The sequence below is a fragment of the Stutzerimonas stutzeri genome (assembly GCF_038561965.1).
GTDB classification, from domain to species: domain Bacteria; phylum Pseudomonadota; class Gammaproteobacteria; order Pseudomonadales; family Pseudomonadaceae; genus Stutzerimonas; species Stutzerimonas stutzeri_AA.
Genome location: NZ_CP139348.1, coordinates 3,325,356 through 3,546,651, shown reverse-complemented (window position 1 = coordinate 3,546,651; position 221,296 = coordinate 3,325,356). Strand labels below are relative to the sequence as shown.

227 protein-coding genes, 6 tRNA genes, 1 pseudogene and 1 riboswitch (2 of these 235 only partly in view) are annotated in these 221,296 nt (G+C 61.1%); of the genes and pseudogenes, 143 read left to right on the top strand and 91 right to left on the bottom strand.

The window, feature by feature from the left end:
• Both SM130_RS16265 and SM130_RS16260 read right to left on the bottom strand, forming a co-directional pair.
• Positions 1-930: the 5' portion of an HlyC/CorC family transporter gene (locus SM130_RS16265; protein WP_102825023.1), read on the bottom strand. Its footprint begins 357 nt before the window's first position; 930 of the gene's 1,287 nt are visible here — the first part of the coding sequence; the start codon lies at positions 928-930; its stop codon lies off the left edge, out of view.
• 16 nt (positions 931-946) lie between these two features.
• The gene (locus SM130_RS16260) at positions 947-1,747 is read right to left on the bottom strand and encodes a cytochrome C assembly family protein (protein WP_102825024.1); all 801 of its coding nucleotides are present in this window, start codon (positions 1,745-1,747) and stop codon (positions 947-949) included.
• Between the two features lie 245 nt (positions 1,748-1,992).
• On the opposite strand from SM130_RS16260, the gene ffh reads away from it, so the two are divergent.
• The 10 genes from ffh to thrC all read left to right on the top strand — a co-directional run bounded on the left by ffh (position 1,993) and on the right by thrC (position 10,945).
• Positions 1,993-3,369 (top strand): signal recognition particle protein, encoded by a 1,377-nt coding sequence (ffh, locus tag SM130_RS16255; RefSeq protein WP_102825025.1) that lies wholly within the window; start codon positions 1,993-1,995, stop codon positions 3,367-3,369.
• Positions 3,370-3,570: 201 nt separating this feature from the next.
• On the top strand, positions 3,571-3,822 hold the full coding sequence (rpsP, locus tag SM130_RS16250) for a 30S ribosomal protein S16 (RefSeq protein ID WP_102825026.1): 252 nt from the start codon (positions 3,571-3,573) through the stop codon (positions 3,820-3,822).
• A gap of 5 nt (positions 3,823-3,827) precedes the next feature.
• Positions 3,828-4,364: a ribosome maturation factor RimM gene (gene rimM / locus SM130_RS16245; protein WP_102825027.1), complete on the top strand. Its 537-nt coding sequence runs from the start codon at positions 3,828-3,830 to the stop codon at positions 4,362-4,364.
• 5 nt (positions 4,365-4,369) lie between these two features.
• A complete protein-coding gene (trmD, locus tag SM130_RS16240) occupies positions 4,370-5,122 on the top strand; it encodes a tRNA (guanosine(37)-N1)-methyltransferase TrmD (protein ID WP_102825028.1) in 753 nt (250 codons plus the stop codon).
• 42 nt (positions 5,123-5,164) lie between these two features.
• Positions 5,165-5,515, top strand: a complete 351-nt coding sequence (rplS, locus tag SM130_RS16235) for a 50S ribosomal protein L19 (protein ID WP_015277862.1) — start codon at positions 5,165-5,167, stop codon at positions 5,513-5,515.
• A gap of 181 nt (positions 5,516-5,696) precedes the next feature.
• Complete coding sequence (xerD, locus tag SM130_RS16230; RefSeq protein WP_102825029.1) at positions 5,697-6,593, top strand: site-specific tyrosine recombinase XerD; 897 nt, start codon at positions 5,697-5,699, stop codon at positions 6,591-6,593.
• 138 nt (positions 6,594-6,731) lie between these two features.
• Positions 6,732-7,457 carry a disulfide isomerase DsbC N-terminal domain-containing protein gene (locus SM130_RS16225; RefSeq protein ID WP_102825030.1) on the top strand — a complete coding sequence of 242 codons (726 nt, stop codon included), beginning with the start codon at positions 6,732-6,734 and terminating at the stop codon, positions 7,455-7,457.
• Positions 7,458-7,558: 101 nt separating this feature from the next.
• Positions 7,559-8,050 carry a GFA family protein gene (locus tag SM130_RS16220; RefSeq protein WP_102825031.1) on the top strand — a complete coding sequence of 164 codons (492 nt, stop codon included), beginning with the start codon at positions 7,559-7,561 and terminating at the stop codon, positions 8,048-8,050.
• 107 nt (positions 8,051-8,157) lie between these two features.
• The gene (locus SM130_RS16215) at positions 8,158-9,462 is read left to right on the top strand and encodes a homoserine dehydrogenase (protein ID WP_102825032.1); all 1,305 of its coding nucleotides are present in this window, start codon (positions 8,158-8,160) and stop codon (positions 9,460-9,462) included.
• Between the two features lie 73 nt (positions 9,463-9,535).
• Positions 9,536-10,945, top strand: coding sequence for a threonine synthase (gene thrC, locus SM130_RS16210; RefSeq protein WP_102825033.1), 1,410 nt, complete (start codon positions 9,536-9,538; stop codon positions 10,943-10,945).
• 109 nt (positions 10,946-11,054) lie between these two features.
• On the opposite strand, the gene rnt is transcribed toward thrC, so the two are convergent.
• Both rnt and pyrC read right to left on the bottom strand, forming a co-directional pair.
• Positions 11,055-11,729 carry a ribonuclease T gene (gene rnt, locus SM130_RS16205; protein ID WP_102825034.1) on the bottom strand — a complete coding sequence of 225 codons (675 nt, stop codon included), beginning with the start codon at positions 11,727-11,729 and terminating at the stop codon, positions 11,055-11,057.
• Positions 11,726-12,769 (bottom strand): dihydroorotase, encoded by a 1,044-nt coding sequence (pyrC, locus tag SM130_RS16200; RefSeq protein ID WP_102825035.1) that lies wholly within the window; start codon positions 12,767-12,769, stop codon positions 11,726-11,728. Before pyrC ends, rnt begins: the two co-directional genes overlap by 4 nt.
• Positions 12,770-12,932: 163 nt before the next feature.
• Between pyrC and SM130_RS16195 the strand changes: the two genes are divergently transcribed.
• The 3 genes from SM130_RS16195 (at position 12,933) to gloA (ending at position 15,615) form a co-directional block, all read left to right on the top strand.
• A complete protein-coding gene (locus tag SM130_RS16195; protein WP_102825036.1) occupies positions 12,933-13,850 on the top strand; it encodes a flagellar protein MotY in 918 nt (305 codons plus the stop codon).
• Between the two features lie 59 nt (positions 13,851-13,909).
• Positions 13,910-15,127 (top strand): argininosuccinate synthase, encoded by a 1,218-nt coding sequence (locus SM130_RS16190; RefSeq protein ID WP_102825037.1) that lies wholly within the window; start codon positions 13,910-13,912, stop codon positions 15,125-15,127.
• A 95-nt stretch (positions 15,128-15,222) separates the two neighbouring features.
• Positions 15,223-15,615: a lactoylglutathione lyase gene (gloA, locus tag SM130_RS16185; protein WP_003282968.1), complete on the top strand. Its 393-nt coding sequence runs from the start codon at positions 15,223-15,225 to the stop codon at positions 15,613-15,615.
• A 53-nt stretch (positions 15,616-15,668) separates the two neighbouring features.
• On the opposite strand, the gene SM130_RS16180 is transcribed toward gloA, so the two are convergent.
• The 8 genes from SM130_RS16180 to rsxA form a co-directional block, all read right to left on the bottom strand.
• Positions 15,669-15,848: a PA3496 family putative envelope integrity protein gene (locus tag SM130_RS16180; protein WP_102825038.1), complete on the bottom strand. Its 180-nt coding sequence runs from the start codon at positions 15,846-15,848 to the stop codon at positions 15,669-15,671.
• A gap of 108 nt (positions 15,849-15,956) precedes the next feature.
• Positions 15,957-16,595: an endonuclease III gene (gene nth, locus SM130_RS16175; protein ID WP_102825039.1), complete on the bottom strand. Its 639-nt coding sequence runs from the start codon at positions 16,593-16,595 to the stop codon at positions 15,957-15,959.
• A 10-nt stretch (positions 16,596-16,605) separates the two neighbouring features.
• Complete coding sequence (locus tag SM130_RS16170) at positions 16,606-17,319, bottom strand: electron transport complex subunit E (RefSeq protein ID WP_102825040.1); 714 nt, start codon at positions 17,317-17,319, stop codon at positions 16,606-16,608.
• Entirely contained in the window at positions 17,316-18,092 is a 777-nt protein-coding gene (rsxG, locus tag SM130_RS16165; protein ID WP_102825418.1) for an electron transport complex subunit RsxG, read from the bottom strand. The genes SM130_RS16170 and rsxG overlap by 4 nt, the downstream gene beginning before the upstream one ends.
• Before the next feature lie 2 nt (positions 18,093-18,094).
• Positions 18,095-19,123, bottom strand: a complete 1,029-nt coding sequence (locus tag SM130_RS16160) for an RnfABCDGE type electron transport complex subunit D (protein ID WP_102825041.1) — start codon at positions 19,121-19,123, stop codon at positions 18,095-18,097.
• Between the two features lie 116 nt (positions 19,124-19,239).
• Entirely contained in the window at positions 19,240-22,098 is a 2,859-nt protein-coding gene (rsxC, locus tag SM130_RS16155) for an electron transport complex subunit RsxC (protein ID WP_102825042.1), read from the bottom strand.
• Positions 22,095-22,670: an electron transport complex subunit RsxB gene (rsxB, locus tag SM130_RS16150; RefSeq protein ID WP_102825043.1), complete on the bottom strand. Its 576-nt coding sequence runs from the start codon at positions 22,668-22,670 to the stop codon at positions 22,095-22,097. The genes rsxC and rsxB overlap by 4 nt, the downstream gene beginning before the upstream one ends.
• On the bottom strand, positions 22,667-23,251 hold the full coding sequence (gene rsxA / locus SM130_RS16145; protein WP_003282096.1) for an electron transport complex subunit RsxA: 585 nt from the start codon (positions 23,249-23,251) through the stop codon (positions 22,667-22,669). The genes rsxB and rsxA overlap by 4 nt, the downstream gene beginning before the upstream one ends.
• Positions 23,252-23,484: 233 nt before the next feature.
• On the opposite strand from rsxA, the gene SM130_RS16140 reads away from it, so the two are divergent.
• On the top strand, positions 23,485-23,904 hold the full coding sequence (locus SM130_RS16140; RefSeq protein WP_102825044.1) for a hypothetical protein: 420 nt from the start codon (positions 23,485-23,487) through the stop codon (positions 23,902-23,904).
• 10 nt (positions 23,905-23,914) lie between these two features.
• Here the strand turns inward: SM130_RS16140 and SM130_RS16135 are convergent, their stop codons facing one another.
• The 3 genes from SM130_RS16135 to SM130_RS16125 all read right to left on the bottom strand — a co-directional run bounded on the left by SM130_RS16135 (position 23,915) and on the right by SM130_RS16125 (position 27,299).
• On the bottom strand, positions 23,915-25,021 hold the full coding sequence (locus SM130_RS16135) for an enoyl-CoA hydratase/isomerase family protein (RefSeq protein WP_102825045.1): 1,107 nt from the start codon (positions 25,019-25,021) through the stop codon (positions 23,915-23,917).
• Positions 25,022-25,080: 59 nt separating this feature from the next.
• Positions 25,081-25,899, bottom strand: coding sequence for an enoyl-CoA hydratase (locus SM130_RS16130; protein ID WP_102825046.1), 819 nt, complete (start codon positions 25,897-25,899; stop codon positions 25,081-25,083).
• Positions 25,900-26,054: 155 nt separating this feature from the next.
• A complete protein-coding gene (locus SM130_RS16125; protein WP_102825047.1) occupies positions 26,055-27,299 on the bottom strand; it encodes an ABC transporter substrate-binding protein in 1,245 nt (414 codons plus the stop codon).
• A gap of 251 nt (positions 27,300-27,550) precedes the next feature.
• Here SM130_RS16125 and ung point away from each other — a divergent pair, with 251 nt between their 5' ends.
• Positions 27,551-28,246 (top strand): uracil-DNA glycosylase, encoded by a 696-nt coding sequence (gene ung, locus SM130_RS16120; RefSeq protein WP_102825048.1) that lies wholly within the window; start codon positions 27,551-27,553, stop codon positions 28,244-28,246.
• A gap of 35 nt (positions 28,247-28,281) precedes the next feature.
• On the opposite strand, the gene SM130_RS16115 is transcribed toward ung, so the two are convergent.
• The 3 genes from SM130_RS16115 to SM130_RS16105 all read right to left on the bottom strand — a co-directional run bounded on the left by SM130_RS16115 (position 28,282) and on the right by SM130_RS16105 (position 30,839).
• Positions 28,282-28,797 (bottom strand): DUF4142 domain-containing protein, encoded by a 516-nt coding sequence (locus tag SM130_RS16115; protein ID WP_102825049.1) that lies wholly within the window; start codon positions 28,795-28,797, stop codon positions 28,282-28,284.
• 146 nt (positions 28,798-28,943) lie between these two features.
• Positions 28,944-29,780, bottom strand: coding sequence for an HDOD domain-containing protein (locus SM130_RS16110; RefSeq protein ID WP_102825050.1), 837 nt, complete (start codon positions 29,778-29,780; stop codon positions 28,944-28,946).
• A 111-nt stretch (positions 29,781-29,891) separates the two neighbouring features.
• Positions 29,892-30,839 carry a YgfZ/GcvT domain-containing protein gene (locus SM130_RS16105; protein WP_102825051.1) on the bottom strand — a complete coding sequence of 316 codons (948 nt, stop codon included), beginning with the start codon at positions 30,837-30,839 and terminating at the stop codon, positions 29,892-29,894.
• Between the two features lie 147 nt (positions 30,840-30,986).
• On the opposite strand from SM130_RS16105, the gene SM130_RS16100 reads away from it, so the two are divergent.
• Both SM130_RS16100 and SM130_RS16095 read left to right on the top strand, forming a co-directional pair.
• Positions 30,987-31,241, top strand: coding sequence for a succinate dehydrogenase assembly factor 2 (locus tag SM130_RS16100; protein WP_102825052.1), 255 nt, complete (start codon positions 30,987-30,989; stop codon positions 31,239-31,241).
• Positions 31,225-31,680, top strand: a complete 456-nt coding sequence (locus SM130_RS16095; RefSeq protein WP_102825053.1) for a protein YgfX — start codon at positions 31,225-31,227, stop codon at positions 31,678-31,680. The genes SM130_RS16100 and SM130_RS16095 overlap by 17 nt, the downstream gene beginning before the upstream one ends.
• On the opposite strand, the gene nadB is transcribed toward SM130_RS16095, so the two are convergent.
• The gene (gene nadB, locus SM130_RS16090; RefSeq protein WP_102825054.1) at positions 31,649-33,265 is read right to left on the bottom strand and encodes an L-aspartate oxidase; all 1,617 of its coding nucleotides are present in this window, start codon (positions 33,263-33,265) and stop codon (positions 31,649-31,651) included. The genes SM130_RS16095 and nadB overlap by 32 nt on opposite strands.
• A 349-nt stretch (positions 33,266-33,614) precedes the next feature.
• On the opposite strand from nadB, the gene rpoE reads away from it, so the two are divergent.
• From rpoE to pdxJ, 12 genes are all read left to right on the top strand, one after another.
• Positions 33,615-34,196: an RNA polymerase sigma factor RpoE gene (rpoE, locus tag SM130_RS16085; protein WP_003282114.1), complete on the top strand. Its 582-nt coding sequence runs from the start codon at positions 33,615-33,617 to the stop codon at positions 34,194-34,196.
• Positions 34,197-34,227: 31 nt separating this feature from the next.
• The gene (locus SM130_RS16080) at positions 34,228-34,815 is read left to right on the top strand and encodes a sigma-E factor negative regulatory protein (protein WP_102825055.1); all 588 of its coding nucleotides are present in this window, start codon (positions 34,228-34,230) and stop codon (positions 34,813-34,815) included.
• Between the two features lie 8 nt (positions 34,816-34,823).
• A complete protein-coding gene (locus SM130_RS16075) occupies positions 34,824-35,771 on the top strand; it encodes a MucB/RseB C-terminal domain-containing protein (protein ID WP_102825056.1) in 948 nt (315 codons plus the stop codon).
• The gene (locus SM130_RS16070) at positions 35,768-36,220 is read left to right on the top strand and encodes a SoxR reducing system RseC family protein (RefSeq protein WP_102825057.1); all 453 of its coding nucleotides are present in this window, start codon (positions 35,768-35,770) and stop codon (positions 36,218-36,220) included. The genes SM130_RS16075 and SM130_RS16070 overlap by 4 nt, the downstream gene beginning before the upstream one ends.
• A 35-nt stretch (positions 36,221-36,255) precedes the next feature.
• Positions 36,256-37,671, top strand: a complete 1,416-nt coding sequence (locus SM130_RS16065) for a DegQ family serine endoprotease (RefSeq protein WP_102825058.1) — start codon at positions 36,256-36,258, stop codon at positions 37,669-37,671.
• A gap of 190 nt (positions 37,672-37,861) precedes the next feature.
• Complete coding sequence (gene lepA, locus SM130_RS16060; RefSeq protein ID WP_102825059.1) at positions 37,862-39,661, top strand: translation elongation factor 4; 1,800 nt, start codon at positions 37,862-37,864, stop codon at positions 39,659-39,661.
• 1 nt (position 39,662) lies between these two features.
• Complete coding sequence (gene lepB, locus SM130_RS16055) at positions 39,663-40,517, top strand: signal peptidase I (RefSeq protein ID WP_102825060.1); 855 nt, start codon at positions 39,663-39,665, stop codon at positions 40,515-40,517.
• A gap of 92 nt (positions 40,518-40,609) precedes the next feature.
• A complete protein-coding gene (locus SM130_RS16050) occupies positions 40,610-40,987 on the top strand; it encodes a DUF4845 domain-containing protein (protein ID WP_102825061.1) in 378 nt (125 codons plus the stop codon).
• On the top strand, positions 40,984-41,673 hold the full coding sequence (rnc, locus tag SM130_RS16045) for a ribonuclease III (RefSeq protein WP_102825062.1): 690 nt from the start codon (positions 40,984-40,986) through the stop codon (positions 41,671-41,673). Before SM130_RS16050 ends, rnc begins: the two co-directional genes overlap by 4 nt.
• Entirely contained in the window at positions 41,666-42,577 is a 912-nt protein-coding gene (era, locus tag SM130_RS16040; protein ID WP_102825063.1) for a GTPase Era, read from the top strand. Before rnc ends, era begins: the two co-directional genes overlap by 8 nt.
• Positions 42,578-42,625: 48 nt before the next feature.
• Entirely contained in the window at positions 42,626-43,315 is a 690-nt protein-coding gene (gene recO / locus SM130_RS16035) for a DNA repair protein RecO (protein ID WP_102825064.1), read from the top strand.
• Positions 43,308-44,054 (top strand): pyridoxine 5'-phosphate synthase, encoded by a 747-nt coding sequence (pdxJ, locus tag SM130_RS16030; RefSeq protein ID WP_102825065.1) that lies wholly within the window; start codon positions 43,308-43,310, stop codon positions 44,052-44,054. Before recO ends, pdxJ begins: the two co-directional genes overlap by 8 nt.
• A gap of 144 nt (positions 44,055-44,198) precedes the next feature.
• Here the strand turns inward: pdxJ and SM130_RS16025 are convergent, their stop codons facing one another.
• Both SM130_RS16025 and SM130_RS16020 read right to left on the bottom strand, forming a co-directional pair.
• Positions 44,199-44,405 carry a DUF2905 domain-containing protein gene (locus SM130_RS16025; protein ID WP_102825066.1) on the bottom strand — a complete coding sequence of 69 codons (207 nt, stop codon included), beginning with the start codon at positions 44,403-44,405 and terminating at the stop codon, positions 44,199-44,201.
• Positions 44,390-45,346, bottom strand: a complete 957-nt coding sequence (locus SM130_RS16020) for a LysR substrate-binding domain-containing protein (protein WP_102825067.1) — start codon at positions 45,344-45,346, stop codon at positions 44,390-44,392. The genes SM130_RS16025 and SM130_RS16020 overlap by 16 nt, the downstream gene beginning before the upstream one ends.
• A 137-nt stretch (positions 45,347-45,483) precedes the next feature.
• Here SM130_RS16020 and SM130_RS16015 point away from each other — a divergent pair, with 137 nt between their 5' ends.
• A complete protein-coding gene (locus SM130_RS16015; RefSeq protein ID WP_181019254.1) occupies positions 45,484-45,771 on the top strand; it encodes a hypothetical protein in 288 nt (95 codons plus the stop codon).
• A 21-nt stretch (positions 45,772-45,792) separates the two neighbouring features.
• Here the strand turns inward: SM130_RS16015 and cmoB are convergent, their stop codons facing one another.
• The 4 genes from cmoB to lon all read right to left on the bottom strand — a co-directional run bounded on the left by cmoB (position 45,793) and on the right by lon (position 50,595).
• On the bottom strand, positions 45,793-46,755 hold the full coding sequence (cmoB, locus tag SM130_RS16010) for a tRNA 5-methoxyuridine(34)/uridine 5-oxyacetic acid(34) synthase CmoB (RefSeq protein WP_102825068.1): 963 nt from the start codon (positions 46,753-46,755) through the stop codon (positions 45,793-45,795).
• Positions 46,752-47,495, bottom strand: a complete 744-nt coding sequence (gene cmoA, locus SM130_RS16005; protein ID WP_102825420.1) for a carboxy-S-adenosyl-L-methionine synthase CmoA — start codon at positions 47,493-47,495, stop codon at positions 46,752-46,754. The genes cmoB and cmoA overlap by 4 nt, the downstream gene beginning before the upstream one ends.
• 74 nt (positions 47,496-47,569) lie before the next feature.
• On the bottom strand, positions 47,570-47,971 hold the full coding sequence (locus SM130_RS16000; protein ID WP_102825069.1) for a protease inhibitor I42 family protein: 402 nt from the start codon (positions 47,969-47,971) through the stop codon (positions 47,570-47,572).
• 236 nt (positions 47,972-48,207) lie between these two features.
• The gene (gene lon / locus SM130_RS15995; RefSeq protein ID WP_102825070.1) at positions 48,208-50,595 is read right to left on the bottom strand and encodes an endopeptidase La; all 2,388 of its coding nucleotides are present in this window, start codon (positions 50,593-50,595) and stop codon (positions 48,208-48,210) included.
• A 125-nt stretch (positions 50,596-50,720) separates the two neighbouring features.
• Here lon and SM130_RS15990 point away from each other — a divergent pair, with 125 nt between their 5' ends.
• The 3 genes from SM130_RS15990 to putP (SM130_RS15980) all read left to right on the top strand — a co-directional run bounded on the left by SM130_RS15990 (position 50,721) and on the right by putP (SM130_RS15980) (position 56,583).
• Positions 50,721-51,476, top strand: a complete 756-nt coding sequence (locus SM130_RS15990) for an AraC family transcriptional regulator (protein ID WP_102825421.1) — start codon at positions 50,721-50,723, stop codon at positions 51,474-51,476.
• Between the two features lie 262 nt (positions 51,477-51,738).
• On the top strand, positions 51,739-54,900 hold the full coding sequence (putA, locus tag SM130_RS15985) for a bifunctional proline dehydrogenase/L-glutamate gamma-semialdehyde dehydrogenase PutA (RefSeq protein ID WP_102825071.1): 3,162 nt from the start codon (positions 51,739-51,741) through the stop codon (positions 54,898-54,900).
• Positions 54,901-55,098: 198 nt separating this feature from the next.
• Positions 55,099-56,583, top strand: a complete 1,485-nt coding sequence (gene putP, locus SM130_RS15980) for a sodium/proline symporter PutP (RefSeq protein WP_102825072.1) — start codon at positions 55,099-55,101, stop codon at positions 56,581-56,583.
• A 430-nt stretch (positions 56,584-57,013) separates the two neighbouring features.
• On the opposite strand, the gene SM130_RS15975 is transcribed toward putP (SM130_RS15980), so the two are convergent.
• The gene (locus SM130_RS15975; RefSeq protein ID WP_102825073.1) at positions 57,014-57,238 is read right to left on the bottom strand and encodes a DUF3203 family protein; all 225 of its coding nucleotides are present in this window, start codon (positions 57,236-57,238) and stop codon (positions 57,014-57,016) included.
• Positions 57,239-57,464: 226 nt separating this feature from the next.
• Here SM130_RS15975 and SM130_RS15970 point away from each other — a divergent pair, with 226 nt between their 5' ends.
• Positions 57,465-59,486, top strand: coding sequence for a TonB-dependent receptor (locus tag SM130_RS15970; RefSeq protein WP_102825074.1), 2,022 nt, complete (start codon positions 57,465-57,467; stop codon positions 59,484-59,486).
• Between the two features lie 203 nt (positions 59,487-59,689).
• Positions 59,690-61,174, top strand: coding sequence for a sodium/proline symporter PutP (gene putP / locus SM130_RS15965; protein WP_102825075.1), 1,485 nt, complete (start codon positions 59,690-59,692; stop codon positions 61,172-61,174).
• 106 nt (positions 61,175-61,280) lie between these two features.
• Here the strand turns inward: putP (SM130_RS15965) and SM130_RS15960 are convergent, their stop codons facing one another.
• Positions 61,281-62,096, bottom strand: a complete 816-nt coding sequence (locus SM130_RS15960) for a DUF1206 domain-containing protein (protein WP_102825076.1) — start codon at positions 62,094-62,096, stop codon at positions 61,281-61,283.
• A gap of 224 nt (positions 62,097-62,320) precedes the next feature.
• On the opposite strand from SM130_RS15960, the gene SM130_RS22340 reads away from it, so the two are divergent.
• The 4 genes from SM130_RS22340 to SM130_RS15945 all read left to right on the top strand — a co-directional run bounded on the left by SM130_RS22340 (position 62,321) and on the right by SM130_RS15945 (position 64,373).
• Entirely contained in the window at positions 62,321-62,386 is a 66-nt protein-coding gene (locus tag SM130_RS22340; protein ID WP_425473503.1) for a hypothetical protein, read from the top strand.
• 313 nt (positions 62,387-62,699) lie between these two features.
• The gene (locus SM130_RS15955; RefSeq protein WP_102825077.1) at positions 62,700-62,936 is read left to right on the top strand and encodes a type II toxin-antitoxin system ParD family antitoxin; all 237 of its coding nucleotides are present in this window, start codon (positions 62,700-62,702) and stop codon (positions 62,934-62,936) included.
• Positions 62,933-63,283, top strand: coding sequence for a type II toxin-antitoxin system RelE/ParE family toxin (locus SM130_RS15950; protein ID WP_102825078.1), 351 nt, complete (start codon positions 62,933-62,935; stop codon positions 63,281-63,283). Before SM130_RS15955 ends, SM130_RS15950 begins: the two co-directional genes overlap by 4 nt.
• 55 nt (positions 63,284-63,338) lie before the next feature.
• On the top strand, positions 63,339-64,373 hold the full coding sequence (locus tag SM130_RS15945) for a Shedu anti-phage system protein SduA domain-containing protein (protein ID WP_102825079.1): 1,035 nt from the start codon (positions 63,339-63,341) through the stop codon (positions 64,371-64,373).
• 26 nt (positions 64,374-64,399) lie between these two features.
• On the opposite strand, the gene SM130_RS15940 is transcribed toward SM130_RS15945, so the two are convergent.
• The 3 genes from SM130_RS15940 to SM130_RS15930 all read right to left on the bottom strand — a co-directional run bounded on the left by SM130_RS15940 (position 64,400) and on the right by SM130_RS15930 (position 66,292).
• Entirely contained in the window at positions 64,400-65,158 is a 759-nt protein-coding gene (locus SM130_RS15940; protein WP_102825080.1) for a hypothetical protein, read from the bottom strand.
• A 73-nt stretch (positions 65,159-65,231) separates the two neighbouring features.
• Entirely contained in the window at positions 65,232-65,933 is a 702-nt protein-coding gene (locus SM130_RS15935) for a hypothetical protein (RefSeq protein WP_146029738.1), read from the bottom strand.
• An 89-nt stretch (positions 65,934-66,022) separates the two neighbouring features.
• The gene (locus SM130_RS15930; RefSeq protein WP_014819552.1) at positions 66,023-66,292 is read right to left on the bottom strand and encodes a hypothetical protein; all 270 of its coding nucleotides are present in this window, start codon (positions 66,290-66,292) and stop codon (positions 66,023-66,025) included.
• Positions 66,293-66,423: 131 nt separating this feature from the next.
• Between SM130_RS15930 and SM130_RS15925 the strand changes: the two genes are divergently transcribed.
• The 13 genes from SM130_RS15925 (at position 66,424) to SM130_RS15865 (ending at position 74,761) form a co-directional block, all read left to right on the top strand.
• Positions 66,424-66,639, top strand: coding sequence for a hypothetical protein (locus tag SM130_RS15925; RefSeq protein ID WP_014819553.1), 216 nt, complete (start codon positions 66,424-66,426; stop codon positions 66,637-66,639).
• Positions 66,640-66,678: 39 nt separating this feature from the next.
• On the top strand, positions 66,679-67,017 hold the full coding sequence (pflM, locus tag SM130_RS15920) for a lysogeny maintenance protein PflM (protein WP_102825082.1): 339 nt from the start codon (positions 66,679-66,681) through the stop codon (positions 67,015-67,017).
• A 682-nt stretch (positions 67,018-67,699) separates the two neighbouring features.
• Positions 67,700-68,059 carry a hypothetical protein gene (locus SM130_RS15915; RefSeq protein WP_042926025.1) on the top strand — a complete coding sequence of 120 codons (360 nt, stop codon included), beginning with the start codon at positions 67,700-67,702 and terminating at the stop codon, positions 68,057-68,059.
• A 15-nt stretch (positions 68,060-68,074) separates the two neighbouring features.
• Positions 68,075-68,254, top strand: a complete 180-nt coding sequence (locus tag SM130_RS15910) for a hypothetical protein (protein ID WP_015277798.1) — start codon at positions 68,075-68,077, stop codon at positions 68,252-68,254.
• Positions 68,251-68,466: a hypothetical protein gene (locus SM130_RS15905; protein WP_015277797.1), complete on the top strand. Its 216-nt coding sequence runs from the start codon at positions 68,251-68,253 to the stop codon at positions 68,464-68,466. Before SM130_RS15910 ends, SM130_RS15905 begins: the two co-directional genes overlap by 4 nt.
• Positions 68,467-68,476: 10 nt before the next feature.
• Positions 68,477-68,686, top strand: a complete 210-nt coding sequence (locus SM130_RS15900) for a major capsid protein (protein WP_102825083.1) — start codon at positions 68,477-68,479, stop codon at positions 68,684-68,686.
• Positions 68,687-68,834: 148 nt separating this feature from the next.
• Positions 68,835-70,151, top strand: coding sequence for a virulence factor TspB C-terminal domain-related protein (locus tag SM130_RS15895; RefSeq protein ID WP_256044942.1), 1,317 nt, complete (start codon positions 68,835-68,837; stop codon positions 70,149-70,151).
• Positions 70,151-70,477: a DUF2523 domain-containing protein gene (locus SM130_RS15890; RefSeq protein WP_102825084.1), complete on the top strand. Its 327-nt coding sequence runs from the start codon at positions 70,151-70,153 to the stop codon at positions 70,475-70,477. The genes SM130_RS15895 and SM130_RS15890 overlap by 1 nt, the downstream gene beginning before the upstream one ends.
• Positions 70,478-70,489: 12 nt before the next feature.
• Positions 70,490-71,653 (top strand): zonular occludens toxin domain-containing protein, encoded by a 1,164-nt coding sequence (locus SM130_RS15885; protein ID WP_102825085.1) that lies wholly within the window; start codon positions 70,490-70,492, stop codon positions 71,651-71,653.
• A 168-nt stretch (positions 71,654-71,821) separates the two neighbouring features.
• Positions 71,822-73,099, top strand: a complete 1,278-nt coding sequence (locus SM130_RS15880) for a hypothetical protein (protein ID WP_045665926.1) — start codon at positions 71,822-71,824, stop codon at positions 73,097-73,099.
• Positions 73,099-74,106, top strand: coding sequence for a phage integrase (locus tag SM130_RS15875; protein ID WP_102825086.1), 1,008 nt, complete (start codon positions 73,099-73,101; stop codon positions 74,104-74,106). Before SM130_RS15880 ends, SM130_RS15875 begins: the two co-directional genes overlap by 1 nt.
• Positions 74,107-74,150: 44 nt before the next feature.
• On the top strand, positions 74,151-74,465 hold the full coding sequence (locus SM130_RS15870) for a type II toxin-antitoxin system RelE/ParE family toxin (RefSeq protein WP_102825087.1): 315 nt from the start codon (positions 74,151-74,153) through the stop codon (positions 74,463-74,465).
• A 5-nt stretch (positions 74,466-74,470) separates the two neighbouring features.
• Positions 74,471-74,761 carry a helix-turn-helix domain-containing protein gene (locus SM130_RS15865; RefSeq protein WP_003302338.1) on the top strand — a complete coding sequence of 97 codons (291 nt, stop codon included), beginning with the start codon at positions 74,471-74,473 and terminating at the stop codon, positions 74,759-74,761.
• 100 nt (positions 74,762-74,861) lie between these two features.
• Here SM130_RS15865 and SM130_RS15860 read toward each other — a convergent pair.
• From SM130_RS15860 to metG, 4 genes are all read right to left on the bottom strand, one after another.
• Positions 74,862-74,935 (bottom strand) — tRNA-Gly (locus SM130_RS15860).
• A gap of 80 nt (positions 74,936-75,015) precedes the next feature.
• Complete coding sequence (locus SM130_RS15855) at positions 75,016-75,708, bottom strand: pseudouridine synthase (protein WP_102825088.1); 693 nt, start codon at positions 75,706-75,708, stop codon at positions 75,016-75,018.
• A complete protein-coding gene (locus tag SM130_RS15850) occupies positions 75,698-75,910 on the bottom strand; it encodes a cysteine-rich CWC family protein (RefSeq protein ID WP_102825089.1) in 213 nt (70 codons plus the stop codon). Before SM130_RS15850 ends, SM130_RS15855 begins: the two co-directional genes overlap by 11 nt.
• A 60-nt stretch (positions 75,911-75,970) precedes the next feature.
• Positions 75,971-78,016, bottom strand: coding sequence for a methionine--tRNA ligase (gene metG, locus SM130_RS15845; protein WP_102825090.1), 2,046 nt, complete (start codon positions 78,014-78,016; stop codon positions 75,971-75,973).
• A 180-nt stretch (positions 78,017-78,196) separates the two neighbouring features.
• Here metG and apbC point away from each other — a divergent pair, with 180 nt between their 5' ends.
• Positions 78,197-79,291 carry an iron-sulfur cluster carrier protein ApbC gene (gene apbC / locus SM130_RS15840; RefSeq protein ID WP_102825091.1) on the top strand — a complete coding sequence of 365 codons (1,095 nt, stop codon included), beginning with the start codon at positions 78,197-78,199 and terminating at the stop codon, positions 79,289-79,291.
• A gap of 102 nt (positions 79,292-79,393) precedes the next feature.
• On the opposite strand, the gene SM130_RS15835 is transcribed toward apbC, so the two are convergent.
• Complete coding sequence (locus SM130_RS15835) at positions 79,394-79,603, bottom strand: cold-shock protein (RefSeq protein ID WP_003282211.1); 210 nt, start codon at positions 79,601-79,603, stop codon at positions 79,394-79,396.
• A 329-nt stretch (positions 79,604-79,932) separates the two neighbouring features.
• Here SM130_RS15835 and dcd point away from each other — a divergent pair, with 329 nt between their 5' ends.
• Complete coding sequence (gene dcd, locus SM130_RS15830; protein ID WP_102825092.1) at positions 79,933-80,499, top strand: dCTP deaminase; 567 nt, start codon at positions 79,933-79,935, stop codon at positions 80,497-80,499.
• Between the two features lie 125 nt (positions 80,500-80,624).
• Here dcd and SM130_RS15825 read toward each other — a convergent pair whose 3' ends face one another.
• From SM130_RS15825 to SM130_RS15805, 5 genes are read right to left on the bottom strand one after another with little or no spacing between them, the layout of a single operon-like run.
• The gene (locus SM130_RS15825) at positions 80,625-81,221 is read right to left on the bottom strand and encodes a cytochrome c3 family protein (protein ID WP_014819698.1); all 597 of its coding nucleotides are present in this window, start codon (positions 81,219-81,221) and stop codon (positions 80,625-80,627) included.
• Positions 81,222-81,231: 10 nt separating this feature from the next.
• Entirely contained in the window at positions 81,232-81,720 is a 489-nt protein-coding gene (locus SM130_RS15820) for a nitrate reductase cytochrome c-type subunit (RefSeq protein WP_003282215.1), read from the bottom strand.
• A gap of 11 nt (positions 81,721-81,731) precedes the next feature.
• A complete protein-coding gene (napA, locus tag SM130_RS15815; RefSeq protein ID WP_102825093.1) occupies positions 81,732-84,236 on the bottom strand; it encodes a nitrate reductase catalytic subunit NapA in 2,505 nt (834 codons plus the stop codon).
• Positions 84,236-84,490 carry a chaperone NapD gene (locus SM130_RS15810; protein WP_102825094.1) on the bottom strand — a complete coding sequence of 85 codons (255 nt, stop codon included), beginning with the start codon at positions 84,488-84,490 and terminating at the stop codon, positions 84,236-84,238. Before SM130_RS15810 ends, napA begins: the two co-directional genes overlap by 1 nt.
• Positions 84,491-84,550: 60 nt before the next feature.
• The gene (locus tag SM130_RS15805; RefSeq protein ID WP_102825095.1) at positions 84,551-84,730 is read right to left on the bottom strand and encodes a periplasmic nitrate reductase, NapE protein; all 180 of its coding nucleotides are present in this window, start codon (positions 84,728-84,730) and stop codon (positions 84,551-84,553) included.
• Positions 84,731-84,928: 198 nt separating this feature from the next.
• Between SM130_RS15805 and SM130_RS15800 the strand changes: the two are divergent.
• A pseudogene (locus tag SM130_RS15800) lies at positions 84,929-86,105 on the top strand (MFS transporter).
• A 15-nt stretch (positions 86,106-86,120) separates the two neighbouring features.
• On the opposite strand, the gene SM130_RS15795 reads toward SM130_RS15800, so the two are convergent.
• From SM130_RS15795 to SM130_RS15780, 4 genes are all read right to left on the bottom strand, one after another.
• Positions 86,121-86,615 carry a SprT family zinc-dependent metalloprotease gene (locus SM130_RS15795; RefSeq protein ID WP_102825096.1) on the bottom strand — a complete coding sequence of 165 codons (495 nt, stop codon included), beginning with the start codon at positions 86,613-86,615 and terminating at the stop codon, positions 86,121-86,123.
• 63 nt (positions 86,616-86,678) lie between these two features.
• Positions 86,679-87,380, bottom strand: coding sequence for a Yip1 family protein (locus tag SM130_RS15790; RefSeq protein WP_102825097.1), 702 nt, complete (start codon positions 87,378-87,380; stop codon positions 86,679-86,681).
• 190 nt (positions 87,381-87,570) lie between these two features.
• On the bottom strand, positions 87,571-88,170 hold the full coding sequence (locus SM130_RS15785) for a Yip1 family protein (protein WP_102825098.1): 600 nt from the start codon (positions 88,168-88,170) through the stop codon (positions 87,571-87,573).
• Positions 88,171-88,309: 139 nt separating this feature from the next.
• The gene (locus tag SM130_RS15780; protein WP_102825099.1) at positions 88,310-88,900 is read right to left on the bottom strand and encodes a DNA-J related domain-containing protein; all 591 of its coding nucleotides are present in this window, start codon (positions 88,898-88,900) and stop codon (positions 88,310-88,312) included.
• 134 nt (positions 88,901-89,034) lie between these two features.
• Between SM130_RS15780 and ttcA the strand changes: the two genes are divergently transcribed.
• From ttcA to nhaD, 15 genes are all read left to right on the top strand, one after another.
• Positions 89,035-89,859: a tRNA 2-thiocytidine(32) synthetase TtcA gene (gene ttcA / locus SM130_RS15775; protein ID WP_102825100.1), complete on the top strand. Its 825-nt coding sequence runs from the start codon at positions 89,035-89,037 to the stop codon at positions 89,857-89,859.
• Positions 89,860-89,957: 98 nt separating this feature from the next.
• On the top strand, positions 89,958-90,086 hold the full coding sequence (locus SM130_RS15770) for a hypothetical protein (RefSeq protein WP_256044943.1): 129 nt from the start codon (positions 89,958-89,960) through the stop codon (positions 90,084-90,086).
• Between the two features lie 262 nt (positions 90,087-90,348).
• On the top strand, positions 90,349-91,422 hold the full coding sequence (locus SM130_RS15765) for a 3-deoxy-7-phosphoheptulonate synthase (protein WP_102825101.1): 1,074 nt from the start codon (positions 90,349-90,351) through the stop codon (positions 91,420-91,422).
• Between the two features lie 316 nt (positions 91,423-91,738).
• Positions 91,739-92,410 (top strand): DNA-3-methyladenine glycosylase I, encoded by a 672-nt coding sequence (locus SM130_RS15760; protein ID WP_102825102.1) that lies wholly within the window; start codon positions 91,739-91,741, stop codon positions 92,408-92,410.
• Positions 92,411-92,468: 58 nt separating this feature from the next.
• The gene (locus tag SM130_RS15755) at positions 92,469-92,837 is read left to right on the top strand and encodes a DUF2946 domain-containing protein (protein ID WP_102825103.1); all 369 of its coding nucleotides are present in this window, start codon (positions 92,469-92,471) and stop codon (positions 92,835-92,837) included.
• Between the two features lie 106 nt (positions 92,838-92,943).
• Positions 92,944-93,498, top strand: coding sequence for a putative natural product biosynthesis protein (locus SM130_RS15750; protein ID WP_102825104.1), 555 nt, complete (start codon positions 92,944-92,946; stop codon positions 93,496-93,498).
• A gap of 326 nt (positions 93,499-93,824) precedes the next feature.
• Positions 93,825-94,004: a cytochrome oxidase putative small subunit CydP gene (gene cydP, locus SM130_RS15745; protein ID WP_102825105.1), complete on the top strand. Its 180-nt coding sequence runs from the start codon at positions 93,825-93,827 to the stop codon at positions 94,002-94,004.
• Complete coding sequence (locus SM130_RS15740; protein WP_102825106.1) at positions 94,001-95,641, top strand: cytochrome ubiquinol oxidase subunit I; 1,641 nt, start codon at positions 94,001-94,003, stop codon at positions 95,639-95,641. Before cydP ends, SM130_RS15740 begins: the two co-directional genes overlap by 4 nt.
• Before the next feature lie 10 nt (positions 95,642-95,651).
• On the top strand, positions 95,652-96,794 hold the full coding sequence (gene cydB, locus SM130_RS15735) for a cytochrome d ubiquinol oxidase subunit II (RefSeq protein WP_102825107.1): 1,143 nt from the start codon (positions 95,652-95,654) through the stop codon (positions 96,792-96,794).
• A gap of 46 nt (positions 96,795-96,840) precedes the next feature.
• Positions 96,841-96,945 carry a cytochrome bd-I oxidase subunit CydX gene (cydX, locus tag SM130_RS15730; RefSeq protein ID WP_003292563.1) on the top strand — a complete coding sequence of 35 codons (105 nt, stop codon included), beginning with the start codon at positions 96,841-96,843 and terminating at the stop codon, positions 96,943-96,945.
• Positions 96,942-97,241 (top strand): cyd operon YbgE family protein, encoded by a 300-nt coding sequence (locus SM130_RS15725; RefSeq protein ID WP_102825108.1) that lies wholly within the window; start codon positions 96,942-96,944, stop codon positions 97,239-97,241. The genes cydX and SM130_RS15725 overlap by 4 nt, the downstream gene beginning before the upstream one ends.
• A 126-nt stretch (positions 97,242-97,367) precedes the next feature.
• Positions 97,368-98,132 carry an NAD-dependent protein deacylase gene (locus SM130_RS15720; protein WP_102825109.1) on the top strand — a complete coding sequence of 255 codons (765 nt, stop codon included), beginning with the start codon at positions 97,368-97,370 and terminating at the stop codon, positions 98,130-98,132.
• 67 nt (positions 98,133-98,199) lie between these two features.
• Positions 98,200-98,832, top strand: coding sequence for a C40 family peptidase (locus tag SM130_RS15715; protein ID WP_102825110.1), 633 nt, complete (start codon positions 98,200-98,202; stop codon positions 98,830-98,832).
• Positions 98,833-98,909: 77 nt separating this feature from the next.
• Positions 98,910-99,434, top strand: coding sequence for a C40 family peptidase (locus SM130_RS15710; RefSeq protein ID WP_102825111.1), 525 nt, complete (start codon positions 98,910-98,912; stop codon positions 99,432-99,434).
• A gap of 184 nt (positions 99,435-99,618) precedes the next feature.
• A complete protein-coding gene (gene nhaD, locus SM130_RS15705) occupies positions 99,619-100,872 on the top strand; it encodes a sodium:proton antiporter NhaD (protein ID WP_102825112.1) in 1,254 nt (417 codons plus the stop codon).
• Between the two features lie 23 nt (positions 100,873-100,895).
• Here nhaD and SM130_RS15700 read toward each other — a convergent pair whose 3' ends face one another.
• Positions 100,896-101,699, bottom strand: a complete 804-nt coding sequence (locus SM130_RS15700) for a metallophosphoesterase family protein (RefSeq protein ID WP_102825113.1) — start codon at positions 101,697-101,699, stop codon at positions 100,896-100,898.
• A 144-nt stretch (positions 101,700-101,843) separates the two neighbouring features.
• Positions 101,844-102,057, top strand: a riboswitch (cobalamin riboswitch).
• 121 nt (positions 102,058-102,178) lie between these two features.
• On the opposite strand from SM130_RS15700, the gene btuB reads away from it, so the two are divergent.
• The 12 genes from btuB to SM130_RS15640 all read left to right on the top strand — a co-directional run bounded on the left by btuB (position 102,179) and on the right by SM130_RS15640 (position 113,628).
• Positions 102,179-104,029 (top strand): TonB-dependent vitamin B12 receptor, encoded by a 1,851-nt coding sequence (gene btuB, locus SM130_RS15695; protein ID WP_181019262.1) that lies wholly within the window; start codon positions 102,179-102,181, stop codon positions 104,027-104,029.
• A gap of 47 nt (positions 104,030-104,076) precedes the next feature.
• Positions 104,077-104,646, top strand: a complete 570-nt coding sequence (locus SM130_RS15690) for a hypothetical protein (RefSeq protein ID WP_102825115.1) — start codon at positions 104,077-104,079, stop codon at positions 104,644-104,646.
• Positions 104,643-105,254 (top strand): cob(I)yrinic acid a,c-diamide adenosyltransferase, encoded by a 612-nt coding sequence (gene cobO, locus SM130_RS15685; protein WP_102825116.1) that lies wholly within the window; start codon positions 104,643-104,645, stop codon positions 105,252-105,254. The genes SM130_RS15690 and cobO overlap by 4 nt, the downstream gene beginning before the upstream one ends.
• 96 nt (positions 105,255-105,350) lie before the next feature.
• Positions 105,351-106,643, top strand: coding sequence for a cobyrinate a,c-diamide synthase (locus tag SM130_RS15680; protein ID WP_102825117.1), 1,293 nt, complete (start codon positions 105,351-105,353; stop codon positions 106,641-106,643).
• Positions 106,640-107,287: a 5,6-dimethylbenzimidazole synthase gene (gene bluB, locus SM130_RS15675; protein WP_102825118.1), complete on the top strand. Its 648-nt coding sequence runs from the start codon at positions 106,640-106,642 to the stop codon at positions 107,285-107,287. The genes SM130_RS15680 and bluB overlap by 4 nt, the downstream gene beginning before the upstream one ends.
• Before the next feature lie 91 nt (positions 107,288-107,378).
• Positions 107,379-108,290 (top strand): adenosylcobinamide-phosphate synthase CbiB, encoded by a 912-nt coding sequence (cbiB, locus tag SM130_RS15670; RefSeq protein WP_102825119.1) that lies wholly within the window; start codon positions 107,379-107,381, stop codon positions 108,288-108,290.
• On the top strand, positions 108,283-109,272 hold the full coding sequence (cobD, locus tag SM130_RS15665; RefSeq protein WP_102825120.1) for a threonine-phosphate decarboxylase CobD: 990 nt from the start codon (positions 108,283-108,285) through the stop codon (positions 109,270-109,272). Before cbiB ends, cobD begins: the two co-directional genes overlap by 8 nt.
• Positions 109,269-110,726, top strand: a complete 1,458-nt coding sequence (locus SM130_RS15660) for a cobyric acid synthase (RefSeq protein WP_102825121.1) — start codon at positions 109,269-109,271, stop codon at positions 110,724-110,726. The genes cobD and SM130_RS15660 overlap by 4 nt, the downstream gene beginning before the upstream one ends.
• A 2-nt stretch (positions 110,727-110,728) precedes the next feature.
• Complete coding sequence (cobU, locus tag SM130_RS15655) at positions 110,729-111,247, top strand: bifunctional adenosylcobinamide kinase/adenosylcobinamide-phosphate guanylyltransferase (RefSeq protein WP_102825423.1); 519 nt, start codon at positions 110,729-110,731, stop codon at positions 111,245-111,247.
• A complete protein-coding gene (gene cobT / locus SM130_RS15650) occupies positions 111,247-112,296 on the top strand; it encodes a nicotinate-nucleotide--dimethylbenzimidazole phosphoribosyltransferase (protein ID WP_102825122.1) in 1,050 nt (349 codons plus the stop codon). Before cobU ends, cobT begins: the two co-directional genes overlap by 1 nt.
• A complete protein-coding gene (gene cobC, locus SM130_RS15645) occupies positions 112,293-112,877 on the top strand; it encodes an alpha-ribazole phosphatase family protein (RefSeq protein WP_102825123.1) in 585 nt (194 codons plus the stop codon). The genes cobT and cobC overlap by 4 nt, the downstream gene beginning before the upstream one ends.
• Before the next feature lie 19 nt (positions 112,878-112,896).
• Complete coding sequence (locus tag SM130_RS15640) at positions 112,897-113,628, top strand: adenosylcobinamide-GDP ribazoletransferase (RefSeq protein WP_102825124.1); 732 nt, start codon at positions 112,897-112,899, stop codon at positions 113,626-113,628.
• On the opposite strand, the gene SM130_RS15635 is transcribed toward SM130_RS15640, so the two are convergent.
• Positions 113,625-114,560 carry a LysR family transcriptional regulator gene (locus SM130_RS15635; RefSeq protein WP_102825125.1) on the bottom strand — a complete coding sequence of 312 codons (936 nt, stop codon included), beginning with the start codon at positions 114,558-114,560 and terminating at the stop codon, positions 113,625-113,627. The genes SM130_RS15640 and SM130_RS15635 overlap by 4 nt on opposite strands.
• Before the next feature lie 129 nt (positions 114,561-114,689).
• Here SM130_RS15635 and SM130_RS15630 point away from each other — a divergent pair, with 129 nt between their 5' ends.
• Positions 114,690-115,094, top strand: a complete 405-nt coding sequence (locus tag SM130_RS15630; protein WP_102825126.1) for a RidA family protein — start codon at positions 114,690-114,692, stop codon at positions 115,092-115,094.
• Between the two features lie 6 nt (positions 115,095-115,100).
• Here the strand turns inward: SM130_RS15630 and modC are convergent, their stop codons facing one another.
• Genes modC through modA form a run of 3 tightly spaced genes read right to left on the bottom strand, consistent with a single transcriptional unit; the run spans position 115,101 to position 117,638 of the window.
• The gene (gene modC / locus SM130_RS15625; RefSeq protein WP_102825127.1) at positions 115,101-116,198 is read right to left on the bottom strand and encodes a molybdenum ABC transporter ATP-binding protein; all 1,098 of its coding nucleotides are present in this window, start codon (positions 116,196-116,198) and stop codon (positions 115,101-115,103) included.
• Positions 116,195-116,875 (bottom strand): molybdate ABC transporter permease subunit, encoded by a 681-nt coding sequence (gene modB, locus SM130_RS15620; RefSeq protein ID WP_102825128.1) that lies wholly within the window; start codon positions 116,873-116,875, stop codon positions 116,195-116,197. Before modB ends, modC begins: the two co-directional genes overlap by 4 nt.
• Before the next feature lie 4 nt (positions 116,876-116,879).
• The gene (gene modA, locus SM130_RS15615) at positions 116,880-117,638 is read right to left on the bottom strand and encodes a molybdate ABC transporter substrate-binding protein (protein WP_102825129.1); all 759 of its coding nucleotides are present in this window, start codon (positions 117,636-117,638) and stop codon (positions 116,880-116,882) included.
• Between the two features lie 147 nt (positions 117,639-117,785).
• On the opposite strand from modA, the gene SM130_RS15610 reads away from it, so the two are divergent.
• Complete coding sequence (locus tag SM130_RS15610) at positions 117,786-118,334, top strand: glutathione peroxidase (RefSeq protein ID WP_102825130.1); 549 nt, start codon at positions 117,786-117,788, stop codon at positions 118,332-118,334.
• 48 nt (positions 118,335-118,382) lie between these two features.
• Here SM130_RS15610 and SM130_RS15605 read toward each other — a convergent pair whose 3' ends face one another.
• On the bottom strand, positions 118,383-119,630 hold the full coding sequence (locus SM130_RS15605; RefSeq protein WP_102825131.1) for an OmpP1/FadL family transporter: 1,248 nt from the start codon (positions 119,628-119,630) through the stop codon (positions 118,383-118,385).
• Between the two features lie 195 nt (positions 119,631-119,825).
• Positions 119,826-120,671, bottom strand: a complete 846-nt coding sequence (locus tag SM130_RS15600) for a sulfurtransferase (RefSeq protein WP_102825132.1) — start codon at positions 120,669-120,671, stop codon at positions 119,826-119,828.
• Positions 120,672-120,811: 140 nt separating this feature from the next.
• On the opposite strand from SM130_RS15600, the gene rnd reads away from it, so the two are divergent.
• The 11 genes from rnd to SM130_RS15545 all read left to right on the top strand — a co-directional run bounded on the left by rnd (position 120,812) and on the right by SM130_RS15545 (position 130,143).
• On the top strand, positions 120,812-121,936 hold the full coding sequence (rnd, locus tag SM130_RS15595; protein WP_102825133.1) for a ribonuclease D: 1,125 nt from the start codon (positions 120,812-120,814) through the stop codon (positions 121,934-121,936).
• Entirely contained in the window at positions 121,933-122,226 is a 294-nt protein-coding gene (locus SM130_RS15590; protein WP_102825134.1) for a YcgL domain-containing protein, read from the top strand. Before rnd ends, SM130_RS15590 begins: the two co-directional genes overlap by 4 nt.
• Before the next feature lie 102 nt (positions 122,227-122,328).
• On the top strand, positions 122,329-122,778 hold the full coding sequence (locus tag SM130_RS15585) for a YcgN family cysteine cluster protein (RefSeq protein ID WP_102825135.1): 450 nt from the start codon (positions 122,329-122,331) through the stop codon (positions 122,776-122,778).
• A 73-nt stretch (positions 122,779-122,851) separates the two neighbouring features.
• Positions 122,852-124,072, top strand: coding sequence for a hypothetical protein (locus SM130_RS15580; RefSeq protein WP_102825136.1), 1,221 nt, complete (start codon positions 122,852-122,854; stop codon positions 124,070-124,072).
• A 54-nt stretch (positions 124,073-124,126) separates the two neighbouring features.
• A complete protein-coding gene (ltaE, locus tag SM130_RS15575; protein ID WP_102825137.1) occupies positions 124,127-125,143 on the top strand; it encodes a low-specificity L-threonine aldolase in 1,017 nt (338 codons plus the stop codon).
• A gap of 171 nt (positions 125,144-125,314) precedes the next feature.
• The gene (alaS, locus tag SM130_RS15570; RefSeq protein ID WP_102825138.1) at positions 125,315-127,939 is read left to right on the top strand and encodes an alanine--tRNA ligase; all 2,625 of its coding nucleotides are present in this window, start codon (positions 125,315-125,317) and stop codon (positions 127,937-127,939) included.
• 112 nt (positions 127,940-128,051) lie between these two features.
• Complete coding sequence (locus tag SM130_RS15565; RefSeq protein WP_102825139.1) at positions 128,052-129,290, top strand: aspartate kinase; 1,239 nt, start codon at positions 128,052-128,054, stop codon at positions 129,288-129,290.
• Between the two features lie 178 nt (positions 129,291-129,468).
• Positions 129,469-129,654 carry a carbon storage regulator CsrA gene (gene csrA / locus SM130_RS15560; RefSeq protein ID WP_003085981.1) on the top strand — a complete coding sequence of 62 codons (186 nt, stop codon included), beginning with the start codon at positions 129,469-129,471 and terminating at the stop codon, positions 129,652-129,654.
• A 62-nt stretch (positions 129,655-129,716) separates the two neighbouring features.
• A tRNA-Ser gene (locus SM130_RS15555) sits at positions 129,717-129,807 on the top strand.
• Between the two features lie 111 nt (positions 129,808-129,918).
• Positions 129,919-129,995: transfer RNA gene (locus SM130_RS15550), tRNA-Arg, on the top strand.
• 71 nt (positions 129,996-130,066) lie between these two features.
• Positions 130,067-130,143, top strand: a tRNA-Arg gene (locus SM130_RS15545).
• Between the two features lie 53 nt (positions 130,144-130,196).
• On the opposite strand, the gene SM130_RS15540 is transcribed toward SM130_RS15545, so the two are convergent.
• Entirely contained in the window at positions 130,197-130,682 is a 486-nt protein-coding gene (locus SM130_RS15540; protein WP_102825140.1) for a DUF4124 domain-containing protein, read from the bottom strand.
• A gap of 339 nt (positions 130,683-131,021) precedes the next feature.
• Here SM130_RS15540 and mgtE point away from each other — a divergent pair, with 339 nt between their 5' ends.
• From mgtE to SM130_RS15520, 4 genes are all read left to right on the top strand, one after another.
• Positions 131,022-132,464, top strand: coding sequence for a magnesium transporter (gene mgtE, locus SM130_RS15535; protein WP_102825141.1), 1,443 nt, complete (start codon positions 131,022-131,024; stop codon positions 132,462-132,464).
• A gap of 140 nt (positions 132,465-132,604) precedes the next feature.
• Positions 132,605-132,847, top strand: a complete 243-nt coding sequence (locus SM130_RS15530) for an OadG family protein (RefSeq protein WP_102825142.1) — start codon at positions 132,605-132,607, stop codon at positions 132,845-132,847.
• Between the two features lie 22 nt (positions 132,848-132,869).
• Positions 132,870-134,645 carry a sodium-extruding oxaloacetate decarboxylase subunit alpha gene (gene oadA, locus SM130_RS15525; RefSeq protein ID WP_102825143.1) on the top strand — a complete coding sequence of 592 codons (1,776 nt, stop codon included), beginning with the start codon at positions 132,870-132,872 and terminating at the stop codon, positions 134,643-134,645.
• 10 nt (positions 134,646-134,655) lie between these two features.
• A complete protein-coding gene (locus SM130_RS15520; protein ID WP_102825144.1) occupies positions 134,656-135,792 on the top strand; it encodes a sodium ion-translocating decarboxylase subunit beta in 1,137 nt (378 codons plus the stop codon).
• Between the two features lie 271 nt (positions 135,793-136,063).
• Here SM130_RS15520 and SM130_RS15515 read toward each other — a convergent pair whose 3' ends face one another.
• From SM130_RS15515 to SM130_RS15505, 3 genes are all read right to left on the bottom strand, one after another.
• The gene (locus SM130_RS15515; RefSeq protein WP_013982217.1) at positions 136,064-136,387 is read right to left on the bottom strand and encodes an Arc family DNA-binding protein; all 324 of its coding nucleotides are present in this window, start codon (positions 136,385-136,387) and stop codon (positions 136,064-136,066) included.
• 212 nt (positions 136,388-136,599) lie between these two features.
• Positions 136,600-136,785, bottom strand: a complete 186-nt coding sequence (locus SM130_RS15510; RefSeq protein ID WP_102825145.1) for a PA3371 family protein — start codon at positions 136,783-136,785, stop codon at positions 136,600-136,602.
• Between the two features lie 46 nt (positions 136,786-136,831).
• Entirely contained in the window at positions 136,832-137,047 is a 216-nt protein-coding gene (locus tag SM130_RS15505) for a hypothetical protein (RefSeq protein ID WP_102825146.1), read from the bottom strand.
• 279 nt (positions 137,048-137,326) lie between these two features.
• Here SM130_RS15505 and SM130_RS15500 point away from each other — a divergent pair.
• A tRNA-Arg gene (locus SM130_RS15500) sits at positions 137,327-137,403 on the top strand.
• A 128-nt stretch (positions 137,404-137,531) separates the two neighbouring features.
• On the opposite strand, the gene SM130_RS15495 is transcribed toward SM130_RS15500, so the two are convergent.
• From SM130_RS15495 to flgA, 4 genes are all read right to left on the bottom strand, one after another.
• On the bottom strand, positions 137,532-138,278 hold the full coding sequence (locus SM130_RS15495) for a flagellar brake protein (protein ID WP_102825147.1): 747 nt from the start codon (positions 138,276-138,278) through the stop codon (positions 137,532-137,534).
• 63 nt (positions 138,279-138,341) lie between these two features.
• On the bottom strand, positions 138,342-138,812 hold the full coding sequence (locus tag SM130_RS15490) for a flagella synthesis protein FlgN (RefSeq protein WP_102825148.1): 471 nt from the start codon (positions 138,810-138,812) through the stop codon (positions 138,342-138,344).
• 39 nt (positions 138,813-138,851) lie between these two features.
• The gene (gene flgM / locus SM130_RS15485; RefSeq protein ID WP_102825149.1) at positions 138,852-139,181 is read right to left on the bottom strand and encodes a flagellar biosynthesis anti-sigma factor FlgM; all 330 of its coding nucleotides are present in this window, start codon (positions 139,179-139,181) and stop codon (positions 138,852-138,854) included.
• Positions 139,182-139,294: 113 nt separating this feature from the next.
• Positions 139,295-140,035 (bottom strand): flagellar basal body P-ring formation chaperone FlgA, encoded by a 741-nt coding sequence (gene flgA / locus SM130_RS15480; RefSeq protein ID WP_102825150.1) that lies wholly within the window; start codon positions 140,033-140,035, stop codon positions 139,295-139,297.
• Between the two features lie 91 nt (positions 140,036-140,126).
• Here flgA and SM130_RS15475 point away from each other — a divergent pair, with 91 nt between their 5' ends.
• The 18 genes from SM130_RS15475 to SM130_RS15390 all read left to right on the top strand — a co-directional run bounded on the left by SM130_RS15475 (position 140,127) and on the right by SM130_RS15390 (position 155,864).
• The gene (locus tag SM130_RS15475; RefSeq protein ID WP_102825151.1) at positions 140,127-141,059 is read left to right on the top strand and encodes a chemotaxis protein CheV; all 933 of its coding nucleotides are present in this window, start codon (positions 140,127-140,129) and stop codon (positions 141,057-141,059) included.
• Positions 141,049-141,918 carry a protein-glutamate O-methyltransferase CheR gene (cheR, locus tag SM130_RS15470; protein WP_423835163.1) on the top strand — a complete coding sequence of 290 codons (870 nt, stop codon included), beginning with the start codon at positions 141,049-141,051 and terminating at the stop codon, positions 141,916-141,918. Before SM130_RS15475 ends, cheR begins: the two co-directional genes overlap by 11 nt.
• 193 nt (positions 141,919-142,111) lie before the next feature.
• Positions 142,112-142,516, top strand: coding sequence for a flagellar basal body rod protein FlgB (gene flgB / locus SM130_RS15465; protein ID WP_102825153.1), 405 nt, complete (start codon positions 142,112-142,114; stop codon positions 142,514-142,516).
• A gap of 11 nt (positions 142,517-142,527) precedes the next feature.
• A complete protein-coding gene (flgC, locus tag SM130_RS15460) occupies positions 142,528-142,971 on the top strand; it encodes a flagellar basal body rod protein FlgC (protein WP_102825154.1) in 444 nt (147 codons plus the stop codon).
• A 19-nt stretch (positions 142,972-142,990) separates the two neighbouring features.
• Positions 142,991-143,674, top strand: coding sequence for a flagellar hook assembly protein FlgD (gene flgD, locus SM130_RS15455; RefSeq protein WP_102825155.1), 684 nt, complete (start codon positions 142,991-142,993; stop codon positions 143,672-143,674).
• A 30-nt stretch (positions 143,675-143,704) separates the two neighbouring features.
• Positions 143,705-145,174 (top strand): flagellar hook protein FlgE, encoded by a 1,470-nt coding sequence (locus SM130_RS15450; protein WP_102825156.1) that lies wholly within the window; start codon positions 143,705-143,707, stop codon positions 145,172-145,174.
• A 198-nt stretch (positions 145,175-145,372) separates the two neighbouring features.
• Positions 145,373-146,113, top strand: a complete 741-nt coding sequence (gene flgF, locus SM130_RS15445) for a flagellar basal-body rod protein FlgF (protein WP_102825157.1) — start codon at positions 145,373-145,375, stop codon at positions 146,111-146,113.
• Between the two features lie 35 nt (positions 146,114-146,148).
• The gene (gene flgG / locus SM130_RS15440; RefSeq protein ID WP_102825158.1) at positions 146,149-146,934 is read left to right on the top strand and encodes a flagellar basal-body rod protein FlgG; all 786 of its coding nucleotides are present in this window, start codon (positions 146,149-146,151) and stop codon (positions 146,932-146,934) included.
• A gap of 84 nt (positions 146,935-147,018) precedes the next feature.
• Entirely contained in the window at positions 147,019-147,714 is a 696-nt protein-coding gene (gene flgH, locus SM130_RS15435) for a flagellar basal body L-ring protein FlgH (protein ID WP_102825159.1), read from the top strand.
• 14 nt (positions 147,715-147,728) lie between these two features.
• Complete coding sequence (locus SM130_RS15430) at positions 147,729-148,829, top strand: flagellar basal body P-ring protein FlgI (protein ID WP_102825160.1); 1,101 nt, start codon at positions 147,729-147,731, stop codon at positions 148,827-148,829.
• A 10-nt stretch (positions 148,830-148,839) separates the two neighbouring features.
• Entirely contained in the window at positions 148,840-150,012 is a 1,173-nt protein-coding gene (flgJ, locus tag SM130_RS15425) for a flagellar assembly peptidoglycan hydrolase FlgJ (RefSeq protein ID WP_102825161.1), read from the top strand.
• Positions 150,013-150,015: 3 nt separating this feature from the next.
• Positions 150,016-152,037: a flagellar hook-associated protein FlgK gene (gene flgK / locus SM130_RS15420; protein ID WP_102825162.1), complete on the top strand. Its 2,022-nt coding sequence runs from the start codon at positions 150,016-150,018 to the stop codon at positions 152,035-152,037.
• Between the two features lie 12 nt (positions 152,038-152,049).
• Complete coding sequence (gene flgL, locus SM130_RS15415) at positions 152,050-153,303, top strand: flagellar hook-associated protein FlgL (RefSeq protein WP_102825163.1); 1,254 nt, start codon at positions 152,050-152,052, stop codon at positions 153,301-153,303.
• Between the two features lie 121 nt (positions 153,304-153,424).
• Positions 153,425-153,745 carry a ComEA family DNA-binding protein gene (locus SM130_RS15410; protein ID WP_102825164.1) on the top strand — a complete coding sequence of 107 codons (321 nt, stop codon included), beginning with the start codon at positions 153,425-153,427 and terminating at the stop codon, positions 153,743-153,745.
• Positions 153,746-154,094: 349 nt separating this feature from the next.
• Positions 154,095-154,535 (top strand): YkvA family protein, encoded by a 441-nt coding sequence (locus SM130_RS15405; protein ID WP_102825165.1) that lies wholly within the window; start codon positions 154,095-154,097, stop codon positions 154,533-154,535.
• 167 nt (positions 154,536-154,702) lie between these two features.
• The gene (locus SM130_RS15400; protein ID WP_102825166.1) at positions 154,703-155,032 is read left to right on the top strand and encodes a helix-turn-helix domain-containing protein; all 330 of its coding nucleotides are present in this window, start codon (positions 154,703-154,705) and stop codon (positions 155,030-155,032) included.
• Entirely contained in the window at positions 155,029-155,397 is a 369-nt protein-coding gene (locus tag SM130_RS15395) for a hypothetical protein (protein ID WP_102825167.1), read from the top strand. The genes SM130_RS15400 and SM130_RS15395 overlap by 4 nt, the downstream gene beginning before the upstream one ends.
• Entirely contained in the window at positions 155,397-155,864 is a 468-nt protein-coding gene (locus tag SM130_RS15390) for a hypothetical protein (protein WP_102825168.1), read from the top strand. Before SM130_RS15395 ends, SM130_RS15390 begins: the two co-directional genes overlap by 1 nt.
• On the opposite strand, the gene SM130_RS15385 is transcribed toward SM130_RS15390, so the two are convergent.
• On the bottom strand, positions 155,831-157,627 hold the full coding sequence (locus SM130_RS15385; RefSeq protein WP_102825169.1) for a bifunctional diguanylate cyclase/phosphodiesterase: 1,797 nt from the start codon (positions 157,625-157,627) through the stop codon (positions 155,831-155,833). The two genes, SM130_RS15390 and SM130_RS15385, sit on opposite strands and share 34 nt — an antisense overlap.
• Positions 157,628-157,724: 97 nt before the next feature.
• Positions 157,725-159,809 (bottom strand): carboxy terminal-processing peptidase, encoded by a 2,085-nt coding sequence (locus SM130_RS15380; RefSeq protein ID WP_102825170.1) that lies wholly within the window; start codon positions 159,807-159,809, stop codon positions 157,725-157,727.
• Between the two features lie 174 nt (positions 159,810-159,983).
• Here SM130_RS15380 and SM130_RS15375 point away from each other — a divergent pair, with 174 nt between their 5' ends.
• Positions 159,984-160,946 (top strand): NAD(P)H-quinone oxidoreductase, encoded by a 963-nt coding sequence (locus SM130_RS15375; protein WP_102825171.1) that lies wholly within the window; start codon positions 159,984-159,986, stop codon positions 160,944-160,946.
• A gap of 67 nt (positions 160,947-161,013) precedes the next feature.
• Here SM130_RS15375 and SM130_RS15370 read toward each other — a convergent pair whose 3' ends face one another.
• From SM130_RS15370 to minC, 6 genes are all read right to left on the bottom strand, one after another.
• Complete coding sequence (locus SM130_RS15370) at positions 161,014-162,303, bottom strand: M18 family aminopeptidase (RefSeq protein ID WP_102825172.1); 1,290 nt, start codon at positions 162,301-162,303, stop codon at positions 161,014-161,016.
• Positions 162,304-162,380: 77 nt separating this feature from the next.
• Positions 162,381-162,956, bottom strand: coding sequence for a class I SAM-dependent methyltransferase (locus SM130_RS15365; protein WP_181019256.1), 576 nt, complete (start codon positions 162,954-162,956; stop codon positions 162,381-162,383).
• Positions 162,956-163,591 (bottom strand): RluA family pseudouridine synthase, encoded by a 636-nt coding sequence (locus SM130_RS15360; protein WP_102825174.1) that lies wholly within the window; start codon positions 163,589-163,591, stop codon positions 162,956-162,958. The genes SM130_RS15365 and SM130_RS15360 overlap by 1 nt, the downstream gene beginning before the upstream one ends.
• A gap of 61 nt (positions 163,592-163,652) precedes the next feature.
• On the bottom strand, positions 163,653-163,910 hold the full coding sequence (gene minE / locus SM130_RS15355) for a cell division topological specificity factor MinE (protein ID WP_102825175.1): 258 nt from the start codon (positions 163,908-163,910) through the stop codon (positions 163,653-163,655).
• Positions 163,907-164,722: a septum site-determining protein MinD gene (gene minD, locus SM130_RS15350; protein ID WP_102825176.1), complete on the bottom strand. Its 816-nt coding sequence runs from the start codon at positions 164,720-164,722 to the stop codon at positions 163,907-163,909. Before minD ends, minE begins: the two co-directional genes overlap by 4 nt.
• Positions 164,723-164,818: 96 nt before the next feature.
• Positions 164,819-165,544, bottom strand: coding sequence for a septum site-determining protein MinC (gene minC, locus SM130_RS15345; RefSeq protein ID WP_102825177.1), 726 nt, complete (start codon positions 165,542-165,544; stop codon positions 164,819-164,821).
• Between the two features lie 159 nt (positions 165,545-165,703).
• Between minC and SM130_RS15340 the strand changes: the two genes are divergently transcribed.
• Positions 165,704-166,651, top strand: a complete 948-nt coding sequence (locus SM130_RS15340) for a lipid A biosynthesis lauroyl acyltransferase (RefSeq protein WP_102825178.1) — start codon at positions 165,704-165,706, stop codon at positions 166,649-166,651.
• Between the two features lie 151 nt (positions 166,652-166,802).
• Here SM130_RS15340 and SM130_RS15335 read toward each other — a convergent pair whose 3' ends face one another.
• The 4 genes from SM130_RS15335 to SM130_RS15320 form a co-directional block, all read right to left on the bottom strand.
• On the bottom strand, positions 166,803-167,645 hold the full coding sequence (locus SM130_RS15335; RefSeq protein WP_102825179.1) for a pirin family protein: 843 nt from the start codon (positions 167,643-167,645) through the stop codon (positions 166,803-166,805).
• A 92-nt stretch (positions 167,646-167,737) separates the two neighbouring features.
• Entirely contained in the window at positions 167,738-168,493 is a 756-nt protein-coding gene (locus tag SM130_RS15330; RefSeq protein ID WP_102825180.1) for an MlaA family lipoprotein, read from the bottom strand.
• Between the two features lie 4 nt (positions 168,494-168,497).
• Positions 168,498-169,790 carry a serine/threonine protein kinase gene (locus tag SM130_RS15325; protein WP_102825181.1) on the bottom strand — a complete coding sequence of 431 codons (1,293 nt, stop codon included), beginning with the start codon at positions 169,788-169,790 and terminating at the stop codon, positions 168,498-168,500.
• Positions 169,791-170,005: 215 nt separating this feature from the next.
• Positions 170,006-170,230, bottom strand: coding sequence for a DUF2061 domain-containing protein (locus SM130_RS15320; RefSeq protein WP_102825182.1), 225 nt, complete (start codon positions 170,228-170,230; stop codon positions 170,006-170,008).
• A 277-nt stretch (positions 170,231-170,507) separates the two neighbouring features.
• Here SM130_RS15320 and SM130_RS15315 point away from each other — a divergent pair, with 277 nt between their 5' ends.
• The 5 genes from SM130_RS15315 to SM130_RS15295 all read left to right on the top strand — a co-directional run bounded on the left by SM130_RS15315 (position 170,508) and on the right by SM130_RS15295 (position 175,325).
• Positions 170,508-170,822: a DUF485 domain-containing protein gene (locus SM130_RS15315; RefSeq protein ID WP_102825183.1), complete on the top strand. Its 315-nt coding sequence runs from the start codon at positions 170,508-170,510 to the stop codon at positions 170,820-170,822.
• Complete coding sequence (locus SM130_RS15310; protein WP_102825184.1) at positions 170,822-172,477, top strand: cation acetate symporter; 1,656 nt, start codon at positions 170,822-170,824, stop codon at positions 172,475-172,477. Before SM130_RS15315 ends, SM130_RS15310 begins: the two co-directional genes overlap by 1 nt.
• A 238-nt stretch (positions 172,478-172,715) precedes the next feature.
• Complete coding sequence (locus SM130_RS15305) at positions 172,716-173,525, top strand: SDR family oxidoreductase (protein ID WP_102825185.1); 810 nt, start codon at positions 172,716-172,718, stop codon at positions 173,523-173,525.
• Positions 173,526-173,652: 127 nt separating this feature from the next.
• A complete protein-coding gene (locus SM130_RS15300; protein WP_102825186.1) occupies positions 173,653-174,783 on the top strand; it encodes a CynX/NimT family MFS transporter in 1,131 nt (376 codons plus the stop codon).
• A gap of 113 nt (positions 174,784-174,896) precedes the next feature.
• The gene (locus tag SM130_RS15295; RefSeq protein ID WP_102825187.1) at positions 174,897-175,325 is read left to right on the top strand and encodes a hypothetical protein; all 429 of its coding nucleotides are present in this window, start codon (positions 174,897-174,899) and stop codon (positions 175,323-175,325) included.
• A 25-nt stretch (positions 175,326-175,350) separates the two neighbouring features.
• On the opposite strand, the gene SM130_RS15290 is transcribed toward SM130_RS15295, so the two are convergent.
• The 5 genes from SM130_RS15290 to SM130_RS15270 form a co-directional block, all read right to left on the bottom strand.
• Positions 175,351-175,578, bottom strand: a complete 228-nt coding sequence (locus tag SM130_RS15290; protein ID WP_102825188.1) for a YheU family protein — start codon at positions 175,576-175,578, stop codon at positions 175,351-175,353.
• Between the two features lie 45 nt (positions 175,579-175,623).
• Entirely contained in the window at positions 175,624-178,368 is a 2,745-nt protein-coding gene (locus SM130_RS15285) for a hybrid sensor histidine kinase/response regulator (protein WP_102825189.1), read from the bottom strand.
• A gap of 200 nt (positions 178,369-178,568) precedes the next feature.
• Positions 178,569-179,774: an osmoprotectant NAGGN system M42 family peptidase gene (locus SM130_RS15280; RefSeq protein WP_102825190.1), complete on the bottom strand. Its 1,206-nt coding sequence runs from the start codon at positions 179,772-179,774 to the stop codon at positions 178,569-178,571.
• 121 nt (positions 179,775-179,895) lie between these two features.
• Complete coding sequence (gene ngg / locus SM130_RS15275; protein WP_102825191.1) at positions 179,896-181,635, bottom strand: N-acetylglutaminylglutamine synthetase; 1,740 nt, start codon at positions 181,633-181,635, stop codon at positions 179,896-179,898.
• Between the two features lie 136 nt (positions 181,636-181,771).
• Entirely contained in the window at positions 181,772-183,544 is a 1,773-nt protein-coding gene (locus SM130_RS15270) for an N-acetylglutaminylglutamine amidotransferase (RefSeq protein ID WP_102825192.1), read from the bottom strand.
• 175 nt (positions 183,545-183,719) lie between these two features.
• Between SM130_RS15270 and SM130_RS15265 the strand changes: the two genes are divergently transcribed.
• Positions 183,720-184,193, top strand: a complete 474-nt coding sequence (locus tag SM130_RS15265) for a MarR family winged helix-turn-helix transcriptional regulator (RefSeq protein ID WP_102825193.1) — start codon at positions 183,720-183,722, stop codon at positions 184,191-184,193.
• 6 nt (positions 184,194-184,199) lie between these two features.
• Here the strand turns inward: SM130_RS15265 and SM130_RS15260 are convergent, their stop codons facing one another.
• Genes SM130_RS15260 through egtB form a run of 3 tightly spaced genes read right to left on the bottom strand, consistent with a single transcriptional unit; the run spans position 184,200 to position 188,240 of the window.
• The gene (locus SM130_RS15260; protein WP_102825194.1) at positions 184,200-185,975 is read right to left on the bottom strand and encodes a S8/S53 family peptidase; all 1,776 of its coding nucleotides are present in this window, start codon (positions 185,973-185,975) and stop codon (positions 184,200-184,202) included.
• 4 nt (positions 185,976-185,979) lie between these two features.
• Positions 185,980-186,942 (bottom strand): L-histidine N(alpha)-methyltransferase, encoded by a 963-nt coding sequence (gene egtD / locus SM130_RS15255; protein WP_102825195.1) that lies wholly within the window; start codon positions 186,940-186,942, stop codon positions 185,980-185,982.
• A gap of 2 nt (positions 186,943-186,944) precedes the next feature.
• Complete coding sequence (gene egtB / locus SM130_RS15250; RefSeq protein WP_102825196.1) at positions 186,945-188,240, bottom strand: ergothioneine biosynthesis protein EgtB; 1,296 nt, start codon at positions 188,238-188,240, stop codon at positions 186,945-186,947.
• Positions 188,241-188,389: 149 nt separating this feature from the next.
• On the opposite strand from egtB, the gene SM130_RS15245 reads away from it, so the two are divergent.
• Entirely contained in the window at positions 188,390-189,205 is an 816-nt protein-coding gene (locus SM130_RS15245) for an OBAP family protein (RefSeq protein WP_102825197.1), read from the top strand.
• 11 nt (positions 189,206-189,216) lie between these two features.
• On the opposite strand, the gene SM130_RS15240 is transcribed toward SM130_RS15245, so the two are convergent.
• Both SM130_RS15240 and SM130_RS15235 read right to left on the bottom strand, forming a co-directional pair.
• On the bottom strand, positions 189,217-189,912 hold the full coding sequence (locus SM130_RS15240; protein WP_102825198.1) for an SDR family oxidoreductase: 696 nt from the start codon (positions 189,910-189,912) through the stop codon (positions 189,217-189,219).
• A 9-nt stretch (positions 189,913-189,921) separates the two neighbouring features.
• Positions 189,922-190,227 carry a hypothetical protein gene (locus SM130_RS15235; RefSeq protein ID WP_102825199.1) on the bottom strand — a complete coding sequence of 102 codons (306 nt, stop codon included), beginning with the start codon at positions 190,225-190,227 and terminating at the stop codon, positions 189,922-189,924.
• A 117-nt stretch (positions 190,228-190,344) separates the two neighbouring features.
• Here SM130_RS15235 and SM130_RS15230 point away from each other — a divergent pair, with 117 nt between their 5' ends.
• Complete coding sequence (locus SM130_RS15230) at positions 190,345-194,688, top strand: DEAD/DEAH box helicase (RefSeq protein ID WP_102825200.1); 4,344 nt, start codon at positions 190,345-190,347, stop codon at positions 194,686-194,688.
• A 16-nt stretch (positions 194,689-194,704) separates the two neighbouring features.
• On the opposite strand, the gene SM130_RS15225 is transcribed toward SM130_RS15230, so the two are convergent.
• Positions 194,705-195,568, bottom strand: a complete 864-nt coding sequence (locus tag SM130_RS15225; RefSeq protein WP_102825201.1) for a DUF6279 family lipoprotein — start codon at positions 195,566-195,568, stop codon at positions 194,705-194,707.
• 178 nt (positions 195,569-195,746) lie between these two features.
• Here SM130_RS15225 and SM130_RS15220 point away from each other — a divergent pair, with 178 nt between their 5' ends.
• Positions 195,747-195,935: a hypothetical protein gene (locus SM130_RS15220; protein WP_102825202.1), complete on the top strand. Its 189-nt coding sequence runs from the start codon at positions 195,747-195,749 to the stop codon at positions 195,933-195,935.
• 23 nt (positions 195,936-195,958) lie between these two features.
• Here SM130_RS15220 and SM130_RS15215 read toward each other — a convergent pair whose 3' ends face one another.
• From SM130_RS15215 to SM130_RS15200, 4 genes are all read right to left on the bottom strand, one after another.
• Positions 195,959-196,507: a hypothetical protein gene (locus tag SM130_RS15215; RefSeq protein WP_102825203.1), complete on the bottom strand. Its 549-nt coding sequence runs from the start codon at positions 196,505-196,507 to the stop codon at positions 195,959-195,961.
• A 77-nt stretch (positions 196,508-196,584) separates the two neighbouring features.
• Positions 196,585-197,355 carry a substrate-binding periplasmic protein gene (locus SM130_RS15210; protein WP_102825204.1) on the bottom strand — a complete coding sequence of 257 codons (771 nt, stop codon included), beginning with the start codon at positions 197,353-197,355 and terminating at the stop codon, positions 196,585-196,587.
• Between the two features lie 131 nt (positions 197,356-197,486).
• Positions 197,487-198,212 (bottom strand): RNA pseudouridine synthase, encoded by a 726-nt coding sequence (locus SM130_RS15205; protein WP_102825205.1) that lies wholly within the window; start codon positions 198,210-198,212, stop codon positions 197,487-197,489.
• Between the two features lie 79 nt (positions 198,213-198,291).
• Entirely contained in the window at positions 198,292-198,471 is a 180-nt protein-coding gene (locus tag SM130_RS15200) for a hypothetical protein (RefSeq protein ID WP_015277667.1), read from the bottom strand.
• A 185-nt stretch (positions 198,472-198,656) separates the two neighbouring features.
• Between SM130_RS15200 and SM130_RS15195 the strand changes: the two genes are divergently transcribed.
• From SM130_RS15195 to SM130_RS15185, 3 genes are all read left to right on the top strand, one after another.
• On the top strand, positions 198,657-199,805 hold the full coding sequence (locus SM130_RS15195) for a PQQ-dependent sugar dehydrogenase (protein WP_102825206.1): 1,149 nt from the start codon (positions 198,657-198,659) through the stop codon (positions 199,803-199,805).
• 173 nt (positions 199,806-199,978) lie between these two features.
• The gene (locus SM130_RS15190; RefSeq protein ID WP_102825207.1) at positions 199,979-202,309 is read left to right on the top strand and encodes a glucose/quinate/shikimate family membrane-bound PQQ-dependent dehydrogenase; all 2,331 of its coding nucleotides are present in this window, start codon (positions 199,979-199,981) and stop codon (positions 202,307-202,309) included.
• Between the two features lie 41 nt (positions 202,310-202,350).
• The gene (locus SM130_RS15185; protein WP_102825208.1) at positions 202,351-203,187 is read left to right on the top strand and encodes a CvfB family protein; all 837 of its coding nucleotides are present in this window, start codon (positions 202,351-202,353) and stop codon (positions 203,185-203,187) included.
• A gap of 48 nt (positions 203,188-203,235) precedes the next feature.
• On the opposite strand, the gene SM130_RS15180 is transcribed toward SM130_RS15185, so the two are convergent.
• Positions 203,236-203,817: a DUF488 family protein gene (locus tag SM130_RS15180; protein ID WP_102825209.1), complete on the bottom strand. Its 582-nt coding sequence runs from the start codon at positions 203,815-203,817 to the stop codon at positions 203,236-203,238.
• 2 nt (positions 203,818-203,819) lie between these two features.
• Positions 203,820-204,032: a DUF2945 domain-containing protein gene (locus tag SM130_RS15175; protein ID WP_102825210.1), complete on the bottom strand. Its 213-nt coding sequence runs from the start codon at positions 204,030-204,032 to the stop codon at positions 203,820-203,822.
• Positions 204,033-204,562: 530 nt separating this feature from the next.
• Here SM130_RS15175 and SM130_RS15170 point away from each other — a divergent pair.
• The 5 genes from SM130_RS15170 (at position 204,563) to SM130_RS15150 (ending at position 209,221) form a co-directional block, all read left to right on the top strand.
• On the top strand, positions 204,563-206,659 hold the full coding sequence (locus tag SM130_RS15170) for a glycoside hydrolase family 5 protein (protein WP_102825211.1): 2,097 nt from the start codon (positions 204,563-204,565) through the stop codon (positions 206,657-206,659).
• Positions 206,660-207,103: 444 nt separating this feature from the next.
• The gene (locus SM130_RS15165; RefSeq protein ID WP_102825212.1) at positions 207,104-207,871 is read left to right on the top strand and encodes a hypothetical protein; all 768 of its coding nucleotides are present in this window, start codon (positions 207,104-207,106) and stop codon (positions 207,869-207,871) included.
• On the top strand, positions 207,868-208,293 hold the full coding sequence (locus tag SM130_RS15160) for a phage holin family protein (RefSeq protein ID WP_102825213.1): 426 nt from the start codon (positions 207,868-207,870) through the stop codon (positions 208,291-208,293). Before SM130_RS15165 ends, SM130_RS15160 begins: the two co-directional genes overlap by 4 nt.
• Positions 208,290-209,051, top strand: coding sequence for a DUF3618 domain-containing protein (locus tag SM130_RS15155; RefSeq protein WP_102825214.1), 762 nt, complete (start codon positions 208,290-208,292; stop codon positions 209,049-209,051). The genes SM130_RS15160 and SM130_RS15155 overlap by 4 nt, the downstream gene beginning before the upstream one ends.
• Before the next feature lie 94 nt (positions 209,052-209,145).
• A tRNA-Thr gene (locus tag SM130_RS15150) sits at positions 209,146-209,221 on the top strand.
• 78 nt (positions 209,222-209,299) lie between these two features.
• On the opposite strand, the gene SM130_RS15145 is transcribed toward SM130_RS15150, so the two are convergent.
• Entirely contained in the window at positions 209,300-210,778 is a 1,479-nt protein-coding gene (locus tag SM130_RS15145) for an MFS transporter (protein WP_102825215.1), read from the bottom strand.
• Between the two features lie 97 nt (positions 210,779-210,875).
• On the opposite strand from SM130_RS15145, the gene SM130_RS15140 reads away from it, so the two are divergent.
• Entirely contained in the window at positions 210,876-211,421 is a 546-nt protein-coding gene (locus tag SM130_RS15140) for a TetR/AcrR family transcriptional regulator (protein ID WP_102825216.1), read from the top strand.
• Positions 211,422-211,575: 154 nt separating this feature from the next.
• Here the strand turns inward: SM130_RS15140 and SM130_RS15135 are convergent, their stop codons facing one another.
• A complete protein-coding gene (locus SM130_RS15135) occupies positions 211,576-213,726 on the bottom strand; it encodes a TonB-dependent siderophore receptor (protein WP_102825217.1) in 2,151 nt (716 codons plus the stop codon).
• Between the two features lie 140 nt (positions 213,727-213,866).
• Positions 213,867-215,417: a GGDEF domain-containing protein gene (locus SM130_RS15130; protein WP_102825424.1), complete on the bottom strand. Its 1,551-nt coding sequence runs from the start codon at positions 215,415-215,417 to the stop codon at positions 213,867-213,869.
• A gap of 205 nt (positions 215,418-215,622) precedes the next feature.
• Here SM130_RS15130 and SM130_RS15125 point away from each other — a divergent pair, with 205 nt between their 5' ends.
• The 5 genes from SM130_RS15125 to SM130_RS15105 all read left to right on the top strand — a co-directional run.
• Entirely contained in the window at positions 215,623-216,333 is a 711-nt protein-coding gene (locus SM130_RS15125) for a response regulator transcription factor (protein ID WP_102825218.1), read from the top strand.
• Positions 216,330-217,664, top strand: coding sequence for a sensor histidine kinase (locus SM130_RS15120; protein WP_102825219.1), 1,335 nt, complete (start codon positions 216,330-216,332; stop codon positions 217,662-217,664). Before SM130_RS15125 ends, SM130_RS15120 begins: the two co-directional genes overlap by 4 nt.
• Positions 217,665-217,805: 141 nt before the next feature.
• Positions 217,806-219,884, top strand: coding sequence for a TonB-dependent receptor domain-containing protein (locus SM130_RS15115; protein ID WP_102825220.1), 2,079 nt, complete (start codon positions 217,806-217,808; stop codon positions 219,882-219,884).
• A 176-nt stretch (positions 219,885-220,060) separates the two neighbouring features.
• Positions 220,061-220,315: an iron transporter gene (locus tag SM130_RS15110; RefSeq protein ID WP_102825221.1), complete on the top strand. Its 255-nt coding sequence runs from the start codon at positions 220,061-220,063 to the stop codon at positions 220,313-220,315.
• Positions 220,312-221,296, top strand: partial view of a PepSY-associated TM helix domain-containing protein gene (locus SM130_RS15105; RefSeq protein WP_102825222.1) — the 5' portion only. Its footprint extends 686 nt past the window's final position; the window shows 985 of its 1,671 coding nt (coding positions 1-985); its start codon is at positions 220,312-220,314; the stop codon falls past the right edge of the window. Before SM130_RS15110 ends, SM130_RS15105 begins: the two co-directional genes overlap by 4 nt.

The window sequence follows — 221,296 nt, the reverse complement described above, 5'->3', positions numbered from 1 at the left end:
ATCGCCGTATTCATCGACCACGATACCAATCCGCCGCTTCTGTTTCTGGAAGTTCAGCAGCTGGGTCGAAAGGGGCGTGTTTTCCGGCACGAAATAAGGCTCGCTGCACGCTGCCAGCAGGCTTTCCTTGGTCAGTTGGTCATGGCTGAGCAGGCGCGCAATCTGCCGCATGTGAACGATGCCTTCGATCTGGTTGATGTCGTTGCGAAACACCGGCAAGCGCGTATGAGGCGTGGTGCGTAGCTGGCTGACAATGGCCTCCAGGTCGTCGTCGAGGTCGATACCGGTGACCTCGTTACGCGGAATCATGATGTCATCGACCGTCACGCGCTCAAGATCGAGAATGCCCAGCAGCATGCTCTGGCGATTCAATGGCAGGTCACTACCCGACTCGCGCACCACGCTGCGCAGTTCTTCTGTGGATAGGCTGTCGTTGCCTTTGTTCGAAAGGTCGACACCTAGCAACCTGAGCAGGCCATTGCTCACCCAGCTAAGCATCGCAACTAATGGGTAAAGCACCTTCTGCAGCATTTTCAGCGGCAGGCTGACGGGATAGGCGACGATTTCCGGTCGCAACGCTGCGAGTGTCTTGGGTGTGATCTCGCCGAATATCAACAGGATTATGGTCAGGCCGATGGTGGCGATCGCTATCCCTGCTTCGCCCCATAGCTGCATGGCCAGCACCGTGGCGATGGACGAGGCGAGGATATTGACGAAATTGTTGCCGACCAGAATGGTGCCCAGCAGGCGGTCTGGGTGCGCCAGCAGCTCGCTGGCGCGTCGCGCGCCTCGATGCCCTTCCTTGGCTTGATGCCTGAGGCGATAGCGGTTGAGGCTGAGCATGCCGGTCTCGGAACTGGAGAAGAAGGCCGAGCACAGCAGCAGAAAGACCAGCAGTCCGACCAGAAAGCCGGGGTGTAGATTTTCCACGAGTTACCTGTTCGCGTCAGATGTGCAGGATGAATTCGCGGACCAGCTTGCTGCCGAAGTACGCCAGCATCAGCAGGCAGAAACCAGCCAGTGTCCAGCGAATGGCTTTGTAGCCGCGCCAGCCAAGCTGATGTCGGCCCCACAGCAGCAAGCCAAAGACGACCCAGGCGACTACTGACAGGAGTGTCTTGTGGACCAGATGTTGAGCAAAAAGATCATCGAGAAACAGCCAGCCCGAGAGTAACGATGCGGACAGCAGCGCCCACCCTGCCCAGAGAAAGCCGAATAGCAGGCTTTCCATCGTCTGCAGCGGTGGGAAATTGCGGATCATGCCCGAGGGGTGTTTGTGCTTGAGATGATGATCCTGCAGTAGCAACAGCAAGGACTGGAACACCGCAATGGTGAGCATGCCGTAAGCCAGGATCGAAAACAGGATGTGCGCCAGTATCCCTGGTTCCTCGACTATCGCGGGTGCGGTGCCGGAAGGCGCGAATTGGGCGAACAGCACGGTCAGGCAGCCCAGCGGAAACAGAAGCAGCAGCAGGTTCTCCACTGGCATTCTGTACAAGGCCAACAGAATCAGCAGGATAACGGCGGCAGCGATCAGGCTCGATGCGGTAAAGAAGTCAAGGTGAAGGCCGCTAGGCGAAAGCAATTGAATGAACAGGCTGGCACTGTGGGCGAGCAGGGCGAGCAGACCTACCGCAAGCAGCAGGCGCTTGTCCGGCACGGCGCGTTGTGCCAGTCGCAAACTTTGATAACCCGTGACGCCGGCATAAAGAGCGGCGGCGGCAAGGCTGGGTAGCAGAGGGTGCATAGGTTCCGGTAACGGGCTCGAAAGGTCGTGAGTGTGGCACAAACACCCGAGGCGCAAAAGCTGCGTCAAGGTTACGTATCGTCACGGCAGGCGCTGCCATGTGTTGGTCATGGATACCGTCTGCGGTACTCCAGATCAACGGCGGCAAGCCAGCTCAAAACGAAAAGCGATGCAGGCGGGGTACCGGCGAGGCACCTGCACCTTCTATAATCTCATCCTTCAGCACATCCAGCGTGGAATGGCTCATGTTCGAAAACCTAACCGACCGCCTCTCACAAACGCTTCGCCATGTCACCGGCAAGGCCAAGCTGACCGAGGACAACATCAAGGACACCCTGCGTGAAGTGCGAATGGCGCTGCTAGAGGCCGATGTCGCGCTGCCGGTGGTCAAGGAGTTCGTCAATCGGGTCAAAGAGCGCGCCGTCGGCACTGAGGTGTCGAAGAGTCTGACGCCCGGTCAGGCGTTCGTGAAGATCGTTCGCGCCGAGCTGGAAGAATTGATGGGTGCAGCCAACGAGGACTTGGCGCTTCAGGTCACTCCTCCGGCCGTGGTGCTGATGGCGGGTCTGCAGGGTGCAGGTAAGACCACTACCGTGGGCAAGCTGGCGCGCTTCCTCAAGGAGCGCAAGAAGAAGACGGTGCTGGTGGTTTCTGCAGACGTGTACCGTCCGGCCGCCATCAAGCAGCTCGAGACGCTGGCGGCTGAAGTCGGGGTTACCTTCTTCCCGTCCGATATCAGCCAGAAGCCGGTGGATATTGCTCAGGCGGCGATTCGCGAAGCCAAGCTCAAATTTATCGACGTGGTGTTGGTGGATACGGCCGGGCGACTGGCGATCGATGCCGAGATGATGGCCGAGATTCAGGCCGTTCATGCCGCGATCAATCCGGCTGAGACGCTGTTCGTCGTTGACGCAATGACCGGTCAGGACGCAGCGAATACCGCTCGTGCCTTTGGCGAGGCGCTGCCGCTGACGGGTGTCGTGCTGACCAAAGTCGACGGTGACGCCCGTGGCGGCGCGGCATTGTCCGTGCGGCACGTGACGGGCAAGCCGATCAAGTTTCTCGGCATGGGCGAGAAGAGCGACGCCCTGGAGCCTTTCCATCCGGACCGCATTGCGTCGCGCATTCTTGGCATGGGTGATGTGCTCAGTCTCATCGAGCAGGCCGAGCAGACCCTTGATCGCGAGAAGGCCGAGAAGCTCACCAAAAAGCTGAAGAAGGGCAAGGGTTTCGACCTCGAAGACTTTCGCGATCAGCTGCAGCAAATGAAGAACATGGGTGGTCTTGGTGGGCTGATGGACAAGCTGCCGTCGATCGGGGGCGTCAATCTGTCGCAGATGGGTCACGCCCAGGGCGCGGCGGAGAAGCAGTTCAAGCAGATGGAGGCGATCATCAACTCGATGACCCCCGCTGAGCGGCGTAATCCCGACATCATTAGCGGTTCACGCAAGCGTCGAATCGCCCTCGGCTCCGGTACTCAGGTGCAGGACATCGGCCGCCTTATCAAGCAGCACAAGCAGATGCAGAAGATGATGAAAAAGGTCACCGGCAAGGGTGGCATGGCCAAGATGATGCGCGGCATGGGCGGGATGCTTCCCGGCGGTGGCATGCCAAAGTTTTAAAATGACTGCAGTACGGCGGCAGGGCGGTGATAAAGTCATTGACCGCTTGGCGCCAGGCACGGCCCTGAGCAGTCCTGGCGCTTTGGTAAAAGAGTTTGCAAAATCCCCGGCATTCCTTAAAATGTGCGGCCTTTCGGGCCTAGGCCCATTTTAAGTAAGTGTGTGCCCTAAGTTAGCACCGACTACAGGAACGATGTTCACATGGTAACTATTCGTCTCGCCCGTGGCGGCTCCAAGAAGCGCCCTTTCTATCACCTGACCGTGACCAACAGCCGCAATCCGCGTGATGGTCGCTTCGTCGAGCGCATCGGTTTCTTCAACCCGATCGCCGCTGGTGCGGAAGTGAAGCTTTCTGTAAACCAGGAGCGCGCCACCTACTGGCTGAGCCAGGGCGCACAGCCGTCTGAGCGTGTTGCTCAGCTGCTGAAGGAAGCTGCCAAGGCCGCTGCCTGAATCGCATGAACGCAACGTCTGCTCCGGCCGATGACTTGGTTGTCATTGGCAAGATCGTTTCGGTGCATGGCGTGCGCGGTGACGTGAAGGTCTATTCCTTTACCGATCCTATCGACAACCTGCTGGAGTATCGACGCTGGACGCTAAGGCGAGGCGAAGAGGTCAAACAGGTTGAGTTGGTCAAGGGGCGCCTCCAGGGAAAGATTCTGGTGGCAACGCTCGAGGGCTTGGATGATCGCGAAGTCGCGCGTACCTACGCTGATTTCGATATCTGCATCCGTCGTAACGAATTGCCCGCCTTGGACGACGGTGAGTTCTACTGGTATCAGCTCCAGGGTTTGAAAGTTATCAACCAGACCGCGCAGTTGCTCGGCCAGGTCGATCATCTACTCGAAACCGGAGCTAACGACGTTTTGGTTGTAAAGCCTTGTGCTGGCAGCCTGGATGATCGTGAGCGTCTGCTGCCTTATACCGATCAGTGCGTGTTGAAGATCGATTTGGAAGTAGGCGAGATGCAGGTCGATTGGGACGCGGATTTCTGAACGGCATGGCCGCTTTGCGCGTTGAGGTCATCAGCCTGTTTCCCGATATGTTCGCAGCGATTTGTGACTATGGGATTACCAGTCGTGCAGTGAAGCAGGGGTTGTTGCAGTTGAACTGCTGGAACCCCAGAAGCTACACCGAAGACCGCCACCAGACAGTGGACGACCGCCCATTCGGCGGGGGTCCAGGCATGGTGATGAAGATCAAACCGCTCGAGCGTGCCTTGGCTGATGCCAAACAAGCCGCGGGCGAGACGGCGAAGGTGATCTACCTGTCGCCGCAAGGGCGTCAGCTGAAACAGGCTGACGTTAGCGAGATGGCGAAGGGGGATGCGCTTATCCTTATCGCCGGTCGTTACGAAGGTATCGACGAGCGCTTCATTGAGGCGCACGTAGATGAGGAATGGTCGATCGGTGATTACGTGTTGTCCGGTGGCGAGCTGCCGGCAATGGTGCTGATTGACGCCGTGACTAGGCTGCTTCCGGGCGCCCTGGGTCATGCTGGTTCCGCCGAGGAGGATTCGTTTACTGACGGCCTGCTCGACTGTCCGCATTACACGCGACCTGAGGTGTATGCGGGTAAATGTGTTCCTGAGGTGCTGCTCAGTGGCAACCATGAACACATCCGGCGCTGGCGCTTACAGCAGTCCCTTGGAAGGACCTGGGAGCGACGCGCCGATCTTCTGGATAGCCGCTCGCTTTCTGGGGAAGAACAGAAGCTGCTGGCGGAATACATCCGCCAGCGGGACGATAGTTAACGTATCGATGGCAACCCGGTGGGTTGACCTTTGGAGCACAGCATGACCAACAAGATCATTCAGCAGCTCGAAGCCGAGCAAATGACCAAAGAAATCCCGCCGTTCGCGCCGGGTGACACCGTTATCGTTCAGGTAAAGGTAAAGGAAGGCGAGCGTCAGCGTCTGCAGGCCTTCGAAGGCGTTGTGATCGGCAAGCGTAACCGCGGCCTGAACAGTGCGTTCACCGTTCGCAAGATTTCCAATGGTGTTGGCGTCGAGCGTACCTTCCAGAGCTACAGCCCGATGGTCGACAGCATCAGCGTCAAGCGTCGCGGCGACGTGCGCAAGGCCAAGCTGTACTACCTCCGCGCGCTGTCCGGTAAGGCCGCCCGCATCAAGGAAAAGCTGGTCTAAGACCGCATTTCCGAATGAAAAAGCAGCCTGCGGGCTGCTTTTTTCGTTTCTGGATGAAAGTATTGCCGGCGACAGTGATTGCGGCTTAGTTTCAGGCTATTTCGCCCCGATGCCCGTTGGAATCTGGCTTCGCTGGCGTCCATTGTGAAAGACTGCTGTCTTTCCGTCTCATTGAACTGTAATGCCTGCACTTGATGATCCCGTTATCGACCGGTACCTCGATGCCCTCTGGCTGGAAAAGGGGCTGGCCGACAATAGTCGTGAGGCCTATCGCAGCGACCTTGCGCTGTTCAATGGCTGGTTGGGCGAGCGGGACGTTGGGCTTGCCGTCGCCGGTCGCGAGATCATTCTCGATCATCTCGCATGGCGCCTGAACAACGGTTACAAAGCACGCTCTACCGCACGTTTCCTCTCCGGCTTGAGAGGCTTCTATCGCTACCTGCTGCGCGAAGGTGAGATCGCGGTTGATCCTACGTTGCGGGTGGATCTGCCCCGGCTTGGGCGTCCATTGCCCAAGGCCCTGTCCGAAACCGATGTCGAGGCACTGCTGGCGGCGCCAGATATTGGCGATCCGCTAGGGCTACGTGATAGAGCCATGCTCGAGGTGCTCTATGCCTGCGGTTTGCGCGTGACCGAACTGATCAGTTTGACGCTCGAGCAGGTCAGCATGCGCCAAGGCGTGCTGCGCACGTTCGGTAAGGGCAACAAGGAGCGCCTGGTGCCGCTGGGTGATGAGGCATTGCACTGGCTGGAGCGCTATCAGCGCGAGGGGCGTGAGCATTTGCTCGCTGGCAAGGCCAGCGATGTGCTGTTTCCCAGTCAGCGTGGCGATCAGATGACGCGTCAGACGTTCTGGCATCGGATCAAGCTGCACGCCAAGGTCGCGAGCATCGCTACGTCAATTTCGCCGCATACCTTGCGCCACGCCTTTGCCACGCATCTGCTCAACCATGGCGCGGATCTGCGAACCGTGCAAATGCTGCTCGGCCACAGCGATCTCTCGACCACCCAGATCTATACCCACATCGCGCGTGCGCGCCTGCAGGAGCTGCATGCGGAGCATCATCCTCGCGGGTAGTGCATCCCCTGGCTGGCTTGGCCGTAATACCATTTGGTGGGGTCTGGCTGCGCCTGTCGGAGAAGCCGCTAGCAGTTTGCGCAGTATGGCTATGGTAGTCTTTGCGCCTTCCTTTGATCGTCGCTGCCAGGAGTTTCCATGGGCGTGATTCGTTTGTTCGCTGCCGCCGCCGTAGGCCTGGCCAGCACTGTTGTAATGGCCGCCGATCCCGATCAGGCGATTCGTCAGGCCCTGCAGAAAATCCAGCCGGACATGCCTATCGAGGCCGTTGCCGAAAGCCCGATGCCGGGCGTTTACCAGGTCCAATTGGAGGGCGGCCGACAGCTGTATGCCAGCGCCGATGGTCAGTTCATCATTCAGGGCTATCTGTATCAGTTCCAGAATGGTCAGGCCGTTAACCTGACCGAGCAGGCACAGAGCAAGTCTGTTGCCAAGCAGATCAATGCGATCCCGGCGAGTGAAATGGTGGTGTTTGCACCCAAGGCACCCAAGACGCATATCACTGTGTTTACTGATACCGACTGTGGCTATTGCCAGAAGCTGCACAGCGAAGTGCCGCAATTGAACCGTCTTGGCGTGGAAGTGCGCTATGTGGCATTCCCGCGGCAGGGTATGGGTAGCCATGGAGCCAATACGCTGACCAGCGTATGGTGCGCCGAAGACCGGCAGGACGCGATGAACAAGGCCAAGGCCCGTGAGGAGTTGCCGGCGGCCAGCTGTGAAACGCCTATTGCCAAGCAATATCAGTTGGGCCAGATGATCGGTGTGCAGGGCACTCCGGCCATCGTTCTTGCCAACGGACAAATGATTCCCGGCTATCAGCCGGCAGCGCAGCTGGCTGAGGTCGCGCTCGCTGCTGAGTGACGGGCACGGAGCCATTGGTCCGATAGCCTAGGCCTGAGCACGCTTGCTGGCTCCGGGCGACCTACCTTGTTAATCCTCAGGTTTGAACAAGGTAGGTCGCGATGAAGCTCGAAGGTTCCTGTCACTGTCAGGCCGTGCGGTTCAGTCTTGAATGCGCTCAGCCCTATCCTTTCATGCGTTGCTACTGCTCCATCTGCCGCAAAACGGCGGGTGGTGGTGGCTATGCCATCAATCTCGGCGGCGACTATCGGACCTTGCAAGTCGAAGGTCGCGAGCATGTTTCCGTCTACCAGGCGCGGTTGACTGATTCCGAAACGGGAGAAGTTAGCATCAGTGAAGGGCGTCGACATTTCTGCGCCGTTTGCGCCAGCGCGCTGTGGTTGTGGGATCCAAACTGGCCCGATCTGATGCACCCCTTCGCATCCGCCATTGATACTGAACTGCCCGTGCCGCCGGAGCACACGCATCTGATGTTGGGCTCCAAGGCCAGCTGGGTGGAGCCACAGGTTCAGGAGCATGATCGCTGCTTTTCTGAGTACCCGGACGAGTCGCTTGCGCAATGGCACCAACGGCTGGGCCTCAACGGTTCATAGCGCCAGGCTGGCCTTGGCTGATTGACTAAAAGCTGCTCGCTTCGTAATGTGCGACTCTTTTGTCGACCGGCAGGTCCGGTCGTTTCGCTGCGAATGGGGAGTTCAGCTTGAAACCGGTGAAAGTTGGCATCTGTGGGCTGGGAACCGTCGGTGGCGGTACCTTCAATGTGCTCAAGCGCAACGCCGAGGAGATTGCCCGCCGTGCCGGGCGCGGAATCGAGGTTGCGCAGATTGCTACCCGTCATCCGAATGCCAAGTGCGACACCGGTGCCACACCCATTACCGCAGACATTTTTGATGTCGTGAACAATCCCGAGATCGATATTGTCGTCGAGCTGATCGGCGGCTATACGCTGGCCAAGGAACTCGTCCTCAAGGCCATCGAGAATGGCAAACATGTGGTCACTGCCAACAAGGCGCTGATCGCCGTGCACGGCAACGAGATCTTCGCCAAGGCCTGCGAGAAGGGCGTCATCGTCGCTTTCGAAGCCTCGGTCGCAGGCGGCATCCCGGTTATCAAGGCGATCCGTGAAGGGCTGGCCGGCAATCGCATCAATTGGCTGGCTGGCATCATCAATGGCACCGGCAACTTCATTCTTACCGAGATGCGCGAAAAAGGCCGTACCTTCGAGGACGTGCTCAAAGAAGCTCAGGAACTCGGTTATGCCGAGGCCGACCCGACGTTTGATGTCGAGGGCATCGATGCGGCGCACAAACTGACCATTCTGGCTTCCATCGCCTTCGGCATTCCGCTGCAGTTCGACAAGGCGTACACCGAAGGCATCGCGCGGCTGACCACGGCTGACGTGAACTACGCCGAGGCTTTGGGCTATCGCATCAAGCACCTGGGCGTCGCTCGTCGCACCGATGCGGGCATCGAACTGCGCGTGCATCCGACGCTGATACCGGCTGACCGGCTTATCGCCAACGTCAACGGCGTAATGAACGCCGTGATGGTCAATGGAGACGCCGTGGGCAGCACGCTCTACTACGGCGCGGGTGCCGGCATGGAGCCGACCGCCTCGGCGGTAGTGGCCGATCTCGTGGATGTCACCCGTGCGCTAACGACCGATCCGAACAACCGCGTGCCGCATCTGGCGTTCCAGCCGGACTCCCTGTCCGATCATCCGATTCTGCCGATCAGCGCATGCGAAAGCGCCTATTACCTGCGCATTCAAGCCAAGGACCACCCAGGCGTGCTGGCCCAGGTCGCGACCATCCTCTCCGAGCGTGGCATCAACATCGAGTCGATCATGCAGAAAGAGGCCGAGGTCCAGGACGGCCTGGTTCCGGTCATCCTGGTTACCCATCGAGTGGTCGAGCAGCGTATCGATGACGCCATCGCCGCGCTGGAGAAGCTCGACGATGTGGTGGATAAGGTCGTACGTATTCGCGTCGAACAGCTGAATTAATCCGGGCGCGCTGGTCGGCTGTGGGTGTTCTGCCTGCTGCCTGCCGCTGCGGCCAACACCGAAGGTTTGAACCATGCGTTACATCAGCACCCGTGGCCAGGCGCCGGCCCTGAATTTCGAAGACGTTCTGCTAGCTGGCCTGGCCAGCGATGGCGGCCTGTACGTGCCGGAGAGCCTGCCGCGCTTCACCATGGAGGAGATCGCCTCCTGGGCCGGCCTGCCTTATCACGAGCTGGCCTTCCGGGTTATGCGCCCGTTCGTTGCCGGCAGTATTCCGGATGCCGACTTCAAGCGAATCCTGGAGGAGACATATGGGGTCTTTGCCCATAGCGCCATTGCCCCACTGCGCCAGCTGAATGGCAACGAGTGGGTGCTGGAGCTGTTCCATGGCCCGACCCTGGCGTTCAAAGACTTCGCGCTGCAGTTGCTTGGCCGCCTGCTCGATTACGTGCTGGCCAAGCGTGGTGAGCGCGTGGTCATCATGGGGGCGACGTCTGGCGATACAGGCTCTGCCGCCATCGAGGGCTGCCGTCGTTGTGAGAACGTCGACATTTTCATCCTGCACCCCCATCAGCGCGTATCGGAAGTGCAGCGTCGGCAGATGACCACCATCCTTGGTGAGAACATCCACAACATCGCCATCGAAGGCAACTTCGATGACTGCCAGGAGATGGTCAAGGCCAGCTTCGCTGACCAGGGATTCCTCAAGGGCACCCGGCTGGTGGCGGTCAATTCGATCAACTGGGCGCGGATCATGGCCCAGATCGTTTACTACTTCCATGCTGCGCTACAGCTCGGCGGCCCGGCTCGTTCGGTAGCGTTCTCTGTACCGACCGGCAATTTCGGCGACATCTTTGCCGGCTACCTGGCGCGCAACATGGGGCTGCCGATCAATCAGCTGATCGTTGCCACCAACCGCAACGATATCCTGCATCGCTTCATGTCCGGCAATCGCTACGACAAGGACACGCTGCACGCGTCGTTGTCGCCATCGATGGACATCATGGTGTCGTCCAACTTCGAACGCCTGTTATTCGATCTGCACGGCCGCAATGGCAAGGCTGTGGCCGAGTTGCTGGATGGCTTCCGCGCCAGTGGCAAGCTGTCGGTGGAAGAGGAACGCTGGACCGAAGCGCGCAAGCTGTTCGACTCGCTGGCCGTGGATGATGAGAAGACCTGCGCCACCATCGCTCAGGTCTTCAAGGAAACCGGCGAGGTGCTTGATCCGCATACCGCCATTGGCGTGCACGCCGGGCGGGAATGCCGTCGCAGCCTGAGCATCCCGATGGTGACGCTGGGGACTGCGCACCCAGTGAAATTCCCGGATGCGGTGGAGAAAGCGGGGATTGGCCAGGCGCTTGCGTTGCCGGCTCATCTGGCTGATTTGTTCGAGCGCGACGAGCGCTGCACAGTGCTGCCGAATGAGCTAAAAGCCGTCCAGGCATTCGTCGGGCAGCACGGCAACCGCGGCAAGCCGCTTTAACGCTGCGGTTAAACAAAAAAGGCCAGTCAATGACTGGCCTTTTTTTACATCGACGGCAGTTTGAAGATTCGAAGTAGTCCGCCGCCCGGCCTACTTCAATGGCCGTCCATTATTCGTCGAATTCTTCCCAACCGCCCATTTCGCGCCAGCGATTGACGATGCCGCAGAACAGCTCCGCGGTTTTCTCGGTGTCATAACGGGCCGAGTGTGCTTCGCGCCCGTCAAAATCGATACCGGCAGTCTGGCAGGCCTTTGCCAACACCGTCTGGCCATAGGCGAGGCCGGCGAGGGTAGCGGTATCGAAGCTGGAGAAGGGGTGGAATGGATTTCGCTTGATCTCGCAGCGGGCGATCGCTGCATTGAGGAAGCCGAGGTCGAAGCTGCTGTTGTGACCCACCAGAATGGCGCGTTTGCAGCCGGCCGATTTCACCGCCTTGCGTACGCTGCGGAAGATATCGGTCAGAGCCTGCGACTCTGGTACGGCCATGCGTAGCGGATGATCAAGCTTGATCCCGGTGAACTCCAGTGCAGCGGGTTCAATGTTGGCGCCGACGAACGGTTCGACACGATAGAAAAGGGTGTCCTGAGGGTAGAGCAGGCCTTGTTCGTCCATGCCGATGGTGACCGCAGCGATTTCCAGCAGGGCGTCCGTCGCACTGTTGAAGCCACCGCATTCCACGTCGATCACTACGGGCAAGAAGCCACGAAAGCGCCGCGCCATAGGCGAACGAGCTTTGCCGGGCAGATGCTCCTCGAGCTCGTCTTCGAAGTGTTCTTCACTCATGCGCTTGCCTCCAGACGCCAGTGCAACCGTTCACCGGCGCGCAGCGGTACGACGATCTGTTCGCCAAATGGCAGATTGGCCGGTACGTCCCACTCTTGGCGTACCAGAGTGATCTGTGCGGTATTGCGTGGCAGGCCGTAGAAGTCCGGGCCGAAATGGCTGGCGAAGGCTTCCAGCTTATCCAGTGCCTGACGCTGCTCGAAGGCTTCGGCGTACAGCTCGATGGCCGCATGGGCGGTATAGCAGCCTGCGCAACCACAGGCGGCTTCCTTGGCATGTTGTGCGTGCGGTGCAGAGTCGGTGCCAAGGAAGAATTTTGGGCTGCCGCTGGTGGCGGCATCCAGCAGTGCTTCCTGATGGACGTTGCGCTTGAGCACCGGCAGACAGAACAGGTGCGGACGAATGCCCCCGACCAGCATGTGATTGCGGTTGTACAGCAGATGATGGGCTGTGATGGTGGCGCCGACGTTGCTGCCGGCGGCCTGGACGAATTCCACGGCATCGCGGGTGGTGATGTGCTCGAACACCACTCTCAGTGTCGGGAACTTCGCGGTGACCCGGCTCAGCTGCTCGTCGATGAAATACTTTTCGCGATCGAAGATATCGATTTCGCTGCGAGTGACTTCACCATGCACCAACAGAGGCAGGCCGACCTCGGCCATGGTTTCCAGCACACCGAAGATATTGTCGATAGCGGTCACGCCAGAGGCAGAGTTGGTGGTCGCCCCGGCCGGATAGAGCTTCGCTGCATGAACGAAGCCGCTAGCCTTGGCCCGGCGGATATCGTCGGGGCTGGTGCTGTCGGTGAGGTAGAGCACCATCAACGGCTCGAAAGCACTGCCCGCCGGCCGGGCCGCGAGAATGCGCTGACGATAGGCTTCGGCTTCATCAGCGTTGCGTACTGGCGGCACCAGGTTCGGCATGATGATGGCGCGGGCGAACTGGCGAGCAGCATCCGCGACGGTATGAGGCAGAACGGCGCCATCGCGCAGATGAATGTGCCAGTCGTCGGGGCGCAGCAGGGTGAGTCGGTCGGACATGCGGGCTTTCCAGGCGGGTGAAACGTGCGCGAATGCTACCGGAAAAGCCCGGGCGCGGCATCTTGCCTTCGTCTGCGAAGCCGGGTCGCTGGCGGCTAATCGCTCAAGTTTGCCGACAGGGCACCGATACCAAGAAGGAATACGCATCCTCTCGGAGTTCATCGTGCGCCTGCGCCCCCTCGTACTGTTGTGCCTGCTCGCTTCACCGGCCAACGCCCTGACATTCCAGACCCGGCTGGAGCGGGTGCAATGGCAGGTGGAGGGGGATCAGTTCGAGTGCCGGTTGAGCCAGCCGATCGCGGGGTTCGGCAGTGGAGAGTTTGTACGCCGCGCTGGCGAGCAGGCGGTCTTCCGTCTTCATTCGCCCGAGCGCTGGCTTGGTGCCGGTTCGGCGACCCTGCTTGCGGCCGCTGCACCCTGGCAGCCTTCCCGCGGCGACATCAATCTAGGCGTGGTGTCGGTAGCCGGAGGCGAGATTCCGTTCAACAGTACTCAGCTGCAGGCCGGACGGCTGCTTGCCGGTCTGCTCGAGGGGCGCAGCCCGGTGGTGCGGCATCGCACCCTGCATGGCGGCGATACGCTGGAGATTCGTCTGTTGCCGGCGCGTTTCGGCAAGGCTTACGAGGACTACCGCGCCTGCACGGCCAAGCTGTTGCCGGTCAACTTCGATCAGCTTCGGCAGTCGCAAATCGGCTTTCCCAGCAGCGACGTGGCGCTCGATCCGTTGGGCCGCGCCAAGCTCGACATTATTTTGCAGTACATGCGCGCCGACCCCAGCGTGAACCGCGTCGAACTGGACGGCCACTCCGACAATAGCGGCAACCGACTCCTCAATCGCGATCTGTCACGTCGCCGCGCACTGGCGGTGCAGGAATATTTGGTCGCCAACGGAGTGCCGGAAGCGCAGATCACGTTGCGCTTTCATGGCGAGCGTTATCCGTTGGTGGCCAACAGCAGCGAGGCCAACCGCGCGAAGAATCGCCGAGTGACCTTGCGCCTTGCGCGGGAAGTTGCGCCTCCGGCGCCATCGACTGCCGCCGCGCCGGCATCTGAGGCGCCGCCCAACGGCGCGCCCCTGTAAAAGCCAGCCCATGACCGGTAGAATCGCAGGCTTTCCGTACAACCCGTGGAGCTGATGGCATGGCGGACGTTAAGAAGGTAGTTCTGGCCTATTCCGGTGGCCTGGACACCTCGGTGATTCTCAAGTGGCTGCAAGACACCTATAACTGTGAAGTGGTGACCTTCACCGCCGACCTCGGCCAGGGCGAAGAAGTCGAGCCGGCGCGCACCAAGGCGCAGGCTCTAGGCGTCAAGGAAATCTACATCGATGACCTGCGCGAAGAGTTCGTCCGCGATTTCGTCTTCCCGATGTTCCGCGCCAATACCGTGTACGAAGGCGAATACCTGCTGGGTACGTCCATCGCCCGTCCGTTGATCGCCAAGCGCCTGATCGAGATCGCCAACGAAACCGGTGCCGACGCCATCTCCCACGGAGCTACCGGCAAGGGCAACGATCAGGTTCGTTTCGAGTTGGGCGCCTATGCGCTCAAGCCGGGCGTCAAAGTGATTGCTCCCTGGCGCGAATGGGATCTGCTTTCGCGCGAGAAACTGATGGATTACGCCGAAAAGCACGCCATCCCGATCGAGCGCCACGGCAAGAAAAAATCGCCGTACTCCATGGATGCCAACCTGCTGCACATCTCCTACGAGGGCGGTGTGCTGGAAGACACCTGGACCGAGCACGAAGAGGATATGTGGAAATGGACTGTCTCTCCCGAGGCGGCTCCAGATGCGCCGACCTATATCGAGCTGACCTACCGCAAGGGCGATGTCGTCGCCATCGACGGTAAGGACATGTCCCCGGCTCAGGTACTGGCCGAGCTGAACCGCATCGGTGGCGAGAACGGGATCGGCCGTCTGGACATCGTCGAGAACCGCTACGTCGGCATGAAGTCCCGCGGCTGCTACGAGACGCCCGGCGGCACCATCATGCTCAAGGCCCACCGCGCCATCGAGTCGATCACTCTGGACCGCGAAGTCGCGCACCTGAAAGACGAGCTGATGCCCAAGTACGCCAGCCTGATCTACAACGGCTACTGGTGGAGCCCGGAGCGCAGCATGCTGCAGCAGATGATCGACGCCTCCCAGGTAAACGTGAACGGCGTAGTGCGCCTGAAGCTTTACAAGGGCAACGTCATCGTCGTCGGCCGCAAGTCTGATGATTCGCTGTTCGACGCTAATATTGCGACTTTCGAAGAGGACGGCGGCGCCTACAACCAAGCGGACGCGGGCGGCTTCATCAAGCTCAACGCACTGCGTATGCGCATCGCTGCAGGCAAGGGCCGTACCCAGTTCTGATAAGCTGGCGCGCCTGAGCCAACCGACCCCGGCCACGTGCCGGGGTTGTACTTTCTGCAATGCCACAAGCGCCGCCGAACGAGGAGACTTGAATCATGAGACTGCTGCATACCATGCTGCGTGTCGGCGATATGGAGAAGTCCATCGCCTTCTACACCGAAGTACTGGGCATGACCCTGTTGCGCCGCAAAGACTATCCAGACGGCAAGTTCACCCTGGCGTTTGTCGGCTACGGTGACGAGGCGCACAACAGCGTGATCGAGCTGACCCATAACTGGGGTGTCGAGACTTACGAACTGGGCAACGGCTACGGCCATATCGCCCTTGAGGTCGAGGACGTCTACAAGGCCTGCGAAGATATCCGGGCGCGCGGTGGCAAGATTACCCGTGAGCCGGGGCCAATGATGCATGGTTCCAGCATTCTGGCGTTCGTTGAGGACCCGGATGGTTACAAGATCGAGTTGCTGTCGCCCAAGCGCGCTGACTGATCGGCGGGCATGGAGAAGCGGATATGAAAAAGCCCCTTTCGGGGCTTTTTCGTTTATGAATCGAAGTCGAAGTCGTTCAACTGCTTTTGCAGGCGGCGTTCCTCGAGAAGGTTGTCGATGATCCGGCGTTTGGTCAGATTGGTCTTGGCGACCTCGACGGGCGCTTCGCTGCTCTCGTCGTCATCTTCGGCGATGAAATCGTCTTCTATCTGAATATCTTCTTTCTCGGCCACTTGTTCACTCCACGGCTACGGGGCGCTCTTGGCGCACCTTATAGCCGCAATTTCGAGGCCGGTAAAAAAGTTTTTTTCAATCGGGGTGCAAGCTTTTCGCTGGCCCACTCAATCGTCGGAAGTCTTGTGCTTGTATTCGCACAGATCCTCTATCCGGCAGCTGCCACATTGCGGCTTGCGCGCCTTGCAGACATAGCGTCCGTGCAGGATCAACCAATGGTGGGCATCGAGCAGATAATCCTTTGGCACGAAGCGGATCAACTTGCGCTCGACCTCCAGGACATTCTTGCCTGGGGCGATGCCGGTGCGGTTGCTGACCCGAAAAATGTGGGTATCCACCGCCATGGTGAATTGGCGGAATGCGGTGTTCAGCACCACGTTAGCGGTCTTGCGGCCCACGCCGGGGAGGGATTCCAGTGCTTCGCGATTATCTGGAACCTGACTGCCATGCTTTTCGATCAGGATGCGGCAGGTCTCGATGACGTTCTTGGCCTTGCTCGGATACAAGCCGATGGTGCGGATGTATTCGCAGAGCCCGTCGTAGCCGAGCGCATAGATTGCCTCTGGGGTGTTGGCCACCGGATAGAGCTTTACGGTGGCCTTGTTGACGCCGACATCGGTGGCCTGGGCTGAGAGGATCACCGCGATCAGCAACTCGAAGGGTGTGCTGTATGCAAGCTCGGTCTTTGGCTCGGGGTTGTCTTCGTGCAGGCGGCGAAAGATCTCCCGGCGTTTTTCGGAGTTCATCCAGTCAGGCTCACTCGATCACGCCAGTGACGCGTACGCGGCGGCTGGCGGCCGGAGCGACGGGTTGCGCTGCGCGGGCGCGCTCTGCGAGCTGTTGGTCGATACGATTCTTCAGGGCGATCAGCAGCCCGAGCACGATGAATGCGCCAGGCGGCAGAATGGCCAGTAGAAAGCCCTTGTAGTCGCTGAACAGGGTGATCTGCCAGTTATTGGCGGTGGGGCCGAACAGCAAGTGCATATTGGCGAACAGGGCGCCGGTGCCGAACAGTTCGCGCAAGCCGCCGAGCACTACCAGCACGAGGCAGAAGCCTACGCCCATGACCAGGCCGTCGAAGCCCGCAATGAGCGGATTATGTTTGGCTGCGAAACCGTCAGCGCGTCCAAGGATGACGCAGTTAGTCGTGATCAACGGGATGAAGATGCCGAGAATCTGGTACAGCTCGTAGGTGAAGGCCTGCATCAACAGCTCGATGCAGGTGGTCAGGGCGGCGATGATCATCACGAAGGCCGGCAGACGCACCGCGGTATTGACCACCCCGCGCACCAGCGATACACCGATGTTCGAACAGGTCAGTACCAGCATGGTCGCCAGGCCAAGCCCGAGCGCATTGACGGCCGAGTTGCTGACGCCGAGCAGCGGACAGAGCCCGAGCAGCTGCACCAGTGCCGGGTTGTTCTTCCACAGACCGTTGACGGTCAGTTCACGGTAGCTGGGTGCACTCATGGCTGTTCCCCTTGCGGCTCGGCATCAGGCTCGGTGGTATGCAGTTCGTCGCGGGTAGCGGCGCTGCCGGCACGGGAGTGGACAGTCGCCTCGGCTGGCTCGCTGCGGCCTTCCAGAGCATCGCCAGTCGCGGCTGCGCCTGAGTCACCGTCGGTTGCCAGCAGCTCGGCCTTGTGCGCATCGAAGTACTGCAGGGCGCGATGCACAGCGCCGACGACTGCACGCGGGGTAATGGTGGCCCCCGCGAATTGGTCGAACTCGCCACGATCCTTCTTTACCGCCCAGCCCGAATCCTGTGGGTTATCCAGAGAGCGGCCATCGAAGCTGCGAATCCATGGGCTCTTGGCTAGCTCAATCTTGTCACCCAGGCCGGGAGTTTCCCGGTGGCCGATGACACGGACGCCGGCGACGCGGCCATCGACATGAATGCCCACCAGTAGATGGATGGCGCCGCTGTAGCCATCCGGGGCGATGGCCTGGAGGATCACGGCGGCCGGCCGGCCATCCTTGATCGCGACATAAGCAGGCAGCGGGCTCCTATTGCCGAGCAGGTGGTCCTGAATCAGCACACTGTTATCGAGCAGGTGATTGTCGTAGCTGCCAGCCGGCAGAATCTCGCCAAGCGCGCGTACTTGCGCAGCGCGCTCGGCGGCCTGAATGCGTTCGGCGGTGCCCTGCTGAAGCAGCGTCACCGCGCCGACCGTGACGATTGCGAAAAGGCCCAGCACCGCGGCGTTCTTCAGCATTGAACGGCTGATTTCCGGAAGCATCATGGTCATTCGCCCAGCTTGAAGCCGCGCTCGGCCTTGCGGTGGCCGTAGGTGCGCGGGCGGGTGTAGTAATCGATGGTGGGTGCTGCCAGGTTCATCAGCAGGACGCCGAAGGCGACGCCGTCCGGATAGCCGCCCCAGGCGCGGATGACGTACACCAGAATGCCGACGCCAGCGCCGAAAATAAGGCGTCCACGCGGGCTGGTGGCGCTGCTGACCGGATCGGTCACGATGAAGAACGCACCGAGCATGGTCGCGCCACTGAGCAGGTGGAACAGCGGCGAGCCGTTGCTATCGGAGCCCGAACCGTTCCAGAACACCAGACTCATCAACAGCAGGGCGCCGAGCATACCGACCGGTGCGTGCCAGCTGAACAGCCGTTTGTGCAACAGGAACAGGCCGCCAGCCAGAAACGCCAGGTTCACGACTTCCGAACCGATGCCGCCGAAGTGACCGAACGCCGGGTTACTCCACAGTTCGTCGATGGTCAGGCTGTTGTTCACTTTCAGGGCGTCGAGCGCCGTCGCCTGGGTCCAGCCATCGGGCAGCGAGGCAATACCGAGGATGTGCTGCAGGCCGGCACTCAGCCCGACGCTGTGCGGTACGGGCCATGTAGTCATTTCGACTGGGAAGGAGATCAGCACTACTACGTAGCCAATCATCGCCGGGTTGAAGGGGTTCTGGCCGAGTCCCCCATAAAGCTGTTTGCCGAAAACGACAGCACAGCCGGTGGCGATCAGTGTCAGCCACCAGGGTGAGTAGGGCGGCAGCGCGAGGGCCAGCAAAACCGCGGTTACCAGAACGCTACCATCGCGGAGAAAGAAGCCTACCGGGCGCTGGCGCAGCTTCAGAATCGCTGCTTCGAAACCGAGTGCGGCTGCGCAGGCCCACGCCAGGTTGATCAGCGTACCGGCGCCGTAAAGCCAGGTCAGCACAACCACCCCAGGCAGGGTGGCCGCGAGCACTAGCAGCATAACGCGCTGTGTGCGGCTGGGGCCCTTGGCATGGGGCGAGGTGATGCGGGGCAGGGCCATTGGCTCTCCGGTTCTAAAACGTTGTCTGGGTGTAGGTCGGGGAGCCTACGCCGTGTATCCAATTTGTTGGTGTGCTACCCAGGCGACGAAAGCAGCAGCTGTGTCGAGCCGTAGTTTCATGAGCCCTGATATTCCGCCATCAGGCGTTCCGCCTCGCTCAATCGTGCGCGGGCGGCGTCCATTGCCGCTGGCTCCGCGCTTTCGTCGCGCTCAAGTTTGCGCAGATCGGCGCGGGCAAAGGCGAGCTCAGTCTTGAGTGCTCGCTGGCGGTCATCAATCCCCGGCTTGCTAGTCCGCACCAGTTCAGGCGCAGGCTTTTGCGACGCGTTTTCGGCGGCGTGCAGGGCTTGTTCGGCCGCACTCAGGGCATCGCGGAGGCGGCCAAGTTCAGCCTCCTCGGCGCCAGCTTTCTCGGCTTTCTTCAGTTCGGCGCGCTTCATCGCCAGTTCGATCTTGGCTTTCTTCAGTGCGTCGTCATTGGCTGGCTGGGCGGCGGACGTAGGCGCTACGTTCTGCGCAGTAGCCAGTGCCTGTTCGGCCTCATGCAGCTGCTGGCGCAGACGGGCGAGTTCGGCTTGCTGCTCGTCGTCCGGTGTCTCGATCTTTTCCAATTTGCGAATCTGCGCCTTGAGCATGGCGGCTTCGATCTTGGCTTTCTTCAGTGCGTCGTCATTGGCTGGCTGGGCGGCGGACGTAGGCGCTACGTTCTGCGCAGTAGCCAGTGCCTGTTCGGCCTCATGCAGCTGCTGGCGCAGACGGGCGAGTTCGGCTTGCTGCTCGTCGTCCGGCGTCTCGATCTTTTCCAATTTGCGAATCTGCGCCTTGAGCATGGCGGCTTCGATCTTGGCTTTTTTCAGGGCTTCGTCATCGGCTGGCTTGGCGACAGGCGCGGCGCTCTGCGCGGTAGCCAGTGCTTGTTCGGCCTCATTTAGCTGCTGGCGCAGACGGGCGAGTTCGGCCTGCTGCTCGTCATCCGGTGTCTCGATCTTTTCCAATTTGCGAATCTGCGCCTTGAGCATGGCGGCTTCGATCTTGGCTTTCTTCAGGGCTTCGTCATCGGCTGGCTTGGCGGCAGGCGCGGCGCTGTGCGCGGTAGCCAGTGCCTGTTCGGCCTCATTTAGCTGCTGGCGCAGACGGGCGAGTTCGGCCTGCTGCTCGTCGTCCGGCGCCCCGAGCTTTTCCAATTTGCGAATCTGCGCCTTGAGCATGGCAGCTTCGATCTTGGCCTTTTTCAGCGCTTCGTCATCGGCTGGTTTGGCGGTCGCTGGCGCAGCTTCTGCCTGCATGGCGGCATCCAGCGCCTGCTGCGCCGCCTCGGCTGCTTTGCGCAGATCGAGGACCTGGGCTTGCAGCTCGGCGGTGTCGTGCGTGGCGAGCTGCTTTTCGGCCTTCTTCAAGGCGACCTGGGCCATGCTGGCTTCGATCTTCAGTTTCTTCTGCGTTTCGGAAAGGCCCGCTTTTTGCGGCTGCGTCGTGGCGGCCGCATCAGCTTTGACGGTGGTAGGTCCTGCCTCGCTTTGCGCGGCCTTTGCACGGGCGGCGCGTTCGGCGCGGGCCTTGCGCTCGGTTTCCTTCAGTTCTTCGGCTCTGCGCAGGCGTTCCTGGCGCAGCTCGAAACGTTGTTTGGAATGTTCGGCTTTCTGGTGTTTCTGCTCGAGTTCGCGAATCTCGCCTTTGGCGGCACGGTAGTACTGCACCAACGGGATACTGGACGGGCAGACGTAGGCGCAGGCGCCACATTCGATGCAGTCGAACAGATGATGAGCCTTTAGCTGCTCGTGCTCCTGACCGAGGGCGAAGAAGTGCAATTGCTGTGGCAGCAGGCTGACCGGACAGGCTTCGGCGCACTCACCGCAGCGGATGCAAGGCAGCGCCGGCGGTGGCGGCGGCAGTTCCTCAAGGGTGCTGGCCAGCAGACAGTTGGTGGTCTTGACCACCGGTACCTCAAGGGAGGGCAGCGTGAAGCCCATCATCGGGCCACCCATGATCAGGCGGTTGAGCCTGTTCTGCTTGAGACCGGCGAAGGCCAGCAACTCATCTACCGGTGTGCCGATCAACACCTCGACGTTCATCGGGCGCGCCAGCGCTTCGCCGGTGAGGGTGGTGACGCGCGAGATGAGCGGCTTGCCGAGCAGCACAGCATCATGGACGGCGACGCAGGTGCCGACGTTCTGGCAGAGCATGCCGATGTCCGCCGGCAGGCCGCCGCTGGGCACTTCTTCACCGGTTAGAATCTGGATCAGCTGCTTTTCGCCGCCGGACGGATACTTGGTTGGGAATACCTTCAGCACGAACGGCCGCTCGCCAATGGCGGCGCGTACGGCGGCAATCGCTTCGGGCTTGTTGTCCTCGATGCCGATCAGCACTTCCTGCGGCTGGATGAGGTGCGCAAGAATTTCGATGCCCGCCACCAACTCGGTGGCCTTCTCACGCATCAACAGGTCGTCGGCGGTGATGTAGGGCTCGCACTCGGTGCCGTTGATGATCAGTGTGCGGATCGTCTGGGTCGGCGGTGGGCTGAGCTTAACCGCGGTGGGGAAGCCCGCGCCGCCAAGGCCGCTGATGCCGGCCTGACGAATCAGCTCCAGCAATGCGCTGCGCTCGAGATCTCGGTAATTCGGCTGCGGATGCAGTTCGACCCAGCTGTCTTCGCCGTCGCTGTCGATGACGATCGCATTGGCGAGCATGCCCGATACGTGGGGAAAGGGCTGCGGGCCGATGAAGCTGACCACCCCTGACGTAGGCGCGTGCAGTGGTGCGCTGACGAAGCCACTGGCATTCGCGATCTGCTGACCCTTGAGCACCCGTTCGCCGAGAGTCACACACGGCTCCGCCGGGGCGCCCAAATGCTGGGCCAATGGCAGGACGAGGCGTTTGGGCAGCGGTGCCGGTTGGATCGGCGTGCGGTTCGAGACTTCCTTGTGCTCTGGCGGATGAATGCCGCCGTGGATGTCCCAGATCTTCAACGAAGTCATGCGGCCTGCTCCCGATCAGTTGCGATCAGCTGGCCGGGCGCCAGCGGCCGATTCCACTTCCAACTCTGCAGGTTGCTACCGACCTCAATCATGTCGATGCAATCGACCGGACAGGGCTCGACACACAGATCGCAACCGGTGCATTCGGAAATGATGACGGTGTGCATCTGTCGCGCGGCGCCGACGATGGCATCGACCGGGCAGGCCTGGATGCACTTGGTGCAGCCGATGCACTCGGCTTCGCGGATGTAGGCGACCATTTGTGGCTTCTCGCCACCTTCGGCATCAAGTGGCTCCGCCTCGACATCGAGCAGGTCGGCCAGGGCCTGGATGGTCGCTTCGCCACCCGGTGGGCACTTGTTGATCTTGTCGCCGCCGGCAATCGCTTCGGCGTAGGGCTTGCAGCCCGGATAGCCGCACTGCCCGCATTGGGTCTGGGGCAACAGGGCATTGATTTGCTCGGCGATCGGGTCGCCTTGAACGCGGAAGCGCACTGCGGCGAAGCCGAGAATGGCACCGCCGAGCAGGCACAGGGCGAGCAGGGCGAGAATGGCGATGAGGACCGCGCTCATAGCTTGATCAGCCCGGTGAAGCCCATAAACGCCAGCGACATCAGGCCGGCAGTGACCATACCGATCGCGGCGCCTTGAAATGACTTCGGCACGTCGGCAATAGCGATCCGCTCACGCATGGCGGCGAATAGCACTAGCACCAATGAGAAGCCAAGCCCCGCGGCAAAGCCGTTGACGGTGGCGGTCAGGAAGGTGAACTCGGCTTTGTTGGCGTTCAACAGCGCCACGCCGAGGACGATGCAGTTGGTGGTGATCAGCGGCAGGAATATGCCGAGCACGCGGTAGAGCAGTGGACTGGTCTTGTTCACCACCATTTCGGTGAATTGCACGGTCACGGCAATCACCAGGATGAAGCTGATGGTGCGCAGGAACTCCAGATCCAGCGGCTTGAGCACGTACTGCTGGACCAGGTAGCTGCACATGGCTGCGAGCGTCAGCACGAAGGTAGTCGCCAGCGACAGACCGATGGCAGTTTCGATCTTCTTCGAAACGCCCATGAACGGGCACAGACCGAGGAACTGCACCAGTACGAAATTGTTGACCAGGATGGCGCTAACCATGATCAGGGCGAGTTCGGTCATCTAGGATTTGTCCCGTTCCGTCGCGCTCTGCGAGAGCCGTGGGGCTAAAGGGCCGCTATTATCGGGAAGCAGCTGCAGCCATACAAGCTGCGGCAGTCCGTCGCGGTGATTGGGCGACGTCTGGATGGAGTCTACAGAAGTGCTATGGGTGCCAATTGTCTGCTGTTTCAGCAGTCATGGCGAGGTTGTGGTCTGATGGTTCGAAGCCTGTGAAACCATCGGAGGTGGTATCCATGAGCATTCGTTCGTTATTTGTTCTGCTTTGCCTCGGGCTGGGCGCGTGCCTGCCGGCACAGGCGGATCGCCGCGATGGTGTATGGGTCTTCCAGGCCGAGAGCCCTCGCTACTCCAACCAGAGCTCGCGTTACTACGGTCAAGGCTACAACCGCAGTTATCGCCAGGAAAGCCGTCCCCAGCAGTACGATCCGCGCAGCCCTTACTCCCACTATCCGCAGTATCAGCACAACCTGCCGCCGCGCTATCAAAGCCAGCTGCCGCCGCAGTACTACGATCGACACCGCGGTGTCGAACGGCCCCGGCATTGGCGAGATGAACACCGCCAACAGCGTCCGCCTTTGATCAGGGATGGGCGGGATCATCGGGTGCGGCCGCATTACGACCGGGGAGGACGACACCATTATTACCGGCGCTGAGGGGCCGAGATCAGGTTAGCTCTTTCAGTGGGTGTGCTCCCCGCCAGGTTGGCTCGAAGTGCGCCTCGATGACTGCAGCCGGAATGTTGTGGACGTCCGGCCAATGCCAGTTCGGCTGGTTGTCCTTTGCTATCAAGCGAGCACGCACCCCTTCGGCGAATTCAGGGTGACGGCAGCAGTTGAGGCTCAGCGCGTATTCCATCTGCAACGCCTGTGGCAATGATTGCTTACGGCCGCGCTCCTGTTGGCGCCAGGCCAGGTGAGCACTCAGCGGGCAACCGTTGCCCAGGCCGCGAGCGGCCTGGGCAAGGAATTGGTCAGGATCGTCGTGCAAAGCAATCAATGCCTGCCATGCCTGAGGCAGCTCGGCGACATCCAGCAGATCATCTATCCGGTCGCGTCTTTTGAGTAAATGCCCTTCGGGTAGCTTCTCGGCAGCCTGCTTGCCCAAGGCTCGCAGCAAGCTGTGAAGCTGACTCGCCGTATGTTCCTGCCAGTTGATCTGCACCAACCCTTCGATCAGGTCGGGCTGTTGTTCGTTCGTCAGGCAACGGTCGGCAAGCCCGGTATCCAGCGCGTCGCGGGCATTGATCTGGATGCCGGTAAGACCGACGAACAGGCCAAGCTTGCCCGGCAGGCGCGGCAGGAACCAGCTCGCTCCGACATCGGTATGCAGCCCGATGGCGACTTCCGGCATCGCCAGTCGGCTGTCCGGCGTGACGATGCGGACCGCTGCGCTCTGTAACAGCCCCATGCCTCCGCCCATCACGTAGCCGTGGCCCCAGCAGATCAGCGGCTTTGGGTAGCGGTGGATGAGATGAACGAGGCGGTACTCGTCAGCAAAGAAGCGCGCCGCTAGGGCAGGTACTGCACCAGGCTCTGCTTTGCAGGCCTCGGCCAGCCGGCGAACGTCGCCGCCTGCGCAGAACGCCTTGGCACCGTTGCCTCGCAATAGCACGCAGGCGACGCCGGGGTCATTCGCCCAGTGACCAAGGTGATCCAGCAACGCTTCGATCATCGGCAGGCTCAACGCGTTGAGCTGCCGCGCGGCGTCCAGGGTGGCAATACCTATCCGTAAGCCGTGCAGTGCCGGGCGCTCGTCGAACGTGACTTTCATCAGCATCCTCTTAGGCACGGTCCGTGGCCGATACTAGTGGCCTTTCGGTGACCGGGCGATTAGCGGTTACGCCAGCGGGGTTCGCGTTTTTCGAGGAAGGCATTGACGCCTTCTAGGGTGTCCTCAGCCTCGAACAGTTCGACAAACGCCTCGCGCTCGGCTGCCGCAAGGTTGTTAGGCAGGCGCTGACGAGCGCCGTCGATCAATGGCTTGATTGCCCTGACGGCCACCGGGCTCTGTCGTGCGACGCGCGATGCGAGCAGTAGTGCGTGGCCGCGTGACTGGCCCGGCTCCACCAGTTGCTCTGCCAGGCCGATACGCACTGCCGTTTCTGCGGTGATGCGTTCGCCGCAGAGAATCATGCGTTTGGCCCAGCCTTCGCCAACCAGCCAAGCCAGGGCCTGGGTGCCTCCAGCGCAAGGCAGCAGGCCAACTGATGCTTCAGGCAGCCCCAGTTGGGCCTGCTGCTCGACGATACGCAGGTCACAGGCCAATGCGCACTCCAAGCCTCCGCCCAAGGCAAAGCCGTTGATTGCAGCGATGGATACGCCGCGAAAGTCGCGCAGCGCTTCGAATGCGTCACCGAAGCGTCTGGCCATCTCGCGGGCGCGATTGCGGTCGCCGTCGGCGAACAGCTTAAGGTCTGCGCCAGCGCTGAAGAATTTCTCGCCTTGGCCGCTGATTACCAGCGCGTAAATATCGTCATCGCGATTTAGGTGGTCGATGACCTGCTTGAGGCCGATCAGCGACTCGCGGTCCCAGGTATTGGCGGGCGGATGGTTGATGGTGATGAGCGCAGTGTGACCGTGCTTTTCCACAGTCAGCTTGTGGGTCAGGTCGAAAACACCGGCTTGATAGGGCTCTACGGCAGTGCTCATGGTCGAGTTCCTCGTGACGTCTCAGGCTCCGCTGATCCGCGACAGGTCACGTCGCTCCTCTTCAGAGTCCCTCTTCGCAGCGAGGTTGCAGCGTTCCGTGCCGCCAGCAGAGTGTTGCGGTGCGTCTGATCAGACGCTCAGGCGCACCGCTTCGATCACTGTAGTCTAGCCGGCTGGCCGCCGACGCGGCGCTCTTCCTGCCATTCGGCCAAAGTAGGTGCGGCCTGTTCGCCGGATAGCCGATGGACGATTTCGAAGTAGTCCTGTTTGAAGCGGTCCTTGAGTACATCTTCGCGGGGTTTCACCCGAACCGCATAGACGGTCTGCACGTTTTGGTGGTCGAACCCGCGCCACTGCTGCTGGCCCTTGAGCAGGCTGTAACTGTGGTTTTCGAGTGCGGAGATGACCTGCTCGCTGCCGATGCTCTTGGCTCGGGTGGCGGCATCCGCCCATTGATAGACGATGCTGTAGGCCGAAGCGGCAGAGCTGGAGGGATGGGTCTGATAACGATCACCGAAGTTACGCACGAATGCTTTGCCTAGGTCAGAGCCTTCGAGTTCCGGCACGCGCCAGGTCCAGGGCTCTGTGCCGAGTACGCCGCGCATGATGTCGGGGCCGGCCAGTTCGACCATCGACAGCGTCAGATTCGGGACGGCGATTTGCATCTTCTTGTTCAGGCCGAGCTCGTCGGCGATGCGCATGGCGCGGACCATGTCTTCGCCGAACAGCACCAGCACCAGTACCTCGGCGCCACTGTTGGCGGCCTTTTCCAGTGCGGCTCGATAGTCGGAAAGACGGGCGCCGGGGAAGGCGGTTTTAACCCCCTGATGCTTGTTTGCGTCTACGGTCCCGGTGGCCTGGCGTAGCGAGCTTTCGCTGGTATGGCCCCAGGTGTAATCCGAGGTGATGTAGAAGTACGTCTTGCCAGGCAGATTCTCGTTAAGGTACTGGCCCAGCACCCGTGCACTCATCCAGGCGTTGTTGCATTCGCGAAACATGTAGCGATGGCCGTCCTTGCCTGTGGTGTCGTTGGAGTACGTCAGCGTGCCGAAGTAGAGCAGTCCACGTTCCTTCGCTCGTTTGCTGGCAGCGATCGCAACCGCGCTGGATACGCCCCCGAAGAGCATGGCTACGCCTTCGTCAGCCATCTTGTCGACGTTAGCGATGGCTTTGTCGGGGCGCGAGGCGGTATTGCGGCTGATCAGTTGCAGGGGACGGCCAAGCACGCCTCCGGCCTGGTTGATCTCGTCGATAGCCATCAAGGCGCCGCGCATCTGCGCCAGACCTTCTTCCTTGTAACTGCCGGTGCGGGGATAGTTGAGACCGAGCGTGATGGGGTCGGCAGCTTGAGCCGTAAGACAGAACCCCAGCCCTAGCGCCAAAAGGGTAATCCGGTTCATCGCATGTTCCTTGTTATCGCTATTGTTATTGGTTTATTGGCAGTGGGCTTTTTTACATCGCGACCGGTGCTTGCGTCACTCTTTATGTGAAGTGTGAAAGACCTGCGGGCATCAGTACGTGAGCCAGGTGCGATTATGACTAAAGGAGGGGGGGCTGCTATTGCGGTAACGCAACGGCTGCGCAGTTTTGTCGTTGACAATGGCAATCGGGTTTTTTAGGGTTCGGCGGCTTGGCCACCCGGAAACAGCTCATGACTCAAGACGATCGCATCAGGCTCGAGGCAGGATGGAAGGATGCGCTGCGCGAGGAGTTCGACAAGCCGTACATGCACGAGCTCGGCGCTTTTCTCCGGCGCGAGAAGGCAGCTGGCAAGACGATCTATCCGCCGGGCCCGATGATTTTCAACGCGCTCAACTCGACTCCGTTGGAGCAGGTCAAGGTGGTCATTCTTGGGCAGGACCCCTACCACGGACCCGGACAGGCTCACGGTCTGTGCTTCTCGGTACAGCCAGGCGTAACGCCGCCGCCATCACTACAGAACATCTTCAAAGAGCTGAAGCGTGATCTGAATCTGGATATGCCGCGGCATGGCTACCTGCAGTATTGGGCGGAACAAGGCGTGCTCATGCTCAACACATCGCTGACCGTGGAGCAGGGCGTGGCCGTGTCGCACGCGAAGGCGGGCTGGCAGCAGTTCACCGATCGCATCATCGAGGTGGTGGGCGAGCGGCGCCCGCATCTGGTGTTCATGCTTTGGGGGGCACATGCGCAATCGAAATCGAAGCTGATCGATGCGACGCGGCATCTCATGCTGAAGTCTGTGCACCCGTCACCGTTATCGGCACACCGCGGTTTCATTGGCAACGGCCATTTCAGTCGCTCCAACCAATTTCTAGCCCAGCAAGGGATGCAGCCTATCGATTGGCAGCTGCCGGCAGAGGTGTGACCCGATGCCTGTCGGCGGCATCGGGCCTGGGCGGATCAGTTCTTGTTGCTGTGCTTGGCCTGCAGATCCTTGGCGTGCGTCAGATGCTCTTCGAGCTTGGGTAGCGTCTTTTGTGCGAACTGCTTAAGGTCCGCATTTTCGCCGCTCTCAACATATTCCCGATACAGCTCGATGGTCTGTTCATGTGCGACGACTTGGTTGTTGGCATAAGCCTCGTCGAAATTCTCGCCATCACGCAGCTTCAGAATCATGGCCTTGGCCTTGTCCATGAGTGTTGCTTCGTCGGACATTTCCAGGTTTTTCTGCTGCGCCAGTTGCGCGAGTTCCTGATTGGCCTTGGTGTGGTCATCAACCATCTTCTGGGCAAACTGCTTCACGTCCTGCGACGTTCCCTTGTCCAGTGCCATTTTTGCAGTTTCGATCTCGGCGATGCCCTTCGCTGAGGCCTCATCGACAAAGTTTTCTCCTTCGGCAGCCAGGGCCATGTTGGCCGCTAGCCCAACCAGCAGAGCAAAGGCGCCCGAGAAAATCGTCTTGGTTGTTTTGGTCATTGCGTTCTCCTTACATCACTAGGGTCGCGTCTAGCACAGGCGTGACGCGAAACCACGATGCGGCGAAATTGCCGTCCCTTTTGTGACTAGGCGCTCGTAGGGACGGTTCCTCGCTTTCGGGCGAACGGCGGGTGGGCGGACGCTTGCTACTGAAGCATGCTCATCGCGGCGTCCATGGCCGCGGATAGATCTTCGTCTTCCTGCATCAGTTCACTTGGATCGAGCCCAAGCTTGGCAAAGGCCGGAATTTCGCTCCAGTCCAGCTGAGCATAGGGGTGTTGCGTACCCATATAGCTTTGCAGCGTCGCGACCTGAACGATATCGACATAATCGACCGTGGCCGAGTCGCGACGGAAGTCGGTGTACTTTCCGGCGACCGATGCAATGGCTTCCGGGAAGTCCCAGGCACGCAGGATCTTTTCGCCCACCATGGGGTGGATCTTGTCGATGACATGATTGAGGCTGAACGAGTCCGCAAGCAGCGCGCTGTGCTCTTCTGCGTAGGTCAGAATTGGCAGTATGCCGATCTGATGAACCAGGCCGGCAAGCGTTGCCTGATCCGGCATCAGGCGCGTGTAATGGCGACAGAGCACATGGCTGATGGCGGCCACCTCGGTGCTCTTGTTCCAGACCTCTCGCATCTTGCGATCGACCACGTCGGTGGTCGCCTGGAACATCTGCTCCATCGCCAGGCCGGTGGCAAGGTTGCAGGTGTAGTTGATGCCCAGACGGCTGATCGCCATCTGCAGATCGTCGATCTCGCGGCTGCTACGCAGCAGGGGGCTGTTGACTACCTTGATGATGCGGGCAGTGACGGCCGCATCGTTACCGATCACCTTGCTAAGCGCCGGGATACTGATATCAGGGTCTTCGGCCGCCTCGCGAACACGCAGTGCCACCTCAGGCAGCGTAGGCAGGACGAGTTCATCATTCTCGATCGCGAGGATCAATTCGCGCTGGACTTTCTCGGCAAGGGTGCTCATGTCATTCCTTTATGGTGTCGGTCAGTGTCGCTTGGGCGCTTCTGGCCTGCCAGCGGCGGCATGAGCCTATGGTGCGCCTCTCGTGAATCTGCTTTCTGGCTCCGGTTCGCACTAGCGCTGAATTTCCTGATCCGGATTCAGGCGGTAGGGAAGTTCGAGCAGGCTCAAGGGCAAGCCGTCCGGAGAGCCGAGGTACAAACGGCCGTCGGCGGCGGCGTCTTCCTGCACGACTGCGAGCAGTTCGATGCCGCCAGCAAAGGTCGCCGCAATGACCACTTCGCCAACGCTGGAGCTGTGGACCGGCGAGAAAAGCTCGACGCCTGGCGCCGGCATTTCACTCTGCGGGCCCTCGCTGACGAGGCGGTGCAGACGGCGTTTGAGTTTGCCCAGATACTGCATGCGCGCCACGATTTCCTGTCCGGTGTAACAGCCCTTCTTGAAGCTCACGCCGCCCATTGCCTGGAGGTTGATCATCTGCGGGATAAACAGCTCGCGGGTGCTGCCGAAGACCTGGCCAATGCCCGCGCGAACCTGGTCGAGCAGCCAACGATTGACCGGCGCTTCGTTCAATTGCGCCGTCAGGCGCGTCCGAATCTGATCCGCATCGGTGCTCGATGTCCATAGTTCGGCGCGGCCGTCCGGTAGCCGGATGGCCATCATGCGATTGCCGCGCACGACACTATCGGCCTTCTGGGGCAGGTCAAGGCCCAGGCTGACCAGCGAACCATCGCCTTGGGCGAGGCCGAATCGGCACCATTCGCTGCTCTCATCAATCAATCGAGACTTGGAAAACGCGGCGTATTTGTTCAAATCGGCCTGTTGCGGCTGCAGCAAGTCGTTGGCCATCGCAAGCAGGTAACCATCGTCGTCCAGCACGATGCGAAAACTCGATTGCATGCGTCCCTTGGGCGTGCAGCGCGCGCCCAGGCTGGAGGTTTCGGCATTGAGGTAGTTGAGGTTGCAGGTCAGCTGACCCTGGAGAAACTTGCTGGCATCCGGGCCGCGTACGGCAAGGACGCCTTCATGCGACAGAACGCAGAAATAAGCAGTGTCGGTCATGATCAGTCGTCGTCAGAATCCGGGTGGGCATCATAGCAGGCCGTTGAAAATGGTTGCGTGATGGCGGGTTTGCAGTGCGACGAAAAAAGCGGCTGATGAGCGTCGCGCAGCCGCTATAATGCGCGCCTTCTCAAAAGGAGCCGATGTATGGCTGAGCAATCCGAACTCAATCGTCTTTTCTGGCAGAGCCGCCGTGGCATGCTGGAGCTCGACGTGTTGCTGGTGCCTTTCGTCAAAGAGGTCTATCCAGATCTCGATGAAGACGATCAGCGTCGCTACCGCAAACTGTTGAGCTGTGAAGATCAAGACATGTTCGGCTGGTTCATGCAGCGGGGCGAGCCGGAGGATGAGGATCTGCGGCGCATGGTTCGCATGATTCTGGACCGTGTCCAGCCCGAGTAATCCACCTTTCGAATGCCAATGGCGACCTTCCGGTCTGTTGTTGGCGCTCTATCTTGCCGCTCAGGGGCTCGCCCTGGCTGCGATCGCGCTGTCGGCTGCACCGTTTTGGCTGCAGCTGACCTGCCTACTTTTATGTCTTGCTCATGCGTTCTACGTAGTGCCGCGCAGCGTCCTGCTGTCCAGCCGGAACGCCTGGCGTGGCCTGCGGCATGACGAGCGTGGCTGGCATCTTTATAGCGAGCGGCAGGGGTGGCAGCCGATCCAGCTACTGCCTGACAGCCTCGCGTTGCCTCTGATCGTGGTTCTGCGCTTTCGCCTGCCGGGTCGGCGCTTCGCCGGCAGCGTCTGCGTGCCCCGGGACGCGCTGCCGCGTGAGCAGCACCGTCGCTTGCGGGTGCGACTCAAGTTCAGTCGGCGTAGGTGGGCGGCGCCAGAATAGTATCGATTGCCTGCGGCAGAGGTTCCGGGTAGTCGAGTGTGTAGTGCAGTCCGCGGCTTTCCTTGCGTTCCATGGCCGAGCGAATCATCAGGTCGGCAACGAGCGCCAGGTTCCGTAGTTCCAGCAGGTCGCGACTGACCTTGTAGTTGCTGTAGAACTCGTCAATTTCGCTCAGCAGCAAACGCACCCGGTGTTGCGCGCGCGTCAGACGTTTACTGGTGCGAACGATGCCTACGTAATCCCACATGAAGCGGCGTAACTCGTCCCAGTTGTGCGCGATGATCACATCCTCGTCGGAGTCGGTGACCTGGCTGGCGTCCCAGGCAGGAAGCGACGGAGCGCTTGCGACCTGAGGCAGTTCGAGCATGATGTCGTGGGCGGCCGCTCGGCCGTAGACGAAGCACTCAAGCAACGAATTGCTGGCCATTCGATTGGCCCCATGCAGGCCTGTGAAGCTGGTTTCGCCAATCGCGTACAGGCCAGGAACATCAGTGCGTCCAGCCTGATCCACGACCACTCCACCGCACGTGTAGTGGGCTGCTGGTACCACCGGGATGGGCTGGCTGGTGATGTCGATGCCATATTCCAGGCAGCGTTCATAGACCGTGGGGAAGTGGCTTTTGATGAAGTCCGCAGGCTTGTGGCTGATATCCAGATAGACGCAGTCAATGCCGAGCCGCTTCATTTCATGGTCAATCGCGCGGGCAACGATGTCTCGCGGTGCCAGCTCTTCCCGCGCATCGAAGCGCGGCATGAACCGCTCACCGTTCGGTAGCTTGAGTAGCGCACCTTCGCCGCGCAACGCTTCGGTCACCAGAAAGCTCTTGGCTTGCGGGTGATAAAGGCAAGTCGGGTGGAACTGGTTGAATTCGAGGTTGCCGACGCGGCAGCCTGCCCGCCAGGCCATCGCAATGCCGTCGCCACAGGCGCTGTCCGGATTGCTCGTGTAGAGATATACCTTTGCGGCGCCACCGGTGGCCAGCACTACGAAACGCGCCTGGAATGTCTCCACTTCGCCGGTATTGCGGTTGAGCACATAAGCGCCCAGGCAGCGCCTGCCCCGCAGACCAAGCTTGTGCTCGGTGATCAGATCGACGGCGACACGCTGTTGCAGGAGTTCAATATTGCTCTTTTGCCTGGTCTGCGCCAGCAGCGTGTTGAATATCGCAGCGCCGGTGGCATCCGCGGCGTGGATGATTCGACGATGGCTATGACCGCCTTCGCGAGTTAGATGGAACTCGAAACTGCCGTCTTCACGATCAGGCGCGTCGTCCCGCGTAAACGGCACGCCCTGTTCGATGAGCCATTGAATGGCCTCGCTGCTGTGCTCGACGGTAAAACGGACGGCGTCCTCGTGGCATAGGCCGCCGCCGGCAACGAGTGTGTCCGCCACGTGAGATTCCACGGTGTCGGTCGTGTCGAGGACTGCCGCAACCCCGCCCTGTGCCCAGTAGGTGGAGCCGTTGGACAGGTCGCCCTTGCTGAGCACTGCGATGCGAAGATCTGCTGGCAGGTTGAGCGCCAGGGTCAAACCAGCAGCGCCGCTGCCGATGACCAAGACGTCGTATCGTAGAATCTGGTTCATGTCCAATTCCGCGGAAAAACGAACCCTAGTATATAGACGGGATGTAGCGCCAAAATAGATGACTGTGCTGTTGTCTTCTAACCAGGGGAACTTTTCCTCGGTCGGATAGCTCAATAGGCAGTTATGAATGCAAACCAGCTGGCCATGGTGGATGGGCGGTGTGGTTTGCTATGGACACCAGGACGGCGTCGTCAGCAAATCTGGCGTAACGCTGGTAGTGCAATCGCCGTCAGGTATTGCAGGATAGCTTGCTAGGAGGGGGAGAACTTTTGCGTAAAGCCCGGGTCTATTCTGGCAGGTCGGTTCGCTGGTGTGAGCGGCGCTACTCCGCTACCGGGGAGGAGCGTTCATGTTGACTCAGGAGCAGGATCAGCAACTGGTTGAACGAGTGCAGCGTGGCGACAAGCGAGCGTTTGATCTGCTGGTAATGAAATACCAGCACAAGATCCTTGGGTTGATCGTGCGATTCGTGCATGACTCCCATGAAGCTCAGGATGTCGCGCAAGAGGCGTTTATAAAAGCCTATCGCGCACTCGCTAATTTTCGCGGTGACAGTGCGTTCTACACTTGGCTGTACCGCATCGCCATCAATACGGCGAAGAATCATCTGGTGGCGCGTGGTAGGCGCCCCCCGGATAGTGATGTGAGCTCCGAAGATGCCGAATTCTACGAAGGTGATCACGCCCTCAAGGACATCGAGTCGCCGGAACGTTCGCTGCTCAGGGATGAGATAGAAGATACCGTTCATCGAACTATTCAACTTTTGCCAGAAGATTTGCGTACGGCTCTAACACTGCGCGAATTTGATGGTCTTAGTTATGAAGACATTGCGAGTGTCATGCAGTGTCCGGTGGGCACAGTACGTTCTCGGATTTTCCGGGCGCGTGAAGCCATAGATAAAGCGCTGCAACCCTTGTTGCATGAATCCTGAGACAGCGGCGACAGCCAAGAGAGGAACCGCCATGAGTCGTGAAGCCCTGCATGAATCGCTGTCCGCGGTGATGGATAACGAAGCGGACGAGTTGGAATTACGTCGCATGCTCGCAGGCGACAACCCGGAGCTGCGTGCTACCTGGTCGCGTTATCAACTTGCCCGTGCCGCAATGCACAAGGAGTTGATTGAGCCGCGTCTTGATATCGCATCGGCGGTATCGGCAGCCCTGGCCGACGAAGCTGCGCCTGTCAAAGCACAGCGTAACGGTTGGAAGAGCCTTGGTCGGTTGGCTGTAGCTGCTTCGGTTACAGTGGCTGTTCTGGCAGGTGTACGCCTGTACAATCAGAACGAAGTTGCTGGTCCGCAGCTCGCGCAGCAAGCGCCTCAGCCGAGCATTGCGCTTCCGCAAACCAATCAAGGGCCGACAGTGTTGGCTGGTTACAGCGAGCAAGCGGACGCTGCTACGCAAGGTGCGGCAGATGCTGCTCCGGTGGAGCGTTGGCATGAAGAGCGTCTGCCTTCATATGTTCGCCAGCATGCACAGCAAGCTGCTTTTGGTAATGGATCGGAGAGCGCGCTGCCTTACGCTCGCGCGGCCAGCATGGAAGAACGTTAGGGAGAAACATGCGCGTATTACCGCTGTATGTGGTGATGGGGGGCTGGCTATCGATGCCGGCCCTTGCTGCTGATGCTGCTGAGTCCTGGATGGAACGTCTCGCCGTAGCGGAGCAGAAGCAAAGTTATGCGGGAACGTTCGTTTATGAACGCAACGGCAGCTTTTCAAGTCATGCCGTATGGCAGCAGGTCGAAGATTCCGGTATGCAGGAGCGTCTGCTCCAGCTCGACGGTTCGCCTGCCGAAGTCCTGCTAGTCGACGGTCAGATGCAATGTGCCACGGATGACCTCGCCGCTCAGGTGCGTGAGGCGCAAGCCTGGCATGGGCAGCGTCTCGATCCGAAAGCACTCTCCGAATGGTATGAATTTCGCGAAATCGGCGACTCTCGAGTCGCTGGTCGTTCCGCTGTCGCGCTGGCAGTCGTGCCGCGTGATCAGCACCGTTATGGTTTTGAGCTGCACCTCGATCGCGAGACGGCGCTACCGCTCAAGTCATTGATGCTCAATGAAAAAGGGCAGTTGCTTGAGCGCTTCCAATTTACCCAGTTAACAACCGATGCGATCAATGCTGATCAGCTGAAGCCTAGTGCTGGATGTAAGTCGGTATCGGTTTCCAAGCGAGAGGCTAATCCGTCGTCGGTTTGGCGATCCGATTGGTTGCCGGCTGGGTTCAAGTTGCTTGACGCTAACGAGCGTCCCAGCCCAGCTTCGTCGGAGACCGTGGCATGGCTGTCCTATGGCGACGGTCTGGCCAAGTTCTCCGTATTTCTCGAACCGTTGCGCGGAGCGCTGGTCGAGGACGCGCGCAGTCAGATGGGCCCGACCGTAGCCGTTTCCAAGCGTATCAGTACGTCGGACGGTGATGTGATGGTTACAGTAGTCGGCGAGATTCCTCTCGGGACCGCCGAGCGCGTGGCCCTTTCCATGCGAGTTGGCGCAGAACAGGCGCAGCAATGATCGAAGAGCCGGGGCGGGTGGTTGCGTTGGATACCGGCGCAGTCTGGGTTGAGACGCGCCGCAAAAGCACCTGCTCCAGCTGCTCTGCCAAGGGCGCCTGTGGTCAGGGGTTGATGGATACTCTCGGCGTCCGCGAGCGACGTGGGCTGATCCGGGCTCTTTGTGATCTCCAGCTTCAGGTCGGCGATTCAGTCATCGTCGGCATTCGAGAGGATGTATTGCTGCGCGGTGCCGTCCTTGTCTATCTTCTTCCCCTGATCATGCTGATGGCGGCTGCGGCGCTTGCTGCCCAGTTCTCAGCGCGCGAGCCGGTGGTGATACTGGCGGGCCTCGGGGGCTTCTTTTTCGCCTGGCTATTCGTGCGTATGCGAAGCCGTAGTTCGGTAGACAATCCGGATCTACAGCCGGTTGTTTTGCGCGCCATGCTCGCGGGGCCTGCGAGTCCCTGAGCTTTCTCGTTTTGTCCGTGGGGAGACTTGTAGTCATGTTCAATCGAAACAGCTGCTTTGCCTTTGTGGCTGGCCTGGCATTGTTCGGGCAGGCCATGGTTGCTCAAGCAGCCTTGCCAGATTTCACGCCGCTGGTCGAGAGTGCCTCGCCAGCCGTGGTCAACATCAGCACCAAGCAGAAGGTGCAAACACGAGGCGCTACGGCGCAAATGCCCGAACTTGAAGGGCTGCCTCCGATTTTTCGTGAATTCTTTGAGCACAGTATCCCGCAGATGCCGGGTGCTCCGGGCCGTGGGCAGCAACGCGAAGCGCAATCCCTGGGTTCGGGTTTCATCATCTCCGATGACGGCTATGTGCTGACCAACAATCACGTGGTCGCCGGTGCCGATGAAATCATCGTGCGCCTGCCGGATCGCAGCGAACTCGAGGCAAAACTGATTGGCGCCGATCCCCGTTCGGACGTAGCGGTTCTGAAGGTAGAAGGCAAAGGCTTGCCGACCGTAAAGATCGGTCGCTCCGATGAGTTGAAAGCAGGCGAGTGGGTGCTAGCCATTGGTTCTCCGTTTGGCTTCGATCATACGGTTACTGCCGGCATCGTCAGTGCGACCGGTCGTAGCTTGCCTAATGAAAGCTATGTGCCCTTCATTCAGACAGATGTCGCGATCAATCCGGGTAATTCGGGTGGCCCGCTGTTCAACCTCAAGGGTGAAGTGATCGGTATCAATTCGCAGATTTTCACCCGTTCCGGCGGCTTCATGGGTCTGTCGTTCGCCATCCCGATTGATGTTGCAATGGACGTGGCCAATCAGCTGCGCACCGATGGCAAGGTCAATCGTGGTTGGCTTGGTGTGGTGATACAGGAAGTGAACAAAGATCTGGCCGAATCCTTTGGGCTCGAGCGGCCTGCGGGCGCCCTGGTAGCTCAGGTAATGGATGGTGGGCCGGCTGCCCGAAGCGGACTGCGTGTTGGCGACGTGATCCTTAGTCTCAACGACAAGCCGATCGTGATGTCGGCAGATCTGCCGCATCTGGTCGGTGCGCTCAAGCCTGGCAGCAAGGCTCGCATGGAAGTCGTGCGCGACGGTGATCGCAAGATGCTGGACGTCGGCATTGGCGCCATGCCGGAAGAGGGCGAGCCGGTTGCAGCGTCCGGCGGCGGTCAGGAGCGCAGCGACAATCGCCTCGGCGTGAAGGTGACCGAGCTGACCGAGGAGCAGAAGAAGAGCTTGGATCTGCCTGGCGGTGTGGTGATCACCGAGATACTCAACGGCCCGGCAGCAATGATCGGTCTGCGTCCGGGCGACGTCATCACTCATTTGAACAATCAGGCTATCAATTCGGCTGCGACCTTCGGCCGGGTGGCCGAGCAACTGCCGAAAAACCGCTCGGTCTCGATGCGCGTGTTGCGCCAGGGCCGCGCTAGTTTCATTACCTTCAAGCTCGCCGAGTAACAGGCGGGTCAGTGACGATCGAGGGACGGTTCTTTACCGTCCCTCTTTATTTGCGGCCGCTGCAGGGAGCTTTCGGCGCTGCTGGTTAGCATGCGGACGGCTTGTGCATGGCACTGTAGAGGTTGATCAGTTACACTTCGCGGCTATTTTCGGCGGGCAATCGGTCCGCGTCTTTTCCGAGTGTTGAGCTGTGAGTGACCTGAGTCATATCCGCAATTTCTCCATCATCGCCCATATCGATCACGGTAAGTCGACGCTGGCAGACCGTTTCATCCAGATGTGCGGTGGCCTTACCGAGCGTGAAATGGAAGCCCAGGTGCTCGACTCGATGGATCTCGAGCGCGAGCGCGGCATCACCATCAAGGCCCACAGCGTTACGCTTTATTACCCCGCGCGTGATGGTAAGACCTACCAGCTGAATTTCATCGACACGCCCGGTCACGTCGACTTTACCTATGAAGTCAGCCGCTCACTGGCCGCCTGCGAGGGTGCTCTGTTGGTGGTAGATGCCGGCCAGGGTGTCGAGGCGCAGTCTGTCGCCAACTGCTACACGGCGATCGAGCAGGGCCTTGAAGTGATGCCTGTGCTGAACAAGATGGATCTGCCGCAGGCCGATCCGGAAAAGGTCAAAGACGAGATCGAGCACATCATCGGTATCGATGCGACCGACGCGGTCGCCTGCAGTGCCAAGAGCGGCATGGGCGTCGACGAGGTGCTCGAGCGCCTGGTCGCGGTGATTCCGCCGCCGACCGGCGATATCGAGGCGCCATTGCAGGCGCTGATCATCGATTCCTGGTTCGATAATTACCTGGGCGTTGTCTCGTTGGTACGAGTGCGCCACGGTCGTATCAAGAAGGGCGACAAGGTGCTGGTGAAGTCCACCGGCAAGGTCCATCAGGTGGACAGCGTCGGTGTATTCAACCCCAAACATACCGCTACGGTAGATCTCAAAGCCGGTGAAGTCGGCTTCATCATCGCCGGCATCAAGGACATCCTCGGAGCGCCTGTGGGCGACACCCTGACGCTGTCGAGCACGCCCGACGTTGAAATGCTGCCCGGCTTCAAACGTGTCAAGCCGCAGGTATATGCCGGCCTATTCCCGGTCAGCTCGGACGATTTCGAGGATTTCCGCGAAGCGCTGCAGAAGCTGACCCTCAACGACGCCGCGCTGCAATACGAGCCGGAAAGCTCCGACGCGCTTGGCTTCGGTTTCCGTATCGGCTTTCTCGGCATGTTGCACATGGAAATCATCCAGGAGCGCCTGGAGCGCGAATACGACCTGGATCTGATCACCACCGCGCCGACAGTGGTCTATGAGATCGTGCTGAAGAACGGCGACACCATCTATGTCGACAGCCCGTCCAAACTGCCGGACGTGTCCTCCATCGAGGACATGCGCGAGCCGATCGTGCGCGCCAATATCCTTGTGCCGCAGGAGCACTTGGGTAACGTCATCACGCTATGCATCGAGAAACGTGGCGTGCAGCGTGACCTGCAGTTCCTCGGTACTCAGGTTCAGGTGCGTTACGACCTGCCAATGAGTGAGGTGGTACTGGACTTTTTCGACCGCTTGAAGTCCTGCAGCCGCGGCTACGCCTCGCTGGACTACAGCTTCGAGTGCTTCCAGTCAGCCAACCTGACGCGTCTGGACATCCTCATCAACGGCGACAAAGTCGACGCGCTGGCGCTGATCGTTCACCGTGACAACGCCCACTACAAGGGCCGCATCCTCGTCGAGAAGATGAAGGAGCTGATCCCGCGGCAGATGTTCGATGTGGCGATCCAGGCGGCGATCGGTGGTCAGATCGTTGCACGTAGCACGGTTAAGGCGCTGCGCAAGAACGTCCTTGCCAAGTGCTACGGCGGTGACGTCAGCCGCAAGCGCAAACTGCTTGAGAAGCAGAAGGCTGGTAAGAAGCGTATGAAGCAGGTCGGTAACGTCGAAATTCCGCAGGAAGCCTTCCTCGCTGTGCTGAAGGTGGATAGCTGATATGTCGATCAATTTCCCGTTGCTGCTGGTTATCGCCGTAGCTGTCTGTGGCCTGTTGGCCTTGAGCGATCTGTTGTTCTTCGCACCCCGTCGTCGGGCCGCGATAGCCAACTACGAAGGGCGCACCGGGGAAATCGATCCATCGACGCTCGAAGCGCTGAACAAGGAGCCGGTGCTCATCGAGTACGGCAAGTCGTTCTTTCCGGTGCTGGCTATCGTCCTCGTGCTGCGCTCGTTTCTCGTCGAGCCGTTCCAGATTCCGTCCGGCTCGATGATCCCCACGCTCGAAGTGGGCGATTTCATCCTGGTGAACAAATTCGCCTACGGCATTCGTTTGCCTGTGGTGGATACCAAGGTGATCGAGGTCAGCGATCCGAAACGTGGCGACGTCATGGTGTTCCGCTATCCCAATGAGCCGAGCATCAACTACATCAAGCGGGTCGTCGGCCTGCCTGGCGATGTTGTGCGCTACAGCAGCGATCGCCGGCTGTTCGTTAACGATCAGTCGGTTGCCGAAAGCCTGGTCGGCGAAGAGCCCGGCAGCCTAGGCAGCGCCGTGCTGTATCGGGAAAAGCTGGGCGAAATGGAGCACCTGATCCGCAAGGAAATGGGACGTTACCGTATCGAGCCAAGCCGGCAGTGGACCGTTCCGGCCGATCATTACTTCATGATGGGCGACAATCGCGACAATTCGAATGACAGTCGCTACTGGCAGAGTGAGTCGATTCCCGCCGAGCTGGCCGGCATGGTTCCGGACCGCAACATCGTCGGCAAGGCTTTTGCCGTTTGGATGAGCTGGCCCGACCCGAAACTCAGCAACCTGCCGAACTTTTCTCGTGTGGGCCTGATTCACTGAAAGCTGTGAATTGCGACCCTCGCTGAGCGAGCCGGGCTCGCTATATTTGTCCTGCCCCGATCGGTGGGTATCAAAACGACATAGAGGTCGACATGAGTTTTGCGCGTTCGCAAAAAGGGCTGTCCATGCTGAGCTGGATCATGGTCCTGGCGGTTGTGGCATTCGTAGCCAGCACCGGGTTCAAGATGTTTCCGCACTACTTCGATTACATGTCCATGGACAAGATCATCCAGTCCGTGGAAACCGACGAATCGCTCGGTATCCATAGCGTCGGAGAGTTCTATAGTCATGTCAGTAAAGGGATGCAGGTCAACGGCATCCAGAATATTGATCTCAAGGATGCGCTGAAGGTCGAGATTCAGAACAACGAATTCAGAGCGCACCTGAAGTACGAAAAACGCGAGCTGCTGATCCGTAATCTCGATCTGGTGGCGAACTTCGACAAAGAATATCGCCTAAGGATGCCGTGAGCACTTCGTTAGCCCGTCTCGAGCGCAGGCTCGGTTATCAATTCAAGGATCAGGAGCTCATGCTCCTGGCCCTGACCCATCGTAGCTATGCCGGACGCAACAACGAGCGTCTGGAGTTCCTCGGCGACGCCATCCTCAACTTCGTCGCCGGTGAGGCGCTGTTCAATCATTTCCCCCAGGCCCGTGAAGGACAGCTGTCGCGCCTGCGTGCCCGCCTAGTAAAGGGTGAAACACTGGCGATACTCGCGCGTGGTTTCGAGCTCGGCGAATACCTGCGTCTGGGTTCCGGTGAGCTCAAGAGTGGTGGCTACCGTCGCGAATCGATTCTGGCTGACACGCTCGAAGCGCTGATTGGCGCCATTTATCTGGACGCCGGGATGGATGTTGCTCGCGAGCGGGTCATCGCCTGGCTGGCCAACGAGTTGCAGAGTCTGACTCTGGTTGACACCAACAAGGACCCGAAGACGCGACTGCAGGAATTTCTGCAATCGCGTGCCTGCGAACTGCCGCGTTACGAGGTGGTGGACATCCAGGGCGAACCGCATTGCCGCAGCTTCTTCGTAGAATGCCAGGTGGCTTTGCTGAATGAGAAAACGCATGGGCAGGGCGCCAGCCGCCGAATTGCCGAACAGGTTGCCGCGGCAGCCGCATTGATCGCCCTGGGCGTGGAGAACGGACATGACTGACGAACAGCTACAACCCGAAGACGTCAGCCGTTGCGGTTATGTCGCAATCGTCGGACGGCCGAACGTCGGCAAGTCGACCCTGCTCAACCATATCCTCGGACAGAAACTCGCGATCACCTCTCGCAAGCCGCAGACCACGCGGCACAACATGCTCGGCATCAAGACCGAGGGCAGCGTGCAAGCGGTGTATGTCGACACGCCCGGCCTGCACAAGAACGGTGAGACGGCACTCAACCGCTACATGAACCGCACGGCGGCCTCGGCGTTGAAGGATGTCGACGTGGTGATCTTCGTCGTCGACCGCACCCGCTGGACCGACGAGGACCAGGCGGTGCTAGAGCGTGTTCAGTACGTCACCGGGCCGCTGATCATCGCGGTCAACAAGACCGACCGGGTCGAAGACAAGGCCGACTTGCTACCGCATTTGCGTTGGCTAGCCGAGCAGCTGCCGAACGCGGAGATCGTGCCGATTTCCGCACAGCACGGACAGAACCTGGAAACACTGGAAAAGCTGGTGGCCGATCGCCTGCCCGAGAGCGAGCATTTCTTCCCGGAAGACCAGATCACCGATCGCAGCAGCCGTTTCCTTGCCGCTGAGCTGGTACGCGAGAAGATCATGCGTCAGCTTGGCGCCGAGGTCCCTTACCAGATCACCGTTGAGATCGAGGACTTCAAGCAGGAAGGCCGCGTGCTGCACATCCATGCGCTGATCCTGGTCGAGCGTGACGGGCAGAAGAAGATCATCATTGGTGACAAGGGTGAGCGCATCAAACGTATCGGCCAGGAAGCACGCAAGGACATGGAGGTGTTGTTCGACTCCAAGGTCATGCTTCACCTGTGGGTCAAGGTGAAGGGTGGCTGGTCCGATGATGAGCGCGCGCTGCATTCGCTGGGTTACCAGTAAGCGCCGACCCGCAATCAATGGTGCGCTTCGCGCACCTTCTGGCCTGCCATGCACCAGCCTGCGTTCGTTCTGCATAGTCGCCCGTACAAGGAAAGCAGCGCGCTGGTCGACCTGTTCACTCCGCAGGGTCGGCTGCGTGCCGTCATGCGAGCGGCGCGAGGCAAGGCCGGTAGCCTTATCCGCCCGTTCGTGACCCTGGAAGTCGAGTTGCGCGGCAAGTCCGAGTTGAAGACCGTCGCCCGGCTCGAAGGCGCTGGTCCGTCGCATTGGCTCGATGGCCAGGCGCTGTTCAGCGGCATGTATCTCAACGAGTTGCTGATCCGCTTGCTGCCTGCCGAAGATGCACATCCCGTGCTGTTCGATCATTACGTTGCGACATTGCTGGCCCTGGCCGCCCACCGGCCGCTGGAGCCCCTGCTGCGTGCATTCGAATGGCGGCTGCTCAGTGAGCTGGGCTATGGTTTTGCTCTCGATGTGGACATCACCGGGCAGCCGATCGACCCGCAACGGCTTTATCATCTGTTGCCTGACGCCGGGCTGGAACCGGTCACCGGGTTTCAGCCAGGGCTGTTCAACGGTGCAGAGCTATTGGCCATGGCCGAGGCCGATTGGCAAGTGCCGGGAGCGCTCGCCGCGGCCAAGCGTCTGATGCGCCAGGCGCTGGCACCCCATCTGGGCGGTCGACCGCTGGTCAGCCGCGAACTGTTCATGAGTCTTAAGGAGGCCCCGCGTGACTGAAGCCAATCGAATTCTGCTCGGCGTCAACGTCGACCATGTCGCTACCTTGCGCCAGGCCCGCGGTACTCGTTATCCGGACCCGGTCAAAGCCGCGCTGGATGCCGAAGAGGCCGGTGCGGATGGCATCACGGTGCACCTGCGTGAAGACCGTCGGCATATCCAGGAACGCGACGTGCTGATGATGAAGGATGCTCTGCAGACGCGGATGAACTTCGAGATGGGCGTCACCGAGGCGATGCTGGCCTTTGCCGAGCAGCTGCGTCCGGAACATGTCTGCCTGGTTCCGGAAACGCGCCAGGAGCTGACTACCGAGGGTGGTCTGGATGTGGCCGGGCAGGAGGCGCGTATTCGCGAAGCCGTTGAGCGTCTACGCTGCTGTGGCGCGGAAGTGTCACTGTTCATCGATGCCGACCCGCTGCAGATCGAGGCGGCGGCGCGGGTCGGCGCGCCGGCTATCGAGCTGCACACCGGGCGCTATGCCGATGCACACAGCGTGGCTGAGCGAGCCTGCGAGTTGGCGCGCATTCGCGACGGTGTCGAGGCGGGTTTGAGCCACGGGTTGATCGTCAATGCCGGGCATGGCCTGCATTACCACAACGCCGAGGCCATCGCTGCCATTCGCGGCATCAATGAGCTGAACATCGGCCACGCCATCGTCGCCCACGCACTGTTTGTCGGCTTCAAGCAGGCGGTCAAGGAAATGAAACATCTGATCCTGAGCGCGGCGGCACGGGGCTGACAGAGCCTAGGATGCTGCAGTCGCGATGACACCGCGGTGGGCTGGCTTTGCATTGGTCAGCCTGTGCGGGGTCGTTCGCAGGCAAGCCGCACCCACGACAGTGCGGAGCGGTGCTCGTCTGGCCGGTCCGGATGGTCAGGGTCCTCAGCGGCGGAACAGGTTGACCAATACAGTCAGCAGAACACTGAGGATCACCATGGAGGTGATCGGAATGAACACCCGGCTGCGTTCGGACTCCATGCGAATATCGCCGGGGAGCCTGCCGAACCAGTTCAGCAGCCAGGGGAAGTAGTGCCACACGACGCCGAGCAGGATTAGTGCCGCGCCTGCGATGATCATCCAGCGTGCCATTTCATCTCCTCGGTTGGCCCGGTTCGACGGCTACCGCGCAGGTGCCGATATTCGACGAAGGCAGCGATCACCTGTTCCGCCAGGATGTCGACGGCGTCGCTCCGATTGCCGCCGCGCAGCAGATTGATTCGATAGTCGCCCAGCTGCGGTAGTCCGTATTGCCCATCCAGGCACTGCAGGGGTGGGCGTAGCAGGCTCGCCGGGTAGGGCGCGATTGCGAGGTCGGCGATCATCGCCGCTTCTTGGCCGGAGGTCTGCTCGCTCGAATAGGCAACGCGGTAATGGCGACCGATACGATCGAGCGCATCCAGTGCTTGCCTCCTCCAGGCACAATCGGGACTGGCCAGGGCCAGTGGTAGCGGCGAGCGCAGCGCCGCAATCCCACCGCTGCGTCCCGCCCAGACCAGGGGTTCACTATGGACCGGTTCACCCCGCGAGTCGTCCTGTCCGAGATTGCCGATGGTGACCAAGGCCAGGTCCAGTTCGCCTGCGTCGATACGTTCGATCATGTCGATGCTGCGGGCGACCGAGACGTCCACTTCTACACCGGGGTGGCTGCGTGCGAACAGCGCCAGCAGGCCGGGCAGGATGCGCGTACCGACATCCGCCGGTGTACCAAAGCGTACGCGACCCTGCAGCGTCGGCTGACGGAACTGGGCGACCGCTTCCTCGTTGAGCTTGAGCAGGCGCCGCGCATAACCGAGCAGCGTTTCGCCGGCTGGCGTGAGGCGTACCTGCCTAGCTTCGCGGATGAACAACGAGCGCCCCAGCGTCTCTTCGAGGCGCTTGATCTGCATGCTGACCGCCGAGGTGCTGCGATAGATCTGTCCTGCGGCACGGGTGAAGCTGCCACTTTCTGCGATGGCGACGAAGGTGCGCAGGACGTCACTTTCCAGCAGCGGCGTGGCGCTGGTAGGCGTTTGCCCGACTGACTCGGTCATATGGGTAGCCTTCAGTATTTCTGAACACAGGCTTTCATATTAGTCGTTTGTTTGAACGGTCAACCCCCGCTCATCCTGTCGTTAACCGGTGGCGCCACAACCAGTGAGCTGTCGCCATTAGCGAAGTGGAGGCGAGTATGTCTGGTGAAAGACGCAAGACGTATGCGCGGCAACCAACCGAGGCCCAGATACCTGACTTTTATATGCCGGCCATGTGGCCATTGGACCTGCAGCGTAGTCTGCACGACTGGTTTCGCGCCTGGCGACAGAGGCGCCTGTATCGGCAACTGCTGACGCTGGATGATCGCCAGTTGGCGGCGCGCGATCTGGACCGGCGCAGGCTTAGCGAAATGGCCCAGGCTCCGTTACGGCAACTGGTGGCGCAGCGGCGTCAGAAGGGTTCGGCAACCCGCGGCCGCCGCTGAATGGATGTTCAGGTCAGGCAGTCAAGGCTTGCGTGCCAGCAGTACGGCACGCATGGGCGCCGGTAGGCCTTCGACGGTTTTGCCGTGGTCTTTCGGATCAAGGAAGTCCGGTAGCGACTGGTAGCGCATCCACTCGGTGCTGCGTTGCTCCTCGATGCTGGTCACGCTGACGTCCACGCAACGCACATCGACGAATCCGGCCCGGCGCAGCCAGCATTCCAGCGCCTTCACCGAGGGCAGGAACCAGACGTTGCGCATCTGCGCGTAGCGGTCTTCCGGCACCAGCGCGCTGTTCTCGTCGCCTTCCACCACCAGGGTCTCCAGTACCAGTTCGCCGCCGCGGACCAGGCAGTCCTTGAGGTCGAGGAGATGGTCGACCGGCGAGCGGCGATGGTAGAGCACACCCATGGAGAATACGGTGTCGAAGCCTTCGAGCTTGGCTGGCAGCTCTTCCAGGGCGAAAGGTAGATGCCAGGCCGGCAGCTCTTGCAGGTAGCGCTTCATTGCGTGGAACTGGCAGAAGAACAGCCAGTTCGGATCGACCCCGACCACGCTGTCAGCGCCGGCGCCAAGCATGCGCCACATGTAGTAGCCATTGCCGCAGCCGACATCGAGGATGCGTTTGCCGGAGAGGTCCAGGTGCGGTGCAACGCGGTCCCACTTCCAGTCCGAGCGCCATTCGGTATCGACATGCACGTCGAACACGTTGAACGGCCCCTTGCGCCATGGTGACAGGCCCATCAATGCCTCGCGGGTGGCTTCGCGCGTGGCATCGTCACAGCTGGCGTCAAGGCGAAAGCAGTCACGCAGTTCGACGTGCGCTGGCGCCAGCGTTGGCAGCGCATCGACGGCGCGCCGCCAACGGGGCAGGTCGCCGTGACCAATGGCAAGCTTCGCGTCCAGCTGTTGCTGGACGCCGTTGGCCCAGGCGGCCAGCGGTGTGCCGGCCAGGCGCCAGGCGAGGGGAGTCAGGTCGAGATTCATGGCAGGGCGATCAACGAGGCGAAGTTCAGGCACTGGAACCACGGCACGACCTTGGAAAAGCCGGCGTCCAGCAACCGTTGGCGATGGGTTTCCAGGCTGTCCGGCTTCATCACGTTCTCGATGGCGCTGCGTTTCTGAGCGATCTCCAGTTCGCTGTAGCCATTGGCGCGCTTGAAGGCGACGTGCAGGTCGGTTAGCAGCTGTTGCTCGTCTTCATCCGCGAAACGCAGCTTTTCCGACAGGATCAGCGCGCCACCGGGCACCAGTGCCTGGCGAATACGTCGGAGCAATGCCGGACGCTGTTCCGGTGCAATGAACTGCAGGGTGAAGTTCAGCGCCACCACTGAGCTTGGCTGAAACTCCAGAGCCAGGATGTCGCCTTCGATGACCTCGACCGGCAGCAGCTCCTGGAACATCGAATCCTGCCCATGCAGGTATTCACGGCAGCGCTCGACCATCGCCGTGGAGTTGTCCACCGCGATCACCTGGCAATTGTCTGCTGTCACGTGGCGGCGCAAAGCCTGGGTAACCGCTCCCAACGAGCAGCCAAGGTCGTAAAGATGGGTGTGCGGCTGCGCGAACTGAGCAGCAATCACCCCGATGTTCTCGACGATCGTGGGATAACCGGGAACAGAACGCTTGATCATGTCGGGAAACACCCGCACCACATCCTCGTTGAACACGAAGTCCTGAATACGGGGTAGGGGCTGGGCAAACAGACGGTCGGGATCGTGGCTCACGGTGCGGGCTGCGGCGTCGAAAAACGGGGCCGCATTGTAGCCGAAACCAGGTTCGCCGCGGACTCGGCCGCGGTTCAGTTCACTTCGATCCGACAATCGAATAGATCGGCCGGCTCGCTGGCGGATTCCCAAGGTCGCTGGTAGGTCAGGTATAGCCTGCCACTACCGGAGTTTTGTACCTGAAAGCGCCAGGTGGAGAGGCCGTCACCGCCGATCATGTCATCTTTCGGATTGCTGAAGACTTCGGGGCCGAGGCTGCGTAGCTGGTCCTTGGCGGACTCATGCAATGTCCAGCGATACCCCGTCGCCGGGTTGCTTGGCAGGCTGACGATGAGTAGTTGGCCGTTCTGCAGTGTTTGCGGGCAACGGCGATCATCGCTGAGCACGACGCTCGACGGCGTGTTGTCGTAGCTGGCGCAGGCAGCAAGCAGGGCAACGCTGGCGGCAAGCAGCAGACGGGGGATGTCGAAAGGCATGATCGGCACCGGTCAGGATGAAGTGGGCAAGGATAGCCCAAAAGAGCTTGGTTGCAGGCAAGTCAGAGAAGCGGCGAGCGCGATGCGGGAGCCCTGCGGACGTGCCCACGGTGGACGTGGGCACGATCACTTTTTGCCAGTTATCCCGCAGCGAGGCCGCTCACAGAGCGGTGCTTGCCGTGCCCTTGATAGGCGCACCCGCGCTTACGGCGAATCGCAAAAGCACGGTACCCCGCTCAAAACAGCACCTTGGCCACATCCGCGAAGCGCTTGGCAAAGTGCACCGTAAGGCCTTCCTTGAGGTAGTCGGGCAGCTCCTCGAAGTCGCCGCGGTTGGCTTCCGGCAGGATCAGCTCGAAGATCTTCTGTCGCCGCGCGGCGATCACCTTTTCACGCACGCCGCCGATCGGCAATACGTGGCCGGTTAGTGTCAGCTCGCCGGTCATGGCTACACCTTTCTTTGGCGCTTGGTCACGCGCCAGTGACAGCAGCGCGCTGGCCATGGTGATGCCAGCGCTGGGGCCGTCCTTGGGCGTGGCGCCTTCCGGTACGTGCAGGTGTACGAACGCTTCGTCGAAGAACTCCGGGTCGCCCTTGAAGGCTTTCAGGTTAGAGCTGACGTAGCTGTAGGCGATCTCCGCCGATTCCTTCATCACGTCCCCGAGCTTGCCGGTGAGCTTGAAACCGCGGTTCAGCGTATGAATCCGCGTGGCTTCGATCGGTAGGGTGGCACCGCCCATGCTGGTCCAGGCCAGACCGGTGATCACACCGACGCCTGAGAGCACCTGCTCGCTGCGGAACACTGGCTTGCCAAGGTAGCTTTCCAGGTCTTTCGGAGTGATCTTCAGCACCGCTTGCGGGTCCTCCAGCAGCTTGACGACCGCCTTGCGCACCAGCTTGCCCAGCTGCTTTTCCAGCTGTCGCACGCCGGCCTCGCGGGCATAGCCCTCGATCACCGCTTTCATGGCGCTGTCGCTGATGGCGAGGCGCTCCTTCGGTACGCCAGTCTTGTCCAGCAGCTTGGGCCACAGGTGACGCTTGGCGATGGCCAGCTTCTCTTCGGCGATGTAGCCGGATAGGCGAATCACCTCCATGCGGTCGAGCAGCGGGCCGGGAATCGAGTCCAGGGTGTTCGCCGTGCAGACGAACAGCACCTTGGACAGGTCCAGGCGCAGGTCCAGATAGTGGTCGAGGAATTCGACATTCTGTTCTGGGTCCAGCGTCTCCAGCAGCGCCGAAGCCGGATCGCCCTGATAGCTGCTGCTGAGCTTGTCGATTTCATCGAGCATGATTACCGGGTTCATCACCTCGACATCCTTGAGCGCCTGCACCAGCTTGCCGGGCAGGGCGCCGATGTAGGTGCGGCGGTGGCCCTTGATTTCCGCCTCGTCGCGCATGCCGCCGACGCTAAAGCGATAGAACGGCCGCCCAAGGGATTCGGCGATGGACTTGCCGATGCTGGTCTTGCCTACGCCGGGCGGGCCGACCAGCAGCACGATGGAGCCGGCGATCTCGCCCTTGAAGGCGCCGACGGCAAGAAATTCGAGGATGCGGCTCTTGATGTCATCGAGGCCAGCGTGGTGCTTGTCCAGCACCTTGCGCGCACGCTTGAGGTCGAGCTTGTCCTGGCCGAATACGCCCCAGGGCAGGGCGGTGGCCCAGTCGAGGTAGTTGCGGGTGACGGCATATTCCGGCGAGCCGGTTTCGAGGATCGACAGCTTGTTCAGCTCTTCATCGATGCGTTTCTGCGCGGCTGGCGGCACCACCTTGCCTTCAAGACGTGCGCGGAACTCGTCGGCGTCGGCGCTCTTGTCGTCCTTGGTAATGCCCAGCTCGCGCTGGATGATCTTCAGCTGCTCCTTGAGGAAGAACTCGCGCTGACGCTCGCCGATCTTGCGGTTGACCTCGCCGGTCAGCTCCTTTTGCAGCTTCGCGACTTCCACTTCCTTGCGCAGCAGCGGTAGCACTTTCTCCATGCGCTTCAATACGGGCACGGTATCCAGTACTTCCTGCAGTTCCACGCCAGGCGCAGTGGTCAGTGCGGCGGCGAAATCCGACAGCGGCGAGGGGTCGTTGGGGCTGAAGCGGTTGAGGTAGTTCTTCAGCTCTTCGCTGTACAAAGGATTGAGCGGCAGCAGCTCCTTGATCGCGTTGATCAGCGCCATGCCGTAGGCCTTTACCTCGTCGCGCGGGTCTTCATCGCTTTTCGGGTAATCGACTTCCACCAGGTATGGCGGCTTGCGCCGCAGCCAGCCGCGGATACGCACGCGCGCCAGGCCCTGGGCGACGAACTGCAGCTTGCCGCCTTCCTGAGAGGCGTGATGCACGCGGACCATGGTTCCGTGCTCCGGCAGGCTGTCCGGGTCGAAGGTCGCCATGTCCAGCACCGGCGAATCGACGAAGAACAGGGCGACGCGCTGATGCGGCGTCTTGGCCACGCGATCCAGGGTCTCGGCCCAGGGATCTTCGTTGACGATCACCGGCAACACCTGCGCCGGAAAGAACGGCCGGTTGTGCACCGGGATGATGTAGAGCTTTTCCGGTAGCTGTTGGTCAGGCAGCACGAGATCGTTGGAGGAGATTATTTCCTGCTCGATGTGATCCTGATTGACGTCGTCGTTCATGCGGCACCCGTTGCGAATACGTGCAACTTAGATGGGTAGTGGCGCAGATGATTTCAATCCCGTCGCTTGGGGGTGGGCACTTTATGCAGGCTTCGGTACAGTGCTTGGACGCACAGGTGCCCATCATGCTTAACGCCCGTCTGCTTCGTCTGGATGACCAGGCTCATCAGCACGCCCACGACTATCACCAGCTGGTGATGTCTCTCTCTGGGCGCGCGGAATTCGAGGTCAACGGTTCGGGCGGTGAGGTTTGCCGCATGCGCGCTTGCCTGGTGCCGGGCGACGCCGATCATGGTTTCGCCGGTGTTGGCGACAACCGCATGCTGATTATCGATCTGGACGAACAGGACGTCGGCGCCGAAGACCCGGAGCTGCTCGCCCGATTGTTCGAAGCGCCGCGCTATCCCGCGCTGGATGCTGATTTCCAGAATCTGCTGGCCTACGCTGGCGCCGAGCTGGCGCGCTACGGCAGCGATCCGTTGCTGGCCAGGGCGCTGGGCGGCGTGTTGCTGCGCGCGCTGCACTTGCGGCTGTTCGGCGAATCACTCCAGCGCCCGACCGGCCCGCTGGACCTGCAGCGACTGGACAACCATATTCAGGACAACCTGGCGCGGCGTATTACTGTCGCCGAACTGGCGCAGGTTGCCTGCCTGAGCCCCAGCCATTTCCACGCCCAGTTCAAGGACTGTGTCGGCCTCACGCCGCACCAGTACCTGCTCAAGACCCGCCTCGACCGTGCTGCCCGCCTGCTGCGCGAAACGCCGCTGCCGCTGGTGCGGATTGCCGAGGAGTGCGGCTTCTCCAGCCAGAGCGCATTGACCACAGCGACCCGCCGCTACCTCGGTCTGACTCCTCGCGGATTGCGCAAGTCGGATTCCTGACCGGTCCGCTATCGCCCTGTTTTCGGGCCTTCCCCCTCCAATGTGCATATTGCTGCGCCATCCTGGTGCGCTTTTGTTACCGCCGCGTTTCGATGTCCAGCTTTCGTAGCTTTTCGTAAAACTTCCGTAGTTTTGCGCAAGAACGGCGCGCCGAGCTGCCCCTACATTCCGTCTCCCGACCTGGCTCATTGTCTTGTGCTGCACCAACAGCCTGGCCGTGGACTAGACCTATAAGCAGACACAATCATAAGAGGAGCGGCGCATGTTCAAGGCCGGTCACGTGCTGGATGGCGCCTTCGCCAACCAGAAAGCCGCGGAATTCTTTCCCGCCGTCAGCGCCAACTACAGCGTTGACGAAGCGCAATATCTCACCGAACTGCTGCAGCTTGCCGATCCCGGCGAGGCCGGCATCGCGGCCATTCGCGAGCGCGCCCGCAGCCTGATCGAAGCGGTGCGCGGCCGCGACAATGCCGTCGACACGCTCGACGCGCTGCTGCGCCAGTACAGCCTGGACACCCAGGAAGGCCTAATGCTGATGTGCCTGGCCGAAGCGCTGCTGCGAGTGCCGGATGCCGCCACCGCCGACGCACTGATCCGCGACAAGCTCAACGCTGCCGAATGGGAACGTCACCTCGGCCAGAGCGACAACGTGCTGGTCAATTTCGCCGCCTGGGGGCTGGTGATGACCGGCAAGGTGGTCGATCCGGAAACCGCTGATGGTCGTCCGAAGAACGTTATCGGCCGCCTGCTCAAGCGCTCCGGTGAGCCGGTGATCCGCAGCGCGATGAACCAGGCGATGAAGCTGATGGGCAAGCAGTTCGTGCTTGGCCGGACCATCTCCGAAGCGCTGAAGAACGGTCGCCCGGAGCGCGAGAAGGGCTACACCTATTCCTTCGACATGCTCGGTGAAGCGGCATTGACCGCCGAGGACGCCGCCAAGTACATGGCCGACTACCGTCAGGCCGTGGAAACCGTGGGCGCCGAACCGCAGGTCGGCAAGGGGCCGCGCCCGTCGGTGTCGATCAAGTTGTCGGCGCTGCATCCACGTTACGAGGTTGCCCAGCGCGAGCGCGTGCTCACCGAGCTATTTGGCAGTGTCCGCGAACTGGCCATCCTCGCGCGGCGGTTGAACGTCGGTATCACCATCGATGCCGAAGAGGCCGATCGCCTCGAATTGTCCCTCGAACTTTACGAAAAGCTCCTGCGTGACCCGGCCATCGCCGGTTGGGGCGAGTTCGGTCTGGTCATCCAGGCGTACTCCAAGCGCTGCCTGCCGGTGCTGGTCTGGCTGACGCTGCTCGGCCGCGAGCTCGGCGAGCGCATTCCGTTGCGACTGGTCAAGGGCGCCTACTGGGACAGCGAGATCAAGCAGTGCCAGGTTCAGGGCCTGGACGGCTATCCGGTCTACACCCGCAAGGAAGGCACCGATACCTCCTACCTCGCTTGCGCGCGCTACCTGCTGTCCGAGCACACCCGTGGGGTGATCTACCCGCAGTTCGCCAGCCACAACGCACACACGGTCAGCTGCATTCTGGCCATGGCCGAGGAAACGGCGCAGCCACGTGAGTTCGAGTTCCAGCGCCTGCACGGCATGGGCGACGCCCTGTACGACACGGTGATCGAGAAGTACGCAAGGAATGTGCGGATTTACGCTCCGGTCGGCGCGCACAAGGACCTGCTGCCCTACCTGGTGCGCCGCCTGCTGGAGAACGGCGCCAATTCGTCGTTCGTCCACCAGCTGGTCGACCATCGCGTGCCGGTCGAATCGCTGATCGACCATCCGGTAACCCAGCTGCGCAGATTCGCCGTACCGGGTAACCCGCGCATTCCGCTGCCGCCGGCGCTGTTCGGCAACCGCAAGAACTCTCAAGGGATCAACATGAATATCCAGAATCAGTGGACCGAACTGGCCAGCGCCTATCAGCCCTTCCTCGAGCGCCAGTGGCAGGCCGCGCCGGTCATCAGCGGGCAGAGGCTCGCCGGAACGCCGTCCGAGGTGCGTTGCCCCTACGACCTGAACAAGGTGGTCGGCCAGGCGCAGTTCGCTAGCGCCGACCAGGCGCGTCAGGCTATCGATCGCCTGGCTGCCTTCTGGCCGACCTGGAATGCTACTCCGGTGGAAACCCGAGCCGCGGTGCTGGAGCGCCTGGGCGACCTGCTGGAGCAGCATCGCGCCGAGTTGATGGCGCTGTGTACGGTGGAAGCCGGCAAATCGCTGCAGGATGGTATCGACGAAGTACGCGAAGCGGTTGATTTCTGCCGCTACTACGCGCAGCAGGCGCGACTGAAGCTTGGTCGTGAGGAGCTCAAGGGCCCGACTGGCGAGCGCAACGAGCTGTTCCACGAGGGCCGCGGCGTGTTTGTCTGCGTCAGCCCGTGGAACTTCCCGCTGGCGATTTACCTCGGCCAGATCACCGCGGCGCTGGCAGCCGGTAATACCGTGCTGGCCAAGCCGGCCGAACAGACCAGCCTGATAGCGGCCCGTGCGCTGGAACTGATGTTCGAAGCCGGCCTGCCGAAGGAGGCAATTGCCTTCCTGCCCGGTGACGGTGCCACCCTCGGCGGCGTGTTCTGTAGCGATCCCCGTGTGGTCGGTGTGTGCTTCACCGGTTCGACCGACACGGCGCGCATCATCAACCGCCAGCTCGCCGAGAAGGAAGGTCCGATTGCCACGCTGATCGCCGAAACCGGCGGACAGAACGCGATGATCGTTGATTCCACGGCGCTGCCGGAGCAGGTCATCAAGGACGCCGTCGGCTCCGCCTTCACCAGTGCCGGCCAGCGTTGCTCTGCATTGCGCGTGCTCTACGTGCAGCGTGATATTGCCGACCGCGTCATCGAGCTGCTCAAGGGCGCCATGGCCGAGCTGAAGATCGGCCCGACCCATCTGCGCGAAAACGACATCGGCCCGGTGATCGACCAAGAAGCGCGCGAAGGCCTGCTGGCGCACATCCAGCTGCTCAAGAGCGAAGGACGGTTGATTGCCGAAGCGTCGCTGCCAGCTGGTCTCAATGGCCACTTTGTCGCCCCGGTGGCTTTCGAGATCGATGGCATTCACCAACTCAAGAAGGAACAGTTCGGCCCGGTGTTGCATGTGGTGCGCTATGAAGCGGCGGACCTGGAAAAGGTCGTCGCGGCCATCAATGGCACTGGTTATGGCCTGACCCTTGGCGTGCACAGCCGCAACGAGGAAACCGCGGCGCGTATCGAACAGCTGGCGCGGGTCGGCAACCTGTACGTCAACCGCAACCAGATCGGTGCGGTGGTCGGCGTTCAGCCGTTCGGCGGCTGCGGCCTTTCCGGCACCGGCCCGAAGGCGGGTGGGCCCAGCTATCTGCTGCGTTTCGCCAACGAACGCACCACCTCCACCAACACCACCGCTGTGGGCGGCAACGCCTCGCTGTTGTCGCTGGGCGACGCCTGACAGCAGTCATGCATGAGTCACCGGCCGCACACGCGGCCGGATCACAAAAACAAATGGACAGTTGGCGGACGCTCTTCCGCCACTGACGGGTCCCGTTGGGCCTGTCGCAGGTGATGGCCTTTTCGCTATCGCCCTCTGCCAAGGTGAGGCGCGGGTCCGCTCGCGTTGCGCCGAACAACAACTAACGAGGGACACACAATGAGCATCAGTACACCCACGCTGATCACCTTTCTGATCTACATCGCAGCAATGATTCTGATCGGCTTCATCGCTTACCGTGCCACCAAGAACTTCGACGACTACATCCTCGGCGGCCGCAGCCTCGGCAGCTTCGTCACGGCGCTGTCGGCCGGTGCTTCGGACATGAGCGGCTGGCTGCTGATGGGCCTGCCCGGTGCGATCTTCGTCGCTGGCCTGTCGGAAAGCTGGATTGCCATCGGCCTGATCGCCGGCGCCTGGCTGAACTGGCTGTTCGTCGCCGGTCGCCTGCGTGTGCATACCGAGCACAACCACAACGCCCTGACCCTGCCGGACTATTTCTCGCACCGCTTCGAGGACGATAGCCGCATGCTGCGGATATTCTCCGCACTGGTGATTCTGGTGTTCTTCACCATCTACTGCGCCTCCGGCGTGGTGGCTGGCGCACGCCTGTTCGAGAGCAGCTTCGGCGTGCCGTACGAATATGCACTGTGGATCGGCGCCGCGGCGACCATCCTCTATGTGTTCATTGGTGGTTTCCTCGCGGTGAGCTGGACCGACACCGTGCAGGCGACGCTGATGATCTTCGCGCTGCTGATAACCCCAGTGTTCGTCATCCTCGCGCTGGGCGACATGGGCGCGGCAATGGACACCATCGCCACCCAGAATCCGGCTGCCTTCGACATGTTCAGCGGGCTCAGCTTTGTCGCAATCATCTCGTTGCTGGCCTGGGGCCTGGGCTACTTCGGACAGCCACACATCCTGGTGCGTTTCATGGCCGCCGACTCGATCAAGACCATCCCTAACGCCCGCCGCATCGGCATGGCCTGGATGATCCTGACGCTGGCGGGTGCTGTGGCGGTGGGCTTCTTCGGCATCGCCTACTTTGCCGGCCATCCTGAACTGGCCGGTCCTGTGAGCCAGAACGGCGAGCGGGTGTTCATGGAACTGGTGAAGATTCTGTTCAATCCCTGGGTTGCCGGCATCATCCTGTCCGGTGTCCTCGCGGCCGTCATGAGCACGCTGAGCGCACAGCTACTGGTCAGCTCCAGTGCTCTGACTCAGGACTTCTACAAGGCCATGCTGCGCAAGAACGCGTCGCAGACCGAACTGGTCTGGGTTGGCCGCGGCATGGTGCTGCTGATCGCACTGATTGCCATCGGCATCGCTTCTAATCCCGAGAGCAAGGTACTGGGCCTGGTGTCCTACGCTTGGGCTGGCTTCGGCGCGGCGTTTGGTCCGGTGGTGCTGATTTCGCTGCTGTGGAAGCGCATGACCCGCAACGGCGCGCTGGTCGGCATGCTGGTGGGCGCTTTCACTGTGGTGGTGTGGAAGGAGTTCATCGGCCTTGGGCTGTACGAAATCATCCCGGGCTTCATCCTCGCCAGCATCGCTATCGTCGTGGTGAGCAAGATGGGCGCCGAACCGGCCCCGACCATCATCAAGCGTTTCGAAGAAGCAGACGCGGATTACCACGCGGGTTGAGCGGAGTGTGCAGGCTGAGCGTCACCGCTGAGCCTGCATCTCGATAGCGGTCGGTCACGCTACATGTCCACCCCGAAGTCGGGCGCCGTAGCTGATGAGGGTGGGCTGAAGCCCGCCCTACAGATGCATCACGGATTACCGTGCCGCTCCATGAAGCCGCTCGGAGCTGCGCACTACCGTAGGGAGGCTTCAGCCCACCGCTCTAGTGCCATCCTCGGGTGAGCTTCTCTTCGAACGGTCATCTCGAACTCACACGAGTCATGGGGAGCGCGACGCAAGCCGCACCGGCATAACTGATTTCGGCGATTCACCACAGATTTGGCTGAGCTTCAGATGATGGGGCGACTAGGCGCCTCGGCCAACCCACCCTGAGATTCGCCCCAGCTCCGAACCCCGGCTAAGCCGGGGTTTTGTTTTTCTGGTTGGGAAATCAGTCGTCAGCTATCAGGTTGGATCGATCATCCACCGCGCCTGCCGCGATCAAATGTTCCGCCTCATCTTCCGGTAGATGAATGCTGGTGCCGTCAATATTCATCACCGACATGCGCGCCTCTGGATCGGTGGTGATGCGTACATCCATCAGGGCGCTGCGGTGGGTGTTGCCTTTGATGACCACGCAGCAGGTACCGGTGGTTGTGTCGATGTCTACGGTCATGAGCTATCTCCCGAAGCGGTGCCAAAGCCGCACGAAGGCCGCACGGCATTCCGGTTTCGACCACAAACAAGGCGCATCCGTTGTACCTGCCATAGGAAAACAATCTTAAACGTTACGATATAACATGTTAGATTCTCGCCCCGCGAAGCCGGACCCAACGATAGGGCGCCGGCGCACAGCCGTCTTCGGTTGCCTTGGATGGCAACCGCACTGTCTGGAGAGTCACATGAAACTGAAGCGTCATCCCTTGGCCTGGGCAATCAGCCTGGTCCTGGTTCCGTCTGCCTGGGCGGCCGAACCGGTCGAACTGCGATCCGTTGTGGTCAGCGCCAGTGGCCTGGCCAAACAGAGCCATGAGATGACCACGCCGGCGGCCGTGATGGAGGGTGATGAACTGGTGCTGCGCCGCGAAGCGACCCTCGGTGAAACCCTGGAAAGCGTGCCCGGCGTACGTTCCAGCAGCTTCGGCGCCGGTGCGGCGCGTCCGGTGATTCGCGGGCTTGATGGCGCGCGGGTCAAGGTGCTGAGCGATGGCGTGGAGCTGCTCGATGCCTCCACCATCAGCCCCGATCACGCGGTGACCAGCGAGCCGCTACTGGCCGAACGCATCGAGGTGCTCAAGGGGCCGGCTACCCTGCTGTACGGTGGCGGCGCCATCGGAGGCGTGGTCAACGTAATCGACAAGAAGATTCCCACCCGTGTCCCGGAGAAGGGTTACGAAGGCGAGCTTGAGCTGCGTGCGAATAGCGTCGCGAATGAGGGCGCCGGCGTGTTAGGCATAACCGCCGGCAGCGGTAACTTCGCCGTGCGCGCCGAAGGCACCAAGCGCCAGGCCGATCCCTATGGAATCCCCGGCTCAGCTGACAAGCAGGAAGGCTCCTACAACGACACCGACAGCTTCAACTTGGGTGCCAGCTTTATCGGCGAGCGCGGCTATATCGGAATGGCCTACGGCGAGCAGAACAACCGCTACGGGTTGCTGGCCCATGAGCACGCCGATTGCCACACCCACGGCAGTGACTGGCACTGCGGCGGCCATGATGATCACGACGATGACGACGACCATGATCATGACGAACACGGCAGCGTGCCTTATGTCGACATGCGCCAGAAGCGCTGGGACCTGCGCGGCGAGCTGAGCGATCCGCTGCCGGGCTTCGAGCTGGCGCGGCTGCGCATCGGCCACAGCGACTATCAGCACAAGGAAATCGAAGGTGGTGAAGTGGGCACCCGCTTCAACAACGACGCCACGGATGCTCGCCTGGAGCTGACCCATCAGCCGCTGTTCGGCTGGCGCGGTGTGCTCGGTGCACAAACCCAGCGTCGCGACTTTGAGGCCCTGGGCGAAGAGGCCTACGTGCCGCAGACGCTGACGCGCAACCACGGCCTGTTCCTGCTCGAGGAATACACCGTCGGCGCCTGGCGCTACGAACTCGGCCTGCGCCACGAATGGCAGGACATCGATGCCGACGGCCGCCCGGATACGGATCACAGCGGTACCTCGATGTCTGCCGGTGCGGTCTGGACGTTCGCGCCGCAGTATTCGCTGGGCTTCTCCGTGACGCGCTCGCAGCGTCTACCTACCGCCGAGGAGCTCTACGCCAACGGCCCGCATGCCGCGACCCGAACGGTTGAGTTGGGCAACGTCGATCTCGAAGAAGAAACCTCGCACAACGCCGAGATAACCCTGCGCAAGTTCTCCGGCCGGACCACCTTCAGCCTGAGCCTGTTCCGCAATGAGGTGGATGATTTCATCTACGCGGCTGACACCGGTAACGACATAGGCGGTGGCTACCGCGAGATCGAATACCGCCAGCAGGACGCCGTGCTTACCGGCGCGGAAGGGGAGGTGCGCTTCCAGGCGACCGACGCAACCGCCTTCACCCTGTTTGGCGACCACGTGCGCGGCAAACTGCGCGATGGCGGCGGCGACCTGCCACGCATACCTGCCGACCGTTTGGGTGTACGGCTGGACCAAAGCTTCACCCCGGCACTCAACGGCCAGCTGGAGTTCTATCGCGTGCAGCGCCAGGACGAACTGGCCGATTACGAGAGCGAAACCGGTGGCTACAACATGCTCGGTGCCAGCCTGGGTTACAGCGGCTCGCTGAACCAGACCAACTACTTGCTCTACCTAAAGGCCAATAACCTGCTGGATGAGAAGGCGCGTCAGCACACGTCGTTCATCAAGGACGAGGTGTTGCTGCCTGGGCGCAACCTAACGGTGGGTATGCGCCTGGCGTTCTAAGGCAAGCATCTTCCTCTTGCAGCACCGACGAGGGCCGGCAGCTAATGCCGACCCTCGTTCGTTCTGGCATGCAGAACCTTGCGGTCACGCGCAAGGACGCCGATGACGCGCTATCCTTGCGCCCCTCGATTGTTCCGTTGCAGGTGCCGGTCGTTGTCCGCGCTGGCGATGGAATGTCAGGACCAACAAGGAAAATAAGTCCCATGAACGTCAGCAACCCCACTCTGATTACCTTCGTGATCTATATCGCGGCGATGATCTTGATCGGTTTCATTGCCTACCGCGCCACCAAGAACTTTTCTGATTACATCCTCGGCGGCCGCAGCCTCGGCAGTTTTGTAACTGCATTGTCGGCCGGTGCTTCGGACATGAGCGGCTGGCTGCTGATGGGCCTGCCCGGTGCGATCTTCGTCGCTGGCCTGTCGGAAAGCTGGATCGCCATCGGCCTGATCGTTGGCGCCTGGCTGAACTGGATCTTCGTCGCCGGGCGGCTGCGTGTGCACACCGAGCACAACCACAACGCCCTGACCTTGCCGGACTATTTCTCGCACCGTTTCGAAGACGATAGCCGCATGCTGCGGATCTTCTCCGCGCTGGTGATTCTGGTCTTCTTCACCATTTATTGCGCCTCCGGGGTAGTAGCCGGCGCACGCCTGTTCGAGTCCACCTTCGGCATGCCGTACGAGTACGCCCTGTGGGTCGGTGCGGCAGCGACCATCCTCTATGTGTTCATTGGTGGTTTCCTGGCCGTTAGCTGGACCGACACCGTGCAGGCGACGCTGATGATCTTCGCGCTGTTGATCACGCCGGTGTTCGTCATCCTCGCGCTGGGCGACATGGGCACCGCGATGGCTACCATCGAGGCGCAGAATCCGGCCAATTTCGACATGTTCCGCGGGCTATCTTTTGTCGCGATCATCTCGCTGCTGGCGTGGGGGCTCGGTTACTTCGGCCAGCCGCACATCCTAGTGCGCTTCATGGCCGCCGACTCGATCAAGACCATCCCCAACGCCCGCCGAATCGGCATGGCCTGGATGATCCTGACGCTGGCGGGTGCTGTGGCGGTGGGCTTCCTCGGCATCGCCTACTTCGCCGACCATCCGGAGCAGGCTGGTGCGGTCAGCCAGAACGGCGAGCGCGTGTTCATGGAGCTGGTGAAGATCCTGTTCAACCCGTGGGTTGCAGGGATCATTCTGTCCGGCGTGCTGGCGGCGGTGATGAGTACGCTCAGTGCGCAGTTGCTGGTCAGCTCCAGCGCGCTGACACAGGACTTCTACAAAGCCATGCTGCGCAAGAACGCGTCGCAGACCGAGCTGGTCTGGGTCGGCCGCGGCATGGTGCTGCTGATCGCACTGATCGCCATCGCTATTGCGTCCAACCCGGAAAGCAAGGTGCTGGGCCTGGTGTCCTACGCCTGGGCTGGCTTCGGCGCGGCGTTTGGTCCAGTGGTGCTGATCTCGCTGCTGTGGAAGCGCATGACCCGCAACGGCGCGCTGGTTGGCATGCTGGTCGGTGCCGTCACCGTGGTGGTGTGGAAGGAGTTTATTGGCCTCGGGCTGTACGAAATCATCCCAGGCTTCATCTTCGCCAGTATCGCTATTTTCGTGGTAAGCAAGATGGGCGCCGAGCCGGCCCCGACCGTCATCAAGCGCTTCGAAGAAGCGGACGCGGACTACCACGCGGGTTGACTGCATCCTGAGTAAGCCATCTCGCTCCTACGGCCCGAATCGACGCCTTCCGCGTCTCCGGTAGGAGCGAGCTTGCTCGCGAACCGCTCCCCAGCAATCGTTGCGGTCACCCCATGACCTCCGACAAATCGATCCGCCGCCAGCGCGCTTCGGCGAAGCTATACACGGCGAAGGCAAGCAGGCCTGCGCCGATTGCCATGAGCAGCACGCCACCTGCAGGCATGCCCTGCAGCGCTTCCAGAGCTTCCTTGAGGCCGGGCGGGTCGGTGGGTTCGTATCGCCTGCCGCCCACGAACAGCAGGGCGGCGATGATCAGAAAGGAACAGCCGCGTGCAGCTAGGCCGACCCGGGAAACGGGACGGATCAGATGCATCGTGCGCTCATCGCACTGAAAGTAGCGCTCGAAATGCGCGCGCCAGGCCTTGATCAGATGTGCAATACCGACCCCCAGGGGAATCAGCGCAACTGCCCAGATCAGCCAGTGGGAATGCTCAAGGCCCAAAAGACGCATCAGGCTGTCGGTCTGGTCATTGCCTGAAGCGCCGCCGTTCTCGGAAAAGCGATCCAGCCCGCTCACCAGCAGGCTCAGGGTGAAGAGGGCGAGCAGTAGATTGACCACACCGCTGCTCACCAGGCCAGTGCGAATCAGAAGCCCCTTGGCGTCATGACCATGCCGGTCGGTGTCCCCGATGCCCTGCGTGAGTCGCCAGGCTACATGCGCAAGCAGGCCGATCACCACCAGCCAGAGTAGAACGGTCCCGAAGGGCTGCCCGAGCAGTTGCTGGACTGCGCCCTTGGAATCTACCGTCTCTCCGGACCCGAGCGCGGCCATGATGGCGAAAAATCCGATGATTACGTACACCGCACCTCGTGCTGCATAGCCGCTGCGTGCCAGCCAGATCACTCCGCGGGTTACGTTCATTCACCGTCCTCCTTTGCGCCGCCAGTGGTTGTAGTCGCCGTCTCGTTTAAGTAGACGGCGGGCGCACCGATGGGTTCGCTTAGCTATTCACCGGCCATGCGGCTGTTGCCGCGCTGGAGGCTGAGCAGAGCACCGTGGTTTAGGCGCGGATTGCCTAATAGAGGTAGTGCGCGAGAGCAGTCGAACGGTTCGGCACGAACGCATTCCCGCCACTGGAATGAGCGATGAAGCGTGAGCTGATGAGCCTGCGCTATACGACTCGGTGGGCTGAGTCGATGGCGGTGCGGTAGAGGGTGGACCGGTAAAAGGCTGTGCTCGTGACAGTTTCAGCGGCTTGGAAAGGCCGTAACTGTCGCCATTACCTTCACCAAATAAAAAGGGGCCTCACTAGAGGCCCCGTAGAATCTGGAGCGGGCGGAGGGAATCGAACCCTTTTGCTTAGTGTGTCGTTCCGTCGCAAAGTGTGTCGTTGTGCTGTTTTCGGACTGAACCGTCTGCTCGTTTCGTCGCTATTCGGCACAGTGATTTCGACACTTTATCGACACCGCGTTTAGCAACGCGCTAAAGTGCACTTGCCAATTTTTGCCAAACGGGGCTGTCTGCATGAGCACCATGAACATCTCCCTTCCTGAGACGCTGAAGAGCTTTGTGGACGAGCAAGTCAATCAGCGTGGCTACGGCACCAGTAGTGAGTACGTCCGCGAACTGATCCGCAAGGACCAAGACCGCCAGCATCTTCGAGGTTTGCTGTTAGCAGGTGCCGCCTCGGCGCCGACTGTTCCCGTTGATGCCGATTACTTCGAGTCTCTGCGTGATCGGGTTCGGAACTCTCGCGGATGAAGCAAAAGCCAGTCATCCCAAGAGCGCTGGCGCGCGACGACGTTGATCGAGCAATTGCCTACTACCTGGAGCAAGAGGCCGATAAGGCTGCGCTGGGCCTGATCGATGCTTTGGAGCATGCCTATAAACAGCTCAGTCGCCACCCTGAATCAGGCTCCAGTCGTTATGCACATGAACTGGACCTTCCAGGGCTGCGGTCCTGGCCGCTCAAGCGGTTTCCCTTCGTAGTGTTCTATGTGGAGCGTCCGAACCATATTGAAGTTTGGCGCGTGCTGAACGGGATGAGCGATATTCCATCTTGGCTACAGAATGATGTGGGGCGCTCCCCGAGTAGTGGCGTTAAATAGATCTGTCCGCACTTCGGGTTGCAAGTAACATTTCTTGTTCTCTCAATAGGATTGCATGCATATGGATGAAGGCGCTTTCGAAAAAGTGATGCGGACAATTAATCTGTCTAAAGATCTGCGGGGGGCAAAGACAGGAGATGCTGCCGAGATAAGCGATGCGCTTGCTCTAAAGCTTTCAAATCATTTTGATCCCGAAGATATAGGTGTGGAAGAGCTTGAGCAGCTTTTGGAATCGATTAATGAAGAGTCGCGAGCTTATATTTTAGAAGTGCTGGGCGATACCTCTGATATTTCTAAGATTCAGCAAGAGGAAATTCGTAATCCGGAATTTGCAAGGGTTATACAAAGAATTTTTTCCGCTAAGAAGTGCGTAGCGGACTTGATAGAATATGTTCGTGATTATGAGCCTGATGACGAGGCTGGAGAGTTTGCTGCAAAGTGCTTGAGCGCATTCGCTGAAGTAAATTCGCTGCTTCTAGAGCGGGATGTTGTTCCGCTGCTTAGAAGAGGCATCTACTCTGAAGATATCAAGTCGGCAATTGCTGTATGGCATAGTAATTCGGAATCAAAAGCAACAGACGAGGAATTCTGGCAGACAGAATTATCTGCTCGTAAAGGAATATTGGAACGACTTATTGGTGGGTACGCTGTTTTTCTTCAGCGCGAATTTCACGTGGGGAGCACGAACGTCGAAGGAAAGGGTAGCAAAAGATCGGATTTTGCGATGGTGGATAGGGAGAATAGAAACCTCAGTTTGGTGGAAATAAAGACACCTAGTACTAAATTGGTAGGTGCCGAATATCGCGGCACTCATCCGCTCTCCCAAGAGTTGTCAGGGACCGTTAGCCAGGTAATGATTCAGCGAAATGAGATACTGCAGAATTTCTACCAGAAAAGAGCATGCAGTGACACGGTTTTTGAGGTTTTTGCCCCAAGGTGTTTCATAATTGCGGGAAGCCTTAAAAGTTTAGGCGGCGATCAAAACAAGATCAAAGCCTTCGAAATTCAACGGCAAGTTATCGCCCCGCACGTCACAATAGTAACTTTTGATGAGCTCTATCATCAGTTTGCAACGTTTCATCAAGTATAGGCTCTCCCTTAGCCGACATTCGTTGTTTAGCCCATCGGATTAAAGCTACTAGCCGCTCCGCAATAGCGCGTCTTCATTCGGTCGCTATGATCTTTGCGGTCGCTGTCGAAGCGTGCCCGCCATGCACGGCATTGCTCATGGAAGTGCTGTTTGGCGGCTTTGCGGCATTCGCGGTAGTCGATTGAGCCTCTGCGGTGGTTGGCGCATACGCTGGTTCCGTCGATGTAGTTATTGACGGCAACCCACTCCGCTAAATAGTCGATGCCGCCATTCCAGCCCTTGATCCATTTCGACGTACGTTCTCGGCTTACCGACCGCGACTTGGGTGCGCTAGTGGTGGGCGTTGCTGCAGCAATGCGATGGACTGCGGGCGGGGTGTAGGTGCTGGCCGGCTGCTTGGGCGTGTAGTTGCTATCGTTGAACGATGTTTGGCGCTGCTGTAGCGCTCGGGCGGTGCCTTCTTCGAACCAGTCAATTTCTTCCTGGGTCAGCGGTCGCTGCTGGGGAGCTGGTGTTTGCTCTGCTGCTGGGGCTTCGTAGCTTGCAATGGAAGGCTGGCTAACCTGCTGCATGGGCTGCTCAGGCTCTTGGTTAAACCAAGGCTTACCGCCGACATGGATGCCTTGTTTGATCTGGTTTACGTCCAGCACGACCGGCTTGCCGAACGTAAATGCCAGTGCTGACAGCAGCGCGGAACCGATACCTAGGATCGCCAGGAACCGCCAGGGGCTAGGCTTCTTTCTGTTGCGTAGGTAATCGGGTGCATCATCCCAGTCTGATCTCATCACGCCTCCCTGCTCAGTGATCGGGGTAGTTAAATAAGTCTGTCCCCTTTTTTCACTTTCTTCATTTGCTAAATTATTTCGTGAGCTTCCCTATTCTCTTGGTTTCGCCGGTAAATCCTGAACTGTCAATTTGAAAGATTCTTACTTTGCCGTTGAGGACGCCCGTCTCTGAGTTGAAGCCAATCGATACGGCTTTGTCACCATAGATCTCGATGAGGGCTTCTTCTTTTCCCAAAAGAAAATAAGAGCTTTTGTCAGCTGCTTGCCTGTGGCCTATCGTGTATACGGATAGGGTTATTAACATAGAATAGAACAAAAATTCTTTTGCTATTTTCGATGTGGAGCTGTCTTGTTCAGTATTGAGGTGATCATGTAGCCGTTCTGGCTTGTAAAGGAGCCAATAGCTATACCCTGCTGTTAATAAAAACAGCGCAAGACATAACCATAAGGCTGTGTAGATTCCTGCAAACAAGAAAAGTATTGAGAGGAAGGTGGAGGGGATCAGCGCAATGCAGATAGATGATGTTAGTTTTCCGCCTCGGTCGGACAGTTTTTTTAATGTGGTAAAGAATTGCCAAAGTGAAAATGCGCTAATTAAAATTAGCGATAATGCAATAAATATTTTGTTTATATCGATATATATTATGCTGTAAGGGACTCCGTAGTATGAAATGAATCCCGCTTCGAATATGAATGATAGCGCCACCGAAATAACGGGGAGGCAACTGATAAGGAAGGTGTTGGATCTCAGAAGTTGGGATAATTTTTGATTCACTGATACATCCCTGTTAGTTCGCAATGCCATTGTCTGGCCAATTCATTTCGCTGGGGCATACCATCGCCTAGCTACTTTCGCTGTAATCGCTATCCCGCGTTTTGATTGGACAAGTTTGAATTAGCTTCATCGTACTGAGGGCTAGTTTGACCCGATTCCGGGGCAATTTGACCACTGGCGATCCATAACGCGTAGCTAGGGAACAGCTTCACCAGCACCTCAACCTCTTCCGTGCTGATGCGAGCCTTGCGGTGGCGGAGATTCTTCCACCGGCTCCAGGTGATATCAGATTGCCTTACTAACTCGTCGAGCCCAGCCTTATAGATCAAAGCTATAGCTCTATCCTGTATTGATTCCATAATCGTCTATGCAATGGAGGGTTCAATAGTTGAACTCTGAATCTGAACTGATAGACTTTGCTCAGGGTTCAATAATTACACCGCGGATTTGCCCCTTCGGTGTTACTGACACGAATAGTGACGGAACGAGCATGGAACTGGAAGAGCTAGAACCTTCAAAGCTGATCGCCCCACAGCAGGACGTGGAAACCGTCGAAGCCTGGGCGGAACGCAACGGCCTGACATGCTCCATGGCCCGCGCCTGGGTCTACCGGGGCGTACTCCCCACCGTAAAGCTCGGTAAGCGCCGCATGATTAACAGTGCGCTGCTGCGTAGCTGGCTGCTGGAACAGGAGTGGACCGCATGATCCGCACCGCCTACGGAAAGCCAGGGGAGGGGATGACCTATGCAGAAGCCGGCCAGCTATCAACGCCTTCCGCACGCCCAGGACTGCGACTGCTCTGTCTGCTGGTCCAGACGCGAAATGGTGAAACCCGATCTCTCCCGGTCCACACCCTGCGCCCTATGCCGCCCCGCGTCTGCGCGGCCGATTCGCACGTTGCAAATGGGCTGCGTCGGTGGAATCTGGAAGCCTCTGCGCTCGGAGTGGACAGTGGAACCGGCCTTTATCTGCGAGAAGCACACGCCACCCGCCCGCCCCGCGAAGTGGTGGAGCGTTATCTACGACTCGGGCAAGCCAACGCCCTACGTGCCGATTCACGCACCGTTCGAGCTGGTGGGGTAGGGCGTAAGCGGATGCAGGTTCGTATCGCGTCGCCTAATTGGCATGAGATTGGCCGAGAGCTGACCGTTGGCGGGGAGCTGTACGGGCACGTCACCTATCGCCGCGATGTTCCTCTGTTCATTCCGTTGGATGGTAGCGAGCCAACGAAACACCGGTCCCTCGTCGAACTGCGTCGGTATGTCGCTGAGCGTTATCAGGCTGAGCGCGTGGCCGAAGAGGTCCAGGGCCGCGCTCCCGGCTCGTCGGATCACGCTTCACCGATCCGGCGAACGGAAGCACGGGCGGAGCGCACCCTTGACCCTGCACGAACCGAAACAGCCTTCGCTCGTGAGTGCGGGAGCGCTTTTCCCTCCCGCGCTCCCGAGCCCTCGGCGGCAAGAGCGGGATGACAAGGGCAGAGCCCTTGGTGTTAAACAGCGTTGCGGATGATCAATTAAATTAATGTTTGCTCAGATGGAAAGTGTCAATTCAGCACTATTCGTCTCATTAAAAAATGAAGTATTGAATCTTTTAATACTTGATAAATAGTTGTTCCAAGAGCGTTTAAATACAGCTATAGATAACCCGCAAGCCAAGTAACAAGCCGGTCGCAGTGAAATTGCTTTTTCACTCGTTCGGGATCGCTCGGCCTGCAGAAAGCAAAGCAGCGCAATAAAGCGCAACTAGAGAGAGGAAACCCAAGATGGCACGTTCGACTATGGAAGTTGCATTTCTCGGCACTCAACGCTTCGACGGTGAAGCGGGCCAGAAGTACATCAAGGTCTTCTACGGCGATGAGCCGGACGGCAAGACCGAACACGGCCTGTCGATTATCGGCATGGCAGCAGCGGACGAAGTAGCCGACGAAATCTTCGCAGCCGGCGCCAAGTTCGAGCCGCTGCAACTGGTGCGCATCCACTTCGAGATTGCCCGTGGTGGCCAGAACAAGGGCAAGAATCTGGCGCTCCAGCTCGAAGCCGTCCAGACCCGCGCCGCTGCCGAAACCCCGCGCACCCCAGCTCAACCCCAGGCCAAAGCTGGCGACCCGGCCAAGGCCAACTAACCGGGAGGGGCGGCCATGCTGATCGATGATCGGGTGTACTGCGACTGCTGCGGCAACGACATGGGCAAGCTCATGGCGCTGCCCGCGCCGCAAAGCGACCTGCTGCCGGACCTCAGCCTGCCGCCCCACTTCGCCGTCTGCCCTGACTGCGAACCCTCCGAACAACCCGCCGACCTTGAGCAGGCCGGCGAATGAATTTCCTCGCCTGTGACGGTGACTGGCTGCAAGGCGCCGATGGCTCGCCCATCTGCTCCGGCTCGCTGGTCGCGCTCACGGTCGAGGAAATGCAAAGCCTCTACGGCTCTGCACTCACCTGGGACCAAGTCTCCGAGCTGCAAGGCGAAGCGATTGTTCTGTTCGCCACCGTGTTCGGCTTCCTGGTCCTGAAAAAAGCCCTGAAACAGTGAGGTATCACCCATGCAACTGAACAAGCACTTCATCAAGAAAATCGGCCTCGGCGCTGCCGTTGCTCTCTCGGCTGTAGCCGGCTCCGTCTACGCGGCCGTCCCGGCTGAAGCCACCGCGGCGCTGGATACCGCCGGCACTGACGTTGGAACCATCGGCTGGGCGGTGTTCGCGGTGATCATCGCCGCGATGGCGTTCAAGTACATGCGCCGCGCCCTGTAACGGGAACCGCGCACTGCATGTGCCGAAGCAAACAAACCCCGCTCCGGCGGGGTTTTCTCTTCCAGGGAAACGCCATGAGCTACGAACTGTACGTCCTGATCCTCACCACCCTGGCGTTTTATCTCGTGTTTTTTGGGCGGGTGTAATCATGCGATCAATCTGGATCTGCGTCCTGTTCATCACTGCGTTAGTGCCAGGGCTAGCAGGGGCTGAAGAGTTCTTCTGGAGGGTGAACTACTCGGGTGGCGTACCCAAGCCGACGCCGCTTGAGTCGTGCAAAGTAGTAAACGCCAATGTCAGCTACGTCAGCAAAATTGATGACGCGCGATATGACTGTCATCAGTACAACGGCCCGGTTCTTTTTCAAACGCTTCGTTATGCGATCAATTGCACCACAGCTCAGCAGTGGGATTGGGATCTAGGGCGCTGCGTAGATGCGCCAGCGCCCAACCAATGTGAGACCACGAACGGCCAGACAGTCAGCCACGAACACCTGATGAAGGCCTCAGTAGGCCAGCCGACTATTGACCCTCCGGGGTCTGTTTGCGGCAACGGCTGCCAGTACGCCTTCACCTATACACCGGCTTCCAACGTCTACGTCTACAGCAGCGGCAATCCGCCCGGCGTGTTCGGGGTGTACTCGTACAGCGGAAACGGCATCCAGTGCAGTGAAAGCACGCTGCAAAGTCCGGGTAATCCCACGGCGGGCGACACGCAGAATCCCGACGACACACCGCCCCCGGATACTGATAACAAGTGCCCTGCGGGTTACACCTATAACGGCACCTTTTGCTCCCCAAATACGCCGCCGGATCCTAATCCCCCGACAGACCCGAGCGACCCAGCCGACCCTAATGATCCCGACGATGGTTCGGGTGGTGGTGGTTCGGGTGGCGGCAGCTCGGGGGGCGGATCTGATGGCGGTGGATCTGGCGATGGGGGTGGAGATGGCGACGGCTCCGGTGACGGTGACGGCTCTGGGGATGGTGGCGGTGGATCAGGCGGTAGCGGTTCAGGAAATGGCGGGGGTGAAGGCGAAGGCGAGGACGAAGATAGTAAGTCCAGCGTCGGCGGCGAGCCCTGCGATGCGGCCCTGAGTTGCGAAGGCGATGCGGTCCAGTGCGCCATCCTCCGCCAGCAGAAGGCGCTGCGCTGCCATGCCGAAGAGCAGGCCGATTTTCAGAAACACGAATCCGCCATCGAATCGGCCGTCCAGGGCGACAAGTTCAAGCTCGAAGAAGGCGCTGAAATCGAACTGCCGTCTTTCATCAACCAAGGCACCCGTTTCCTTCCTTCTAGCTGTCCCGCTGCAGAGACTTTCACCTTGCGCACTGCTGGAGGGCGCTCTTTTGAACTCAGCTATGAGCCGCTTTGCCGCGCCGCCAGTGACCTGAGCGGCCTGTTCGTGGCCGTGGCTACCGTTCTCGCTGCCCTGTACGTGGGCCGCGCCGTAGGAGGCCAATAATGCAGTTTCTATTCATCGTGCAGATGCTCGTCATCATCCTCGGTCCGCTGGTGAAGATGGTGCTGAAAATGATCGGTTTCGGCTTCGTCTCCTATGTCGGCTTCAACCTCATCATCGGCCAGGCGCAAAGCTACCTGTTCGGCCTGATGGGGGATGTCGGGCCGGTGATCCAGGGGGTTCTCGGGCTGGCCAAGTTCGATGTGGTGGTGAACCTGTATTTCGCCGCCATCTCGACGCGCTTCATGCTTGCCGGGATCGACAAGGCAACCGACCGTCGCCGCAATCAGGTCTGGCGCAAGCCGGGCGGCACCTCTATCGACGCATAAGGAGGCGCCGTCATGCTCGTTATCCGTACCGGCAAGCCCGGCCATGGCAAGACCCTGAACACTATTCGTGAAGTGGACCAGAAGGCCCACGCCGAAGGCCGTGTCGTCTACTTCCACAACATCAACGGCCTCAAACCCGATCAACTGCAAGCGCAGTGGTTCGAGTTCGAAGATCCTGAAAAGTGGTTCGAGCTGCCCAACGACTCGATCATCGTCGTGGACGAAGCGCAGGGCTGGTTCGGCTCACGCGATCCCAGGGCGCGGCCACCGGAGCACATCACCCGCTTCGAGACCATGCGCCACCAGGGCCACGAAGTGCACCTTGTTACCCAGGACCCGCGCTATCTGGATGTGCACCTGCGCCGCCTGTGCAACACCCACATCCACTACTGGCGCGTTTTCAAGTCCGCTCAGCTGCTGCGCTTCGAGTCGGAAGTGGTGGTGGAAAAGGTCGAGCTGAAAACCAGCTTCAAGGATGCCGACAAGAAGTCGCTGCGCCTGGATAAGCGCTACTTCGGCGCCTACACCAGCAGCAACGCCAAGCACCACTTCCAGGCCAAGGTGCCGACCAAGTTCATCCTGGCCATCTGCGTGCTAATCGGTGCAGGCATCCTCGTCTACCGCGCCTATGAACGCTACAACACCGAGAAAGCGCAAGCCGCGACAGCCAGCAGCGCGCCGGCCGGCAGCATGGTCGATCAGGTGCGGGATACGGTCGGCGCCTTCATCCGACCCAGCGCCGGCACCGAACAGGCCGCACCGATCACCGTCGAGCAGTACCTGGGCAAGCGCGTGCCCAGGGTGCAGGACCTGCCGGCATCGGCGCCGGTGTATGACGCACTGACCGGACCGCAGACCTTCCCGAAGCCCGTGTGCATCGCCACCACCGATCGCGACCTGATCGCCCGCAACTACAAGCGCATGCAGGTCGGCGACAGCGATGAAGGGCTGACGGGGTGCCGGTGCAACACCCAGCAAGGCACGCGCCTGGATGTGTCGTTCGGCTTCTGCATGTCGGTGGTGCAAAACGGCTACTTCGACGACACCAAGCCTGATCCACAACCACCACAAGCGCCCATGCAGGCCAGCAATCCGCCTCCAGCATTTGAGCGGGCGGTCGCCAGCGGCCTGCAGTCAGCCCCTAAAGGCTCGTCCGTGGTCGTGGTGCCCTATTAGAAGGGGAAATTCCTGTGGTGATGACCGTCAGCGCGCGTGCGCTCCGCGCTCTTTGCACGCGCGGCGAGGCACGAGCCGGCGTGCAAACGCGCGCGCTGACGTCCCTGTAACACGTCAGATAAACCCAACTGGACAGTGTCAATTCGTTGCAATTTGGAGCAGAAGAAGATGAGCGTTAAAGACCAAATTCGTGTTGATCAGAACTTTCAGGAAACCCCAACCGGGCGACTGTTCTTCGATAGCCATTCGGCCAAGCTGACTGACCTGTCGGGCGTTCGCTTGCTGCGTTGCGGCGTCGATACGGTCCGCCAGCTGTACCGAGGACTGATCCGGCCGGAAATCATGGCGCTGTTCGAGAAACCGGGCGTCATGGTCGAGTTCGCCGGGGAGTTCTGGCACGCCGGACGGGTAGGGCGGGACTCGGGCTACCAGTACAAGCTGCAGAACGCTGACCTCGGGTTCATCCTGCTCATCAAGAACTTCAACGCCAAGCTCGAGAACATTGGCCCGCACTTGAAAATCGAAGTGTCACCGCACGCGATCGACGCGCTGTCGCCTGAGCGTTTGCAAGAGCGGATGGACTACTACGCCGCAGCCGTGATGACACACCGCGAACGCAACCAGTGCGCTGTCCATCTGGCGTTGGATCTCCAGGGCTGGAAGCCTCCTGTCGATCTGGTGGCACGCCTGCACTGTCGCGCGCGGACGCACCGGGATATTTCCGGTATCAACGAGATCAACTGGGCGACCAAGTCCAGCGTCTACGGTCGGGGCGAAACGTCCATGTTCGGCTCGGCTGGTGGCGTTCAGCTCTGCATCTACAACAAAACCGAACAGGCCCGCGCGACCGATAAGCTCGACTTCTGGGAAAGCGTCTGGCGTCGCCGGGATTCGTTCGATGCGGCCGATCCTGATAACTACGATCCTGAGGCGGACGTCTGGCGGGTCGAGCTGCGCTATCACCATTCGGTCATCCAGCAGTTCGCCAGCGGGTCGATCAGTGCCAAGACCGGCGAGGCCATCGAGACGGATTCGTTTGCGGCGTTCTCCGCTCACTTGGACGGCCTGTGGCGCTACGGGCTGTGCCAGTTCAAGTTGCTGCATCGCCCTGGGCAGTACGAGCCGATCTGGACGCTTATGCGTGATGACGTGCGGGTCGACGTGGCGGTCGATTCCCTGGTCGATGAAACGGAATACAAGCGCTACTACAAGACCTCACGGGGCTTCTCGGGCAAGAACGTGGAGCTATTCCTGGGAAACTTCGTAAGCCTGCTGGCACGGGAGCGAGTGGGCGCTAAAACCGCATTTGATCGACTGAAGGAATGGGAATGCTGGCCGGTCATTCGTGACCACTACGCCGCCAAGGATATGAGCGAGCGTGATCTATACAAGCACATCAAAACGTTGCTTCAAGAGCGTCACGTTCGATGGGGTAGAGCAGTCTGATGGCGATCCAGCAGCTCTCTGACGGTCGCTGGCGGGTCGATGTTGAGCCGGTCAAGGGCAAGCGGTTTCGCAAGACGCTGAAGACCAAGGCCGAGGCAATGCGCTTCGAGGCGACCTGTCGAGCCAAGTGCAGCGAATCCAACGATTGGGCACCGCGGCCAAAGGATAAACGCAGGCTGTCAGAGCTGGTCGAGCTGTGGTTCGATCTCCACGGCGTCTCGCTCTCCGATGGCGTTCGGCGTGTGGCGATCCTGCGGGCGTGTGCAAAGGCGATGGGCGACCCGATAGCTCGTATGGTCGATGGTGCGAAGATCGCCGCCACACGCGCGCGTTGGATGTCAGCTGGCGTCACCGGCAAGACGGCGAACAATCGCCTTGGCTACCTGAAAGCGGTTTACAACGAGCTGCACAAACTCGACGTGATCGACTATCCCTGTCCGTTCACACGTATCCGTCCGGTTCGGTTGCAGGAACGGCCCTTGGCCTACCTGACCAAGCCGCAGATCTCCGAGCTGCTCGATGCACTCCAGGCGCGGACCACGTCTCCGCATCCGGCGATGGTGGCGCGGATCTGCTTGGCGACCGGGGCGAGGTGGGGTGAGGCTCAAGCGCTTCGACCGGAGCGGATTCGAGGCAATGCCCTGGTCTTCGCCAATACCAAGTCCAAGCGGGTGCGGATGGTCCCGGTAACGCCGGAGCTAGTCGGGGCGATCAAGAAGCACTGGCAAACCTACGGGCTGTTCACCAACTGCATCGGCGTGTTTCGGCTGGTCCTGCTCTCGACCTCGATCAAGCCACCACGCGGACAAGCAAGCCACATCCTGCGCCACACGTTCGCAGCCCACTTCATCATGGGCGGTGGCCATATCGTGACGCTGAAGGAGATCCTGGGGCATGCCTCGCTGAATATGACGATGAGGTATGCGCACCTTGCGCCGGAGCATTTGCATGATGCGATTAGGTTGGGGCCGTTGGCCGGCATCACGTTACCGCTCGCCAGCCAGTAATCGAATCAATTGAAGGAGGTGCGCCACTGGCGTACTATTCGTTTATGATCTTTATCGAGACACCGATCTTCACCAAGCGCCTGCGGGATCTGCTTAGCGATGACAGCTACGCGGAGTTTCAGCGGCAACTGGCCGACCGGCCCGACATGGGTGATGTGATTGAAGGTACTGGCGGCATTCGCAAGGTTCGCGTTGCGTCTGGCGGTCACGGTAAGCGGGGCGGGTCCAGGGTCATCTACTACCACTTCACGGCGGCTTCGCAGATCGCATTACTGCTGATCTATCCGAAGAACGAGAAGGACGACCTGACGGCAGACGAGCGCAAGGTGCTCAAGCAAATCATCGATCGGTGGAGGTAATCACCATGAGCAAATTCTTCGAAGACCTTCTGGAAAGCGTCCAGCAGATGGACGAAATTCACCGCGGCGAACGTCAACCCTCGCGGGAATTCGTCGTCGACTCGCTGCAGGTGAAAGAGATCCGCAAAGCAACCGGGCTGACCCAGGCCAAATTCGCAGCGATGATCGACGTTCAACTGGGTACGCTGCGTAACTGGGAACAAGGCCGACGCGAACCGACCGGACCAGCAAAGGCCCTGCTGCGTGCCATCCATAACGATCCGAAGCACGTCATCCAGGCGCTTTCTTCCGTCTGATCACAGCCTGTACGGCTGGACCTTTTCGACACTTCTTCGACACCACCAAAAGCCAGAAACGGAAAAGCCCTGTAAAAACAGGGCCTTAACGTTAGGTGTCTGGAGCGGGCGAAGGGAATCGAACCCTCGTCATGAGCTTGGGAAGCTCAGGTAATGCCATTATACGACGCCCGCGCAGGGGTGCCTTTTTACCAGAAGGCTTGGGTGAAATGAAGGGCGGCACCGGGTTTTTCTGGCGGGCAGGCGAAAAGGCCTCAGATTTGCGCGATTTCGTGCTCTGTTAGTGCTCGATAACAGCCTGGCGACAGTGCCGCGTCCAGCGTTAGAGGGCCCATGCTTTCGCGATGCAGGGCGGTGACCTTGTTGTTGAAGCGGCCAAACATGCGCTTGACCTGATGGTAGCGGCCCTCATGGAGGGTCAGGCGGGCGCGGTGTGGGCCGAGCAATACGAGCTCGGCGGGCAGGGTGGTGAGATTCTCGAAGCGAAAGTGCATGCCTTTGGCAAAGGCTTCGACGCACTCTGGATCAATCTCGTCTTCGGTTTCAACCAGGTAGACCTTGCCCTGCAGGCTGGTCGGTTGGGTCAGGCGGCGAGACCACTGGCCGTCGTTGGTGAGTAGCATGAGGCCGGTGGTGTTGAAGTCGAGGCGCCCGGCGATGTGCAGGTCTTGCTTGTCCGGTTCGTCGATCAAGTCCAGCACGGTGCGATGCGTCATGTCCTGGGTGGCGCTCACGCAGCCTGGTGGTTTGTGCAGCATCAGGTAGGCCGCCGCTTTCCCTGCCTGCAGCAATTCTCCATTCAGCTCGATGCGATCGAAGACGCGGATTTCCAGATCCATTATCTGGCAGGCTTCGCCATTCACCTGCACACGGCCTTTTGCGAGCAGGCGTTGGACGTCCTGTCGGCTCAGGCGTGCGCGGTTGGCGAGGTAGCGATCAAGGCGCATCTGGAGTGCCGGATTCGCCACGGGCGCAGCGGGGGCAGATGCAGACTTGGTTCCTGAGTGCGGCGGGCATACGCTCGAGTGCCTGCGCTGGAATTGGTGTTGTGAAGCACCAGCAGGGTTGGGATGCGGCAGGGTCGCACTCGCCGCACTGATTGGGCTGGCCACAGAGCGGGCAGCGTGAAGCTTCGACAGGCTCGCTCATGGCGTTTCCGTAATGGCGTCGGCCTTCGCGAGCCGGATCAGTGATCCGGCTCGCGAAGGGTTACATGACGCGTTGGCCTGGCTTGGCGCCGTTATCGGGGCTCAGCAGGTAGATATCGCTACCGCCAGGGCCAGCCGCCAGCACCATGCCCTCGGACATGCCGAACTTCATCTTGCGCGGCGCCAGGTTGGCGACATAGAGAGTCAGGCGACCTTCCAGTTTGCTTGGGTCCGGATAGGCGCTCTTGATGCCGGAGAATACGTTGCGCTTGGCATCGCCTATATCCAGGGTCAGGTGCAGCAATTTGTCGGCGCCTTCGACGAACTCGGCCTTCTCGATCAGCGCAATGCGCAGGTCAACCGCGGCGAAGGCATCGAAATTGATTTCCGCGGCGAGCGGCGCGTTGATCAGTTCGCCATTGCCTGCGGGAGTGACGGCTTCGGTGGACTGCGCGGCCAGGTCTTCCTTGGATGCTTCGATCATGGCCTCGATCTTCGCCGGCTCGATGCGCGTCATCAGCGGCGTGAAGGCGTTGAGCTGATGGTTGGCCAGCAATGTCTGGTGATCTTCCCAGCCCAGCGGATCGATATTCAGGAACTGCTCGGCTGCGATGGCAAGGTTCGGCAGCACGGGCTTCAAGAAGATCACTAGCTGGCGGAACAGGTTGACGCCGAAGGCGCAGATTTGCTGCACCTCGGCCTGCTTGCCTTCAACTTTATTCAAAGCCCAGGGAGCCTTGTCGGCGATCCACGCATTGGCACGGTCGGCCAGTCCCATGATTTCACGCATCGCACGTGCGAAGTCGCGTGCTTCATAGGCCTCGGCGATGCTTGGCGCCGTTTCCTGGAACGCCGCCCACAGCTCGGGCTCGGGGTTGGCGTCGACCATCACGCCGCCATTGCCCTTGTGGATGAAACCGGCGCAACGACTGGCGATATTGACCACCTTGCCGACCAGGTCGGAATTGACCTTCTGCACGAAGTCTTCGAGGTTCAGGTCGAGGTCGTCAACGCCGCGGCCTAGTTTTGACGCGTAGTAGTAACGCAGGTATTCCGGGTTCAGGTGATCGAGATAGGTGCGTGCTTTGATGAAAGTACCGCGCGACTTAGACATCTTCTGCCCGTTCACAGTCAGGTAGCCGTGCACATTGACGGCGGTCGGCTTGCGGAAGCCGGCGCCTTCGAGCATGGCTGGCCAGAACAGGGTGTGGAAATTGATGATGTCCTTACCGATGAAGTGATACAGCTCGGCGGTGGAGTCCTTGCTCCAGAATGTATCGAAACTCAGCTCCGGGCGGCGCTTGCAGAGGTTCTCGAAGCTGGCCATGTAGCCGATCGGTGCATCCAGCCAGACGTAGAAGTACTTGCCCGGCTCACCCGGAATCTCGAAGCCGAAATAGGGTGCGTCGCGGGAGATATCCCATTCCTGCAGCCCGCCGTCGAGCCACTCGGCGATCTTGTTGGCGACCGACTCCTGCAGCGCGCCGCCGCGGGTCCACTGCTTGAGCATGGCCTCGAAGTCCGGCAGCTTGAAGAAGAAGTGCTTGGAGTCCTTGAGTACCGGCGTGGCGCCGGAGATCGCTGAGCGCGGGTCTTTCAGTTCGGTCGGCTCATAGGTGGCGCCGCATTTCTCGCAATTGTCGCCGTACTGGTCTTCGGCAGCGCACTTCGGGCAGGTGCCCTTGATGAACCGGTCGGCGAGGAACATGCCCTTTTCCGGATCGAAGTACTGGGTGACCGAGCGCGTGGCGATGTGGCCAGCATCGCGCAGGCGGGTATAGATAAGCTCGGCCAGCTCTCGGTTTTCGTCCGAATGGGTGGAATGAAAGTTATCGAAGTCCACCAGGAAGTCAGCGAAGTCACCGCTGTGCTCGGCCTGCACGTTGGCAATCAGTTGTTCGGGCGTGATGCCTTCCTTTTCGGCGCGCAGCATGATCGCCGAGCCGTGAGCGTCGTCGGCGCAGACGTAAATGCACTGGTTGCCGCGCAGCTTCTGGAAGCGCACCCACATGTCGGTCTGGATGTACTCGAGCATGTGGCCGAGGTGGATCGAACCGTTGGCGTAGGGCAGGGCGCTGGTAACGAGAATCTGGCGAGCTTCGGACATGGGAAATCTGCAGTCGGAATTGCGAAGGAAAGTCTGCAACTATAAAGGTCCGGCGCGTATTTTTCATCCGCGCTGCCCCATCGCCGTCTGCAGCACGTGTTGCCCGGCCATCGGTGGGCTCGGAACTCGCGGGCGGGGTAAGATGCCTGTCTGATTTGCTCGGTCTTTCTAGGAGTAACCATGTCCGTCACCCGTGAAGCTGTGGAAACCGTACTGCGTCAGTACACCGATCCCCATTTGAATCAGGATCCGGTAAGCGCCGGTTGCGTGCGTTCGATCGAGGTACAGGGTGATCGAGTCAGCGTGCAGCTGGAGCTGGGTTACGCCGCCGGGCTGTTTCGCAGCGGATGGGCGCAGCTACTGGCCATGGCGATCGAGCAGCTGGAAGGCGTCAGCCGCGCCGATGTGCAGGTCGATTGCCTGGTACGTGCACACAAGGCGCAGGACCAGGTGCCGGCTCTGGCGAATGTGAAGAACATCATTGCCGTGGCATCCGGCAAAGGTGGCGTCGGCAAGTCCACCACGGCCGCGAACCTTGCTTTGGCGCTTGCGCGTGAAGGCGCGCGGGTTGGCGTGCTGGATGCGGATATCTACGGCCCGAGCCAGGGCATCATGTTTGGTATCGCCGAGGGTACTCGCCCAGAGATTCGCGATGGCAAGGCGTTCATCCCGCTGGAGGCTCACGGGGTGCAGGTCATGTCGATGGCGTTCCTGTCTGACGATAAGACTCCGATGGTCTGGCGCGGGCCGATGGTGTCTGGCGCGCTGCTGCAGTTGATTACCCAGACCGCCTGGAACGATCTTGATTACCTGGTGGTGGACATGCCGCCGGGCACTGGCGACATCCAGCTGACGCTGGCGCAGAAGGTTCCAGTGACTGGCGCAGTGATCGTGACCACGCCGCAGGATCTGGCCCTGCTCGATGCGAAGAAGGGCGTCGAGATGTTCCGCAAGGTGAACATTCCGGTGCTCGGTGTGGTGGAGAACATGGCCATCCATATCTGCTCCAATTGCGGCCATGCGGAGCATCTGTTCGGCGAAGGCGGTGGCGAAAAGCTGGCGGCGCAGTACAACGTCGATCTGCTGGCATCGCTGCCGTTGTCGATGGCGATCCGCAGCCAGGCGGATGCAGGCAAGCCGACAGTGATCGCCGATCCGGAAAGCCAGATCGCCATGATCTATCAGGAAGTGGCGCGCACCGTCGGTGCCCGTATCGCCCAGAGTGGGCAAATCATCGCGCAGTCGATGCCGAAGATCGTGATTTCCGAGGACTGACCCGTAGGGCGGTGGCGTTAAGCGTCGCCGCCTGACTCCGGCGATAAATCGCAGGCATAAAAAAACCCCGCCGAAGCGGGGCTTTTTCAGAGAAGACTCAGGTTAGATAACCTGAACTTCCTCAGCTTGCATGCCCTTCTGGCCGCGGGTAGCGACGAAGGAAACTTGCTGGCCTTCTTTCAGGCTCTTGAAACCGTCGCCTTGGATGGCGCGGAAGTGTACGAAGAGGTCGTCACCGGATTGCGGAGTGATGAAGCCGAAGCCTTTCTCATCGTTGAACCACTTAACGGTACCGGTTTGGCGATTGGACATTTGATGTCTCCTTGAACCAAGTTTTAAAAAATAAAGTGCGGACTGAAAAGGTCCGAACATCACTGTGTGCAAGGAGATAGGAGTCGTATCGATATTTGGATCGAAATCTAAACATGTAGCGATTCACGGTGACACATGCAGCAGCAGCCCAGTAACAATACCTTTTTTCTGGAGCAAAGCGAGCTTTATTTTGCATTTCTTCGCCAGGTGGCATCGCTCGGGTGTGAAGAGCTCTGCGTCGCGCATGGTGGCCATGCTTTAACACGCGCACGAGGGTCGGTAAGATGCGCGTCTTCGCACGCCATATTCAACTAATCAGGACGCCAGCCATGAGCATCAAATCGGACAAGTGGATTCGCCGCATGGCCCAGGAACACGGCATGATCGAACCCTTCGTCGAGCGCCAGGTGCGCACCGAAGGTACTGATCGGCTGATTTCCTACGGTGTCTCGAGCTACGGCTACGATGTGCGCTGCGCCGATGAATTCAAGGTGTTCACCAATATCAACTCCGCGACGGTCGATCCGAAGAACTTCGACGAGAAGAGCTTCGTCGACGTCAAGAGCGACGTCTGCATTATTCCGCCGAACTCCTTTGCCTTGGCGCGTACCGTCGAGTACTTCCGCATCCCGCGCAACGTGCTGACCATTTGCTTAGGCAAGAGCACCTACGCGCGCTGCGGCATCATCGTCAACGTCACGCCGCTGGAGCCGGAATGGGAAGGGCATGTGACCCTGGAGTTTTCCAACACCACAACGTTGCCAGCGAAGATCTACGCCAACGAAGGGGTGGCGCAGATGCTGTTCCTCGAGTCCGATGAAGAGTGTGAAGTGTCCTACCGCGACCGCGGCGGCAAGTATCAGGGGCAGCGGGGCGTGACGTTGCCCAAGGCCTGAAGATCATCAGCGCCTGAGACGAAAAAGCCCTGGCCAATGGCCGGGGCTTTTTTATTGAGCAGCTGCCTGCTCCGTGGAGCATGGAATGGCGCTCGTCCGGCGAACCGGGCGAGCGCTTCCTTTATTTACCAGCCTGGCACGCCCCTCATGTCCGGCAGTTTGTGCGCGATGCCTTTGTGGCAATCAATACAGGTTGCCTCACCGCTGGCCAGAGCAGTGGAGTGAAACTCGGACGCTCGCTTGCCCTGACGTGTGAAATCCATGTAGCCGAAGTCATGGCAGTTGCGGCACTCGAGTGAATCGTTGGCCTTGAGCCGTGCCCACTCGTGTTCCGCCAGCTCTCGGCGCTTGTCGAGGAACTTCTCACGGGTGTTGATGGTGCCGAAAATCGTGCCCCAGACTTCCTTAGAAGCCTGCATCTTGCGCGCGATCTTGTCAGTCCACTTATGCGGCACGTGGCAGTCCGGGCAGGTTGCTCGGACACCCGAGCGGTTGCTGTAGTGGATGGTGTCCTTGATTTCCATGTACACGTTGTCTTCCATCTCGTGACAGGAGATGCAGAAGGCTTCGGTATTGGTCACTTCCAGAGCAGTGTTGAAGCCACCCCAGAAAATGATGCCCGCGATAAACCCGCCAAGGGTCAGCGCACCCAGACTGTAGTGAACACTAGGCCGCCGTAGCACGGCCCAGTAGCGTTTGAAAAACGACTTGATCGACTTCATTCAGGCCCCCTCAGTTTCCGGAAGTGGATGGTGAGGTTTCCCGATACAGCAGCTCATCGATGTTTTTGAAGCGGTTTTCCACCAGCGGCTTCACATCGTGCTGTGGCACGTGGCACTGCGTACAGAAGTAGCGGCGCGGTGCGACAGCGGCCAGGGTCTGGTGATCGCGGTCGGTGTAGTGGGTGATGCTGATCATGGGCGCCTGCGCGCGTGCACTGTTGGCCCTGCTGTGGCAGCTCAGGCATTTGTTGGCGTTCTTGTCGACGTGATAGCCACGGATGCTGTGCGGGATGGTCGGCGGTTGCTCCGGATAGTTGCGCTCGCGTCTGATGTCCTTGTTTTCCTCGTCATGCAGCTTCGGCGGGGTGAATTCCTTGGTGATGGTCCCGCCCGGACGGCGACCGTCCGGAGCCGGTGCATCCAGCGGATAGTTGGTTTCGGCGGCGATGGCCAGTCCGAACACCGCGAGCAGGGTCAGCGGCAGTAGGCGAAATTTCATGGCGGTTCTCCTCAGGCGATGCTGACCACTTCGATCTTCACGGCGCATTTCTTGTAATCGGTCTGCTTGGAGATCGGGTCGGTGGCGTCGAGGGTGACTTTGTTGATCAGCTTGTTGGCGTCGAAGAACGGCACGAAGATCAGCCCCATCGGTGGCTTGTTGCGCCCACGGGTCTCCACCCGCGCTTGCATCTCACCGCGCCGGCTGATGACCTTCACCACGCTGCCCCGGCGCGCATTGAGCTTTCGCGCATCCTCGGGATGCATGTAGACGAGCGCGTCGGGCACCGCTTGATGTAGCTCGTCGACGCGCTGGGTCATGCTGCCGGTGTGCCAGTGCTCAAGCACCCGCCCAGTGCTGAGCCAGAACGGGTATTCCTGATCCGGTACTTCGGCGGGTACGTCGTAGGGCAGGGCGAAGATGATCGCCTTCTTGTCGCCGTAGCCGTAGAACTGCACCTCGCTGCCGGCTTCGACATAAGGATCGTAGCCTTCACGGTAGCGCCATTGGGTTTCCTTGCCGTCCACCACCGGCCAGCGCAAACCGCGGGTTTCGTGGTAGGTCTCGAACGAGGCGAGGTCGTGGGCATGGCCGCGACCGAACTCGGCGTATTCCTCGAACAGCCCTTTCTGCAAGTAGAAACCAAAGGCCTCGGCCTCGTGGTTCGCGTAACCCTCAGTGATTTCGTCACTGGGGAACTTGTCGACCTGGCCATTCTTGAACAGTACGTCGTACAGGGTTTTGCCCTTGAGTTCCGGTGACTTGCTTAGCAGCTCGGCCGGCCACACCTCGTCGACGTTGAAACGCTTGGAGAATTCGACCAACTGCCAAAGATCGGAGCGCGCTTCGCCAGGTGCGGTGACCAGCTGGTGCCAGAACTGGGTCCGGCGTTCCGCATTACCGTAGGCGCCTTCCTTTTCGACCCACATCGCGCTGGGGAGGATGAGGTCGGCGGCCTGGGCCGAAACGGTAGGGTAGACGTCCGAGACGATGATGAAGGTTTCCGGATTACGCCAGCCCGGCAGGATTTCCTGCATGACGTTGGGACCGGCCTGCATGTTGTTGGTCACCTGGGTCCAGTAGACCTTCAGTACGCCGTCCTTGAGCTTGCGGCTCTGCTCCACGGCGTGGAAGCCGGGCTTCTCCTGAATGGTGCCTTCTGGCAGTTTCCAGATCTTCTCGGCGATGGCGCGGTGCTTGGGATTGGCGACCGCCATGTCCGCAGGCAGGCGATGGGAGAAAGTACCGACCTCGCGCGCGGTGCCGCACGCCGAAGGCTGGCCGGTGAGCGAAAAGGGGCTGTTGCCCGGCTCGCTGATTTTTCCGGTGAGCAGGTGGATGTTGTAGATCATGTTATTCGCCCAGACACCGCGGGTGTGCTGGTTGAAGCCCATGGTCCAGAACGACATGACCTTGACCTTCGGGTCGGCGTAGAGCTCGGCCAGGGCCTGAAGCCGCTCGGCCGGTACCCCGGATTCCTTCACGGCGTATTCCAGCGTGTAGGTTTTCAGGAACTCGGCGTAGTCCTCGAAGCTGATGTCGGTCCAGGTGTTGGCCACCGCAGCATTCTCGGCTTTGAGTTCAAGCGGGTCGGTCGGGCGCAGACCGTAGCCGATGTTCGTCGCGCCTTTGGCGAACTTGGTGTGTTTCTCGATGAAGTCTTTGTTAACCGCACCGCTCTGGATGATGTGGTTGGCGATGTAGTTGAGGATCACCAGGTCGGTCTGTGGGTTGAAGATCATCGGGATGTCGGCCAGCTCGAAGCTGCGATGCTCGAAGGTCGACATGACCGCGACCTTGACGTTCGGCGCACTGAGGCGGCGGTCCGTCACGCGGGTCCAGAGCACGGGGTGCATCTCCGCCATGTTCGAGCCCCAGAGCACGAAGGCGTCGGCCGCCTCGATGTCCTCATAGCAACCCATGGGCTCGTCCATGCCGAAGGTGCGCATGAAGCCGAACGCCGCGGATGCCATGCAGTGGCGCGCGTTGGGGTCGATGTTGTTCGAGCGGAAACCGGCCTTCATCAGCTTGTTGGCAGCGTAGCCCTCCCAGATCGTCCACTGCCCGGAACCGAACATGCCGATGGCTTCAGGGCCTCCCTTCTTCAGGGCCGCCTTGTACTTTTCTTCCATGATGTCGAAGGCCTGGTCCCAAGTGACCGGCTGGAATTCGCCCTGCTTGTCGAACTTGCCGTCCTTCATGCGCAGCAGCGGTTGGGTCAGGCGATCCGACCCGTACATGATCTTTGACAGGAAGTAACCCTTGACGCAGTTGATGCCGCGGTTCACTTCGGCTTTGACATCGCCATGGGTGGCCACGACGCGATTCTCGCGGGTGGCCACCATGACGCCGCAGCCCGTACCGCAGAAGCGGCAGGGGGCCTTGTCCCATTTCAGGTTGGTAGCATCGGCTTCGGTAACCAGATTGCTCGCGGTTGAAGCGATCGGCATGCCGGCCACGGTTGCAGCGATGGCTGCAGCGTTGGCTTTGGCGAATTGGCGTCGGGTAAGGCTCATCAGGCGTCTCCTTCGAGGAGTTCTTCGTGATAGATCAGTGCGGCATTGAGCACGCCAGGCAATTGCTGGATGTGGTCGATCGCGGCAAGGATGCGTGACTCGTGCTCGGCTTCCAGAACCACCACCAATTTGCCGTTGGTGTTTTCCTGGTGCAGCTCGAGTCCGGGTAGCAGTTGCAGGTTGGTCTTGACCGCGGCCAGCCACTCGGGGCGGCAGTGCACCAGCAGGCTGGCGATATGCAGGGGGGTTCCCATCACGTAATTCCGTTTCCGTTGGCAGCAGGGCAAAGCCCGATTGTATTGGCAGCGTGCGACTTAAGCCGGACCTGGCGGTCCGAAGATCATCTGCACGATCCACACGGTGAAGCCGTAGCCGCTGACCAGTAGCACACTGAGGATGGGAAACAGGAAAACGATCAGAAAGACGAAGAGGCGAGTTTCGTCCCGTTTGATCGAGGTGGGGGTGGCGCTGGTGTCCTTCGGCGTTACTGTCATTGTTCTACTCCGACTGGCATACAAGGATTCTAGTCAGAGACTGACATGGGGCAATGCTCGTTTCGACCTCAGGCTTCGATTTGCCCCTTATAAGCGATCGACGGCTCGCTTCGGACGCTCTGGCATGCGCCATTCACCTGACTGTGCTAGTTTGCGCGGCTTTTTTGCCGGGCCATGGAGCTCGGGAAGAGGTTCGTGATGATCGTCGACAGCGCTCACCTCAAGCGTGGCACTGCCGCCTATCGGCGGGCAACGCTGGCACTGTTCTGTGCCGGCTTCGCAACGTTCGCCCTGCTGTATTGCATCCAGCCGTTGCTACCCATGCTGGCGAAGCATTTTGCCGTGTCTGCGGCCAGCAGCAGCCTGGCGCTGTCGTTGACGACCTTGTCGCTCGCGCTCTGCCTGCTTATCTCGGGTGCGCTTGCCGAAAGCTGGGGCCGTAAGCCGGTGATGGCCGCTGCGCTCGGCTTGGCCAGCCTGCTCGGGCTGGCCAGTGTGCTGGTCGAGTCCTGGCAACTGTTGCTGGTATTGCGTGCATTGCTGGGCCTGGCGCTCAGTGGTCTGCCGGCACTGGATGGCTTATGTCGGCGAAGAGTTCGAACCCGAATCTCTGCCTGCTGCGATGGGGCTCTACATCGGTGGCACGGCACTGGGTGGAATGCTCGGGCGCCTGCTTTCCGGATTGCTGAATGACCTGGGGGGCTGGCAGCTGGCCCTTGGTGGCATCGCTTCGCTGGGCCTGCTGGCGCTGGCGTTGTTCGTCTGGTTGTTGCCGGCGTCCCGGCATTTCAAGGCACAGCCGCTTTCGCTGCGTATTCTTCTGGCGAACTTCCGCCTGCATCTGCGCAACCCGACATTGCGCAGCCTGTTCGCGCAGGGCTTCCTTTTGATGGGCGGTTTCGTTGCACTGTTCAACTACATCGGCTTTCGTCTGGCTGGCGAGCCGTTCGGCCTGTCCTCCACGTTTATTGGTCTGCTTTTTGTGGTCTACCTGGGCGGCATCTTCAGTGCGGGATGGGCTGGGCGTCTGGTGCCGCGCTTCGGTGCGCGACGGGTGTTGTGCGGTGGTGTGGCGCTGGTGCTGCTCGGTGTGGGCCTGTGTGCGACCCCCTGGCTGGCGGCTATCATGCTTGGGCTCGCGCTGTTCACTCTCGGTTTTTTCGCCGCGCATTCGGTGGCTAGCGGGCAGGTTGGTAGCCACGCCAAGGGCGCGCGGGCGCAAGCATCGGCGCTGTACCTGTGTGCGTACTACCTGGGCTCGAGCGTGGTTGGCTATGGCGCAGGATACGTCTGGGATCACGCCGGCTGGTTGCCGCTGATGGCGTTGTTGGCGGGGTTGTTCGTCATTGCCGGCTGGCGGGCGAGGGCGCTTTAGCGCGGCTTGGCCAGATTATTCGCGGCGCTGTTCGCCGGTGAACGATAGGGTCGTCTTGCAACGGCGGCAGTAATAGCGTCGGCCCTTTGCCACGAGTGCGTGGCGTTGGGCAGTGAAGTCAAAATCCTGGTCCACGCAGCTGCAGCGATAGACATAGCGGGTGCCGGCTCGGCGACGAATGGCATAGGTATGGCAGCGGTCCGGCGGCAGCTCGTACACGCCCCGCATGATCAGCTGCCATTCTTCCCCGTGCGGCTGGATGCCCGAACCGAACATCTGATGCGCAACCAGATGCGCCACCTCATGGGCGACGGTCTGGCGCAGGAAGTGCTCGGTGTTCTCCCGATACAACTGTTCGTTGAAGCGCAGCAGATTTCGCTGAAGGTGAGCCACACCGGCCTTCTGGCCGCGCAGCTTGAAGCTCACCTCGGGACGCAGGAAGCGTCGGGCGAAAAACTGCTCGGCCAGCACATAGCAGGCTTCGACGCGGGCATTGAGATGCTCGGGCATTTGGGCAACTCCTGAGAGCGCCGCATTATGCCAAACCGCGCCAGGCCGAACAGTATCGGTTCGTCACTCGTTGGGGCGTTCATTGAAGCGACGTTCGTTATCCACGCCGCCCGGCTCCTCTTGCGGGCGATTTTCCTCGAAGCCATAGCTCTGATTCTGCGGAATGTCGCGTTCGTAGGTCGGGTCCAGCGCGAGCATCCAGAACAGGATCATCGGCACTTTCAGGTTGACCAGTACCAACAAGCCGACCCCCCAGGTGCTGGCGCCGTAGAGGAAGGTGTTGCGGTTGTCGATGCGCATGAACTTCGGCAGGCCGACAAAGAGCAGGTAGGTCGAATAGGCTCCGGCGGCTACCAGCACCAGGATGGCGATCCAGCGCGTCGGGTAAAGCGCACCAAGCCCGGCCAGGAAAAACGGCGTGATGACATAGGCGATGAAGCCCACGCACTGGTTAAACGTCGGGCGGGCATCGAAGGTCCGCGACATCCAGCGCAGGAAGAAGCCCATGATGAAAGTGCCGACGATGATGGTGATGTAGATCAGCGCGCTCAACTGGAAAGCGCTACGGGTGTCGAGCCAGATTCGCTCGGCTTCAACCAGGCTCCAGCCCACGTAGCGCGTACCGATGAACATGCAGATCGCGGGTATCAGAGCCCAGAGCAGCAAGTGGACAAGGTAGTTGGAGCTGTTCTTTTCTTCGTCGCGGCGAATGTCGGCCCACGCCTGATCTGGGCGGGTGAGCAAAGTTACTAAGTGCGGGATCATACCGAGCCTCCGTCTGCCTTGAGGGCCGCTCGAGACGCGAGGTCAGCAGCGGCGTTATGGCTTTAGAACGGCAGATGCGGTGAGGGTTTCCCTTGTTAGCTCGGGCGTTTCGTCACGGGCCGATGCGCGCGCCCCTATTTAGTGAATGAAAAGGCCGCCCGAAGGCGGCCTGGCAGAGGATCGGCAGTGGTCAGCGCACGTATACCGGGCCGATGCCCATGCCCCAGCTGATCACCGATAGCGCAATGATCGCCACCAGCACCACCAGCCCGACGGCAAGCACCGAACTGGAGAACATGAAGCCTTCGTCCTCGGGGATGTTCATGAACTTCGGCAGCCCCACATAGAGCAAGTAGGCCGTGTAGCAGACGGCTGCCGTACCGACCAGCATGCCGAGCCACATGTGTGGATAGAGACCGGCAAGCCCGCCGATGAACAGTGGGGTCGCGGTGTAAGCGGCAAAGACGATGCACTGGGTGATTGTTGGGTTTGCATCATAGGTGCGTGCCATCCAGTGGATGAAGCCGCCCATCACGGCGACGCCAGCCAGCATGGCAAAGTACGAAAGTATCGCCAGTTGCATGCAGCTGGCCTGAGTCAGCTTGACCGGCTCTCCACCGCCGATGCTCCAGCCGACCTGGGTGGCTCCGATATAGGCCGATACCGCCGGAATCGCAGCGAGCAGCAACACATGCGTCAGGTACATGTGGCTGACGGTTTCTTCCTCGCCACGGATTTCGGTCCACTCCTGGCCAGGGTGAGTGAATAAACCCCAAACGTGATTGATCATGCCAGCGTCTCCTCTGTTTATGGAGGGTCGCTTCGCCTGGCGGTCGTCATCGAGGACGGCGCGTGCGACCTTATGTCGCAGTATAGGAATCGGTGCCGCGGATGCATCAGCGGGGTTAGAGCGTTTCGAAGCTATCGCGTCATCGGTAATAGCGCTGGAGTATTTCCATGGCCAGATTGATCGATTGCAGGCGCTGCGTGCTGCCGCCTCGATCAGGATGATGCAGGCCCACCAGCTGACGATAGCGCCGTTTTATGACTTCGAGCGTAAGCGGTTGAACTGAGCTCAGTTCGAACAGTTCGAGCGCTGCACGTTTCTCGTCAGTGCCCTGCATGCGTGTCCAGAAGCTGGCCAGCAGGCGTTCGACCTCGTCTTCGCCGGTGTCCTTGAGGTTGGAGAGATCCAGATAGTACTCACGCAACACGTCCTGCTCGGAGAGGCCGGCGTCGACGTTCGTATAAGGAAGCAATTGAACATGCAGCGCGCTGATCTGCAGATGGCCGCTGGCATTGGCCCAGAGCCGGTCGCGCAGCAGATAGAGCCCGTTGAAAACGAGGAAGTGCGTGCGAAACAGCACCAGTTTGTCGGTCAGCGACAGGTTGGGTATGTGTGTGCTGTGTCGGCGCTTGAGCTGCTGGATCAGCTCGTATTCGCTGCAGCCTTCGGGTTGGTCTTGCAGCAGTATGAGCAGGTGGTCTGGCAGATCCAGTGCGGGGGAGAGTTCGTCCATCGGGCGAGCCTAGCACAGCATCAGAGATGCTCGAATGGGGCTGGTTCACATCGGGCAAACGGCAAACGGGCTGGGGCCAGGCACGGTTTTGCGCGTAAAATGCGCGCCTTTCGCATCTCACCCGGACACCTGACATGGGCAACCTCTCGGTCAACCAGAACAAACTGCAGAAGCGCCTGCGCCGCCTGGCCGGCGAAGCCGTTACCGACTTCAACATGATCGAGGGCGGCGACAAGGTCATGGTCTGCCTGTCTGGCGGTAAGGACAGCTATACCATGCTCGACGTGCTGCTCTATCTGCAGAAGGTCGCGCCGATCAAGTTCGAGATCGTTGCCGTGAACATGGACCAGAAGCAGCCCGGCTTTCCCGAACACGTTCTTCCCGAGTACCTGAAGTCCATCGGTGTCCAGTATCACATCATCGAAAAAGACACCTACTCGGTAGTGAAGGAGAAGATCCCGGAAGGCAAGACCACCTGCTCGCTTTGCTCGCGCCTGCGCCGCGGCACGCTCTATACCTTCGCCGATGAAATCGGTGCGACCAAGATGGCGCTCGGTCACCACCGTGACGACATCCTGGAAACCTTCTTCCTCAACATGTTCTACGGCGGCACGCTGAAGGCCATGCCGCCCAAGCTGCTTTCCGATGATGGACGCAACGTGGTGATTCGCCCGCTGGCCTATTGCAACGAGGCGGACATCGAGGCGTACTCGAAGATGAAGGAGTTTCCGATCATCCCGTGCAACCTCTGTGGCTCGCAGGAGAACCTGCAGCGCCAGGTGGTCAAGGAGATGCTGCAGGACTGGGAGCGCAAGTCGCCGGGTCGCACCGAGATCATGTTCCGCGCGCTGCAGAACGTGGTGCCGTCGCAACTGGCCGACCGCAACCTGTTCGACTTCAAGAGCCTGCGCATCGACAACGAGGCTACGCCGCGCTTCGTCGACGTAATGAGCCTCTAGCGCTGGCGCGTTTTGGCCGAGCGCACACATTCTTCGCCTTGCCGGTTGAAAGCGTCCGTCTCGGCGGAGTATGGTTCGGACATCTTCTGGAGATCAGCATGACCCTCAATCCCGTAGCCCTGAACGTTTCTGATGCCGGTGCCATTCGCGCCGCGGTCGGTTGTGGGCAGCAGGTTGCGGCTGCTGGCTATTACTTTGGGTATTGGTTTAGCCACAGGCGCGCCTGATACCCACAGGCGCCCTAGCAAGCAGGGTCGCCACCAGAGCAGTTTTCGAACCCCCGGTCGGCCACCCGACCGGGGGTTTTGTTTTTTAGGCCGGAAACGGCCAACGCAAAGAGGGATACAGCATGAGCATTTACCGCACCGACCGTTATTACCGCTACGACTGGCGATTTAGCCGATTCGACGCCAAACAGACATCACGCGAACGAACACCCGACTAGCGCCGACGCGGACTATCCGCGCCGGCTGAAGGAACCGCCAGATCATGAATGCATCCGTCACAGCTCTTGCCAGTCGCACCTCGGCCACCGCCGAAGCCATTTCCCGCCGCAGCGCACAACCGCTGCCCAGCCCCGCCGTATTGCGCCAGCGTCTGCCCTTGAGCGACGCGCTCGCCGCACGTATCCAAGCCGACCGCAACGCCATCCGCTCGGTGCTCGACGGTCGCGACCCGCGCCTGCTGGTCGTCGTCGGCCCCTGCTCCTTGCACGATCCCGCCGCAGCGCTCGAGTACGCCGAGTGTCTGGCCGCGCTCGCACCCGAAGTCAGCGATCAGCTGCTGCTGGTCATGCGCGCCTATGTGGAGAAGCCGCGCACCACCGTTGGCTGGAAAGGTCTGCTCTACGATCCGCTGCTGGATGGCAGCGGTGATATGGCTGAAGGGCTGCGTCTGTCGCGGCGTTTGATGCTGGATATTCTCGGGACTGGCTTGCCGCTCGCCACCGAGCTGCTGCAACCGTTAGCTGTCGGGTACTTTGACGATCTGCTCGGCTGGGCGGCGATCGGCGCGCGCACCAGCGAGTCGCAGATCCATCGTGAGATGGTCAGTGGGCTGGATCTGCCGGTGGGCTTCAAGAACGGCACCGATGGCAGCCTGGGCATCGCCTGTGACGCGATGCGTTCGGCCGAGCACCCGCATCAGCACTTCGGTATCGACGATCTGGGTCATCCGGCTCTGCTGCAAACACAGGGCAATCCGGACACCCATCTGGTGTTGCGTGGCGGTCATGGCGCACCCAACTACGATGCCGAAAGCGTCGCCACCGCTCGCGCCGTGCTCGAGAAGCAGGGCATTGCGCCTCGCATCATGATCGACTGCAGCCACGCCAACAGCGGCAAGAACCCGCTGCGCCAGCCCGCGGTGCTCGAATCGGTCATCGAACAGCGCCTGGCCGGCGACATGAGCCTGCGTGGCGTCATGCTGGAAAGTCACCTGTTCGATGGCTGCCAGCCGCTGTCCGATGAGCTGCGTTATGGCGTGTCGATCACCGATGGTTGCCTGGGCTGGACGGCAACTGAGCAAATGCTGCGGGACGCCGCGCAGAGCTTGCGCGGCTGACATCGGGAGCCTGCTGCAACGTGGGGGCGGGCTCGCATGTGAATGACGTTCTGCTCATAGGGTGGACAACGCAAAGCCAGTCCACTGTCTGCAGCAGACGTCGGGTCAATGTGACCACGTATTCCATGGCGCGCCCATCCAGCCTACGCCGGCTTCACCTGGCGGAGCGGGCTTCATATGAATTGTCGCCAAGACGGCCCGGGGCGAAGTCTGCCCAGCGGCTCGCCGCTCAGATGGAGCTGGCTCGGCGACGGGCTTGCGAGACGGGCTCGCCGTCGGCACCCTGTGCCGCTGCTGTTGCCACCGGATACCCACCATGCATGACTACAAATGGCTGCACGAATACTGCCTCAACCGCTTCGGCTCGGCCGCGGCGCTGGAGGCACGCCTGCCGCAGCCAAACAGCGCCAACCAACTGCGCAGCGTTTCGGATGACCGTTACCTCTCGCTGATCAGCCTGCGAATCTTCCGTGCAGGGCTCAAGCACAGCCTGGTGGATGCCAAGTGGCCGGCCTTCGAGCAGGCATTCTTCGGTTTCGACCCGGAAAAGGTCGTATTGATGGGTGGCGAGCATATCGAGCGACTGATGCAGGACACACGGCTGATCCGCCATCTCGGCAAACTCAAGAGCGTGCCGCGCAACGCGCAGTTCGTGCTCGATGTGGCGAAAGAGCGAGGTGGCTTCGGCAATCTGCTGGCCGACTGGCCGAGTAGCGATATCGTCGGGCTGTGGCGTTACCTGGCCAAACATGGCAGCCAGCTTGGTGGCCTGTCGGCGCCGCGGCTTTTGCGCATGGCCGGCAAGGACACCTTCGTCCCTAGCGATGATGTGGTTGCCGCACTCAAGGCGCAGGAGATCGTCGACAAGGTGCCCAGCAGCCAGCGTGACCAGGCGGCGGTGCAGGCTGCGTTTAACCAGTGGCATGCTGAAAGCGGCCGCCCGTTGTGTCAGATATCGGCAATGCTGGCGTTCACCGTCAACCACTGACGAGGCTGCGACGGTTTAGCGCAGCGCCGTTGTGACACGTGCGGTGTAAAGTCGAAACATGACCATAGTCAAAGACAAGCGCGCGCAGATCATATGGGCGCTGTTCACCTGCATCCTGCTCAATGCCTTTGTCTGCAGTCTGAACCACGCCACTCATGTTGGCTTCGGACTGGCCATGGGGCAGGACGCTATCTGTGTGACTGGCGATGATGGCGGTCCAAGGCTTGGCGCGCTTCCCGCCGACCTACACGACTTGTCGCAGCATGCCCTCGACTGCCCGCTATGCAGTTCGGTCTTCCTCGCAATCATCGCTCTGTTCGCCCTGGCCTGGCTGGGCCGTCGAACGGCGAACGCGACACCACTACCACCGCTTGAGCGTCATGGGCCGCGCCACCACTGGCCGGCACTGAATCCCCGCGCGCCCTGATATTGCCTGACTGACGTATCTCGCCCTCCTTCTGCCGAGCATAGCGGCGGGCTGGATGGCACCTGTCGGAGCCTTCCGACGGCACGGTCAATTCAGGAATTTCACCATGACCATGATGGAACGATTCACCCGCGCCGACAGCCGCGTGAGCTATCGGCTGCCCTTCCCGGACTACCCCAGCAATGCCCGCAACTTTGTGCATCTGGATGCCAAGCTACTGCCGTACTGGCACGCCTTGTTCGACGTCTGCCCGCGGCTGCTCAAGCTCGACCCGCCTGAGGGGCTGGAGATTTTCCGCCAGTTCATGACCTGGGCCTACGGTTGCCAGCTCGCGCTGGACTGGACGTTCCACCTCAGCGTCTGTCGCTGGTTGCTGGCGTCGGACTATCGCGAGCTGATCGAGCAGGAGCATATCGAGGCCATGATGCTCGCCGCCGCAGCGCGCTGGGTCGCCAGCGATGACAGCCCGGCGATTGGCATCGTGCTTGGCTGGCGGGGTGGCAGCGAACACGTGTTCGATTGGAAGCCGCGGGTACGGCAGGGCACACGTGCGCTCGCGGCGGAAGAAGAAGAGCTGCCGCCGGCACCTTGGGACTTTGCCTGGAGCCCGCTTTCCAGCACCGCGGGCAACGGGTTTCGTCGTTGGTTGCGTGTGCCGTGAGTGCGACAGGCCGCCGCAGTGCCGCTGGCGCTGCCTGCAATGCTCCGCTTCGCCTGGCGTTGCCTCAACGCGTGCCGGACGGAGCGGCTGCAGCATGCCGACCGCTGTGGTCGGCTGAGGCAGGCTGTCGCAGTTGTCGCTGCAGGAGGCGAACCGGACACTCTCCCTGCCTCGAGCCTGAGCAACGCTTCCACGGGTAGGTTCGAGGTGAAGCGATTGAGCCGGTGCTGCAAGGCCCCGGTTTCGGCCCCCACCCCAAGGGGGCCTTCAATCGCCACATGCTGCCCGGGCACTACGCGCTCGGGTGGTCACGCAAGGAGGTAGGCATGTTCAGGTCATCGCTCAGGCGAGACGTCGTGCTGGTAGTGCTGGTCAAGGTCGCGATCCTCATGATCATAAAAAACGTCTGGTTCGATGCTCCCAGCATTCCCGAGAACGGTTCGGTGCGCGTTGCCGACCATTTGCTTGATTCGCGGGGTTCGATCCCCGAGGGAGGGCCGAGATGATCTCGGAAAGCGTTGTCGATCTATCACGCCTGCAATTCGCCATGACGGCGATGTATCACTTTCTCTTCGTACCGCTGACCTTGGGGCTGGCCTTCCTGCTGGCCATCATGGAATCGGTCTATGTCATGACCGGCAAGCAGGTCTACAAGGACATGACCCAGTTCTGGGGCAAGCTGTTCGGCATCAACTTCGCTCTGGGTGTCACCACCGGGCTGACCATGGAGTTTCAGTTCGGCACTAATTGGGCCTACTACAGCCACTATGTCGGCGACATTTTCGGCGCGCCGCTGGCCATTGAAGGGCTGATGGCGTTCTTCCTCGAATCCACCTTTATCGGCCTGTTCTTCTTCGGCTGGGATCGGTTGAGCAAGGTGCAGCACCTGACCGTGACCTGGCTGGTGGCGTTGGGCTCGAACCTCTCGGCGCTGTGGATCCTCATCGCCAATGGCTGGATGCAGAACCCGGTGGGTTCGGAATTCAACTTCGAAACCATGCGCATGGAGCTGGTGGATTTCGGTGCGTTGCTGTTCAACCCGGTGGCGCAGGTCAAGTTCGTTCATACCGTGTCGGCGGGCTACGTCACCGGCGCGATCTTCGTGCTGGCGATTTCTTCCTTCTATCTATTGAAGAAGCGCGACCTGGGCTTCGCCCGCCGTTCGTTTGCCATCGCCGCGGTGTTCGGCCTGGCTTCGTCCCTCTCGGTGATCATTCTCGGCGACGAGTCCGGCTACGAGATCGGCGACGTGCAGAAGGTCAAGCTGGCCGCCATCGAGGCCGAGTGGGAGACCCACCCAGCACCTGCTGGCTTCACGCTGTTCGGCCTGCCCAATCAGCAGGAGATGCGCACCGACTATGAGGTGAAGATCCCCTACGCGCTAGGTCTGATCGCCACTCGCTCAGTGGACGAGGAGGTCAGCGGCATCAAGCAGCTGATCGCCGAGCACGAGCTGCGCATCCGCAACGGCATGCTTGCCTACGAGCGGCTGCAGGTGCTGCGGCGCGGTGACAAGTCGCCCGAAGCCATCGCCGCGTTCAATGAGGTCAAGCAGGACCTGGGCTACGGCCTGCTGCTGAAGAAGTACACCGCGGATGTAGTCGATGCCAGCGACGAGCAGATCAAGCTCGCCGCGCTGGACACCATCCCCAATGTGTTCAGCCTGTTCTGGACCTTCCGCGCAATGGTGCTGGCGGGCTTCCTCATGCTGCTGCTGTTCGCCCTGGCGAGCTGGGCGTCGATCAAGCGCAATGCGGAAACCAAGCCCTGGTTGCTCAGGTTCGCACTGTTCAGCCTGCCGCTGCCGTGGATTGCCGCGCAGACCGGCTGGTACGTCGCCGAGCATGGCCGCCAGCCCTGGTCGATCGCCGAGGTGTTGCCGACTCATCTGTCCACTTCGACATTGGCGGCGGGCGATATCTGGGGCTCGCTGATTGCGCTGGCGGCCTTCTACAGCCTGCTGCTGGTCATCGAGATGTTCCTGATGATCCGCTTCGCACGGCTCGGTCCGAGCAGCCTGCATTCCGGGCGATATCACTTCGAGCTCGAGGCGGCTGCCGCCAATCAGGTGCAGCGGCTCCGCGAGGCAGTCAGCGTGCCGGCCGTTACAACAGACGCCCCCACTGAACCTACCGCCGTGTGAGGTAAACGAGATGTTCGATTATGAGGTTCTCAAGCTCATCTGGTGGGTGCTGATCGGCGTGCTGCTGATCGGCTTCGCCCTGACCGATGGCTTCGATATGGGCGCCATGGCGCTGATGCCCTTCGTCGGCAAGACCGACAACGAGCGGCGCGTAGTAATCAACACCATTGCGCCGCACTGGGATGGCAACCAGGTGTGGTTCATCACAGCCGGCGGTGCGCTGTTCGCCGCCTGGCCGATGGTCTACGCGGTGGCCTTTTCCGGCCTGTACTGGGCGATGCTGCTGGTGCTGTTCGCCTTGTTCTGCCGTCCGGTGGGCTTCGACTACCGCAGCAAGGTGGAAGACCCGCGCTGGCGCAGCGCGTGGGACTGGGCGTTGTTTGTCGGCGGGGCGGTGCCGCCGTTGGTGTTTGGTGTGGCCTTCGGCAACCTGTTCCTCGGCCTGCCGTTCCAGCTGGACGAACTGATGCGTTCCACCTATCACGGCTCGTTCTTCGCGCTGCTCAATCCGTTCGCGCTGCTCTGTGGCATCGTCAGCCTGAGCATGCTCAGCGCCCACGGTGGCGCCTGGCTGATGCTGCGCACCGATGGCGCGCTGGCCGAGCGCTCACGACAGGCCACTCGCCTGTGCACACTGGTGTTCCTGTTCGGTTTCGTCGCCGCCGGGCTGTGGCTGGCGCTGGGGGTCCAGGGCTTCACCCAGCTGTCAGTCACCGATGTGGGTGCGGCGCTGAATCCGCTGCTGGATAAGCAGGTGGTGCGGGACAACGCTGGCTGGTTGGGCAACTACAGCCGCTATCCGCTGACCCTGATTGCGCCAGTCGCCGGGATCGTCGGTGCGCTGCTGGCCCTGCTCGGCTCCAGCCGCAACAGCGGTGGGGCGAGCTTCCTCGGCACCAGTCTGATGATCGTCGGCAGCATCTGTACCGCCGGCTTCGCGCTGTTCCCGTTTGTCTTCCCGTCGAGCCTGGACCCGGCCTCGAGCCTGACGCTCTGGGATGCGGTATCGAGCCATAAGACCATGGGCATCATGTTCGTCGTGGCCTGCATCTTCGTGCCGCTGATCCTCTGCTACACGCTGTGGAGCTACATCCGCATGTGGGGCCGGCTCACTCATAAAACCATCGAAGCCAACCCTCACGGCCTGTACTGACTGAGCGGGCGGGCTTCCGTGCCCGCCGCGCCAAGGAGCGACGACTATGTGGTACTTCACTTGGATACTCGGCGTGCTGCTGGCCTGCAGCTTCGGCATCATCAACGCGCTGTGGCTGGAGGCCACGCAGGATCTGGACGCCGAGCCTTGAGCAGCATCGTGCACAGGCGGTTTTACGGGGCGGCCAGTCGCGTGCTGTCACTGCTGCTGGCCGCACCGCTGGCGCTGGTGCTGCTGATCCACCCGGCCGCGATGCTGGACGGGCAGGGCGGTTACAGCCACCCGCAACTGATGCTGGTGATGTGGGGGATATCCGCAGGCTTCGTGCATGGCGTAGGTTTCGTACCACTGTGGTGGGGCTGGCGCTGGCTGCTCGGTCCGCTGCCGGCGTGGTTGTTTTGCACCATGGGCTATGCGGTTCTGTTCCGCGCCCCGCTGGGTTTGTAACTTGAGTCGGAATACCTGGCTCTTTGCAGTCCAGAGGCGGCTTCCGTAGTCTGAAGCCATAGTCTCGGTGCGACAGGCCCGCAACACGTTGCGGCCTTCCTTCTTACCTCCAACCCGCGGTTGTTCATGGATATCGATAAGGTTGCCCAGGCGCTTGCAGCTGCCGAACGTATTCTGATCATCACCGGAGCGGGGCTTTCCGCCGACTCGGGATTGCCGACCTACCGGGGTCTGGGCGGGCTGTATAACGGTGAGACCGAAGACGGCCTGCCGATCGAGGTCGCGCTGTCCGGGCCGACGCTGCGTAGTGATCCCGCGCTGTGCTGGAAGTACCTGGCCGAGATTGGGCGCGTCTGCTTGAAGGCCGAGCCCAACGCTGGCCACTTCGCCATCGCCGAGCTGCAGCGGCGCAAGCCGGGCGCCTGGGTGCTCACGCAGAATATCGACGGCTTTCACGGCCGTGCCGGCAGCCCGGTAGAGCGGTTGATCGAGATTCATGGGCAGCTGGCGCCGCTGTCATGCGTCGGTTGCGGCGAAACTGATTCGCGTCCGTTGCCAGCTCTGCTGGATGGGGCGCTGCCGCCGCGCTGTGCCCATTGCGCCGCAGTGCTGCGCCCGGCGGTGGTGCTGTTCGAGGAAATGCTGCCCGATGCTGCACTGGCAGACTTGCACGAACAATCGCGCATCGGTTTCGACGCCGTGCTGGTGGTCGGCACCAGCGCCAGTTTCGGCTACATCCTCGAGCCAGTATGGCGGGTGCGGCATCGCGGTGGCTTCGTCGCCGAGGTGAATCTGCAGGCTACCGATATCAGCCCGTTTACCGACGTACGGCTGGAAGGAAGGGCGGCAGACGTTTTGTCGCAGTTAATCCGTCACATTTCGTCCGATTGAATTTGATCATCGACGCGATAGAGGGCATAGTCGCCACCACTTTGAAATCACCGACACGGTCGTGCCCATGCGCCAACGCTTCGCACCCCTCGTGCCTCTCGCACTTATCGCCCTGCTGACGGCTTGTGCCGGCCAGCCTGTACAGACCGAGCAGCAGATCACATCGCCTCGGCTGTCGCACAATCATCCCCTGGCAGGATTCGACTTCGCCGCGCTCGACAAGAGCGAAGATGAGTCGCTGGCCGAGCTCACCGACGAACACGAATACCAGCTGCCCGAACTGGCAGACAGTATTCTGGAGCGCGGCTTCACCTTGGTCGGTACGCCTTATCGCTTTGGCGGCAACTCGGTGAAAACCGGTTTCGACTGCAGCGGTTTTGTCGGCTTTCTGTTCCGCAAGGAAGCTGGCCTCAAGCTGCCACGCTCCACCCGTGAGCTGATCAACCTCGACGCGCCAGTGGTCAAGCGTAGCGAGCTGGAGCCGGGCGACGTGCTGTTCTTCAATAATCGTGGACGTGGCCGGGTCAGTCACGCCGGTATCTATATCGGCGATGACCAGTTCATCCATGCTTCCAGCAGCCGCAGCGGCGGCGTTCGCGTCGACAGCCTGGACGACAAGTACTGGCGCGCCAGCTACATGGAAGCCAAGCGTGTTCTCGCAATGGCCTCCGACCTGGCGCCCCACACCGTTCAGCGCTGATCTAGCGGTCTGCGGGGGGTTGCGTCTTCCCCCGCATGCCGGCAGAGTGATGGCTCTTTTGCCTGGACCGCTCTGCGATGTACTACCTGGCCCGTCTCTCGCTTGTTGTCCTCTTTGCGTTGCTCGCCGCCTGTGCCGGTCAGCCACCGGTGCCGCCAGCCGTCGAGCAACCAAGTGCCTCTTATCCCATGCCAGGCGTTGCCGAAGATGTGCTTTTCAGTGCGCTCGGCCTGGTCGGCACGCCTTACCGCTGGGGCGGCAATACGCCAGACAGCGGGTTCGATTGCAGCGGCCTGATCGGTTACGTCTACCGCGGCGCGGCGGGCATCAACCTCCCTCGCACCACCCAGGCAATGAGTAACCTCCGCGGCCCGGCCGTGCGCCGGCATGCACTGCAACCTGGTGATCTGGTGTTCTTCGCCACGAGCGGCGGCCGTCGTGTCAGCCACGCCGGTATCTATGTCGGGCAGGACCGTTTCGTCCATGCACCTTCGTCCGGTGGCACGGTACGCCTGGATAGCCTGGCTGCCAGCTACTGGCAGAAAAACTACCTGGGCGCCAAGCGTGTGCTCGATCACGAGCAGCTGGCACGCAATCCCTGAGTCGCTTCTGGTGTCCTAGCCGGCAGCACTGTCGTTAGTGCTATTCACATCCTGAAATAGTCTCCGTTTGACATGCGGTGATTCCGCTATGCCCAGCGTTTGGCTACCATGCGCAGCCCAATTTCCTTCCGTGTGCAATCTGCTGCACACATGCCCCTTTCCTTACTTTCCCCTTAGGTGAGTTATGCCTGTATTGCTGACGTACGTGCTTATTGCACTGGCGGTGGCGGCACTGCTTGGTGTCGTGCTCGAAGAAGTAACCCATGTGAACAAGGCCAAAGTAACGCTGTTTTTCGGCACTCTGGCGTGGCTGCTGCTGTTTATATTCACGCCAGCGGGCGAGGCGCGTGAAACCGTGCTGGAAAGCCTCAACGAGAACATCGCCGAAATTGCCGGGTTGTGGATATTCCTGGTGGCGGCGATGACTTTCGTCGCCTATCTGAACAAGAAAGGCATGATCGAGAACCTGATCTACCTCGTCCTACCGCGGCGGATCAGCGAGCGCGCACTGCTGTTTCTCACTGCGACCTTCTGCTTCGTGTTCTCCTCGTTGGCCGACAACATCACTGCGACGTTGGTCTCCATTACCCTGATTCTCTCGCTGCAGCTCGATAGGGCGAAGACCATCAAGTTCGCCACGTTGGTGGTGTTCTCGGTCAACTCCGGTGGCGTCGCGCTGATCACTGGGGACGTCACCACGCTGATGATTTTCCTCGCCGGCAAGGTGGCGATTCTGCAGTTGCTTGTGCTGGCTGTCCCGGCCTTCCTGGCGGTGATGGTATTGGCCGCGATGCTGTCGATCGGCATGCGCGGCGAGGTTATGGTGCAGGGTCAGCGCAACGATGTTCGGGGTGTCGACGTGGCCATCGCAGTGATCTTCCTGTGCACCATCCTCAGCACCATCATCGGCAATTTCCTGTTCCAGATCCCGCCGGTGCTGACGTTCCTGGCCGGATTGTCGGTGATGTTCCTGGTGGCGCGCTTCTTCAGTGACGACAACGACTCCGATCCGATTCTGGAGTACGTGCGACAGGTCGAGTTCGAAACGCTGTTCTTCTTTCTCGGCATCCTGCTGCTGGTGGGGATGCTCAAGGAGATTCGTGTGCTCGACGGGCTGGTGCTGATCTATGACCAGGTTCCGGCGGTGATGGCCAATTACCTGATGGGCGTGATGTCTGCGGCGATTGATAACGTGCCACTGACTGCCGCGCTATTGAAATCCGGGCTGGAGATGGGCGTAGCCGAGTGGATGGTGCTGACCTATGCGGTCGGGGTTGGTGGTTCGCTGCTGGTAATCGGTTCGGCGGCGGGCATCGTCGCCATGAGCAAGGTGCCAGGCCTGACCTTTGGCAGTTACCTGCGGCACATGCTCTATCTGTTCATCGCTTTCAACATTGGCTTCGCCGGGGTTTACCTGATCGGCCTGTCGATGGGCTGATGGCTATTCCGTGCAAGGGCGTATTACCAGCTCAGGTTGAAATGCGAACCCAGTACGAAGCGATCATCGAGCAGGTCCCAGCGCTCGACGCAGACTTTTTTCTGCTCGCCTGGACACAGCTTCAGGCGGTTGAATGAGTTCGGCGAGGTGCCACGCAGGCGTGTAGACAGCGTGGTGCCGGCCTGAACCATCCAGATCTCGCGCGCGAGGCCGGTGTACTGTTTGGATAGCGGTAGTACGTAGGGCAGGTGGATGTGCCCGCCCATGACCAGGTCCAGCCCATGCTCGGCCCAGCGCTGCAGCGCCGGTTCGGCGCCGTGCTGCAGGTTGCGCAGATCGCTCGGCACCATGGCGCCGAACGGCTGGTGTGCCACGACGATGCGGATCTTGCCTGGATCACTGGCGGCAAGGCGCTGCGCCACCTGCTCGACCTGTCGCGCGGTCACTACGCCATCCTTGTGCCGGCGTGGGTGGGTGGTATTGAGGCCGACCACCAGCATGTCTTCATTCTCGAACACCGGCTCCAGGTCGTCGCCGAAATGTCGGCGGTAGTTGCCGTAAGGCGTCAGCGCGCGGGCGAACAGGTTATACAGCGGGATGTCATGGTTGCCCGGAATCACCAGCGTATCGCTGACGCCGTCCGCCTTCAGGCGGCGAACGAAGGCTTGAGCGCTGGCGAATTCGCCGCGGCGGGCGCGTTGCGTGATGTCTCCGGAGAACACCAGTAAATCGGCACGGTGCTCACGTACATGGTCTTCCAGCGCCTGGACGACGGCGGCTTGTTCGGTGCCGAAATGGGTGTCGGAAATCTGCACAATGCTGGTCATGGGCGTCGAATGTGAGTCCTGGCTGATCGGGGCATTGTTGCATTCGAAGCCTTTCGACGCCCGCCGTTCCGAGCAGCAACATGCAAGCGAAGATTGCGCGGCGCTGCGACAACCCCGCGGTTGCGTCATGCCCGGCCTTGGACTACCCTCCGCGTCGCCTCAGGTGCCCCCTCGTCAGAGGAGGGTGAAACAGGGAAGCCGGTCCATTCTCACGAAGATTCCGGCGCTGCCCCCGCAACGGTAGGCGAGTCGAGAAACCGTAACAGCCACTGTGCCTACGCATGGGAAGGCGCGGTTTCGGGACGCTGCAAGGCGTACGCTCGCAAGCCCGGAGACCGGCCTGTCGCATTCACTGACAGTGCGGCGGGCTCTGGGCGGGTGCATATCCTTCGCGATATTCACTTCTCTCTTGCAGTTCCTCCGCCTGTCTTCGTCGACTTTCAGTCGTGCGGGTGGGCACGACGGAGACCTGTACCTTGATTGGCAACGCCCGTTTAAAGCCAGCGGCCTATGTGCTGCTCGGCAGTTTCCCCCTTTCCATCGGCCAGCTGGCCGCAGCTCCACTGGACCTTGAACAGCAGGTGGTGACCGCCACCCGCACCGCGCAGACTGCCAGGCAGAGTCTGGCGGCAGTGACGGTGATCGATCGTGAGCGAATCGAGCGCAGCCAGGCGAGCTCGCTGCCGGAGATTCTCAAGCAAGTGCCCGGCGTTTCGCTGGCGAACAATGGCGGGCCTGGCAAGTCCACTTCGCTGTACATGCGTGGCACCGAGTCCGACCATGTGCTGGTGATGATCGACGGCATCAAGATCGGCTCGGTGACGTCTGGCGGTTCGGCGTTGCAGGATTTGCCGCTGGAACTGATCGAGCGCATTGAAGTGGTGCGCGGGCCGCGCTCCAGTCTGTACGGCTCCGAGGCCATCGGTGGGGTTATCCAGATATTCACCCGCAAGGGCCAGGGGCAGGGCGTCAAGCCTTTCTTCTCGGCGGGGTATGGTACCCATGACACCTACAGCGGCAGCGCCGGTGTCTCCGGTGGCGACGGACGTGGCTGGTACAGCCTGGGTGTCAGCGGCTCGGACACCGATGGCATCAACGTCAAGTCGGCGGGCACCAGCGGCTATGAAAGTGACGTCGATGGCTATCGCAATCTGTCCGCGACGCTGAGCGCCGGCTATCGCTTCGACAACGGGCTGGAGCTGGACGCCAACCTGCTGCAGGCCAAATCCCATAACGACTACGACAGCGTGAACCGGGCTCGCACGTCCGGTTTCGGCGCCAATGCCGATGGTGAGTCCAAGGTTTTCGGCACCCGTGCTCGCTTCAGCCCGCTGGAGCGCTGGTTGGTCACGCTGCAGGTTGGGCGAAGCGAAGACAAGTCCGATGCCTATCAGGACGGACAGTTCTATTCACGCTTCGACAGTCGCCGCGACACGCTCGGTTGGCAGAACGATATCCAGCTCGCCGCCGGGCATACGCTGACTGTGGGCGCTGATCATCAGCGCGACGAGGTCAACGGCACTACCGTTTATGACGAGAGCTCCCGTGACAATAAGGGCTATTACACCCAGTACCTTGGGGAGGTGGGCCGCCATGACTGGCAGTTGTCACTGCGTCGTGACGATAACGACCAGTTCGGCCAGCACGACACCGGTAACGTCGGTTACGGCTATGCGCTGACCGATTGGCTGCGCGCCACCGCCAGCTACGGCACGGCGTTCAAGGCACCCACGTTCAACGAGCTGTACTTCCCTGACTACGGTAATCCGGCGCTGGATGCGGAAACATCCAAGAGTCTCGAGATCGGCCTTGCCGGTCAGCACGGTTGGGGCCAGTGGGCAGTGAATGCCTATCGCACAGTAGTTGATGACCTGATTGCCTATGACGCCAGCATTTCCGGTCCGGCCAACGTGCAGGAAGCGCGTATCCGCGGCGTCGAGTTGGTGCTTGGCAGCCAGCTGTTGGGTTGGGACTGGAACGCCAACTACAGCCTGCTGGAGCCGGAAAACCGTTCCGCCGGTGCCAACCGCGGCAACGAGCTGGCGCGTCGGGCCAAGCAGCTATTCAACCTCGACCTCGACCGCCGGCTCGGCGCCTTCAGCGTAGGCGCCAGTCTGCATGCCGAAGGGCAGCGCTACGACGACCTGGCCAATACCAAGGAGCTATCCGGCTACGCCACCCTCGATCTGCGCGGCGAATACCGCATCACCCCCGAATGGCGCTTGCAGGCGCGCGTCGCCAACCTGCTGGCCGCCGATTACGAGACCGCCGAGGGCTACAACCAGCCCGGCCAGGCCGCTTATCTGACTGTGCGCTACCAGGCGCTGTAAGGCGTGGCGCGGGTATGTCGCCCGCGCCTACCCAAGGAGACTGCAAAATGATCAAGCTTGCCCCGAGATACCAACTGCTTGTGGGCCTCGCGCTGGTGGCGTTGATGGCGATGACCCGAGGGCAGCACTTCGCTAGCGTGAACCTGCCCAGCGCGTCCTGGGCGGTGTTCTTTCTCGCCGGCGTATTGCTAAGGCCGAAGTGGGTGTTTCCGGCGCTGTTTCTTGAAGCTTCGTTACTGGACTTCGCTGCCATTCAGTGGGCAGGGGTTAGCGACTGGTGCATGTCGCCTGCCTACTGGATGCTGGTGCCGGCCTACGGCTCGCTGTGGCTGGGTGGTCGGCTTTATGCGCGCTGGCATCGCGACCAGTTCACCAGCCTGGCAACGCTGGCGCTGTGCGTGATGGCGAGTGCCTTCGTCTGCTACCTGTTCTCCGGCGGCGGCTTCCTCTATTTCTCCGGACGCTATCCCGAGCCGACCCTGGCGCTGCTGGCTGACCGCATCGCTACTTATTATCCGCGCTACCTGTCGACCCTGGCGCTCTATGTTGGCGTTGCCGCGGTGCTGTTCGTTGGTATGCGCGCCTGGACCGGACAGCGTAATGAGGCCCACGTATGAGTGAAACCACCGAGCGGGACGACCGCCACAAGGCGCGCATGCAGCGCAAGAAGGCGCTGATCGACGAGAAGATCGCCGAGGCGCAGGACGAGTACGGCCTGCTGCTGGTGCACACCGGCAACGGCAAGGGCAAGAGCAGCTCGGCGTTCGGCATGGTCGCGCGCGCGTTGGGTCATGGGATAAAGGTCGGCGTGGTGCAGTTCATCAAGGGCGCGGCCAGCACCGGCGAGGAGGCGTTCTTCGGGCGATTCCCGGACGAGGTGCGTTATCACGTGATGGGAGAGGGCTTCACCTGGGAAACCCAGGACCGCCAGCGCGATATCGCCAAGGCTCAAGAGGCCTGGGCGGTGGCGGCTGAGCTGCTGGCCGATCCGGAGGTCGGTTTGGTAGTGCTGGACGAGCTGAATATCGCGCTGAAGTACGGCTATCTGGATCTGCAGCCGGTGCTCGCCGATATCGAGTCGCGCCCGTTGCTGCAGCACGTCGTGGTAACGGGCCGCGGTGCGCCCGCGGGGCTGATCGAAGCGGCGGATACGGTCACCGAGATGGCCGTGGTCAAGCATGCATTCAAGGCCGGCGTGAAAGCCCAGAAAGGCGTGGAGTTCTAATGGCCACGTTTTCGACAGTCATCCGAGGCTGTGGGAAGCGCCAGCCAGCCTGCGGTAGTTGCTTGCGCGCGACGCATGGACAAAGGAGCGGCGCGGATGACTGACAGAAGTTGTCCGGCGCTATTGATCGCTGCGCCGGCCTCGGGCCAGGGCAAGACCACCATCACTGCGGCCCTGGCGCGGTTGCATACGCGCCAGGGCAAGCGCGTTCGCGTATTCAAGTGTGGCCCGGATTTTCTCGATCCGATGATTCTTGCCCGCGCCAGCGGCTGTCCGGTCTATCAGCTGGATCTGCGGATGGTTGGTGAAGACGATTCACGCCGCCTGTTGTGGGATGCAGCCGGCGCGGCGGATCTGATTCTTATCGAAGGGGTCATGGGGCTGTACGATGGCGCTCCCTCGGCAGCCGACCTGGCGCGGCGCTTCGGTGTGCCAGTCATGGCCGTGATCGATGGATCAGCCATGGCACAAACGTTTGGAGCGATGGCTCACGGCTTGAGCAGCTTTCAGCCGGACCTGCCGTTCGGCGGCGTGCTGGCCAACCGCGTCGGTAGCACTCGGCATGGCGAGATTTTGCGTGACAGCCTGCCGGCGTCGATTCGCTGGTACGGCGCGTTGCCACGAAGTGCCGAGGTGGAGCTGCCGCGCCGCCACCTGGGGCTGATCCAGGCCGAAGAGCTGGTCGATCTGGATCATCGGCTGGACGCTGCAGCCGATGCGCTGGCCCTCAGCGCCGATACTGAGCTGCCGCCGCCGGTCGTGTTCGCTGCTCCCGCTCCGAGGCCTGTCGCGCCGCTGCTTCAAGGCGTGCGTATCGGTGTGGCACGCGATGCTGCCTTCGCGTTTCTCTATCAAGCCAATCTCGACCTCCTGCAAGCGCTGGGAGCCGAGCTGTTGTTCTTCTCCCCGCTGCGTTTCACGCGGCTGCCGGCCGTCGATAGCCTGTATCTGCCGGGCGGTTATCCGGAGCTGCACCTGCGCGCGCTGTCGCGTAATCGTGCCATGGCCGATGCAATCCGCGCCCACCATGAGGCGGGAAAACCGATCCTCGCCGAGTGTGGCGGGATGCTCTATTTGCTCGACGGCTTGACCGATCTGGCTGGCGAGCGCGCGCAGATGCTCGGCCTGCTGCCCGGCGAGGCGCGAATGCAGAAGCGTTTGTCGGCGTTGGCTCTACAGGAAGTGTCGCTGCCGGAAGGGTGCCTGCGCGGCCATACCTTCCATCATTCCGTACTGGACTCGCCCCTCGAGCCGCTGGCTCGCGGCGAGTGTCCGAACTACAAGCGCACCGCCGAGGCGGTCTATCGGGATAGGCGATTGACTGCGTCCTATATCCACTTCTACCTGCCGTCCGATCCGGTTGCGGCTGCGGCGCTGTTGCGGCCATGAGCGAGCATGCCTTCAGCCCGCAAGAGCGCGCGGCAATCTACCGGGCCATTGGCGAGCGCCGTGATATGCGCCATTTTTCCGCTGGCGAGGTGGCGCCGGAGCTGCTGGCGCGGCTCCTGCAGGCCGCGCACCAGGCGCCCAGCGTCGGGCTGATGCAGCCGTGGCGCTTCATCCGCATTACCCGTCCGGCACTGCGCACGGCCATCGCCGATCTGGTGGGCGAGGAGCGCCAGCGCACGGCCGATGCGCTCGGTGAACGCTCGGCCGAGTTCATGCGGCTCAAGGTGGAAGGCATCGGGGACTGCGCCGAGTTGCTGGTCGCCGCGCTGATGGATGGCCGCGAGCAACACGTCTTCGGCCGCCGCACACTGCCGGAAATGGACCTCGCCTCGTTGGCCTGCGCGATCCAGAACATCTGGCTAGCCGCGCGCGCGGAAGGGCTGGGTATGGGCTGGGTGTCGCTGTTCGATCCCACTGCGCTGGCCGCCTTGCTCAATATGCCGGAAGGCGCCAAGCCGGTGGCGATCCTTTGCCTTGGGCCGGTGCACGAGTTCTATCCGGCTCCGATGCTGGCGCTGGAGGGTTGGACGCAGCCGCGTTCGCTGGACGAGATGGTTTTCGAAAACGGCTGGGAGTCGAGATGAGTCAAGGGGCACAGCGCATCGGTTGCGGTTTCAGTAAGGGGAGGCGCTGCGCGCCGCGCCTGATTGTCGGCGCCTGTGCGGAGCGCCAGGGTTGAGCCTGTTTCTATTGGTCGCTGCAGCGCTGTTGGTGGATGCGCTGCTCGGCGAGCCGAAGCGGGCGCATCCGCTGGTGGCCTTCGGGCGTCTGGCCGATCGCCTGGAGCAGCATTTCAACGGGCCTGCGGCGCGAGGCTGGCGCAGCCACGGTGTGACCGCCTGGTGCCTGGCGGTGCTGCCGCTGACATTGCTGGCCTGGCTGCTCAGCCTGCTACCCAGCATCGGCTGGCTGGTGGAAATCGTGCTGCTCTACCTTGCGCTTGGGCTGCGCAGCCTTGGCGAACACGCGCTGCCGGTGGCGCAGGCCCTATGGCGGCATGATCTGCCCGAGGCAAGGCGCCGCGTCGGCTGCATCGTCAGTCGTGACACCACGCAGCTGGACGAGGAGGGCGTGGCCCGTGCGGCCACCGAGTCGGTGCTGGAAAACGGCAGCGATGCGGTGTTTGCCGCCCTGTTCTGGTTCATCGTTGCGGGGGCGCCCGGTGTGGTGCTGTATCGCCTGAGCAACACGCTGGACGCCATGTGGGGCTATCGCAACGAGCGCTTCGAGCGTTTCGGCTGGGCGGCGGCACGTATCGACGACGTGCTCAACTATGTGCCAGCGCGGCTGGTTGCGCTGACCTATGCATTGCTTGGACGCACCCGTCGTGCGCTGCGTTGCTGGCGTACCCAGGCGCCGCTCTGGGACAGCCCCAACGCCGGCCCGGTGATGGCCGCCGGGGCTGGGGCGCTTGGCGTGGTACTGGGCGGCGCCGCGATCTATCACGGTGAGGTGCATGCGCGTCCCGAACTGGGACGAGGCCAGGTGCCGCAGGCGCGCCATATCGAGCACGCACTTGATCTGGTCTGGGGGGGCGTTGGCGTGTGGCTGTTGGCGCTGCTGTTCTGGGGCTGGCTGTATGCTTGAGCACGGCGGGCGCCTGCGGGCGGCGGCGCAGCGCTATGGCATTGCGCTGTCGGATTGGCTGGACCTTTCCACCGGGATCGCCCCTTATCATCTGCCGTTGCCATGCATTCCCGATAACGCCTGGGCGCGTCTGCCGGAGACCGATGATGGCCTCGAAGCTGCGGCTCGGGATTACTACGGCGCGCGCGCTGTGCTGCCGGTGGCCGGCTCGCAGAGTGCCATCCAGGCCTTGCCTCGCCTGCGCAGGTCGGCGCGGGTTGGCATCGTTTCACCGTGCTATGCCGAGCATGCCGAGGCCTGGCGCCGTGCCGGCCACCGTGTTGTCGAGCTGTGCGAGGCCAGCGTGCCGCGTGCGCTGGACCACCTCGACGTGCTGGTGGTGGTCAATCCGAACAATCCCACGGGCCAGCTGGTCGCGCCGCAACGCCTGCTCGAATGGCGCAGCGCGCTGGCAGCCTATGGCGGCTGGCTGATAGTGGACGAGGCGTTCATGGACTGCACGCCACAGCACAGCCTGGCCGAACACAGCCACCTGCCTGGGCTGATCGTGCTGCGTTCGTTCGGCAAGTTCTTCGGTCTGGCAGGCGCGCGGCTGGGCTTCGTTCTCGCCCATGCCGGCCTGCAGCGAGCGCTTGCCGAGCTGCTCGGACCGTGGACGGTGAATGGTCCGACGCGACAACTGGGCGCTGCGTTACTGGCTGATCAGGAGGCCCAGCAGCGTCAGCGCGAATGCCTGCTGTGCGATGGCCAACGTCTGGTCGACCTGCTGCGTCGGCATGATCTGGCGCCGCTGGGCGGTTGTGCTCTGTTCCAATGGTGGGTCAGCGCCGATGCGGCGTTGCTTCACGACTTCCTCGCCCGTCGGGGCATTCTCACGCGTCTTTTCGCTCAGCCTTCCAGCGTGCGCTTCGGCCTGCCCACCGATGTCGGCTGGGCGCGCCTGGATCAGGCCCTGCAGGCTTTTCGGGAGCAACATCCATGACCACGCTGATGGTGCAAGGCACCACCTCCGATGCCGGCAAGAGCACCCTGGTAACAGCGCTGTGCCGCTGGCTGGCGCGCCAGGGCGTTGCTGTCGTGCCGTTCAAACCGCAGAACATGGCGCTCAACAGCGCGGTGACTGCCGATGGCGGCGAGATCGGCCGGGCCCAGGCGGTGCAGGCTCAGGCTGCGGGGCTTCTGCCGCATACCGACATGAATCCGGTGCTGCTCAAGCCCAACAGCGACACTGGTGCCCAGGTGATCATCCACGGCCGCGCGGTGACCAGCATGGACGCCGTGGCCTACCACGGCTACAAGCGGGTGGCGATGCAGGCCGTGCTGGCCTCACACCAGCGTCTGTCCACGGCGTATCGCGTGGTGATGGTCGAGGGCGCAGGCTCGCCTGCCGAGATCAACTTGCGCGCTGGCGATATCGCCAACATGGGCTTCGCCGAGGCGGTGGACTGCCCGGTGATCCTGATCGCCGACATCGACAAGGGCGGTGTCTTCGCGCATCTGGTCGGCACCCTGGCGTTGCTCTCGGAAAGCGAGCAGGCGCGGGTGCAGGGCTTCGTCATCAACCGTTTTCGCGGGGATATCGCGTTGTTGCAGCCCGGCCTCGATTGGCTGGAACAACGCACCGGCAAGCCGGTACTGGGCGTGCTGCCGTACCTGATGGATTTCCATCTGGAAGCGGAGGATGCCATTGACGCGCGCCAGTCCGGCAAGGCCAGCGACGTGCTGAAGGTGGTCGTGCCGGTGTTGCCTCGCATCAGCAATCACACCGATTTCGACCCTCTGCGCCTGCATCCGCAAGTCGACCTGCAATTCATCGGCCCCGGCCAGAGCATTCCCGCCGCGGATATGATCATCCTGCCCGGCTCGAAAAGTGTGCGCGCCGACCTCGCCTGGTTGCGCGCCAATGGTTGGGAGGCCGCGATCCATAAGCACCTGCGCTACGGCGGCAAACTGCTGGGTATATGCGGCGGGTTGCAGATGCTCGGCATGCGCATCGCCGATCCGCTTGGCCTGGAAGGCCCGGCTGGAACCAGCGAAGGGCTCGGCTTGCTGGATTTCGAGACCGTGCTGCAGGTGGACAAGCAGCTGCGCAACGTCACCGGCCGACTGCTGCCCGAAGGCGTGCCGCTGAGCGGTTACGAGATTCATGCAGGCATCAGCAGTGGGCCGGCGCTTGAGCGACCCGCGGTGCAGCTGGACGACGGCCGCTGCGATGGCGCGATCAGCGCCGACGGACAGGTGCTCGGCACCTACCTGCACGGCCTCTTCGAGCGGCCCGAGGGCTGTGCTGCGCTGCTGCGCTGGGCCGGCCTCGATGCAGTGCAAACCGTCAATTATCACGCGCTGCGCGAGCGCGATATCGAGCGCCTGGCCGATCTGGTCGAGGCGCATCTGGACACCGCGCGGCTGCGCGAACTCTGCGGGCTGGGGTGCTGAGCATGCTGGAACTGATTCTCGGCGGCGCCCGTTCGGGCAAAAGCCGCTTTGCCGAGCGCCTGGCCGTCGAGAGCGGCCTGGCGGTTACCTATATCGCCACCAGCCAGGCGCTGGATGGCGAAATGGCCGAGCGCATCGTCCATCACCAAGAGCGCCGTCCTGCACACTGGTCGCTCGTGGAGGAGCCGCTGCAGCTGGCGAAAACCTTGCGGCAGCAGGCCGCGGCGGATCGTTGCCTGCTGGTCGATTGCCTGACCTTATGGCTGACCAATCTGCTGATCTTGGACGACCCGGCGCGCTTCACCGAGGAGCGCGATGCCCTGCTCGAGTGCCTGGCCGAACTGCCAGGGCGGATCATTCTGGTCAGCAATGAAACCGGTCTTGGCGTGGTTCCGCTGGGTGAGTTGACCCGGCGTTATGTGGACGAAGCCGGCTGGCTACACCAGGCCGTGGCGGAACGAGCGCGGCGGGTGGCCTTCGTGGTCGCCGGGCTGCCGATGATCTTGAAGGGAGCGCAGTGATGCACGATTGGTGGAATGGACCCTGTCAGCAGCTTGACCAAGGTTTCGCGACACGGGCGGCGGCTCGCCAGGACCAGCTGACCAAGCCGCGCGGTGCCCTCGGGCAGCTCGAAGCGCTGGCGATTGCGCTGGCGGCCATGCAGCGCAATGAACGGCCGCAAGTCGAACGGCTGCATGTCAGTGTGTTCGCCGGCGATCACGGCGTGGTGGAAGAGGGTGTTTCTGCCTACCCGCAATCGGTGACGGGGCAGATGCTGCGCAATTTCGTCGGCGGTGGTGCGGCCCTCAGCGTGCTGGCGCGCAGATTGGCTGCGCCGCTGGAGGTGATCGACCTGGGCACCGTGGAGCCACTGCAACTGGATGGCGTAAGCCATCTGCGGCTCGGCCCGGGCACGGCAAATCTGGCGCGTGAAGCGGCAATGAGCGAGCAACAGTTGCATGCGGCACTGGCTGCCGGCCGCGACAGTGCACAGCGTGCAGCGGAGCGTTCGGCGCAGTTGTTCATCGGCGGGGAAATGGGCATCGGCAATACCACCAGCGCCAGCGCGCTAGCCGCCGTGCTGTTGCCGCGCTCGCCGTTGACGCTCGTCGGGCCGGGCACCGGGCTCGATCTGACCGGCGTTCGGCACAAGATGCAGATCATCGCTCATGCGGTCCGGCTGCACGCCGAGCACTGCGGCGAGCCGCTCGAGGCCTTGCGCCGGCTGGGCGGCTTCGAGATTGCGGCGCTGGTCGGGGCTTACCTGAGCTGCGCGCAAAGCGGTATTCCGGTACTGGTCGATGGCTTCATCTGCAGTGCGGCAGCGCTTTGCGCGGTGCGCATGAATCCCGGCTGCCGGCCCTGGCTGATCTTCGCCCATCGCTCCGCCGAGCCTGGTCACCTGGCGGTACTGGATTCACTCGGTGCATCGCCGCTGCTCGATCTCGGCCTGCGCCTAGGCGAAGGTAGCGGGGCGGCGTTGGTAGTGCCGCTGTTGCAGCAGGCCTGCGCTCTGCACAACGAGATGGCGACGTTCGCTGAGGCTTCGGTATCGGATCGGCCGGTATGAGCACGAGCATCGAACTGCTACGGCACGGCGAAACCGAGCGAGGGGGCGGCTTTCGCGGCAGTCTCGACGATCCTCTGACGCCGCACGGCTGGCAGCAGATGCGCAATGCGGTTGGCGACGCCGGTCCATGGGACATATTGGTCAGCTCGCCGCTGCAGCGCTGTGCCGCATTCGCCCGCGAACTCGCCGCGCAACACGGCCTGCCGCTGCATCTTGAACCGAACCTGCGCGAACTGCATTTCGGCGACTGGGAAGGCCGCAGCGCGGCTGAGCTGATGCAGGGCAGCGCCGAAGCGCTCGGCCTGTTCTGGGCCGATCCATACGGATTTACGCCGCCTGGCGGTGAGCCACTGGCACAGTTCGAGGCGCGCGTGGTGGCGGCTATCGAGCGTTTGCAACTTCGCTTTGCCGGGCAGCGCTTGCTGGTCATCTGTCATGCCGGCGTGATGCGATTATTGCTGGCGCGAGCACAGGGACTCGCTCGTGAACGTCTACTGGAAGTGGTGGTAGGTCACGGTGAATTGTTGCCGCTAGAACTGGCGCCGCCCGCCGAACCTGCTGAAGACCCGAGCACGCGATGAACTCCACGCCGGAACAGCCATGCTGCCACTACTGACTGCACTGCAATTTCTCACCAGCTTGCCGATCCGCCTGCCGGGAATGCCGACGCCGCAGCAGCAGGGTCGCTCGTTGCTGTATTACCCCGTGGTGGGGTTATTGCTGGGCGCCTTGCTCTGTCTGGCAGCGCTATTGCTGGGGGGCGCGATGCCCTTTTTGCAGGCGGCCCTGTTGCTGACATTATGGGTGGCACTGACCGGCGCCTTGCACCTCGATGGCCTGGCCGACAGTGCCGACGCCTGGCTCGGGGGCTTCGGCGACCGCGATCGCACGCTGGAGATCATGAAGGATCCGCGCAGCGGCCCGGTCGCGGTGGTGGCGCTGGTGCTGTTGTTGCTACTCAAGTTCACTGCGTTGCTGGCGTTGTTGCAGGCGCAACAGTATTCCGCTCTGTTGCTGGCGCCACTGCTGGGGCGTGCCGCGCTGTTGGCGCTGTTTCTCAGCACGCCGTACGTACGGCCCAATGGGCTTGGTCATGTTCTGGCGGCGAATCTGCCGCGTACCTGGGCGCAGGGCGCGCTGCTGCTGGTGGCGACTGGATGTCTGCTGCTCGGCAGCAACGGGCTGATCGCCCTGTCGTTGGCTGTCGTGACGTTTTTGCTGGTGCGCCGCGCGGTGCTGCGCCGCCTCGGCGGCACAACCGGCGATACCGCCGGCGCGCTGCTGGAGCTGGTGGAGTGCGCGGTGCTGGTGGGGCTGGCGCTTCAGCTTTAGCCGTCTACTGCTGGGTGACGGTCGAGCACGGGCGCATGCTGCGCCATCAGCGCGACGACCCAATCGATGAACACCCGCAGCTTGGCGCTGACATGTCGATTCGGCGGGAACGCCAGATACAGCGGCATGTCATCGAGTCGCCAATCTTCCAGCAGTGCCAACAGCTCGCCGTGGGCCAGGTGCGTTCTGACCATGTACTCCGGCAGCCAGATGATGCCCAGCCCGGCCAGCCCCGCGGCCAGGCAGGCGTTGCCATCGTCCACTACGAGCACGTAGCGGCCGTGCACCTGAACCTGCTCGTTCTGCCGCTGCATTACGTACGGGGTGGGTTTGCCGGTGCGGCCCCAGAGAAAGCCGACGACGCGGTGGTGGTTGTTTTCCAGCTCGCTCGGGTGTGTCAGCACGCCAGCGCTTTCGAGGTAGCCAGGGGCCGCGTAGACGCCAAGGCGTAGGTCGCCAACGTGGCGGGCGATCAGTGACTGATCGGTGATCTCGCCACCGCGCACCACGCAGTCCACGTTCTCTCCGATGAGATCCACCCGCCGATCACTGACGCCCATGTCCAGCTGGATATCCGGGTATCGCGCATAAAAGGCCGGTAACGCCGGAATCAGGATCATCCGCGCCAGTGGGCTGGGAACATCCACGCGCAAGCGTCCTCGGGGCACCGCCGCGGCGCCAGACAGACTGGTTTCGGCGTCGTCCAGGTCCGCCAGCAGACGCAGGGCACGGTCGTAATAGGCGGCGCCGTCGGCGGTGACGTTGACTTTGCGTGTGGTGCGGTTGAGCAGCTTGACGCGAAGCCGCGCCTCAAGTTGCTGGACCTGCTGGGTGACGCTGGTCTTGCTGATGCGCAGTGTCTCGGCGGCCTTGGTGAAGCTGCCGGTTTCCACCACGCGCACGAAGGCCTGCATGGCATCGAAACGGTCCATCGCAACTCCCAGATTGTTTGGAATATGCAAACAGTGTTGAGCGGGCTGGCGCGTTTATCCAGTGGTGCGTGGCCTCTACAGTGACGCCTTCGTTCAACGGATCGCCTAGATCCTCGCTGGAGGTTGCACATGACACCGCGTGACGTTGTTTTTCCGCCCGGACGCCAGGCGCTCTATGAGCGTAATCGCTATTCCCCGGCCATCCGCAACAATGGCTTACTGTTCGTTTCCGGTCAGGTCGGCAGCCGCGAGGACGGCTCACCCGAACCGGAACTGGAAACGCAGGTGCGGCGTGCGTTCGATAACCTGAATGCGATTCTGCAAGCGGCGGGTTGTACGTTCGACGATGTCATCGACGTCACCGTGTTTATGGTCGATCCGCAAGCAATCTTCGAGCGAGTCTGGAGCGTCGTGCCGGAATACTGGGGCGCTGCGCCGCACCCGACGCTGACAGCCGTTGGGGTTACCTGGCTTTACGGCTTCCAGTTCGAGATCAAGGTGATCGCCAAGCTGCCGGAACCGGCCGCGGCTTGAGCCCGCTCAGCCCAGCAGCGCCACCGTCTTGATCTGCGCCCACAGCGCCTGACCGGGAGTGATGGCCAGCTGGTCGGCCGAGCGTCGGGTGATGCGTGCCAGCAGCGGCGTGCCGCCGGCATCGAGGCGGATCAATACGTGGGCCGGCGTATCGGCTGCAACCATTGCCTCGACGCGTGCGGGCAGGAGATTGGTGATGCTGCTGCCTTCGGCACGCTCCAGTGCCAGGCTCACATCCCGCGCGTGGACGCGAAAGCGCAGGCGTTGGCCCAGGGCTTCAGGGCGCTGCGATACCAGCACCTCACCGCCGGGAAAGCTCAGTTGGGTCAGGTGGTACTGGGCGTCGTGCCCGGCGACCTGGCCTTCGATCACCACACCTGCGTCATCACTGAAGGCGGTCGGCAAGTCCAGCCTCGCCAGCGTCTCACGCAGTTCGCCCTGGGCGATGGCACGACCCTGCTCCAGCAGCACGACGTGATCGGCCAGCCGCGCCACTTCGTCCGGCGAGTGGCTGACGTAGAGCACGGGGATATCCAGCTCGTCGTGCAGTCGTTCCAGATACGGAAGGATCTCGTTCTTGCGCTTGAGGTCGAGCGCGGCCAGGGGTTCGTCCATCAGCAACAGGCGCGGACTGGTCAGCAGTGCACGGGCGATGCCGACGCGCTGGCGTTCGCCGCCGGACAGTCGGTCGGGCATACGCTCAAGCAGGTGGTTGATTCCAAGTAACTCCACCGCTTGATCCAGGACAACACGTCGCTCCCTCGTCGCCACGCGGCGCATGCCGAATTCAAGATTGCGCTGCACCGATAGGTGGGCGAATAGGTTGGCCTCCTGAAATACGTAACCAATGGAGCGACGGTGCGGTGGCACGAAAACGTTCTGCGTACTGTTCTGCCAGCGTTCGCCGTTGACGGTCAGCTGCCCATCGCTGGCCCGCTCGAGCCCGGCCACGCAGCGCAACAGGGTGGTCTTGCCCGAGCCGGAATGGCCGAACAGCGCGGTCACCCCGCGGCCAGGCAGCTGCAGATCGACGTCCAGACTGAAGTCGGCATAGTCGAGGCGAAAACGTGCCTGGATTCCGCTGTTGGTTGCAGCGTCGCTCATCCGCGCCACCCTTGCTTTAACCGGCTGCCATAAAGCACCAGCAGCACCAGGAAGGAGAACAGCAGCATGCCGCCAGCCAGCCAGTGGGCCTGGGCGTACTCCATGGCTTCGACATGGTCGTAAATCTGAACCGAAACCACGCGGGTCTGACCTGGAATATTCCCACCGATCATCAGCACAACGCCGAACTCGCCGACGGTATGGGCGAAACCGAGGATGCTGGCGGTAATGAAACCGGGGCGGGCAAGCGGCAGGACCACGCTAAAGAAGGTGTCCAAGGGGCCGGCGCGCAGGGTGGCAGCCGCTTCCAGTGGGCGTTCACCAATGGCTTCGAAGGCGTTCTGCAATGGTTGCACCACAAATGGCAGGGAGTAGAACACCGATCCGACCACCAGCCCGGCGAAGGTGAATGGCAACGTGCCAAGGCCGAGGCTCTGGGTGAACTGGCCGATAAAGCCGTTTGGCCCCATGGCAACCAGCAGATAGAAGCCCAGCACCGTCGGTGGAAGCACCAGCGGCAACGCGACCACGGCCCCGATCGGTCCCTTCATTCGCGAAGTGGTGCGCGCCAGCCACCAGGCGATGGGCGTGCCGAGCAGCAACAGGATCAGCGTGGTCACGCTGGCCAGTTTGAAGGTCAGCCAGATCGCTGCAAGGTCCACGCTGTCCAGCGGCATGTTGCTACTCCAACCCGTAGCCGAACGAGCGGATCAGCTCCTGGATCGGGGGCTGCGCCAGGTATTCCATCAGCGCCTTGGCCGCCGGGTTGTCCTTCCCCTTGGTCAGCAGCACGGCTTCCTGGCGGATCGGTGGATGCAGGTCGGCCGGTACGATCCAGCCCGAACCAGTGACAATCTCGCCGTTCTTCGCGACCTGGGATAGCGCGATGAATCCCAACTGGGCGTTACCGCTGGCTACGAACTGGTGAGTCTGGGCGATATTTTCGCCCTGTACCAGTCGGCCACGCAGGGTTTCGGCGAGACCAAGATGCGCCAGCGTCGCCTGGGCGGCCGCGCCATAGGGTGCGGTCTTGGGATTGGCGACGGCGAGGTGGCGAAAATCGCCCTTGCGCAGCAACTCAGGGCCGTCCTCCACCAATCCGGCGGTGGGCGACCACAGCACCAGGCGACCGATGGCGTAGGTGAAGCGGCTAGCGGGCACGGCTGCGCCTTCCTGCTCAAGGCGCCCCGGCGTCGTGTCATCTGCCGAAAGCAGCACCTCGAATGGCGCGCCGTTGCGAATCTGTGCGTAGAACTTGCCGCTGGCGCCGAAAGCGAGACGCGCCTGATGGCCCGTGTCGTGCTCGAAGCGTGCGGCGATCTCCTGCATCGGTGCGGTGAAGTTGGAGGCGACTGCAACCTGCACCTGCGCTGCAAACGCATCGCCTACAGGCAACAGAAGTAGTGCCATGGCGTAACGGAACAGTCGGAATAGGGACATACAGCCTCGTTCGGTGCGGAGCGACTGGCCGCATCATATTGCAGTTTGGCCGCGCAGTGATTGACCAGACGTGCTTAGGCACGCGGGGGCATTGTCGCGAGCAAAGCTGCGGAGTAGCGTGGTGAGCCCGCGACCGGAGATCTGGCCATGAATATCACTCGTCCACTGGCGACACTGGTGCTGGTCTTCGCCAGCGCCTCGGTAGTTGCCGCCGAATGCCCGGCGCTGCTGCAGCACGAGCTGCCCAAGCTGCGCTCCAAGGAAACCGTCGATCTGTGCAGCCAGTTCCAGGGCAAGGCCCTGGTTGTGGTCAACACCGCCAGTCATTGCGGATTCACCGGGCAATTCAAGGGGCTCGAAGCGCTCTATCAACGCTACAAGGATGACGGATTGGAGGTGCTCGGCGTGCCCTCGGACGACTTCTTCCAAGAGGCCGATGACGAGGCCGAGACGGCCGAGGTCTGTTACGTGAACTACGGCGTGACTTTCAGCATGACCCAGACTCAGCCGGTGCGCGGGCGAAACGCCACGCCATTGTTTCGCGAGCTGGCCGAACAGGCCGGGGCGGCGCCGCGCTGGAATTTCTACAAGTATGTGATCGATCGGGAAGGGCGCGTCGTCGAGTATTTTTCCAGCAAGGTGAAGCCGGATGATCCGCGTCTGATCGCGGCGGTGGAAAAGGCGTTGAAGCGCTAGAACGAAAAAAGCCCCGGAGAACCGGGGCTTTTTTTGTCTATTGCTACGTTAGAAGCGGTAGCTCAGAGCAGCACCGAAGCCATGGGCGCTGTTTTCATAGGTGGCGTTGTAGGTACCCCGAGTCGGGCTTTCGCGGCGAATCTTAGTGTCTTCTTCCCAGAGATAGGAGTACGCCAAGTCGACGGTCACATCATCCGTAGGGTTCCAGGCTAGCCCGACGCTGACGGCAGTACGGTCGCCGGTAGGAATGCGCGGTGAGCGATGCACGTTATTGGTTGGACTTTGATCAAAAGCCAAGCCGCTGCGCAGTGTCCAGGTACGGTTCAGCTTGTAGGCGGCACCTATCGCATAGGACCAAGTGTCATGCCAGTCCTGTTCTTCCACAATTGTCTGCACGGTTGAGGGGAGCAGCGAGGGCATGCCCTCATTCTCAATTACGATGGCTTCAAAGCGGCTCCAGCGAGTCCACATCGCACCGGCATAGAGCGTCCAGTCGTCATTCAGCTCGTGAGTGACGGACACATCAATGGACTCAGGGGTGGTGAGATCGAGCGAGGCGTCATATTTGCCGACGAAGGGTCCGAAGCCGGCTCCGGACAGCTGTGTGTCGCCTTCCAGCTCGAATTCCACCTTGGAATGGTAGGTAACGCCCATACGTGTCTGTGGACTGAATTCGTAAAGCACGCCTGCGTTGAAGCCCATTGCAGTGTCGTCGCCTTTTACTTTGACGCGGCCACCGTTAAGGGTCGCGCTCTGCAATTCGCCGTCGATTCGATTGAAGGTAGGGCCGAAGCCGATCGACAATTTATCGTTAAATCGATAGCTGACAGTCGGCTGTACGGTGATCACGCGTACTTCGCTGTAATCGCCAAAGTAGCGACCCTGAAAGCCGTTTTCGTAATCGGTGATCATGCCGAACGGTACGTAGATGCCCACGCCGGCAGCCCATTTATCATCAAGCGGCTTCACGTAATAGCCCATGGGGACTGCAGTAAACGGGACCATGTCGCCGTCGTTACTTCCGGTCGGGACCGGTGCGCTGCTCGCGTCTTTAATATCCGTCTTCGCATGAATTGCCGCCATACCGAAGCTGACTTCTTCGCGCTTGAGGCGAGACATGCCGGCCGGGTTGCCAAAGAGGGTGGTGGCGTCGTCGGCGGAAGATGAGCGGCCTGCGAACGAGGTGCCCATGCCACTGATGCTCTGTTCATTGAGGGCAAAACCGGCCGACATGGCCTGGGTGGACAAGGCGCCTACGGCTACCGCGAGCGCGGTCTTCAACCATGTTGTTTTCATTGTTCTACTACTCCGGGATGAAAGCGGGTCGGAACCTAGCAACTTTTTCGGACAGGTAGCAAGACAATGAATTGCAATTTTTCGTAAAGATGGCGACTAACGGTTGTGAAAACAAATGTAATTTCGCTGAAAACTACACAGGCGCAATCTGACTGGCTGGCCACGCTGCGCATGGGCGCAGCGGGGTGCTCGGTATCAGGCGCGAGGGCGGTTCGGGTCGGTTATCCACTCGCTCCACGACCCTGGATACAGCCTCGCCAGCGGGTAACCGGCCAGGCACAGTGCAAATAGGTTGTGGCAGGCGGTGACGCCGGAGCCGCAATAAGCCACAGCGGCCTCGGGCGGGTTGCCGCCGAGCTGCTGAGCGAACCTGTCATGGAGTTGCGCGGGCGAGAGAAAGCGGCTCTTGGCGTCCAGATTCTCGGTAAAAGGTGCGCATACCGCGCCGGGAATATGCCCGGCAACCGGGTCGATGGGTTCCACTTCGCCGAGGAAGCGCGGCAGTGCGCGAGCGTCGAGCAGTGTCAGTTCGGCGCTATCCAAATGCTCCTGCAGCCATCTGGCGTCCGCGGTCATGCTGGTGTCGGCAGTACCGGAAAAACTGCCGGGCTTGCCCGCTGGTATCGCGTCGTCCTGCGGCAAGCCGGCTTCCTGCCAGGCTTTCAATCCGCCGTCGAGCAGGTGGATACCTTCGCGTTTACCCAGCCACATCAGCAACCACCACGCCCGTGCCGCGAATGCGCCGGGCCCGTCGTCATAGAGCACCAGGTCGCTGTGCTCATCGAGCCCCCATTGCCGCAAACGTGTCAGCAACCGCTGCGGATCGGGCAGTGGATGCCGGCCAGTTACGCCAGGAACCACCGGGCCGGACAGATCCTTTTCCAGGTCAGCGAAGCGCGCGCCGGGGATATGGCTCTCTAGGTAACTGCGTTCGCCATAGGCCGGATCTTCCAGGGCGAAGCGGCAATCGAGGATAAGCAGGTCGGGCTCATGCATGCGCTGGGCAAGCTCTGCGGCGGTAATGAGTTGGGCGAGTGGCATCGAACGACTCCAGAGCGGATTGTTGCGCAACACTACCAGCGTGTGCGCCGGCCATGAATGCCCCGGCCGGTAGGGTGCTCGATATATACTGCGCGCCTCGTTCGGCCGCGCGCCGGTCGTCAGCCGAAAAGGAGGGCCGTGTGGCCATCGAAACTCAATGGGTTCTGGATGATGAGCATCTGACCCGCCTGTGCGCCGAATGGCGCCAGCTGCCCTATGTGGCGGTGGATACCGAATTCATGAGGGTCGATACCTTCTATCCCATTGCCGGGCTGGTGCAGGTCGGTGATGGACGGCGCGCCTATCTGATTGACCCACTTAGCGTGCGCGATTGGTCCGCGTTCGCCAGCGTATTGCAAGAACCGGCCGTGGTGAAGGTGCTGCATGCTTGCAGTGAGGATCTCGAAGTGCTGCTGCGCCTGACTGGCAGCCTGCCGCTGCCGCTGTTTGATACCCAGCTGGCGGCTGGTTACCTGAACATTGGCTTTTCCATGGGGTATTCACGGCTGGTGCAGGCGGTGCTCGGCATCGAACTACCCAAGGGTGAGACGCGCTCGGATTGGCTGCAACGGCCATTGAGCGATATGCAGGTGCAATACGCCGCCGAGGATGCCCAGCATCTGGCTGAGCTTTACGAAGCACTGTTGCCGAAGCTGTCCGACGACAAGCGCGCCTGGGTGCTGGAGGATGGGGCCGAGCTGGTGGCCAATCTGCAGCGTGAGTCCAACCCGGACGAGGCCTATCGCGACGTCAAGCAGGCTTGGCGGCTCAAGCCCCAGCAGCTCGCTGTACTGAAAGTGCTGTCTGCCTGGCGCGAGCGGCAGGCCCGCATTCGCAACCAGCCGCGCAATCGCGTGCTGCGCGAGGCCAGCCTGTGGCCGCTGGCGCGTACGCAGCCACGTGATCTGGTGGTGCTCGCGCGCATTGAAGACATGCACCCACGTACCGTGCGTCAAGACGGCGAGGCGTTGCTGGAGATGATCCGCCAGGCGGCGGCAACGCCCGAGCAGGGCTGGCCGGCACCGCTGCCGGAACCATTGCCTCTGGAGGTTTCGTCAGTACTGAAGAAATTGCGTGCGGTTGGTCAGCGCGAAGCGCAGGCGCTGGATATTGCACCGGAGCTGATGCTGCGCAAGAAAACGCTCGAAGCGCTGCTCAAAACTGGCTATCCCGACGGTCCCTATCAACTGCCTGATTCGCTGCGTGGCTGGCGCCGCGAGCTGATGGGGCAGGCCCTGCTCGAAGTTCTGGAAAAACAATCATGAAGTTGATCTGCTCCATCTATAAAAGCCCGCGCAAGGACGGTATGTACCTTTACGTGGAAAAGCGTGAAGCGCTCAAGCGTGTGCCTGAGGGGTTGCTCGCCGCATTCGGCCCTCCGCAATTGGCATTCGAAATGGTTCTGACGCCTGCTCGGCAGCTGGCACGCGAAGATATCGCCACGGTACTGGCCAACATCCAGAACCAGGGTTATCACCTGCAGATGCCGCCGGCGGAGGATGACTACATCGAGCATCTGCCGGAGGAACTGCTGCGCCGTAATGATCCGATGTGATCGGCTTCCCAGCGGGCCGGTGTCGTCCGGTCCGCCTGCCGGCTATTGGCCGGATATCCGGCAGTGGCTAGACTTGCCAGTTTTATCGGTAGTGACAGTCACATGGCGGCCAAAGTCGAACCCTTCTGGATGCGCAAAACCCTCGCCGAACTTGACCCCGTCGAGTGGGAGTCGCTGTGCGACGGTTGCGGCCTCTGCTGCCTGCAAAAGCTCGAGGACGAGGAAGACGGTGCCGTGTATTACACACGCATCGCCTGCAAGCTTCTCGACCTGAAGACCTGTCAGTGCAGCGACTATCCGAACCGGCGCGCAAGTGTGCCGGACTGCATTCAGCTGAACGCCTCCGATGCCGCTCAGTTCAAGTGGCTGCCGCCGACCTGTGCCTATCGTTTGGTGGCCGAGCGCAAGGATCTTCCGCTTTGGCATCATCTGGTCTGCGGTGACCGCGAGGCCGTTCATGTCGAGCGGATCTCCCAATCGGGCAGGATGCTCGCCGAAGGCAGCGTCGCCGAGGAACATTGGGAAGACCACCTGATTTTCCGTGCCGGTTGAATCTAAGCCTCGCTCGCACCGTCTCAAGACCAGCGCCGCCCCTCGCGTTTACCGATCCCTGGAGTTCTCTTCGATGTTCGCTCGACTGCTGTCGCTGTTTGCTCTAATTCTTTTTGCCAGCGCACAGGCTCAGGCTGCCAAGACGGTGGATCTGGACTACCACGTGCGTTTTCTTCCTGAGGAAGACCAGGCGGTGGTGCAGTTGATTCTGGAGAAAGGCGAGGTGGTTCGTCGCCTGCAGTTCAATCTGGGTGACGAGGGCTACTACAGCGACTTCGAAGCAGACGGCGAGTGGGAGCAGGAAACACCGGAGCAGGGAACCTGGCGACCCGCTCCAGGCAAGGCTCGCCTCAGCTATCGCGTGCGCATTAGCCATCCTCGTAGCAACGGTCGCTTCGATGCGCGGATGACCAGCGATTGGGCGTTATTTCGCGGCGATGATCTGGTGCCGCCAGCGCGGCTCGATCAAGTGGATGGCGTGAAGCTGGTATCGCGAATCACCTTTGAATTACCCGAGGGGTGGAAGAGCATTGAAACCGGCTGGCCGCGTATTGGTAAGAACCGCTTTCGCGTGGAAAACCGCGAGCGACTGTTCGACCGCCCGACCGGTTGGATGCTCGCCGGCAAGCTCGGTACCCGTCGCGCCAGGCTTGGCGAAACGGATGTGACCGTCGCCGCGCCAGTGGGCGAGGGTGTGCGCCGTATGGATATCCTGACGATGCTGACATTCGTCTGGCCTCAGGTGCAGAACGTTTTCCCGCGCGACCCGGCGAAGCTGCTGATCGTCGGTGCTGGTGACCCGATGTGGCGGGGCGGCCTGTCCGGGCCCAATTCTTTGTACATGCATGCCGATCGCCCCCTGGTAAGCGAGAACGGCACCAGCTCCCTGGTACACGAGCTGGTACACGTCTTCAGCCGCATCAAGGACACCGATCGCAGCGACTGGATCAGCGAAGGCCTGGCCGAGTACTACGCCATCGAGCTGGTACGGCGTGCCGGTGGCATGAGTGAGGATCGCTACCAGGCGGTGCGTGAGCATCTGACCAAATGGAGCCGCAAGGTCGACAGTCTGCGCACCGAAAATTCCACCGGGGCGGTGACTGCCCGCGCGGTTCTGCTGTTGCAGGACCTGGACAAGGAGATCCGTCAGCGCAGCAAGAGCCGCCACTCGCTCGATGATGTCAGTCGTGGATTGATGCGCATGGATGTGGTCAGCACCGATGACTTCATCGCCATGACCGAAACGCTGTTGGGCGGTGGCTCGAAGGTGCTCAACACCCGTCTGCTGCGCTGATCGCGTCGTCGACTTCGTTGCTGGTCTGATCCGCTTGCTTGCAGAGGTGACTTCATGAATGACATCGATCTACGCAGCGACACCGTCACCCAGCCTACCGCCAGGATGCGCGAAGCGATGCTTCGCGCCGAAACCGGCGATGATGTCTACGGTGAAGACCCGACCGTGAGCCGCCTCGAGCGGCAGCTGGCGGGAGATCTCGGTTACAGCGCAGCGATGTTCGTGCCGTCTGGAACCATGAGCAATCTGCTGGGCCTGATGGCGCACTGCGAGCGTGGCGACGAATACATCGTTGGGCAGCAAGCGCACACCTATAAGTACGAGGGTGGCGGCGCGGCTGTGCTTGGCTCGATCCAGCCTCAGCCCATCGAGATGGAAGCCGACGGAACGCTGGATCTAGGGCGTGTCGAGGCAGCGATCAAGCCGGACAATTTCCACTTCGCCCGCAGCCGTTTGCTGGCGCTGGAAAACACCATGCATGGCAAAGTGTTGCCGCTGGACTATCTGGCCGCTGCACGCGAATTCACGCGTCAGCGCGATCTGGCGTTGCATCTGGATGGTGCGCGGCTGTTCAACGCGGCAGTGAAGCTTGGTTGCGATGCGCGCGAAATCACCCGTCATTTCGATACGGTGTCGGTGTGCCTCTCCAAGGGCCTGGGCGCGCCAGTCGGTTCGGTGCTATGCGGCAGCGATGCGTTCATCGCCAAGGCTCGACGCCTGCGCAAAATGGTTGGCGGCGGTATGCGCCAGGCCGGGATCCTCGCGGCTGCTGGCCTTTACGCGCTGGAGCACAACGTAGAGCGTATGGCCGACGATCATCGCCGCGCAGAGTGGCTGGGCAGCGAGCTGGCAGCGCTGGGCTTTGTCGTAGAGCCGGTGCAGACCAACATGGCCTACGTCGACGTAGGGACTCAAGCGACGGCGCTAACGGCTTTTTGCGCGCAGCGGGGCATTCGCTTGGCGCCTGCGGCGCGGCTGAGGCTGGTCACGCATATGGACCTGCACGACGAGCACATGCCGGTGGTGGTGAAAGCGTTCGCCGATTTTGCAAAAAACATGGGTCGCGGCTGACGTCGAATTGCTTGATTCAATCGCCTTTATCCCCTATACCCGGCGCGCAGGGCCGATATAATGCGGCCCTTTGCCGGCTATCCGTTTGGGTAGTTGCGAACCGGCCTTCGGTGGTCCCGCCTCGCCGTGTCGTTTTGCAGCCGTTCGGCCGCAGTCCTCTGGAAGAAATCTATGAAAAGCGCAGAAATCCGTGAAGCCTTCCTCCGCTTCTTCGAAGAGAAGGGCCACGCGCGCGTGGCCTCCAGTTCGCTGATTCCGGCGAACGATCCGACCCTGCTGTTCACCAACGCTGGTATGAACCAGTTCAAGGACTGCTTTCTCGGCCTGGAAAAGCGCGCCTACACCCGCGCCACTACCAGCCAGAAATGCGTCCGCGCGGGTGGCAAGCACAACGATCTGGAAAACGTCGGCTATACCGCGCGGCACCATACTTTCTTCGAGATGCTCGGCAACTTCAGCTTCGGCGACTATTTCAAGCGCGATGCGATCACCTATGCCTGGGAGTTCCTGACCTCCGAGAAGTGGCTGAACTTGCCCAAGGAAAAGCTTTGGGTCACGGTCTACGCCAGCGACGACGAGGCCTATGACATCTGGACCAAAGAAGTCGGCGTGCCAGCCGAGCGCATGGTGCGAATCGGCGACAACAAGGGCGCCCCTTACGCGTCGGACAATTTCTGGGCGATGGGCGATACCGGCCCGTGCGGCCCGTGCACCGAGATCTTTTTCGACCACGGCGAACACATCTGGGGCGGTCCGCCCGGCTCGCCAGAGGAAGATGGTGATCGCTACATCGAGATCTGGAACAACGTGTTCATGCAGTTCAATCGCACCGCTGATGGCGTCATGCATCCGCTGCCGGCGCCTAGCGTCGACACCGGCATGGGCCTGGAGCGCGTCAGTGCGGTGCTGCAGCACGTCAACTCCAACTACGAAATCGATCTGTTCCAGAGCCTGCTCAACGCCGCGGCGGATGCCATCGGCTGCGCCAACGAAGGCCAGGCTTCGCTGAAGGTCGTTGCTGACCATATCCGCTCTTGTGGCTTTCTGATCGCCGATGGCGTTACCCCGTCCAACGAAGGCCGGGGTTACGTGCTGCGTCGCATCATTCGCCGCGCCTGCCGCCACGGCAACAAGCTGGGCGCCAAGGGCAGCTTCTTTCACCGTATCGTTGCCGCGCTGGTCGCGGAGATGGGCGATGCGTTCCCCGAGCTCAAGCAGCAGCAGGCGCATATCGAGCGCGTGCTGAAAAACGAGGAAGAGCAGTTCGCCAAGACTCTGGAGCAGGGCCTGAAGATTCTTGAGCAGGATCTGGCGGGGCTTACCGGCAGCGTCATCCCCGGCGATGTGGTGTTCAAGTTGTACGACACCTACGGCTTTCCGGTCGACCTGACTGGCGACATCGCGCGCGAGCGCAATCTGACCCTCGACGAAGATGGCTTCGAGCGCGAAATGCAGGCCCAGCGCGAGCGGGCGCGTTCTGCCAGCGCCTTCGGCATGGATTACAACAGCCTGGTCAAGGTTGAAGGCGAAACGCGCTTCATCGGCTACCAGGGTACGTCCGGCACCGGAAAGGTCTTGGCGCTGTTCAAGGAAGGCATGGTGGTCGACAGCCTGAGCGCCGGGGAAGAGGGCGTCGTGGTGCTCGATCAGACGCCGTTCTACGCCGAATCTGGCGGCCAGACCGGTGACTGCGGTTACCTCCAGGCTCAAGGGCTGCGTTTCGACGTCCGCGATACCAGCAAGGCTGGCAGCGCGTTCCTGCATCACGGCATCGTCGACAGCGGCACGCTGCGCGTAGGTACAGATGTCGAGGCTACGGTCGACGCGTCAGTACGCCAGGCTACTGCGCTCAACCATTCGGCGACCCACCTGTTGCATGCGGCGCTGCGAGAAATTCTCGGCGAGCACGTAAGTCAGAAGGGCTCGCTGGTGGACAGTCAGCGTCTACGCTTCGACTTCAGTCATTTTGAGGCGATCAAACCCGAGCAGCTCCGCGCGCTGGAGGATCGGGTAAACGCCGAGATTCGCCGCAATTCCGCGGTAGAAATCGAGGAAACCGACATTGATACCGCCAAGGGCAAGGGCGCGATGGCGCTGTTTGGCGAGAAGTACGGCGATTCGGTACGGGTTCTGACCATGGGCGGCGGCTTTTCGGTGGAGCTGTGTGGCGGCACCCATGTGAACCGCACCGGTGACATCGGTCTGTTCAAAATCACCAGTGAAGGCGGCGTGGCTGCTGGTGTGCGTCGTATCGAGGCGGTTACCGGAGCGCCGGCGCTGGCCTACCTGAATGCTGCCGAGGAGCAGCTGAAAGAGGCCGCGAACCTGGTCAAGGGCAGTCGCGACAATCTGCTGGACAAGCTAGGCGGCATCCTCGAGCGCAACCGTCAGCTGGAAAAGGAACTCGAGCAGCTCAAGGCGAAGGCGGCCAGCGCAGCGGGCAACGACCTGGCGGGTTCCGCGATCGAGGTCAAGGGCGTGCGGGTGCTTGCGGCGCGCCAGGATGGTCTGGACGGCAAAGCATTGCTGGCGCTGGTCGATCAGCTGAAGAACAAGCTGGGTAGTGCCGTCATTCTCCTTGGCGGGGTTCAGGACGATAAGGTGGTGCTCGTCGCTGGTGTGACACAGGATCTGACCTTTCGCCTGAAAGCCGGTGACCTGATGAAGCAGGCCGCCGCCGCGGTGGGCGGAAAAGGCGGCGGTCGCCCGGATATGGCGCAAGGCGGCGGTAGCGAGCCGGCGAAGCTGGACGAAGCACTGGCCTTGGCTCTCCCGTTTGCCGAGCAGGGGCTTTGAGGCCGCACTGCATCAGATAGCGGTCACGTGCCAGGCTCGGCTGACGACGTGTTTGGTGGTTTCGGGGTTATATGTTTAATGATCGCCCGTTACGGGCTTTAGGCGGCTAACAATGGCTTTGATCGTACAGAAGTTTGGGGGCACCTCGGTCGGCACCGTCGAGCGGATTGAGCAGGTGGCCGAGAAGGTCAAGAAATTCCGCGATGGTGGCGACGATATCATCGTGGTCGTTTCGGCCATGAGTGGCGAAACCAACCGACTGATTGATCTTGCCAAACAGATCAGTGAGCAGCCGGTTGCCCGCGAACTGGACGTCATGGTGTCCACCGGTGAACAGGTCACCATCGCCCTTCTGGCGATGGCGCTGATCAAGCGCGGCGTTCCGGCGGTGTCCTACACTGGCAATCAGGTCCGAATTCTCACCGACAACGCGCACACCAAGGCGCGAATCCTGCAGATCGACGCCCAGCGTATTCAGCGAGACATCAAGGCTGGTCGCGTGGTCGTGGTTGCCGGTTTCCAAGGGGTAGACGAGAAGGGCAATATCACGACGCTCGGCCGTGGCGGCTCCGACACGACCGGCGTGGCGCTGGCAGCGGCGTTGAAGGCCGATGAATGCCAGATCTATACCGACGTCGACGGCGTATACACCACTGACCCCCGAGTCGTTGCGAAGGCCCAGCGACTGGACAAGATCACCTTCGAGGAAATGCTGGAAATGGCCAGCCTCGGATCCAAGGTGCTTCAGATTCGAGCCGTCGAGTTTGCCGGTAAGTACAGTGTCCCGCTACGCGTACTGCACAGTTTTCAGGAGGGTCCAGGTACCCTCATTACCCTTGATGAAGAGGAATCCATGGAACAGCCCATCATTTCCGGCATCGCCTTCAATCGCGACGAGGCCAAGCTGACCATCCGTGGTGTCCCGGATACGCCCGGTGTGGCCTTCAAGATACTGGGGCCGATCAGTGCGGCGAACGTAGAGGTGGATATGATCGTGCAGAACGTTGCGCACGATAACACCACCGATTTCACCTTCACCGTGCATCGCAACGACTACAACAATGCTCTCCAGGTGCTGCAGGGCATCGCTGCCGAAATGGGCGCGCGGGAAGTGATCGGTGATACGGATATCGCCAAGGTCTCCATCGTGGGCGTTGGGATGCGTTCTCACGCGGGGGTTGCCAGCCGCATGTTCGAGGCGCTGGCCAAAGAGAACATCAACATCCAGATGATTTCCACTTCGGAAATCAAGGTTTCTGTGGTTATCGAGGAAAAGTATCTCGAACTTGCCGTGCGTGCTTTGCATACTGCCTTCGAACTGGATGCGCCTGCCGGCAATACTGCGGAATGATTCGCAGAAGGCGCGCTAGTCCGCGCCTTCTGTCGTATTGGGCCGCGCAAAAATGAACTTTAGGCTCCCGCGCGCGGGTCAATAGCTGGTGAAAGGCTCTAGCTTCATGTTTTACGGACATTTTCCGTATTTATCTTTGCAGACTGTTTACTGACTGAATCCGTTTAAGGAGAAAGGAATGCTGATTCTGACTCGCCGGGTTGGAGAAACCCTGATGGTGGGTGACGATGTGACTGTCACCGTGTTGGGTGTGAAAGGAAACCAAGTACGTATCGGTGTCAATGCGCCCAAGGAGGTGGCGGTGCATCGAGAGGAGATTTACCAGCGGATCCAGAAAGAGAAGGATCAGGAACCAAACCACTAATTTTTCTGTAATTTTTGGCTTTGCAAACGGGGTAAAGATGGTTATTATGCGCCCCGTGTTGCGGAGAGGTGGCCGAGTGGCCGAAGGCGCTCCCCTGCTAAGGGAGTACATCTCAAAAGGGTGTCGGGGGTTCGAATCCCCCCTTCTCCGCCATTTTGCGTTCTAGGGTTTCTGATACTTGCGGCAGCCTGCTTTCATCTCAGAAAGTGCCACGGCAAAGTGCTTGACCATCAATGTTTACTCCCTATAATGCGCACGCTCAGCGCACTCATAGCTCAGCTGGATAGAGTACTCGGCTACGAACCGAGCGGTCGGAGGTTCGAATCCTCCTGAGTGCGCCATACTTCGAACGGTCCACAGTGATGCGGAGCGTTCAAGCAACCAGCAGTGACCTGGTTTACCAATCACTTACGCACTCATAGCTCAGCTGGATAGAGTACTCGGCTACGAACCGAGCGGTCGGAGGTTCGAATCCTCCTGAGTGCGCCAACAAAGAAAAAGGGCCTGCAGCGATGCAGGCCCTTTTTTCGTTTCCGAAACGTTCAACGTTTTTTTCCAAGCACACAGCCGTGCTCATCGAAGCTGACTGTGCGTACCTGGCCGGCTCCGTCACGAAAGCGAAGCCGGTCGCGGCCATTGCTGCTGGTAATATTTTCCGGTCGGCCCAGCGCACTTTCCACGTCGCTACGCGTCATGCCAGCACGGATCTGCTTGCTGATAATTGCGCTGCGCCGGTCGCTGCCGGTCACTCTATTGCCACAGCCATCCTCCCTCTCCGCGACGATGGCCAGGCTGTCGATTTCCTTGAGATTGGCCTCACGTCTGGTGCGAGGGGGTGCCATCGGTACCGCTTTTCCCGAGCCAGGTGTTGGGTTTGCGGCGAAATGCCGGTTTTGGCTTTGCTCTTCGGGACATCCTTGCTGGCTGAACGTGACATGGCCCGACTGGTCAACGCAGCGAAAGACGCTTGCTGGAAATGCCGAGGTGGTCGCCAGAAAAAGGCTTGCGCCAATAAACAGTGCTTTCATGCTAGTCCTCCATGACTGAACAGTTCATTGCTCAGGCTACCCAATAAAAGCTGCCGGTACATTCGTGTCTCGCCGCGGCGTGAAGGCGTCGACAGAATATCGGCTTCGCGATGATCGACGATTTTCACGGTTTGAGCGTTAGCCATCTGTAAGGGCTGCGCTTGAGCGCGTCGTGCCGACGCCTGCGATGTTATGATTGCCGCATTTGCCCCCTAGGGTCTGTGGAACAACCTTTCCTTATGGACTTGCCCAGTAGTCGCTCAAATTTCCAGTTTGCCAATCACGTACTGATTGATTGATTTTCCCTGGCGCGCTCCCTGGTCAGGGGTGGAGTGCGCCATGACAGAAGTAGAAGCAAGAAAACCTCAAGAGACGCTGCAGGACCGCCTGGCTCAGGTCGTCGAATTGTTACAGCGCCACCGCCTTGGTGAAGGCGGTGAATCTCGCCAGGACGGCCCGCAGGTCGAGCTGGGCGGGCTCTATGATCAGCGGCAGATCCTTACCGAGCTGCAGCGCAAGCTAGATGAACTGCACCCTGCCGACGTTGCTCACATCCTCGAAGCGTTGCCCCTCGATGAACGACTAACCGTCTGGCAGCTCGTCAAGGCCGAGCGTGACGGTGACATTCTGCTCGAGGTGTCCGACGCCGTTCGAGAGACGCTGATCGCCGATATGGACGATCACGAACTGCTCGCTGCGGCCAAGGAAATGGACGCGGATGAACTGGCTGACCTGGCGCCCGAGCTGCCGCGCGACGTCGTCCATGAGTTGATGGAAACCCTCGACGCTCAGCAGCGCGAGCGCGTCCGCTCCGCCCTGTCTTACGAGGAGGATCAGGTTGGCGCACTGATGGACTTCGAGATGGTGACCATTCGTGAGGATGTCAGTCTAGAGGTGGTGCTTCGTTATCTTCGTCGACTCAAGGAGCTGCCCGGGCATACCGACAAGCTGTTCGTAGTCGACTATGACGGCGTGCTCAAGGGTGTCTTGCCAATCAAGCGCTTGCTGGTCAATGACCCGGAAAAGCAGGTTGCGGAGGTCATGGCCAGCGACCCGGTGACCTTTCACCCGGATGAAGACGCCTACGACGCTGCACAAGCATTCGAGCGTTACGATTTGGTATCCACACCGGTAGTCGATAAGGGCGGCAAGCTTATCGGTCGCCTGACCATCGACGAGATGGTCGACCTGATCCGTGAGGAAAGCGAAAGCGAAGTACTCAACATGGCGGGTCTTCGCGAAGAAGAGGACATTTTTGCCTCGGTCTGGAAGTCTGTCCGCAACCGCTGGGCCTGGCTGGCAGTCAATCTAGTTACAGCGTTCATCGCCTCGCGGGTCATCGGGCTGTTCGATGGCTCTATCGAGAAGCTTGTTGCGCTGGCAGCCCTGATGCCAATTGTCGCAGGCATTGGCGGTAATTCAGGCAACCAGACGATCACCATGATCGTCCGTGCTATGGCTCTGGATCAGGTTGGCACCGGCAACACTTCGCGCTTGTTGCGCAAAGAGGTTGGGGTCGGTTTGGTCAATGGCCTGGTGTGGGGTGGCGTTATCGGTGCGGTGGCGTGGTGGCTCTATGGGAGCTGGTCTCTAGGGGTAGTCATGACTGCCGCGATGACGCTGAACCTTCTGCTCGCCTCCTTGATGGGAGTGCTTATTCCCATGACGCTGGTGCGCCTGGGCCGTGATCCAGCCATGGGGGCTAGTGTGATGATTACTGCGATGACAGATAGCGGTGGATTTTTCATTTTCCTCGGTTTGGCAACCATTTTTCTGCTGTAACGGCCTTTTTAGCGCTTTATTGGGGTTTGCCTTGTTTCGCTGTTTCGGGCTAAGGTTCGGCCGTTTCGTATGTCGCGAAACGTGTCCGAACTAACGCAGCGAATAACAAGCAGCTTGAGCTGCTGCCAAGGGAACTCCCGATGACCCCCAGCCAACTCCTGCTCGAAGGCGTCGAACTCATGCTGTTCGGCATCGGTTTCGTCTTCGCCTTCCTCGTTCTGTTGATCCTTTGCATTCGCCTGATGTCCTATCTGACCGGTCGCTTCGTAAGCGAGCCGGCACCTCAGGTAGCGTCTGCCCGGGCTGCGAATGCTGAAACAGATCCGGATATTCTTGCAGCCATCCAGGCCGCGATTCATCAACACCGCGCGCGACGCGGTTGACTCTGGACAGGGAGTTCCTTCCATGACAGTTGCTAAACAGCCGCTCGGCATAACCGACGTGGTGCTGCGTGACGCGCACCAATCCATCCTTGCCACTCGTGTTCGCCTGGAAGACATGTTGCCGATTGCAGCGAAGCTCGATCAGGTTGGTTTCTGGTCAGTGGAGAGCTGGGGTGGTGCCACATTCGATGCCTGCATTCGTTACCTGGGTGAAGATCCGTGGGAGCGTATTCGAGAACTCAAAAAGGCCATGCCGAACACGCGTCAGCAGATGTTGTTGCGTGGGCAAAACCTGCTGGGGTACCGGCATTACGCTGATGATGTCGTAGAAAAATTCGTCGAGCGCGCTGCGGTGAACGGCGTCGACGTGTTCCGCGTGTTCGACGCCATGAACGATCCGCGCAATCTCGAAACTGCACTGCGTGCGGTCAAGCAGCAGGGCAAACACGCCCAGGGCACGATCTCCTATACCACAAGCCCAGTGCACACGCTGGAGATGTGGGTCGACCTGGCCAAGCAGATCGAAGACATGGGTGCCGACTCGGTGGCCATCAAGGATATGGCGGGTATTCTCACCCCGTATATGGCGTTCGAACTCGTATCCCGGTTGAAGAGCAGTCTCGCTATTCCGATCCATATGCAGTGTCACGCGACAGCCGGTTTGTCGACCGCGGCGATCCTGAAGGCCGTGGAGGCTGGTATCGACAACGTCGATACGGCCATTTCGTCGCTCTCAATGACCTATGGACACTCGCCGACCGAATCGGTGGTTGCCATCTTCCAGGGCACTGACCGCGATACCGGTCTGAACCTCGAGTTGCTCGAAGAAATCGCGGCCTATTTTCGCGAAGTCCGCAAGAAGTATGCGAAGTTTGAAGGCACGCTGCGTGGCGTCGATTCACGAATTCTCGTCGCGCAAGTGCCGGGCGGCATGCTGACCAACATGGAAGGCCAGCTGAAAGAGCAGGGCGCGCTAGACAAGTTCGATGACGTGCTGGCAGAAATCCCGCGGGTTCGCGAGGACCTTGGATTCATCCCTTTGGTGACACCTACTTCGCAAATAGTGGGCACCCAGGCGGTGATCAACGTGCTGATGGGCGAGCGCTACAAGTCGATTACCAAAGAGACGGCTGGCGTGCTCAAAGGTGAATACGGAGCGGCCCCCGCTCCGTTCAATGCAGAGCTGCAGGCGCGCGTGCTGGACGGCGCCGAAGTGATTACCTGTCGCCCTGCTGATCTGCTGCAACCTGAAATGGACCGCCTGACTACCGAGCTGAAAGGGATTGCGCAGGAAAAGAACATCAATCTTGCCGCTGAGCTGATTGATGATGTTCTGACCTATGCGCTGTTTCCTCAGATTGGATTGAAGTTTCTCGAAAACCGTGGGAATCCATCGGCGTTCGAGCCGACGCCTACTGGCGGCGAGCTTCCGTCGCGGGAGGTGGGCAAGCCCGAGGTCTACACCGTCGAGGTGAATGGCAAATCCTTCGTTGTGCAAGTCAGTGATGGTGGTGACATCGAGGGTATCAAGCCACTGGCTTCCGCTGGCGCGTCTGCCGAACAAGCCTCAGCAGTGCCTGCTAACGGTGAGACTCAGTCCGCGCCATTGGCCGGGAACATTTTCAAGGTCCTGGTGCAGCCCGGGCAGGTGGTTCAGGAAGGCGATCTGGTGATGATTCTCGAGGCCATGAAAATGGAGACCGAGATCCGTGCGTTCAAGGCCGGCACAGTTGCGTCGGTCAACGTCAAGGTTGGCGATGCAGTTTCGGTCGGTGACAGCCTGCTGAGCATCGGCTAAGGGGAGTCGCATGGAAAAGTTGCTCAAGCTTTGGCATGGAACGGGTCTCTATCATCTAGAGCCGGGCCAGGCGCTGATGATTGTTGTCTGCGTGGGATTGATCTATCTAGCTATCCGTAAAGGATTCGAGCCGTTGTTGCTGATACCGATCGGCTTCGGTGGCATCTTGGCAAATATTCCTGTGGCGAACATGGGGGAGGGCGCTGGAATCCTGCATCTGTTCTATGAGGTAGGTCTTCCGACTAGCGTCTTTCCGTTGCTGATCTTCATGGGCGTCGGCGCGATGACCGACTTCGGGCCGATGTTGGCTAATCCGAAGACGCTGTTGCTTGGCGCGGCTGCGCAATTTGGCATCTTCGCGACCTTGCTCGGGGCGCTGGCGCTTACAGCTGCAGGAATTCCGGGTATGGAGTTCACGCTGCGAGAAGCGGCATCAATCGCCATCATCGGCGGTGCGGACGGCCCAACATCCATCTTCGTGACATCGAAGCTGGCGCCAGAGCTTCTTGGTCCTATCGCTGTCGCGGCGTATTCCTATATGGCTCTCGTGCCACTGATACAGCCACCGATCATGCGGGCGCTCACGACGAAGGAGGAGCGTGCAATCGTCATGACTCAGCTGCGTCATGTCGGTCAGATAGAGAAGATCGTCTTCCCGATACTGCTCTGTTTGCTGGTTGGTATGTTGCTGCCGGATGCGGCTCCGCTGGTTGGCATGTTCGCGTTCGGAAATCTGTTGCGTGAGTGTGGTGTGGTAGATCGCCTGGCCGACACGTCGCGCAACGCGTTGATCAACATCGTAACGATCGCGCTCGGCCTGACTGTGGGGTCGAAGCTTTCTGCCGAGGCCTTTCTGCAAATGAAGACGCTGGGAATTCTCGTATTGGGAATGGTCGCCTTTTGCGGTGGGACCGCGGCGGGGATCTTCATGGCCAAGGTGATGAATCGTTTTAGCCATAACAAGATCAATCCCTTGATTGGCTCAGCGGGCGTCTCGGCGGTGCCAATGGCTGCGCGGGTGTCCAACAAGGTAGGGCTTGAGGCAAACCCACAAAACTTTCTCTTGATGCACGCTATGGGGCCGAACGTCGCGGGCGTCATCGGTTCCGCTGTGGCCGCCGGCGTACTGCTCAACTTCGTCGGCTAGTGAGGTTGATCCAGGCGGCCCGGCGGGGCCGCCTGGGGCCTAAATGCGCTGGCCATTTCAGTCTGCGCGGCAAGATGGCGGCACTCCATACCGTCACGTAAGCGCTCTTCACCATACCTTTGAATAAAACGTTCTTCTGTTACGCCAGGCATGGCTTTGCGCCTTGCGCTTGGTCGCGAGGGCAAAAAAGGGAAGGGGTGTAGCGGAGTATTGAGCTAGAGGATGCGTGGGCCGCAAGGGGCAGCTGCAGAGCTACCCCATGGTTTTGACCTCAGTCTTCCTTGGCCAGCTCGGTGTCCTGAGCAATCAGAGCGATCAGTGCATTCTGCTGGCGATGCGCCAACTGCCGGAAGCGCTGCAGTAGCTCCCTTTCGTGCAGTGATAGCTCAGGGCTGTCCAGGCGCATGCTGAGATCATCATCCAAGGCGCCCTCCTGCAGCAGGCTCTGTTCCAGCCTGGCGATGATCTCGGAATTCATGCTGCGATGATGATTACGCGCTACCTCTGCGATGCGCTCACGCATGCCGTCGGGAAGCCGAACCACGAATTTGTCAGCCGTACGGCTGGAATAAACTGCCTGTTTCATAGGGCGCATAATTAACCGGTTAGTCAGGTGGGCGTGCTGGCGTATTGCCGGGGTGGTCACCGGTCTGACAGCCACCAGTACTCGCTGTTCCGTCGACCAAGAGGAAAAAATTAGGAGACGGCTTCATGGCGCCAATTGTACGGCGAAAAAGCAATTAGTAAAGCAATGTGCTATCAAATTGCCTTTACTGTGAAGCAATTCAGCTTTCGTGTCGGGGGCGCCTAGCGCAAAACTGGATCAAATTTGATTTTGCGTCCCGCCATGAGCGCGAGCAGGAAAAGCGTGCCGAAAACTACCAAGCCGGCCTTGCAGGCCGCGTCAGATACAGGCGACCCCTCTGGCCCCAAAAACGCACCGTAACCACACCCGGCGGTAAGTAGTAGGCAGGTCAATGCAAGTTTCGACATGTCATTATCTCCTTCTGGCGGAACCATCCGCACGTAAACCGATCCCTTAGAAGACCCAGCGCTGTGGCTGAGACAGCGTATTGGTTTCATTGGAGCTCAGTGTGGTCAGCTGAGCACTTTCAGCAGCACTCGTACGCTGGATCGGAAATTGGCTGGAAGACGCTTCAGGCTGAAGTATCTGGGGCTGGGCCGATGGCGTCTGCATTACAGTCATGGCGGCGAACGCGAAGCTTGCAGCAAGAAGAGAAACTGGCTTGATCATGAGCGTCATCCTTCGCGTCACGGTAAGTATGCTTTCTTATTTGCAGTAGCTGTGCCAACTCGGATCTTGTATTTTTAGCTTATATATCAATTGGTTACGTCGCGCTCGATTAGGAGAAAGATTGCGCTTTGCACGGATGGCTACTGCAGGCCATGCAATTTGCATGGCCCGGCAGGGCTTCAGATTGCGAGGCATTAATTACCCGGGTCCGGATGAACGACATGACAAATGGCGTTTGGCTGGTTAACATGCCGCCGCCTGTATAAGCCGTGCCCATTAGTCCCAGTAGCTCAATTGGATAGAGCATCCCCCTCCTAAGGGGAAGGCTGGTGGTTCGAACCCACTCTGGGACGCCATTCCGGCTCGGATCTCCGCTGCGGGAGGCGAGCAAGTTCCACGCTCCAGGTCGCAGCAGGCGTGCCGCATTGCACGGCACACATCAGTTCGCTACGGGGTTAACCCTTGTAGGGCTGGTGCTGGTTGATCAGCCGAATGGCGAGTCGGCATTGTCCCGACGCGCGTCGCGTTGCAGTTGATAGACCAGTCGCTCGATTTGCCGTTGCGCCAGTCCGCTGAGGCGGTGGAAGCGCAAGCCGCACATGGATGTATCCAGCTTCTCATCGACCGCTAAATGGCGTAGCTCGACTTCGGTCTGAATAGACCCAATCGGCAGTTTGGCGGCTAATTCATAGATCTGGCCGGTCTGGAGGCTGCCCAGGAAATTTCCCTTCAGGCTCAGCTTGCAGCCTGTCGCCGATATATCCAGAAGGCGGCCGTCCAAGGCTTTTCTCACGGCAGCGCCGCCCAACTGGGCCGCTACGGCGGTTTCCTTGAGTTGAGCGCGGTAAGCGTTACGCCGCTGGTGATAGGTCAGTGTCGAGGGTGTTGGAATCCAGTAGCAACGGGCGCCGTCTATCTCGCCTAAATGTACAGGCTGATCGTTCGTCCAGAAGATCCTGGCGCCTTCGTAGACTCCCTCGATATGCAGGGGCTCGCCCTGTAGGAGATACCTCTCTCCATCGTTGGGAATAAGTTCGTCCAGAGCGATCCAGCCAGTCTCGCGATTCATTTCAACAAGAAAGCTCTGGAATCGCTGGCTGCGTTCTTGGAAGCGAAGGGTGAGCGGGGTGTTGTTATCCAGAAGAGGGCGAAGATTGGCGTATATCTCGAGCGGTGCCGTCAGTACCTTGGGTGGCTGCGGACCCTCGTCGCCGGAAAATAAGCTAGACACAGTCCGGGGCTCTCCGGCGTATTGTTATCACCATCGCGTGGCGTCCTTGTGGCGGTCAATCATTCAGGCTTGGCTCAGTGGCCTTTGCCGCTTAGCTTTGGCGGCCCCGCCACGGTTGTCGTACAGGCCGGGCGTCTCATCTTTGCCTTGAAGAATGTGAAGCATGCTGCCAAGGGAGCTCTGGTTAGCTCGAATAAGGCGCCCATTTCTTTCGTTGGCTGTACGGCAGTGCTCAAGCTCGGCTTCCAGTACCTGGGCCTGCTCAAGGATGGCTGCACCGCTTTTCGATTTACTTGCCGCTGCTTCCAGTCCGGCTCGATCGGGAGAAAACTGCTGCCCGATCAGCCATTGGCTGCGCTGCGTTCCATGCTGGCCAAGCAGGGCGAGTAGTGGCTGCTTTCTTGCGAGTATGGCTTCGAGATCCGCGAGTTCGCGATCACCCAGTGCGACGAACTCAAGGTCGATGAGTTCAAGGAGTTGGCGCGCGATGCCGATATCGTCAGTTAGCTGCTCAAGCAGGGCTGTGTCGTGCATTTCGGGCTCTTGGCTTGCTCGCGTGAGTCGGGCTCAGGTTCAGCGCTGCGTCTCGAACGCAAGCATCTTGGCTGCCACACGCTGACTGTCGACCTGATAGGAGCCGTCCGCAATCGCTTCTTTAAGCTTTGCTACACGTTCCATATCAACCGCTGGCTGATCATTCAGTTTGTCGGCTGCCTGCTGCAGACGCTGGGCTTCTGGGCTCAGTTGGATGGTGTCGCCGTTACTGCCGCTGGCGGCGCTGGTTTTAGGCGCTTCGCTAGCGGAGCCTTGCTGGGGGCTGGCCGCGCGCTCGTTACCTTGCACGCTACTGCGCCCGCTAGGGGCATTCAGTGGGCTGTTGGGCCGATTGAAGTCGATGACCATGATGCAAACCTCGAAGGAATCAGGACGCTTGCCATGTGTTCGGCAACAGAAGGTGAAACTTTAGCTTTTTTTCCTGGGTAGCACACTGAAAACTGCCAGGCCTTCTTTATTGGCTACATTGCCACTTCGACCTGACCTGGCCCGATAACGCGTGCCTTGATGGTGCGGCCCGAGCGCTGATTCTTTACTGAAATCTGCTTGCCCGGCATTCCATCGGCCATTGCTTCGCCGGGCATCCGAACACTGATCGTACCGGATCTGGCGGTAATTACGACCTGATCGCCCTTGCGTATTACCTTGGCCATCTCCAACTGATTTGGCGTGATCACCTGATCCGGCTGAATTGGGCGAGTGAGTTTGTTACCTAGCGCTTCATCGAGGCGCGTCAGATAGCCCTGGTTGAGAACCGATACGTCCCGTTCAGCGAGGCTTACATCTGTTGGGCTCAGTACCGTATCGCGTAGTAATGATCTCGTTGCAACGATCACTTCGCGATACAGGCGGACCTGGGCAGGGACAAATACCGACCAGGGGCTGCTTCCTTCGCAACTTACCCGGACGGTGACGCGTCCTATGGGAGTGGTAGTGCTGCCGAGGCTTGCTACGAGCGGCTGGTCGCACTGATTCAGGCGCAGCCGTGGGTCGAGTCGACTGATATTGATCTCATGGCGAGCTTCGATAGCGCTGCGGCTCAAATACTCGCTCACAGTGAGCTCAAGAAACTGCTCGGTCACGTCGATAAGCTGGTCAGGATGTGACATGGTTGACGCATAGGCAAGCTGGCCTATAGCTAGAACTACCGATGGCAGCACGATTCTGTAAAGCGTCTGGCTGCAGCGCCGGAAAATGGTCATATGCACGTTCATATCCCAACCAAAGCAAGGGGCGTGCCGCGTCTAATATTCGTCTGGCCCCAATTATCTGCAAGCAGAGAGGAAGACTGGCATGGCCGGTGTACTGGATTCGGTTAACCAGCGTACCCAATTGGTAGGGCAGAACCGTCTGGAGCTGCTGCTGTTTCGTCTAGATGGCGAGCAGCTTTACGGAATCAACGTTTTCAAGGTGCGTGAAGTGCTGCAATGCCCTCGGCTGACGGTCATGCCGAAATGCGGCAGGGTCGTGCGGGGGGTTGCAAGCATTCGCGGCAGTACGCTGCCGATCCTTGATCTGTCGCTCGCTACGGGCAAGTCGGCTCTGATGGACCTGGAAAATTCCTTCGCGGTTATCACCGAATACAACAACAGAACCCTTGGTTTTCTGGTGAGTTCGGTTGAAAGAATCGTCAACCTGAACTGGGAGGCAATTCTTCCGCCACCCAAGGGGGCCGGACGTGACCATTACCTGACGGCAGTGACGCACATCGACAACAAGCTCGTGGAAATCATCGATGTGGAAAAAGTGCTCGCGGAGGTTGCGCCGACGTCGGAAGAAGTGTCACCGGGCGTCATTGATGACGATACCCGTACCAAAGCGCTTTCATGCCGCGTGCTGATCGTCGATGACTCGTCGGTAGCGCGTAAGCAAATCGCACGCTGCCTGGAGAATATTGGGATCGAGGTGGTCAAGCTGAACGATGGGCGCGAGGCGCTCAATTACCTGAAGCTAATGGCCGACGAAGGTAAGAATCCGGCGGATGAGTTCTTGATGATGATCTCGGATATTGAAATGCCGGAAATGGATGGCTATACCCTGACTACCGAGGTGCGGCACGATCCACGCATGCATGGAATGCATATACTCCTGCATACTTCTCTTTCCGGTGTGTTCAATCAGAACATGGTGAAACGGGCAGGCGCGGATGATTTCCTCGCCAAGTTCCAGCCTGATGATCTCGCTGCCCGCGTGGCCGAGCGGATCAGGCAGGCGGATGCAAACTGAGGCTAGCTCCTCTCATGATGGTGAGGCTTTATTGGTGTCAGTTGATCTGGATTTCGAGCAGTTCCGGGTATTTCTTGAAAAGACGTGCGGCATTCTGCTGGGCAGTAATAAGCAGTATCTGGTCTCCAGCCGCCTCAATAAGCTGATGGAGCAGCAAGGCATCAAGACGCTTGGCGATCTGGTCAGGAAGATTCAGGCGCAACCGCGCAGCGGGTTACGCGAGTTGGTCGTGGATGCGATGACGACCAACGAAACGCTGTGGTTTCGCGATACCTATCCATTCGAGGTGCTCAAGAATCGGGTCCTGCCGGAAATGCTCAAGGCAGGCTCCGGCCAGCGTCTGCGGATCTGGTCGGCCGCGTGTTCGTCGGGGCAGGAGCCTTATTCGCTCTCGATGGCCATTGATGAGTTCGAGCGTAGCAGCCCAAGCCAGCCGAAAACGGGTGTCCAGATCGTCGCGACCGAGCTATCCGGGACGATGCTCGCGGCGTGTAAGGCAGCCGAATACGACAGTTTGGCGATTGCTCGCGGCCTGTCGGCTGATCGTCTGCAGCGTTATTTCGATGCCAAGGCACCGGGGCGTTGGGCAGTGAAGCCGCCGATTCGCTCTCGCGTCGAGTTCAGGGTTCAGAACCTACTCGACAGCTATGCGGCGTTGGGCAAGTTCGACATCGTTTTCTGTCGCAACGTACTGATCTATTTCTCTGCCGATGTAAAGAAGGACATCCTCAAGCGTATTCACGCGACTTTACGGCCGGGTGGGTACTTGTTCCTGGGTGCGTCCGAAGCGCTCAACGGTCTCCCCGAGTTGTACCAAATGGTCCAATGCAGTCCGGGGATCATCTACAAGGCGAAGTAGCGCTCGCCATTGCGGCAGAAAACCGTCGTGCAACGCGGCGGTCATGGCAGGAAAGCGGTAAAGACTTGCCGCTTTTGACGCGTTTGATTTCGGACGCCTCGTTAAAAACCTTAAGAAACAATGACTTGCTTTGTATGGCATGAGCTTTGCTGGGATATGCGCAAGCAGACTGTATCCGGCAGAGGGCCAGGTCATGAGCATCAGTTTCGACAATGCGTTTGGTATTCACGAGAAGGCGCTTGGCTTTCGCTCGCAGCGTGCGGAAGTGTTGGCCAACAATATCGCCAACGCCGATACGCCTAATTACAAAGCCCGTGATCTGGACTTCAGTAGCGTGCTGGCCGAACAGTCGGCTCGGGGCCAGGGCGGGTTCGGCATGAGTCGAACCAGTGATAAGCACATTGCGGTGGAGAGCCTGGAGATCGCCGACGCATCCCTGCGCTTCCGCACGGCAGTGCACCCATCGCTTGACCAGAACACTGTCGATCTGCAGATCGAACAATCCAACTACGCGAAGAACGCCGTCGACTTCCAGGCGAGCTTCACGTTGCTCAATAGCAAGTTCAAAGGGCTCATGAGCGCCCTGCGCGGTGAATAAAGGAGTACCCCATGTCTCTTAGCAGCGTATTCGACATTGCCGGTAGCGGCATGAGTGCCCAGAGCACCCGCCTGAACACCATTTCCAGCAACATCGCGAACGCCGAAACCGTGTCGTCCAGCGTGGACCAGACTTATCGTGCACGGCATCCGGTATTCGCTACGGTTTTTCAACAGGCCAATGGTCAGCCGGATCAGTCGTTGTTTGCCGGTCAGGAGAAGGCGGGGGTAGGCGTCCAGGTCTTGGGTGTGGTCGAGGACCAGAGCGAGCTTCAGGCGCGTTACGAGCCTAATCATCCGGCCGCCGATGAAGCGGGGTACGTGTACTACCCGAACGTGAACGTGGTGGAAGAAATGGCGGACATGATTTCAGCCAGTCGCGCATTCCAGACCAATGCCGAGCTGATGAATACCGCCAAGACCATGTTGCAGAAAGTGCTGACGCTGGGTCAGTGATTCATACGAGAGCACATTGATGAGCACTACAAACGGCGTCGGTGGTACCGGCACGGTACTCGACCAGTATCAGTTCGGTGATAACCGCGAGGTCAAGGGCAACGACCTCGGCAAGAACGAGTTTCTGGAGCTGCTGGTTGCCCAGTTGAACAACCAGAACCCGCTTGAGCCGCAGGGCAATGGCGAGTTCATCGGCCAGTTGGCGCAGTTCAGCACCGTTGAGGGTGTTGAAAAGCTCAACTCCAGCATGCAGACCATTTTGTCTGGCTACCAGTCTTCGCAAGCGCTACAGGCGTCGTCGCTGGTGGGCCGCAAGGTGATCGTGCCGGCGGACAAGGCGGTTGTGGATACCAGCGAAACCTTCAAGGCCAGCCTCGTTCTTCCGACGTCCAGCAGCAACGTGTTCGTCAACATCTACGACAGCACCGGCGCTGCGGTTGGTCGCGTCAACATGGGCCAGCAGGAAGCCGGGAATATTTCCTTCATGTGGGATGGCAAGGACTCCAGCGGCAATGTATTGCCGCCAGGCACGTACCGCTTCGAAGCGCAGGCGACCTATCAGGGAGAAACCAAAGGCCTGTACACCTTGCTGCCGGCAAACGTCGACAGCGTAACGCTTGGGCAGAACGGCGGTGAGCTGATGCTCAACCTTGCCGGTATCGGCAGCATCGGGCTTTCGAAAGTCCAGATCATCGGGCAATAACCGCCGCACTCTCGGCAAAGCAGCGATTCAATGTCCTTCAACATCGGTCTTAGCGGCCTGCGTGCCGCGAGCAAAGATCTCAACGTAACCGGCAATAACATTGCCAACGCCGGCACGGCCGGTTTCAAGCAGTCACGTGCGGAGTTTTCCGACGTGTATGCTGCATCCGTGCTGGGTACAGGCAAGAACCCTCAGGGCAGTGGTGTGCTGATGTCCAATATTTCCCAGCAGTTCAACCAGGGAAATATCAATTACACCCAGAATGCGCTGGATCTGGCCATCAACGGCAATGGTTTCTTCCAGGTCAGCAACAACGGCGCGGTGAGTTATACCCGTGCCGGTTATTTCGGCACCGACCGCGATGGCTTTCTGGTCGACAACTTCGCCTACAAGCTACAGGGTTTCCCGGTAGACGGTAACGGTAATCTGCAGAATGGCGTGGTTGGCGATTTGCAGATCCAAACGACCAATCAGGCGCCCAAGGCTACTAGCCAGATCAACACGGCATTCAACCTGAACTCGACTCAGAAAGCGCCTGCGACGTGGCAAGCTTCGTACGATTCTGAGTACGACAGCTGGATCAGCAATCCGGCGAACGTAGCGGATGTATCGGCGCCTAGCGCCGCTGAGAGCGCGCAGGCCGCAGCCTATGCCGCGACACAGGCCGGCGCGACGTTCAATCCGTCGGATCCGACGACCTACAACAGCTCCACTTCGCTGAACATCTATGACTCACAAGGTAACGCCCACGTCATGACCCAGTACTTCGTCAAGACAAGTGCGAATACTTGGGACATGAAAGTGCTCGTTGATGGTCGCAATCCGGCGAATCCAGCGCAGGATCCACCTCAGCCATATGTCATGGGGCTGACTTTCAATGCCACTGGTGGGTTGACCGCTATTGATAACGGTGGCTCTGGTCTGTTCAGCGTTTCGCCTGATCTGAAGGTTACGCTTAACTCTGCCACGGGCAATCCGCCTACTGGCGGCTGGATTCCTGCCATTTCCAACGGGGCTACGCCCGCTACCTGGTCACCCAACGGAGCGCGCGCGAATCCGGATGGCATCGTGCTCGATTTCTCGAAGTCATCCCAGTACGCCAGTACGTTTGCCGTCAACAGCGTCAGTCAGGATGGCTACACCACTGGCGAGCTGGCCGGACTGGAAATTGACGATAGCGGAGTGATTTTTGCGCGCTACACCAATGGTCAGTCAAAGGTGCAGGGGCAGATTATTCTGGCGAACTTTGCCAACGTTCAGGGCCTCACGCCGGTCGGCAAGACCCAATGGGTGCAGTCGTTCGAATCCGGAGAGCCGGTCGTTGGCACGCCAGGTTCTGGAACGCTCGGTGCGCTGCAAGCGGGTGCGTTGGAAGATTCCAACGTCGAGCTTTCTGATCAGCTGGTTAACCTGATCGTGGCTCAGCGTAACTATCAGGCTAACGCCAAGACCATCGAAACCGAGAGTGCGATTACGCAGACCATTATCAATCTGCGCTGATAGGCACCGGCAAGGTGTGATTGCCGCTGACGGCAGTATTCCGCCACTCCGTTCAAAGAAGGCCTGCTCGGGCCTTCTTCGTTTTATTAAAACACTTATAAATCAACCTATTATCTGTTTATTTGGCTGTGGCACGAGCTTTGCATTTTCCATCTTCAACAGAACCGCAAGTGTCAAACTCGCGTCTCGGAGAAGTTAATGGACAAGATGCTCTACGTGGCCATGACCGGTGCTAGCCAGAATGCGCGGGCACAGCAGGCCCATGCCAACAATCTGGCAAACATATCGACTACCGGGTTTCGCCGGGATTTCGAGCAGGCCCGCTCCATGCAGGTATTCGGCGATAGTCATCCGGCTCGGGTGTACGCCATGTCTGAGCGGCCCGGGACGGATTTCACGTCCGGCACGTTGCAAGAAACCGGTCGAGACCTCGACGTCGCCGTCGAGGGGGACGGCTGGATCGCCGTGCAAGCGCCCGATGGCAGTGAGGCCTATGTGCGCACTGGCAGCCTGAATATTGACGTGCTGGGCATGTTGCGCACCGCCGACGGTATGCCTGTGCTGGGTAATGGCGGGCCGATTGCGATTCCGCCGGAGGAGAAGGTTGATATCGGCCATGACGGCACCATCAGTATCCGCGCTCTGGGCGAAAACCCGAACATTGTGGTCACGGTTGATCGGATCAAGCTGGTAAATCCTGATCCGAAGCAGATGGAGAAAGGGACCGATGGCCTGATCCGTCTGAAGGGTGGCCAGCCCATCGAGCCAGACGCAAACGTACGGGTCGTTTCAGGCTTCATCGAGGCGAGCAATGTGAATGCCGTAACCGAAATGACTTCCATCCTGGCGCTGTCTCGCCAGTTCGAACTGCACGTAAAGATGATGCGCACCGCCGAAGATGATGCGGCTGCCATGGCGCGCGTACTGCAACTCAGCTAATAGCGTGGCGCCGGCGGCGCACGAGGAGAAAGCTCATGCTTCCAGCACTTTGGGTCAGCAAGACCGGGTTGTCCGCTCAGGACATGAACCTGACGACCATATCCAACAACCTGGCCAACGTTTCTACTACCGGCTTCAAGCGTGACCGTGCCGAATTTCAGGATCTGCTGTACCAGATTCGTCGCCAGCCCGGTGGCCAATCCAGCCAGGACAGCGAACTGCCGTCCGGCCTGCAGCTGGGTACCGGTGTGCGTGTTACCGGAACCCAGAAGATCTTCACCGCCGGTAGTTTGCAGACCACTGAGCAGCCGCTCGACATGGCCATCAATGGTCGAGGCTTCTTCCAGGTGCTGTTGCCGGACGGCACGGTTTCCTACAGCCGCGACGGAAGCTTCCATCTGAGTTCCGACGGCCAGCTGGTGACCTCCAATGGCTATGCGCTGGAGCCGGCCATCGTCGTTCCGCCGGAAACCCAGACATTCACCGTGGGTGAAGACGGCACTGTCTCGGTAACTACCGTGGGTAATCCTCAGCCGCAGATCATCGGTAACTTGCAGACTGCCGACTTCATCAATCCAGCGGGTCTCCAGGCGATGGGCAGCAACCTGTTCCTCGAGACGGCTGCCAGCGGCGCGCCGCAGGTCAGTACGCCGGGATTGAACGGCCTGGGTACCGTCCTTCAGAACACCCTGGAAAACTCCAACGTAAGCGTCGTCGAGGAATTGGTGAACATGATCACCACTCAGCGCGCCTACGAGATGAACTCCAAGGTAATTTCCACCGCCGACCAGATGCTGTCGTTCGTTACGCAGCAACTTTGATCGCGGGTTTGCCGTTGTATACGGGCACGCACATTCAGTGCTGCTCGCAGTAGTTTCGATGGCCTGTCGTGGCTTGAGGTGTTTATGAGCCGTTTGTTGATTGTTGTGTCGATGTCGTCCGCCCTGGCGCTGGTCGGATGTGTTGCCCCTGCGCCGAAACCCAATGACCCGTACTACGCTCCGGTGCTGCCGCGCACGCCGTTGCCAGCGGCGCAAAACAACGGCGCGATCTACCAGGCAGGCTTCGAGACCAATCTCTACGACGACCGCAAGGCTCATCGGGTTGGCGACATCATTACCATTACGCTCAACGAGCGGACCCAGGCTAGCAAGAATGCGACCTCCAAACTCTCGAAGGACAGCAGCGCGAATATCGGACTCGGCTCGCTGTTCGGCGGAGCCGTGTCGATGGCCAATCCGCTGACAGGCAACTCGATGAGCCTGGGTGCCGAGTACGACGCGTCGCGAGACACTTCCGGCTCTGGCCAGGCGGGGCAGAGCAACAGCCTGTCCGGCTCCATCACCGTCACCATTTCCGAAGTACTGCCTAACGGCATTCTGGCGGTGCGCGGCGAGAAATGGATGACGCTCAATACCGGCGACGAACTGGTGCGCATCGCAGGCCTGGTTCGTGCGGACGACATCTCGACCGACAACACCGTCCCATCTACCCGTATTGCTGATGCGCGTATCACCTATTCGGGCACCGGCGCGTTCGCCGATGCGAGCCAGCCTGGCTGGCTCGACCGATTTTTCATGAGCCCGATGTGGCCCTTCTGACCGGAGCTGATGTCATGTGGAAAAAACTGCTTCTGCTCGCGGGTATGCTCACGCTCTGTGCTGGCGCACAGGCTGAGCGTCTGAAGGATGTCGCGACCATCCATGGTGTACGGAGCAACCAGCTGATCGGCTATGGCCTGGTCGTCGGGTTGAACGGTAGTGGTGACCAGACCACCCAGACGCCCTTCACCGTGCAGACCTTCAACAACATGCTGGCCCAGTTCGGCATCAAGGTGCCGGCGGGTGGCAACATCCAGTTGAAGAACGTGGCTGCGGTGTCCATTCATGCAGAGTTACCGCCGTTCGCCAAACCAGGCCAGACCATCGATATCACCGTCTCGTCCATTGGCAATGCCAAGAGCTTGCGTGGCGGCAGCCTGTTGATGGCCCCGTTGAAGGGTATCGACGGCAACGTCTACGCCATTGCGCAGGGCAACCTGGTGGTAGGGGGCTTTGATGCTGGCGGCGCGGATGGTTCACGGATTACCGTCAATTCACCGTCGGCTGGCCGAATACCCGGTGGAGCGTCCGTCGAGCGACCGGTCCCGAGTGGTTTCAACCAAGGCAACACGCTGACCCTGAACCTCAATCGTCCGGACTTCACTACGGCCAAGAATATCGTCGACCAGATCAATGATCTGCTTGGCCCAGGCGTGGCGCAGGCGTTGGATGGTGGATCGATCAGCGTGACTGCACCGCTGGACCCAAGCCAGCGTGTGGACTACCTATCGATTCTGGAGAATCTTCAGGTTGAGGTTGGCCAAGCCGTGGCGAAGGTCATCATCAATTCGCGTACCGGCACCATTGTGATCGGCCAGAACGTTCGGGTTCAGCCTGCCGCCGTCACTCATGGCAGCCTGACCGTGACCATCAGCGAGGAACCACTGGTGAGTCAGCCGGAACCCTTCTCGGATGGGCAGACCGTGGTCGTGCCCAACTCGAAGGTCAAAGCCGAGCAGGAAGCCAAGCCTATGTTCAAGTTCGGCCCAGGCACCACGCTGGATGAAATCGTCCGAGCGGTGAATCAGGTGGGCGCTGCGCCCAGTGACCTGATGGCCATTCTCGAAGCTTTGAAGCAGGCCGGCGCGCTGCAAGCCGACCTGATCGTGATCTAAGGGTAGCGATATGGAAAATCGTCTCGGTAGTGGAGCGCGCGGTCTCGATAGCGGCAGCTACAACGACCTCAATCGCCTCAGTCAGCTCAAGGTCGGCAAAGATCGCGACGGCGAGGAGAACGTGCGCAAGGTCGCGCAGGAGTTCGAGTCGCTGTTTCTCAATGAGATGCTCAAGTCGATGCGTGCGGCTACCGAGGTGCTGGCCAAGGACAACCCGCTGAACAGCCAGGCCAGCAAGCAATATCAGGACATGTACGATCAGCAGCTGTCAGTCAGCCTGTCCAAGGAAGGTGGCGGCATAGGGCTGGCGGATGTGCTGGTGCGCCAGCTGAGCAAGCAGACGGAAACGGTGACGCGCAACAATCCGTTTGCCCAGGTTGCGCAGACCGAGGGCGCAGCCTGGCCGAGCAAGCCGGCGGCTGGTGCTGAATCCGCGCGAGATGATTCAAGGCTGCTCAACCAGCGCAGGCTTGCATTGCCTGGGAAGCTTGCCGACCGACAGGTTGCCAACGTGTCAGCGACTGCCGTTCCGCCGGCGGGCGATACCGTGCAGCCGCTGGTTAACGTGGACTGGAAGCCGGCCACCGCGTTCGTGCCGCCCACGGACAAGCCGCTGACGGTAAATGGCGTGGAGAAAAGTGCTCCGAACGCGCCAAGCAGGACGCGCTTCAGTTCCTCCCAGGAGTTCATCGCCACCATGCTGCCAATGGCCGAGAAGGCTGCCGAGCGCCTTGGGATCGAACCACGCTTTCTGGTTGCACAGGCCGCGCTGGAAACCGGCTGGGGCAAGTCCATGATTCGCCAGAAGGACGGCAGTAACAGCCACAACCTGTTCGGTATCAAGGCGACCGGTTGGAAGGGCGAGTCTGCCACCGTAATGACGACCGAATACGTCAATGGCAAGGCGACCCGCGAGAAGGCGGGCTTTCGCGCCTACGATTCATTCGAGCAGAGCTTCGACGACTTCGTCAGCCTGCTGGAAAACAACGACCGCTATCGGACCGCGATCCAGGTGGCGAGCAACACCGGTGATTCGGAGCGTTTCGTCAAAGAACTACAGAAAGCCGGCTATGCCACCGATCCGCAATACGCCCGCAAGATCAGCCAGATCGCGCGCAAGATGCAGACCTACCAGACCGTTGCCGACGCGAATTCGGTGCCCGCGATGCGGACCAGAGGCTAAACCATGGCTGACCTATTGAGCATTGGCCTTTCCGGCCTGGCTGCCAGCAAGACCCAGCTGTCGATCACCGGCCACAACATCACCAACGTCAATACGCCTGGCTACAGCCGTCAGGATGCGACCCAGGCCACTCGGTCTCCCCAGTTCAGTGGTGCGGGCTATATCGGGTCGGGAACCACGTTGGTCGACATCCGCCGCAGCTATAGCGAATTTCTCACCAGCCAGTTGCGCAGTAGCACCTCGCTGAGCGGTGATGTGGAGGCTTACAAAAGTCAGATAAACCAACTCGATTCATTGCTGGCCGGCACCACCACGGGTATCACACCCTCGCTGCAGAAGTTTTTCTCCGCCTTGCAGACCGCTGCCGAGGACCCTGCGAACATCCCGGCGCGCCAGTTGGTGTTGGCCGAGGCCGAGGGTTTGGCGCGGCGGTTCAACACCGTCTATGACCGGCTCTCTGAGCAGAACAATTTCACCAACAAGCAAATGTCCGCGGTCACCGATCAGGTAAACCGGCTGGCTGGCAGCATCGGTAGCCTGAACGAGGCGATTGCTCTCGCGGCAGCCAACGGTAAGCAGCCGAACGATCTGCTCGATGCCCGCGACGAGGCCGTGCGCCAGTTGTCGGGCTATATCGGTGTGACGGTGGTTCCTCAGGATGACAGTAGCTTCAACATCTTCATCGGCAGTGGCCAGCCGCTGGTGGTGGGAACCGCGGTGGCCAAGCTGGAAGTGGTGCCAGGGCAGGGCGACCCGAATCGGCATGAAGTACAGTTCATCAGTGGCGGCTCCCGTCAGGGCATTACTTCGCAGGTTACCGGTGGCGAATTGGGCGGGTTGATTCGGTATCGCCAGGAAGTTCTGGATTCCACCATGAATTCGCTTGGCCGGCTCGCGCTTGCCGTGAGCGATCAAGTGAATACCCAGCTGGGACAGGGGCTGGACCTCAAGGGTGAGGTTGGCTCGGCGCTGTTTGGTAACTACAACGATCCGGCGCTGGCTAAGCTGCGCGTCACTGCGTTTTCCGGCAATAGCAATGCGCAGCCGGTATTGAATATCACCAATACCAGCCAGCTCAGCACTAGCGACTACCTGATGGAATATGACGGTAGCGGCTACAAGGTACGGCGCCTTAGCGATAACCAGCTAATGACAACCACGGAAAGTCCGGCCGGCACGCTGTCGATCACTGACAGGGATGGCCGCAACCAGGGATTCCAGATTGTTATGGACGATCCGCTGCCGGCTCCTGGTGATAAGTTCAGCCTCCAGCCCACTCGTCGTGGCGCATCTGAGATCAAGGCGACGCTTGATCAAGCTGATCAGCTGGCGTTTGCAGCACCGGTGCGCGCCAAAGCCGAGCTGCAGAACAGCGGGAACGGGGTAATTGGCCAGCCTTCGATCGAAAACGTTCAGAACCCTCTGGTTCCGCTGGATCTGCAGAACCTGTCACCGGTTTCAATGACCTATGCTGCCCCCGTCGCGCCTTCTCCAAATGGAACGTTGACCCTGAGCGCCCCAGCAGGTGTAACCATTACGCCTGCTACGCTGAATGTGACCCCGGGACAAAACAACACGCTGAACTACACCATCTCTTCAGGTGGCAGCACTGTGGAGATTTCCCAAGCGTTCAGCGGTCGGCCTGGGCCAGGAGATGTATTTACGCTGGAATACAATCGGAGCGGCGTCTCGGACAACCGTAACGCTTTGAAGCTGGTCGACCTGCAAACAAAGCAGACCGTAGGCGTCACGGCCGGTGTTGTTGGTTCAGGTTTCAGTTTCACCGATGGCTACGGCGAGCTGGTCGAGCGCGTCGGCACCTTGACTGCACAGGCACGCATGGACAGCGACGCGACCGGCGCGATCCTCAAGCAGGCCACCGACAACAGGGACTCGTTGTCCGCTGTGAACCTGGACGAGGAAGCGGCTAATCTGATCAAGTTCGAGCAGTACTACAACGCTTCGGCTCAGATCATTCAAGTTGCGCGCTCCTTGTTCGATACATTGATCAGCTCCTTCAGGTAATAGGCTCGTCATATGCGCATTTCTACCGTGCAAGCATTCAACAACGGTGTCGCCGGGTTGCAGCGCAACTATGCCAACGCGACCCGTACCCAAGAGCAGATCAGCACGGGCAACCGCCTTCTCACACCGGCAGACGACCCGGTTGCGTCGGTGCGGCTGTTGCAGTTGGAGCAGCAACAGAACGTGCTGAGCCAGTACAACTCCAACCTGACCGCCGCCAAGAATAGCCTCACCCAAGAAGAGGTCACGCTCGGGTCTTCGTATACCGTGCTGCATCGTGTACGGGAGCTTGCGTTGCAGGCTGGCAACGGAGCGCTGAGCGCAGAAGATCGTAAGTCCATTTCCGCTGAGCTGACTCAGCGCGAGGACGAGCTGCTGTCTTTGATGAACACCCGTAACGCACGAGGCGAGTACCTGTTTTCTGGTTTCCAGGGCAAAACGCAGCCGTTCGTGCGCACGGGCGATGGTAGCTATAGTTATCAGGGCGATGAAGGGCAGAGAAAACTGCAAATCGCCAGCTCGCTGAATATAGCCATCAGCGATAACGGTAAAGCGGTATTCGAAAACGTTACCAACGCAGGGCGCTATCAGGTTTTACCCGGTTCGACCTTGAGCGTTTCCGCGCCGCTAGTTCAGGATGAGGTAGCGGTTGCGGGAAATCCGGCATTCCCAGCCGCGGGCGTGGGCATTTATTTCACGTCTGATACCGATTACATCATTTACGACCGGGCCAACCCACCAGCAGATTTTGCCGACCCCTATGCCGATCCAGATCAGGTCATCGGTTCGGGAGTTGTCGACGGGAATGAAAAAACTGCCGACGAGCTTGTTTTCCGCGGCGTTATGGTTAAGTTCGATGGTGTTCAGGCTCAAGGTCAGTCGGCAGAAATCCAGCTTAATGCCAACGTACAAAAGCAGGGCATCCTCGACACGATCGCCAATCTTCGCAAGACTTTGGAAAACCCGGCGTCTAGCAACGCAGACATCCGCGATTCCGTGGCGGTGAGTCTGACCAATCTCGATTACGGCATGGGAAGCGTAGATGCAGCCCGCGGAAACATCGGCGCACGGCTCAATGTAATCGAAACAACGCAGACCGATAACGAGGACGTTGCGTTGGTGAACAAGTCTGTCCAGGCCGAGTTGCGCGAATTGGATTATGCGGAGGCGCTTTCAAGACTTTCGTTCCAGACCATCATTCTCGAGGCGGCACAGCAGAGCTACGTCAAAATCAGCGGCCTTAACCTGTTCAACGCCATGCGCTGAGGAACATGACGAGGTTTGCAAAAATGCACCCTCGCTTTTGACATTGGCGGGGAGGCGGCTAGATTGGCTGACGCGGAGCAGGAAGTCCCGCGTAGAAAATCCCTCAGATAAGGACATCGTCATGAACAAAGCTTTTATTGCTGCTGCGGCTTTTGCCGTTCTTACCAGCCTGTCCCTCAGTGGCCATGCAGCCACGCAATCGCAGCCCGCGCCCTTGCCCGCGCCGGCTGTCGCCATCACCCAGGCACCAGTGAACCTCAATACCGCCGACGCCGTCACGCTTACCCGTGAACTCAAAGGTATCGGCGCCACCAAGGCCAAAGCGATCATCGATTATCGCGACGACCATGGCCCGTTCAGTTCGGTAGACGAGCTGCTCGAGGTAAAAGGGATTGGCTCGGCCACTCTGGAAAAGATTCGCGGCCAACTCAGCGTTCAGTAACGCCGTGCAGAGGCCGATCGCAATGGTCGGCCTCTTGTCCATCGATAGGCCGAACCCCCTGTGCAGCCACTAGTCAAAGTGCTTGTAAAGCCATTGACAATCCTCGGTTATGCACATTCGGAATAGAAATATCCGATTCCTGCCCCGGCGCAGACGCTCAGTTTTCACAGCTTCGTAAGATACTGATTTAAAAGAGCTTACCTGGCTGGATAAAAAAGCGTCGATCTGTCGGGCAGCCCCGTAGATGGGGCATTTGCGGCAGTCATCCATAAACTGTTCACAAGGTTATCCACAGGTTCGGTGGATAACATCCCCAAGGTCACGGATGACGCAGGCTAGAAGGTGTTTGATGAAGGCTCCCTGGAATTTGCTCAGATATCTGCCGCTCGCCCAGAGGTTGATCAAGCGGGGGAAAATTCCCGCGTTGCTGCTCGCAGTGGCACGCAAGTCATCGTCCAAGCGAGGATTGCTAAAAGGCCTGCGAGATGATCTGGCGCTACTACAAGCGCTTTGCGTGGCATGGTGGCGTGGTGAGTATCGGGCCGTCAGCCCCAACGCGCTGATAGCGATCGTTGCGGGCCTGCTGTACTTCCTATCGCCCATCGATGCGATTCCCGATTGGCTGCCTGGCCTTGGATTTGTCGATGATCTAGCCGTACTGGGCTGGGTGATGCGCAAATGGTCCGGAGAGCTGGACGCATTCAGAGTTTGGAAACAGGCGCAATCGGCCGACCGCCAAGCCGCGCTTCTGCGATTGCCTGCGCTGGACGAGCCCAAGGCTGGCGACTAATAGCTCGAACTCAGGTAGGCATGCATCGCTCGTCCGTTTGTCGATACTGATCGCACATTTGCGGTACTGATCCCGATTCCCTGTCGCATGCGGCAGGTTGGTAGCTTCAAGGAGCGTCGAGGGCTGTTAAGATTCCGCCTCTGATCGAGGACGCCAGGGGAATACGGATGAATGTTCAGGTCATCATGCGTGACGGCTCGCCGGAATACGCCGTTCTGCCATGGGACGAGTACCAGGCACTTCTCAACGCTGTCGGAGTCCGGCCTCCGACGGCCGCAGCCTCTGTGCCTACGGCTGGCCAGCCACGCCCCGTACTGAGTCAACTGCCACTCCTGCGAGAGGCCAAAGGCCTGACGCTGGAAGTATTGGCGCGCTCGGTAGGTATCAGCCCGGCGTACCTTGGGTTGATCGAGGCAGGGGAGCGCGAGCCCGATGCTGCGATTCGCCGCGCGCTGGCACGCGCGTTGGAAATCACCGGTTGGGAGGATGACGCTTGACGTCAGTATCCATCAGCCGCCAACACTGGCTGGCATTGCTTTGTGAGCTTGATGCCGCGCGCCGCCAACGGCATTTGGTAACCTACCGGGCGCTGGTCGAGCGCCTTCAACTACCCACCCCTGCGATGCAGACGCTGACCGCTGCCCTGGAGCATCTTGCCGCGCTGGATGCCCGTGCCGAGCGGCCGTTGCGCAGTGCGCTGGTTATCAGCCAGGGCGCTAGTCGTTTGCCCCGCACAGGCTTCTTCGAGTGCGCTTCGCAACTAGGGCGCTTCTCCGGGCCCGCTGATGGTGCCGCAGCCGCCTCGTGGCATGCTGGAGAAGTGGCGCGCGTGTTCGAGTTCAACTATCCGGAGGACGTCTGATGCTGGGGCGGCTACGCGCGAGGCTCGGTTATTTCGCCGCACGCAAGTTGATGATGTCCCACTTTGCGGTGCAGCAGCCGAAACTCTGGCGTTGGATGGAAGGACAATTCGCACGAATGGCGGCCCTTGGGAACGTAGGTGCGCAGAGCTTCTACGGCCACATTCTCTATTTCCGCGGTCGTGGTCATGGCGCCAAGCTAGAGGGTGTCCGGCTGTTGCGGCTGGCGGCCAAGGCCGGCGATGCCAAGGCGGCTTACCAGATGGGTGTCGTCAGCCTGAGCGAAGACGCATCACACGGGCCCGATGGCAACGAGGCGGCTCGTTGGTGGGCCAAGGCGGCCGAGGCGGGCCATCCTCTGGCGGCGGTTCGGCTTGAGCAGCTTTATCGCGCCGGAGGTCACGGCCTGGCCGCCGATGCCTCGCAGGCAGACCGTTACAAGGCGAGGGCCGCGCAGCTGGGGCTGTAAGCATCCATCGGTGGCTCGCCTGCGTCGATTAGATGAGAACTGGGGCCGCTTACCTGTTTTGCGTAACGCTTGGCCTCCGACGCCAATGCTGCAAGCCTGCCCGCATCCAGGCGGTCGGTGTGCTCCGGAAGCACGCTGACGAGCCCGATCGACAGCGACAACAAGGCATAGCGCTGTTTTCGTCCGTCCCGACTGGTTGAGACAAAGCACTCGGCCTCTAGATGTTCTCGCAGGTAGAACGCCTTACTGCGAAGCATGAAATCATGATGCAGCTGTTCGATGCGCCGTTCCCAGTCGAGGGCGCCCAGCACCAGCATGAAATCATCACCTCCTATATGGCCAACGAAATCCACGCGCGCGTCGACCCGATCGTTCAGGCACTGCGCGAGACACAGCAGCACTTCGTCGCCTTTGCCGTAGCCGTAGAGGTCGTTGAAAGGCTTGAAGTTGTCGATATCGACGTAACAGACCAGCGCCTGACGTCTCTGCAGCAACAGGCGTGTCAGGCATTGCTGTATTGGCACGTTTCCGGGCAACAGTGTCAGTGGGTTGGCATGGCGCGCCTGTTGGACCTTCAATTCGGTTATCAATCTAAGGACGTCGATGACGCGGCCTACGCCGTGATAACTGCCAGCCTGGGTGATGACGAAATCTTCCTCGATACGTTGACGAGCACGACTCGTTAGCAGGCGGCTGACTTGCTGCAGGGATTGCTCGAGCCCGACTGCGAGAAAGTCGGTACTCATCAGCCGACTGACCGGCTTGCGCGCCAGCAGATCCGTGGCGAAGGGCTTGAGTAGCGCATCGGAAATGAGATTGCGGTGCACGATGCCGACCGGTCGCGCCTCGGCGTCCACTACCGCAATCGAGTTCAGATTGGGCTGGATGCGAAATGCCTCAAGCAACTCCGCGACCGGTCGATCTGCTGTCATGGAGAATTGTCGGATGAGCAGTGCGGACAGGTTACAAGACTCTTCGGCGAAGCTGCTCTGCTGGGTTTCGGCTGAAGGCAGGATCTCTTCGATATCCAGTGCAGGTAGTTCTTGTGGCCGTCCCAGCAGGTACCCCTGAACCAGATCGACACCCATGCTGGCCAGCACCGCCAGTTCTTCGGGCAGCTCTATACCTTCTGCGATGACCTGGGTGCGTGACGTGCGGGCAATCTTCAGGATCGACTCAACGAACTCGCGCTTCACCGGATCAAGATGGATGCCGTCGATGAAATAGCGGTCGATCTTCACATAGTCGGGTCGCAGTTCGGACCACAGGCGCAGGCTCGAATAACCGGCACCGAGGTCGTCGAGCGCGATGCTGAAGCCCATCGAGCGGTAATGGTGAAGCGCTTTGTCCAGCAGCTCGAGATCGTCAGCGGGGGCCTGTTCGGTTAGCTCGATGACCACGTTGTCAGCGGAAATGCCGTAGGCATTCAGCAGCTCAAGCGTGCGGCCAGGCTTGTGAGTTGCATCGAGCAAGGTTTCCGGTGATGCGTTGAGAAACAGCTTGCCGCGCAAGGCGCCCTGGCTATAGCGCCGGCACGCGGTCTCTCGGCAGGTCATCTCCAGTTCGTTAAGACGGCCAGCATGGCGCGCCGTAGCGAGCAGATTGATCGGGGAATGCAGCGGGCCATTAGATGGCCCTCGGCTGAGAGCCTCATAACCGAGGATGCGCCGCTCCGAGAGCGAGACGATGGGTTGGAACAGCGTAGTGATGTCGCCGTGAGCAAGGATGTGTCCTAGCGTGCTCAACTGCTCGGTGACTGTCATGGATATCTCTGGTGTGAAAAAAAAGGGCCACGAGAGTGGCCCTTCATTTCACGACGCAGTGATGTCATTTTGATGACATTGGGTGCGTTTTCTACTGTCAGTGCTTGGCCATTGCCGAGCTGAGCCCGAGATAATCCAGAAGGATACGGCCACTTTCGGAGAGGTACGCATCATCTTCTGGCTTGAGCTTATCCACTTCCTTATGCGGCGTGGTTTCGTCTTCCTTCTCCAGTTTGGCCAGTGGCTCATCGCCTTTGGCCAGACGCAGCGCGTTCTCCAGCGTCAGCTGGCGCTTTTCGATATCCGCCTGCTGAGCGCGGCGCTTATCTTCATTAAGGCTGACGGTGGTGTCGTGCATCAGTTCCTGAGCAAGCGCGAGCCGGTCGCGGGTGAACACAAAGTCCGGGTTCTCACCAGTGCGTGCCTCATGGCGAGCTTTGAGCTCAGCAAGGAACGGCTTGAACGGGTTCATATCCGGATTGATGGCGGCGCGAATGCTGTCCCACGGTAAGGCCTCGGGAAGGGCGCTTTCGCCAATTTCCTTAGTATCGACATCCGCCGGGTAGGTGATATCGGGAATTACGCCCTGATGCTGCGTGCTCTGCCCTGATACACGGTAGAACTTCGCCAGCGTAAGTTTCAGCTCGCCATGGTTGAGTGGCTGGATGGTCTGCACGGTGCCTTTGCCGAAGGTCTGGCCGCCGAGAATCAGCGCGCGGTGATAATCCTGCATGGCGCCAGCGAAGATCTCCGACGCGGATGCCGACAGGCGATTGACCAGAACGGCCAGCGGCCCTTTGTAATAGACGCCGGTCTGCTCGTCGGCGAGCACATCCACGCGGCCATCGCTGTTGCGCACGAGTACGGTCGGGCCCTGGTCAATGAATAGGCCGGTGAGCTCGGTAGCTTCCTGCAACGAGCCGCCGCCATTGTTGCGCAGGTCGATGACCACACCGTCGACTTTCTCGGCCTCCAGTTCGGAGAGCAGTTTCTTCACGTCGCGAGTGGTGCTCTTGTAGTTCTGATCGCCGGCACGCAGTGCCTTGAAGTCAAGGTAAAACGCAGGGATCTCGATCACGCCGAGCTTGAAGCTCTGACCTTGATGCTCCAGGTCCAGCACCGACTTCTTCGCTGCCTGTTCCTCCAGCTTCACTGCTTCGCGAGTAATGGCAACGACCTTGCTGTTCTGATCATTCGGCGCATTGCTCGCCGGGATGACTTCCAGGCGGACGACGGAGCCTTTCGGGCCGCGGATGAGTTTGACCACTTCATCCAGACGCCAGCCAATGACGTCGACCATTTCGTCGTTGGCCTGGCCAACCCCGACGATTTTGTCTGCTGGCGCCAGTTGCTTGCTCTTCTCGGCGGGGCCTGCCGGAACAAGGCGCACGATTTTGACGTGCTCGTTGTCACTCTGCAGCACCGCGCCGATGCCTTCGAGCGACAGGCTCATGTTGATGTCGAAGTTCTCCGCGTTGTCCGGAGACAGATACTGTGTGTGCGGATCGTAGGACTGGGCGAACGCGTTGATGTAGGTCTGGAACACATCCTCGCCGCGCGTCTGGTTCAGGCGTGCCAGCTGATTCTTGTAACGCTTGGTCAGCAGTTCCTCGATGGCTTCGGGCTCCTTGCCGGCGAGCTTCAGACGCAGTACTTCGTCCTTGACGCGTTTACGCCACAGGTCGTCGAGTTCGGCCATATTCTTGGCCCATGCGGCTTTTTCGCGATCGACCAGAAGTTCTTCATCGATGGTGAAATCGAAGCTGCCGACGCCTTTGCCGAGCAGGCCCAGCGCGTAGTTGAGGCGATTCTGCAACCGTTCCAGGTGGCGCTTGTAGATGGCAAAGCCTGGCTCGAGATTGCCTCCTTTGAGGAAATCGTCGAACTGGTTGCGCCACTTGCCGAACTCTTCGAGGTCGGATGCCAGGAAGTAGCTGCGCGAAGGGTCGAGCATCTGGATATAGCTGTCGAAGATCTTCGCCGAGCGCGCGTCGTTCAACGGAGGCTTGTTGTAGTGATGGCGCTTGAGCAACTCGACGACATTGAGGCTGGCGATCACCTGGTCTCGATCGGGTTGCAGGTAGTCCCAGCTCTCCGGCGTGCTGACGGCTTTGGCCATCGCCAGGGAGGCGTTAAGTCCGAAAAGGACGGCGAGAATGGTGCAGGTCAGCGTACGTTTCATGGCTTGGGGGCGACGTAAGGCTAGGGAATAACGCATATTAGGCCATCTAAAGTAGGCGCCGGTTCGGTTTTCCGTCCGGCGGTGGAAAGCACAAGCCCGATGGTAAAGGTGGTCAAAGAAGGCCAGCGAGCGATCAGTTGGGTGGGCAAAGATAGGAACCACTATGGAGGCAGCATGAAGGCATTGCAAGGTATCGAGGGGCATCTGGATTGGGCCGAACGACCGGCTCCGGTATGCGCGGAAGGCGAAGTCCGTATCCGTGTTGCCGCCGCAGGGCTGAACCGTGCGGACCTGCTGCAACGTGCCGGGCATTATCCACCGCCTGTGGGTGTGACCAACATCCTGGGCCTGGAATGCGCAGGTGTGGTTGCCGAGGTAAATGGTCGTAGCCGCTGGAAGGTGGGGGATCGGGTATGCACTCTGCTGGCTGGCGGCGGCATGGCTGAAGAGGTAGTGGTCGATGCCCGCCACGCACTGCCGGTTCCTGAGGGGTTGTCGCTACATGAGGCTGCGGTGATCCCTGAGGTTTATGCCACGGCCTGGCTGAATCTCTATCGGCTTGGCGCGTTGTTGGCCGGCGACAAGGTGCTCCTGCATGCCGGTGCCAGCGGCGTCGGTTCGGCGGCGATCCAGCTGTGTAAGGCGTTCGGCAATCCCTGTTGGGTCAGTGTCGGTTCGGCAGAGCGGTTGGCCTACTGCGAAGCGTTGGGTGCGCAGGGTGGAGTGCTGCGTGGCGACTCGCTAGAGGCGCTGCGAGATTTCGCTCCGTTCGACATGATCCTCGATCCCGTTGGTGCCAAGTACGCGGCGCTTAACACGCAGCTGCTGGCGATGGACGGACGCTGGGTGATGATTGGTCTGATGGGCGGCCGCAAAGCCGAGATGGATCTGGGCGGACTGCTGGCCAAGCGCATCCAGCTGATCGGCTCTACGTTGCGCAGTCGTGATGCCGACTACAAGGCGGGGCTGCTGGCGGAAATGGAGGAGAAGGTCTGGCCGCTATTTGCCCAGGGCAAGCTTTCGCCGCGCCTGGAGCAGACGTTCGCCATCGCAGATGTAGAGGCCGCATTCGCCGCGCTCGCTAGCAACACTGTTTCAGGGAAGGTGGCGCTGGTGATCGATAGCGCGCTTTCCTGATCAGCGCGCCATTGGTCGATTGATCAACGCGCGATGAGCAGGGGGCCTGCTCGTCGCGTGATCCAGCTCAGGGCAGCTGGCTGCTGTTATAGAAGGCGGTCAGTACCTTGACCAGATGCGCCAGATCCTGGCTTCCGGCTAGCTCTCGAATCGAATGCATGGCGAAGGTCGGCAGGCCGATATCGACTGTGCGCACACCCAACTGGCTTGCCGTGATCGGGCCGATGGTCGAGCCGCAGCCCATATCGCTGCGGGTGACGAAGCTTTGCACCGGCACTTCGTTCTCCAGACAGAGATGGCGGAAATATCCCGCGGTTTCGCTGTTGGTGGCGTAGCGCTGATTGTTATTGACCTTGATTACCGGGCCAGCATTGAGCTTGGGGCCGTGGTTGCCGTCGTGCTTGTCGGGATAGTTGGGGTGCACGGCATGGGCGTTGTCGGCAGAGATCAGCAGGGAATGGCTGATGGTGCGCTGGAAGTCATCTTCATCCGGCAGCAGGCGGCGCAGCACCTGCTCAAGGAAAGGGCCGTCAGCGCCGCATAGCGAAGTGGAGCCGACTTCCTCGTGGTCGGTGCAGACCAACACACAGCTATGCTCGGGATCGGCGTTCAGCAAGGCCTGCAACCCGGCGAAGCACGAGAGCAGGTTGTCCAGGCGCGCACCGGCGATAAAGTCGCCATGCAGACCAATGACCGCGGCAGCTTGGGTATCGAAGAAGCTCAGTTCGAAGTCCAGTACCACATCGGCTACCAGACCATGCTCACGCCCGAGCTGATCGGCCAGCAGTGCGCGGAAATCTGGGCTTTCCTGGCTGGCGATCTGCGCAAGGATCGGCGGTAGCTCGTTCTGGGCGTTGATCGCCCAGCCCTGATTGGCTTCCCGGTTCAGGTGGATCGCCAGGTTCGGTACCGTCGCGATCGGCACCTTGAAGTTGATCAGCTGGCTTTCGATACGGCCATCTCGGCTATAGGTGACGCGCCCGGCCAGGGACAAGTCGCGGTCGAACCAGGGGGCAAGCAGCGCACCGCCATACACCTCCACGCCGAGTTGCCAGAAGCCCTGGCGCTGCAGTTCCGGTTGCGGCTTTACCCGCAGGCATGGGCTGTCGGTATGAGCACCAACCAAGCGAAGCCCGTGCTCGACGAGCGGCTTGCTGCCCAATTGGAAGGCAATGATTGCCGAGTCGTTACGGGTGACGTAATAACGCCCGCCGGCCTCGGTATGCCAAACCTCTCGCTCGTCCAGCGCGCGGTAGCCTGCGGCTTGCAGCGCCTGGGCAAGGTTTTCGGTGGCATGGAACGGGGTAGGGGATGCCTGCAGATATTCAATCAGGCCTTGGTTGAGAGCTTTGCGCATTTCGGACTCCGGACTGCCAGGTCACGAAGTCTATCCCATCGCAATGCGCCGCTGCAGTGCCCCACTGAACGGAATACTCAGCTGCGGCGGGCAATGACTTCGAACAGGTGCCAGTGTTTGCTTCGACCGATCGCGGTCTTGCCGTCGAATTCGAATTCGTTGAGCTCCAGCAGCGCCCAGCTTTCGAACTGTCGCAACAGCTGCTCATGACTGTGGATGGTGGTGTGATCCTTGGCCGCCCAGCTATCGCGCGGACCGAAGAAATGGCCGGCGAATAAGCCACCCTTGTTCAGGCATTCGGTTATCCGCGCCCAGCAGTCAGTGAAGGCCTCTGGCTTGCAGAATGGCAGCGCGAAGCTTGCGTTTGCCAGATCGACCGCAGGCAGCGGTGTGTTGTCTTCGAAAGGCTGGCACAACGTTGTGAGTGTGCCGGCCATGCTGGAGTCAGCCTGCACGCAGAGGGCATCCAGCGCATCGACGGACTGGTCGAGCGCAACGACCTCCCATCCAGCACGCAGCAGGGCGAGGCTGTCACGCCCTGCGCCACAACCCAAATCCAGCGCTTTGCTGGCAGGTCCGCACCACAGATCGAGCGCTTTTCGCAGGCTGGGGTGCTCTGGTGCGCCCTTAGTGGCGTCGAGAAAGCGGTCCATCAAAACGGTGCCGGGCACTCGAAACACAGGCGCTCACCGGTCTGCGGATGGGTCAGGGTTAACATGCTGGCATGCAGGCACAGGCGTTCATGAGCCTGCAGGGCTTGCTCGTGGGCGTACAAGCGATCGCCGAGCAGCGGATGCCCGATCGACAGCATATGGACTCGCAATTGGTGGGAGCGCCCGGTGATTGGCGTCAGCTCGATGCGGCTGAAATCGCCACAGCGTTCGAGTACACGCCAGAACGTCAGCGCATGCTTGCCCAGTTCGTGGTCGACCACGTGGCGCGGTTTGGTCGGCGGGTCGTAACGCAGTGGCAGATCGATGCTGCCGCTGTCCTGTTCGGGCTGGCCCCAGCACAGCGCGGTGTAGGCCTTTTCCGTTTCGCGATCATGAAACTGGCGGGACAGTTCGCGGTGCGAATCGGCGTCGCGGGCGAGCACGATAAGCCCGGAGGTTTCCCAATCCAGGCGATGCACGATGCGGGCTTCGGGGTACCCGTTTTCCTGCAGACGGGTCACCAGGCAGTCACGGTTGTCTTCGGCGCGGCCTGGGACGGAAAGCAGCAGGGTCGGCTTGTTGATCAACAGCAGGGCGGCGTCCTGGTGGACGATCTCGATAGCGCTAAGAGGCATTCGCTTTTCCACAAACGAAGACGGCGACCCGTGGGCCGCCGTTTCTGTACGCCGGTGTCGCTCAGCGATCCGGCAGGGTGATATTGAGTTCTAGAATCGAGCAGCTGCCCTGATCTTCAAGTGCGACCTGGACCTGATCGCTGTCGATGTTGACGTACTTGCGGATCACCTCGACCAGTTCCTTCTGCAGGGCCGGCAGGTAATCCGGCTCGGTGCGCTGTCCACGTTCATGGGCAACGATTATCTGCAGGCGCTCTTTAGCGATCGCGGCTGGGGTTTCCTTCTTCTTGCGTTCACGGAAGAAGTCTAAGAGGTTCATTCGCGGCCTCCGAAAAGTCGTTGCAGGAAGCCTGGCTTCTTGACGTCGAGGAAGCGGTGCACGACTTCCTTGCCAAGCAGGCGGTCGACGGCGTCGCTATAGGCCTGACCAGCATCGCTCTGGTCATCGAGGATCACCGGGATGCCCTGGTTGGACGCCTTCAGCACCGCCTGCGATTCTGGGATCACGCCGAGCAGGCGGATGGAAAGGATTTCCTCGACGTCTTCGACGCCGAGCATTTCGCCCTTGGTAACGCGCTCGGGGTTGTAGCGGGTCAGCAACAGATGTTCCTTGATCGGTTCCTCGCCGCCTTCGGCGCGGCGCGACTTGCTCGCCAGTAGGCCCAGCATGCGGTCGGAGTCACGTACCGAGGACACTTCTGGGTTGGTCACGACGATCGCCTCGTCGGCGAAATACATGGCCAGGTGCGCGCCCTTCTCGATACCGGCCGGCGAGTCGCAGATAACGTACTCGAAGTTCTTGGCCAGTTCTTCGATGACCTTGCCTACGCCCTCTTGAGTCAGCGCGTCCTTGTCGCGGGTCTGGCTGGCAGCCAGCACGAAAAGGTTCTCCAGGCGCTTGTCTTTGATCAGGGCCTGGGTCAGGGATGCGTCGCCATTGATGACATTGACGAAGTCATAAACCACCCGGCGCTCGCAGCCCATGATCAAGTCGAGGTTCCGCAGACCTACGTCGAAATCGACGATGACGGTCTTGTGGCCGCGCAGAGCGAGGCCGGTGCCGATGGCGGCGCTGGTGGTGGTTTTACCAACGCCACCTTTGCCGGAAGTGACTACGATGATCTTGGCCAAGGTGATTCACCCTAAAAATTGAAAAAATCGGGACCTTCCGCCGGTTTCAGCGTCGGGATTGCCCGTTTGGTCCTTGAAAATTGGCGGCAGTATCCGTTAAAGGCGGGTGATGTTCAACACGTCGCCAGAGAGGCTGATCTGCACCGCTTCAGCCCAGAGAGGTTCGCGTCGCAGGTCCTCGGCGACCTTGTACTGACCGGCGATGGATACCATTTCGGCCGCGAGCTGCTGACAAAAAATCCGCGCGGTGGTGTCGCCCTTGATACCAGCCAGAGCGCGACCGCGAAGTGGGCCGTAGACATGGATGTTGCCATCGGCGAGAAGTTCCGCGCCGGGGCTCACGGGAGCAAGAACGATAAGGTCGCCCCCTTGCGCATAGACCTGCTGACCGCCGCGGATGGGCGTGGTGACGACGCGGGTTGGGCGATAGACCGGCTCGGCAGGCTTCGGCGGGGTTTTCGAACCCAGGTCCACCTGGCGTTCGCGCGCGCCGGAAGGTGGCAACACGGGGAGATCGAGCACCGCTGCCGCTTCTAGATGCACAGGTTCGCTGGCTCGCAGCGCTAGGGTGCGCAGGCGATGCTTGCGGCACAGGCTGACCAGCGCGGCGATATCGATTTCGCGGGCCGACTCCGGCAGCTTGTCCAGTGCTAGCACCAGCGGTGTGTTGTTGAAGAAGTCCGGTGCCTGCTCGACCTTGGCCGCGAGTTGCTCGTCGAGGCGCTCGATATCATTGCTGGCAAGTTCCAGCACAGTGATGGCGAGCATGCTGCCCTTGAGCTGGAAGGCTGGGGACTGATCGGTGAGGTCGGCTTGGCTCATGGTCTGTCTGCTGCGGTAAATGGCGAGGACTTATAGCGGGGAGCGCCGCTGCCTGCAACCCGGCCGACGGCCTGCGGAACGAACACCACCACGTCGAGGCTCGGTCAATGCGGGCTTTTGCCGCTAGAATGCGTCGCTTCATCGGTTGTCGAGCTATTCATGGACCGTCCTCAGTTTCGTGCGTACTTCCTGCACCCGCGCTTCTGGCCGCTATGGCTGGGCTTGGGCCTGCTCTGGCTGCTGGTGCAGTTGCCCTATCCGCTGTTGTTGAAAATGGGGCGCGGTCTTGGCGCGCTTATGTTCTGTTTCGCCAGTTCGCGGCGCTACATCGCCCGGCGCAACCTGGAGCTGTGCTTTCCTGAGCTCAGCCAGGAACAACGCGAACGTCTGCTACGTGAGAACTTTGCCTCTAACGGCATCGCCTTCTTCGAGATGGCCATGAGCTGGTGGTGGCCGCAGGCACGGCTACAGCGCCTGGCTCGGATCGAGGGTCTCGAGCATCTGCAGCAGGCCCAAGCCGCAGGGCGGGGGGTAATTCTGATGGCGCTGCATTTCACCACGCTGGAGATCGGTGCGGCGCTGCTCAGTCAGCGACATACCATCGACGGCATGTATCGCGAGCACAAGAATCCGGTTTTCGACTTCGTCCAGCGCCGCGGGCGCGAGCGGCATAACCGCGACGCCAGCGCAATCGAGCGCGAGGACGTGCGCGCCATGCTCAAGGTACTGCGCGCCGGGCGCGCGATCTGGTACGCACCGGATCAGGACTACGGGCGCAAGCAGAGTCTGTTCGTGCCGCTATTCGGCATTCAGGCCGCGACGGTCACCGCCACCACCAAATTTGCCCGGTTGGGCAGGGCGCAGGTTGTGCCGTTCACTCAGGAGCGCCTGGCGGACGGCTCGGGGTATCGCCTGGTGATCCATCCACCACTTGACGATTTTCCCGGCGCAAGTGAAGAGGCTGATTGCCTGCGGATCAATCAGTGGATTGAGGAGGCAGTCAGCGCATTGCCGGAGCAGTATCTGTGGGCGCATCGCCGCTTCAAGACACGACCCGCAGGTGAGCGCAGCCTGTATAAGACGAGAAAGAAAAAGTCGGCTATGTAGTGGCCGTGGGCTGAATCCGGCCTATCGCTCTGCAGTACAACAGGGTTATTGGCCGAGCTTTAGCGCTGCTGCCGGTGTTCGTATCTGGTGGGCTGAAGCCCACCGTACGGCTGCGTCAGGTCAGTGGTTTGCGTTGATCCAAGAGCGCGGCTCAAGCCAGCGTCCCATCGCGAAAATCTCGCAATGCCTGCTCTATCTCCTCACGACTGTTCATCACGAATGGGCCGTACTGCACGATGGGTTCTCTCAGCGGCCGGCCGGCCAGCAGTATCAGTCGCGTGCCGGGCTCGCTATGCAACCGCAGCTCGCCCTGTTCCGACAGGCGCACCAGCTGGCCTTTGCCGACCGGCCGATCGCCGACCTGCAGCTCTCCCTCGTAGATGTACAGCAGTAACAGGTGCCCGTCCGGAATTTGCGGAGACAAAGTGCTGCCTGCTGGCAAATGCAGATCAAACAGATAGGGCTCGGTATCCGGTCTTTGCATGATGCCTTGTTGCTCGACGTTGCCCACCTTCAATGTTCCGGCAATGATTTTGGCCTGCGCGCCGCCTTCGAAGCTCAGCTGCGGGATTTCTGCGGGTGCGAAGTCTCGGTAGTCTGGGTCACCGAGCTTGGCGTGGGCGGGCAGGTTCAGCCACAGCTGGAAGCCGCGCATGCTGCCTTCCTGCTGTTCCGGCATCTCGCTGTGGATTACGCCACGCGCCGCAGTCATCCATTGCACGCCGCCGCTTTCCAGCAACCCGACATTGCCCATGTGGTCCTCGTGGCGCATGCGCCCTTCGAGCATGTAGGTGATGGTTTCGAAGCCGCGGTGCGGGTGTGGCGGAAACCCGGCGATGTACTCGTCCGGGTCGTTCGAACCGAACTCATCGAGCATCAAAAACGGGTCGAACCGCTCTGGTGCAGCCCCGCCGAAGACCCGGGTCAGGCTGACGCCGGCGCCATCGGAGGTGGGCCGGCCGGTGGTGATGGAAAGAATTTCCCGTTGGGACATGATCGATGCCTCCTGGTTGAATGAGCCAAGGATAGGCGGGCTGCTTCGATCAATGGTTGCGTATTATCGCTCTAATCAATCTTCTTTTTAGATTATTCTTCGACTAGCAGCTCCCGCGCGCGGCTGTAGACGTAGCGAACCTTTTCGTACTCGAAAGGCGAATTGAGCTGACCATAGCGAAAGCTGGTGACGTGCCGCGCGTTGATGGCACGCAGCGCCGTGAGGCTCAGTTCTCCGCCGGTGGTCTCGGAGTACTGCAGAAATTCCACCTGCCGTTCGATGGCGAAATCGGCCACGCGGCCGGTGGCGTCGCGCAGATTCGACGGGCCAAGGGCAGGCAGGATCAGATACGGTCCCTGGGGAACGCCCCAATAGCCAAGCGTCTGGCCGAAGTCTTCGCTCTGGCGCGGTAGACCCATACGGGTCGCCGGGTCCCAGACGCCGCCGACGCCGAGAATGGTATTGAACAGAAAGCGCGCCGTCGCGTTTGCTGCACGCTGGCCTTTGAACTGCGCGAGGCTGTTGAACAACGTCGGTACTTCACCCAGGTTGCTGAAGAAGTTGCTAACCCCGGTGCGCACGGGCTGCGGCGTGACGTAGCGATAGCCGCGCACCACCGGCAACATGACCCACTGATCGAGCCGGTAGTTGAAATGGTAAATGCGTCGGTTGACCGGCTCGAACGGGTCGTACACGTCCAGTGCCTGGAAAGTGGCGCGCTCGAATTCGCGTTGGTCCAGCCCTGGGTTGAACTCGAGATTGCGCAGCGGATGGGTAAAGCCATCCTCATCGACCGTTGGTGTATCAGCGAAGGCCAAGCCACTGGCCAGGAGTAACGGCAGCAGCATTCCTTTAGCCACGGAAGAACTCCAGCATATGTTGAGCATTGACACGATAGCTGAGGTTGCCGCAGTGGCCGCCTCGCGGATAGAGAGTCAGGCGATCACCGAAGGTGCGGCGCAAAAAGCCGATATCCCCACTGCCGAGAATGACGTCATCGGCGTTGTGCATGACGGCGATCTTCGGGCTCTGGCGCAGGTAGTCTTCGAGTGCATACAGGCTGACCTGCTGGATCAGCTGCGTCAGGCTGCCGCCGTCGGACTGTGCGCGCCACATCGGTATCACCTGTTCGGTGATGTAGCAGTCGAAGCTGCATAACAGGGCGCGCTTGAAAAACGGTTCCAGGCGAGTGCCCTGATCGATCGGATAATCCTGCGGTGTGATCAACCCGCGGCGGTTGATCAGATCAGAGGTGAACGTGATATCGGCAGCGGAGAAACGGAAAACCGAGCCGATCAACATTGCCATCTGCTCGTCGCTGAGCTTGAGCGTCGACTGCTGGAAGTCATAGAGCATGGCTTCGTCGAGGTCGATGTAGCCCTTCTGCTGATAGTAGCGGGTGAGCTTTTCGAGGATTACTTCGTAAAACGTGGTGTTGTCGTTGATTCCCTCGACCCGGGTCTGTACCAGCTTGTCGAGGTTGCCGACCGAGGTGTATAGGTTGACCGGCGGGTTCAGCAGCAGGACGCGTTTGAAGTTGAAGCTACGCCGCGTTTCGTCCAGATGGCTGACGAACGCCGCATTCAGCGCACCGAGACTGTAGCCGGTGAGGTGGTATTCGGTCACTTGCAGCTTGTGCTGTTGCGCGCGAACGGCCTGCATGACCCGGTACAGGTCCTTGGCGTCGTCGCTGCTGATGCCGGGCGTTGCATAGCGCGAGGCCGCGGACATGAAGTCGTAACTGGTTGGCGAGGATAGCTGAACCACGTGATAGCCAGCGCCGTAGAACAGGCGTTTCAGCGCTTCGGTCTTGCCTGCGGAATAGCTTGCTCCCGTCCCGGAGATGATGAACATCAGCGGTGCTGGGCCGCGCTGGCGGGCCAGTCGATAGCGCAGCTTTTTCACCGGCCAGAAGTTGTCCGGCAGGGTGAACTCTCGCTCCGGACGCAAGCGCAAGCTGTAATCGGACTGGTCGATAGCGTCATCGCTCGGCACGTCTGCACGCAGCTCCGCTGGCGTACCTGCGATCGTGGCTTCGAACGGGTTGGCCAGGGGATAGCCGTATTCCTCGACGCTGAGGTCGGCGGCGTGGACCGGTGCAACGGCCACGACGAAAAAGGCGAACAGGCGCAACAACAGCTGCATGGTACTTCTCCATAACAGGCCGTTCGCGGCCCGTAGCGAGGCGGCAGCGCTTGGCGTGCCGCCCGTTCCAATCAGAACTGAATCAGCTCGCACACTGCAAGCCAACATCACTATGGCAGCACCGCTGCTGATTCGATCCCTGTTTATGCATGGAAATGACGACGACTCGACAGATGCTGTCGAGCCGGTGCAGGTCAATCCTGCCTGATCTGGCGTCACGCCTGGTGGTGCAGCCAGGCGTGCTTCGGGATGGCCTGTGCGCGTTCAGGTATGCGTTCAAAACGCTGCCAGACCTTTTCATGGAAGTAGAAGCCAACCGAATTGCACAGCGGTTCGACAGTTGCTACCAGCCCGCCGATGGCGATGCTGCCAGTCAGTGCATAGGTGACTGAAAAGGCGATGCAGAAATGCATCAGGGTGAACGTCACGGTCTTGAGCATGGCACGCCTCCTTGTCTGATCGAGAACTATTCTCAGTTCGTACAGTCTGGCCGAGGCGTGGCAATGTCGGAAATCAACGTTTTGCATGTGCGACATAGCGCCACACTATTTATGTTTGGAATTGTTGCAAAGCCCCGGATCGCGTGACGTGAAGGCTCTACGACGGTCGTTTCAGAGATTCGCATTGAGACCAAAGTCGGGTGGTGTTCGGATTACCCGAGCCTAAAGTAGCCGCCCTGCTCCCACCAGGGGGTAGTGACCGTGGAGACAGATTCCAATGAACAACGAAAATGTTTACCGGCAGATCTATGCCAACCCGCGTTTCCAAGAGCTGGTTGCCAAGCGCGGGCGTTTCGCCTGGCTGCTGTCGGCCGTCATGCTCGGCGCCTACCTGGCGTTCATCCTGCTGATCGCTTTCGAGCCGCAGGTTCTCGGCATTCCGCTTTCTGCGGGTACCGTCACCACCTGGGGCATCCCGGTGGGCGTTGGTGTGATCTTCATGGCCTTCATCCTGACCGGTGTCTATGTGCAGCGTGCCAACGGTGAGTTCGATCGCATCACCCAGGAAATCCTCAACGAGGCACAGCAATAATGATCCTGCGTTTTCTGACGGCTGCCTTACTGCTGGCAGTCTCGCCTGCGCTCCTTGCCGACGCCATTACCGGCGAGGTCGAGAAGCAGGCCACCAACTACACCGCCATCATCATGTTCGTGGTGTTCATCGCATTCACCATGGGCATCACCAAGTGGGCGGCGAAGCGCAACACGTCCACCGCCGACTACTACACCGCTGGAGGCAGCATCACCGGTTTCCAGAACGGCTTGGCGATCGCTGGTGACTTCATGTCGGCCGCGTCCTTCCTCGGCATTTCTGCGCTGGTCTACACCAGTGGCTACGACGGTCTGATCTATTCCATCGGCTTCCTCGTCGGCTGGCCAATCATTCTCTTCCTGATGGCTGAGCGCTTGCGCAACCTGGGCAAGTTCACCTTCTCCGACGTGGCGTCATACCGCCTCGGTCAGACGCAGATTCGTCTGCTCTCGGCATTCGGCTCGCTGATCGTGGTGGCCTTCTACCTGATCGCGCAGATGGTCGGCGCCGGCAAGCTGATCCAGTTGCTGTTCGGTCTGGACTACTACGTCGCGGTGGTGCTGGTCGGCGTGCTGATGGTGATGTACGTGCTGTTCGGCGGCATGCTGGCGACCACCTGGGTGCAGATCATCAAGGCAGTCCTGCTGCTGTCGGGTGCGAGCTTCATGGCCGTCATGGTGATGAAGAGCGTCGGCTTCGACTTCGGTAGCCTGTTCGCCGAAGCGGTGAAGATCCATGAGAAGGGCGCGCAGATCATGAGCCCCGGCGGCCTGGTATCCGACCCGATCTCGGCGATCTCGCTCGGTCTGGCGCTGATGTTCGGGACCGCTGGGCTGCCGCATATCCTGATGCGCTTCTTCACCGTGTCCGACGCCAAGGAAGCGCGCAAGAGCGTGTTCTACGCCACCGGCTTCATCGGCTACTTCTATATCCTGACCTTTATCATCGGCTTCGGCGCGATCCTGCTGGTCAGCACCAACCCGGAGTTCAAGGACGTCACTGGCGCTATCGTCGGCGGCACCAACATGGTCGCCATCCACCTGGCCAGCGCCGTGGGCGGCAACCTGTTCCTTGGCTTCATCTCGGCGGTTGCCTTCGCCACCATCCTCGCCGTTGTGGCGGGGCTGACGCTGGCTGGTGCGTCGGCTGTTTCCCATGACCTTTATGCCTGCGTGATCAAGCAGGGCAAGGCACGGGAAGAGGACGAGATGCGTGTGACCAAGCTGACCACCCTGACCCTGGGCGTGGTGGCGATTCTGCTGGGTATCATCTTCGAGAAGCAGAACATCGCATTCATGGTCGGCCTGGCGTTCTCCATCGCTGCCAGCTGTAACTTCCCGGTGCTGTTCCTTTCCATGTACTGGAAAGGGCTGAGCACTCGTGGTGCGCTGCTCGGCGGCTCGCTGGGGCTGTTCACCGCGCTGCTGCTGACCATCATCAGCCCGACCGTATGGGTCGACGTATTCGGCTTCGCCGAGGCGATCTTCCCCTACAAGTATCCGGCGCTGTTCTCGATGACTGCAGCCTTCACCGGCATCTGGTTCTTTTCGGTCACCGATAAGTCCAAGCGGGCCGGCGAGGAGCGTGAGCGCTTCTTCGCCCAGTTCGTCCGTTCGCAGACCGGCCTGGGAGCCACCGGTGCCGTCGCGCACTGATCCGGTCGCCGGAAATAAAAAGGGCAGCCCTCGGGCTGCCCTTTTTATTCGTGGCGCAGACAATTCGTGAGGCTGCAACAAGCCCATGCTGCCGCCATATTGCCTGCCCGGAACCGCGCGGTCAGCCCCATGAGGCGCGGGTTTGCCAAGGGCATTCATCAGTCTGATGGATGCCGGTCCGTACCCTGGCATTCGCTAGACTCGCTGCCACTACCGAACAACAAAAGGCAGCAGAACAATGCACAACCGCATGATGATTACCGGTGCCGGCTCCGGACTCGGTCGCGAGATTGCCCTGCGCTGGGCGCGTGACGGCTGGCAGCTGGCGCTTTCCGATGTCAATGAAGGCGGCTTGGCGGAAACCCTGAAGCTGGTCCGCGAAGCGGGCGGTGACGGCTTCACGATGCGCTGCGACGTGCGTGACTACAGCCAGCTGATCGCCTTCGCCCAGGCCTGCGAGGAGAAGCTCGGCGGCATCGACGTCGTGGTTAACAATGCCGGCGTGGCCTCTGGCGGCTTCTTCGACGAGCTGTCGCTGGAAGACTGGGAATGGCAGATCGCGATCAACCTGATGGGCGTGGTCAAGGGCTGCAAGGCGTTCCTGCCGCTGGTGCAGAAGAGCAAGGGCAAGATCATCAACATCGCCTCGATGGCGGCACTGATGCAGGCGCCGGGCATGAGCAACTACAACGTGGCGAAGGCTGGCGTGGTGGCGCTTTCGGAGAGCCTGCTGGTGGAGCTGCGCCAGGTCGAAGTCGGTGTGCACGTGGTTTGCCCGTCGTTCTTCCAGACCAATCTGCTGGACTCGTTCCGTGGCCCGACGCCGAACGTGAAAGCGCAGATCGGCAAGCTGCTGGAGTCCTCGCCGATCAGCGCGGCAGATATCGCCGACTACATTCACCAGCAGGTCGCCAAGGGCGAATTCATGATCCTGCCGCACGATGAGGGCCGCATGGCCTGGAAGGTCAAGCAGCAGAATCCGCAGGCGATCTACGACGAAATGGCCCTGCTGGCCGAGAAGAAGCGCGCCAAGAGCAAGGCTCTCTGAGGTGGCCGGCCGCCTCGGCGGCCGGTGCGGTTGCTTCAGGGGAGGGTGGGGAGTAGGGTTGCCTGTCCGGCTTTTTTTGCCGTAACCCTATGGATCGCTTGTGAAATTCCCCTCCCGCGGACTGTTGATGCTGGCCCTGGTGCTGGCTGCGATCAACCTGCGTCCTGGCATTACTTCCTTCGCTCCGCTGATCGAACGCATCGCCGAAGAACTCTCGCTATCCCGTGGGCTGATCAGCCTGACCACCGCCTTGCCGGTTCTGCTGATGGGCCTGCTGGCGCCATTGGCGCCGCGGCTGGCCGTGCGCTTCGGGCTTGAGCGCAGCATTGCGATGTGTCTCGGTCTGATCGGTGCGGCGTTGCTGCTGCGGTTGTTCGGCCATAGCGCAGCACTGCTGATCGCTACCGCCGGACTGGTCGGTGCGGGGATCGCCGTTGCCGGGCCGCTGTTGTCCGGCTTTATCAAACGTTACTTCCTCGAACGCATGGGCCAGACGGCGGCGTGGTATTCGCTGAGCATGGCGGTCGGCGGCACCCTCGGGGTAGTGGTGACAGCACCGGCCACCGAAGCGATGGGGCAGGAGTGGACGCGTGGTCTCGCGCTATGGGCGTTGCCGGCACTGGCAGCATTGCTGATCTGGTTGCGGCTGCCCAACCAGCCGGAAACCGCCAGCGACAGTCGTGCCGGGCTGCCCTGGACGGAACCGCGGGCCTGGCTGCTGAGCATTTATTTCGCCCTGCAGGCCGGGTTGTTCTATGCGTTGGCTACCTGGTTGGTGGCGCGTTATCACGAGGTTGGTTACAGCCTGCTGCAAAGCAATGCGTTCTTCAGCGCCTTCATGCTCATCGGCCTGCCCAGTGCTTTTGCCATGCCGTGGCTGGCGCAGCGGCTGGGCAACCGGCATCGGATCATGGCGGCCTGCGGTGTGCTGGCGACGCTATGTCTGGCGCTGATCGCCTTGGCGCCGAACTGGCAGCCGCTGCTGGTCTGCATGCTGCTCGGTGTCGCGCTCAACGGTACCTTTTCCCTGGCGCTGATCTCGCCGATGTACGAAGCCAGCACGCCGCTGGCGGTCAGCCGGCTCACCGCGATGATGCTCTGCACCGGCTACTGCCTTGCCTGCCTGACGCCGGTGCTCGCCGGACTCGGGCGCGACCTGGCGGGTGACTACCGTATGCCGTTCCTGGTACTGACGAGCATGGCTGCGTGCATGTCGCTACTGGCGATGCGCTTGCGGCCTCGACACACGGGCGGCTAAAACGCTCAGGCTGTGGCCTGTTTCACCACTTCCCAAGCCGCGGGTGACCCGCCCGCCGGGCTGTGCTAGAAAGCTCGCCGTTGTGTCCCGTCCCCGCGTTTCCGGAGTTTCGAGTGGAGTCTGAGTCCATCGTCTATGGCTGCATCCGTGACTGGCCTTCCGCCGACCCCGAGCAGTGCCGTCAACGACGGGCGAACAACCTCGCTGCGGTCCAGGCGCTGCCGCAGGGCGAAGCCTGGCCCTTCATCGGACGCGAGATGTTTTCCTTCTGTCGTAACGAGGAACTGGGCCTTTATCAGACCCAGGTCATCCACTTCGGCGCCAGCTACCGCGCGGTGGAATACGAGTGGACGCTCTGGGTCCAGCGCTTCGAGGAGCTGCTCAAGCAGCTGTACTGGACCAGCGCCGTGGTGCACCTGGAAACCGAACTCAACGGCACGCACACCTTTCGCTGGCAGACCGATGCGGGCAGCCACAGTCCGCAACAGAGCGACCTGCGCATGCGCTGTGCCTGGGAGCGGGAAAGCGGCCTGTTTGGCTGATTGAATCTGACGCCTGCCGACGCGCTCAGCCCAGCCACTCGCGCGGCACGTCGCGTCTGAGTGCCAGCTGGCATTGCTGACTGTCGGCATCGAACACGATCACCGCTTCACCCTTGTCCAGTGCTCGGCGTACCCGTGTCACGCGGGTTTCAAGCGGGGTTTCATCGCCGTTGTCAGTGCCGTCGCGGGTGACGAAATCTTCAATGAGGCGGGTCAGGGTGTCCGGTTCAAGCTGGTCGTGGGGTATGAGCATGGGACTTCTTCGGATGGGCCGGGCATGGCGCGGAGCTGGCGCAACCTAGCTCGCGCCGCTCTGCAGATAGCTGTCCAGGCAAGCATACAGTTGCCGGCTTTCCAGCGGTTTGCCGATGAACTCGTCCATTCCGGATTCCAGGCCACGCTGGCGATGTTCGGCCAGCACATGCGCAGTCACGGCGATGATCGGTACGGCCTGCAATTGCTGGTCCGCCTCCAGCTTGCGTATCTGCCGGCTGGCCTCGAATCCGTCCAGCTCCGGCATTTCGCAATCCATCAGAATCAATTGCACGGCGTTCGGGTCGCGGCGGTAGAGGTCCACGGCCTGACGTCCATTGTCGGCGAGCTGCACGGCATAGCCGCGTTTTTTCAGCAGGCCACGAACCACCATCTGATTCACCGGATTGTCCTCGGCCACGAGAATGCAGGGTTCGCTTTGCAGCGGCGCACTCGAGGCCTTGTCGGTTTCGGCCAATGGAGCGGGCTCGTGTTCGTAGAGCGCCTGCAACGCCTCGCGCAGCGGGGCGCTCTGCAGCGGTAGCGCCAGGCTAATCAGGCGCAGATCAGGCGTCAGCGGCGGCGGTTTGTGAATCGGCGAGTAGAGCATGAGCACCCGCTGATTCGCCTCGAGATGCGGCCGCAGGCGTTCCAACCACTGGCTTGGGCTGCCTGGCCATGGCGCCAGTAACACCAGCAGCGGTGGGGCGGTGAAATCGGCGAGATAGTCCGGTAGGCGATCCGGTATCAGGCAACGTTCGGTGCGCATGCCCCAGCGCCGCAGCAGATGGCTGAGTGCCTCCAGGCCCTGGGCGTCTTGCGAGGCGAGCAGGGCGGGGCGGCCTGCCAGCAGCTGGGTCAGTGGGTCTTCCACGTCGGTGGCGGTTTGCAGGGGGATTTCGAAGCAGAAACGGCTGCCGCGGCCCGGGGCGCTCTGCACCTCGATGTGGCCGTTCATCATTTCCACCAGCTCTTTGCTGATCGCCAGACCGAGCCCGCTGCCGCCGTAACGCCGGGTGGTGCTCGAGTCGCCCTGGGAGAATGATTCGAAGAGCTGCGCTAGCACTTCCTGACGCATGCCGATGCCACTGTCGCTGACGCAGAACACCAGCCGCGGTCCGCCATCCGGCGTCTGGCGACAGGACACCTCAAGCACTACGTGGCCGTGTTCGGTGAACTTCAGCGCATTGCTCAGCAGGTTCATGAGGATCTGCTTGAGACGCGTCGGGTCGCCGCGGATGCGCCGCGGCACGCCGGGTTCCAGGCCAACGTGCAGGCTCAGCTGCTTTTCCAGCGCCTGGGCGGTGAACAGTCTGATGGTTTCGGAGATCAGAATTTCCAGGTCGAAGTCGATGTCTTCCAGGCTCAGCTTGCCGGAGCCTATCCGCGCGTAGTCGAGGATGTCGTTGATCACCGCCATCAGCGAATTGCCGGAGCTGGAAATGGTGTCCAGATAGAACTGCTGGCTGCGGTCTAGCGGCGTTTCACGCAGCAGTTGCAGCATGCCGAGCACGCCGTTCAGCGGTGTGCGGATCTCATGGCTCATCTTGGCCAGGAAACGGCTCTTGGCCTCGTTCTCGCTGGCGGCCCGCTCGGCGGCTTCACGCGAACGGTAACCTTCTTCCTTGAGCAGGTTGATACGGTCGGCCAGACCAATGGACAGGGTGATCAGCTCGAACGCGACGCTGGCCTTGACCACCCCAGCGCCATACAGACCGAATAGCTCGACACCTAGCGAACCGGCAGTGACAAGAATGAATGACGCCAGCAGCACGCCCCAGGCGAGCGTGTAGTAAACCCCGTAGCGCACGCCGCGGCGCCAGACGAAGGCGCCAGTCACCAGCAGGCCGATGGAGGCGATGATTACCGTCACGCTGGCAAGAATGCTCCAGGTCTGCACATCCAGCAGCAGACCGGAAATCATGCTGCCCAGTGCCACCAGCAATGTGCAACGCAGTACCAGGTCGAGCCGCGGAAACAGCTCGCGGGTATGCAGGAAGTGCCGGCTGAACTGGATGGCGATCAGGCAGTGACTGAACATCAGGACGTAGATGCCAAGCGCCACCAGCCCGCCGTCATCTTGCAGCCACTTGACCAGCAGGCCGTCGAAGGAGAGCGCGAACAGGCCAACATTGAGGGTGTAGACCAGATACCAGAAATACGCCGGCTCGCGCAGGGAAACGAAGAGGAACAGGTTGTAGCAGAACATCGCGAACAGCACGCCGTAGAACGCGCCGCTCAGGCCGCTCAGTTCCTGCTCCTCGGCTGCACTGGTGTTGTAGCTACTGAAATACAGCGGCACGTAAAGCGTACTGGTGGTCTTGATCCGCAGCAGCAGGGTGGTGTCGCCCGGAGGTAGCTCGACGGGAAACCAGAAGTTACTGACTTTGACCGGCCGCTCCGAGAACGGATAGAGATCGCCGGTCAGCTGGCGGCTGATGCTGCCGTCGGGGTACTGCAAGAACAGCTCGATATGGTCGAGCAGTGGATAGTTGATCTCGACGAAGCCGCCCAGTGGCTCGGCGAGACGGTTCGTCAGGCTGGCGCGCAGCCACCAGGTCGAGCTGTTCTTGCCTTCGTTGACGTGCCCGCCCTTGACCGCCTGAAAGCGTTCCGATGGCAGCGCCATGACCTCGTCGGCGCTCAGCTCTCCGTTCGGATCTTCCAGGTAGCGAGTACCCACGCCCAGCGACTGGCGCGAATCAATTGAATCGACCACCACAGGCATGAATGCCCAGGCTTGAAGCGATAGGCAAAACAGCAGCAGAGCCAGGCATGAACGCGGCAACATGTTTCGATCCGGAAGGGTGCGCAGCCCTGTGGCAGGGCTGCACATATTAGTAGAGCGGTGTGACGGAACCGAATCCTTGGGGCTCTACATGGCGCCTTCAGAGTGCCGCACGTCCTTGTCCGGTTAACTTTGCCGAGTTACGCGCAAAGCGGCAAGCGCCGCCTTCATCAAGCGGGCAGCTTGTCTCGCAATGCGTTGCCTCAGCTGTCGCGCTCCTGCGGATGATGCTGGCGGCCGATCAGGGTATCGACCGGTGGCACGCGGGTATCGTTCTCCATCTGCGCGTCGTGCTCCAGTTGATGGCTGAAACGTTCCAGCGAGTCCTTCCCATGCGGCGCATCGCTGGCGAAGACCGGCTGGCTGAGCATGTAGCCGCAGAGCAGACTACTCATGGCGGCGAGACTGTCGATATGGGTGCGCTCGTAGCCGTGGGTCGCATCGCAGCCGAATGCTACCAGCGCGGTGCGTATGTCGTGTCCGGCCTCGACGGCCGACTGGGCATCACTGTGGTAATAGCGGAAAAGGTCGCGGCGCACCGGAATCTCGTGCTCGCCGGCAAGCTTGAGCAGATGGCGCGAGAGATGGAAGTCGTAGGGCCCGCCGGAATCCTGCATCGCCACCGTAACGGCATGTTCGCTGGACGCCTGGCCCTTGGCGGCCGGGGCGATGTCGATCCCGACGAACTCACTGACATCCCAAGGCAGCGCGCCCGCTGCGCCGGAACCGGTTTCCTCGGTGATGGTGAACAGCGGGTGCACGTCGATGGGCGGCTCGCGGCCACTTTCGACGATAGCCTTGAGGGCGGCGAGCAGGGCGGCGACGCCTGCCTTGTCATCCAGGTGTCGGGCACTGATGTAGCCACTCTCGGTGAATTCCGGCATCGGATCGAAGGCGACGAAGTCACCGACGTTCACCCCCAACGCGCAGGTTTCGTTGCGGCTGTAGGTGTAGGCATCCAGGCGCAGCTCGACGTGGTCCCAGCTGACCGGGGCCTCATCTACCGCGGTATTGAAGGCATGCCCCGAGGCCAGCAGCGGCAGCACGCTGCCGCGGATCACGCCGGTGTCGGTGAAGACGCTGACGCGACTGCCCTCGGCGAAGCGGCTCGACCAGCAGCCAACGGGTGCGAGGCCGAGGCGGCCGGTGTCGTGAATCTCGCGCACGATGGCGCCAATGGTGTCCAAGTGTGCAGCCACGGCCCGGTCCGGACTGTAGCGCCGGCCTTTGAGGGTGGCGCGAATGGTGCCGCGGCGGGTCAGCTCGAAGGGGATGCCCAGCTCGGTCAGCCGCTCGGCGACATAGCGCACGATGGTATCGGTGAAGCCGGTTGGGCTCGGAATGGCGAGCATTTCCAGCAACACGCGTTGCATGTAGTTGAGGTCGGGTTCGGGTAGTTTTGCAGTCATGGGAGCTCCTGTTGACGGCGGCTTCTTCAGCCGCCGGATGGAGTGAATATCGGAGAGCGTGACCCGCGCGATAGCGGCGAACAGATCGCCGCGGCCCGGTCAGCGCCGGGGCGCGTCAGGCTCAGCCTGCGGTACTGAGCGGGAACAGCAGATCGATGAAGCGTTCCGCCGTCGGTTGCGGCTGATGGTTGGCCAGCCCGACGCGCTCGTTAGCTTCGATGAACACGTATTCCGGCCGGTCCGGTGACGGCACCAGCAGGTCCAGCCCGACCACCGGGATATCCAGCGCTCGGGCGGCCCTCACGGCTGCGTCGATCAGCTCGGGATGCAGCTGCGCCGTGACGTCTTCCAGCGTGCCGCCGGTATGCAGGTTGGCGGTGCGGCGTACTGACAGGCGCTGGCCGTCGGGCAAGACACTGTCGAAATCGAAACCGGCATCACGCAGGCAACGCTGGGTTTCCTCGTCCAGGGGAATGGAGCTTTCGCCTCCGGTTGCGGCCTGCCGACGGCGGCTCTGCTTCTCGATCAGCGAGCCGATGCTGGTGCGGCCGTCGCCAATGACCTCTGCCGGCCGGCGTATCGCCGCGGCGACCACCTCGAAGCCGATGACTACGATGCGCAGATCGGAGCCTGGGTGAAAACTCTCCAGCAGCACGCGACTGTCGAACTGGCGGGCGCGCTGGATGGCCTCTTCCACTTCGCCGGCGTCGCGCAGGTCAACCGCGACGCCCATGCCCTGTTCGCCGTCCACCGGCTTGACCACCACACTGCCGTGCTCGGCAAGGAAGGCTGCGTTGTCGGCCGGACTGCCTGCCAACCGTTGCGCCGGCAGGCAAATGCCTGCATGGGAGAGGGTGCGGTGAGTCAGACGCTTGTCCTGGCAGAGCGTCATGCTCACGGCCGACGTCAGGTCGGACAGCGATTCCCGGCAGCGTACGCGGCGCCCGCCCTGGGTCAGAGTGAACAGCCCAGCTTCGGCATCGTTGACCTCGATCTCGATGCCGCGGCGGCGGGCTTCGTCGACGATGATCTTGGCGTAGGGGTTGAGCTTCGCTTCCGGCCCTGGGCCAAGAAACAGCGGTTGATTGAAGCTGTTCTTGCGCTTGACGGTGAAGGTTTGCAGATCGCGGAAGCCGAGCTTTGCGTATAGCGCCTTGGCCTGCTGGTTGTCGTGCAGCACCGACAGGTCAAGGTAGGCCAGCCCGCGGCCCATGTAGTGTTCGATCAGGTGGCGCACCAGCGCTTCACCGACACCGGGTCGCGCGCAGCTGGGCGACACGGCGAGGCACCAGAGGCTCGAGCCGTGCTCAGGATCATGAAAGGCGCGATGGTGATCGATACCCATGACGCTGCCGATGATCTGTCCCGACGTTTCGTCCTCGGCCAGCCAGTACACCGGGCCGCCTTGTTCGCGCGGCGTGCAGCGCTCCGGGTCGACCGGCATCATGCCGCGAGACTGGTACAGACCATTGATAGCCTGCCAGTCCGTCTCGTTCTGCGCGCGGCGCACGCAAAAACCACGGAAACGTTTCTGCGAGGGGCGGTAGTCGCTGAACCAGATGCGCAGGGTATCGGAGGGGTCGAGGAAGAGTTGCTGCGGTGCATAGGAGAGCACCTGATGCGGTGCGGCTACATACAGCGCGATGTCGCGCTCACCGGCCTGCTCGTTGAGCAGCTCGGCGGCGATCTGCGCGGGGTCCGAATAGGTGTGGCCAACCAGGATTCGCCCCCACCCGCAGTGCAGGATCACCGGGCCGCAGGGCTCTTCCTGACCGTCCTCGGCGAAGCGTGCCTGCAGCCTCTGGTAGGTCGGTGACTGTCCGCGCAACAGACGCTGGCCGTAGGCTTGGGACTTCTGCATGGTGCGTTCCTTTGATGCTAAGTCACGAACCGGCGCGCGGTGGGGCAAGTGGTTGCCCCCGTGGCGCGTGGCAACCGCAGCCGTTCGTGAGCGGGTTATCGGGGCCGTCGCGGTCTGGCGACTTCATCGACTGCCCCTAAAGGCCTTGTTCGCTCAACCATAGGTTGACCGCCGCCAGCTGCCAGAGTTTTGAACCGCGCAGCGGAGTCAGCTGGCCATCCGGATCGGCGAGCAGCTTCTCCAGCGCCTGCGGGTTGTACAGCCCGCGCTCCTGGCTGGGATCGAGCAACATCTCGCGCACCCAATTGAGCGTGGCGCCCTGGAGATGCTTGAGCCCCGGCACCGGGAAATAGCCTTTCGGCCGGTCGATCACCTCGGCAGGAATCACCTGGCGTGCAGCCTCCTTGAGCACGTACTTGCCGCCCTCCGGCAGCTTGAACTTGGCCGGTATGCGCGCTGACAGCTCTGCCACGCGATAGTCGAGAAACGGCGTGCGTGCCTCCAGGCCCCAGGCCATGGTCATGTTGTCCACGCGCTTGACCGGGTCATCGACCAGCATCACCGTACTGTCGATGCGCAGCGCCTTGTCTACCGCCGCATCGGCGCCCGGCTGGGCGAAGTGCTGGCGAACGAAGTCGCCGGAGAAGTCGCCCTTGACCCATTGTTGCTGCACGGTCTCGGCGTATTCCTCGTAAGTGCGGTCGCGGAACGCAGCGAGGTAGGCCGCCACCGGGTCTTCGGCGCCATCCACCAGCGGGTACCAGTGGTAGCCGGCGAACAGTTCGTCGGCGCCCTGGCCGCTCTGCACCACCTTGCAGTGCTTGGCCACTTCCCGCGAGAGCAGGTAGAAGGCGATGCAGTCGTGGCTGACCATCGGCTCGCTCATCGCCTGGAGGGCGGCTGGCAACTGCTCGAGGATTTCCTTTTCCTGAATGCGCAGCTGGTGATGGCGCGTGTTGTAGTGCTTGGCGATCAGGTCCGAGTACTTGAACTCGTCGCCGCGCTCGCCGCCGGCATCTTCGAACCCAATGGAGAAGGTCAGCAGGTTTTCCGCCACGCCGGCTTCGCGCAGCAGGCCGACCAGCAGGCTGGAGTCGACGCCGCCAGAGAGCAGCACGCCAACATCCACCGCGGCACGCTGACGAATCGCCACGGCCTCGCGCATGGTGTCCAGGGTGCGCTGCTTCCAGTCTTCGAACGTGTAGTTGCGCTCCTCTTCACGGGCGCCGAATTCCAGCTCCCACCAGCGTTGGGTGGTGGTCGCACCGTTGGCGTCGACGCGCATCCAACTGGCCGGCGGTAATTTCTCGATGCCGGCAATCAGCGTGTCCGGCGCCGGAACCACGGCGTGGAAACTCATGTAGTGATTCAGCGCCACCGGGTTCAATACGCCGGCGATATCACCACCCTTGAGCAGTGCCGGCAGCGACGAGGCGAAGCGCAGGCGCTGGTCGGTGCGTGACAGGTACAGCGGCTTGACGCCGAGGCGGTCGCGGGCGATGAACAGCTGCTGGCTGTCGCGTTCCCAGATGGCGAAGGCGAACATGCCGTTGAGGCGCGGCAGCAGCGCTTCGCCCCAGGCGTGGAAGCCCTTGAGCAGCACTTCGGTATCGCCTTCGGAGAAGAAGCGATAGCCCAGGCCTTCCAGCTCTGCGCGCAGTTCGGGGTAGTTGTAGATGGCGCCGTTGAAGACCATCGACAGGCCGAGCGCCGAGTCGATCATCGGCTGGCCGGAGGCCTCGCACAGATCCATGATCTTCAGGCGCCGATGGCCCAGGGCGAGGGGCCCTTGGCTATGGAAACCGCACGCATCGGGGCCGCGCGCAGTCAGGTGTTGGGTGATGCGTTCAACCGCTGCCAGGTCGGCCGGGCGGTTATCGAAACGAAGTTCTCCAGCTATGCCACACATAAGATCCTTACCGGTTTAGCCGTTGGGGAGTGTGACTGACCCGTCACGGGCGAAGTTCAGCTTTTCAGACCAGCGCAGCGGCGCTGATACAGCCTGGATCGGGTCAGCCATCTTTTTACACCAAAACAAATAAATGCTTTGATGTCAAAGTTAGTTGCCAGCTAAAGGTTCGGTTATGGCTGATGAAACAGTTTCAAGCGAAAGCAATACTGCGGAGCTGGAGGCGTTCGAAATGCCGCTGTTCCAAGCCATGCGCAGGCTGCAGCAGGACGCCGAAGTGCATGCCAAACGGCTGGCGCGTTACGGCGGGCTCAGCCCGGTACAGTTGATGATCCTGCAGGTGTTGGCGAGCGAAGGGCAGCTCACGGCGAGCGCACTTAGCAGGCGGGTTAGCCTCACCGCCGCCACGCTGTCCGGGCAGATCGATCGGTTGGCTGAGCGCGGGTTGCTGCAGCGTCAGCGCGATGACCAGGACCGCCGGCGCCAGTGGCTGCTGCTCAGCGACAGCGGCCGGGCCTTGCTGCAGCAGGCACCGGCGCTGCTAGCGCCAGAATTCCGCGCGCGTTTCGCCGAGCTGCCGCAGTGGGAGCGTCACGCCCTGACCGCCGCCTTGCTGCGCGCCGCCGAGCTGTGCGGCGATATGGAGTGACCCGCCTTAGCGCGTGTTTTCCAGGCTCTTGACGGTCAGTTCCAGCGCCTTGCGCATGTCCAGCCGCGCCGAGCGGCCAACGTCGTTGTCGTCCAGCCGGTAGCCACGTTCGGATGGCAGGATCGGTGCCGTAAGGTCATCCGCCTCGGCTGGTTCGAAGTCCGACTCACGGCCGATGGTCATGGCACTGCGGCGCAGCAGTTCGCGCACCTGATCCGGCTCCAGCTCAGGGTTTACTGAAAGCATCGCACCCACCGCACCGGCGACCAGCGGCGTGGCGTAGGAGGTGCCGCAATGCACGTCGCCGCGCTGTTCGGGATCGAGCGTGGCAGCGCGGGTGCAGGCTGCGGCTGTTATATCCACGCGCATGTCGACATTCGACGATTTGCGCTTGCGCACGTAGTCGGGGTGTTCCACCGAGACCTTTTTCTGGTCGTTGCGCTCGTGGCCACCGACCACCAGCAACTGATCGGTGATGAACGAGGAGGGCAGTCGGTAGTCGTCGCGCCCGGAATGCGCCGAGCCGTTACCGGCGGAGTTGATCACCAGCACGTCCGGATGCTCGCGGCGCAGCCAGAGAAAGAACTCTTCGAGCAGCTCCTCGTAGCCGCTCATGGCGATCCCCGAGCGCAGCAGCGAATCCACCGGTTCGCCTTCCACGTCCACGGTGCCGATGCGATGAATGCCCCAGCTCCAGTTGAGGATGCGCGCGCCGTCCTCGACCAGATTCACCGAGGCCGCAATGTTGGCCGTGATGCCGGCGTCCGAGTTGCGCTCGACGATTACCTCGAAGCCCGGTCCGGTGCCATCGAGCGCGCTGAGAAAGCCCTGGTCGCGGGCATCACTGGCGTGCGCGGCGAGAATGCCGGCGACGCTGCTGCCGTGGTTGTCGGGTTTGTCGGCGTCACGGGCATAGAGGCAGGTGCGTTGCTGACTCGGATGGCAGGGTTGCAGGTATTCGGCGAAATGCGGCGCGTCGAAGTCGACCGCACGTTCGATGATGCCGATACGCACCGGCTGTTTTTCGCCGGTGCGCTGGCCGGCGGGGATGCGTTCGCGGTAGTAGTTCACGGCATCGAGAAAACGGTTTGCGGCCCATTCGCGGTTCTGCGGACGCTTTTGCTCCGGCGTCTTGCGGGGCTCCTGCTCGTTCTCGGCTGCAGACTCCTCGATCACCACGGCATCCACGCCGACCTCGCTGCCCAGGCGTAGCACCATGGCGTCGCGTTCGGTCAGGTTCTTTACCGCCAGTCGCAGCTGGTAGGTGTTCAGCGGAGGAATGGCGCCGACCACCTTGGCACCGTATTTCTCGGCGAGCTGTCGCGCCTTCTCAAGCCCCTCATGGTCCTCCTCGATGATCAGGCTGACCAGGTCGACGTAGGTGGTCAGGTCGTCCATGTTGCGCGCCACTTCATCGGGCGTAGCGGCGAGTACCTGGCTGCGTCCGGCCGACAGCCAGACCGGATTGCTCCGTTTGCCCTGATGTTCCAGCCACAGCGGACCGCTGCGAACCGCGTCCGGTGCGAGGGTCAGGCGCAGCTGATCGCCGTCACGCTGAAGCTTGTCGGCGCTTAGCTGCTTGCCGTCCAGATACAGCTGCAGCTCTGAGCGGGGCAAGCCTTTGGCGTGCAGGCACCAGCTCAGTGAATCTTCGGAGAAGAGGTCGCCGCAGCGCTTGAGCTGGGTGATGCGCATTGCCTCGTCAGCCGCTGCGGGGAGAGAAGTGAGGGCGCTTAACAGCCCCAGGCCAAAGATAGTCAAGGTGAAAGATCGTACTGCCATGGGATCAACGTCGCTCGAGGTAGTTAACGCTGAACAATCCGCGCGGGTCGGTCCACTGCCCCCGGCAGTCGAAGCCAGAGGCGCTCGCCAATGCGGCGAAGGATTCGAGCGTGTATTTGTAGGAGTTCTCGGTGTGCAGGCTTTCTCCGGCATCGAAGTGAAAGCGTCGTCCTTCGATGGTCACGTCCTGCGCGCCGGGGCTGATCAGGTGCATCTCGATGCGTGATTCGGCCTCGTTGTAGAAGGCCTGGTGGACGAAACGTGACGGGTCGATATCGCTGTCCAGCTCGTTGCGGATGCGCTGCAACAGGTTGAGGTTGAACGCGGCGGTGACATGGGCACGGTCGTTGTAGGCCGCCTCCAGCACTGCGCGATCCTTGACCAGGTCGACGCCGATCACCAGGCCGCCACCGGCCGGCAGCACATCGTGCAGGCGCTGCAGGAAGGCCGCGGCCTCGCTCGGGGTGAAGTTGCCGATACTGGAGCCGGGAAAGAACATCAGCGGATGCTCGCTGGTGAAGTCATCCGGCAGGTTCAGCTCGTGGGAAAAGTCGGTGCAGGCCGCATGCACCTCCAGCCACGGGTAGTCCGCGGCCAGACGCTGGGTGCTGCTGAGCAGGAAGTCCTCGGAAATATCGATGCCCAGATAGCTGGTCGGGTGCAGTGCCTCGAGCAGCAGGCGCACCTTGCGGCTGGCGCCGCTACCCAGCTCGATCAGGTCGCTGTGCGGCCCGGCGATATCGAGGATGTCGTTCGCCGCATCGGCGAGTATCTGCTCCTCGGTGCGGGTGATGTAGTACTCCGGCTGCCGGCAGATCTGCTCGAACAGCTCGGAACCACGGCGATCATAGAAAAATTTCGGTGACGCCCATTTCGGGCTGGCGGCGAAACCGGCAAGGGTTTCGTCGCGCAGCGAGGCGTCGTGTGGTTGTTGCAGCTGATCGTGAAAATGAATTGCCAGCGCCATGTTCAAAGCCCTCTGGCCAGGCGCAGCCCGGCGAACTGCCAGCGCATCGCCGGCTGGAAGAAATTGCGATAGGTGACCCGTAGGTGGGATTCAGGCGTGGCGCAGCAGCCTCCGCGCAAAACCATCTGGCCGGACATGAACTTGCCGTTGTACTCGCCGAGGCTGCCCTCCAGCGGGCGAAAACCCGGGTAAGGCAGGTAAGCGCTGGCGGTCCACTCCCAGACATCGCCAAATAATTGCCTGGGGCCGTCGTGACCCGGCAATGCAGCGACCGGCTGCAGGTGATCGCTCTCCAGAAGGTTGCCACGCAACGGTTGATCGGCCGCTGCGACTTCCCACTCCGCTTCGCTTGGCAGCCGCGCACCGGCCCAGCGTGCGTAGGCGTCGGCCTCGTAGTAGCTGATGTGGCAGACCGGCGCTTCCAGGTCTAGCGGACGCAGGCCGCCGAGGGTCATTTCGTGCCAGCTGGCATCTTCGCGTAGCCAGTACAGCGGTGCGTTCCAGCCGGCCTGCTGGATCAGATCCCAACCATCCGACAGCCACAGTTCCGGACGGGCGTAACCGCCGTCGGTGATGAACGATAGGTACTCGCGATTGCTCACCAGGCGTTCGGCGAGCTGGAAATCCTCGACGAACTGGCGATGCCGCGGGGTTTCGCAATCGAAGGCGAAGTCATTGCCGGCATGCCCGATGTGCTGCACGCCACCGGTAAATTCGTGCCAGCGTGGGCGCTCCGGGCCGCTTGGCTGCGGCTTGGCAAGATCGTGGCGATACACCGGATGCAGCGGGTTCTGCGCCAGGATGTGCTTGATGTCCATCAGCAGCAGTTCCTGGTGCTGCTGCTCGTGCTGCAGGCCCAGCCCGACGCGGCGGACGATTTCGGCGGCCTGCCCACGAGGCGCGTTGGCCAGTAGCTCGCCCATCGCCTGATCGACGTGTCGACGGTAGCGATAGATTTCCTCCACGCCGGGTCGTGACAGCACGCCGCGCTGCGTTCGCGGAAAGGGCAGGCCATGGGTCTGGTAATAGGAGTTGAACAGGTAGTCGTAAGCGTCGTTCAGGCGCCGGTAGCCGGGCAGATAAGGCAGCAGCAGAAAGGTCTCGAAGAACCAGCTGACATGAGCCAAATGCCATTTTGGCGGACTGACTTCGGGTGTGCTCTGGATAACGTAATCCTCGACCTGCAGCGGCGTGCAGATCGCCTCGCTGGTGGCGCGAACCTGTCGGTAGCGCTGCAGCAACAGATCGAGCTCTGCCAATGCCGGGTGCGGATGTGGCTGCTCTGCCAGGTTGCCCATGGCTGTCCCCCTACGGTTTGACGACCGAAACGGCCTCCCATAGCGACCCGGTACGCCGGGCAAAAGTTTCTGCCGACCGGCCCGGCAACGTTGCAGAAGAACCGGCCGCGTCCTGGTCACTGTGTATGAGCAAAGCAGGGGGTCGAGACATGCGAAAGTTAGTATTCCTGAGTTCCGCGGCGCTGCTGGCTGCCTGCGGACAGCACAACACCGCGTCCTATACCGAGGCGGCCGGGGCACCGAAAAGCGCCGAAACGCGCACGCTGGAGGCCGGTGCCAAGCTGTTGCAAGGCAAGGCTCCGCTGGATGCGGTGAGCGCCTATCTCAACGGCTTTCACTTCTACAACGGCGACATGGACGGGCAGATGGAGGCGCATCACTACGTCACCCGGCTGAATGAAGACGTGATGCAGGCGCTCATCTACGACGGCAACGGCCACGATGCGAAGCTCATGGGCGTTGAATACATCATCAGCGCACGCCTGTTCGAAACGCTGCCCGAGGACGAGAAACAGCTCTGGCACAGTCACGACTACGAGGTGAAGTCCGGCACGCTGGTCGCGCCCGGCCTGCCGCAGGTGGCGGAAAAGCAGCTGATGGAGCAGGTGGTCAGCACCTACGGCAAGACCTGGCACACCTGGCATACCGACCGCGACAAGGACCTGCCCTACGGCATTCCGGCGCTGATGATGGGCTTTACCGCGGACAGCCAGCTCGACCCCGCGCTGGAAAAGGCCCGTGATCAACGGCTCGGTGTAGATACCCAAGCAATCCGCCGTAACCGTCAGTCGATCCCGCAGCCCAAGGTTGATCCCGCGGCGAATGCCTGGGAGAAAGGTGAGGTAATCCAGCTGCAGCGGGTGCGCGGTGCCGGTGAGCACCGCCATGGCGATGCGGCCGGGCGGGCGGAAATCATCGAATCCGGCCGCTTGCAGCAACAGCAGCGGCGCAGCGACGAACGCTGACAGCTGTGCCGTTATATGTCGGCGTCGACCGGCGGTGTTGGGCGAATGAGGATTTCGTTTACGTCGACGTGTGCCGGCTGCGATAGCGCGTAGACCACCGCGCGGCCGATGTCTTCGGGTTGCAGGGCATAGGCTGGCGGCTCGTCGAACAGTGGCGTGTCGACCATGCCCGGTTCGATCAGCGTGACCCGCACGCCCGTGCCGCGCAGTTCTTCGCGCACGCTCAAGCCCATTCCGGTCACCGCCCATTTACTGGCGCTGTACATCGAACCGGGAATGACGAAGCGCCCGGCCGCCGAGCCGGTGAGCAGCAGATGGCCGCGACTGGCCTTGAGCGCGGCCAGGCTGCAGCGCAGGGTCAGCCCGACGCCGTAGACGTTGGTCAGCAGCATGGTTTTCCATACTTCGGGATCGGCAGCGCTGAAGCCGCCCTCGCTGCCGGGGATACCAGCGTTGGCGTAAACGGCGTCGAGCTGGCCATAGCGATCCAGTACACGCTGAACCATGGCCTGTTGCGCGGCGTAATCGGTTACGTCGCAGCGAATGGCGAGTGCGCGCTGCGGCCCGATCTCATCGACCAGGTGCTGCAGCTTGGTTTCGGAACGTGCGGCGAGCGCCAGCCGATAGCCGGCCGCCGCAGCCAAGCGTGCAGTCGCCGCGCCGATGCCGGACGAGGCGCCGGTGATCAACAGTACGGGATCGCTCATGCCGGCTCCTCAGTAGTTCGGCGTGGTTTCCGGGATGGCGCTGGCGTCGGTGATGAAGGGCATCGTCCATGGCTCCAGGGCGCAGCCCTTGTCGATCAGCTCCTGACGGGTCTGCTCGATCACTTGTGCCATGCGCAACGGGTCGGCGTAGTCGCGCACCTGCGCTACCCGCGTGATTTCCTCGCCCTTGCCGTTCATCACGGTGAAGCCGAAGCTGTCGTCCTCGGGGTTGGCGCTGGTCACGCAACCGCAGGGCAGAAAGGCTTCCGAGGCCAGTTGCATGGCGTTGTCGAGGCTGAGCGGGGTAGTCGTCATGGTTATCTCCGTTGCGTTGCTGGTGTCTGGAGTTGACCGCCATATCCCAAGGCCGTTTCGCCACCACCGACCGGCTGTCGCTTGTGCAACGGCCGGAGCGCCACCATATTCATCGGCATGAGCATGCCATCTGCCGATCCCCTTAGCCGTTTCCACCCCGCTGTAGCGGGCTGGTTTTCCCGCAGCTTTCCCGTGCCGACGCCGGCCCAGGCGTCGGCCTGGCCGCTGATCCGCGCGGGGCGTTCGACTCTGGTCGCCGCACCGACCGGCTCGGGCAAGACGCTGACCGCCTTTCTTGCGGCCATCGACGCGCTGGTGCAACAGGGCCAGGCCGAGGGCGGGCTGGCTGACGCTACGCGGGTGCTCTACGTCTCGCCGTTGAAGGCGTTGTCCAACGACATCCATATCAACCTGGAAGAGCCGCTCGCCGGAATCACGGCGGAGCTAGCGCGGCTAGGGTTGCCGCCGCTGGAAATCCGCACCGCGGTGCGCACCGGCGACACACCGCAGGCCGAGCGCAATGCGATGCGCAAACGGGTGCCGCACATCCTGGTCACCACGCCGGAATCGCTCTATGTCCTGCTCGGCTCCGCATCCGGCCGCGAAATGCTCGCTGACGTACAGAGCGTTATCGTCGATGAGATTCACGCCATCGCCGGCAACAAGCGCGGCAGCCACCTGGCGTTGTCGCTGGAACGGCTGGAAGCGCTATGTGGCAGGCCGCTTGTGCGCGTCGGCTTGTCGGCTACGCAAAAGCCGATCGATGCGGTCGCGCGCTTTCTAGTGGGCGTCGAGCGACCGTGCGAGATCGTCGATATCGGCCATGGGCGCGCTCGCGATCTGGCGCTGGAAGTGCCGCCGGTGCCGCTGGAAGCGGTCATGAGCAACGACACCTGGGCACTCGTCTACGACCGTCTCGCGGCGTTGGCTGGCGAGCATCGCACCACGCTGGTGTTCGTCAACACGCGGCGTATGGCCGAGCGCACCACGCGGCACCTGGCCGAACGGCTGGGCGCTGAGGTGGTGGCTGCGCACCATGGCAGCCTGGCCCGCGAACAGCGTCTGACCGCCGAGCAGAAGCTCAAGCGCGGCGAGTTGCGGGTGCTGGTTGCGACGGCCTCGCTGGAGCTGGGGATCGACATCGGTGATGTCGAACTGGTCTGTCAGCTGGGCTCGCCGCGCTCGATCTCGGCGTTTCTGCAGCGGGTCGGGCGGGCTGGGCATCAGGTAGCGGGTGTCTCCAAGGGACGGCTGTTTCCCAGTTCACGGGACGACCTGATCGAGTGCGCCGCGCTGCTCGACGCGGTACGCCGTGGCGAGCTGGATACGCTGAAGATCCCGCAGGCGCCGCTGGATGTACTGGCGCAGCAGATCGTCGCCGAAGTGGCCTGCCGTGAGTGGGGCGAGGAGGCGTTGCTGCAGCTGTTTCGCCGGGCGATGCCTTACGCGGCACTCGACGAGGCAACCTTTCAAGCGCTGCTGCGGATGCTCGCCGAGGGCTACACCACCCGCCATGGAACGCGCGGTGCCTACCTGCATCGCGACCTGGCGACACGCAGCCTGCGTGGCCGGCGCGGCGGGCAGCTGACCGCGCTGACCTCCGGCGGCACCATCGCTGATAACGCCGATTACGCCGTGCTGCTGGAACCGCAAGGGCTGAACATTGGCACGGTGAACGAAGACTTCGCCGTGGAAAGCCTTGCTGGTGATGTGTTCCAGCTGGGCAATACGTCCTACCGCATCCTCAAGATCGAAGCCGGGCGGGTGCGTGTCGAGGATGCCCAGGGTATGCCGCCAAGCATCCCGTTCTGGCTGGGCGAGGCGCCGGGGCGCAGCGATGAGCTGTCCTTTGCCGTGGCACGCCTGCGCGATGACATTGAGCAGTGTCTGAACGATGCCGACCCCACCAAAGTGGTGGCCGAAGACTCGACAGCGGGCTCGCGCCTGAGGCCTGCCATCGACTGGCTCACCGGCACTCTAGGCCTGGCGGACGAAGCCGCGCGGCAAATCGTCGAGTACCTGGCCCGCGCTCGCTCGGCGCTAGGGGCGTTGCCGACCCAGCAGCGACTGGTGATGGAGCGCTTCTTCGACGAATCCGGTGGCACCCAGCTGGTCATTCATTCGCCTTACGGCAGTCGGATCAACCGCGCCTGGGGCTTGGCGCTGCGCAAACGCTTCTGCCGCACCTTCAATTTCGAACTGCAGGCGGCGGCGACCGAAGACGCCATCATCCTTTCGCTTTCCACCAGCCACAGCTTCCCGCTGGCGGAAGTCTGGCGCTACCTGAATTCGGCCAGCGCCGAGCAGGTGCTGATACAGGCGCTGCTGGATGCACCGCTGTTTGGCGTGCGCTGGCGCTGGATCGCCACCACAGCGCTGGCCCTGCCGCGCATGGCTGGCGGACGCAAGGTGGCGCCACAGCTGCAGCGCATGAAGAGCGAAGACCTGCTGGCCACGGTGTTCCCCGATCAGGTCGCGTGCCTGGAAAACATCGTCGGCGAGCGCGAGATTCCGGACCATCCGCTGGTGCGACAGACCCTCGAGGACTGCCTGCACGAGGCCATGGACAGTGAAGGTTGGCTCGCGCTGCTGCGCCGCATGGAAGGCGGTGAGATCGAGCTGCTGGCCCGCGACCTGCCGGCGCCATCGCCGCTGGCCATGGAGATTCTCGGCGCACGCCCGTACGCCTTTCTCGATGACGCGCCGCTGGAAGAACGACGCACCCAGGCGGTGTTGGCGCGGCGCTGGAGCGATCCGGAATCGAGCGATGATCTCGGCGCGCTGGACCCCGAGGCAATCGCCGCGGTGCGCGAGGAGGCCTGGCCCGAGGCGCGCAATGCCGACGAGGTGCACGAAGCGCTGACAGCCTTGGCCTGTGTCGCCGAATCCGAGGCCACTGCGCAGCCGCAGTGGCTTGAATGGCTGGCCGAGCTGGCCCGTGCCGGGCGCGCGACGCGTATGCAAGTGGCGCATGACCGCGTCCTCTGGCTGCCACTCGAGCGGCTGATGTTGCTGCGCGCGATCTATCCGCAGGCCCCGTTCGAGCCGCATCTGCAGGCGCCCGCCGGGTACGACCAGCCGCTCGCGGAAGAGGATGCGCTGGTCGAGCTGATTCGCGCCCGGCTGAGTGGCTTCGGTCCGTTACCCGTGTCCTTGATCGCGCGGCCGCTGGCATTGCCGGCTTCTGCCGTCGCGACGGCGCTGATTCGCCTGGAAAGTCAGGGTTACGTGATGCGCGGGCGTTTCAGCGCCGGTGCGGTGGAAGATGAGTGGTGCGAGCGGCATTTGCTGGCGCGCATCCATCGCTACACGGTCAAACGCCTGCGCAGGGAGATCGAGCCCGTCGAGCGTGCCGATTTCATGCGTTTTCTTGCTGATTGGCAGCATCTTTCTGGCGAAACGCGGATGCAGGGACGCGAAGCGCTGGCGGGCGTAGTCGAGCAGCTCGAGGGCTATCAGGCAGCTGCTGCGGCCTGGGAAGCCGACCTGTTGCCGGCGCGCCTGAAGGACTACGGCGGAACCTGGCTGGACGAACTGTGCCGCTCTGGTCGCATCGTCTGGACGCGACTGGCCGGACGGCTCAAGGCCAGCGGCGGGCCGGTACGCGGCACGCCGATCGTGCTGCTGCCGCGCCGCCAGCTGCCGGCCTGGTACGCGCTGGCCAGCGACGCACCGGCGCCGGAAATGTCTGCACGGGCGCAGCGGGTGTTCGATTGCCTGCAGGCCCAGGGCGCGCTGTTCTTCGATGAATTGCAGCACGAGGCGCACCTGCTGCGCAGCGAGCTGGAGGGCGCCCTTGGCGAGCTGGTGGCGGTGGGGCTGGTGAACGCCGACAGTTTCGCCGGTCTGCGCGCATTGCTGGCGCCGGCGAGCAAACGCTCGCGCACGACCCGCCGCAGCCGTGGCGGCGCCTTTATTGGCGGCATGGACGATGCCGGCCGATGGGCGCTGGTGCGCAAGCCAGGCATACCAAACGATACGGCGCGACCAGCCGCGGTCGATGTCGAGGCGCTGGAGCATATCGCCCGCGTACTGCTACGCCGCTACGGTGTGGTGTTCTGGCGCCTGCTGACGCGTGAGGCCGACTGGCTGCCGCCTTGGCGCGAGCTGTTACGGGTTTACCACCGGCTGGAAGCACGCGGCGAGATTCGTGGCGGGCGCTTCGTCGCCGGTGTGGCTGGTGAGCAATTCGCCCTGCCGGAGGCGGTCGGTCTGCTGCGAGAAGTGCGCAAGCGGCCGCTGACCGGCGAGATGCTGGCCGTTTCGGCGGTGGACCCGCTGAATCAGCTGGGCGCGCTGTTGCCGGGCAGCAAGGTGCCGGCATTGGCAACAAACCGGATTCTCTATCGCGACGGCACGCCGCTGGCGGTGCTGGTGGCTGGCAAGCCGCAATGGCTGGTCGAACTGGATGAAACCGGGCAGCGCGAAGCGCGCCGGCTGCTAACACCGGCAAGACGCTAAGCGCCAGGGATGCTCGTCAGCCTTCTGGCGGCAGGCACTTGAGGCTGCCGAAGTCAGTCTGCAACTGTGCGAGGCGGTTGGTGAGGTGGGCACGCTGCCCATCGTCGGCGAGGGTGTGCAGGTCGGCGACGAGGTCCAGGCCGGCCTGTTCGGCACGTTGAAAGGTTGCTCGATCGTTTTCATTCATCAGCGCTTCGCGCTCCTGCAGGAGCCGCGCGATGCGGGCATCGAAGCCGTCGTCGTGACGCTCCTCGACCGCTTCGACAAGCATCTTCTGCCAGCGCTCGCGATTGTCCAGCCAACGGCTGTTCTGCTCGCCCAGGGTATGCGCCCAGAGCAGTACGCGTTGACGCTGCTCCGCATTCAACGGGCCGAACCAGTACTGCAGGCGTTCCTGCATGCGCTCGGCGCGTTCGCGAATCTGCTTGTCCAGCGGCGGTGCCAGATACTTCTCCCGGTGCTCGCGGCGGTTTTCTTCCAGAGAACGGCGCAGCTCATCGACCTGCGCGTCGCTGAGTGCACGCAGCAAGTCGGTGGCAGTGGGGGTGACTTCCACGGCGATGCTCTGCATGGCCTCGCGAACGCCACGGTAATGCGGCTCCAGATCCTGGCGTTCGAGCTGACCGCTGGCGCTCTCGCGTTCCAGCTGCTGGAGGCTGGCGAGAATCTCCGGCAGCTGAGTGCTGCAGTGCCACGCCAGGTGCTGGCGCAAGCGCTCACGCAAGTCGCGTTGCTGGCTGCGATCCAGATCCAGGTAGTCATTTAGCGACCAGGGAACCAGCATGTCGAGGTTGCGATAGACCAGCGTCGCGCGGCTGCAACCGGAGATCAATAATGCGGTGAGCAACGTCAGCAGTAGCAGGCGGGTGGTGATGCGCATCGTCTTTCCTCGCTGTGCGGCGCTTGTTGTGTAGAGCCGTGGCGGCGCCAGGGGTTCGTCCGATCGGCCGTTTCGTCGAACTGGACGAGCAAAGGCGGCTGCCCTGTGGTCTGCATTGCATGGGCCGGGTCGCAACAGCGAGGCGGCCGTTTTATCCCAGCAACGATGGAGAAACGCCATGACCTCTCAGATCAAGCACCTCAGCGGCGACGATGTACCTAAAGCCTGGCGCCCGACTTGGGCCGTGTGCTGGGTAGTGGAGCTGAACGGCACTGTCGTCGGCGGCCCGTATGCCAGCGAAGAGGAAGCCCGCGCGGTGGCCGAGGGCAAGGAAGAACCGCGCATCTCGCAAACCCCCGCGCCCTGACTGAACGTTGGTAGAGCCCGCAGCTAGCGCGACTGATCCAGGCAGTGCTGCGGGCAAGGCGCCTGATACGGCACCGAAGGCGGCGGTGGCGCGACCAGCTGATTGACCAGTTCCAGCGACTTGTCGAATGACGGATACCCGCTGCGTGCGACATCCAGCTCGCCGTAGGCTTCGCGATAGTATTCAGCGCGTACCAGATCGGCTTCGTTGAGCAGGTACGGTTCCTGATAGATCTTGTAGAGCAGCGCTACCGCATGGGGATGACCCTTGCGCTTGGCCTTCTCCAGCAGCTGCAGCACTTCCGAAGTCTCTGGGCCCTGGCGAATCAGCAGCAGCGCCTGGTAGAACTCGGTTTCGCCGCGCCGATCCAGCTTCGCACTGCGGTTGAGCAGGGCCTGGGCCAGTTCGTAGCTGTCTTCGTCAGCGATGGAGATCAGGATTTTCGCCTGCATCAGGTCGTTCTGATAGAGCAGGCGCTCGGCACGGCAGCTGTCGCTGCGGGACTCGTCACAGGGTTGGCTGGCGCAGCCGCCGAGGGTCAACAGCAGGCCGAACAGCATTGCCTTTTTCATGGCGGGCTTTTTCTCCGTTTTCTTTTGGCCAGTATGGGCTGTGCCAGCTTCGATTCGCCAGCGGCGCTTACGTTCGCTCAATAGTTGGAGCAGGGCGCGCTCATTTGCTGCAGGCCATAGCGCCTGAGCAGCGTCTGCCAGCGCGCGCTGTGCGGCAGATCGGCGATGAGCTGCTGGATGAACTGCGCGGTGTCGGCAGGCAAACTGGCGGTCATCAGCACATGCCGGTCGAAGATGTAGAGCGGGCTGGGCGAGACGTACAGCTGCGCCTCCGGTACTTCGGTCAGGCCGTAGAACAGCCTGGATGATCGAGGCATCACCGCCACGTCGAGGCGGCCGGACAGCAGCTTGTTGAGGTTTTGCAGGTCGCTGTGCACGTCCTCGCGGCGGATCAAGCCTTTGTCGATATCGTCCTGCAACACGCGGTAACGGTGGCCGAGAATTCCGCCCAGGCGCATGCCGTGCAGTGAGCGCGGTCCCTCGTAATCGACCGGTGCGTCGCTGCGCGAAACGAAATCCTGGATGTCGCAGAGCAAGGGTCGGGTCCAGCTGGCGCGAGCGGTCAGGCGCTCGGGAAAGAACTCCGGCGTGGCCCACAGCAATACGCCAGGCTCGTTGGCGGCAAGTCGGGCATCGAGGCGCTTGCGCGGCAGCTGAGTCAGCGTGAAATCGTAGAGACCCTGATTCGTCGGGTGCTCGTTGAGCAGTTGCACCATGGCTTCGGAAAGACCCATGTTGTGCTCGGACGCAAAAGGCGGGGAGGGCTGATAGGCCCAGACGGCAACAGGCTTGGCCGCCAGGATATGCAGGGGAAACAGGGTCAGCAGCAAGAGCAGCAGTTTCGGCATCGCGATCCTGATTCGGCTAATGAACTGTCGTGGCGATCTGCCGCAACGAGCCGCTCAAGACTGATTCAGCATGGCCTGTAAAGCAAGTACGGGCCGCTGATCGGCGCAGACTGCTGAATCAGGCGCCGGCGTTAGAAGCGCTCGTGCTCACCGACGATGCGCCAGTGCTCGACCGGCAGCTTGGCCATGGACAGGCGCCCGATGCGGATGCGCTTGCAGGCCAATACGCTGAGGCCGATGGCCTCGCAGAGCAGGCGGACTTCACCGGGCGCGGGCTCTTTGATCACCAGACGCAGGCGGTTTTCGCTCTGCCAGCTGACCTTGGCCTTGGGCAGAATCCTGCCCCGATGGCCGATGCCCTTGGCAAGCAGCGCCAGACCGTTCTCTTCGGCTTCGCCGCTGACCTCGATGACGTACTCCTCCTCCAGCTTGTCGCGCGTGCTGGTCAGCAGGCGGATCACGTCGCGCTCTTGGCTGAATACGCTCAGGCCGCTGGCGTCGGGGTCCAGTGGTAGCAGGATGCTCTGCTGGAGCAGGTGCCGCTTGAGGGGTTCGATACGGCTGGGGTCGTCACTCCAGTGCTCGCTGGCCAGCAGGGCGCGGCGCGTGCTGTCGGCATCAGCGCCAATCTCCACACCGGCAGGCTTGTGCAGCAGCAGGGTTACAGGCGCGATTTCCCTCGCCGTGGCGCCGGCTCGCAGCTCGATACGTTGCTCGTGAGTCACCTTGAGAAAAGGTGCTTCGACCGGTTCGCCGTCGACCGTTACCCAACCGCCCTCGATATACAGCTCGGCCTCGCGCCGGGAACAGCCGAGCTGCTCGGCGAGGCGTTTGGCAAGGCGTACGGGGTCGGTCATGGTGCGCTCGGAGACGAGAAAAGAGGGGGGTAGAACGCGGCGAGCCGAACTGCAGGCTCGCCGAAAGCGGTTCAGATCATCATTTCTTGCTGATGGTGATCTGGCGGGACGGGCCGTTGGTCTGGCCACTTACCCCGTTGGGAATGGTCTGGACCTCGCCGCCGGCTTTGAGGAAAGCGGCCATCTGCGCAGCTAGAGATTGGCTGGTTTCAGAGGCCGGTTCGGGTTTGCGTTTGGCGCTGGTGGTTTTCGTTGCCATGGGTCGCTTGTCCTTTAATCAGTCGAACCGGGCATTATACAGATTTGATCAATTTTTGTTCAGTTATTTCAGTGCCGTCATTTCTTGAAGCGTTTTCGCAACCACTGCGAGCACCGTCTGGTCTTCAATGAAGCCGCGAAACACAAACGTTTCGTGACGCCGAAATGCTAATCCGGAGGACCACCATGCTGCGCCATGCCATTCGAACCACGCTTTGCGGCTGCGCTCTTGCCGCCTCGTTCCAGGTTGCCGCCGACGTGCAGCGCTATCCCAGCGAGGCTGGAGAAGTGACCGTCAGGGAGATCGCTGCGGGTTTCGAGAACCCTTGGGCGCTGGCGTTTCTGCCGGACGGCGAGCATATGCTGGTGACCGAGCGCCCTGGTCGTTTGCGTCTGGTGGGATTGGATGGCAGCCGGTCCGAGCCACTCGGCGGCGTGCCGGAGGTGTTCGCGCGGTCGCAGGGCGGCTTGCTGGATGTACGGCTGTCGCCGGAGTTCGACTCGGATCGTCTGGTTTACCTGACCTATGCCGAGGCGGGCGAGCAGGGCAAGGCCGGGACCGCAGTGGGCCGCGGTCGGTTGAGCGAAGATCGGAGCCGACTGGAAAACTTCGAGGTGATCTTCCGCCAGATGCCGAAGCTATCGACAGGCGTGCACTTCGGCTCGCGCCTGGTGTTCGACGGCAACGGCCGCCTGTTCGTCGCGTTGGGCGAGAACAATCAGCGGCCGACCTCGCAGGAGCTCGATAAACACCAGGGCAAGATAGTGCGCATCGGCCTCGACGGCAGCGTGCCGGACGACAATCCGTTTGTCGGCGAGGACGGCGTGCAACCGGAGATCTGGTCCTACGGCCATCGCAACCAGCAAGGCGCGGCTCTCAACCCGTGGAGTGGTGTGCTCTGGACCCACGAACATGGCCCGCGTGGCGGCGATGAAATCAACATCCCGCAGGCCGGCAAGAACTACGGCTGGCCGCTGGCGACCCATGGCATCAACTACAGCATGCTGCCGATCCCGGAGGCCAAGGGTAAGACGGTGGAGGGCACCGAACCGCCTCATCATGTCTGGGAAAGGTCGCCCGGTGTCAGTGGCATGGCGTTCTACGATGCCGAACGCTTCCCCAACTGGCAGCACAGCCTGTTCATCGGCGCGCTGGTGGATCAGTCGCTGATTCGCGTGCAGCTCGATGGTGATCGCGTGGTTGGCGAGGAGCGCTTGCTCAAGGATCTCGGTGCGCGCATCCGTGACGTGCGTTTAGGCCCGGACGGCTACCTCTATCTGCTGACCGATGCCGGCGACGGCAAGCTGCTGCAGGTGGGGCTGAACGCGCAGTGAACCATTGATTGCAGACGAGGCCGGCTGGCCTCGTCGCTTCCCGATACATGACGCCAATCTCTGCTTCGCACGGAGCATTCCCTCCCGTCGCCTGTCCCACTCTCATTGATGGCCACTTCTGCTGGCCATCGGGACGTTGGCGAGTTCGATAACAAGATCGAGGGAGAAGGGCCGTGGCTGTGGTTATCAGCGGATTGTTCTGCATCATCGTCGGGATCGCGCTCGGCGTCGGGGGCGCAAAGGTCATAAGCCTGGGTGGGACCTGGTATTTCGCCATCGTAGCGGCGGGATTCCTGCTGACTGGTGTATTGCTGCTGATGCGCCGTCGCACCGCCTTATGGGTCTATGCGTTGCTCATGCTTGGCGCGCTCGGCTGGGCGCTGTACGAAGTAGGGCTGGACTGGTGGCAGCTGGCGCCGCGCGGCAGCATCATCGCGCCGTTCGGGTTGTGGCTGCTGACGCCCTGGATAGCCCGGCGTCTTGGCTGGCAGCATTTCGGCTTTCGCGCCTGGGGCGGTGCGGCGTTGCCGCTGATGTTGGCGGTCTTATTCTGGGGCGCTGCGGCGGTGTATGCGCTGGGGCACGACAGCCACGACATCAAAGGCATGATGCCCGCGCCGCTGGCTCAGGCACCTGGCGCGGACGATAGCGTGCCGGCCGGCGACTGGCACGCCTATGGGCGCAGCCAGCACGGCCAGCGGTACTCGCCACTGGCGCAGATCACGCCGCAAAACGTCGACCGACTCGAACCAGTCTGGCATTACCAGACCGGCGACCTACGCGGCCCGGAAGATCCGGACGAAACCACCTATGAAGTCACGCCGCTCAAGGTCGACGACAGCCTGTACCTGTGCACACCGCACAATCTGGTGATCGCCCTGGATGCCGAAACCGGACAGGAGCGCTGGCGCTTCGATCCCCAGGTGCCGCACTCGGTCAATCGTCAGCACCTGACCTGTCGCGGCCTGTCCTACCATGCGGCGCCGCAGCCCAGCGAGGCACAGGCCTGCCAGCAGCGGCTGTTCATGCCAACCGCGGATGCCCGGCTGATCGCTCTGGATGCGAAGACCGGCGAGATATGTCCTGGTTTCGCGAACAACGGCGAGATCGATCTGTGGGCGAACATGCCGCACAAGAAGGAAGGTTTCTACTATTCCACCTCACCGCCGGTAGTTGCGCGCGATGTGGTGATCATTGGCGGGGCGGTGAATGACAACGTGCGAGCCAAGGAGCCGTCCGGCGTCATCCGTGCGTACGACGTCTATACCGGCGAGCTGAAATGGAACTGGGACCCGGGCAACCCCGATGCCACGGAACCCATTGCAGCCGGGCAGACCTACAGCGCGAGCAGTCCGAACAGCTGGAGCATTTCCAGTGCCGACGAGGCGTTGGGGATGGTGTACGTGCCGCTGGGTAATCAGGTGCCGGACCAGTGGGGCGGCCGGCGCAGCGAGAACAGCGAACGCTTTTCTTCCTCCATCGTTGCGCTGGATCTGGACAGCGGTCAGCTGCGCTGGGTGTTCCAGACCGTACGCCATGATCTCTGGGATATGGACGTGCCGGCGCAGCCAAGCCTGATCGACATCCAGACCAAGGACGGCCCCATACCGGCTCTGGTGGCACCGACCAAGCAGGGCGACATCTATGTACTCGATCGCCGCAGCGGCGAGCCGATCCTGCCAGTGCGCGAGGTGCCAGCGCCGCAAGGCGCTGCCGAGGGCGACTGGGTGGCCAGAACGCAGCCAGCGTCGGCGCTGTCTTACGAGCCGCCGAAGCTACAGAGCAAGGACCTATGGGGTGCCACGCTGATCGACCAGATGATGTGCCATATCCAGTTCCATTCCCTGCGCTACGAGGGCCGTTACACGCCGCCTTCAACCCAGGGCACGCTGGTGCATCCGGGCAACTTCGGCGTGTTCAACTGGGGCGGCGTGGCCGTTGACCCGGTGCGGCAGATGGTCTTCAGCACGCCAGCCTATCTGGCCTTCACCTCGAAACTGATTCCCCGCGAAGATGCCGAGACGACGTACGTCTCGGACCAGGAGCCGTTCCTCAACGAGAACTTCGGCTCGCCATTTGCCGTGGAACTGAAGGCCTTCGTTTCGCCCATCGGTCTGCCGTGTACCGCACCGCCGTGGGGCTACGTGGCGGGCGCCGATCTGCGTACCGGCAAGACCCACTGGCTGCGCAAGAACGGCACGGTGCGCGACCGCTCGCCGATTCCGCTGCCGTTCAAGATGGGCGTGCCCAGCCTTGGTGGCCCGATGGTCACTGCTGGCGGCGTTGGCTTTTTGAGCGGCACGCTGGACTACTACCTGCGCGCCTATGACGTCACGACCGGACGGGAACTATGGAAGGCCCGTCTTCCGGCTGGCGGCCAAGCCACCCCGATGACCTACCAGAGTCGCTCCGGTCGGCAGATGGTCGTGGTGGTCGCTGGCGGGCATGGTTCGCTCGGCACCAAGGCGGGTGATTCGGTGATCGCCTATGCATTGCCACGCTGACTGGCGCTAGAATCGCCGCCTTTATATTCGGGACCGCCCACATGGCCGCAATCGGACGTTACAACAGCCTGCAAATCGTCAAGCACACCGGTTTCGGCCTCTACCTCGATGGCGGCCCGGACGGAGAGATCCTCCTGCCCAACCGCTATATCCCGAAAGACACGCCGACCGAGGTGGATGACTGGCTGAACGTCTTCATCTACCTCGATAGCGAGGACAAGCTGATCGCCACCACGGAGAAACCCAAGGTGCAGGTCAGCGAGTTCGCCAGTCTGAAGGTGGCCGAGATCAACCGCGTCGGGCTGTTCCTCGACTGGGGACTGCCCAAGGACCTGTTGCTGCCGCATTCGGAAGAAAAGCGCCCGCTGCAGGTCGGCGACTACTGCGTGGTCTACGTCTATATCGACAAGCGCACCCGGCGCATAACCGCCACCGCTCGCCTGGATCGTTACCTGGACAAGACCCCGGCAACCTACAAGGTCGGTGAGGCCGTGGACCTGATGATCGTCGAGGCGACCGAACTGGGCTTCAAGGCCATCATCAACGGCCAGCACTGGGGCCTGATCCACAAGAACGAGGCGTTCAAATTCCTGCGAGGCGGCATGCAGGAGCGCGGCTACATCAAGGAGCTACGTGCCGACGGCAAGATCAGCCTGAGCCTGCAACCGGTCGGCAGCGAGGCGACCGACGCCCTGCAGGCGTTGATCCTGCAGAAGCTGGCGGAAAACCAGGGCTCGCTGGATGTCAGCGACAAGAGCCCGGCAGAAGAAATCGCCCGTCGCTTCGGGGTGAGCAAGGGCAACTTCAAGAAAGCCATCGGTGGCCTGTACAAACAGGGGCATATCGTCATCCACCCGGATCGTATCGAGCGCGCCTGAGCGAAAGCAGGGCGGCTGCAATGGCCGCCCCAATACCCGGCTCGGGCGTTAAAGGTCTAGATTGATCTGCCCGCTGCCGACTTCCTTTCGCAGAGACTCACCTTCACCCGCTGCATAGCTAAGCTGCCCGTCGACCAGGCGGGCAGGGGCGGTGAACGGGTGGGCTGCCGCCGGCTTGTCATCCTGAATGTGCAGTACGCCGATGCCGCTGGTTTTCAACACGTCCGACACCAGCGAGCGATGACAGCGCCACCAGAGCACCTCGGCGCACATCATTGCGGTACGCCGCTGTGCCGCCATTTCCAGCAGGCAATTCAGGCCGCGGTCGAACTCGGCACTTTGCAGGTGATCGGCGTAACCGCGGAACGAGCTGTTGCGCCAGGCGAGATTGGGCGAATCCTTGAGTGGTCGTCTGCGGCCGCCCAGTTCTTCGATCCAGCGATACTCGATTCCGTGCTCGAGCAACGCCTCACGTAGAGCTGATTCACCGAACTGCGGCAGTCGCCGAGAGCCTGGAAAGCGTCGCACATCAGCGATGGCTTCGATCTGGTGGTGGCGCAGCACTTCCACGAACTGCTCGAGCGAGCGCGTCGAGTGGCCGATGGTCCACACCGTTGCTGGTTTGGCCATGCTTAATCCAGCTTTCGCAGTGCCGACTCTTTATGCATCGCCACGTGATCGGTCTTATCGCTCTTGATCTCGTATTGCGGAGCGTCCGGGCTGGCCCGACGCGTTCGGCCCATGAACTCGGTATCGGCGGTATGCACCTTGATGATGCGTCCGCGAACCCGGCCCGCTTCGGAATTCCAGCTGACGTGGTCGCCCACTTTGTATTGCTGACTCATGTTGCCTCCATCGGCTGACGGTTATGCGTTCGACCGTTCCCAGGTGTGGATGATCGTGGGACAAGCAAAGTTGCGCGACGGGCTAATCCGGTTTTTTTCGCGGCACTGCAACTTACCGTTCGTCGGAACTTGCTATAGGGTTTAAGCCGCTATTTCATCCGGTACATACAGAAAACCGCCGCGCAAATAGCGCCAGAAATACCTTTTAGAGGGGCTGCGGGTAATATCAAAAAGACACCTACTACCGCCTGAGTAGTGGCACTGTAATGTTGCTTTGTTTCATATGGCGACTTTCTGGCGATCTATAAGCGACAGAAAAATTTCCATTCTTTTTAAGAAACTATTATAAAACCGCCACGCAAGACGTTTGACCGGTTTGTTCAGGGGGTGGACGACGGGAAATCTCTTGTTGAATGGTTCGTTTCGTTGTGACACCGCGGCTTCCTTCCAAGAATCGCCCCACGACTTATCGACCTCCCGTCACTTTTTAAAGGCTCCGCCTTTGAAGTAGTAAGTTCCGGAGAGACTCAATGTCCACCAACCTGTTTTCCGGTGCCCGTAAGGCACTCGTCGCTTCCATCGCCATGGCTGCCCTCATGGGTGGCGTTACCGTTGTAACTGTCCCTTACGCTTCTGCGGCGACCGCTGTCGCAGCCGCTTCCGTCTCTACCAAGATCAACGCCTTCAGCAACACTGATTGGCTCAATGGCGTGTGGCGCACGGGCGCCGGCTTCTCTATTCCCGCCAGTGCCGCCAACCAGGCCGCGTTCAAGGCGGGTGCTTCAGTCAGGCTGTCCGACGGGCAGGTGCGCAAGATCAGCCGCCAGCAGATCGTCGGCAGCAACATGAGCATCTTCCTCGAAGGCGCCAAGCTCGACGGCAACAAAGTCGGCGCGCCGCAAATGGTCAGCACTGTCGGCACGACGACTTCTGCTCCAGCTGTTTCTGCACCAGCTACCTCGGCACCTACCCTTGCAGCGCCATCGACCGTCAGCGCGCATTCCACCAGCATCAATGCGTTCAGCAATACCGACTGGCTTAATGGTGTGTGGCGTAAGTCTCCGGGCTTCTCTATTCCGGCTAATGACGCCAATAAGAATGCTTTTAAAGTTGGCGCCTCGGTAAAACTGGCGGATGGCCAGGTTCGCAAAGTTACCCAAGTGCAAGTCGTAGGCGCCAATATGAGCGTTTATCTCGACGGCGCCGCGGTGAATGGAAGTGTGGTCGGGGCACCTAACAAGTTGTCGTTGGCTACTACCGCTGCTGCACCGGCGCCGACTGCGCCTGCTCCGACAACTTCGGTCGTTGCTACCAGCAATCTGAATAGCTTCACCAATACTGATTGGCTCAATGGTGTGTTCCGCGCTTCGGCCGGCTTCTCGATCCAGGCAACCAGCGCCAACATTGCTGCATTCAAGGCGGGCGCTTCGGTAAAGCTCGCTGATGGTCAGGTCCGCAAAGTGCTTCGCTCCCAGCAAGTGGGTAGCAACATGAGCGTGTTCCTTGACGGCGCCGCTATCAACGGTGCCACTCTCGGATATCCGAAGACCGTTTCCGTGGTTAACACTTCCGCCAGCAGCACGCCGTCGGCACCGTCCTTGACCACTCCGCCTGCTGCTGTTGCACCCGCGCCGGCTCCATCTGCTCCGGACACCACCAATGGCAAACCGCTGCTGGTTGGCGTAAACCTCTCCGGCGCAGGCTTCGGCCCGTCGGTTGTTCCCGGCAAGCACGGCACCAACTACACCTACCCGGCCGAGTCGTACTACAAGAAGTACGCCGACCTTGGCATGCCGCTGGTTCGCCTGCCGTTCCTCTGGGAGCGCATCCAGCCCAAGCTGGGCACGCCGCTGAACACCGAAGAGCTGGCGCGTCTGAAGCAGTCGCTGGACTTCGCGCAGAAGCACAACGTCAAGGTGATCTTGGACCTGCACAACTACTACCGTTATTTCGGCAAGTTGATCGGTTCCAACGAGGTGCCCATCAGCTCGTTCGCTGCGGTGTGGAAGCAGGTTGCACAGCAGGTGGTCAACCATCCGGCGGTCGAAGGTTACGGTCTGATGAACGAGCCGCACTCCACCAACGGACTCTGGCCGCAGGCTGCTCTGGCTGCTGCGCAGGCAATCCGTACGGTTGACTCCAAACGCTGGATCTACGTAGCGGGTGATCGCTGGTCGAGCGCCTTCCACTGGCCGTACTACAACACCCAGCTGATCACCAATCCGTGGATGCGCGATCCGAAGAACAATCTGGTGTACGAAGCGCATATGTACGTCGACAAGGACTTCTCCGGTAACTACTTCGACAAGAACGAGAAGTTCGACCCGATGATTGGCATCAACCGCGTCAAGCCCTTCGTAGAGTGGCTGAAGCAGAACAAGCTGCGCGGTTATATCGGGGAGCATGGCGTACCGGACTTCTCTCCGTCGGCCATCGTTGCAACCGATCACCTGATGACCTATCTGCGCCAGAACTGCATCCCCAGCACCTACTGGGCCGCAGGTCCCTGGTGGGGTGAGTACGCTCTGTCGCTGGACGTGACCAGTGGCAAGCACCGCCCGCAGCTGCCGGTACTGCAAAAGCACGCCAAGACTGCACATAGCTGCACCAGCATCGGTCCGCTGTAAGGACTACCCAGCAAACAGAAACGGGCCTTCGGGCCCGTTTTTGCGTTCTGCTCACAAAGCGCCTTGCAGCTCGTCGGCTCGCTGATCAGGTGTTCTTCCTGTCCGGGCTGACTACTCAGTCAATAAGCCTGCCGTCTCCGCCGTTTCGCTTGTTCAACCCCGCCAACGCCGCAGCCCTCGCGGCACGCAGGCTGCGTGCCGAAGGCGGGCACTTCGCTATCAGCGGTCATGGCGAGCGGGTTTCCGTCGAGGTGAAAAATGTGCATGCAAACCTGGCGTCAACGTCCTGAACCACCTGGCCAGAATCATGGAACTCGATTTTGGGGGTCCGGTCACCATTAGTGTGCGCACTGAAACTGCACGGCCGCGGCAACTCCGCATAGCTGTGCTTCACGGACCGTGGTCATCCGGCCAAATCCTATAAACCTATATAAGGTGGACAAAATGACGACACCCGATGAAGAGATCACAGGTTACGGCGGCCAAGCCAGAACCGATTCCCCGCAGGCGGGCTCTACGTCCGGCCAGCCATCCACCCAATCGAGTACCACTGGTAGCGACCGGACGAACACTTCTGGTTCGTCGGCGAGCGCCGAGGACATGAAAGCGAAGGCCCGCGACGCTGGCGAGCAGGTCAAGAATCAAGGCAAGGCGCAGCTCGATAGCTATCGGGGCACGGCCGCCGACGAGCTTGAAAAGGTCGCCCAAAGTGCCAAGGCAGCAGCAGCCGAGCTGGAGAATCAGGACAGCACCGGGCTTTCCAGCTACGTGTCTGATGTAGCGCAAAGCATGGTGGACCTGGCCGACAATCTGCGCGGCAAAAGCGTCGATGAACTGGTAGGTGAGGTCAATCGGCTGGCCCGCAATAACCCAGCCCTGTTCATCGCTGGCAGCGTGGCGCTCGGCTTTGGATTGACCCGATTCGCTCGCGCATCCAGCCATCGTGCCGACACCACTGGCGCTCGGGAGCCTACGACTGATTACGGCCATTCCGATGCCAGCCGGCCGCATCCCACGTCGCCGCTGGGCGTTCCGGCTGATGTCACTGCCGAGACCTTGCCCAGCCAGTCCGAACTCGATTCCCGCGTCTCCAGCGGAACCCCCGGTGGCACCGTCGGCAGCGTCAGCAATGCAGGCATGTCGTCGACCACCGGCAGCACCAACGGCATCGGCAACAATGGCAAAGGCACCACCGGAGGGCTTAATCGATGAACGAGCAACGTAATCTCAACGCGCCTTACGAGCCGGCTAGTCCAGAGCAGGACAGTTCCGTGGGTGGCCTGCTGCGGCAGCTGACCCGCGAAGTGCCATCGCTGTTTACCAAAGAACTGGCGCTGGCCAAAGCCGAACTGAGCGAGTCGCTTCGCGCCACCAGAGCGGGTGCAGCGAGCGTGGCCACCGGCGGAGCCGTGCTGTTGGCAGGCTTCATCATTCTGCTGATGTCGGCGGTCTACTTTCTCGCCACGATGATGGAGCCCTGGCTCGCAGCCTTGATCGTCGGCGTTGTCGTCGTCGTCATCGGGATGATCATGGTTTCGGCCGGCAAGAAGAAGTTCGAAGCCTCTTCGTTCAAACCCGACCGCACCATCCATTCGCTGCAGAAGGATAAAGAAGCCGTCAGGGGGCACGCATGAGTACGCATAATCAAGTAGACCTAGAAGCGCAAAAAGACCCGAGCACCCTGGAGCGAGAAATCGACCAGCAGCGTGCTGAGATCGGCAACATCGTCCATGCCCTTGAAAGCAAGCTGTCCCCCGGGCAGATGATCGACACCGCGTTGGGCTATGCAAAAGGTGGCGGTGGCGAATTCCTGCACAACCTTTCCGATACGGTGAAGGCCAACCCAGTGCCGACCCTGTTGACCTCTATCGGGCTGGTCTGGTTGATGGCCGGGCAGAATCGCCGTCCGGACTACAGCGCCAGCACGACGTCCACCGGCCCGTCCATGACCGACAAGCTGTCCGCCAAAGCTTCCGGTTTGAAGCAGCAGGGCACAGGAATCAAGGACAAGGCGACGCAGATGAGCCATGACGCCTCCAGCACGCTGGGCAATGCGCGTCATCGCGTCAGCGACTCCAGTCGGCAGGCTGCAGATAGCCTGCGGCATACGGCCGACCGCGCCCGGGGCGGCTTTTCGCAGCTGTTGAATGAGCAGCCACTGGCCCTCGGCGCCATGGGCATCGCACTGGGCGCATTGCTCGCGGCTTCGGTCCCGCCGACCCGTCGCGAAGACGAAATGATGGGGCAGAAAAGCGATGAGCTGACTGGCAAGCTCAAGGACAAAGCCCGTGAGGGTTACCAAATGGCGAGCGCCGAGGGCGAACAGTTGGCCGGTCAGGTCAAGCACGACCTCGAACGCGACCACGGCCAACCGGCCTCGCGGCCGCACTGACGCGCTGCCATGCAGGTGAGCAGGATTGCCGCATCGGGGACCGCCTCGCGGACTTGAGTCCAATCGCGGAACCCCCGATAATCCGCCACCTGGCGCCGGTGTAGCTCAGTAGGTAGAGCAGCGCATTCGTAATGCGAAGGTCGCAGGTTCGACTCCTGTCTCCGGCACCAATTAACGCGAAAGGCCCGCAGCGATGCGGGCCTTTTTTGTTTTGTTGGATGCCAGTCGCGCTGCTTCGATAGGGCGGACTAGCGAGCGCCGCGTGTGCACAAGGCGATGCCGACCGATGTGGCGCCGAGCAGCGAGACCACGATGATCATTACCGCGACGAAGGCGTTGTCGAACGCACCTTGCGCCAGGCTGATCAGCGGGGCGGCGATAGCTTCGGGTAAGGCTTCTGCGGCGATCAGGGCGCCATCGAGGCTGTCGCGTGCCAGAGCGGGGGCCGCCATTGCTGCCGGGGCGACGAAGGCTGCGGTGTACACCGCGGACATCACGCTGCCGAGAATGGCGATGCCCAGCGCACCACCCAGCTCGTATGACACTTCCTCGATCGATGCGGCCATGCCGGCGCGATCGGGCGGTGCGTGCAGCAGCATGGCGCTGGACGCGGCGGTCATTGCTGCGCCGACACCAAATCCGAGCAGGCTGAACGATAGGATCTGCACCCATTGCTCGGCGGCATAGCCCAGTAGATAGAGGAGGGCACCGGTGGCCGATAAGGCCAGTGAGGTGCTGAGGATTCGCTCCGCGCCGATGCGGGGTAACGCCAGGCCTGCAAGCGGTCCTGCGATAAAGGCGCCGAGCGGGATTGGCAGAATGGTCAAACCAGCCTGGAGGGGCGAAAGCCCGACCACCAACTGCAGCCGCTGGCTGACCACCAACTCCATGCCCATCAGGGCTGCTGAGGCAACCGACGCGGTGACTACGCCAGCCGAGAAGCTCCGATCGCGAAATAGCGCGAAATCGATCATCGGCACGGCGGTCTGGCGCTGACGGCGCAGGAAGGCCAGGCCGCAGGCAATGGCGACGATTGCCGCTATGCACGCTTGCAGTACCGAAGGGTCGGCCTTGCCGGCTTCCTTGATGGACAGGGTCAGCCCGACCAGTGCCCCCATGATCCACAGCGAGGCGAGAAGATCGAACGGCCGCTGCGGGTTACCGGGCCTGGACGGCACCCAGACCACTGCGAGCACCAGCGCCAGCAGGACGATGGGCAGGTTGATGATGAACACCGAGCCCCACCAGAAATGTTCCAGCAGCACGCCGCCGACCACCGGACCGAAAGCCGCGCCACCGGAAGCGATAGCGGCCCAGATGCCGAACGCCAGAGCGCGCTCGCGAGCGTCTTCGAAAACGTGACGGATAATAGCCAGCGTGGCGGGCATCATCATGGCAGCGCCGACCGCCAGCGCAACGCGCGCGGCGATCAGCATCTCGGGGTTCGGCGAGAACGCCGCGCCGAGGGATGCCCAGCCGAACACCACTAGGCCTGAGATGAACATCCGTTTGTGTCCGAAGCGATCGCCCAGCGCGCCCATGCCGGGCAATAGGCCTGCGACAGTGAGGGCGTAGGCGTTCACGATCCACAATTTCTCGGTGGCGGAAGCGCGCAGCTCGTAGGTCAGGCTGGGGAGAGCCAGGTAGATTACCGTCATATCGATGACGATCAGCAGCAGGGCACTGGACAATATGCCCAGCACCAGCCAGCGAATAGGCGATTTCAAGGGGGCCGACCTCGGTTAAGGTATTCAGCGCGGTTGGCTGAAGGTGAGCACTGCGACAGAATATAAATACATACGTATTTAATTGAAAGGGGCAGGTGTGGGAAGGAAGAGAACGATCGATCGTGACGCGCTGTTGGACGTGGCTGAAGGCATCGTTAATCGACAGGGCGCCGCGGCATTGACGATCGATGCCGTGGCCAAGGCGGCGGGCATAACCAAGGGTGGGGTGCAGTACAGCTTCGGCAGCAAGGATGACCTGATCAACGCCATGTTCGAGCGTTGGGGCAAGGGCTACACGGAGCAGTTCCAGCGCATCGCCGGCGACCAGCCCGATCCGCTGACCGCGGTGCGCGCGCACGTGGAGGCAACTCGTACCTCGGATACCGCCTCTCACGCCAAGGCGGCAAGCCTGATGGCTGCGCTACTGCAGACGCCGGAGCATCTGCTATCGACCCAGGCGTGGTATCAGGAGCGCCTTGCCGGGCTCGACACCTCTACAGAAGAGGGTCGCCGTGCCCGGCTGGCTTTTTTCGCCACTGAAGGAATTTTCACCCTGCGCTTTTTCCGCCTGATGGAGATCGATGAGCAGGAGTGGGCGGACATCATGAGCGACATCGCGGCGCTGGTTCGTCCGGACAGCTGAGCGGGCATTCATTGGCTCTCGCTGATTACCAGGTCATACGAAAGCAGCGGGCAGGGGCTTCGATGGAGTGTCCTCGGAGACGCCGGTGTGTATCTGGAGCACGCGCCAGAACATAGGAGCGGGGCGCGGCCGCACAGGCTACGCCCTGGGATGGTTACAGCGTGACCGAGATGCCCGCCTGCAGCGTGCGGGGTGCGCCTGGGTAGGCCCAGATGTTGCCCCAGGCGCGCTCTTCGTATTCCTCATCGAAGACGTTGTTGAGGTTCAGATTCAGACGAACCCGTTCAGTCAGCGGATAGTAGGCGAGCAGGTCGACGGTGGTGTAGGCGTCCATGTCGAACGCTGTGTTCGAGGCGCTGCCCTTGCGGTCGCCGACGTACTTGATGCCCATCCCGACGCCGAGCCCGGCCAGCGGGCCTTCGGCGAATTCGTAGGTATCCAGCAGGTTGAAGCTGTGCCGCGGCACGTTGGCCAGACGCGTGCCGACCGGCATCGATGTAGTCGAGCTTTCGGTGACTTCGGCATCGACGTAGGCATAGCCACCGATCACGCGCCACTGCGGGGTGATGTTGCCGGCCACGCTGATGTCGAAACCGCGGCTGCGCGCTTCACCGGCAGCGACCTTGAAGGATTGAACGCCTGTGTTGGCGGGGTCGTCGGTAAGCACGTTTTCCTTGGTGATATGGAACAGTGCAGCGGTAACGCTGAGGTCGTGCTCCGGCAGGTCGTACTTGATACCGACTTCGTGGGCGATGCCTTTTTCCGGGTTGAACGCCTGGCTGCTGCGGTCGGCACCCGGGTTGGGTTTGAACGAGCGTGAGGTGTTGGCGTAGACGGCCAGCGCTTCAGTCAGGTCGTAGATCAGCCCGAAACGAGGGGATACGGCGTTGTGCGCTTGATCCCAGCTGCCCGCAGGCCTGAGCTTGTTGTCGTAGCGCTGCTCGAAGCGCTCCAGGCGTGCGCCGACCTGTGCTTTCAGGCGCTCGGTGAGGGCGATCTGGTCCTGCAGGAAGAAGGCGTACGACTTCAGCTTCTCGTCATCGTAGGTGGTGATACGCGTCAGGGCGGGCAAGGCTTGACCGTATGCAGGATCATAAAGGTCGATGGGGAAGTCGGTGGTCGAACCGCCGGAGCGACGAATCAGCGAGTCGTAGTTGTATTCATCGAACTCGACACCCAGCAGCAGCGTGTGTGCCAGACCTGCGGCGTCGAAGTGACCTTCCATATTGGCCTGCACAGCCAGGTCGTTCCAGTTCAGCCAGCGCTCGCTGTAGTTGCGGCCTACGGTGCGGCCATCGGCGGAGACAGCGGTGGTGGGGAGGCCATTGTTCTCCACTGCACCGCCGTCCAGGCTGCCGTCGAGGTACTGAATGCCGCCGCGCAGCATCCATTGGCTGTCCAGCTGGTGCTCCACGCGCAGTTGGGTGGTGGCGTTCTTGTTGGTCAGCTTGCCGGCGCTTTCTTCACCGAGGAAACGATCACGCGGCAGATCACCGGCCTGGTTGGGATAGCGAGTCACGCCACGGTCCAATGGGTGACGATTGTGCAGATAGTCGCCTTCGAGGATCAGCGCGGTGTCGTCGCTCAGCTGCCAGCGCAGTACCGGTGCGATGTTGTAGCGCTCGCTTTCGACGTGATCGCGGAAGCTGTCGCTGCCTTCGGCGACGAGGTTGAGGCGATAGGTGACGGCTGCGCTGTCGTCCAGCGCACCGGTGGTATCCAGGGTGCCGCGGCGCAGGCCGTCAGTATCCATCTGGCTGCCCAATACGGTACGTCGCTCGGCTTGTGGCTGCTTGCTGACGATGTTGAAGGTGCCGCCCGGATCGCCGCGCCCGTAAAGCATCGACGCCGGGCCGCGGAGTACTTCGATGCGTTCCAGCGTGCTAGCGTCGGGCATGTTGGGATAGCCACGGTTTACCGCGAAGCCGTTACGGTAGAACTCCTGAGTGCTGAAGCCGCGCACCAGAAATTCGGTCAGGCCCTGCCCGCCAAAGTTATTGCCGCGCTCCACGCCACCGGCGTAATCGAGTGCGTCTTCCAGGCGCGTTGCGCCGATGTCTTCGACGACCTGCGCTGGAACGACGCTGATCGATTGAGGCGTTTCATGGATGGCGGTATCGGTGCGGGTGGCGCTGGCCGAGCGGGTTGCTCGATAGCCTTGCACGGGGCCGTCGGCGCGCTCGGCCGATGCGGTGACTTGCATCTCTTCGAGGGCGAGCGGGGCGGCCGTATCCTCATTGGCTGATGCAGTGATATGACAGGTAAGCGCGGGAACCGCGAGCATCGGGACGAGAAGGCGCCGCATCGAATGATCCTTGAACGGAGGGAAACGAGGGCGGGCATCCTAATGGTAACGAAAACTATTATCAAATGGCCGGGTGCCTGAGCGAGCTGTACTCGCGCGGCTGGATAATCTGCGAGTGGCCGGCTGCCGTGGCTACCGCTTCAGGTCGAGGCGAGTACCACGCGGTCACGGCCAGATCTTTTCGCTTGGTACAGTGCGTTGTCCGCCGCCTTGAAGGTTGCGTCGGGGGTGGCATAGTTGCCGCTACTGGCGATGCCGATGGACGCCGTTACCGGAGCTCCCGTTGGGCTTGGGGTCTGTCGCAAACGCGCCAGCAGGCGTTCGGCGGCGATGCTTGCGCCGATTGCATCGGTCTCGGGCAGCAGCATCAAAAATTCTTCGCCACCCATCCGGCAGAGCACGTCAGTCGGGCGCGAGCATTCCTTCATTTCCGCTGCGAGAAAGCGCAGTACCTCGTCACCTACGTCATGGCCGTACTGGTCGTTGACGTGCTTGAAGTGATCGATGTCCAGCGCGAGGGCTGCGTAGCGCTGATCGAGCAGCTCGAATTGCCTGAGCGCCAGCTCCAGGCCGCGTCGGTTGCGCAGGCCGGTCAGCGGATCGGTCATCGAGGCGGCTTCCAGCGCTCCCATTTTCTGCTGCAACAGGGAGACGCCCGCAAGCATCGCCACTTTCAGCCGCGATACCTCGAAGTACCAGGAATTGACCGTCGAGATGCGACTGGCCGCCTCCGGCGCGCCCCAGTGCTCGGCAGTGTCGGCAAGCGCTCGGATCGGGGTGGAGATGAGCTTGGACAGCCACCAGAACACCGCGAGCGAGATGACGGTAAACGGCACGGCATTCAGTAGCGTGGTATGCGCCAGTTGTTGAAGTTTTGCCGTTATGGCTGCAGTGGGCCGTTGCGAAACGATCCCCCAGCCGGTGCTCTGGATCGGTGCATAACCGGCCAGCATGTCCACGCCCCGGGTGTTGATGACGCGCTGGCTGCCTTCGTGGCGCTGCAATACCTGCTGTACGACCTGGTTGCTCGATACGTTCTGGCCGACCCGCTGGCCATCTTCGTGAAAAATCAGATTGCCTTGTGTATCGACCACGTAGAGGTAAGAGCCGTCACGGTAGTAGTGCACGCCCAGCAGGCCGTGCAGTGCGTTGCGTTCGCGCAGGAACAGCGATGCGCTGAGGAAGCCGAGGTAGGCCCCGTCCGGGGCGAAAATCGGCTGGGTCACCGCAACCAGGTACGTGCCGTCGGTGGCGATATATGGATCGCTGATCAGCGGCTTGCGCTCAGTCAATGCACGTGTTGCCCCCACGCTGTTGACTTTGACGCCCAGCAGTGCGGCGCTCCCCGGCGAGGCTGAAACGATCTCCCCATCGGCGCGGACGATAATGGCCCGGCTGAACTGATCGCTCTTGAGCTTGAGCCGCTCGGTTTCGCCGTCGCGTGCGGCAGGGTCGTCGAAGCGGGTCGAGAGCACATCGGCGGCATAAGCGAGTTCGCGGCGGCTGTTGAGGAAAAACTGGTCAGTGGTGTCTGCAAGTTTGCGTGCATAGGCGCGGTTCGCCTCAAGCGTCTGCTCGAACAGTTGTTCGCGCTGAGAGGTATAGGCAGCGAAGAAGCTATTGCCGAAGGTCAGCAGGCCGGCCAGTAGGGCCAATAGCAATGTGAGTTTTTGCAGATCCAGCCGGGAAATCACCCTTCGCTCTCCTAATGCATGCTTGGCGCGGTGCCAATGCAGGGTCGCCCTCAGGATTTGTACCGAGCGCAAGCCAAAGGCCGGGGATGATACAGGCACCATGCCAGCCAGGAGTGGTTTTCGGACGCGCCAGCGGTTGGTGACTGGTATTAGATTTTTATGTGGATAATAATCACTCGCATTACAAGCGACCTTGATATCCATGCCTGACACAACTGCTCCCGCCACCCGCCTGCTCGCCGTGGAAGATGATCCCGTTTTTGCCCGTCACTTGGTCGACCACCTGGAGTCGATCGGCTATTCGGTCAGCCATTGCCAGGATGGCGAAGCGGGCCTGTCGCGGGTGCAAGCCGAGCATTTCGATCTGATCCTGATGGACATAATGCTGCCCGGCACCAGCGGGCTGGACGTGCTGGAGCAACTGCGGCGCAACTGCAGCGTGCCGGTTGTGCTGATGTCGGCGCTGGGCAACGAGCAGGATCGCATCACCGGTTTCAGCCAGGGCGCCGATGACTATCTGCCCAAGCCTTTCAGCCTGCGGGAGCTGAGCGTGCGCATCGAGGCAGTGTTGCGGCGGGTGGCTTACGAGCGCACGGACACAACGGCTGCGCTCGACTGCGGCGAGTTGCACTTCGACGAGCAACGACGAGACGTCGCGCTAGGGGAGTGCTGGGCCGGCCTTACGCCCAGCGAGTACCGTGTGCTGGCGATGCTGTGGCAGCACGCCGGAACGGCATTGAGTAAGGCTTGCCTGTATCAGCAGGCACTACACCGCAACTATTCAAGCCACGACCGTAGCCTGGACATGCATGTCAGCCATGTGCGCCGCAAACTGAAGGTGCTTGGCTGTGCCACGCTGCACGTGGAAACCGTGTGGGGCACCGGCTACATGGTGACAAGAGGCGAGCAATGAGCTTGCCTTCGCGCCATTCGCTGTACTGGCGACTGGCGCTGTTGCAGATCGGCTTCTGTCTGTCGCTGATCTGGCTGAGCCAGTCCTGGACGCAATATGTGTACGAGCGCAGCAGTTATTTGCCGGCCGAGTCGCGCCAGCAACTGATGCGTTACGCGGCCGGTGCCGAGCAGGCCTGGCGCGATGGCGACTTGCAGCGCTGGTTGGAGCACTTGCGCGAGCGTGAGGGCCGCTGGGCTGTGGCGGTGGGGACGGATCTGCACTCGCTGAGCGGGCGGACGCTCGAGCCGGATGACTATGCGCGTATGAAAATGGTGCGCGGGTTGGATTGGCGTATCAGTCGTCGGGGCAGCGATACCCCCTACGTAAGCGTGCCGTTTCCAGGCCGCCCCGACGGCGGGCAGCTGATCCTGCAACTGCCTGAGCGGCTGATGCCCAGCACCTCGATGTTCCTGCTGCAGCTGCTGATCAACGTCGTGGTGCCCGGCGTGCTGGCGCTGCTGTTCTGCGCACTGATCTATCGGCAGCTGATGCGACCGCTGGCCCAGTTGCAGGCCCAGGCCAACGCGCTGCGCGCGGACCGGCTTGGCATGCGTGGTGGCGCGCTGATCACGCGGCGCGATGAACTGGGTGAACTGGCGCAGGCTTTCGATCACATGGCCGAGCGCCTACAGAGCGCCGTGTCGTTCCAGCGCCAGCTGCTGCGCGACCTTTCCCATGAGCTGCGCGCACCGCTCAGTCGCCTGCGCGCGGCGGCCGAGCGCGAACCTGCCGGCAATGAGCTGAACCGTCGGGTCAGCCAGGAAGTGCAGGGCATGGAACAGTTGATCGGCGGCATTCTCGAGCTGGTCTGGCTGGACACCGAACGCCCCTCGCTGCCGTTGGAAGAGGTTGATGTGGCGGCACTCTGGGATGTACTTCGCGACAACGCCTGTTTCGAGTCCGGCTGGGACCCAGCCCGGCTGCCCTGCGACCTGCCGGACGGCTGTCGAGTCCACGCGCACCTGAATGGTCTTGCGCAGGCACTGGAGAACATCCTGCGCAACGCCATCCGGCACTCACCGGCCGAAGGCATCGTGCGTCTCACGGGCCGCCAGGAGGAGGGTCGTTGGCATCTGTGGATCGAGGACAGCGGCTCGGGCGTCGCGCCGGATCAGCTGGAGCGAATCTTTCAACCTTTTACTCGCCTCAATGCGGCGCGCCCCGGTGGCGACGGCTTCGGCCTGGGATTGGCGATTGCTCGGCGCACGGTCCGCCTGCAGGGCGGTGAACTATGGGCTGAAAACGGCGGGCCAGGGCTGCGCCTGCATCTGACCCTGGCAACTGTATAGTTTGTAAATGCACTTTACTCTCAAATGAGAATGCATAGCATTGCGAGTCGGCGCGACGGGCTGTTCCGCCGGCCACGCCTTGCCTGCGGCCATCTAGCGGACCGTAGAAGACGTAATCGCTTCTCAGGGAGACGGGTGTAAATGGTGATTTTCAATCGACAACGGCTGGCTTGTGCAATCGCTGCGGCCTGGGTGAGCACGCCCGTGTTTGCGCAGGATCCGATCCAGCTGCAGCCCACTACAGTGGTCACTGCGGCCGGTCACGAACAGAACATTGCAAAGGCTCCGGCCAGCATTTCGGTGATCACCCGCGAGCAACTTGAGGCGCAGTCCTACACCAGCGTTATCGATGCGATGAAGAACGTCCCAGGCGTTTACGTTTCCGGCGGTGGAAACCAGCAGGACATCACCATCCGCGGCATGGGCAGCGAGTACACCCTGGTACTGGTGGATGGGCGACCAATTTCCGCCGGGCGTCAGACGCAAACCAACGGTACATCGGGTGGCAAACAGCAGCTGGCATTGCCGCCGCTTGCCATGATCGAGCGTATCGAAGTGATTCGCGGGCCGATGTCTTCGCTTTACGGCTCCGAAGCAATGGGCGGTGTGATCAACATCATCACTCGCCAGTCTTCCGGCGAATGGGCGGGTACTGTTCGCGCTCAGAAGATGTTCTCCCAGAACGACTACAACGAAGACGAATATCACACCGAGCTTTTCGCCGGCGGCGCGCTGATTCCTGGGCTGGTGGGATTGCAGTTGAGCGGTGCCTATACCCACACCTACGAAAGCGACTACGTCGGCGGCGAAGCCTTCAATTCGGGTGAAAGCAAGCCGGAGGCCCGCGAGAGCAACGTCGGCGCGGACCTGTTCCTGACGCCGACCGACGCCGACCGGTTCACTCTGGGTTACCGGGAAGTCACGCAGAAATCCCGCCATACCGCCGGTAAGAGTTCGCCGGTGACGACAAGCCTGCCCGAGGGAGAGGCAACGACGAACCGTTTCGAAAAAGAGGTTTGGACGCTGTCGCACGAAGGCAACTATGGCGACTGGCTGGTCAACAGCTATTTGCAGCGGGACGTGTCCGAGCGTGTGCAGGACCTGTCGATGAAAGAAACGGTCAACCTGTTCAACACTCAGGGTACGTATTTCTGGGGGGCGCACACGATCACCCTCGGCGCTCAGTACAAGGACGAGGAATTCGTCAACGGCCAAAACGTGCTGTTCAACGATGGCATTGCCGGTGGGGTGCACGAAGCCGACCGCTGGCTGGCGGCGGTATATGGGGAAGTGGAGTGGGGCATCACCGATGACTTCGCACTGACTACCGGGCTGCGTTACAACGATGACGAGCTTTTTGGCGGGCACTTGTCGCCACGCGTTTACGGCGTCTACGGCCTGAGCTCCACCCTGACCCTTAAAGGTGGTGTTTCGACTGGTTACAAGCAGCCGTCTCTTACTCAGGCCACCGAAGGCTTTGGTGGGCGTACCGGCGGTGGCGGCTCGCCGAATGTCGGCTCAAATGGCCAGGCCTTGCCACGTGCGCTGAGCATCGGCAACCCCGATCTGGATCCCGAAACCAGCACCAGCTATGAAGTCGGATTCGTCTTCGACGATCCATCGATCGGCCTGGGGACGAGCGTGATGCTGTTCCATACGATCTACAAGGACAAGATCGCCGAGGATCGCTTCTGCACCAGCCCCAATGCTGCCAACAACAATGACGTTGCTAACTACGCCTGTAACTTCGGTGGCAACAACTTCTACTTCCTCAGCACCACCCGCAACATCGATGAAGCGGTCATTCAGGGCGTCGAGTTCACCCTCGACTACGACATCACTGACGACCTGCACTGGATGAGCAGTTACACCTTCACTGACTCGGAGCAGAAGAGCGGGGAATTCAAAGGTGAGCCGCTCAACAAGCAGCCCCGGCACATGTTCAACACCAACCTGGACTGGCGAGCGACGGACAAGCTCAGCCTCTGGTCACAGTACAACTACCGCAGCCGCACCTCCGATTACCTGAGCCGGACCAGCATGAGCGAAGGCACGCCGGGTTACGGGTTCGTCGATATTGGTGCGGTGTACGGACTGACCAGAAACGTCGATCTAACCGCCGGGTTGTACAACGTCGCGAACAAGGAAGTGACCGATGACGATTATGCGGTTGTGCTCGATGGCCGCCGCCTGGTCGTAGGGATGACTGTCGACTTTTAAAAAAGGCAGACGCGAGTGGCGCGGTCAGAAAGCCCGCGAAACCGCATCGAACCCACTGCCCGACCGGCCGAGAAGCCAGTGTCGGGCGTTTTCGTATGACTTCAGCCGTTTCCCGCTCGGAGCCTGTCGTGACCCGTTCCGCACCCCAATCGAAAAGTGCATGGCGCGATATCGCCATGCGAACTGTTCTGGCCATTCTGGGTGGCTATGCCTTCACCTACGCATTCACTGCCGCCCTGGCAAGGCTGCTACCGCTGGCACCGGTTGATGCCCTGATCGTCGCAACACTGCCGTCTTATCTCGTTTACACCGCGGCAATTCTTTGGGCGTTTGCCGCGCGCAGTTTGCGGCGCGCATGGTACGGCGCGTTGTTGGCGCTACCGTTGGCCCTGATCGGCTTCTGGCCGCAACTGATGGAGCGCATCGGATGAAGAAGCAGAGCTTCACGCAATCCATGGCCTGGCTGCATACCTGGGGCGGCCTGCTGCTGGGCTGGCTGCTGTTCGCCATCTTTCTGACCGGCACCCTGGCGGTGTTCGACAAGGAGATCGATGGCTGGATGCGCCCGGAGGTGCCGGCTTATACGGGCAGCCAACAGGACGCGCTGCAGCGCGCGCTCGACTTCCTGCAGGCACGGCACCCCGATGCGCCGAGCTGGAACATCAACCTGCCGACAGAGCGTTCGTCCAACCTCAGCGTATCGACGGGCGAGCAACGTCGCGGTGGCGGGCAGCTGCTTGACGCGGCAACTGGGGAGCCGATCACGGCTCGGGAAACGGCAGGCGGCGGCTTCTTCTTCCGCTTCCACTTCTCGCTGAACATGCCACGCAACATCGGCATCTGGCTGGTGGGACTAGCAGCCATGGCGATGTTGGTGGCGCTGGTCAGCGGGATCGTCATCCACAAGAAGATATTCAAGGACTTCTTCACTTTCCGCCCCGGCAAGGGGCAGCGCTCTTGGCTCGACGCGCATAACGCCAGCGGCGTGCTGTTGCTGCCGTTTCACCTGATGATCACTTACACCGGGCTGGTGATCTTTTTCCTGCTCTACATGCCCGCAGCGGTGGATGCGCTTTATGACGGTGACCGCCAGGCGGCCGTCCGCGAGCTGCGTGGTGGTGCGGCGGAGCAACAGGCCGAGCGCCCAGCCGAGCAGCGTGGTGAAGCCCGACAGCAAGGCGGAAATGGCGAGCGCGCCCAGGGTCGAAACCGAGACGCCGGCCAAGGTCAGCAAGGCCGCGCAGAAGCGGCGACTCGCCCGATGGAGGCGGTTCCTGCTGCGCTGCTTGCGCCGCTCGGTCCGATCCTGGCGCAGGCCGAAGCGGCGATGGGACCTGTCGGCGGGCTTTCCATCCAGAACCCTGGGCGTCGCGATGCGCGCATCGAAGTACGCCCCGTGCTGGGCAATCGCA

What these genes read in the sequence shown, in the direction of transcription:
- SM130_RS15315 (WP_102825183.1), top strand. Translation starts at nt 170,508, where the DNA reads ATGAACAACGAAAATGTTTACCGGCAGATCTATGCCAACCCGCGTTTC.
- SM130_RS15330 (WP_102825180.1), bottom strand. Translation starts at nt 168,493, where the DNA reads ATGCTGCTGCCGTTACTCCTGGCCAGTGGCTTGGCCTTCGCTGATACA.
- SM130_RS15240 (WP_102825198.1), bottom strand. Translation starts at nt 189,912, where the DNA reads ATGAGCGATCCCGTACTGTTGATCACCGGCGCCTCGTCCGGCATCGGC.
- apbC (WP_102825091.1), top strand. Translation starts at nt 78,197, where the DNA reads ATGTCCGTCACCCGTGAAGCTGTGGAAACCGTACTGCGTCAGTACACC.
- mgtE (WP_102825141.1), top strand. Translation starts at nt 131,022, where the DNA reads ATGACAGAAGTAGAAGCAAGAAAACCTCAAGAGACGCTGCAGGACCGC.
- flgM (WP_102825149.1), bottom strand. Translation starts at nt 139,181, where the DNA reads ATGGTCATCGACTTCAATCGGCCCAACAGCCCACTGAATGCCCCTAGC.
- thrC (WP_102825033.1), top strand. Translation starts at nt 9,536, where the DNA reads ATGCGTTACATCAGCACCCGTGGCCAGGCGCCGGCCCTGAATTTCGAA.
- cobO (WP_102825116.1), top strand. Translation starts at nt 104,643, where the DNA reads ATGAGTGAAACCACCGAGCGGGACGACCGCCACAAGGCGCGCATGCAG.
- SM130_RS15910 (WP_015277798.1), top strand. Translation starts at nt 68,075, where the DNA reads ATGCTGATCGATGATCGGGTGTACTGCGACTGCTGCGGCAACGACATG.
- flgA (WP_102825150.1), bottom strand. Translation starts at nt 140,035, where the DNA reads ATGACCATTTTCCGGCGCTGCAGCCAGACGCTTTACAGAATCGTGCTG.
- SM130_RS15720 (WP_102825109.1), top strand. Translation starts at nt 97,368, where the DNA reads ATGGATATCGATAAGGTTGCCCAGGCGCTTGCAGCTGCCGAACGTATT.
- SM130_RS15540 (WP_102825140.1), bottom strand. Translation starts at nt 130,682, where the DNA reads ATGAAAGCACTGTTTATTGGCGCAAGCCTTTTTCTGGCGACCACCTCG.
- SM130_RS15530 (WP_102825142.1), top strand. Translation starts at nt 132,605, where the DNA reads ATGACCCCCAGCCAACTCCTGCTCGAAGGCGTCGAACTCATGCTGTTC.
- SM130_RS15175 (WP_102825210.1), bottom strand. Translation starts at nt 204,032, where the DNA reads ATGAGTCAGCAATACAAAGTGGGCGACCACGTCAGCTGGAATTCCGAA.
- SM130_RS15765 (WP_102825101.1), top strand. Translation starts at nt 90,349, where the DNA reads ATGAATGCATCCGTCACAGCTCTTGCCAGTCGCACCTCGGCCACCGCC.
- modA (WP_102825129.1), bottom strand. Translation starts at nt 117,638, where the DNA reads ATGTCCCTATTCCGACTGTTCCGTTACGCCATGGCACTACTTCTGTTG.
- SM130_RS15450 (WP_102825156.1), top strand. Translation starts at nt 143,705, where the DNA reads ATGTCCTTCAACATCGGTCTTAGCGGCCTGCGTGCCGCGAGCAAAGAT.
- SM130_RS15200 (WP_015277667.1), bottom strand. Translation starts at nt 198,471, where the DNA reads ATGGCAACGAAAACCACCAGCGCCAAACGCAAACCCGAACCGGCCTCT.
- SM130_RS15825 (WP_014819698.1), bottom strand. Translation starts at nt 81,221, where the DNA reads ATGAAGTCGATCAAGTCGTTTTTCAAACGCTACTGGGCCGTGCTACGG.
- lon (WP_102825070.1), bottom strand. Translation starts at nt 50,595, where the DNA reads ATGAACGACGACGTCAATCAGGATCACATCGAGCAGGAAATAATCTCC.
- SM130_RS15365 (WP_181019256.1), bottom strand. Translation starts at nt 162,956, where the DNA reads ATGGACCGCTTTCTCGACGCCACTAAGGGCGCACCAGAGCACCCCAGC.
- csrA (WP_003085981.1), top strand. Translation starts at nt 129,469, where the DNA reads ATGCTGATTCTGACTCGCCGGGTTGGAGAAACCCTGATGGTGGGTGAC.
- SM130_RS16220 (WP_102825031.1), top strand. Translation starts at nt 7,559, where the DNA reads ATGAAGCTCGAAGGTTCCTGTCACTGTCAGGCCGTGCGGTTCAGTCTT.
- cobD (WP_102825120.1), top strand. Translation starts at nt 108,283, where the DNA reads ATGCTTGAGCACGGCGGGCGCCTGCGGGCGGCGGCGCAGCGCTATGGC.
- SM130_RS15165 (WP_102825212.1), top strand. Translation starts at nt 207,104, where the DNA reads ATGACGACACCCGATGAAGAGATCACAGGTTACGGCGGCCAAGCCAGA.
- flgB (WP_102825153.1), top strand. Translation starts at nt 142,112, where the DNA reads ATGAGCATCAGTTTCGACAATGCGTTTGGTATTCACGAGAAGGCGCTT.
- SM130_RS15370 (WP_102825172.1), bottom strand. Translation starts at nt 162,303, where the DNA reads ATGCGCAAAGCTCTCAACCAAGGCCTGATTGAATATCTGCAGGCATCC.
- nadB (WP_102825054.1), bottom strand. Translation starts at nt 33,265, where the DNA reads ATGAACCAGATTCTACGATACGACGTCTTGGTCATCGGCAGCGGCGCT.
- ttcA (WP_102825100.1), top strand. Translation starts at nt 89,035, where the DNA reads ATGGGCAACCTCTCGGTCAACCAGAACAAACTGCAGAAGCGCCTGCGC.
- SM130_RS15260 (WP_102825194.1), bottom strand. Translation starts at nt 185,975, where the DNA reads ATGGCAGTACGATCTTTCACCTTGACTATCTTTGGCCTGGGGCTGTTA.
- SM130_RS15750 (WP_102825104.1), top strand. Translation starts at nt 92,944, where the DNA reads ATGACCATGATGGAACGATTCACCCGCGCCGACAGCCGCGTGAGCTAT.
- SM130_RS15340 (WP_102825178.1), top strand. Translation starts at nt 165,704, where the DNA reads ATGGACCGTCCTCAGTTTCGTGCGTACTTCCTGCACCCGCGCTTCTGG.
- SM130_RS16015 (WP_181019254.1), top strand. Translation starts at nt 45,484, where the DNA reads ATGTCTGGTGAAAGACGCAAGACGTATGCGCGGCAACCAACCGAGGCC.
- putP (WP_102825075.1), top strand. Translation starts at nt 59,690, where the DNA reads ATGAACGTCAGCAACCCCACTCTGATTACCTTCGTGATCTATATCGCG.
- era (WP_102825063.1), top strand. Translation starts at nt 41,666, where the DNA reads ATGACTGACGAACAGCTACAACCCGAAGACGTCAGCCGTTGCGGTTAT.
- SM130_RS15285 (WP_102825189.1), bottom strand. Translation starts at nt 178,368, where the DNA reads ATGTTGCCGCGTTCATGCCTGGCTCTGCTGCTGTTTTGCCTATCGCTT.
- napA (WP_102825093.1), bottom strand. Translation starts at nt 84,236, where the DNA reads ATGAGCCTTACCCGACGCCAATTCGCCAAAGCCAACGCTGCAGCCATC.
- SM130_RS15375 (WP_102825171.1), top strand. Translation starts at nt 159,984, where the DNA reads ATGAAGGCATTGCAAGGTATCGAGGGGCATCTGGATTGGGCCGAACGA.
- SM130_RS15430 (WP_102825160.1), top strand. Translation starts at nt 147,729, where the DNA reads ATGTGGAAAAAACTGCTTCTGCTCGCGGGTATGCTCACGCTCTGTGCT.
- SM130_RS15945 (WP_102825079.1), top strand. Translation starts at nt 63,339, where the DNA reads ATGCATATGGATGAAGGCGCTTTCGAAAAAGTGATGCGGACAATTAAT.
- rimM (WP_102825027.1), top strand. Translation starts at nt 3,828, where the DNA reads ATGAACGCAACGTCTGCTCCGGCCGATGACTTGGTTGTCATTGGCAAG.
- SM130_RS15135 (WP_102825217.1), bottom strand. Translation starts at nt 213,726, where the DNA reads ATGCGGCGCCTTCTCGTCCCGATGCTCGCGGTTCCCGCGCTTACCTGT.
- SM130_RS16075 (WP_102825056.1), top strand. Translation starts at nt 34,824, where the DNA reads ATGCGCGTATTACCGCTGTATGTGGTGATGGGGGGCTGGCTATCGATG.
- SM130_RS15125 (WP_102825218.1), top strand. Translation starts at nt 215,623, where the DNA reads ATGCCTGACACAACTGCTCCCGCCACCCGCCTGCTCGCCGTGGAAGAT.
- SM130_RS15710 (WP_102825111.1), top strand. Translation starts at nt 98,910, where the DNA reads ATGTACTACCTGGCCCGTCTCTCGCTTGTTGTCCTCTTTGCGTTGCTC.
- SM130_RS16140 (WP_102825044.1), top strand. Translation starts at nt 23,485, where the DNA reads ATGAGCATTCGTTCGTTATTTGTTCTGCTTTGCCTCGGGCTGGGCGCG.
- SM130_RS15950 (WP_102825078.1), top strand. Translation starts at nt 62,933, where the DNA reads ATGAAGCAAAAGCCAGTCATCCCAAGAGCGCTGGCGCGCGACGACGTT.
- SM130_RS15325 (WP_102825181.1), bottom strand. Translation starts at nt 169,790, where the DNA reads ATGCAGCTGTTGTTGCGCCTGTTCGCCTTTTTCGTCGTGGCCGTTGCA.
- flgG (WP_102825158.1), top strand. Translation starts at nt 146,149, where the DNA reads ATGCTTCCAGCACTTTGGGTCAGCAAGACCGGGTTGTCCGCTCAGGAC.
- SM130_RS15505 (WP_102825146.1), bottom strand. Translation starts at nt 137,047, where the DNA reads ATGATCAAGCCAGTTTCTCTTCTTGCTGCAAGCTTCGCGTTCGCCGCC.
- flgJ (WP_102825161.1), top strand. Translation starts at nt 148,840, where the DNA reads ATGGAAAATCGTCTCGGTAGTGGAGCGCGCGGTCTCGATAGCGGCAGC.
- SM130_RS15885 (WP_102825085.1), top strand. Translation starts at nt 70,490, where the DNA reads ATGCTCGTTATCCGTACCGGCAAGCCCGGCCATGGCAAGACCCTGAAC.
- cmoB (WP_102825068.1), bottom strand. Translation starts at nt 46,755, where the DNA reads ATGAATCTCGACCTGACTCCCCTCGCCTGGCGCCTGGCCGGCACACCG.
- SM130_RS15760 (WP_102825102.1), top strand. Translation starts at nt 91,739, where the DNA reads ATGCATGACTACAAATGGCTGCACGAATACTGCCTCAACCGCTTCGGC.
- egtD (WP_102825195.1), bottom strand. Translation starts at nt 186,942, where the DNA reads ATGGCGCTGGCAATTCATTTTCACGATCAGCTGCAACAACCACACGAC.
- SM130_RS15960 (WP_102825076.1), bottom strand. Translation starts at nt 62,096, where the DNA reads ATGAACGTAACCCGCGGAGTGATCTGGCTGGCACGCAGCGGCTATGCA.
- SM130_RS15360 (WP_102825174.1), bottom strand. Translation starts at nt 163,591, where the DNA reads ATGCCTCTTAGCGCTATCGAGATCGTCCACCAGGACGCCGCCCTGCTG.
- pflM (WP_102825082.1), top strand. Translation starts at nt 66,679, where the DNA reads ATGCAGAAGCCGGCCAGCTATCAACGCCTTCCGCACGCCCAGGACTGC.
- SM130_RS15880 (WP_045665926.1), top strand. Translation starts at nt 71,822, where the DNA reads ATGAGCGTTAAAGACCAAATTCGTGTTGATCAGAACTTTCAGGAAACC.
- SM130_RS16000 (WP_102825069.1), bottom strand. Translation starts at nt 47,971, where the DNA reads ATGCCTTTCGACATCCCCCGTCTGCTGCTTGCCGCCAGCGTTGCCCTG.
- cydP (WP_102825105.1), top strand. Translation starts at nt 93,825, where the DNA reads ATGTTCAGGTCATCGCTCAGGCGAGACGTCGTGCTGGTAGTGCTGGTC.
- SM130_RS15600 (WP_102825132.1), bottom strand. Translation starts at nt 120,671, where the DNA reads ATGCCACTCGCCCAACTCATTACCGCCGCAGAGCTTGCCCAGCGCATG.
- nth (WP_102825039.1), bottom strand. Translation starts at nt 16,595, where the DNA reads ATGAACTCCGAAAAACGCCGGGAGATCTTTCGCCGCCTGCACGAAGAC.
- SM130_RS15855 (WP_102825088.1), bottom strand. Translation starts at nt 75,708, where the DNA reads ATGCGCCTTGATCGCTACCTCGCCAACCGCGCACGCCTGAGCCGACAG.
- SM130_RS16130 (WP_102825046.1), bottom strand. Translation starts at nt 25,899, where the DNA reads ATGAGCACTGCCGTAGAGCCCTATCAAGCCGGTGTTTTCGACCTGACC.
- oadA (WP_102825143.1), top strand. Translation starts at nt 132,870, where the DNA reads ATGACAGTTGCTAAACAGCCGCTCGGCATAACCGACGTGGTGCTGCGT.
- SM130_RS15790 (WP_102825097.1), bottom strand. Translation starts at nt 87,380, where the DNA reads ATGATCCCGCACTTAGTAACTTTGCTCACCCGCCCAGATCAGGCGTGG.
- SM130_RS15565 (WP_102825139.1), top strand. Translation starts at nt 128,052, where the DNA reads ATGGCTTTGATCGTACAGAAGTTTGGGGGCACCTCGGTCGGCACCGTC.
- trmD (WP_102825028.1), top strand. Translation starts at nt 4,370, where the DNA reads ATGGCCGCTTTGCGCGTTGAGGTCATCAGCCTGTTTCCCGATATGTTC.
- SM130_RS16020 (WP_102825067.1), bottom strand. Translation starts at nt 45,346, where the DNA reads ATGACCGAGTCAGTCGGGCAAACGCCTACCAGCGCCACGCCGCTGCTG.
- cheR (WP_423835163.1), top strand. Translation starts at nt 141,049, where the DNA reads ATGCAAACTGAGGCTAGCTCCTCTCATGATGGTGAGGCTTTATTGGTG.
- SM130_RS15380 (WP_102825170.1), bottom strand. Translation starts at nt 159,809, where the DNA reads ATGAAACGTACGCTGACCTGCACCATTCTCGCCGTCCTTTTCGGACTT.
- gloA (WP_003282968.1), top strand. Translation starts at nt 15,223, where the DNA reads ATGAGACTGCTGCATACCATGCTGCGTGTCGGCGATATGGAGAAGTCC.
- SM130_RS15410 (WP_102825164.1), top strand. Translation starts at nt 153,425, where the DNA reads ATGAACAAAGCTTTTATTGCTGCTGCGGCTTTTGCCGTTCTTACCAGC.
- SM130_RS15680 (WP_102825117.1), top strand. Translation starts at nt 105,351, where the DNA reads ATGACTGACAGAAGTTGTCCGGCGCTATTGATCGCTGCGCCGGCCTCG.
- SM130_RS15265 (WP_102825193.1), top strand. Translation starts at nt 183,720, where the DNA reads ATGGCTGATGAAACAGTTTCAAGCGAAAGCAATACTGCGGAGCTGGAG.
- SM130_RS15955 (WP_102825077.1), top strand. Translation starts at nt 62,700, where the DNA reads ATGAGCACCATGAACATCTCCCTTCCTGAGACGCTGAAGAGCTTTGTG.
- SM130_RS15780 (WP_102825099.1), bottom strand. Translation starts at nt 88,900, where the DNA reads ATGGACGAACTCTCCCCCGCACTGGATCTGCCAGACCACCTGCTCATA.
- SM130_RS15805 (WP_102825095.1), bottom strand. Translation starts at nt 84,730, where the DNA reads ATGACAGTAACGCCGAAGGACACCAGCGCCACCCCCACCTCGATCAAA.
- SM130_RS15120 (WP_102825219.1), top strand. Translation starts at nt 216,330, where the DNA reads ATGAGCTTGCCTTCGCGCCATTCGCTGTACTGGCGACTGGCGCTGTTG.
- SM130_RS16080 (WP_102825055.1), top strand. Translation starts at nt 34,228, where the DNA reads ATGAGTCGTGAAGCCCTGCATGAATCGCTGTCCGCGGTGATGGATAAC.
- minE (WP_102825175.1), bottom strand. Translation starts at nt 163,910, where the DNA reads ATGAACCTCTTAGACTTCTTCCGTGAACGCAAGAAGAAGGAAACCCCA.
- SM130_RS15795 (WP_102825096.1), bottom strand. Translation starts at nt 86,615, where the DNA reads ATGCCCGAGCATCTCAATGCCCGCGTCGAAGCCTGCTATGTGCTGGCC.
- SM130_RS15580 (WP_102825136.1), top strand. Translation starts at nt 122,852, where the DNA reads ATGTTCGCTCGACTGCTGTCGCTGTTTGCTCTAATTCTTTTTGCCAGC.
- SM130_RS16025 (WP_102825066.1), bottom strand. Translation starts at nt 44,405, where the DNA reads ATGGCACGCTGGATGATCATCGCAGGCGCGGCACTAATCCTGCTCGGC.
- flgL (WP_102825163.1), top strand. Translation starts at nt 152,050, where the DNA reads ATGCGCATTTCTACCGTGCAAGCATTCAACAACGGTGTCGCCGGGTTG.
- SM130_RS15770 (WP_256044943.1), top strand. Translation starts at nt 89,958, where the DNA reads ATGACCCTCAATCCCGTAGCCCTGAACGTTTCTGATGCCGGTGCCATT.
- SM130_RS16100 (WP_102825052.1), top strand. Translation starts at nt 30,987, where the DNA reads ATGGCTGAGCAATCCGAACTCAATCGTCTTTTCTGGCAGAGCCGCCGT.
- SM130_RS15170 (WP_102825211.1), top strand. Translation starts at nt 204,563, where the DNA reads ATGTCCACCAACCTGTTTTCCGGTGCCCGTAAGGCACTCGTCGCTTCC.
- SM130_RS15895 (WP_256044942.1), top strand. Translation starts at nt 68,835, where the DNA reads ATGCGATCAATCTGGATCTGCGTCCTGTTCATCACTGCGTTAGTGCCA.
- SM130_RS15875 (WP_102825086.1), top strand. Translation starts at nt 73,099, where the DNA reads ATGGCGATCCAGCAGCTCTCTGACGGTCGCTGGCGGGTCGATGTTGAG.
- metG (WP_102825090.1), bottom strand. Translation starts at nt 78,016, where the DNA reads ATGTCCGAAGCTCGCCAGATTCTCGTTACCAGCGCCCTGCCCTACGCC.
- ngg (WP_102825191.1), bottom strand. Translation starts at nt 181,635, where the DNA reads ATGCAGAAGTCCCAAGCCTACGGCCAGCGTCTGTTGCGCGGACAGTCA.
- SM130_RS16050 (WP_102825061.1), top strand. Translation starts at nt 40,610, where the DNA reads ATGAGTTTTGCGCGTTCGCAAAAAGGGCTGTCCATGCTGAGCTGGATC.
- cydX (WP_003292563.1), top strand. Translation starts at nt 96,841, where the DNA reads ATGTGGTACTTCACTTGGATACTCGGCGTGCTGCTGGCCTGCAGCTTC.
- SM130_RS15865 (WP_003302338.1), top strand. Translation starts at nt 74,471, where the DNA reads ATGAGCAAATTCTTCGAAGACCTTCTGGAAAGCGTCCAGCAGATGGAC.
- SM130_RS16170 (WP_102825040.1), bottom strand. Translation starts at nt 17,319, where the DNA reads ATGAGTGCACCCAGCTACCGTGAACTGACCGTCAACGGTCTGTGGAAG.
- flgK (WP_102825162.1), top strand. Translation starts at nt 150,016, where the DNA reads ATGGCTGACCTATTGAGCATTGGCCTTTCCGGCCTGGCTGCCAGCAAG.
- SM130_RS15490 (WP_102825148.1), bottom strand. Translation starts at nt 138,812, where the DNA reads ATGCACGACACAGCCCTGCTTGAGCAGCTAACTGACGATATCGGCATC.
- SM130_RS15940 (WP_102825080.1), bottom strand. Translation starts at nt 65,158, where the DNA reads ATGAGATCAGACTGGGATGATGCACCCGATTACCTACGCAACAGAAAG.
- flgC (WP_102825154.1), top strand. Translation starts at nt 142,528, where the DNA reads ATGTCTCTTAGCAGCGTATTCGACATTGCCGGTAGCGGCATGAGTGCC.
- SM130_RS15185 (WP_102825208.1), top strand. Translation starts at nt 202,351, where the DNA reads ATGGCCGCAATCGGACGTTACAACAGCCTGCAAATCGTCAAGCACACC.
- SM130_RS15660 (WP_102825121.1), top strand. Translation starts at nt 109,269, where the DNA reads ATGACCACGCTGATGGTGCAAGGCACCACCTCCGATGCCGGCAAGAGC.
- SM130_RS15990 (WP_102825421.1), top strand. Translation starts at nt 50,721, where the DNA reads ATGCTTAACGCCCGTCTGCTTCGTCTGGATGACCAGGCTCATCAGCAC.
- SM130_RS15215 (WP_102825203.1), bottom strand. Translation starts at nt 196,507, where the DNA reads ATGAAAAAGGCAATGCTGTTCGGCCTGCTGTTGACCCTCGGCGGCTGC.
- SM130_RS15740 (WP_102825106.1), top strand. Translation starts at nt 94,001, where the DNA reads ATGATCTCGGAAAGCGTTGTCGATCTATCACGCCTGCAATTCGCCATG.
- SM130_RS15515 (WP_013982217.1), bottom strand. Translation starts at nt 136,387, where the DNA reads ATGCGCCCTATGAAACAGGCAGTTTATTCCAGCCGTACGGCTGACAAA.
- lepB (WP_102825060.1), top strand. Translation starts at nt 39,663, where the DNA reads ATGTCGATCAATTTCCCGTTGCTGCTGGTTATCGCCGTAGCTGTCTGT.
- rpsP (WP_102825026.1), top strand. Translation starts at nt 3,571, where the DNA reads ATGGTAACTATTCGTCTCGCCCGTGGCGGCTCCAAGAAGCGCCCTTTC.
- SM130_RS15870 (WP_102825087.1), top strand. Translation starts at nt 74,151, where the DNA reads ATGATCTTTATCGAGACACCGATCTTCACCAAGCGCCTGCGGGATCTG.
- SM130_RS15585 (WP_102825135.1), top strand. Translation starts at nt 122,329, where the DNA reads ATGGCGGCCAAAGTCGAACCCTTCTGGATGCGCAAAACCCTCGCCGAA.
- SM130_RS15755 (WP_102825103.1), top strand. Translation starts at nt 92,469, where the DNA reads ATGACCATAGTCAAAGACAAGCGCGCGCAGATCATATGGGCGCTGTTC.
- SM130_RS15820 (WP_003282215.1), bottom strand. Translation starts at nt 81,720, where the DNA reads ATGAAATTTCGCCTACTGCCGCTGACCCTGCTCGCGGTGTTCGGACTG.
- SM130_RS15160 (WP_102825213.1), top strand. Translation starts at nt 207,868, where the DNA reads ATGAACGAGCAACGTAATCTCAACGCGCCTTACGAGCCGGCTAGTCCA.
- rsxC (WP_102825042.1), bottom strand. Translation starts at nt 22,098, where the DNA reads ATGACTTCGTTGAAGATCTGGGACATCCACGGCGGCATTCATCCGCCA.
- SM130_RS15970 (WP_102825074.1), top strand. Translation starts at nt 57,465, where the DNA reads ATGAAACTGAAGCGTCATCCCTTGGCCTGGGCAATCAGCCTGGTCCTG.
- dcd (WP_102825092.1), top strand. Translation starts at nt 79,933, where the DNA reads ATGAGCATCAAATCGGACAAGTGGATTCGCCGCATGGCCCAGGAACAC.
- SM130_RS16190 (WP_102825037.1), top strand. Translation starts at nt 13,910, where the DNA reads ATGGCGGACGTTAAGAAGGTAGTTCTGGCCTATTCCGGTGGCCTGGAC.
- SM130_RS15210 (WP_102825204.1), bottom strand. Translation starts at nt 197,355, where the DNA reads ATGCCGAAACTGCTGCTCTTGCTGCTGACCCTGTTTCCCCTGCATATC.
- rsxB (WP_102825043.1), bottom strand. Translation starts at nt 22,670, where the DNA reads ATGAGCGCGGTCCTCATCGCCATTCTCGCCCTGCTCGCCCTGTGCCTG.
- SM130_RS15590 (WP_102825134.1), top strand. Translation starts at nt 121,933, where the DNA reads ATGAAGTTGATCTGCTCCATCTATAAAAGCCCGCGCAAGGACGGTATG.
- SM130_RS15900 (WP_102825083.1), top strand. Translation starts at nt 68,477, where the DNA reads ATGCAACTGAACAAGCACTTCATCAAGAAAATCGGCCTCGGCGCTGCC.
- cobC (WP_102825123.1), top strand. Translation starts at nt 112,293, where the DNA reads ATGAGCACGAGCATCGAACTGCTACGGCACGGCGAAACCGAGCGAGGG.
- ltaE (WP_102825137.1), top strand. Translation starts at nt 124,127, where the DNA reads ATGAATGACATCGATCTACGCAGCGACACCGTCACCCAGCCTACCGCC.
- cydB (WP_102825107.1), top strand. Translation starts at nt 95,652, where the DNA reads ATGTTCGATTATGAGGTTCTCAAGCTCATCTGGTGGGTGCTGATCGGC.
- SM130_RS15235 (WP_102825199.1), bottom strand. Translation starts at nt 190,227, where the DNA reads ATGACGACTACCCCGCTCAGCCTCGACAACGCCATGCAACTGGCCTCG.
- SM130_RS15915 (WP_042926025.1), top strand. Translation starts at nt 67,700, where the DNA reads ATGGCACGTTCGACTATGGAAGTTGCATTTCTCGGCACTCAACGCTTC.
- SM130_RS15155 (WP_102825214.1), top strand. Translation starts at nt 208,290, where the DNA reads ATGAGTACGCATAATCAAGTAGACCTAGAAGCGCAAAAAGACCCGAGC.
- SM130_RS15335 (WP_102825179.1), bottom strand. Translation starts at nt 167,645, where the DNA reads ATGTCCCAACGGGAAATTCTTTCCATCACCACCGGCCGGCCCACCTCC.
- SM130_RS15180 (WP_102825209.1), bottom strand. Translation starts at nt 203,817, where the DNA reads ATGGCCAAACCAGCAACGGTGTGGACCATCGGCCACTCGACGCGCTCG.
- SM130_RS15690 (WP_102825115.1), top strand. Translation starts at nt 104,077, where the DNA reads ATGATCAAGCTTGCCCCGAGATACCAACTGCTTGTGGGCCTCGCGCTG.
- SM130_RS15520 (WP_102825144.1), top strand. Translation starts at nt 134,656, where the DNA reads ATGGAAAAGTTGCTCAAGCTTTGGCATGGAACGGGTCTCTATCATCTA.
- SM130_RS15230 (WP_102825200.1), top strand. Translation starts at nt 190,345, where the DNA reads ATGAGCATGCCATCTGCCGATCCCCTTAGCCGTTTCCACCCCGCTGTA.
- rpoE (WP_003282114.1), top strand. Translation starts at nt 33,615, where the DNA reads ATGTTGACTCAGGAGCAGGATCAGCAACTGGTTGAACGAGTGCAGCGT.
- SM130_RS16225 (WP_102825030.1), top strand. Translation starts at nt 6,732, where the DNA reads ATGGGCGTGATTCGTTTGTTCGCTGCCGCCGCCGTAGGCCTGGCCAGC.
- SM130_RS15400 (WP_102825166.1), top strand. Translation starts at nt 154,703, where the DNA reads ATGAATGTTCAGGTCATCATGCGTGACGGCTCGCCGGAATACGCCGTT.
- rsxA (WP_003282096.1), bottom strand. Translation starts at nt 23,251, where the DNA reads ATGACCGAACTCGCCCTGATCATGGTTAGCGCCATCCTGGTCAACAAT.
- SM130_RS16160 (WP_102825041.1), bottom strand. Translation starts at nt 19,123, where the DNA reads ATGGCCCTGCCCCGCATCACCTCGCCCCATGCCAAGGGCCCCAGCCGC.
- SM130_RS16065 (WP_102825058.1), top strand. Translation starts at nt 36,256, where the DNA reads ATGTTCAATCGAAACAGCTGCTTTGCCTTTGTGGCTGGCCTGGCATTG.
- SM130_RS15405 (WP_102825165.1), top strand. Translation starts at nt 154,095, where the DNA reads ATGAAGGCTCCCTGGAATTTGCTCAGATATCTGCCGCTCGCCCAGAGG.
- SM130_RS15225 (WP_102825201.1), bottom strand. Translation starts at nt 195,568, where the DNA reads ATGCGCATCACCACCCGCCTGCTACTGCTGACGTTGCTCACCGCATTA.
- xerD (WP_102825029.1), top strand. Translation starts at nt 5,697, where the DNA reads ATGCCTGCACTTGATGATCCCGTTATCGACCGGTACCTCGATGCCCTC.
- putA (WP_102825071.1), top strand. Translation starts at nt 51,739, where the DNA reads ATGTTCAAGGCCGGTCACGTGCTGGATGGCGCCTTCGCCAACCAGAAA.
- SM130_RS15610 (WP_102825130.1), top strand. Translation starts at nt 117,786, where the DNA reads ATGAATATCACTCGTCCACTGGCGACACTGGTGCTGGTCTTCGCCAGC.
- SM130_RS15715 (WP_102825110.1), top strand. Translation starts at nt 98,200, where the DNA reads ATGCGCCAACGCTTCGCACCCCTCGTGCCTCTCGCACTTATCGCCCTG.
- SM130_RS15925 (WP_014819553.1), top strand. Translation starts at nt 66,424, where the DNA reads ATGGAACTGGAAGAGCTAGAACCTTCAAAGCTGATCGCCCCACAGCAG.
- alaS (WP_102825138.1), top strand. Translation starts at nt 125,315, where the DNA reads ATGAAAAGCGCAGAAATCCGTGAAGCCTTCCTCCGCTTCTTCGAAGAG.
- SM130_RS15205 (WP_102825205.1), bottom strand. Translation starts at nt 198,212, where the DNA reads ATGACCGACCCCGTACGCCTTGCCAAACGCCTCGCCGAGCAGCTCGGC.
- SM130_RS16135 (WP_102825045.1), bottom strand. Translation starts at nt 25,021, where the DNA reads ATGAAAGTCACGTTCGACGAGCGCCCGGCACTGCACGGCTTACGGATA.
- SM130_RS15300 (WP_102825186.1), top strand. Translation starts at nt 173,653, where the DNA reads ATGCTGGCCCTGGTGCTGGCTGCGATCAACCTGCGTCCTGGCATTACT.
- SM130_RS15930 (WP_014819552.1), bottom strand. Translation starts at nt 66,292, where the DNA reads ATGGAATCAATACAGGATAGAGCTATAGCTTTGATCTATAAGGCTGGG.
- SM130_RS15630 (WP_102825126.1), top strand. Translation starts at nt 114,690, where the DNA reads ATGACACCGCGTGACGTTGTTTTTCCGCCCGGACGCCAGGCGCTCTAT.
- SM130_RS15810 (WP_102825094.1), bottom strand. Translation starts at nt 84,490, where the DNA reads ATGGGAACCCCCCTGCATATCGCCAGCCTGCTGGTGCACTGCCGCCCC.
- SM130_RS15635 (WP_102825125.1), bottom strand. Translation starts at nt 114,560, where the DNA reads ATGGACCGTTTCGATGCCATGCAGGCCTTCGTGCGCGTGGTGGAAACC.
- SM130_RS15475 (WP_102825151.1), top strand. Translation starts at nt 140,127, where the DNA reads ATGGCCGGTGTACTGGATTCGGTTAACCAGCGTACCCAATTGGTAGGG.
- flgH (WP_102825159.1), top strand. Translation starts at nt 147,019, where the DNA reads ATGAGCCGTTTGTTGATTGTTGTGTCGATGTCGTCCGCCCTGGCGCTG.
- SM130_RS15115 (WP_102825220.1), top strand. Translation starts at nt 217,806, where the DNA reads ATGGTGATTTTCAATCGACAACGGCTGGCTTGTGCAATCGCTGCGGCC.
- pyrC (WP_102825035.1), bottom strand. Translation starts at nt 12,769, where the DNA reads ATGTCCGACCGACTCACCCTGCTGCGCCCCGACGACTGGCACATTCAT.
- flgF (WP_102825157.1), top strand. Translation starts at nt 145,373, where the DNA reads ATGGACAAGATGCTCTACGTGGCCATGACCGGTGCTAGCCAGAATGCG.
- SM130_RS15850 (WP_102825089.1), bottom strand. Translation starts at nt 75,910, where the DNA reads ATGAGCGAGCCTGTCGAAGCTTCACGCTGCCCGCTCTGTGGCCAGCCC.
- SM130_RS15890 (WP_102825084.1), top strand. Translation starts at nt 70,151, where the DNA reads ATGCAGTTTCTATTCATCGTGCAGATGCTCGTCATCATCCTCGGTCCG.
- SM130_RS15320 (WP_102825182.1), bottom strand. Translation starts at nt 170,230, where the DNA reads ATGCTCAAGACCGTGACGTTCACCCTGATGCATTTCTGCATCGCCTTT.
- minC (WP_102825177.1), bottom strand. Translation starts at nt 165,544, where the DNA reads ATGAGCCAAGCCGACCTCACCGATCAGTCCCCAGCCTTCCAGCTCAAG.
- rnt (WP_102825034.1), bottom strand. Translation starts at nt 11,729, where the DNA reads ATGAGTGAAGAACACTTCGAAGACGAGCTCGAGGAGCATCTGCCCGGC.
- ung (WP_102825048.1), top strand. Translation starts at nt 27,551, where the DNA reads ATGACTCAAGACGATCGCATCAGGCTCGAGGCAGGATGGAAGGATGCG.
- bluB (WP_102825118.1), top strand. Translation starts at nt 106,640, where the DNA reads ATGAGCGAGCATGCCTTCAGCCCGCAAGAGCGCGCGGCAATCTACCGG.
- flgD (WP_102825155.1), top strand. Translation starts at nt 142,991, where the DNA reads ATGAGCACTACAAACGGCGTCGGTGGTACCGGCACGGTACTCGACCAG.
- SM130_RS15310 (WP_102825184.1), top strand. Translation starts at nt 170,822, where the DNA reads ATGATCCTGCGTTTTCTGACGGCTGCCTTACTGCTGGCAGTCTCGCCT.
- putP (WP_102825072.1), top strand. Translation starts at nt 55,099, where the DNA reads ATGAGCATCAGTACACCCACGCTGATCACCTTTCTGATCTACATCGCA.
- SM130_RS15280 (WP_102825190.1), bottom strand. Translation starts at nt 179,774, where the DNA reads ATGACTGCAAAACTACCCGAACCCGACCTCAACTACATGCAACGCGTG.
- SM130_RS16110 (WP_102825050.1), bottom strand. Translation starts at nt 29,780, where the DNA reads ATGAGCACCCTTGCCGAGAAAGTCCAGCGCGAATTGATCCTCGCGATC.
- modB (WP_102825128.1), bottom strand. Translation starts at nt 116,875, where the DNA reads ATGCCGCTGGACAGCGTGGACCTTGCAGCGATCTGGCTGACCTTCAAA.
- SM130_RS15220 (WP_102825202.1), top strand. Translation starts at nt 195,747, where the DNA reads ATGACCTCTCAGATCAAGCACCTCAGCGGCGACGATGTACCTAAAGCC.
- cobU (WP_102825423.1), top strand. Translation starts at nt 110,729, where the DNA reads ATGCTGGAACTGATTCTCGGCGGCGCCCGTTCGGGCAAAAGCCGCTTT.
- modC (WP_102825127.1), bottom strand. Translation starts at nt 116,198, where the DNA reads ATGAGCGACGCTGCAACCAACAGCGGAATCCAGGCACGTTTTCGCCTC.
- SM130_RS16115 (WP_102825049.1), bottom strand. Translation starts at nt 28,797, where the DNA reads ATGACCAAAACAACCAAGACGATTTTCTCGGGCGCCTTTGCTCTGCTG.
- SM130_RS15270 (WP_102825192.1), bottom strand. Translation starts at nt 183,544, where the DNA reads ATGTGTGGCATAGCTGGAGAACTTCGTTTCGATAACCGCCCGGCCGAC.
- ffh (WP_102825025.1), top strand. Translation starts at nt 1,993, where the DNA reads ATGTTCGAAAACCTAACCGACCGCCTCTCACAAACGCTTCGCCATGTC.
- SM130_RS15640 (WP_102825124.1), top strand. Translation starts at nt 112,897, where the DNA reads ATGCTGCCACTACTGACTGCACTGCAATTTCTCACCAGCTTGCCGATC.
- SM130_RS16105 (WP_102825051.1), bottom strand. Translation starts at nt 30,839, where the DNA reads ATGACCGACACTGCTTATTTCTGCGTTCTGTCGCATGAAGGCGTCCTT.
- SM130_RS15605 (WP_102825131.1), bottom strand. Translation starts at nt 119,630, where the DNA reads ATGAAAACAACATGGTTGAAGACCGCGCTCGCGGTAGCCGTAGGCGCC.
- SM130_RS15700 (WP_102825113.1), bottom strand. Translation starts at nt 101,699, where the DNA reads ATGACCAGCATTGTGCAGATTTCCGACACCCATTTCGGCACCGAACAA.
- SM130_RS15385 (WP_102825169.1), bottom strand. Translation starts at nt 157,627, where the DNA reads ATGACAGTCACCGAGCAGTTGAGCACGCTAGGACACATCCTTGCTCAC.
- SM130_RS15195 (WP_102825206.1), top strand. Translation starts at nt 198,657, where the DNA reads ATGCTGCGCCATGCCATTCGAACCACGCTTTGCGGCTGCGCTCTTGCC.
- SM130_RS16125 (WP_102825047.1), bottom strand. Translation starts at nt 27,299, where the DNA reads ATGAACCGGATTACCCTTTTGGCGCTAGGGCTGGGGTTCTGTCTTACG.
- egtB (WP_102825196.1), bottom strand. Translation starts at nt 188,240, where the DNA reads ATGGGCAACCTGGCAGAGCAGCCACATCCGCACCCGGCATTGGCAGAG.
- SM130_RS15975 (WP_102825073.1), bottom strand. Translation starts at nt 57,238, where the DNA reads ATGACCGTAGACATCGACACAACCACCGGTACCTGCTGCGTGGTCATC.
- SM130_RS16260 (WP_102825024.1), bottom strand. Translation starts at nt 1,747, where the DNA reads ATGCACCCTCTGCTACCCAGCCTTGCCGCCGCCGCTCTTTATGCCGGC.
- SM130_RS15305 (WP_102825185.1), top strand. Translation starts at nt 172,716, where the DNA reads ATGCACAACCGCATGATGATTACCGGTGCCGGCTCCGGACTCGGTCGC.
- recO (WP_102825064.1), top strand. Translation starts at nt 42,626, where the DNA reads ATGCACCAGCCTGCGTTCGTTCTGCATAGTCGCCCGTACAAGGAAAGC.
- SM130_RS15390 (WP_102825168.1), top strand. Translation starts at nt 155,397, where the DNA reads ATGCTGGGGCGGCTACGCGCGAGGCTCGGTTATTTCGCCGCACGCAAG.
- SM130_RS15290 (WP_102825188.1), bottom strand. Translation starts at nt 175,578, where the DNA reads ATGCTCATACCCCACGACCAGCTTGAACCGGACACCCTGACCCGCCTC.
- nhaD (WP_102825112.1), top strand. Translation starts at nt 99,619, where the DNA reads ATGCCTGTATTGCTGACGTACGTGCTTATTGCACTGGCGGTGGCGGCA.
- cobT (WP_102825122.1), top strand. Translation starts at nt 111,247, where the DNA reads ATGCACGATTGGTGGAATGGACCCTGTCAGCAGCTTGACCAAGGTTTC.
- SM130_RS15510 (WP_102825145.1), bottom strand. Translation starts at nt 136,785, where the DNA reads ATGTCGAAACTTGCATTGACCTGCCTACTACTTACCGCCGGGTGTGGT.
- SM130_RS15110 (WP_102825221.1), top strand. Translation starts at nt 220,061, where the DNA reads ATGCGAACTGTTCTGGCCATTCTGGGTGGCTATGCCTTCACCTACGCA.
- SM130_RS15835 (WP_003282211.1), bottom strand. Translation starts at nt 79,603, where the DNA reads ATGTCCAATCGCCAAACCGGTACCGTTAAGTGGTTCAACGATGAGAAA.
- SM130_RS15785 (WP_102825098.1), bottom strand. Translation starts at nt 88,170, where the DNA reads ATGATCAATCACGTTTGGGGTTTATTCACTCACCCTGGCCAGGAGTGG.
- SM130_RS15905 (WP_015277797.1), top strand. Translation starts at nt 68,251, where the DNA reads ATGAATTTCCTCGCCTGTGACGGTGACTGGCTGCAAGGCGCCGATGGC.
- rsxG (WP_102825418.1), bottom strand. Translation starts at nt 18,092, where the DNA reads ATGATGCTTCCGGAAATCAGCCGTTCAATGCTGAAGAACGCCGCGGTG.
- rplS (WP_015277862.1), top strand. Translation starts at nt 5,165, where the DNA reads ATGACCAACAAGATCATTCAGCAGCTCGAAGCCGAGCAAATGACCAAA.
- SM130_RS15245 (WP_102825197.1), top strand. Translation starts at nt 188,390, where the DNA reads ATGCGAAAGTTAGTATTCCTGAGTTCCGCGGCGCTGCTGGCTGCCTGC.
- SM130_RS16070 (WP_102825057.1), top strand. Translation starts at nt 35,768, where the DNA reads ATGATCGAAGAGCCGGGGCGGGTGGTTGCGTTGGATACCGGCGCAGTC.